170 protein-coding genes, 1 tRNA gene, 9 pseudogenes and 1 riboswitch are annotated in these 198,107 nt (G+C 57.1%); of the genes and pseudogenes, 86 read left to right on the top strand and 94 right to left on the bottom strand.

The window, feature by feature from the left end:
- Positions 1 to 230 (top strand): hypothetical protein (locus CU103_RS31810; protein ID WP_210203834.1); only part of this gene is annotated, 230 nt, incomplete at its 5' end.
- An 82-nt stretch (positions 231 to 312) separates the two neighbouring features.
- On the opposite strand, the gene CU103_RS24765 is transcribed toward CU103_RS31810, so the two are convergent.
- From CU103_RS24765 to CU103_RS24755, 3 genes are all read right to left on the bottom strand, one after another.
- Entirely contained in the window at positions 313 to 2,766 is a 2,454-nt protein-coding gene (locus tag CU103_RS24765) for a class I SAM-dependent methyltransferase (RefSeq protein ID WP_245448988.1), read from the bottom strand.
- A 14-nt stretch (positions 2,767 to 2,780) separates the two neighbouring features.
- Entirely contained in the window at positions 2,781 to 3,533 is a 753-nt protein-coding gene (locus tag CU103_RS24760; protein ID WP_106666680.1) for a protein-L-isoaspartate(D-aspartate) O-methyltransferase, read from the bottom strand.
- Between the two features lie 812 nt (positions 3,534 to 4,345).
- Complete coding sequence (locus tag CU103_RS24755) at positions 4,346 to 4,564, bottom strand: hypothetical protein (RefSeq protein WP_106666679.1); 219 nt, start codon at positions 4,562 to 4,564, stop codon at positions 4,346 to 4,348.
- Between the two features lie 415 nt (positions 4,565 to 4,979).
- Between CU103_RS24755 and CU103_RS24745 the strand changes: the two genes are divergently transcribed.
- Entirely contained in the window at positions 4,980 to 5,630 is a 651-nt protein-coding gene (locus CU103_RS24745; protein ID WP_106666677.1) for a glutathione S-transferase family protein, read from the top strand.
- A 174-nt stretch (positions 5,631 to 5,804) separates the two neighbouring features.
- On the opposite strand, the gene CU103_RS24740 is transcribed toward CU103_RS24745, so the two are convergent.
- The 3 genes from CU103_RS24740 to CU103_RS24725 all read right to left on the bottom strand — a co-directional run bounded on the left by CU103_RS24740 (position 5,805) and on the right by CU103_RS24725 (position 10,937).
- Positions 5,805 to 6,692, bottom strand: coding sequence for an alpha/beta hydrolase (locus CU103_RS24740; protein ID WP_106666676.1), 888 nt, complete (start codon positions 6,690 to 6,692; stop codon positions 5,805 to 5,807).
- A gap of 278 nt (positions 6,693 to 6,970) precedes the next feature.
- The gene (locus CU103_RS24735) at positions 6,971 to 8,977 is read right to left on the bottom strand and encodes an ABC transporter ATP-binding protein/permease (protein WP_106666675.1); all 2,007 of its coding nucleotides are present in this window, start codon (positions 8,975 to 8,977) and stop codon (positions 6,971 to 6,973) included.
- A 430-nt stretch (positions 8,978 to 9,407) separates the two neighbouring features.
- The gene (locus CU103_RS24725) at positions 9,408 to 10,937 is read right to left on the bottom strand and encodes a trimethylamine methyltransferase family protein (protein WP_245448987.1); all 1,530 of its coding nucleotides are present in this window, start codon (positions 10,935 to 10,937) and stop codon (positions 9,408 to 9,410) included.
- 893 nt (positions 10,938 to 11,830) lie between these two features.
- Between CU103_RS24725 and CU103_RS24720 the strand changes: the two genes are divergently transcribed.
- From CU103_RS24720 to CU103_RS24690, 6 genes and pseudogenes are all read left to right on the top strand, one after another.
- A complete protein-coding gene (locus tag CU103_RS24720) occupies positions 11,831 to 13,393 on the top strand; it encodes a DHA2 family efflux MFS transporter permease subunit (protein ID WP_106666673.1) in 1,563 nt (520 codons plus the stop codon).
- A gap of 610 nt (positions 13,394 to 14,003) precedes the next feature.
- On the top strand, positions 14,004 to 14,603 hold the full coding sequence (locus CU103_RS24715) for a YdeI/OmpD-associated family protein (RefSeq protein ID WP_106666672.1): 600 nt from the start codon (positions 14,004 to 14,006) through the stop codon (positions 14,601 to 14,603).
- A gap of 9 nt (positions 14,604 to 14,612) precedes the next feature.
- Positions 14,613 to 14,806: pseudogene (locus tag CU103_RS32260) on the top strand (MarR family transcriptional regulator); the annotation flags it as partial.
- 352 nt (positions 14,807 to 15,158) lie between these two features.
- The gene (locus tag CU103_RS24700; protein ID WP_106666670.1) at positions 15,159 to 15,851 is read left to right on the top strand and encodes an RNA polymerase sigma factor; all 693 of its coding nucleotides are present in this window, start codon (positions 15,159 to 15,161) and stop codon (positions 15,849 to 15,851) included.
- A gap of 92 nt (positions 15,852 to 15,943) precedes the next feature.
- A complete protein-coding gene (locus CU103_RS24695) occupies positions 15,944 to 16,468 on the top strand; it encodes a DUF4142 domain-containing protein (RefSeq protein ID WP_106666669.1) in 525 nt (174 codons plus the stop codon).
- A gap of 10 nt (positions 16,469 to 16,478) precedes the next feature.
- Entirely contained in the window at positions 16,479 to 16,793 is a 315-nt protein-coding gene (locus tag CU103_RS24690) for a cupredoxin domain-containing protein (protein ID WP_106666668.1), read from the top strand.
- 33 nt (positions 16,794 to 16,826) lie between these two features.
- On the opposite strand, the gene CU103_RS24685 is transcribed toward CU103_RS24690, so the two are convergent.
- Positions 16,827 to 17,576 carry a sulfite exporter TauE/SafE family protein gene (locus CU103_RS24685; protein ID WP_106666667.1) on the bottom strand — a complete coding sequence of 250 codons (750 nt, stop codon included), beginning with the start codon at positions 17,574 to 17,576 and terminating at the stop codon, positions 16,827 to 16,829.
- A gap of 97 nt (positions 17,577 to 17,673) precedes the next feature.
- Between CU103_RS24685 and CU103_RS24680 the strand changes: the two genes are divergently transcribed.
- Positions 17,674 to 18,579: a LysR family transcriptional regulator gene (locus tag CU103_RS24680; protein WP_106666666.1), complete on the top strand. Its 906-nt coding sequence runs from the start codon at positions 17,674 to 17,676 to the stop codon at positions 18,577 to 18,579.
- Positions 18,580 to 19,006: 427 nt separating this feature from the next.
- On the opposite strand, the gene CU103_RS24675 is transcribed toward CU103_RS24680, so the two are convergent.
- On the bottom strand, positions 19,007 to 19,600 hold the full coding sequence (locus CU103_RS24675) for a TetR/AcrR family transcriptional regulator (RefSeq protein ID WP_106666665.1): 594 nt from the start codon (positions 19,598 to 19,600) through the stop codon (positions 19,007 to 19,009).
- A 167-nt stretch (positions 19,601 to 19,767) separates the two neighbouring features.
- Here CU103_RS24675 and CU103_RS24670 point away from each other — a divergent pair, with 167 nt between their 5' ends.
- From CU103_RS24670 to CU103_RS24645, 5 genes are all read left to right on the top strand, one after another.
- Positions 19,768 to 20,166, top strand: coding sequence for a RidA family protein (locus CU103_RS24670; protein WP_106666664.1), 399 nt, complete (start codon positions 19,768 to 19,770; stop codon positions 20,164 to 20,166).
- A 249-nt stretch (positions 20,167 to 20,415) separates the two neighbouring features.
- Positions 20,416 to 21,405: an AraC family transcriptional regulator gene (locus CU103_RS24665; RefSeq protein ID WP_162707368.1), complete on the top strand. Its 990-nt coding sequence runs from the start codon at positions 20,416 to 20,418 to the stop codon at positions 21,403 to 21,405.
- 59 nt (positions 21,406 to 21,464) lie between these two features.
- Positions 21,465 to 22,673: an MFS transporter gene (locus CU103_RS24660; RefSeq protein WP_106666663.1), complete on the top strand. Its 1,209-nt coding sequence runs from the start codon at positions 21,465 to 21,467 to the stop codon at positions 22,671 to 22,673.
- A gap of 383 nt (positions 22,674 to 23,056) precedes the next feature.
- Positions 23,057 to 23,431 carry a VOC family protein gene (locus CU103_RS24655; RefSeq protein WP_106666662.1) on the top strand — a complete coding sequence of 125 codons (375 nt, stop codon included), beginning with the start codon at positions 23,057 to 23,059 and terminating at the stop codon, positions 23,429 to 23,431.
- A gap of 869 nt (positions 23,432 to 24,300) precedes the next feature.
- On the top strand, positions 24,301 to 26,088 hold the full coding sequence (locus CU103_RS24645; RefSeq protein WP_245448992.1) for a hypothetical protein: 1,788 nt from the start codon (positions 24,301 to 24,303) through the stop codon (positions 26,086 to 26,088).
- 286 nt (positions 26,089 to 26,374) lie between these two features.
- Here CU103_RS24645 and CU103_RS24640 read toward each other — a convergent pair whose 3' ends face one another.
- Positions 26,375 to 26,866 carry a hypothetical protein gene (locus CU103_RS24640; protein ID WP_245448986.1) on the bottom strand — a complete coding sequence of 164 codons (492 nt, stop codon included), beginning with the start codon at positions 26,864 to 26,866 and terminating at the stop codon, positions 26,375 to 26,377.
- Positions 26,867 to 27,490: 624 nt separating this feature from the next.
- Between CU103_RS24640 and CU103_RS24635 the strand changes: the two genes are divergently transcribed.
- The gene (locus CU103_RS24635) at positions 27,491 to 27,733 is read left to right on the top strand and encodes a helix-turn-helix domain-containing protein (RefSeq protein WP_245448985.1); all 243 of its coding nucleotides are present in this window, start codon (positions 27,491 to 27,493) and stop codon (positions 27,731 to 27,733) included.
- 399 nt (positions 27,734 to 28,132) lie between these two features.
- Positions 28,133 to 28,438 (top strand): hypothetical protein, encoded by a 306-nt coding sequence (locus tag CU103_RS24630; RefSeq protein ID WP_106666704.1) that lies wholly within the window; start codon positions 28,133 to 28,135, stop codon positions 28,436 to 28,438.
- 947 nt (positions 28,439 to 29,385) lie between these two features.
- On the opposite strand, the gene CU103_RS24615 is transcribed toward CU103_RS24630, so the two are convergent.
- A complete protein-coding gene (locus tag CU103_RS24615; protein ID WP_106666657.1) occupies positions 29,386 to 31,122 on the bottom strand; it encodes an adenylate/guanylate cyclase domain-containing protein in 1,737 nt (578 codons plus the stop codon).
- 912 nt (positions 31,123 to 32,034) lie between these two features.
- Here CU103_RS24615 and CU103_RS24610 point away from each other — a divergent pair.
- The 6 genes from CU103_RS24610 to CU103_RS24585 all read left to right on the top strand — a co-directional run bounded on the left by CU103_RS24610 (position 32,035) and on the right by CU103_RS24585 (position 36,723).
- Positions 32,035 to 32,790: an SDR family oxidoreductase gene (locus tag CU103_RS24610; RefSeq protein WP_106666656.1), complete on the top strand. Its 756-nt coding sequence runs from the start codon at positions 32,035 to 32,037 to the stop codon at positions 32,788 to 32,790.
- A 77-nt stretch (positions 32,791 to 32,867) separates the two neighbouring features.
- Entirely contained in the window at positions 32,868 to 33,275 is a 408-nt protein-coding gene (locus CU103_RS24605; RefSeq protein WP_106666655.1) for a cupin domain-containing protein, read from the top strand.
- Positions 33,276 to 33,365: 90 nt separating this feature from the next.
- Positions 33,366 to 34,112, top strand: a complete 747-nt coding sequence (locus CU103_RS24600; RefSeq protein ID WP_106666654.1) for an SDR family oxidoreductase — start codon at positions 33,366 to 33,368, stop codon at positions 34,110 to 34,112.
- 96 nt (positions 34,113 to 34,208) lie between these two features.
- Positions 34,209 to 34,856 (top strand): HD domain-containing protein, encoded by a 648-nt coding sequence (locus tag CU103_RS24595; RefSeq protein ID WP_106666653.1) that lies wholly within the window; start codon positions 34,209 to 34,211, stop codon positions 34,854 to 34,856.
- Positions 34,857 to 35,021: 165 nt separating this feature from the next.
- Complete coding sequence (locus CU103_RS24590) at positions 35,022 to 35,978, top strand: MBL fold metallo-hydrolase (protein WP_106666652.1); 957 nt, start codon at positions 35,022 to 35,024, stop codon at positions 35,976 to 35,978.
- Positions 35,979 to 36,057: 79 nt separating this feature from the next.
- Positions 36,058 to 36,723 carry a nitroreductase gene (locus CU103_RS24585; RefSeq protein WP_106666703.1) on the top strand — a complete coding sequence of 222 codons (666 nt, stop codon included), beginning with the start codon at positions 36,058 to 36,060 and terminating at the stop codon, positions 36,721 to 36,723.
- An 85-nt stretch (positions 36,724 to 36,808) separates the two neighbouring features.
- Here CU103_RS24585 and CU103_RS24580 read toward each other — a convergent pair whose 3' ends face one another.
- Positions 36,809 to 38,182, bottom strand: coding sequence for an alpha/beta hydrolase (locus tag CU103_RS24580; protein WP_106666651.1), 1,374 nt, complete (start codon positions 38,180 to 38,182; stop codon positions 36,809 to 36,811).
- A 1,001-nt stretch (positions 38,183 to 39,183) separates the two neighbouring features.
- Here CU103_RS24580 and CU103_RS32255 point away from each other — a divergent pair.
- From CU103_RS32255 to CU103_RS31575, 4 genes are all read left to right on the top strand, one after another.
- Positions 39,184 to 39,312 (top strand): ABC transporter, encoded by a 129-nt coding sequence (locus CU103_RS32255; protein WP_106666649.1) that lies wholly within the window; start codon positions 39,184 to 39,186, stop codon positions 39,310 to 39,312.
- 730 nt (positions 39,313 to 40,042) lie between these two features.
- Complete coding sequence (locus CU103_RS24565) at positions 40,043 to 41,035, top strand: ornithine cyclodeaminase family protein (protein WP_106666648.1); 993 nt, start codon at positions 40,043 to 40,045, stop codon at positions 41,033 to 41,035.
- The gene (locus tag CU103_RS24560) at positions 41,035 to 42,012 is read left to right on the top strand and encodes a threonine/serine dehydratase family protein (protein WP_210203833.1); all 978 of its coding nucleotides are present in this window, start codon (positions 41,035 to 41,037) and stop codon (positions 42,010 to 42,012) included. Before CU103_RS24565 ends, CU103_RS24560 begins: the two co-directional genes overlap by 1 nt.
- A gap of 595 nt (positions 42,013 to 42,607) precedes the next feature.
- A complete protein-coding gene (locus CU103_RS31575) occupies positions 42,608 to 42,772 on the top strand; it encodes a hypothetical protein (protein ID WP_162707369.1) in 165 nt (54 codons plus the stop codon).
- A 125-nt stretch (positions 42,773 to 42,897) separates the two neighbouring features.
- Here CU103_RS31575 and CU103_RS24550 read toward each other — a convergent pair.
- A pseudogene (locus CU103_RS24550) lies at positions 42,898 to 43,017 on the bottom strand (MucR family transcriptional regulator); the annotation flags it as partial.
- Between the two features lie 34 nt (positions 43,018 to 43,051).
- On the opposite strand from CU103_RS24550, the gene CU103_RS24545 reads away from it, so the two are divergent.
- Positions 43,052 to 43,579: a tyrosine-type recombinase/integrase gene (locus CU103_RS24545; RefSeq protein WP_245448991.1), complete on the top strand. Its 528-nt coding sequence runs from the start codon at positions 43,052 to 43,054 to the stop codon at positions 43,577 to 43,579.
- A 119-nt stretch (positions 43,580 to 43,698) separates the two neighbouring features.
- Here the strand turns inward: CU103_RS24545 and CU103_RS32680 are convergent, their stop codons facing one another.
- From CU103_RS32680 to CU103_RS24515, 7 genes are all read right to left on the bottom strand, one after another.
- Complete coding sequence (locus CU103_RS32680; RefSeq protein WP_342588913.1) at positions 43,699 to 44,025, bottom strand: GNAT family N-acetyltransferase; 327 nt, start codon at positions 44,023 to 44,025, stop codon at positions 43,699 to 43,701.
- 315 nt (positions 44,026 to 44,340) lie between these two features.
- A complete protein-coding gene (locus CU103_RS24535; protein WP_106666647.1) occupies positions 44,341 to 47,706 on the bottom strand; it encodes an AAA family ATPase in 3,366 nt (1,121 codons plus the stop codon).
- Positions 47,707 to 47,891: 185 nt separating this feature from the next.
- Entirely contained in the window at positions 47,892 to 49,859 is a 1,968-nt protein-coding gene (locus tag CU103_RS24530; protein WP_106666646.1) for a glycosyltransferase family 2 protein, read from the bottom strand.
- Between the two features lie 9 nt (positions 49,860 to 49,868).
- A complete protein-coding gene (locus tag CU103_RS24525) occupies positions 49,869 to 50,999 on the bottom strand; it encodes a hypothetical protein (protein WP_146147852.1) in 1,131 nt (376 codons plus the stop codon).
- Positions 51,000 to 51,110: 111 nt separating this feature from the next.
- Complete coding sequence (locus tag CU103_RS24520; protein WP_146147851.1) at positions 51,111 to 52,676, bottom strand: HlyD family secretion protein; 1,566 nt, start codon at positions 52,674 to 52,676, stop codon at positions 51,111 to 51,113.
- Between the two features lie 145 nt (positions 52,677 to 52,821).
- Positions 52,822 to 53,025 carry a hypothetical protein gene (locus CU103_RS32575; protein WP_342588912.1) on the bottom strand — a complete coding sequence of 68 codons (204 nt, stop codon included), beginning with the start codon at positions 53,023 to 53,025 and terminating at the stop codon, positions 52,822 to 52,824.
- Positions 53,010 to 53,819 carry a phosphate ABC transporter substrate-binding protein PstS gene (locus CU103_RS24515; RefSeq protein ID WP_280954626.1) on the bottom strand — a complete coding sequence of 270 codons (810 nt, stop codon included), beginning with the start codon at positions 53,817 to 53,819 and terminating at the stop codon, positions 53,010 to 53,012. Before CU103_RS24515 ends, CU103_RS32575 begins: the two co-directional genes overlap by 16 nt.
- Positions 53,820 to 54,368: 549 nt before the next feature.
- On the opposite strand from CU103_RS24515, the gene CU103_RS24510 reads away from it, so the two are divergent.
- From CU103_RS24510 to CU103_RS24500, 3 genes and pseudogenes are all read left to right on the top strand, one after another.
- A complete protein-coding gene (locus CU103_RS24510) occupies positions 54,369 to 56,153 on the top strand; it encodes an adenylate/guanylate cyclase domain-containing protein (protein ID WP_106666643.1) in 1,785 nt (594 codons plus the stop codon).
- Positions 56,154 to 56,360: 207 nt separating this feature from the next.
- Positions 56,361 to 56,514: pseudogene (locus tag CU103_RS24505) on the top strand (cold-shock protein).
- Between the two features lie 272 nt (positions 56,515 to 56,786).
- Positions 56,787 to 57,614, top strand: coding sequence for a substrate binding domain-containing protein (locus CU103_RS24500; protein ID WP_106666642.1), 828 nt, complete (start codon positions 56,787 to 56,789; stop codon positions 57,612 to 57,614).
- Between the two features lie 250 nt (positions 57,615 to 57,864).
- Here CU103_RS24500 and CU103_RS24495 read toward each other — a convergent pair whose 3' ends face one another.
- From CU103_RS24495 to CU103_RS24465, 7 genes are all read right to left on the bottom strand, one after another.
- Entirely contained in the window at positions 57,865 to 58,206 is a 342-nt protein-coding gene (locus CU103_RS24495; RefSeq protein WP_106666641.1) for a hypothetical protein, read from the bottom strand.
- A 118-nt stretch (positions 58,207 to 58,324) separates the two neighbouring features.
- Entirely contained in the window at positions 58,325 to 58,546 is a 222-nt protein-coding gene (locus CU103_RS24490) for a GNAT family N-acetyltransferase (protein WP_245448983.1), read from the bottom strand.
- Positions 58,547 to 58,571: 25 nt separating this feature from the next.
- Positions 58,572 to 59,198: a class I SAM-dependent methyltransferase gene (locus tag CU103_RS24485; protein WP_106666640.1), complete on the bottom strand. Its 627-nt coding sequence runs from the start codon at positions 59,196 to 59,198 to the stop codon at positions 58,572 to 58,574.
- A gap of 368 nt (positions 59,199 to 59,566) precedes the next feature.
- A complete protein-coding gene (locus tag CU103_RS24480; protein ID WP_106666639.1) occupies positions 59,567 to 60,307 on the bottom strand; it encodes a transporter substrate-binding domain-containing protein in 741 nt (246 codons plus the stop codon).
- Complete coding sequence (gene hpaI, locus CU103_RS24475; protein WP_106666638.1) at positions 60,304 to 61,077, bottom strand: 4-hydroxy-2-oxoheptanedioate aldolase; 774 nt, start codon at positions 61,075 to 61,077, stop codon at positions 60,304 to 60,306. The genes CU103_RS24480 and hpaI overlap by 4 nt, the downstream gene beginning before the upstream one ends.
- Positions 61,078 to 61,085: 8 nt before the next feature.
- On the bottom strand, positions 61,086 to 61,868 hold the full coding sequence (gene hpaH, locus CU103_RS24470) for a 2-oxo-hept-4-ene-1,7-dioate hydratase (protein WP_106666637.1): 783 nt from the start codon (positions 61,866 to 61,868) through the stop codon (positions 61,086 to 61,088).
- 36 nt (positions 61,869 to 61,904) lie between these two features.
- Positions 61,905 to 62,798: a dioxygenase family protein gene (locus CU103_RS24465; protein ID WP_106666636.1), complete on the bottom strand. Its 894-nt coding sequence runs from the start codon at positions 62,796 to 62,798 to the stop codon at positions 61,905 to 61,907.
- Between the two features lie 258 nt (positions 62,799 to 63,056).
- Here CU103_RS24465 and CU103_RS24460 point away from each other — a divergent pair, with 258 nt between their 5' ends.
- The 7 genes from CU103_RS24460 (at position 63,057) to CU103_RS24430 (ending at position 68,706) form a co-directional block, all read left to right on the top strand.
- The gene (locus CU103_RS24460) at positions 63,057 to 63,806 is read left to right on the top strand and encodes a GntR family transcriptional regulator (protein ID WP_106666635.1); all 750 of its coding nucleotides are present in this window, start codon (positions 63,057 to 63,059) and stop codon (positions 63,804 to 63,806) included.
- Positions 63,807 to 63,908: 102 nt separating this feature from the next.
- Positions 63,909 to 64,664 carry a sugar phosphate isomerase/epimerase family protein gene (locus CU103_RS24455; protein ID WP_245448982.1) on the top strand — a complete coding sequence of 252 codons (756 nt, stop codon included), beginning with the start codon at positions 63,909 to 63,911 and terminating at the stop codon, positions 64,662 to 64,664.
- Positions 64,665 to 64,716: 52 nt separating this feature from the next.
- Positions 64,717 to 65,385: an amino acid ABC transporter permease gene (locus CU103_RS24450; RefSeq protein WP_106666633.1), complete on the top strand. Its 669-nt coding sequence runs from the start codon at positions 64,717 to 64,719 to the stop codon at positions 65,383 to 65,385.
- A gap of 10 nt (positions 65,386 to 65,395) precedes the next feature.
- The gene (locus CU103_RS24445) at positions 65,396 to 66,049 is read left to right on the top strand and encodes an amino acid ABC transporter permease (protein WP_106666632.1); all 654 of its coding nucleotides are present in this window, start codon (positions 65,396 to 65,398) and stop codon (positions 66,047 to 66,049) included.
- A 47-nt stretch (positions 66,050 to 66,096) separates the two neighbouring features.
- On the top strand, positions 66,097 to 66,939 hold the full coding sequence (locus tag CU103_RS24440) for a transporter substrate-binding domain-containing protein (RefSeq protein WP_106666631.1): 843 nt from the start codon (positions 66,097 to 66,099) through the stop codon (positions 66,937 to 66,939).
- Between the two features lie 61 nt (positions 66,940 to 67,000).
- Positions 67,001 to 67,723 carry an amino acid ABC transporter ATP-binding protein gene (locus tag CU103_RS24435; protein WP_106666701.1) on the top strand — a complete coding sequence of 241 codons (723 nt, stop codon included), beginning with the start codon at positions 67,001 to 67,003 and terminating at the stop codon, positions 67,721 to 67,723.
- 104 nt (positions 67,724 to 67,827) lie between these two features.
- Entirely contained in the window at positions 67,828 to 68,706 is an 879-nt protein-coding gene (locus tag CU103_RS24430; RefSeq protein ID WP_106666630.1) for a shikimate dehydrogenase, read from the top strand.
- A 45-nt stretch (positions 68,707 to 68,751) separates the two neighbouring features.
- Here CU103_RS24430 and CU103_RS24425 read toward each other — a convergent pair whose 3' ends face one another.
- Positions 68,752 to 69,123 carry a tautomerase family protein gene (locus CU103_RS24425; protein ID WP_106666629.1) on the bottom strand — a complete coding sequence of 124 codons (372 nt, stop codon included), beginning with the start codon at positions 69,121 to 69,123 and terminating at the stop codon, positions 68,752 to 68,754.
- Between the two features lie 66 nt (positions 69,124 to 69,189).
- On the opposite strand from CU103_RS24425, the gene aroQ reads away from it, so the two are divergent.
- The 6 genes and pseudogenes from aroQ (at position 69,190) to CU103_RS24390 (ending at position 74,540) form a co-directional block, all read left to right on the top strand.
- Positions 69,190 to 69,639, top strand: coding sequence for a type II 3-dehydroquinate dehydratase (aroQ, locus tag CU103_RS24420; protein ID WP_106666628.1), 450 nt, complete (start codon positions 69,190 to 69,192; stop codon positions 69,637 to 69,639).
- Between the two features lie 33 nt (positions 69,640 to 69,672).
- The gene (locus CU103_RS24415) at positions 69,673 to 70,707 is read left to right on the top strand and encodes a Gfo/Idh/MocA family protein (protein ID WP_106666627.1); all 1,035 of its coding nucleotides are present in this window, start codon (positions 69,673 to 69,675) and stop codon (positions 70,705 to 70,707) included.
- A 792-nt stretch (positions 70,708 to 71,499) separates the two neighbouring features.
- Positions 71,500 to 71,838: a hypothetical protein gene (locus CU103_RS24410; protein ID WP_146147850.1), complete on the top strand. Its 339-nt coding sequence runs from the start codon at positions 71,500 to 71,502 to the stop codon at positions 71,836 to 71,838.
- Positions 71,839 to 71,844: 6 nt separating this feature from the next.
- A complete protein-coding gene (gene gltS / locus CU103_RS24405) occupies positions 71,845 to 73,041 on the top strand; it encodes a sodium/glutamate symporter (protein WP_106666700.1) in 1,197 nt (398 codons plus the stop codon).
- Positions 73,042 to 73,238: 197 nt separating this feature from the next.
- Positions 73,239 to 73,481, top strand: a pseudogene (locus CU103_RS24395) (hypothetical protein); the annotation flags it as partial.
- A 402-nt stretch (positions 73,482 to 73,883) separates the two neighbouring features.
- Positions 73,884 to 74,540, top strand: a complete 657-nt coding sequence (locus CU103_RS24390; RefSeq protein ID WP_106666625.1) for a helix-turn-helix domain-containing protein — start codon at positions 73,884 to 73,886, stop codon at positions 74,538 to 74,540.
- A gap of 362 nt (positions 74,541 to 74,902) precedes the next feature.
- On the opposite strand, the gene CU103_RS24380 is transcribed toward CU103_RS24390, so the two are convergent.
- Positions 74,903 to 75,223, bottom strand: coding sequence for a hypothetical protein (locus CU103_RS24380; RefSeq protein ID WP_245448980.1), 321 nt, complete (start codon positions 75,221 to 75,223; stop codon positions 74,903 to 74,905).
- Positions 75,224 to 75,431: 208 nt separating this feature from the next.
- Here CU103_RS24380 and CU103_RS24375 point away from each other — a divergent pair.
- Positions 75,432 to 75,569 (top strand): annotated as a pseudogene (locus CU103_RS24375) (ABC transporter permease); the annotation flags it as partial.
- A 93-nt stretch (positions 75,570 to 75,662) separates the two neighbouring features.
- Here CU103_RS24375 and CU103_RS24370 read toward each other — a convergent pair.
- The gene (locus CU103_RS24370) at positions 75,663 to 76,655 is read right to left on the bottom strand and encodes a LacI family DNA-binding transcriptional regulator (RefSeq protein WP_106666623.1); all 993 of its coding nucleotides are present in this window, start codon (positions 76,653 to 76,655) and stop codon (positions 75,663 to 75,665) included.
- Positions 76,656 to 76,867: 212 nt separating this feature from the next.
- Here CU103_RS24370 and CU103_RS24365 point away from each other — a divergent pair, with 212 nt between their 5' ends.
- The 7 genes from CU103_RS24365 to iolE all read left to right on the top strand — a co-directional run bounded on the left by CU103_RS24365 (position 76,868) and on the right by iolE (position 83,020).
- The gene (locus CU103_RS24365) at positions 76,868 to 77,818 is read left to right on the top strand and encodes a sugar ABC transporter substrate-binding protein (protein WP_106666622.1); all 951 of its coding nucleotides are present in this window, start codon (positions 76,868 to 76,870) and stop codon (positions 77,816 to 77,818) included.
- Between the two features lie 156 nt (positions 77,819 to 77,974).
- Positions 77,975 to 79,096 (top strand): ABC transporter permease, encoded by a 1,122-nt coding sequence (locus CU103_RS24360; RefSeq protein ID WP_106666621.1) that lies wholly within the window; start codon positions 77,975 to 77,977, stop codon positions 79,094 to 79,096.
- Positions 79,096 to 79,884, top strand: a complete 789-nt coding sequence (locus CU103_RS24355; protein WP_106666620.1) for an ATP-binding cassette domain-containing protein — start codon at positions 79,096 to 79,098, stop codon at positions 79,882 to 79,884. Before CU103_RS24360 ends, CU103_RS24355 begins: the two co-directional genes overlap by 1 nt.
- A 24-nt stretch (positions 79,885 to 79,908) precedes the next feature.
- Positions 79,909 to 80,706, top strand: coding sequence for a TIM barrel protein (locus tag CU103_RS24350; protein WP_106666619.1), 798 nt, complete (start codon positions 79,909 to 79,911; stop codon positions 80,704 to 80,706).
- Between the two features lie 31 nt (positions 80,707 to 80,737).
- Positions 80,738 to 81,757 (top strand): Gfo/Idh/MocA family oxidoreductase, encoded by a 1,020-nt coding sequence (locus tag CU103_RS24345; RefSeq protein WP_106666618.1) that lies wholly within the window; start codon positions 80,738 to 80,740, stop codon positions 81,755 to 81,757.
- A 29-nt stretch (positions 81,758 to 81,786) separates the two neighbouring features.
- Complete coding sequence (locus CU103_RS24340) at positions 81,787 to 82,071, top strand: RpiR family transcriptional regulator (protein WP_106666617.1); 285 nt, start codon at positions 81,787 to 81,789, stop codon at positions 82,069 to 82,071.
- A gap of 22 nt (positions 82,072 to 82,093) precedes the next feature.
- Entirely contained in the window at positions 82,094 to 83,020 is a 927-nt protein-coding gene (gene iolE, locus CU103_RS24335; protein ID WP_106666616.1) for a myo-inosose-2 dehydratase, read from the top strand.
- A 519-nt stretch (positions 83,021 to 83,539) separates the two neighbouring features.
- Here iolE and CU103_RS24330 read toward each other — a convergent pair.
- Entirely contained in the window at positions 83,540 to 84,436 is an 897-nt protein-coding gene (locus tag CU103_RS24330; protein ID WP_280954625.1) for a LysR family transcriptional regulator, read from the bottom strand.
- Positions 84,437 to 84,569: 133 nt separating this feature from the next.
- Between CU103_RS24330 and CU103_RS24325 the strand changes: the two genes are divergently transcribed.
- Both CU103_RS24325 and CU103_RS32890 read left to right on the top strand, forming a co-directional pair.
- The gene (locus tag CU103_RS24325; RefSeq protein ID WP_106666615.1) at positions 84,570 to 85,562 is read left to right on the top strand and encodes an MBL fold metallo-hydrolase; all 993 of its coding nucleotides are present in this window, start codon (positions 84,570 to 84,572) and stop codon (positions 85,560 to 85,562) included.
- Between the two features lie 234 nt (positions 85,563 to 85,796).
- Positions 85,797 to 86,108 (top strand): pyridoxamine 5'-phosphate oxidase family protein, encoded by a 312-nt coding sequence (locus tag CU103_RS32890; protein WP_425350646.1) that lies wholly within the window; start codon positions 85,797 to 85,799, stop codon positions 86,106 to 86,108.
- A 386-nt stretch (positions 86,109 to 86,494) separates the two neighbouring features.
- Here CU103_RS32890 and CU103_RS24315 read toward each other — a convergent pair whose 3' ends face one another.
- The 6 genes and pseudogenes from CU103_RS24315 to CU103_RS24295 form a co-directional block, all read right to left on the bottom strand.
- Complete coding sequence (locus tag CU103_RS24315; RefSeq protein WP_106666614.1) at positions 86,495 to 87,754, bottom strand: type II toxin-antitoxin system HipA family toxin; 1,260 nt, start codon at positions 87,752 to 87,754, stop codon at positions 86,495 to 86,497.
- Positions 87,751 to 87,978: a helix-turn-helix domain-containing protein gene (locus tag CU103_RS24310; protein ID WP_106666613.1), complete on the bottom strand. Its 228-nt coding sequence runs from the start codon at positions 87,976 to 87,978 to the stop codon at positions 87,751 to 87,753. Before CU103_RS24310 ends, CU103_RS24315 begins: the two co-directional genes overlap by 4 nt.
- A gap of 245 nt (positions 87,979 to 88,223) precedes the next feature.
- Entirely contained in the window at positions 88,224 to 88,391 is a 168-nt protein-coding gene (locus CU103_RS32985) for a VapC50 family PIN domain-containing toxin (RefSeq protein WP_483428619.1), read from the bottom strand.
- A gap of 115 nt (positions 88,392 to 88,506) precedes the next feature.
- Positions 88,507 to 88,716: pseudogene (locus CU103_RS32980) on the bottom strand (PIN domain-containing protein); the annotation flags it as partial.
- Between the two features lie 69 nt (positions 88,717 to 88,785).
- Entirely contained in the window at positions 88,786 to 89,238 is a 453-nt protein-coding gene (locus CU103_RS24300; RefSeq protein ID WP_106666611.1) for an excisionase family DNA-binding protein, read from the bottom strand.
- Between the two features lie 610 nt (positions 89,239 to 89,848).
- Positions 89,849 to 90,751 (bottom strand): LysR family transcriptional regulator, encoded by a 903-nt coding sequence (locus CU103_RS24295; RefSeq protein ID WP_106666697.1) that lies wholly within the window; start codon positions 90,749 to 90,751, stop codon positions 89,849 to 89,851.
- 158 nt (positions 90,752 to 90,909) lie between these two features.
- On the opposite strand from CU103_RS24295, the gene CU103_RS24290 reads away from it, so the two are divergent.
- Entirely contained in the window at positions 90,910 to 92,589 is a 1,680-nt protein-coding gene (locus CU103_RS24290) for a GMC family oxidoreductase (protein WP_106666610.1), read from the top strand.
- A gap of 33 nt (positions 92,590 to 92,622) precedes the next feature.
- On the top strand, positions 92,623 to 95,118 hold the full coding sequence (locus tag CU103_RS24285) for a CoA transferase (protein ID WP_106666609.1): 2,496 nt from the start codon (positions 92,623 to 92,625) through the stop codon (positions 95,116 to 95,118).
- A gap of 341 nt (positions 95,119 to 95,459) precedes the next feature.
- Here CU103_RS24285 and CU103_RS24280 read toward each other — a convergent pair whose 3' ends face one another.
- A complete protein-coding gene (locus CU103_RS24280; RefSeq protein WP_106666608.1) occupies positions 95,460 to 96,245 on the bottom strand; it encodes a helix-turn-helix domain-containing protein in 786 nt (261 codons plus the stop codon).
- A 122-nt stretch (positions 96,246 to 96,367) separates the two neighbouring features.
- On the opposite strand from CU103_RS24280, the gene CU103_RS24275 reads away from it, so the two are divergent.
- The 4 genes from CU103_RS24275 to CU103_RS24260 all read left to right on the top strand — a co-directional run bounded on the left by CU103_RS24275 (position 96,368) and on the right by CU103_RS24260 (position 103,175).
- The gene (locus CU103_RS24275) at positions 96,368 to 97,948 is read left to right on the top strand and encodes an ABC transporter substrate-binding protein (RefSeq protein WP_106666607.1); all 1,581 of its coding nucleotides are present in this window, start codon (positions 96,368 to 96,370) and stop codon (positions 97,946 to 97,948) included.
- 21 nt (positions 97,949 to 97,969) lie between these two features.
- A complete protein-coding gene (locus CU103_RS24270; RefSeq protein ID WP_106666606.1) occupies positions 97,970 to 99,973 on the top strand; it encodes a CocE/NonD family hydrolase in 2,004 nt (667 codons plus the stop codon).
- A 778-nt stretch (positions 99,974 to 100,751) separates the two neighbouring features.
- Positions 100,752 to 101,408 (top strand): hypothetical protein, encoded by a 657-nt coding sequence (locus tag CU103_RS24265; protein ID WP_245448978.1) that lies wholly within the window; start codon positions 100,752 to 100,754, stop codon positions 101,406 to 101,408.
- A 144-nt stretch (positions 101,409 to 101,552) separates the two neighbouring features.
- Positions 101,553 to 103,175, top strand: a complete 1,623-nt coding sequence (locus CU103_RS24260) for a patatin-like phospholipase family protein (protein WP_106666604.1) — start codon at positions 101,553 to 101,555, stop codon at positions 103,173 to 103,175.
- Positions 103,176 to 103,436: 261 nt separating this feature from the next.
- On the opposite strand, the gene CU103_RS24250 is transcribed toward CU103_RS24260, so the two are convergent.
- The 7 genes from CU103_RS24250 to CU103_RS31165 all read right to left on the bottom strand — a co-directional run bounded on the left by CU103_RS24250 (position 103,437) and on the right by CU103_RS31165 (position 113,252).
- Entirely contained in the window at positions 103,437 to 104,513 is a 1,077-nt protein-coding gene (locus tag CU103_RS24250; protein ID WP_106666602.1) for a PfkB family carbohydrate kinase, read from the bottom strand.
- Positions 104,510 to 105,625 (bottom strand): hypothetical protein, encoded by a 1,116-nt coding sequence (locus CU103_RS24245; protein WP_106666601.1) that lies wholly within the window; start codon positions 105,623 to 105,625, stop codon positions 104,510 to 104,512. The genes CU103_RS24250 and CU103_RS24245 overlap by 4 nt, the downstream gene beginning before the upstream one ends.
- A 1-nt stretch (position 105,626) precedes the next feature.
- On the bottom strand, positions 105,627 to 107,540 hold the full coding sequence (locus CU103_RS24240) for a hypothetical protein (RefSeq protein WP_106666600.1): 1,914 nt from the start codon (positions 107,538 to 107,540) through the stop codon (positions 105,627 to 105,629).
- 7 nt (positions 107,541 to 107,547) lie between these two features.
- On the bottom strand, positions 107,548 to 108,651 hold the full coding sequence (locus CU103_RS24235; RefSeq protein WP_245448977.1) for a phosphoribosyltransferase-like protein: 1,104 nt from the start codon (positions 108,649 to 108,651) through the stop codon (positions 107,548 to 107,550).
- A gap of 35 nt (positions 108,652 to 108,686) precedes the next feature.
- Entirely contained in the window at positions 108,687 to 110,624 is a 1,938-nt protein-coding gene (locus CU103_RS24230) for an HAD family hydrolase (RefSeq protein WP_106666598.1), read from the bottom strand.
- A 230-nt stretch (positions 110,625 to 110,854) separates the two neighbouring features.
- Positions 110,855 to 112,423, bottom strand: coding sequence for a hypothetical protein (locus CU103_RS24225; protein WP_106666597.1), 1,569 nt, complete (start codon positions 112,421 to 112,423; stop codon positions 110,855 to 110,857).
- Positions 112,424 to 112,739: 316 nt separating this feature from the next.
- Positions 112,740 to 113,252, bottom strand: coding sequence for a hypothetical protein (locus CU103_RS31165; RefSeq protein ID WP_146147849.1), 513 nt, complete (start codon positions 113,250 to 113,252; stop codon positions 112,740 to 112,742).
- A 748-nt stretch (positions 113,253 to 114,000) separates the two neighbouring features.
- Here CU103_RS31165 and CU103_RS24220 point away from each other — a divergent pair.
- Positions 114,001 to 114,261 (top strand): recombinase family protein, encoded by a 261-nt coding sequence (locus CU103_RS24220; RefSeq protein ID WP_106666596.1) that lies wholly within the window; start codon positions 114,001 to 114,003, stop codon positions 114,259 to 114,261.
- A gap of 91 nt (positions 114,262 to 114,352) precedes the next feature.
- Here CU103_RS24220 and CU103_RS32245 read toward each other — a convergent pair.
- The 24 genes and pseudogenes from CU103_RS32245 to pcaD all read right to left on the bottom strand — a co-directional run.
- Positions 114,353 to 114,547, bottom strand: a pseudogene (locus tag CU103_RS32245) (type II toxin-antitoxin system VapC family toxin); the annotation flags it as partial.
- 84 nt (positions 114,548 to 114,631) lie between these two features.
- Positions 114,632 to 115,846 carry a plasmid replication protein RepC gene (repC, locus tag CU103_RS24210; RefSeq protein ID WP_106666595.1) on the bottom strand — a complete coding sequence of 405 codons (1,215 nt, stop codon included), beginning with the start codon at positions 115,844 to 115,846 and terminating at the stop codon, positions 114,632 to 114,634.
- 160 nt (positions 115,847 to 116,006) lie between these two features.
- The gene (gene repB, locus CU103_RS24205; protein ID WP_106666594.1) at positions 116,007 to 116,972 is read right to left on the bottom strand and encodes a plasmid partitioning protein RepB; all 966 of its coding nucleotides are present in this window, start codon (positions 116,970 to 116,972) and stop codon (positions 116,007 to 116,009) included.
- An 82-nt stretch (positions 116,973 to 117,054) separates the two neighbouring features.
- Positions 117,055 to 118,254 carry a plasmid partitioning protein RepA gene (repA, locus tag CU103_RS24200; protein ID WP_106666593.1) on the bottom strand — a complete coding sequence of 400 codons (1,200 nt, stop codon included), beginning with the start codon at positions 118,252 to 118,254 and terminating at the stop codon, positions 117,055 to 117,057.
- A 290-nt stretch (positions 118,255 to 118,544) separates the two neighbouring features.
- Positions 118,545 to 118,664, bottom strand: coding sequence for a cytochrome bd-I oxidase subunit CydX (gene cydX, locus CU103_RS24195; RefSeq protein ID WP_106666592.1), 120 nt, complete (start codon positions 118,662 to 118,664; stop codon positions 118,545 to 118,547).
- Positions 118,665 to 118,680: 16 nt separating this feature from the next.
- Positions 118,681 to 119,835 (bottom strand): cytochrome d ubiquinol oxidase subunit II, encoded by a 1,155-nt coding sequence (cydB, locus tag CU103_RS24190; protein WP_106666591.1) that lies wholly within the window; start codon positions 119,833 to 119,835, stop codon positions 118,681 to 118,683.
- Between the two features lie 6 nt (positions 119,836 to 119,841).
- Positions 119,842 to 121,419: a cytochrome ubiquinol oxidase subunit I gene (locus CU103_RS24185; protein WP_106666590.1), complete on the bottom strand. Its 1,578-nt coding sequence runs from the start codon at positions 121,417 to 121,419 to the stop codon at positions 119,842 to 119,844.
- Between the two features lie 77 nt (positions 121,420 to 121,496).
- Positions 121,497 to 123,185 (bottom strand): thiol reductant ABC exporter subunit CydC, encoded by a 1,689-nt coding sequence (gene cydC, locus CU103_RS24180; RefSeq protein WP_106666589.1) that lies wholly within the window; start codon positions 123,183 to 123,185, stop codon positions 121,497 to 121,499.
- Positions 123,185 to 124,957 (bottom strand): thiol reductant ABC exporter subunit CydD, encoded by a 1,773-nt coding sequence (gene cydD / locus CU103_RS24175; RefSeq protein ID WP_425350644.1) that lies wholly within the window; start codon positions 124,955 to 124,957, stop codon positions 123,185 to 123,187. Before cydD ends, cydC begins: the two co-directional genes overlap by 1 nt.
- Before the next feature lie 4 nt (positions 124,958 to 124,961).
- Entirely contained in the window at positions 124,962 to 125,534 is a 573-nt protein-coding gene (locus CU103_RS24170) for a GbsR/MarR family transcriptional regulator (RefSeq protein ID WP_106666587.1), read from the bottom strand.
- Between the two features lie 179 nt (positions 125,535 to 125,713).
- Positions 125,714 to 126,538, bottom strand: a complete 825-nt coding sequence (efeO, locus tag CU103_RS24165) for an iron uptake system protein EfeO (protein ID WP_106666696.1) — start codon at positions 126,536 to 126,538, stop codon at positions 125,714 to 125,716.
- Positions 126,539 to 126,550: 12 nt separating this feature from the next.
- Positions 126,551 to 127,855, bottom strand: coding sequence for an iron uptake transporter deferrochelatase/peroxidase subunit (gene efeB / locus CU103_RS24160; RefSeq protein ID WP_106666695.1), 1,305 nt, complete (start codon positions 127,853 to 127,855; stop codon positions 126,551 to 126,553).
- A gap of 12 nt (positions 127,856 to 127,867) precedes the next feature.
- A complete protein-coding gene (efeO, locus tag CU103_RS24155; RefSeq protein WP_106666586.1) occupies positions 127,868 to 129,058 on the bottom strand; it encodes an iron uptake system protein EfeO in 1,191 nt (396 codons plus the stop codon).
- A 14-nt stretch (positions 129,059 to 129,072) separates the two neighbouring features.
- Positions 129,073 to 129,915 carry an iron uptake transporter permease EfeU gene (gene efeU / locus CU103_RS24150; RefSeq protein WP_106666585.1) on the bottom strand — a complete coding sequence of 281 codons (843 nt, stop codon included), beginning with the start codon at positions 129,913 to 129,915 and terminating at the stop codon, positions 129,073 to 129,075.
- Positions 129,916 to 130,162: 247 nt separating this feature from the next.
- On the bottom strand, positions 130,163 to 130,882 hold the full coding sequence (locus CU103_RS24145; protein ID WP_106666584.1) for an ABC transporter ATP-binding protein: 720 nt from the start codon (positions 130,880 to 130,882) through the stop codon (positions 130,163 to 130,165).
- Positions 130,863 to 131,627, bottom strand: a complete 765-nt coding sequence (locus tag CU103_RS24140; RefSeq protein WP_106666583.1) for an ABC transporter ATP-binding protein — start codon at positions 131,625 to 131,627, stop codon at positions 130,863 to 130,865. Before CU103_RS24140 ends, CU103_RS24145 begins: the two co-directional genes overlap by 20 nt.
- Positions 131,624 to 132,631, bottom strand: coding sequence for a branched-chain amino acid ABC transporter permease (locus CU103_RS24135; RefSeq protein ID WP_106666582.1), 1,008 nt, complete (start codon positions 132,629 to 132,631; stop codon positions 131,624 to 131,626). Before CU103_RS24135 ends, CU103_RS24140 begins: the two co-directional genes overlap by 4 nt.
- Position 132,632: 1 nt before the next feature.
- On the bottom strand, positions 132,633 to 133,496 hold the full coding sequence (locus CU103_RS24130; protein ID WP_106666581.1) for a branched-chain amino acid ABC transporter permease: 864 nt from the start codon (positions 133,494 to 133,496) through the stop codon (positions 132,633 to 132,635).
- Between the two features lie 109 nt (positions 133,497 to 133,605).
- Positions 133,606 to 134,778: an ABC transporter substrate-binding protein gene (locus tag CU103_RS24125; RefSeq protein WP_106666580.1), complete on the bottom strand. Its 1,173-nt coding sequence runs from the start codon at positions 134,776 to 134,778 to the stop codon at positions 133,606 to 133,608.
- 130 nt (positions 134,779 to 134,908) lie between these two features.
- Positions 134,909 to 135,979 (bottom strand): 3-carboxy-cis,cis-muconate cycloisomerase, encoded by a 1,071-nt coding sequence (locus tag CU103_RS24120; RefSeq protein ID WP_106666579.1) that lies wholly within the window; start codon positions 135,977 to 135,979, stop codon positions 134,909 to 134,911.
- Positions 135,980 to 135,982: 3 nt separating this feature from the next.
- On the bottom strand, positions 135,983 to 136,597 hold the full coding sequence (gene pcaG, locus CU103_RS24115; protein WP_106666578.1) for a protocatechuate 3,4-dioxygenase subunit alpha: 615 nt from the start codon (positions 136,595 to 136,597) through the stop codon (positions 135,983 to 135,985).
- On the bottom strand, positions 136,597 to 137,337 hold the full coding sequence (gene pcaH, locus CU103_RS24110; RefSeq protein WP_106666577.1) for a protocatechuate 3,4-dioxygenase subunit beta: 741 nt from the start codon (positions 137,335 to 137,337) through the stop codon (positions 136,597 to 136,599). The genes pcaG and pcaH overlap by 1 nt, the downstream gene beginning before the upstream one ends.
- Before the next feature lie 12 nt (positions 137,338 to 137,349).
- Positions 137,350 to 137,754: a 4-carboxymuconolactone decarboxylase gene (gene pcaC, locus CU103_RS24105; RefSeq protein ID WP_106666576.1), complete on the bottom strand. Its 405-nt coding sequence runs from the start codon at positions 137,752 to 137,754 to the stop codon at positions 137,350 to 137,352.
- Positions 137,751 to 138,557 carry a 3-oxoadipate enol-lactonase gene (gene pcaD, locus CU103_RS24100; RefSeq protein ID WP_106666575.1) on the bottom strand — a complete coding sequence of 269 codons (807 nt, stop codon included), beginning with the start codon at positions 138,555 to 138,557 and terminating at the stop codon, positions 137,751 to 137,753. The genes pcaC and pcaD overlap by 4 nt, the downstream gene beginning before the upstream one ends.
- A 101-nt stretch (positions 138,558 to 138,658) precedes the next feature.
- Here pcaD and pcaQ point away from each other — a divergent pair, with 101 nt between their 5' ends.
- On the top strand, positions 138,659 to 139,582 hold the full coding sequence (pcaQ, locus tag CU103_RS24095) for a pca operon transcription factor PcaQ (RefSeq protein WP_106666574.1): 924 nt from the start codon (positions 138,659 to 138,661) through the stop codon (positions 139,580 to 139,582).
- A 7-nt stretch (positions 139,583 to 139,589) separates the two neighbouring features.
- Here the strand turns inward: pcaQ and pobA are convergent, their stop codons facing one another.
- The gene (pobA, locus tag CU103_RS24090; RefSeq protein WP_106666573.1) at positions 139,590 to 140,762 is read right to left on the bottom strand and encodes a 4-hydroxybenzoate 3-monooxygenase; all 1,173 of its coding nucleotides are present in this window, start codon (positions 140,760 to 140,762) and stop codon (positions 139,590 to 139,592) included.
- A gap of 110 nt (positions 140,763 to 140,872) precedes the next feature.
- On the opposite strand from pobA, the gene CU103_RS24085 reads away from it, so the two are divergent.
- Positions 140,873 to 141,766 (top strand): helix-turn-helix domain-containing protein, encoded by an 894-nt coding sequence (locus CU103_RS24085; RefSeq protein WP_106666572.1) that lies wholly within the window; start codon positions 140,873 to 140,875, stop codon positions 141,764 to 141,766.
- A gap of 123 nt (positions 141,767 to 141,889) precedes the next feature.
- Here CU103_RS24085 and CU103_RS24080 read toward each other — a convergent pair.
- Together CU103_RS24080 and CU103_RS24075 are read right to left on the bottom strand one after the other, a co-directional pair.
- Positions 141,890 to 141,994, bottom strand: a pseudogene (locus CU103_RS24080) (IS5/IS1182 family transposase); the annotation flags it as partial.
- 259 nt (positions 141,995 to 142,253) lie between these two features.
- A complete protein-coding gene (locus CU103_RS24075; RefSeq protein WP_106666571.1) occupies positions 142,254 to 142,871 on the bottom strand; it encodes a cupin domain-containing protein in 618 nt (205 codons plus the stop codon).
- A 283-nt stretch (positions 142,872 to 143,154) separates the two neighbouring features.
- Between CU103_RS24075 and CU103_RS32885 the strand changes: the two genes are divergently transcribed.
- A complete protein-coding gene (locus tag CU103_RS32885) occupies positions 143,155 to 143,781 on the top strand; it encodes a winged helix-turn-helix domain-containing protein (protein ID WP_425350643.1) in 627 nt (208 codons plus the stop codon).
- Positions 143,782 to 144,211: 430 nt separating this feature from the next.
- Complete coding sequence (locus tag CU103_RS32880) at positions 144,212 to 144,850, top strand: tetratricopeptide repeat protein (RefSeq protein ID WP_425350649.1); 639 nt, start codon at positions 144,212 to 144,214, stop codon at positions 144,848 to 144,850.
- A gap of 63 nt (positions 144,851 to 144,913) precedes the next feature.
- On the opposite strand, the gene CU103_RS24060 is transcribed toward CU103_RS32880, so the two are convergent.
- The 3 genes from CU103_RS24060 to CU103_RS24050 all read right to left on the bottom strand — a co-directional run bounded on the left by CU103_RS24060 (position 144,914) and on the right by CU103_RS24050 (position 146,839).
- Positions 144,914 to 145,402: an SRPBCC family protein gene (locus tag CU103_RS24060; RefSeq protein WP_210203835.1), complete on the bottom strand. Its 489-nt coding sequence runs from the start codon at positions 145,400 to 145,402 to the stop codon at positions 144,914 to 144,916.
- A complete protein-coding gene (locus CU103_RS24055) occupies positions 145,377 to 145,733 on the bottom strand; it encodes an ArsR/SmtB family transcription factor (protein ID WP_106666569.1) in 357 nt (118 codons plus the stop codon). The genes CU103_RS24060 and CU103_RS24055 overlap by 26 nt, the downstream gene beginning before the upstream one ends.
- A gap of 350 nt (positions 145,734 to 146,083) precedes the next feature.
- The gene (locus CU103_RS24050) at positions 146,084 to 146,839 is read right to left on the bottom strand and encodes an IclR family transcriptional regulator (RefSeq protein ID WP_106666568.1); all 756 of its coding nucleotides are present in this window, start codon (positions 146,837 to 146,839) and stop codon (positions 146,084 to 146,086) included.
- A gap of 136 nt (positions 146,840 to 146,975) precedes the next feature.
- Between CU103_RS24050 and CU103_RS24045 the strand changes: the two genes are divergently transcribed.
- The 8 genes from CU103_RS24045 (at position 146,976) to CU103_RS24010 (ending at position 153,720) form a co-directional block, all read left to right on the top strand.
- Entirely contained in the window at positions 146,976 to 147,836 is an 861-nt protein-coding gene (locus CU103_RS24045) for a CoA transferase subunit A (RefSeq protein ID WP_106666567.1), read from the top strand.
- A gap of 11 nt (positions 147,837 to 147,847) precedes the next feature.
- Positions 147,848 to 148,621 (top strand): CoA-transferase subunit beta, encoded by a 774-nt coding sequence (locus CU103_RS24040; protein WP_106666566.1) that lies wholly within the window; start codon positions 147,848 to 147,850, stop codon positions 148,619 to 148,621.
- A complete protein-coding gene (gene pcaF, locus CU103_RS24035; RefSeq protein WP_106666565.1) occupies positions 148,621 to 149,826 on the top strand; it encodes a 3-oxoadipyl-CoA thiolase in 1,206 nt (401 codons plus the stop codon). Before CU103_RS24040 ends, pcaF begins: the two co-directional genes overlap by 1 nt.
- A gap of 68 nt (positions 149,827 to 149,894) precedes the next feature.
- Complete coding sequence (locus CU103_RS24030; protein WP_106666564.1) at positions 149,895 to 150,566, top strand: amino acid ABC transporter permease; 672 nt, start codon at positions 149,895 to 149,897, stop codon at positions 150,564 to 150,566.
- Positions 150,563 to 151,237 (top strand): amino acid ABC transporter permease, encoded by a 675-nt coding sequence (locus CU103_RS24025; protein ID WP_245448976.1) that lies wholly within the window; start codon positions 150,563 to 150,565, stop codon positions 151,235 to 151,237. The genes CU103_RS24030 and CU103_RS24025 overlap by 4 nt, the downstream gene beginning before the upstream one ends.
- A 1-nt stretch (position 151,238) precedes the next feature.
- Positions 151,239 to 151,973 carry an amino acid ABC transporter ATP-binding protein gene (locus CU103_RS24020; protein ID WP_106666563.1) on the top strand — a complete coding sequence of 245 codons (735 nt, stop codon included), beginning with the start codon at positions 151,239 to 151,241 and terminating at the stop codon, positions 151,971 to 151,973.
- 2 nt (positions 151,974 to 151,975) lie between these two features.
- Positions 151,976 to 152,923: an isoaspartyl peptidase/L-asparaginase gene (locus tag CU103_RS24015; protein WP_106666562.1), complete on the top strand. Its 948-nt coding sequence runs from the start codon at positions 151,976 to 151,978 to the stop codon at positions 152,921 to 152,923.
- Positions 152,923 to 153,720, top strand: coding sequence for a transporter substrate-binding domain-containing protein (locus CU103_RS24010; protein ID WP_106666561.1), 798 nt, complete (start codon positions 152,923 to 152,925; stop codon positions 153,718 to 153,720). The genes CU103_RS24015 and CU103_RS24010 overlap by 1 nt, the downstream gene beginning before the upstream one ends.
- Positions 153,721 to 153,757: 37 nt before the next feature.
- On the opposite strand, the gene CU103_RS24005 is transcribed toward CU103_RS24010, so the two are convergent.
- From CU103_RS24005 to CU103_RS23950, 12 genes are all read right to left on the bottom strand, one after another.
- On the bottom strand, positions 153,758 to 154,756 hold the full coding sequence (locus CU103_RS24005; protein WP_106666560.1) for a LacI family DNA-binding transcriptional regulator: 999 nt from the start codon (positions 154,754 to 154,756) through the stop codon (positions 153,758 to 153,760).
- Between the two features lie 209 nt (positions 154,757 to 154,965).
- Positions 154,966 to 155,985 carry a UDP-glucose 4-epimerase GalE gene (gene galE, locus CU103_RS24000; protein ID WP_106666559.1) on the bottom strand — a complete coding sequence of 340 codons (1,020 nt, stop codon included), beginning with the start codon at positions 155,983 to 155,985 and terminating at the stop codon, positions 154,966 to 154,968.
- Positions 155,986 to 156,113: 128 nt separating this feature from the next.
- Entirely contained in the window at positions 156,114 to 157,301 is a 1,188-nt protein-coding gene (locus CU103_RS23995) for a polysaccharide pyruvyl transferase family protein (RefSeq protein WP_106666558.1), read from the bottom strand.
- Between the two features lie 38 nt (positions 157,302 to 157,339).
- Positions 157,340 to 158,665: a glycosyltransferase family 4 protein gene (locus CU103_RS23990; protein ID WP_106666557.1), complete on the bottom strand. Its 1,326-nt coding sequence runs from the start codon at positions 158,663 to 158,665 to the stop codon at positions 157,340 to 157,342.
- Entirely contained in the window at positions 158,662 to 160,905 is a 2,244-nt protein-coding gene (locus tag CU103_RS23985; RefSeq protein ID WP_106666556.1) for a hypothetical protein, read from the bottom strand. The genes CU103_RS23990 and CU103_RS23985 overlap by 4 nt, the downstream gene beginning before the upstream one ends.
- Positions 160,906 to 160,924: 19 nt before the next feature.
- Complete coding sequence (locus CU103_RS23980) at positions 160,925 to 161,698, bottom strand: hypothetical protein (protein ID WP_106666692.1); 774 nt, start codon at positions 161,696 to 161,698, stop codon at positions 160,925 to 160,927.
- A 10-nt stretch (positions 161,699 to 161,708) separates the two neighbouring features.
- Complete coding sequence (locus tag CU103_RS23975) at positions 161,709 to 162,965, bottom strand: glycosyltransferase family 4 protein (protein ID WP_106666555.1); 1,257 nt, start codon at positions 162,963 to 162,965, stop codon at positions 161,709 to 161,711.
- A complete protein-coding gene (locus CU103_RS23970; RefSeq protein WP_245448975.1) occupies positions 162,965 to 163,804 on the bottom strand; it encodes a class I SAM-dependent methyltransferase in 840 nt (279 codons plus the stop codon). The genes CU103_RS23975 and CU103_RS23970 overlap by 1 nt, the downstream gene beginning before the upstream one ends.
- Complete coding sequence (locus tag CU103_RS23965; RefSeq protein ID WP_106666690.1) at positions 163,801 to 166,059, bottom strand: glycosyltransferase family 2 protein; 2,259 nt, start codon at positions 166,057 to 166,059, stop codon at positions 163,801 to 163,803. The genes CU103_RS23970 and CU103_RS23965 overlap by 4 nt, the downstream gene beginning before the upstream one ends.
- Before the next feature lie 75 nt (positions 166,060 to 166,134).
- Complete coding sequence (locus CU103_RS23960) at positions 166,135 to 166,794, bottom strand: calcium-binding protein (protein WP_106666554.1); 660 nt, start codon at positions 166,792 to 166,794, stop codon at positions 166,135 to 166,137.
- Between the two features lie 292 nt (positions 166,795 to 167,086).
- Positions 167,087 to 168,442 (bottom strand): HlyD family type I secretion periplasmic adaptor subunit, encoded by a 1,356-nt coding sequence (locus tag CU103_RS23955; RefSeq protein WP_425350648.1) that lies wholly within the window; start codon positions 168,440 to 168,442, stop codon positions 167,087 to 167,089.
- 59 nt (positions 168,443 to 168,501) lie between these two features.
- On the bottom strand, positions 168,502 to 170,214 hold the full coding sequence (locus CU103_RS23950; protein ID WP_262263573.1) for a type I secretion system permease/ATPase: 1,713 nt from the start codon (positions 170,212 to 170,214) through the stop codon (positions 168,502 to 168,504).
- 256 nt (positions 170,215 to 170,470) lie between these two features.
- Here CU103_RS23950 and CU103_RS23945 point away from each other — a divergent pair, with 256 nt between their 5' ends.
- From CU103_RS23945 to CU103_RS23905, 9 genes are all read left to right on the top strand, one after another.
- Positions 170,471 to 171,040 carry a MarR family transcriptional regulator gene (locus tag CU103_RS23945; protein ID WP_162707300.1) on the top strand — a complete coding sequence of 190 codons (570 nt, stop codon included), beginning with the start codon at positions 170,471 to 170,473 and terminating at the stop codon, positions 171,038 to 171,040.
- A gap of 43 nt (positions 171,041 to 171,083) precedes the next feature.
- Positions 171,084 to 172,304 carry a glycosyltransferase family 4 protein gene (locus tag CU103_RS23940; RefSeq protein WP_106666550.1) on the top strand — a complete coding sequence of 407 codons (1,221 nt, stop codon included), beginning with the start codon at positions 171,084 to 171,086 and terminating at the stop codon, positions 172,302 to 172,304.
- A gap of 253 nt (positions 172,305 to 172,557) precedes the next feature.
- Positions 172,558 to 174,063, top strand: a complete 1,506-nt coding sequence (locus CU103_RS23935) for a DUF6212 domain-containing protein (RefSeq protein WP_106666689.1) — start codon at positions 172,558 to 172,560, stop codon at positions 174,061 to 174,063.
- Positions 174,053 to 176,740: a glycosyltransferase gene (locus CU103_RS23930; protein ID WP_106666549.1), complete on the top strand. Its 2,688-nt coding sequence runs from the start codon at positions 174,053 to 174,055 to the stop codon at positions 176,738 to 176,740. The genes CU103_RS23935 and CU103_RS23930 overlap by 11 nt, the downstream gene beginning before the upstream one ends.
- Positions 176,741 to 176,769: 29 nt before the next feature.
- The gene (locus CU103_RS23925; protein ID WP_106666548.1) at positions 176,770 to 177,945 is read left to right on the top strand and encodes a polysaccharide pyruvyl transferase family protein; all 1,176 of its coding nucleotides are present in this window, start codon (positions 176,770 to 176,772) and stop codon (positions 177,943 to 177,945) included.
- 46 nt (positions 177,946 to 177,991) lie between these two features.
- On the top strand, positions 177,992 to 179,167 hold the full coding sequence (locus CU103_RS23920; protein ID WP_106666547.1) for a polysaccharide pyruvyl transferase family protein: 1,176 nt from the start codon (positions 177,992 to 177,994) through the stop codon (positions 179,165 to 179,167).
- Positions 179,168 to 179,209: 42 nt separating this feature from the next.
- The gene (locus CU103_RS23915; RefSeq protein WP_245448973.1) at positions 179,210 to 180,316 is read left to right on the top strand and encodes a glycoside hydrolase; all 1,107 of its coding nucleotides are present in this window, start codon (positions 179,210 to 179,212) and stop codon (positions 180,314 to 180,316) included.
- Positions 180,313 to 181,473 carry an SGNH/GDSL hydrolase family protein gene (locus tag CU103_RS23910; protein WP_106666546.1) on the top strand — a complete coding sequence of 387 codons (1,161 nt, stop codon included), beginning with the start codon at positions 180,313 to 180,315 and terminating at the stop codon, positions 181,471 to 181,473. Before CU103_RS23915 ends, CU103_RS23910 begins: the two co-directional genes overlap by 4 nt.
- 329 nt (positions 181,474 to 181,802) lie before the next feature.
- Positions 181,803 to 183,050 carry an adenylate/guanylate cyclase domain-containing protein gene (locus tag CU103_RS23905; protein WP_106666545.1) on the top strand — a complete coding sequence of 416 codons (1,248 nt, stop codon included), beginning with the start codon at positions 181,803 to 181,805 and terminating at the stop codon, positions 183,048 to 183,050.
- Between the two features lie 7 nt (positions 183,051 to 183,057).
- Here CU103_RS23905 and CU103_RS23900 read toward each other — a convergent pair.
- Positions 183,058 to 183,516: pseudogene (locus CU103_RS23900) on the bottom strand (transposase); the annotation flags it as partial.
- Positions 183,517 to 183,823: 307 nt separating this feature from the next.
- Between CU103_RS23900 and CU103_RS23895 the strand changes: the two are divergent.
- Positions 183,824 to 184,879, top strand: coding sequence for a GSU2403 family nucleotidyltransferase fold protein (locus CU103_RS23895; protein ID WP_106666544.1), 1,056 nt, complete (start codon positions 183,824 to 183,826; stop codon positions 184,877 to 184,879).
- A 180-nt stretch (positions 184,880 to 185,059) separates the two neighbouring features.
- Here the strand turns inward: CU103_RS23895 and gcvP are convergent, their stop codons facing one another.
- From gcvP to gcvT, 3 genes are all read right to left on the bottom strand, one after another.
- Positions 185,060 to 187,858, bottom strand: coding sequence for an aminomethyl-transferring glycine dehydrogenase (gene gcvP, locus CU103_RS23890; RefSeq protein WP_106666687.1), 2,799 nt, complete (start codon positions 187,856 to 187,858; stop codon positions 185,060 to 185,062).
- A 71-nt stretch (positions 187,859 to 187,929) separates the two neighbouring features.
- Entirely contained in the window at positions 187,930 to 188,298 is a 369-nt protein-coding gene (gcvH, locus tag CU103_RS23885) for a glycine cleavage system protein GcvH (protein ID WP_106666543.1), read from the bottom strand.
- 5 nt (positions 188,299 to 188,303) lie between these two features.
- On the bottom strand, positions 188,304 to 189,422 hold the full coding sequence (gene gcvT / locus CU103_RS23880) for a glycine cleavage system aminomethyltransferase GcvT (protein ID WP_106666542.1): 1,119 nt from the start codon (positions 189,420 to 189,422) through the stop codon (positions 188,304 to 188,306).
- Positions 189,423 to 189,581: 159 nt separating this feature from the next.
- A riboswitch (glycine riboswitch) is annotated at positions 189,582 to 189,679 on the bottom strand.
- A gap of 107 nt (positions 189,680 to 189,786) precedes the next feature.
- Here gcvT and CU103_RS23875 point away from each other — a divergent pair.
- The gene (locus tag CU103_RS23875) at positions 189,787 to 190,017 is read left to right on the top strand and encodes a type II toxin-antitoxin system prevent-host-death family antitoxin (protein ID WP_245448972.1); all 231 of its coding nucleotides are present in this window, start codon (positions 189,787 to 189,789) and stop codon (positions 190,015 to 190,017) included.
- Positions 190,018 to 190,046: 29 nt separating this feature from the next.
- Here the strand turns inward: CU103_RS23875 and CU103_RS23870 are convergent, their stop codons facing one another.
- A complete protein-coding gene (locus tag CU103_RS23870) occupies positions 190,047 to 191,093 on the bottom strand; it encodes an adenylate/guanylate cyclase domain-containing protein (protein WP_106666541.1) in 1,047 nt (348 codons plus the stop codon).
- Positions 191,094 to 191,258: 165 nt separating this feature from the next.
- Between CU103_RS23870 and CU103_RS23865 the strand changes: the two genes are divergently transcribed.
- Together CU103_RS23865 and CU103_RS23860 are read left to right on the top strand one after the other, a co-directional pair.
- Positions 191,259 to 192,287: an ATP-binding cassette domain-containing protein gene (locus CU103_RS23865; RefSeq protein WP_245448971.1), complete on the top strand. Its 1,029-nt coding sequence runs from the start codon at positions 191,259 to 191,261 to the stop codon at positions 192,285 to 192,287.
- Positions 192,256 to 193,065: an ABC transporter permease gene (locus CU103_RS23860; RefSeq protein ID WP_106666540.1), complete on the top strand. Its 810-nt coding sequence runs from the start codon at positions 192,256 to 192,258 to the stop codon at positions 193,063 to 193,065. Before CU103_RS23865 ends, CU103_RS23860 begins: the two co-directional genes overlap by 32 nt.
- Positions 193,066 to 193,198: 133 nt before the next feature.
- On the opposite strand, the gene CU103_RS23855 is transcribed toward CU103_RS23860, so the two are convergent.
- The gene (locus CU103_RS23855) at positions 193,199 to 195,598 is read right to left on the bottom strand and encodes an aldehyde dehydrogenase family protein (protein ID WP_170117114.1); all 2,400 of its coding nucleotides are present in this window, start codon (positions 195,596 to 195,598) and stop codon (positions 193,199 to 193,201) included.
- Between the two features lie 40 nt (positions 195,599 to 195,638).
- Positions 195,639 to 196,643, bottom strand: coding sequence for a deoxyribose-phosphate aldolase (gene deoC, locus CU103_RS23850; protein WP_162707380.1), 1,005 nt, complete (start codon positions 196,641 to 196,643; stop codon positions 195,639 to 195,641).
- Between the two features lie 247 nt (positions 196,644 to 196,890).
- Between deoC and CU103_RS23845 the strand changes: the two genes are divergently transcribed.
- On the top strand, positions 196,891 to 197,829 hold the full coding sequence (locus CU103_RS23845; RefSeq protein WP_106666682.1) for a threonine/serine dehydratase: 939 nt from the start codon (positions 196,891 to 196,893) through the stop codon (positions 197,827 to 197,829).
- A gap of 90 nt (positions 197,830 to 197,919) precedes the next feature.
- On the opposite strand, the gene CU103_RS23840 is transcribed toward CU103_RS23845, so the two are convergent.
- Positions 197,920 to 197,996, bottom strand: a tRNA-Met gene (locus CU103_RS23840).
- Positions 197,997 to 198,107: the final 111 nt, after the last annotated feature.

Here is a 198,107-nt window from a genome sequence, read left to right as displayed (position 1 = left end):
CGGGCCGGCCGTTGCGGGAGGACGATCGAGCCGAGCACCGCGAGGCGGTCTCCGGTCAGACATGCCCCATCGCGGCCGCTGGGGGCGAGCCTTATGCTGACGCCAAAGGAAATAGACGATTGCCGCCCTCGGCGCGCAGCCGCCTCGGCCGGCATTCGCTAAACGCCATCCTGCCCCTCGCCCGGCAGGCTTGGCCTCCGGCACCGCACCAATCGGTTGAACCCGAATGACAGCAACACTGGTGCTTGGAGCAATCGCTGGGTCATGGCCGATGATCCGGTGAGTGATCGGGGCGTAGCGCGGGCCCGCACCTCAGGAACCCTGTGGATCGGATATCCTCTTCGCAAGCAAGGCTGCGTCCAGCGGACCGGCGAGTAAGGCCGGGGCGACTAGATAGAGGATCGTGGCGATCGTCACGACGCCAGTGAACCCGACATGCATTGCAAGCAGTGCGGCGAGGATTGCGCTCAGCACCGACGCACAGCCATTGATCCCCCACGCCCAGGGAATAAGCGCCTCTGAGCGTGCGCCAACGTAGCCGAGGCCGAGGGGGAACGGCATGCCCATGAAGACGGCGAGTGGGGCTATGAGGAGAAGTGTGATCGCGATCTTCGCGGCATCCGGTAGTGCCAGCAGTCGTTCGAATATCAGGGGCAGCGCGAGTAGGTAGGTGGCAGCGAGCAATGCGATCACCACGACGGCGAGTGTAATGCCGCGGACCGCTGATCCGCGTCCAACCGCCGCCATCCAGCGTGCCGCTATGGCGCTACCCAAACCTGCGAAGGCAAGAAAACCCGCGAGCACGACAGCGACAGCGTAGAGCGGATGGCCAAGGAACAGCAGGAAGCGCTGGACGAAGGCTATCTCGATGAAGAGGAAGGCCAGGCCCAAAGCAAGAAAATACAGACCGAAGCGCAACCGGCGTTCGGCTCTCGGGGGTGCACGCCGACGAAGCCAGAGCGGGAAAAGGATGAGGACGGCGCTGAGGACAGCGGCCTGGACGAGCGTTGTCACCAGGATCAGGTAGCCCCAGTCGAGCATCGCTGCTCCACCTTGGGTGCGCAGTGTCAGGAGTTCGGGCAGGGCGCGCCAGCGGAAAAAGTCGAAGAAATACGGCCGATTGTCAGTGGCCGGTGAAATATCAAACTTGTATCGTTCGGTGAAGCCGGCTCGCCCAGGGCCGAGGAGAGCGAGGGCTCCCTCGTAGAGATATTCCTGGTCGAGTTGGTTGTAGCGGTTCACGTCGCTCGTGGAGATGCCCGGCGCCCAGGAGATGTCAAAGAAATTCTCGGCTGCGAAGCGGCGAATTGCTGCGACGTCTTCGCCTATGAACGGCGCCTTGGCGACAAGCAGGGTTGCAGTGTTCCAGCTCCTGATCAGAGCCAGGTGCGTGCCTGGCTCAGCCACGCCATCCGCCTCAAGCGCTGCGGTAGCAGTGGCGAACAGCTTGAGGATGTCGCGCGGCGGCACCCGCAGCCATCGCGTGATGGCGATGACTCCCTCCGGTTTGAGCACCGTTAGGTAGTCTCGCAGTGCTTCTACGGTGTAGGTGTAGTTCTCATGCATGCTCTGCACGCCGGCCGCGGCCGCGCTGAAGGAGTCAAGGAGCGGCATTTGGATCAGGTCGTAACGCTCGTCAGTCGTCGCAGCGAAGGCGCGTGCCTCGGCTAGATGTACATGGACGTTCGGTCGGCTGAAGATGCCACCGGCGAAGTCGGCGAAGCGATTCCGAACCAGGTCGATCATCTGCGGGTTGACCTCTACCGCATCCACGGTATCGGCCCCGGCGCGCAGCGCCAGCAACACCTGCTCGCCGCCGCCGGCACCGAGGATTAGCATTCGCGGCCGCTCAAGAATGCGGTACGGGAGCGCCGCTGTTGTCCGGTCGAGATAAGCGAGCGTCGCCGGAGCGCCGTCATAGGCGGTGATGGTCGTAATACTTTCGCCATCGGTGAAGACCGCGAGTTGTGCGAGCGGCTCTTGCGTGTTGGCGAGGCTAAGGCCGGGCACGTGTCGGAAAGGGACGGTCGGGCTCTCGACGATAGTCAGCAGTCCGAGCGGGCTCGATCGCTCCTCGACCACTCGCGCGTTCGGCACTTCGAGTGCCATGCGGAGGCCCTTGTACTGCGACATATGCGGGTCGGGGGCTGTCCAGGAAGGTGGTAGCCACACCGCGATGGCCGCGGCTGCAAGCCCGAGGCTGCCCGCGGCGAGCCACCGATGGCGAGCCATGCCCGTCGCGGAGAGGGCAGCTGCCACGAAGCCCAGGGCTGCGATCAAGCGCAGCGCCACGGAGGGAAAGACCAGGAACAAGAGCCCGACGGTGCCTAACGCACCGGCGCCTGCGCCAACCAGGTCGAAGGCATAGACGCGCCCGATCCGGTCAGGATGGCGGCTGAAGGCAAGGCCGATACAGGTTGCACCGAAAAAGAACGGCAGGAACAGGAGAGCATAGCTGGCCGCGAGCCAACCGAGCTGGCCTGGATTCCAGACGATCTCAAGCGGATTGAACGGCAGGCGTTCGGCACCGGCGAAGCTGGCCACCGCTGTAATGCCGAACAGCGCTGCCGACGCTGCGAAAGCGGCCGGATATCGCTCCACCAGGGGGCGACGGGCCAATGCAACGAATGAACCGCTTGCGCCGAAGCCCAGGAGCGCGATGCTTATGATCATATAGGCAAAATATTGCCATTGAACGATCGAAAAGAGCCGCATCAACAACACTTCGTAGGAAAGAGTCGCCGCCGATATGAGACCGACCGGCAACAGGCATCCCGCTCTCATCTGGCCCTACCGCCCCTCAGCGGCACAAAGCTCACCGGCAGCAGTTGCCGGGTCGTAATGCTTCCGTCCCGTCGCTTCTCGATCAGCATAAGAAACTGGGTCGCGAACGGGCCTCCCACGGGGACTACCATCCGGCCCCCCTTGGCGAGCTGTTCGACCAGGGGCGACGGGATGTGGCTGGCAGCGGCAGTCACCACGATGCCGTTGAAAGGCGCGTGCGCACGCCAACCATAGTAACCGTCGTCTACCTTCACCTCGACATTGTCGAAGCGCAGCTCCTTAAGTCGGGCCGCTGCCCTCTTACCCAGTTCTGGGATGATCTCAATCGAGTAAACCTTCGCTACGAGCGGCGACAAGACGGCCGCCTGATAGCCCGAGCCAGTGCCAACCTCAAGGACAACGTCACCAGGGCCAACATTGATCAGGTCGGTCATCAGCGCGACGATGAAGGGCTGCGAGATCGTCTGACCGTATCCGATCGGCAGTGGCCGATCCAAATAGGCCGCGCTGCGCTGCTGCTCGGGCACGAAAGAGTGTCGCGGCACCTTCCCCATGGTCTTCAGCACCGCCGCGTCGATGCCCTGGCCCTCGACCGCCGACGGCGCTGAGCGGGCGTGTAATTTGATCGCTTCGATCATCGCGGCACGCTCGGCGAGGCGATCCTGAGCAGGCGCGGATGTCGATATCACGGCAGCAGCACTCGCAAGAACCGCGGCCAGTAGTGCTTGGCACTGAGCCAGTGGACGCATGAACTCTCTCCCTCAAAAAAGCCGAAGACAGTTGGCGGCGGAGGGCAAGTTTGAGTTCGCTCCGCTCTCAGCCGCTCTCCGCCGGGACCTGGCGAGATTTCAATCGGCCTCGCGGAGGCGACCACGCCCGACTACCTTCCACTAAGATTGTACGATTTGTCTTGGGGAAATCCAGACGCCTATACGTCAGCGGGTTCTGCACCGAGGTCACCTTTCCTGAAGATGGCCAATCACGTCAGACAACATGAACCGTCAGCGAACGGGCCCTGGGCAAGCACGACGTTCGTTGCCTGGACGACATCTTTTGCCAGCACGCCCTTTGGAAGGAGGCTGAGGGGCGGAGATGCAAGGGCTGATGTAAACATACGGCAGGTCATTGGTCTCATGAAGTTCCTGTTCAGATTTTCGACTGAGATAGATTCGTGGCCACGGCATTTCGGTGGGGAATTATAGCAAGGACGGTCTATGCCCATTAAAGATCTGTCGACGGTGGCTTGAGACGGTCAAGCTCTTGCATGTGCCATGCTGCCATCAAAAACGGGCAACGAACCGGCGGACTTAATGCTGGATCTTCGTCCGCCGCATGCTGATCATCAGTTCAATAACCTTTTTCGATCGATTTCGACGAGGGGCGTAGGTTCAGGCACGGGGGTCAGGGGTCGCAGTTGACACGCTACCCGGCGGCAAACTTATTCTCGCCACGCAAAACCTGATCAGCGGGTGGTCACAGTATCAACCCTCGTCCGCATGGAGTGATCAGACAGGACTCGGGTTCGATAAAAGAAACACGAGTCATTGCACTATGGTTCACTTTACTTGCCAATTCGTGCAAGTCTTTCTTGCTCTTCAGATATCGCGTTCAGGATATATTTAACTGGTTCGAGAACACGAAAATTAGGATTGTCGCCAGCGCCGGTACCTGCGCAAATTATTGTACGCTCGTCCTCAGCGTCGCGGTAAAACCTGATGACATTCGACATATTAACGATAACTCGCTCGCTGTCTTCGCCTCGCGTGAGTTCCAACCACATGTCCGTATCCTCCGCAATCAGGCAGCCAAGGTGGCAAGCCACTCAAGATAAATAGATACCACTCCAAGCCGCGTCCATGGGGGATCATCGCGTTCGCCCCCGAACTCCATTCCCCTCAGCAAAACCGGGCGATCACGGGCATGGCGGAAGATGAAGAACTGAATCAGTCGAAGGAGAGCGTCCTGAGACGATTGATGTGCGGCTTTGGCGATGACCCTTGGAGCCAAGTTTCCACAACGTCATCAGAGACCGTTTCGAGAGTCTCCCAATAAAAAGTGCGATTGCAAAACTGGCCATGCGTAGCATTCCTGATAACGTCGCCATGTCATCGGACCGCGAGGATTAGCTCGAACACGGAATGTCGGAATTTTGTTTATTCAATCGTCTTCGAGAGAGACAGCTATGGAGAACAGCGATGACTATCACAATTACCGCCTTCGAACGGTCGCCCGATGGCGGCAAGGGTCTGGCGCGTGACATGCGCGTTCGCTGGGCGCTTGAAGAAGTGGGCCAGCCTTACGACGTTCGTCTTCTTTCGTTCAAAGCGATGAAGGAACCCGCGCATCTTGCGCTTCATCCTTTCGGGCAAATTCCGACCTATGAAGAAGGCGATCTCGCTCTGTTCGAGTCGGGGGCAATCGTGTTCCACATCGCGGAGCGCCATGTGGGTCTGCTGCCAGATGATGCGAATGCCCGGGCGCGCGCGATCTCATGGATGTTTGCCGCGCTCACCACGCTGGAGCCGCCAATCGTTGATCGCGAGGTCGCCAGTTACCTCGAGGGCGACGAGACTTGGTACGAGCAGCGCCTGTCTGCCGTCGAGGAACGCATCCGGAAGCGACTGAGCGAACTCTCCGGTCGAATTGGCGATGCCGACTGGCTCGACGGCGACTTCAGCGTCGGCGACCTTCAGATGGTGTCGGTGCTGCTCAGATTGAAACGATCGGGTATACTGGACGAGTATCCGAACCTCTCCGCCTACATCGCCCGCGGCGAAGCACGGCCCGCATACAAGCGCGCTTTCGACGCTCAGTTGGCAGTTTTCACAGCCGCATCGACCGGCTGAGAAGGTCCTCTTTGAAGCACGCACAATGCGCCTTGATGTCGAACCGAACCAAAGGCCTATTCAATGCGGTGTTGAGAAGTTCGGCTCAGCAACATCCACTATGCGACATTCGGAGCACAGATCGGGCATATCACCCTGACGCCTGCCGGCTCGTCGGTATCGGCAGGGGGCGCTTCAAGTTGCCAGTCGTTCGTTGATGAACGCGCCAGCTGAGGCGATCGCCATTCGCCCCGAAATCAGTCGTGCCGCCCACAGATGCCAAGCGTGGATCATGTGTGGCCAGATCTCGAGACTTGTCGCCACGTTGACCGCCCCGAGCCGGCGGGCGATCCGCATTGCATCGTCGAGGAGCGTCTCGGCCGAACCAACCTGGATGAGGATCGGCGGGAGCCCTGCGAGATCGGCATGGAGCGGCGAAGCGAGCGGCTCGCGAGCGCTGGTCCCGCCGAGATAAGCGTCCGCGAGCTCTTCGAGATAGTCGCGGTGAATCAGCGGATCGACGGCATCCTTCTCGTCCATACTCGCACCGGTCATTTCGAGATCGACCCAAGGCGATACCAACCAAGCACAACCGGGCAGCGGTTTGCCGGCCTCACGCAAACGTATCATGGTCGCCAGCGTCAGCCCGCCGCCAGCACTGTCGCCGCCGACCGCGATTGACGCCGCCGGGATCCCTTGAGCGAGCAGGAACTCGAACGCGGCAAGCCCATCGTCTAGCGCAGCCGGAAACGGGTTCTCCGGCGCGAGCCGGTAACCGAGTGCAAGCGTGCGGACGCGCGCCGCGCGACCGGTCTCGGCGACCATCCTGCGATGGCTTTGGATCGATCCGGAACAATAGCCGCCGCCATGGAAAAACAGCAGCGTCTTGGTCGTATCGCTTCCCGGTGCCAGCGACCATTCTGCGTCAAGCATGCCGACCATTTGAGGTTTGAACTGGATATCGGGCGCGATCGGATCTGCGGCTGCCACGAGATCGAGGCGCTGGCGACGTTCGGCGAGGCTCGAGGGTCGCGGACGGGATTGCAAGAGCGCCCTGACCGCATCGATTTCGTTTTCGTGCATTGTCGCTACCTCCGTGACCTGAATTTGAAGATGATCAAAACAATCGCCCCTCAGTGATCGCTCTGGGAAGACAGCGGAAAAGATAGCACAGGCCCACAGATTGAGCGGTCCTGACACTGTACGTCCAAAGCGTCCGAAGTGTAATGCGAGCAATAAACCTTCCTCGAAAATGCCGGTAATAAGCGGATTCTTTGTTGAACCTGATTTGTACCAAAAATTCTTCTACAATCGCTGCGCCATAAGAATGTCCGGCCTCGCGTCCAGAAGCCGTCCTACTGTCAACTCCGGACGGATGACCTGTGTCGCCCAGAGATGCTTCTTGGGTGCCTCAGAAGGCGTTCCAGCACGTTCCGTCTGCTCTTGCGCTGACCAAGATCGATATCGCTGACAAGCTTTGCGCCGCCCTCGCGGCGCTCCAATGTGATCTTGCGGCTATGGAAAGCTTCCAGCTCGGCTCGATGCGCGACGCTTATTATGGTGACCTTGGGCAATTCGTGGATGAGCATCTCCATCATCTTGTCCTGGCTTTTCTCATCGAGTGCTGAGGTCGCTTCATCCAACACGATGATGTCGGGAGTGTGCAGCAGGAGGCGCGCGAACGCGAGCCGCTGTTTTTCGCCACCCGACAAGGTCTGGTCCCATGGCGCGTCTTCCTCGATCTTGCCATTCAGATAACCGAGTCCCACCTTATCGAGAGCCGCGTTGATCTTCTCCAACGTCCAGTTATCGGCGGCGCCGGGATAGGCAACTGCACGGCGAAGCGTCCCGGAGGGGATATACGGCCGTTGCGGTAACATGAACAGTCGTCTGTCGGCGTGGAAATTAACACTGCCCTCACCCCAGGGCCACAGACCTGCGACGGCCCGCACCAGTGTGCTCTTGCCTGAACCGGACTCGCCGGCCACAAGCACCCGTTCGCCTGGCTCGACCACGACCTCGGTTTCCTTGACCACGGCGGTGCCGTCGTCAAGCGACACGGAGAGATTGTTCAAGCTGAGCATCGCATCGCCTTCCGTTTCGCCGCGCCTGATACGTCCGAAGGCGTCGCTCTGTTCCGCGCGCTCGAGGCCGTCGAGCGACATCATCAGCGAAGCGATGCGCCGTGCACAGGCGTTCCAATCGGCGAGACGAGGGTAGTTGTCGACCAGCCATCCAAACGCGCCCTGCACGATGGCAAAGGCAGAGGCAGCCTGCATTACCTGTCCAAGTGTCATGCTACCTTCGAGAAATTTCGGAGCGCAAAGCAAAACCGGCACGACCGGCGCAAAAAGGCTCGCCCCCTGCGAGACCAGCGCTGTGCGCATATGCTGGCCCGTAAGAAGGGCCCATCGCCTGAGCACATTGGCGAACGTCTTGTCGATGCCGCTACGCTCCTCCTCCTCGCCGCCGAGCAATGCGATACTCTCGCCGTTTTCCCGCACGCGCGTCAGCGTATAGCGGAATTCGGCTTCCGCCTGATTTTTTTCCTCGGAGAGATGGATGAAACGGCGGCCAATGACCGCCATCGAGGTGGACGTGATCGCGGCGTAGAGTATCGCAGTGATGACGAGGAAGCCGGGAACAGTGACGGTGGAACCTGCGATCGTCAGGGTCAGGGCCCCGCCGATGGTCCAGAGCACGACGATGAAGGTCGAGGCCGACAGAAATGCGGAGATGACACCCGCGATGAAATCGACGGGCGATTCGGTGGCAATCCGCAAATCATCCGCGATGCGGGCTTCGGGGTTCGTGTGGTCGCCGCCGACGAGGTTTAACTGATAGTAACGGCCGTTTGCGAGCCAACGCGCGATGACTGCGGTCGTGAGCCAGGAACGCCAGCGGCGCTGAATCGTCATACGAAGGAAGACTTGTGCAACAACCAGGCTCCCGGTTCCGAGCACGAGCGGCAGGAAAACGGCGCTTAGGAAATAAACGGTGCGGGCATTGCGTTGCTCGATCGCGTCGAAAATTGCCCGATTCCAGACATTGATCCCGTACTGGAAGCCAACATTGATACATATCAGAATCAAAAGCCCGATTGATAGCGGCCAGGCGAGCCTATCGCCACCGCGGCCCCAATACTTGCGCGCGCTGATCCAGAAACGCGTCAGCAAGTACCTCTTGCGCGCCTGCTCGGCCTCCTCAGGCGTCAGTTTTGGATCAGGGTCGATGAAATCCGGCGGCGCGCCTTGGTCATCGGCCGCAGACGCGACTTTGACAGTCGATGCCTTCCCCTGGCGGGGCTTTTTAGCACCGCGTGGTTTGGCGCTGTCAATTGATTTCGACTTGGATTTGGCCCCGGACATAACGGCGATAACGACTTAAACAGCAAAAGGTTTCATGATGTCCGCTCAAGATCCGGCTGCCAACAGGTACCAGGGCCCCTTTCGGTATTGCAGTGTTCCAACAACCACGCCTAGGTCGAATGGCCGACTTGGCATGTTGCGGGCACTTTCAGCTCGCTGCCGAGTGTCGTGTACGTGTCAGGAAGGGACGCGTTAGCGCCGTCCGCACCTGAGTCAGAGATCGACCTGCTCGGAAGTTGCGAGACCGTCATTAACTTCGATCCCGAAATAGCGAACGCTGCTTTCAAGCTTGGTATGACTTGCATCAAGTATGATTCCCGCCACGATTCAAGCTAAGCGCCTTAGCGGGAAACCACGATAAGCACCGTTGTTGCGGTTGAGACATTATGGGATTTACGAAGCACGATTATCGGCCGGGCCATCTCCAGTTTCAGTACCAGCTATCAGCCATGGAGGCCTTGCGTCTTGCCACGAAGTCGCAAAGCGCTTCGTCAACGGAGACGTCGAGCGGTGGCGCTTCAAATTCCTCCAGCGTCTTCTTCCATTGGCGGTTTGCGCGAGTCGCAATGTCCGTTGACCCGCCTTCCTCGCTCCACTTCTCGAAGGGTTCGTTGTCCGACAGTGTCGAATCCCAAAAGGCGCTCTGATAGTTTCGCATCGTATGAGCTGAGCCGAGGAAGTGATTGCCGGGGCCGACCTCCTCGAATGCGTCGAATGCCAGCGTGTTATCATCGACTGCGACGCCCGCTAAATAGGAATGAAGAGCGCCGCAAAGGTCGGAGTCCATCACGAACTTCTCGTAGGACATGGACAGCAGCCCATCGAGGAAACCTGCCGAATGGAGGATAAAGTTCGCTCCGCACTGGATGGCCGACAGCATGGACATCAATCCTTCTTGCATGGCCTGACCATCGGGCAGTTTCGAATTTGAGAAGTTACCGGCACAGCGCAAAGGGAGTTTCAGCCGCCGTGCGAGCTGGCCGACGACCATGGAGCCGATGGCAGGTTCGGGGGTTCCGAATGTCGGCGATCCGGATCGTAGCGACATGGAAGACAGGAAGTTTCCGAAGATGACTGGGGCGCCCTTCCTTTCGAGCTGCGTCAAGGCGCAACCGGCGAGCGTCTCGGCAAGGGACTGTGCAATGGCTCCCGCATTGGTGACCGGTCCCATTGCACCACCAAGAATGAAGGGCACGACGACGGCAGCTTGGTTGGCGCGGGCGTAGGCGCGTAGAGACGTCGTCATGGTGCCGTCCCAGACCAGCGGGGAGTTCACATTGACGTTGCCCAGGATGACACAGCTCTGGTCGACGAACTCCGCACCGAAAAGGATGCGTGCCATTTCGACCGAGTCCTCCGCGCGCGCCTCCGCCGTCACCGATCCCATGAACGCGCGATCTGAATACTTGATATGGCTGTAAACCATGTCGAGGTGACGTTTGTTGACTGGAACGTCAACAGGTTCGCAGATCGTACCACCAGAATGGTGCAGCCAAGGGCTACTCTGGGCAAGCTTGATGAAGTTGCGAAAGTCCTCGATCGTGCCGTAGCGACGGCCTTTATCGAGATCCATGACGAAGGGCGAACCGTAGGCGGGCGAAAAGACGACATTATCGCCCCCGATTTGGACGTTGTTTGCAGGATTGCGGGCGTGCTGGGTGAACATACTCGGCGCGGAAGAGACGATTTCGCGAAGCATTCCCGGCTCGAAGCGGACAAGGACGCCGTCCACCTTGGCTCCGGCCCGCTTCCAGTGATCGACCGCAGCAGGATCGTCGCGAAACTCTATCCCGACCTCGGCCAGGATGCGGTCTGCCGTGCGCTCGATCTTCTGGAGGTTTTCTTCAGACAGAATGTCGTATGTCGGGATGTTTCGAACGATATAGGGCACACCGTGAGGTTTTGCCGCGCCATCGCGTCGCGCGCTTCGCCCACGTCTGGCGGCCTTTTCTGCGGTCATCGTAGCCTCCATAATTCTGTGTATAGGCTAGAACGACTTGAAGGCTTTGTAACGCAGGAAAAATTTGTCATTCAAGCCGTTCTGCGTGAAGGAGGCGTGCGCTGGCCTTGCGGCACCACGACGATTGTCTCGAGCGCGCAAAGACACGGACGAGCCAAGACGCCGCGTTCTTTATGGCCCACTATGGCGATCGCTATTCGAGCCCTCCTATGAACCGAAGAGCCGAGACGAACTTTTCTTAAAAGCGACTAATTTGGGACCCTAACGAAGTCCAAAAAATCCGAGTATGAACAGAACAATGACGACGGCTCCGACCAGCCAGATGAGGTTGTTCATGATATGCTCCTTGTCTGCAGCTTCCTAGCAGCGATGCCTGTAGGACTAGCGTCCACGGCCGACCAGCCGCCTCCGCCTAACGTCCGCGTCATATAATCGTTCCAATGGAGCTATCTGCAATGCGGAGGTCTGTTCGTAAAAATTTACATGCTGGGTCATATGGGCCCGTTACCGACCCTCTGTGGAGAGCGCTGTGTGCTGCTACCAATAAACTTATTAATGCCCATAACGCATAGCGAACCTTGGGCCGTTGGGGGAGCAGGTGAATGTAGCCTACACTGAAACAGGCGGCTTCCGACACACACACGGGAACAACCCAAGTGGAAGGCGATTCAAACTCAGGTCCTCCACCGCAGCGGATTGAACGAGGCAGGGAGGTCGAAGCCGGCCACCCACCTGACAGTTCATACTGTATGTTACTGGTGCTATGGTGCGGTAGCTCCTAGTGAATAGCTGACCCCTCCGTCCGCTGGACATCGGGTAAGGCCCATGCTGGACAGTTTGCATAGCGGCAATCCGTCAGTGAGAATTAGAATTGGCGCTATCGGAGTTCCGCGATGCCTCCCGATGCTAAGTCGATCGTTATAACACCTCCGACGGTGAGCACCTGGTTCGGTTTTGCCGCCCTGTGCATTGGCATGTTCATGGCAATCCTCGACGTACAGATCGTGTCAACGTCATTGCCGAACATTCAGCACGCTCTCGACATCGATCCCGATCAGATGAGCTGGATACAAACTGCCTATCTGATCGCAGAAGTGGTCGCCATACCGCTGAATGGCTTCTTGACCCGACTGCTCACGATGCGTTGGCTCTTTGTATGCGGGATAATCCTGTTCACACTCGCATCTGTCGGGTGCGCTTTGAGCGGCAATTTCTCAGAATTGCTTGCATGGCGTATTGTCCAAGGGCTCGCCGGCGGCGCGCTCATACCACTCATCTTCTCCGCGGTGTTCATTCTTTTTCCGGAAAATCTCCAAGGCATCGCCACGACCGCTGCCGGTGTCGTCGCAGTATTGGCACCCACTGTCGGTCCCATGGTGGGAGGCTGGATCACCGAATCATATTCCTGGCACTGGTTGTTTCTCATCAATGTCCTGCCGGGGATCACGGCGGCAGTTCTTGCAGCCACGCTATTGCCGCGCGAACAAACACGACTTGGTGAGATACGAAAGTTGGATTTAATCTCCCTTTTTATGATGGCGATCGCACTCGCCGCCATGGAAATCGCACTGAAGGAAGCGCCCAAGCGCGGTTGGACGGACGGTCAAGTCCTCGGCCTTGCCGTTCTCGGCGCTGCCAGCTTTGCCGGATTTGTCCATCGCACCTGGAGCAACCCGGTCCCTTTGGTGAACCTGCGCAACTTCAACGACCTCAACTTTACGATCGGGTGCGCCTTGAGCTTTCTGCTTGGGTTTGGCCTGTTCGGCTCGGTTTACCTGATGCCCGTATTCCTGGCTTACGTTCGTGGTCACAGCGCATTCATGATTGGGACGATGATGCTGGCAACGGGAGTAGCGCAAATCATCGTTGCCCCGATCGCTGTTTTTCTCGAGCAGCGCATGGATGCAAGGCTTCTCACGGCGCTGGGTTACTCGGTATTTGCCGTGGGTCTCGGATGCAGCGCGTTCCAAACACCGGCAACGGATGCCGACGAGATGTTTTGGCCTCAAATCATCCGAGGCGTTGCGGTGATGTTCTGCATTTTGGCGCCCACGCGTCTGGCGCTCGGAAATCTACCGCATCATCGGATACCCGACGCAAGTGGCCTGTTCAACCTCATGCGCAATCTGGGAGGCGCGCTCGGCTTGGCCCTGATCGATACCGTTATCTACTCGCGGGCATCCACGCATGGTGTAGATCTAGCAAATCGGCTGCTGGCTGGGGACCCGCAAACGGCACAGTTTGTCGGAATCCCACTCGACAAACTCCATGGCGAAGGCCTCGCCGGGTTTGGCGCGGGAGCCCAAGCCATATTCAGTCCTTTGGTAACGAAGGCAGCGCTTGTTGAGTCGATCAACGACGCTTGGGCGATGATCGCATTGATCACCCTCATTTCCCTCCTGGTCATTCCTTTCGCCCGTCCAGTGCGCAATGAAATGTATGGTGTGCCAACCTGACAAAATCCTGCAGCCCTCCTCGTATCGTTCGGCCCGCGGGTCGAATTTGCCCTCCTTTTGAGGGATCGCTCCCGTTTCTCAACCGATGATGATTTTAAAATGTGCGGCCGTTCTCAAGCGTCCGGATCACTGCGAATTGCTTCGACACGGGTTGTTACAGGAGGGTTTGCCATATGAGCCGGTCGGAACGTTGCGGCCAGCTAAATCCGGGCCGGGCCGCTGGTTGTATCTGCAAACACTGACCAGCGCGGATCGTAGACCGGGGCTGAAAGATGAGCACGATCAAAGCAGAGACAAGAGTGTCTTTGTGACGCTGACCAAGCAATCGCTTGCATGCGCTGCGGCGAGCGTTGTTCACCCCCCGGAGAAACGGTTCCCTGGAAAAGGCCGATAACTTGCGATTCACTTTGATAATGTAATTCCACGGTTTCAGTCGGGCCACGAAACCGATTTGGGATGTGGAAACTTCCTGCTAAATTTTGTTTCGATTCGCTAGGCGACAAACCAATTTGAACTAGGCGTTGCAAATTTGAAACCACAAGCAAGGAATGATTCGTGGAGCTGAAGGCTTGTCAAACATCCATGTTCCAGTCGCCATGGGATTTACCCAGTGACACTGGTGCGGGTTGATCCCGCCAAGGTTCATACGTTCGAGAGTGGCGAGAGCTTCTACGAATGGCTCGGCGAGCACCACGACAGCGAGGATGAGGTCTGGATCAAAATCCACAAGATGGGTTCCGGGCTCAAATCGATCACTCCCAAGGAGGCAATCGACGTGGCGCTCTGCTGGGGCTGGATCGACGCGATCCGCAAAGGCCTTGACAGCAAAAGCTATCTACAGCGCTACACGCGGCGCGGCAGGAAAAGTACTTGGAGCCAGATCAATGTCAACAACGTCGCTCGGCTCATAAGCGAAGGCCGGATGACGGAGCACGGGTTGAAGGAAGTTGATGCGGCAAGGGGAGATGGCCGGTGGGACCGCGCGTACGGGAGCGGCAAGGAAATGAAGATCCCGAGCGATCTTCAGGCTGCCATCGATGCCGAGCCTAGGGCTAAAGAGATGCTGGCGAAGCTAACCGAGCAGAACCGTTTCGCACTGGCCTTCCGCACGCACAACATGAAGACAGAGGCTGGGCGGAAGGAGAAGATCGAGACCTTCGTCGAGATGCTTAAGCGCGGGGAAACGCTTTACCCTCAGAAAAGGAAATGAGGCTGCCGGCGCCAGCGCGCTCCCGCTGACGAAAGGCAGGTTCGAGTAAGCCTGACGCCCGTTGCACGCGATCTACTTGACGCTGAACCTGCTGGGCCGCTGCCACCGGACTCGGAGAGGACTTTGTGACAGTGCAGAAATCTGTGAGGAGACTGTGGGACAATCTGCTGCGATTGACGTACTCTTTCCCGGGTAAAGGTTAGCTTTCCAACTTCGCGATATACTGTCGCATCCACGACGCGCTGTGTACGAAGTGGTCGATCATTCTGAGCGGCTGCTTCCCAAGGCACATGCCAGTCGGGGCTGGAGCGGTAGGACTGCCCCTTGTGCTGTGGTCTTCGTCATCCATAATCTCAATGTCCTTCCACCAAGGAGACTGAATCAGCACTTTAGCCCTGCTCAATGCTGAACGTTTCCAACAACGTCACAGCACCAATGGCGACTGCCGGATGCAATAGACAGCTCCAACAGGCTTAACTTGCATCATAAAAGAGGCGATGATCTGGGAACCTTTGCGCGCAAACATCATCTAATGCGTTGTAGAGGAGATTTGTCATGCCGGTTGTTCGCAATAAGAGAAACGCTGCCGAAGCTCCCGCTGGCGATATCGATCTTGTTCGCCGCGCGCTGACCCGCGACGCGGATGCATTTCGTACGATCATGCAGACCCACAACCGCAGACTCTACCGGCTTGCCAGAGCCATCGTCCGTAACGACGGCGAAGCCGAGGATATAGTCCAGGAGGCCTATGTCAGTGCTTTCACCGCCCTCGACAGTTTTGGTGGCGCTTCTTCACTCTCCACATGGCTTTCCCGTATCGTGATTAACGAAGCGCTCGGACGCCTGCGCAAGAATCGGCGTGCCTCTGCCGCCGCTGCAAAGATCGCCCAGAACTCAGCAGCGCAAATCATCCAGTTTCCCCTTAACACAAGCGAAGACCCGGAGCGGACGATGGCGCAACGGCAAATCCTCCAGCTGGTCGAAAGGGCGACCGACAATCTCCCGGACGCCTACCGGACAGTTTTCATCGCCAGGATCATCGAAGGACTGAGTATCGATGAGACGGCGGAACTGCTTTGTTTGCGGCCAGAGACTGTCAAGACAAGGCTGCACCGTGCCCGGCATCTTGTACGCAAACAAATTGACCAGCAGATCGGACCGATGCTACTGGACGCTTTCCCGTTTGCTGGCCGGCGCTGCGAGCGGATCACAGCCTCCGTCATGAAACGCCTCGGCTTTCCAGGCTAATTTTTCCGGGAACCTTTTCCCCGCGCGGCATCCAATGGTGGTCAATTGGAAACGATGCCCGGACCGTTTGTGTCCGGATGATGGAGGATCCCATGTTTACACGAACAACCACGGCATTGGCCATATTCTGTTTGCTGGGTGGCACATCCCTGACGCAAGCCGCCGACAAGCCAACCGACCCCCAGATCGCGCACATTGCCTACACTGCTGGCACCATTGATATCGAGGCGGCGAAGCTAGCGATCGAAAAATCTAAAAACAAGGATGTCATGGCTTTCGCCAATGACATGGTTCGCGACCATGAAGCGGTGAACAAACAAGCACTCGACCTTGTCAAGAAACTCAAAGTGACCCCTGAGGATAATGATACCAGTCGTGCCTTGGCCAAAGCAGCGGCGGCCGAAAAGGGCAAACTCTCAAAACTTAGCGGTGGTGCATTTGACAAAGCCTATGTCGAAAACGAGGTCGCCTACCACAAACAGGTAAATGGCGCGCTGGAAACAGTACTGATCCCGTCAGCGAGTAACTCTGAACTCAAGAGCCTGCTGGAAACTGGTCTGAAAATATTCCAGGGACACCAACAGCACGCCGAGCACGTTGCGTCTGAACTCAAGTAAGGGCAGGAACATGTTGTCGCGACGGTATCTGTGGATCGGCATTTTTGTTGTAATGAACCTGGGCGCCGTTCAGGCGCAGGCGGAAACCATTCAGGTTACGATTGACAAGCTCGTATTCTCGCCTGTGGCCATCAATGCAAAGATCGGCGATACGATCGAATGGGTCAACACGGATATTCTGGATCACACAGCCACCGTGAAGGGGGGCTGGGAAGTCTTGATGCCGGCTGGCAAGTCGGCAAGTCTGGTTCTGCAAGAGGTGGGGTTGTTCGAATATTATTGCCGCTTTCACCCGAATATGAAGGCCCGGGTTACGGTTGAATAGAATGATACTTTCAAACAGAACGCATAGCCCCACCTACAGAAACGGCCTCGTGAACATTTCAGCGCCGAGAACGCACAGACTGATCAGGAACCAGTGGCGGAAGGTCGACGAGCTGACGCGGTTGCGAATGATCTGCCCGGCCCACATGCCGGCGAGTGCCGGCGCGGTCGCCAGCGCCGAAACGGCGAGATTGTCGATTTGAAGGGCGCTTCGCCATTGCAAGGCTGCCGCAAGTGCAATCGTGGAAACGGTGAAGGACAGGCCGAGCGCCTGGACCAGATCGTCCTTTTCGAGGCCGAGCGCCTGAAGGTAGGGCACTGCCGGGATGACGAAGACGCCGGTGCCCCCGGTTATTGCGCCGGTTGCAACGCCGATGACCGGAGAAAGCCACGGTTCCAGGATCGCTGGCACGCGAATCTGACGAGCAACCAGCGTCCAAACGGCATAGAGGACAAGAGCACACCCGAGCGCGCTCGTTGTGAGGACGGTGTCGCCGCTGGTGAGCAGCGACGAGCCGGCAATTGTCCCCACGACGACCCCGAGCATCATTGGCCAGAATCTGCGCCCGAGCGTGCCGAGATTCGGACCTGCGAGAAGCTGCCAGACATTGGTCACGAATGATGGGACTATCAGCAGGCTGGCCGCGGACAGTGGCGAGAACAGCGCGCCGAGCACGCCCATGGCCACCGTTGGCAGTCCCATGCCAGTGACGCCCTTCACCAAGCCGGCGGCGAAAAAGGTCGCGGTTACTGCGACGACGAGAGGTATCGAGGAATCCATCATAAGCTTGGCTTAAGGGGTCTCCCGGCAGACACAATGCGGAAGATCCATATCCAGGCTTCGGCTGGCCCGAAGGCTGGATATCGGATATGCTCTGTGTATGCGCTTTGATCTGACCGACCTTCGCCTGTTCCTCGCCGTGGTAGATGCCGGCAGCATCACGCACGGGGCGGCGGACGTTGGACTTTCGTTGCCGGCGGCCAGCGAGCGGCTGCGCGACATGGAAGCTGCCGGCGAAGTCAAGTTGCTCGAACGCGGCCGTCGCGGCGTATGGCCGACGGCGGCCGGCGAAACCTTGGCGCATCACGCCCGCCTGATCCAGCGCCAGATGGCGCAGATGCGCGGCGAACTCGGCGAACACGCCAGTGGCCTGCGTGCGACGGTCCGGATTGCCGCAAACACGGCCACCCTCACCGAGTTTTTGCCGGAAAGGCTCAGCACATGGATGGCGGTCCATCCGCAGATCGATGTCGATCTGAGAGAGCGCCAGAGCGATGAAATCGCGAGAGCCGTCTCGGGCGGATTAGTGGAGTTCGGCATTCTCTCGGATGCGGCCGCCACCACCGGCCTGCCGTTGCGTCCCTTCGCCATCGACCGGTTGGTCGTCGTGATCTCGCGCGATCATGTGCTGGCGGCGAAAAAGCGCGTCGCCTTTGCCGATATTCTGGATCAACACTTTGTCGGTCTGGCGGGCGGCGCGCTGCAGGATCACCTCGCTGTCCAGGCCGCGAGGACGGGCGTCAAGCTGAAGGTGCGGGTGCGGATGCGCACTTTTGAGGGCATCTGCCACATGGCGGCCGCCGGCGTCGGTTTCGGCATCATGCCCGAGACGGCGGCGCGCCGCTGCAGCCGATCTGCAAAGATCGCGTTTGTCCGCCTTGCCGATGACTGGGCTACACGCCGGCTGTCGATCTGCTTTCGCACCGAGGAGGAATTATCGTCGCCCGCGCGGGACCTCTTGGAGTATTTGTCATCGAGCAATCAACGTCGCCTCTCCGAGCGGTAGCTGTGATCAACAACTTGCGTCATGGCCGGGTTGGGGCAGCTATCTTTGAACAACCGAACGTCCGTCTCCCAACGAAGCTGCATCAAAGGTTCAGTCGAGCCATTTCACCTTTTGAAGCAACGTTGAGAACATCGGGCGCTGTTTGCGCGATGACCGGCGAGGCGCATTCGTTTCAAGATGCTGACAGGGGACGTCGCTCCCAGTCCCATGGTTTTGTCGCCACAGGTTTTTAAGAGTTATCTGAAAAAGCCCTAGAAGAGACAGCAACAGCGGTTCGTCTAAGGACGCAGATAAGGACGAAAATTCGATTGTTGAATGAACTTCCACATTGACACTGACGCTGACATCCGCCCGCAAGAATATCCGCCGGCAGCAAACGGCCAAGGCCATATTTCCAAACAGGCGGGAGTGGTGGGCCCCGAAAAGTTCACACAGGGTTCACAAGCAGACCCGCAGCCAAGGAACGGAATGCCTGGATGGCCTTCGGCAGTACATCCTTTGGATCGTCGCTGGCGGCGATCCAAAGAGCAGCATTGAGAGCAGCTCCACTTAGAAGCCGCGCCGCCGCTTCTGCATCAATGGGCTTGAGGAGCCCTTGTGCGATAAGGCGTTCAACTGTTCGCTTGGTGACCTGGAGACAACTGCTCTGGCTGGGCCATCGCGAGGGATCACCCAACACCGCAGGTCCATCGAGCAGGACGATGCGTTGGACTTCCGGATCAAGCGCCATCTCGATATAGGCGGCACCCTCGGCAAGCAGGCCCTGCCAATCGTTGCCAGCACGGGCGCCGATCTTCTGGGCGCGCGATGCCATTTCCGAGTCAATCTGATCGACAACTGCCGCCAAAAGCCCGCGCTTGTCTCCGAAATTGTGGTAGAGCGCACCCCGCGTCAGACTGACTTCAGCGGTCAACTCATCCATTGAAGCGGCGGAGTATCCCTTTTTCGCAAAAGCCTTTCGGGCAGCCGCGATTAGCTTGGCGCGGTTCTCTTCCATCGTCTCAACGCGTCGTTTAGCCATCTTAGCCTTGATTTCACATACGACGCGTATATTAACTTGACATACGGTGCGTATGTAGAATATTTCACATACGCACCGTATATCAGATGATACGGGCGTATGTGAAGCTGCTGCAGTTCACGCTGCACTCACCGGTCATCAACCCGGATAATCAAGAGAGATCGACAATGGCCCAACGCGAAGCAATCTTTCCTGCAAACAGGCATGCTCTGTACGAGGAACATGGCTATTCCGCCGCTATCCGATCCGGCGATCTCCTGTTCGTGTCCGGGCAGGTCGGCAGCCGTTCCGATGGAACGCCTGAACCTGATTTTGAACGTCAGGTCCAGCTGGCCTTCGAAAACCTCAAGGCGACACTGGATGCCGCAGGCTGCACGTTCGACGATATCGTGGATGTGACGACGTTCCACACTGACCCCGAGAACCAGTTCGCAACAATCATGGCTGTCAAGCAACGGATTTTCAGCAAGGCACCTTACCCGAACTGGACTGCGCTAGGCGTAAACTGGCTAGCCGGCTTCGACTTCGAGATAAAGGTCATCGCCCGCATTCCCTCGAATGCGTGACGTTGCAAAACTGCCCGATGGATCTTCCGCTGTTTCTTGTCGAGGAAGACCGGGAAGAAATTCGAAACGCCTAAAAAGGTAGTGCCGCCATCTTAAGCAACAGTTTGCATTGCGATGACGGTCTCATGCACAGATCCCTAAGCGATGTCATGACAAACCCCAAGTTTCGCGTTGAAAAGTCACGGAAACGCTATTGTGTCGAACACATCTCCACTTGCCTGCCGGACGATCGGCATTTATATTTGCCAAATGCTTGACCATTCGTCCCGACCATCGTCGCCGCCGCAGATCCCGATGGATGCGCTCAGCGAAGTCCTCCAAGACTTTCGCTTGAGTGGCGTCAACTATGGCCGCTGCGAGCTGCGACATCCATGGAGCATCGCCTTTCCGCAACAACCACTGCTTCGTTTTCACTTTGTCAGCCAAGGCCCATGCTGGATTCATACCGAAGCGCAAGGCTGGCAGGAGTTGCACGATGGCGATCTGGTGCTGCTGCCGCAAGGCATCGCCCATCGGCTGGCCAGCGCGCCGGATGTTGTAGGCGATTCGCTCAAGGGTTGTCAGGTGACCAAGTTGGGGAGCAACGTCTGCGAAGTGGTGCGGGAAGGAACGGGGGCGACCAGCACCCTTTTCTGCGGCTCCATGGCCTTGGGCGCCTGTGCGCTTAACCCCTTGATCACATTGATGCCGCCAATCATCAAGGGCTGCGACGTGGCTGGCAATGACCCGATCGTTAGTCCCTTGCTCGCGGCTATGACGGCTGAGGCCACACAACCGCAAATGGGCAGCGCCACTATCTTGTCACGAATGGCGGACCTGCTCACAGCGCGGCTCATCCGCTGCTGGGTCAATTGCACCGGAGCCCCGACCACCGGTTGGCTCGCCGCCATCCGCGACCCCCATATCGGCCGAGCCCTGGCAGCCATGCACCGAGACCCCGGCCACAACTGGACGCTCGAAAGCCTCGCCGGCCTGGCAGGCCAATCGCGCTCGATTTTCGCCGAGCGCTTCAGCGCTGTTTTAGGGGAAGGCGCGGCACGCTATCTCGCCCGTCTGCGTATGCAGCTTGCCCGCGAATTATTGGGGCAAAGCGGCATGTCGGTTGCCGAGGTCGCTACCCGCTTGGGCTATGAGTCCGAGGCATCCTTCGCTCGCGCGTTCAAGCGCATTACCAGCGTCTCGCCCGGCGTTGTGCGTCGCACAATTTCCGGACGAACGGACATGGAATTCGGATTATAAGATACATATCATCCGAAAAGACTCGTCTATGAAGATCTCTAAACCTTGGAGATACTTCAATGACGGACACAACATTACAGCTTGATGGCGCCGCGATAGACCTTGATGCCGCTGCGCCAGCCGCGTGGAGCCCGGCAACCTGGTTCGCGGTCCTTTCGATGGCGGCCACCAGTTTTGCGCTGGTGTCAGCCGAGTTTCTGCCGGCAGGCCTGTTGACGCCAATGGCGCGCGATCTCGGCATCAGCGAGGGAACCGCCGGACAGGTTGTCACCGCCACCGCTTCCGTCGGCGCCGTGACGGCCATGCTGAGCAATGTTCTCATCGGCCGATTGAACCGCAAGACCGTGCTGGTTGGTCTCAGTGCCTTGGCGATCGCCTCCAATATTCTTGCGGCGGTAGCGACCGATTTCTGGCTATTATTGTTAGGCCGGGCCGGGCTCGGCATCGCCCTCAGCGCTTTCTGGGCGCTTTCAGTTGCCGTGGTAGCGAGGCTGGTTGGCGCCAATGCGACAGGCCGGGGCATGGCTATCGTCACCCTCGGTGTCTCGCTGGCCACCATTGCCGCACCCTCGATGGGCGCGTTGATCAGCGACTGGCTCGGCTGGCGCAGCGCCATGGCCATGACAGCGGGGCTGGCTGCGCTTGCCATGCTGCTGCAGTTGCTCAGCCTGCCGACCCTGCCTGCAAGCACAAGCAACAGTCTTGCCGATGTCCTTCGGCTGACGCGGCGGCGTGGCATTCAACTCGGCATGCTTGCTATTCTTTTGCTCATGACGGGGCATTTTGCCGGCTCGGTCTATGTGCGCCCCTTCCTCGAACAGGTAACGCTCCTTGCAACCGGGCCGATTGCCCTGGCGCTGCTCGGGTTTGGCATCGCGGCTGTGATCGGTAATATTGCCGGTGGCCGCATGGCTGACGCCAATATCCGCATGGCCCTAGCGGCCACCGCTGCGTTAATGGCGTTTGCGGCGCTCGCTTTGGTACTTTGGGGCGTGCACATCGGCGTTGCCTTCGGCTTCGCTACACTGTGGGGCTTCGCCTTCGGCATGGCGCCGGTGGTGCTGCCGACCAATCTGTCCCGCGCGGCGCCCGACGCGCTGGAAGCAGCGGGCAGCTTGATGGTCACCTCTTTCCAGGTCGCCATCACTATTGGCGCGGTTGTCGGCGGCTATGTCGTGGACAACTATGGCGCTACCGGGCCCCTGACCCTTACCGCCGTCCTTGCCGCATCGACAGTCGCCCTGGCGCTGTTGCAGCCGCGCAGCTGATTCTTTGGCAGAACAACCGGACGCCATCGCCAAGTTGCGCGGGTTGAAGATGCGGCGAGACGTCGGCGCATCTGCAAGGCGGGACATGAGGTCATGGCGAGCGCGTCGGCAGTGCTTCCTCCACCTGATGGATAGCATCGCCGAAGCGACGCAAGGCTCGAGTGCGCACTCTTGTCAGCTCAAGCTACCTACCCTGCGGGTTTACACAAAGTGAGCGCTGCTCTCTCGACTTCCACCCTGTTCCTTGCCATCGGCGGCTGAGACATGGCAATAAAGTCTGAGACGCAAAACCGGCCGCGAAGGACCGTTCTGCAGCGCAGCAGACTTGGCAAGATGCGTAGCAGAGGCACCGTCCGGCAGGCCTACACATTTCAGGAGTACGCATGTTTGACCACGTCAAATTCGGAGTCAGCGATTATGCAGCGAGCAAAGCGTTCTTCCTCAAGGCGCTCGAACCACTCGGCGTAGCTGTTGTATCGGAGGGATCGCCCACGTACGGCGTCGAGCTTAGCCCAAAGGGGAAGGCTTCTTTGTGCCTGTACCAAACCGAGGAGAAGCCGGCGCATCTTCACCTGGCGTTCACGGCCGAGAAACGCCAGCAAGTCGAAGCCTTCTATCGCGCGGCTCTGGAGGCCGGTGGCAAAGATAATGGTGCGCCTGGTCTGCGCCCGCACTACCACTCGAATTATTATGCAGCGTTCGTCATTGGTCCGGACGGGCACAACATTGAAGCGGTTTGCCACGAACCTGAGGCCTAACCTTTCATCGGGCGGACCGTCTACAAGCAGGCTTCGCCCACTTGCGGCTGCCCCTCAGGACAAACGTTGAAAAAGCCGGCACACTGGATCAACGCCTTGACTACGTTCAACACAATTGCTTGGTCAAACTGAGTCTTGAATTGGGCCATGAGTCAGTGCTCCTGAAAGAAATCGAACCGCAGACCCACCCGAAGCGGTTTCTGAGGCGCGGTTTCCACAGAGGACCTGGGAACATTCATGGCGGGTATTCTCAATGACCTCGGTGACGATCGGCAAGCCCGGCACTTCGAGAGCAACACACTCCTACACGCTCAGGATAAGGATACGGTAATAGGAAAAACGACCTTGCTCGTAACCATTCAGTGGGCGGATATGGAAGTTCCGAATTTGGACTACACCGCAGTTCTAAAGGCGACGTTCGCAAGAGGCACCGACAACGTTTGGCGGTTCTCAAGGCTAACGCTCATCACGGACACGCCTGGGACTCAGGCACGAGCACGTTGACACGGTAGTTTGGCCGCGCAGTAGTCCCGGGAGGACTGCGCGAAATGGCTGTCAGAGAATTCGCATCTATCTTGGGTATTGTTGCGGTGATTGCTTTCGCCGGCGGTTCGAACGGGCCTTCGCAGTACATGCCGCAACCAGTTGAAATCCTTCGTCTCGGCTCGAGGATGGCTGATGCAGCGCTTGGCAGGGGCGGCGGAAAAGTGTGCCAACAGGGCAGCAGATGCGATGTATGGACCGGCTGCATCGCTCCTTCTCCTCCACCGGGGTCAACCGCCAAAGTCCTCCCGCAGGGTAGAATATATGACAGGTATCTGCGGGACCTGCAGGTCTTTCAGGCTTGCCGGGAGATGGTGCTTTCCGTGATGAAGCGGCAAAAAAGTGACGTCCAGCTCGTTGGCCTCGGGCCCGATCGCGCTACGCTTGAGGCGGAGTCATTCGAAGAAGCAGTTCGACGTTTGAATGGCGATTTTTTTTGGGAGCCAGCCTCGGCAAGCAGCAACGTCATCAGCAGATTTGGCGACGAGGCCCGTAGCGTGTTTGGACCGATTCCGGATGCAGACTGTGCACAAGGTGCGAAAACGATCCCCTTGGAGGTGGAAGGCAATCTCGTGGAGTTGAAGCCCAACGCCGGAAAAACGGGGCACCCGCTGGAGTTCGAACATCGCGATGCCGCGGGCAAAGTCGTCAAATGGACGAAAGGCATCCAGAAATGCGACAAGCCCTCACTAGCCGGAAATGTCACCTACTGTGGTCCGAGTTCGCGCTTGAAGCGCGTTGTCAAAGGCAGTGTGGAGTGGCTATTTTTATGCCGCAAGTCAACCACCAACCTGCTGGTGGGCTCGATTCCATACTGGGAGCAGTCGAATCCAAAATTCGCTCTTCTGGGAACGATTGGTTTCAACAGCCTCACTGGTGAAATTGTGTTCTTCGACGGACGGAAAGACCGGAGCGAGTTTGACTGGTCAAGCCCATTTGTGCCACCAGGCGGCCATTCATATTCCGACAGGGTCGGTCGTGCTTCTGCTGAGGCACTATACGATCAGACATTTCAGGTTCAGTGCTACGCATGCCACGATAACAAGAACCCGTATGTCATCAATCCGCATGCTCAACAAGCCAGGGTGGGTTACTTCGGCGGGAAGGATGACCCGAGAGCAGTTGCCTTCAGTCTCGGTGACTACCTGCCTGAAACTCCCCGCAACGAGCGCGCGCCATTTCGTGTCATCGGCTCGGGCTACACCAGCACTCACAATGTCAAACTCGGGCGCGCCAAGACCATACGGGATCCAACAGGGAATTGTACAGCGTGCCATACGTTGACAACGCAGATCACGGGACGCCGCTTCGCGGCAGATGCGGCTGCGCAGGAACCATGGATTTCGAAACCCACCTGGGCGCAAGCACTCGAGCTTCGGGACGAGAAGAAAAAATACGCACGCGTCGGCATTCGCCGTACGGACTGGGCGCTTCGTTCGGGGGCCGGCAAGATTCATCCCTGGATGGTGCCCGGCAACGGCAACGAGTTGTCAGCACTGCCACCAGCTATAAGTTCCGCGGACTGGCGGCGGTTGAGTAACTGCTTGTGGGACGCTGGTGGGGCCGAATGCGGTTATCGCCCTCTATATACTCCTTGTCCTGCCCCCGGATCAAAGTCTCAAGGGGACGGATCCGCACCCACGGACACCTCGATTGCTGTATTTCCATTGCCGTTGGGTGAGAGCGAAGCAACCCACGTGGTTCGAGTGCGTTGGAGATATCTCAACGGTTATGGAAACGTTCCGCAGAGGGACGATGTCCGATTTAATGTGGCGGTCAAGTCGACAGCGATTCCGCTATCAGGGGAACCTCCATCTGCAGGAGACTATCCAGGTTTGGATGAAACAAAAGGTCAAGACTTCGCGGTCACGGGCGGCGAAGTGGGAAATTCTGGTGCCATCAAACTGATCCAGAATATTTCCTATTTTGGACATTCAAGGTTCACCGAACCGATGCCGTCGACGGATCTGCGGGATTTCAGGATAGACCTACCTGCCAAGTGCAATCGGCGATACCTCGTTCGGATACTCTCCAAGAGGTTCTGCTTCGATCAGAGTATCATGGCCTATGGCACTACAGATCACCTACTCTACGCCGATGCACTATGCGATTAAGCAGACATTCGACGCTAGTAACCGCCATGACGACCGTCCGAGGGCCGGTCTCACGAGGACTTCGGGCACAAGCGCGCTCGACTGGGGCGTACTGTGGGTGGAAACCCGCCGGATCGAGAAGGTTAGACAAAATGTCGTTCGCTTGAAGCAGCTCTGCTCACAGGGCTGTGAGAAACTTAAAGCCTGGAGAAGGCGATCGCCGGAAAACTTCTTGCACGGTGACTTGCCCAGCAGATATCGAAGCGCAGCCGCTCAAGCGCTATCCAACAGTTGATAACGTGAGCGGTCACGCATCGGAACGGCCAGAGCGGGTGGCATCAAGGCGGGTGAGATCCATCAGGATCGACCGGATTTGCGGCCATGGCGGTTCGACGTGGGGACCGTCGTCCTCAAATCTCAGCAGAACAGCATGGAGCTTCGCGACAATTCCAGCGACGGATTGGGCACGCTCGGCCCAAAGGGCTTCCGCCAGTTCGTCCCGATGGACCTCCGCCTCTGCCTCGACACGCCTGGCACGACTGTAACCCAGACGCTCGTCCATTGCGTCCCAGGCGTGCTGTCGCGCCTGAAGAACGGCCTTCGCCTCATTTCGCGCGTCGGCCGTCTCTGTTGCCCCGCCAAGTAGGGTATCGATCTTATCCGCTGAAAATGCCACGACCGGTCGCTCCATATCCGCTGCCAATATTTCAACGCGAGGGAAGCCAATAGCTCTGACCAGACGACGCTCAAGCCGCTGCTGCGCCCGGCAGAACTGCTCAACCTTTCTGTGAGCCGCCATCCATTTTCGCCACATGTAAAGCACCCGCTCATCCACTCCTCTCGAAGCGGTCACGTCACAATCAGGTGACATAGTAGCGATTTGTTCCGTGAGCCATATCTCCGTACCCGAGAGCAACCCTCCGCGAGTGACTGGCAACAAAGTTCTGCTATTCTCAGAATCAGCCATCGATCCGAGCTCCCTGATAGTCTGATTTGTGATCAGGCTGGACACGGTGTCGCCAGCACCTTGCACAGCCTCAACTTATCGAATTTCCAGTTGCCCCGTCCTAGAGGGTGGGACTGGCCCCTGTGGTTCTCCGCGTTGTAGCGCGGAACTATCAGCAAATACTCAGCTCACGTTCCAGACGTCGGAGTGGCGTCCATTGAGCTGGCAAGACAAGATGAACTCGCAAGCCGCTTGCAAAGGCGGCGGCAACAGCAACCGGACTGACTACAAGAGCGGCTCGGAGTGTAACCTTGGCCAAACCTTCGACGTGCGCCAAACCATCCCGGTCTGGCACAAGAGCTTCCCCTCTGATATGAACACTTTCTGTCTATTCAAACATGCCCACCAGCCTATGTCAACAATAATTGTTTATGGATGGACAAAAAATGTTTACTCTAATTTAAAGCAAGGATTGACGTGGACGCCAATCAAATCAGGGCAGCGCGTGCGCTGCTAAACTGGTCACAGAATGATCTCGTGCAAAAAACGGGTCTGTCGCTGACAACGATCCGACGAATGGAAGATGACGCAATTGGCCCTGACCGGAGCTCCGCCGGGAACGTTGCGCTGGTAAAGCGGACGCTTGAAGAGGCGGGTATCACTCTCCTCAACGATGGAGAGTTGGTGGAAGGTGGCTCAGGTGTGAGGTTGCGCAAATGAGCGTCCTCTTCACCACGCTGACCAATTTTTGGCGACTCCCCAGAAGCCTTGTTTTCAACCGATGGACGTAAGATCGTCTGCGCCTTGCCTCGTGCATTCTTGGGGATTTGTTGATAAACGTTCCTTCGAAAATGCCGATGAGCGCCCACTTTCCGTCAGTTTCTAATGTAGCGTAAAGGTATACGATCCTTATAGCGGCGCTGTTTTATAAGCGTCCCATGTCACCCAGATCGGAATCGGAATCACGCACCTGTTATTTGAAGAAAGCTGGCGCGCGAATTATCGACCCTTATACGGGCCGTGTGCGTGAATTCGCAGGATGGTTGCAAAAAGTTTGGGTTGACCGTTTTCGATGGCGAGGCGACACTTGGAACCAGCAGCAAGGCAAGAGGAAAAACGATGGACGAGCCAGAGCGCTGGCGGCACATGGCAAGCGCGCCGAAAGACGGCAGTCGAATCCTCGTAACGATCCGACCGTCCGAACAGGGGCAGGCAGAAGTTGATCTCGCGTATTGGTCTAATGGCGACCAGTTCGGTGCCGAAGGCTGGCGCGCCTCCGATTCCTCACCCGGCCGCGTTGTCGAATATGCCGAGCCGGAATTGAAGTGCTGGATGCCGATGCCCTCGGCCAATCTCCACCGCACCTCTATGCCCTCACCCTGGGAAGGCGAAGACGCCGAGCAACTCGACGGTTCAGGGATTTAAGAACTCGCGTCGTTGCAAAGACTCGATACGCAGCTGATGCCGTGTTGCGTGAAATAGCCCGGCGGAATGATCCGCTTGGGCGAAAAACTATGAAGTGCTAATCTTCAGCCGCGAAGAGGACGCTGTCCGACTGTTTCTCAGTCTGCTACGAAAGAAGCGAGCTCGCGGTTATCGGTCGCGCATGGACCGGCGCTGGCAGCATCGCACATTTCGGGCCGAATCGCGATTGTATTGGCCGTTGGAACATTTGCCCATAAACCAGGGACCTCTCATCACCGCGCCAGCGCAGGGCGTTGCTTGATCCACGAGCCACCAGCCATCAGAGCGCAGGCGGCAAGGCAGGGGACGAGGAGCGCGTATGGTGGGAAAGCGGAGAATTTCAGGAGTTTTGTGCAGGAATTGCGCAGAGTGAATGGTGGATAGGATCGCGGTTGGTCATATTGGCAATTGTCCATCACAATTGCGAAATAGGACATGGCCTGACCAGGTGTATGCCGGAGAACATGGATTTGGCGCCGGTTGTTCAGACTGAAGAGCTGCGAGAAACCCTTCCTTTGATATGCCGATAACACGCGAATTTCGAACAATTTGGATTGTAGCTTGAATGTCGACAATCCATGTCAGCCCCCCATTTTCACCAATTCGCTTATGGTAAAGTCTCAAAAAGACGGGTGAGCTGCGGACCCATTCACTTCTCATGGTTGCACTTTGCTACTATGCGGCCGTTTCTGACAAAACGCGAATGAAGGGAGCCAAACAACGGCTGCTTCGCGCTCTAGTCTGCCGTTCCGGCGGCTATGCCGAATCCCCGAAAGCACACGTTGGGCTCGGGCCGTCTCAACATCCGATCTGGGGTGGAGAGCGGCCACTCGCCAAGGTAGATTGGGACTCGAGCATGGAGCGGAAGTCGAACGGCGGCGGGCTTCGGGAGACTTGCCAGACGCGGTTCATTCCGGAAGCCCCGCTAGGCGATAGCCAGCCACGATATGCTGGCGCACGTCTTCCGCCGGGAAAGGCTGCGATGCCGACCAGTGCCGGATGGTGAAGTGCGGGTTGCTTATCATGAACATTTTCGCCTCCCAGCGCGCCTCCTCCAAGCGGCCAAGCTGCGCCAGACTCGCTGCCAGCAGGCGTCGTGAAGTCGTGCGATAAGTTTCGGGCCTGCGCAGCGTTTGGACCGATGATTTGTAGTCGCCGATGGAATATTGAGCCTGGCCCAACATCCAGTAATACCAACCGGGCGGGTGAGGATTGAGCCGGAGCGCCTTCCGCACCTGCTCAATGGCTTCCGCAGGCCGCCCGTTTTCCGTCGTCAGTTCAGCCTGCATCGCCCATGCGTCGGCGTGGTTGGGGTCCAGCTTGTGGGCGGCGTTGAATTCGGCATCCGAATCCGCCCAGCGGCTCTCGTGGCCCAATATTACGCCCAATACCCAGCGATTCCCTGCATCGTTCGGGTCGAGTTCGACCGCGCGCTGTGCTTCGGCAAGGGCTTTTGCGCGGTTGGGATCCATCGGTTCGTCCCAGAACTCCCAGCCCAGCCAGAGGTTCAATGCCAGCCAACGGTGCGCCTCCGCGTATTCCGGATCGAGCGCGATTGCCCGGTTCAGCAGGAAAATGGCTTCTTTCGCGGTGAGCGCCGTTTGCAGGCCAAGGGCCCGCGCGCGCACACAGAGGTCATAGGCTTCCAGGTTGCTTGGTCTGTTGCGCGCCGGCGCGGCGATCAGGCGGCCCACCAAAGCTTCGACAATTTTGCCGGTCACCTCGTCCTGAACAGCGAAGATATCTTCAAGGCTCCGGTCGAATCGTTCGGCCCAAAGATGGTCACCCGCGATCGCGTCGATCAGTTGAGCATTTATACGCACCCGTCCCGCTGCCCGCCGTGCACTCCCTTCAAGAAGATGGCGCACTCCTAGCTCGCGCGCGATGCGACGCACATCCATGTGCCTGCCCTTGTAGGCAAATGCCGAGTTGCTGGCAATGACGAACAACTCACTGGTTCTCGACAGATCCGTGATCAGGTCTTCGGTGAGGCCATCGACAAATGCCTCCTGCTCCGGATCGTTGCTCATGTTCGTAAATGGGAGGACGGCGATGGAGGGCTTGGTGGGGAGCGGCAGCGGCGCTTTGTCCGCCGGCACGCCATCTTCCGATGCGGTCGACAACCGAATCCGGTAGACCGACACAGGTTCGGCGACGTTCTTGATCGATTGCGGACCGAGTTCGTCGAAGCCGCAATCAAGCTTCCGCTTGACCTGGTCGTAGATGCCGCCGGAGACACAGATATCTCCTGCCCCGGCCATCGCCTGAAGTCGCACGGCGACAACGACGCCATCGCCGAACAGATCGCCGGCCTCGACAACGACGTCGCCCAGATTAATGCCGATATGAAGGTTGATTTGCCGGTCGGCAGGCATACCCTCGTTGGCGGCCGCCATCCGCTTCTGGAGTTCGACGGCGCATAACACAGCGTTCACAGCACTTCCGAACTCCACGAGAACGCCATCACCCATCACTTTTACGACACGGCCTTGGCGGTCGCGGACCAGGGGTTCGAGGATCTCCTTTCGCCGCCCCCTTAACGCGGCCAATGTTCCTTGCTCGTCCTGGTCCAGAAGGCGACTGTAGCCCACCACGTCGGCAGCCAATATGGCGGCAAGACGGCGCTGGGCCCGTTCTTCGGACATTTCACATTGCCTTCCTAAGACGCAGAGATCGGATTGTATGACGACTATTTCAAAAGTCTATCGGGGACTTCGAGTTTCGACCGCCAGCAGGCTACATGGAGTGATCCCGCCAGTCGATTGTCCCTTTGGGCTCATGACTTGCGCTTGGGCTTGCTTCGAAGAAGGTCCGCATTTTCGCAACCGATCAGACTGCTTTGCGCCCTCTTGTCGGTCATACCAACTGTTGTTTCCTCTTCCCGAAAGCAGCCACCGCATTTGTCTGACGCGACGACATGTTTGCCCCATTAGCAGACTCCCATCTGGCATGGTCCTTAGGTCGAACGAGGCTTTGTCAATCCGACACCGGATCAAGCATTATTGAAATAGATTTACTCAGACCACATGCTGCAGGTTTTGACCGAGTAAGGACTGCTTTTCGGCCATAGCCGATGGCGCAGATATGATTATTGCTGGCCGCAGTAGCGCATTGTTGCCGTTCTGATAGCTTGAAACTTCCCGTTGCTGGTTACCGTCGTTGCGCAGATTGTCGTTTGGGGATTCCGCCAGTACGTGGTCGAACCTTGTTGCTGGGTAAATGAGTAACCTCGCTTCCGCATCGAACGGTATTATGCGTAGGGGTATCTCGTGAAGCTGCGTCGCATACAATGCATGAGAGTTTTTTTATAGTCGAAAAAGTGCACGGGTGGTACTCTGTCTGCAATGACGGGGTGAAGTACGGCGTTTGAACCGACGGGCAGTTTTCGTCAGCCCGTGCATCATGTGTATCACTCTATAACTAAGGACAGGTCACCTAAACCTGGCGGCTAGAGCGCTATACCCTCTGCACGATGGAATGACTTTGTCTCCCCAGTCATTTTCCGATGCGATCGAGTCATTTGGCCCCGTGAGGGTCGCAACGAGGGGAGATCCGTTATGAAAATAGTCATTATTGGCGGGACTGGGCTTATCGGGTCCAAGACCACCGCGCGTTTGCGCGACAAGGGGCACGAGGTTCTTGCCGTGTCGCCCAACACTGGCGTCAACACCATCACCGGCGAAGGCCTGGCGGAAGCGCTGGTCGGTGCGGAGGTCGTCATTGACCTTGCAAACTCACCTTCGTGGGAAGACAAGGCCGTCCTTGAATTCTTCGAAACATCCGGCCGCAACCTGCTTGCCGCCGAAGCCAAGGCAGGCGTCAAGCATCACATCGCCCTCTCGATCGTTGGGACGGAGCGGTTGCCGGAAAGCGGGTATATGAGGGCCAAGCTTGCCCAGGAGAAGCTCATCAAGGAATCGCCGATCCCCTATACGATTGTTCATTCCACCCAGTTCATGGAATTCCTGAAAGGCATCGCCGATGGAGGAACCGTTGGTACCGTCGCGCGTCTTTCACCCGCCGCTTTCCAGCCCATCGCCTCGGACGACGTAGCCGATGCGATGGCGGACGTCGCCGTCGCGAAACCGAGCAACGGCACGATCGAGATTGCGGGGCCAGAGCGCGCTCCCATGAACGAAATCATTGCCCGGTACCTGAAAGCGGCCAACGATCCGCGGACGGTCGAGGCGGACGTCCACGCGCGCTATTTCGGCGCTGAGCTCAACGATCAGTCGCTTGTGCCCTTAGGTGGGGCCCGGCTCGGAAAGATCAACTTCGAGGATTGGTACCGTCAATCCCAGCAGCCGAAATAAGCCAATCATCGGACAACACCTTGGCGATTGTCTTCAGCCAAAATTTACATGCGTCAACAACCACAGGGAATACGACAATGAAGTCAGCTTTGTTAACGCTGTTTGTATCAGCTTCAGTTTGTCTGCTTGGCGCTTTGCCTGCCGCCGCCGCAGATAACACAGCGAAGGTCACGGACCTCATGAAAAAGGACCTTCCAAATTATCCCGGCAAGGAGGGGCTGATGATTTCGGTCGAGTATGGGCCAGGGGGTTCCGATCCCATCCACAAGCACGACGCAAATGCGTTCGTCTACGTTCTCGAGGGTTCGATCGTGATGCAGGTCAAGGGAGAAAAGGAAATCACCTTATCGCCGGGAGAGACCTTCTACGAAGGTCCTTCCGACATTCACCTCGTCAGCCGCAATGCGAGCACGACCGAACCAGCGAAATTTATTGTTGTGCTGCTCAAGAACAAGGACGCTCCGGTCGTCCTGCCGGTGGAGTGATTCTCAAGAAAGCGATGGTCGGATGTTTGTCAGCGGTTTGGCAGAGCGAAACCATACCTCTATTCGAGGCACGGTGGAGGGAGCAAGTCGATGAAAATCACGGTCATGGGAGCGACCGGACGTATTGGGATGCACCTCGTAGAAAAACTTGAAGAGACAGGTGTCGAAGTAGTCACGGCGTCCCCTTCGCTCGGAGTCAACAGTGCAACGGGGGAGGGCCTCCGAGCAGCGATAGCGGGAGCCGACGTTCTCATCGACGTCACCAACGCCGCGTCGTTCGGCGACGATACGGCGCTCGATTTTTTCAAGGCTTCCACCCGGAATCTTCTGGCTGCCTCGGCAGGCGTCAAACATTACATCGCGCTTTCTGTGGTGGGGACACCCCGCCTGATCGAGAGTGACTATTTCCGCGCGAAGATGGTTCAGGAAAATCTCATCCGGGCGGCAAGACGGCCCTACACAATTCTCCATTCCACGCAATTTTTTGAGTTCATCAGCGGCGTGGTTGACATGGGAGCAGAGGGAGACGCTTTTCGGCTCCCGTCGGCATCGGTAAGTCCGATAGCTGCGGATAATGTCGCTGAAATGCTGACCGAATTGGCGATGGGAAAACCAAGGAACGTGACCATGGAGATCGGCGGGCACGACCAGTTCGGTCTCGACGAAATTGCCCGTATGCACCTCACGGCAAACCAAGACACGCGCCAGGTGATTACCGATGACAGCGCCCGCTACTACGGCGTCGAACTGAACGATGACACATTGCTGCCGCTCGCGGGAGCGCGTGCCGGTTCGCTGAGCTATGTCGACTGGCTGTACCGTTCCATGGCCGATTAGACATCGTCCGAAACGCCATCGATACCAGCGAAGGACCCTACAAACTACGAGGTAAGGACGGCTTCCGCCCTTCCCCAACAAATACTGGAAACGGACATGAACGCAACCGACAGCCGTATGCTTGCAGGAATTTCGGTTCCCGACACGCAGATTGTGACCCAAGTGATGGAGTATGCCCGGGAGCGATGTGAACCGTATCTGTTCAACCACGTTGTCCGCTCCTGGCTCTTTGCGGCACGGTTGGGACAAATTCAGTCCATCGAACACGACGCGGAGGTCGTTGCCGTCGGGACGCTGCTCCACGACATCACGCTGAACGAGCGCTTCAACGGGCCGAGACGCTTCGAGGTTGAAGCCGCCGATATTGCCAGAACCTTTGCGAGGAAGTCCGGTTTCGACGAACGCCGGGCACAGTTGATCTGGGACAGTGTCGCATTGAACTCGACGGCCTCAATCGGCCTCTTCAAGGAGGCCGAGGTTGCGCTCTGCACAGCCGGTATCTGCCTTGATGTGATCGGCTGGCAATACGATCTGCTGCCTCCCGACGAAATCGCGAAGGTTGTGGAGGAATTTCCTCGCCTGCAGATGAAACGCCGCATGTCGAAATGCTTCTGTCATATCGCGGAGGTCAGACCTGAGACAACCTATGACAACTTTGCCCGCGATTTCGGCACCCGTTTCGTCAAAGGTTACGCGGCCGTTTCAGCTGTCGATCTTGTGATGGACGCTCCTTTTACCGAATAACACGTGTCGGCCTACAACCCTTTAGAGACACTCAAGGGAGCGTCTAGCGCAGGTAACGACGCTTATGCGTTGGATATAAGCAGCCTATACCACAGGCTGGTTCAATCTCCACTGCAAAAGGCGTAAAGTAACCATCAAAAATGGGAACGTCAGTAGGAGGCCAACATGAGCTCGAACAAAACCCCACACCCCTCGATCAAGCACTGCGCTGACACAGTGAGCGCGAGGCACTTCCATGGTAGACCGGACCACGAGTTGGTTCCGTCGCGCTACGCGCTCAAGGTTGGCGAAATTGACGTAATGGTGGTCAGCGATGGGGTGCTATCGTTGCCAGAAGCGATGCTGGGCCACAACGTCGACCCGGCCGTCCGGGCGGCCTGGCTGGAGGACCAGTTCCTTCCGCCGGATGTGCTCGAGTGGCCGCTGAATGCGGTCGTGGTGCGAAGCGGCGGCAGAACCATACTCGTTGATGCGGGGATAGGGGGAGAGTTCGCGGACTTGCCGCGTGCCGGGCAGTGGGCCCAGCGACTGGAGTCCGCGGGCCTCGATCTTTCATCTGTGACCGACGTGGTGCTGACTCACATGCACATGGACCACTGTGGTGGGCTGCTCGTCGACGAGGTGAAAGAGCTGTTGCGTCCGGACCTGCGTGTTCACGTGGCGGCCGCCGAGGCAGAGTTCTGGGAATCGCCCGATTTCTCCCGCGTCTCCATGCCGCCGGGGTTCCCGGACGCGCTCCGGCAGACGGGCAAGCGGTTCTTGAACGAGTACCACAGTAGGCTGCGGACGTTCGAGGACGAGTACGAAATTGCGCCGGGGGTTGTTGTCCAACGCACGGGCGGCCACACCCCCGGGCACAGCGTGGTCCGCCTCGCATCCGGCGGCAACCGGCTGACCTTCGCCGGCGACGCCGTGTTCGAAGTCGGGTTCGAACATCCCGACTGGTTCAACGGCTTCGAACACGATCCCGAGGAGGCGGCCCGTGTTAGAGTCCGTCTTTTGCGGGAGCTTGCGGCGAATCGCGAATCGCTGGTGGCCACTCACCTGTCGTTCCCGTCAGTCTGCCATGTGGCGGTCGCCGGCGACCACTTTCGTTGGGTGCCGGGGCCTTGGGAATATTGACCGCTTGTTGGATCAGGGTCCGAACTAGACGACCGCATGGCGTTGAACGAAATGAATGGCCGGCGGTAAGGAGGCGATCATGGACGTATATGAAGCAGTCAAAAGCCGCCGGGCGGTGCGCGGATTCACCGACGAGCCTGTGTCGAGGGAGGTGCTTGAGCGCGTGCTGTCCGCCGCAGCCTGGGCGCCGTCCGGATCGAACATCCAGCCGTGGAACACCTACGTGCTGACGGGCGCGCCGCTGGCCGAGCTCAAGACGAACGCCGTCGAGCGCGTCGCCCACGGCGACCCCTGGGACAAGCGGCAGTACAAGATGTACCCGACCGAGCTGAAGTCTCCGTACGCGGAGCGCCGATCCGCTTTCGGCAAGGAGCGCTACAGCGCGCTTGGCATTGCGCGCGAGGACTGGGAGGCGCGCCAGCGGGCAGCCATCGCCAACTGGAACTGTTTCGGCGCGCCCGCCGCCCTGTTTTGCTACATCGACCGCGACCTGGGTCGGCCCCAATGGGCCGATGTCGGCATGTATCTGCAGACCATCATGCTGCTACTTCGCGCCGAAGGACTGCACAGTGTCACGCAGATGGCGTGGTCGCAGGTTCGCGAGACGGTCGCGGAGGCCCTGTCACCCCCGGAGGAGCTCATCCTCTTCTGCGGCATGTCGATCGGGTACGAGGACCCCGCGGTAAGTTTTCCCCGTACGGGCCGCGCCCCGCTCGCCGAGACGGTCACTTTCGTCGGCGATTAGCTACTAGCGTTCGGAGAACAAGGCGACCCTTTCACGAATCCTTGGTGGCCCCTTCCCGGGCCAATAAGGTCATTTCGGGACACAGTCATTGCGAGGCCTGCTGGACATCCGAGATTCTCCAGAAAGGTCGTTTGATTTCGACGAGTTGGCGACGGGGATCGCCGGCCTTGACTCTGTCGCGGATGAGCGCAACCAAGTCCGCCTTAACCGCCGGATCGGACAAGAAATAGCTATGGCCGATAAAGCCGCGGCCGCCTGAATACTCGATGAAATCGACCAGCCCTTCCATGTTGGCCCCTGCCCATTGGGACGCCGCCTCGCTCCTGTCCTTGGGAATCCTTGCGACCGCGAGCTGCCCCAGCCGCAAGGCACTGCCGAAGAGCAATGTTGATACTCCCAACGCCTTGTCTCCAGGTGAAGAATAGACCGTGAGATGCATAGGGCCCTGCGGCGGGAACATGCTTGGACTTGATTTGCTGCCGAAAGGAAGGTCCGGGTCAGATACCCACGCGAACAGCTTGGAAGAAGCCACATCGAGATCAATATCGGGAGCGAAAAACACCGCGTTCGCGATCTTGTAGCGCTGCCAAAGCGAGGACCGGCTGACATAAGCTTCAATGGCGAGTTGCTGGACTATACTCGCGAGCACGTCGGTTCCGCGGCTGTGCGCCAGAAGGTGAAGCCGCTCGACACCCTTGGTTTCGGCGATGATGCGAATAGCTTTCTTGAGGTCCGCGACTGCAAACTCGCTCGACTCGCGGTCGACGTTGTAGCCAAAGAAGAAGCCGCGGGAGCCCCCCGCAGGCCATGTCAGGACAATGCAGACAAACTGGTTCTGCAGGGTCCTGCAAATCTCACCTGTGGCGAGCGCAGCGTCGTCGAAACTGTTGCCGTATCCGTGAATAAAGACCACGACCTCCTTACGTTTGGCTGTTGCGAGACGGCGAGCGACTTCGCCCTGCAGCAATGCGGCAGCCTGTTCATGGGCCGCGACTGCCGTCGGCGGACGGCGTGGCCCGCTCGCGGTCGCCACGACGCCGTAAGGTGTCGCCGGAAACCGTCCGGTCTCGGAAATGCCGCTGACACGAAACTTACTTTTGCTGGAGGGAGAGTTGCGTGTCGGGATGGTCGACACCGATCCGAAGCTCAAGAATATGGCTCTTTCGGCACCGTAGGACAACGTGCTGTCCGGAGCAGTTACAGGTCCCCGGTCGGTAACGTAGAGGAGGTCGAAGGCTCCGGAACTCTGCCGGTACTGAGCCGTCTGGCTGCTTTGCAACGCCGGCGACGCAGTAACGGGCAGCGTTGCAACCTCCGCGCGCTCCGTGGCACAGCCAGCGAGGAAGACAAGCAAGAGAAGCCTCGCCATTGCCCGACAAAAATTTATTGATACCACCTGTCCCAGGCTGGTGAATTGGCGACCAGGACCAAGACCAGCAACGCAATAGCTGTTTGCCACATAATTTTCCTCCTCCGCGGTGTTTTACGGTGTTTAGCAGCGTGCGTAAATCCGCTTCAGCTCCGCTGGTTGCACTATGACAGCTCTTTGGGCGCATAACCGCTGATCAAGGCTTGATCGGCTTTAACAAGAGTTGAATGAGCAAATCGGCCATTGAACGCATGCGTTGCTCGGCCACTGCAGCTGTAACCTTCGATAGTCCCTCCGGGTGGATTTCAACGCTCACGGCCTGGGCCAAGGCACTCAACTCGGGTCGGTATTCTGGGGGTCTACGGGCTATCGCGGGGCGGCCTTCAAACATATGCAACCAAGTTGTCGTCTCGCTGCACACCCACGCATGTTTCGCAGACGCTGTTTGCGGCAAATGCGGGATGCGAGCACAACGCTCGGACCGGTTAGACAGGCGGGTTTTCGAGGTCATGGTACACAGTCCTGTCAAACAGTTGGTCAATGCGAGTGAGCAGCTTTCGCGTGTCTTGAAAGTCCAATCTTGATCGTCAACAGCACTGGCACTGCAAATACGAAGAGCAGCGCGACGGCGTTGAACGCTGTGTTGAATGCGATCACCATGGACTGGCCAACAACCACGCTCCCAAGCAGTGGCTCAGCAACGTTAAACTCCGCGAATGAATGATGACCAATTCGCTATCTTGAATTGATGGACGTGAGTGTCGACCATAAACGGACAAGAAGATGGGGCAAAACTTATCATTGGTCCGACGCGGATCGAGCTAACGCCGAGCAGCGCGCTGCTGCCTGGGCAAAGCCTCACCTTCCCTTATGAAAGCTCTGCTCAGTGTTTTGGTGCCCAAGAGCCCCGACTGCAACCTCGGTGAAATTCAGGTCAGTCTCTAGGAGCAATTGCTTTGCCTTTCGCCCTCTGAGTTGATCCCGCACTCTAAAAATATCCATACGTTCCCGATCCGACGACCAGTTCTTAACACTTTCCATAGTAGCCTGGAGTGGTTGGCCTACTTCAACTTGATGAAAAGGATCTTCGAATGAATAGAGCTCTGATCACCGTCGTTGCCGTACTAACAGCTATGAGTTTAAGTGCCTGCGGATCAATCGGCAAAGGAAAAGCGCCTCCGCCAATGGCAGAACCGACTGCAGCGCCAGTGTATAAATAAAGGCTGCTTCTGTGCTAAGGGAAGGTGAGTCCACCTTCCCATTCCATTGATGCAAGGCACCGGCCTTGTACACGACGTGCGTTCCCGCCGTAAATATTTAGCGCCGGTTGGAACTAGCTTGTACCTTGTCCGGAGCGTATTACAACCGCGCTTCTGCCACCCAGCCAGCAGTTTTCACCGCCGCATCCAACGACTAACAAAGATCCGCTTTGGGCCAGTCCCAGACATCACGGCAGCCGACCTAAACGTCTGCTTTCGCTGGGCGGTTCTTGAAAGCTGCCTGACCGGAAGCGGCCCCATCTCAGTCATTAATGCGACCACAATAATGATTGGAGGGTGCGTATGCGTTATTTGGCTCTCTACGCCTTGAAAAGATTCGAACCAACGAGGTCCTGGATACTGCATTCTTAAACTGCGGTTCCGGATGAGCCATTATGCGACTTTCGAAACGCCTAACGGCGGCAGACGATAGATATGTGCGATTCTCTCAAACGCACATTCGGAATGAATAACCAACCCTCAAGTGCCGTGGCTACTGGCGCCCTGCACATCCGGCTGCGGCCAGACGCCTGCCGCAACTCTCTGCCAAAGCCCCTATCCGATACAGAACAATCTGCTTCCGGTCGCGGCGAATGCGGCCACTAGTCTCGCCGCTCACCCACTATGGTGATTGCGGTACGGGGCGTACTGTGCCGATGCATCCCATGAACCCAAAATAGAGAGGTCAGGCATGAAAACGATGCTGCTTAAGAAGGATGAAGTAAGGCGGCTAATCGGTATGACAGAAGTCATCGGCGCGGTGGAAGAGGCATACAAAGCCTTTAACAGCGATCAGGTGGAACAACCTGATTATATAGGGATGCATCTCCCATCGCCTCGTGGGGAAATTGACTTCAAGCTTGGTTACTACAAAGCCAATGAAGTGATCTCCATGAAGGCGTCTTCTGGTGGGTTCATTGATAACCCGGCAGCACACGGGGTACCTAATGGCATGGGGACCATTCTCCTGTTTGATGCCAGGAGCGGTGCGTTGATTTGCGTTATGGACGGAAGCTTGATCACTGGCCTCAGAACCGGAGCGGCTGGAGCAGTTTCCGTAAAAGCCCTGGCGAGGAAGAACGCCAGGACGATCGCATCGGTCGGGACAGGAAATCAGGCAAGAATGCAAATCCGGGCGATCAACGAGATCATGAAAATTGGAGAGATCCACGCATGGGACAGAAACCCGGATACGCTTTCCAAATACAAGACGGATATCGAAAGCGAATTTGGCATTCCTGTAATCATGGCAAACTCCAAAAAAGAAGCCGTTGAGCAGGCCGATATCTTGATTACGACGACCCGCGGGAAAGGGTCGCTTGTGGAAGCGGATTGGGTGAAGCCCGGTACACACATCGTTGCAATCGGCACAGATCAACACGGCAAGCAGGAGCTGGATCCGGAACTCTTCAGGAACGCGAAAATCATCGTCGACTCGATCTCGCAATGCACAGAAAAGGGCGAGACTTGGCACCCGCTGAATAAAAACATCATCGCCAAAGACGACATCCATGGCGAAATCGGCGAGGTATTGTTGGGAAGAAAGCCTGGACGAGAAAGTGATGACGAAATCACGATTTTCGATTCCACGGGGATGGCCATACAAGACAATACGACAGCCGGCAAAATCTATCAGAACGCAATAGCCAATAACGTCGGCACTTTCTTTCAGTTTTTTGAGTAATGACTATGCGCAACTACCCCACCATTCAGGACATCCGTGAAGCTCAGGAACGGCTGAAACCGCACGTCAGGCACACGCCGCTATTGCGTGCAGACAAAATAGAGAAAGCCGCTGGTTGTCAGCTATATCTCAAACCGGAAACCCTGCAGATTACTGGCGCATTCAAAATCCGCGGCGCCCTAAACAAGGCTCTCTCGCTCTCGAGAGGAGAGATCGCAAACGGCATTATTGCGACGTCGTCGGGCAATCATGCCCAAGGGCTTGCTTATGCCGCCAGGATGCTTTGCGTAAAAGCGATACTGGTCCTTCCGGTCACCACGCCCAAAATCAAGATCGAAAACACAAAAGCCCTCGGGGCAGAAGTCATTCTTTTCGATGGCGACACCGCCGCCAGATGGAAAAGGGTGTATGAAATTGCTGAAGAAAACAAATACGCGACTGTTCACGCTTTTGAGGACCCCATCGTGATGGCCGGTCAGGGAACGATCGGGTGTGAAATACTGCAGGACCTGGACGATGTAGATACCCTCATCGTTCCCGTAGGCGGCGGGGGCCTAATCTCGGGAATCGCTACCGCTATAAAAGAAACGAAACCATCGGTGCGCGTTATCGGGGCAGAGCCCGCCTTGACACCGAAGTATTTTCACAGCCGGATAAACAAGGAGCGCACAACGCTTCCCTTGAAGAACACTATTGCGGATGGCTTGAGGATAAGCGTTCCCGGTCAAAACCCGTATCCGATTATCGAAAAGTATGTGGACGAGATTGTTCTTGTTGAAGACGAACACATCATCGCCGGGATGCGCGCTCTTGCCAAGGATGCGAAATTGATCGCTGAACCAGCCGCCTCGATTGGCGTCGGAGCACTGTTGGCGGGCAGCATAGACGTCAAGCCCGATGAAAAAGTCTGTGCGGTGTTGTCTGGCGGGAACTGGGATCTACGCGACCTTGCCAAGATATACAATGTAGCGGGGTAATCAGTTCCCGCTTCGGTCAGTACACCACCCGGCCGCAGTTGAACGTCTGCGATCCTAATCGCAGGAATCTGCCCGTCCGGAATGCGGCCCGAAACACGTCATTCGGGGATCAGCTTGGCGACGACCGCTCTCCACGCGTTGGAGACATTGGCTGGTTTGGCACGAGCGGCCGCTTCGGGCCCGAAAGGCGACCTCGGCAGAGGAGGAAGCCTATTGTTCCCTCGGGGGAAGGCGGACAAGTCTCAGGCTATTGCAAAGCTCGTACTGATCGCCGCACTGCAATTCTTCTGTCAGCTCGTGGCCTGCCCAAGCGGGCGTCATTAGGTGAAAATGGTCATGACGTTCTGCAGCTTCGAGAGTTGAAAGATCAGGAATTGGAGGCCTTCTCTACCAAAGCAGCTTCTCCCTGCTCCGATTTTTGTTTTTCCACTGTCAGCAACATGCTGAACGCTAAGCTGACATTCAAAATTCTCTCTGATTGAGATTTTGAAAAACCATTATCAGCGCGCTGAGCATAATTTTCGCTTCATGGCATCATGAATAAAATGCCACTTTTTCCTGACAACATTCCTGCTGAAAAAAAGGCGGAGTGGCCATGAAGCGAAAGTCCAAATCCCCAGACAGCCCCTTAGACCAACACACTGTGGAAGAGCTGCAGTTTCAGGAGCGTCTGATTATCAAGTATATTATAGAGGGCATGACGCGCGAGGAAGCGGCAATTCAAGCGCTCGCCGATTTGCGGGAGATGGATCGGCGCTAAGAAGGTCCCCTGACGCATGCGGGTTAATCATTTACAGAGCTCCCAATCGATCCCCTGAGAGCCTGCCGGCGACTTGCTTGTAACCTCATGCTGTTTTCGAGCGGCATCCAATCACGATGGCTAAGTTAACGAGCCCTCCCCGACTTTTTGCCAAGCCCCATTTTAACTGCAAGCTGTGAACGAGTTGCCGCATAATTTGGCGCAACCATCGGATAAGACGCATCAAGGTCCCATTTCTTCCGGTATTAGAAGCCGCTGAAACAGCGCCAGATTTGAGCGATCCGCTTTTTCCTCGACCGGGAGGGACGCATGCGAGATCGCGCGTTGTTCGACCTCGCAATCGACAGCAAACTCCGTGGTTGCGATCTCGTGAAAATGAAAATCGGAAGTCTCGTGACAGGAGCGGAAATTCGAACCCGTTCCATGGTCATTCAGCAAAAGACCGGCCGTCCGGTGCAGTTCGAAATCACGGCGGACGTGAGGGCAAGTCTGCTTGCGTGGCTTGAAAGGAGAGGTGGAACCGTTGATGACTACGCCTTTCCCAGTCGCATCGACCATGCCGATCATCTGAGTACTCGCCAGTATGCCCGATTGGTGGATGAGTGGGTGACCGCAATTGGTCTACGACGCGAAGACTACGGCACGCACTCGCTTCGGCGCACCAAAGCCGCAATGATTTACAAGGCAACAGGAAATCTTCGGGCGATCCAAATCCTCCTCGGCCACACTAAGATCGAAAATACCGTCAGGTATCTAGGAGTGGACATTGAGGATGCGTTGGAATTAGCGGAACATACTGAGATCTGAGAGCCTGCGGCCTCGCGCACAGCGGGGCCGCAAGTGTGTCAACATTAGGTGTGCTCTTCTTGGAGATTGCTGCCGCGCCGCTATGCGCCTCAGTCCAGACATTGCGGCCGCAAGCGGTTCTATGATCGACGAATCTCGAAGTAAGTTTTTGCGCCTCGCTGGAACCCTGCACCTTCATAGAAGTGTAGAGTGGACTCCCTCTGAGACCCGGTCGCCAGCAGAACCTTATAGCAATCGGCGTTCCACGCCCTGTCGAGCGCGGCATGTAGGACGGCGCGGCCCAGCCCGATCCGGAAGAGCTTGACCTCGACACGCCGATTAGAGAAGCGCCGCCCGAAGGGCGGAAACCGGGACCGACTGCCCCCGGCAGGCGGTTCCTTTTGGGTCAAGCGGCCGATTGGCCGTGGCTGCTCAGTGGGTATGGCAGCACCCGCCCGGTTTACCACAATCCTCCGCCAAACCCTACGGCGCTACCTGGCGGGCGCGGGTTGCCTCGGCTGCTCCGCTCTCCTGAGGTTCGCTGCGGCCGCTTATGCCGGCCATGCCGGCGCGGCTGGAAAACGCCTCCCACAATTCGGGACCGCGGCGCGGGCGCTGAACTTTTCAATAGGGTGGGAAGCCGAAGTTCAGACGCCCCTCGGCTGAGGTCTGCTCCCACCGGGTTGCAGTCGTTGCGTGACTCGCTACACTGCGACATCGCAATAACAAATGTCGGAGTCAGAATCATCGCTCCATCAAAGTCGTTGCAGCGGAGCAAGTGTTCAGGTGCTCATACTACCTCCGCAGCTCTCAAGGACCGCTTGAGCATCCTGAAGATCGAGCGTCCCGTGGCCGCTAGAGGGACAGCCGAGGAGCGGCATGAGCAGCTCGCAGGCCTGCGCTCTAAGACCCTGTGCTCGCCAAAGCCGGGCCAAACTCACCGCCGAGCGCAGTTCCCACATCTTCGCATCCTGCATGCGGGCGACGTCGAGCGCACGGCGGAAGCACGCCTCGATTTCGGCAGGATCGCACTCTGAGCTCGATGATATGAGTTCGCCCTTGAGCCGATGCAGCTCCGCCTCGCACCAGCGGTTGCCAGTGCGTGCGACAATGGTAAGCGCCTCGTCAATCAAGGTGCTACCCTCGGCAAAACGATCAGCCTTTCCATACGCCTCAGCGAGTAAGCCCATCGCCCAAGGCGCCGTCATTCCTGACCCGATCGCCTGCATGCCAGCCAACCCGTCTCGCAACCGCTCGATGCCTTCCGCGATCAGGCCCCGCTCCGCCAGCACCCACCCCTGCAGGAAGACTCCCTGGGTGTGCCAGAATGGAAATTCGTGTTCGGCCGCGAACGCCAACGCCAACTCCGCCGCCTCTTGCGCCTTGGCGATGTCGCGTCGATGCACCTGCAAAATCGCCGCCCATGTCAGTACGTAGGCACGGCTGAACAAATGCCTGAGGCTCGCGGTCATGGCGAGCGCCTCGTCCATCAGCTCCAGCGCCCGGTCATCGCGGCCGAGATACCACAGCGCCATGCCGCCACGGCACAGGCAGATCGGTCCTCCATCCTGTCCATAGAGCGCTAGATGGGCCCGGTGCTGGGCGATGTCGTATTGGCCGATCCCGTGCTCGAAGTGCTTCCATGCCGAGGCGAATTCGCCACGCCAGGAGCAGGTAATGCCCAAAGCATAGGACGCTTCCACCACGAGCACAGGATCCGAGATCTGCTGCGCCAACCTCAGAAGCCGTTCGCCAAGATCCCGCGCCGCGGAAAGCTCGGACCGCACCGCATGATGAATGGTGAGACCGAGGAGCACCGGGAACAGCCTAGGCGTTTCCTGGATCCGCTCCGCCAGGTTGAGAGCACGGTTGTAGACGCGCTCGACCTCCGGGTGGCCATAGCCCTTCGCGGCGGTAAGCACTCGTCCCATGGTGATCAACAACGTCAGCTCAAGCTCGAGTTGCTCCGGATTCTCGGGCATCTGGGCGAGCAGGTCGAGTGCCTTGGCCAAATGCCCGACGGCCTCGGTATTCGCCGCCCGCTCGTTTGCGTGCTCGGCGGCCCGGTGCCAGAACACGACGGCTTGCGGCAGCTCTCCTGCCTCCGTCAGATGATGGGCCAGGAGCTCCGGCTGAGCGGACACGACATGTGGGGCGAGTTCTTCGAAGACCTGCGCAATACGGCGATGTAGTTCCCGGCGGCGGCTCTTGAGGAGCGACTGATATGCGGTATCTCGGACGAGCGCGTGCTTGAAGCTGTAGATCGCGTTAGGGGGGCTTCCGCGCCGAAAAACTAGCTCAGTAGCAACCAGTTGATCAAGGCTCCTCTGCAGCTCATGCTCATCGAGCACTGCTAACGCCGCAATCAGCTCATAGGAGAACTCGCGCCCAATGCAGGCGCCGATCTGGGCCACCACCTTGGCCCTGCCGAGGCGGTCGAGGCGGGACATCAGCGAGTCGTATAGCGTTACCGGGATCGCCAGCGGCGGCATATGTGCAGCCAGTCCAAACTGATCGCCGGCCACTCCCAGGAGACCAGATTCGAGCATGGTTTTGGTCAACTCCTCAAGGTACAGCGGTACGCCATCGGTGTTGGCCAGGATGTAATCAAGCACTCCGGCAGGCAGTGCCTTTCCGCCGGTCAGCCGTTCGACCAGCGATTGAGCGTGCACCCGGTCGAGGCGATTCAGGACCACTTTTGTCACGTGCCGGTAACTACGCCAAGGCGGGACGAATTCGGGCCTGTAGGTAATGACCAGCAGCACCGGGAGCTGCCGGATGTGGTTCACGAACAAGCCGAACAGCTCAAGGCTACTCGCGTCCAGCCAGTGAGCGTCCTCAAGCACCAGGAGCACCGGCTGCTTCGCAGCCAGTCTGCCAAGCTGGGCGATGAGCACGTCGAAGGTTCGGTTCTTACGCTGTTGGGGCGCGAGGTCCAGTATTGGACAGCGGCCAGTGCCTGGAATTCCGAGAAGCTCGGCCAACAATGGGAGCGCTTCGCTCACCTCACCCACCTGTTCCGCGATCAGCGCCTGGAGTTTGGCGAGCTTCACGACCGATGAATCCTCGCGTTCAAATCCCGCTTCCTGTTCAAGCTGGCCAATCACCGGACGAAGCGCGCTGTTGATGTGGTATGGCGAGGCGAAGTACCGGCGCAACCTGTGTGGTTCTCGAAGGAGACGCTCGCGAAGGGCCAGGGCGAGACGCGACTTGCCGATTCCGGCCTCACCCTCGAGCAGGACGACCTGACCGTCCTTGGCCTTGGCCTGAGTCCAGCGATCGACCAACAATGCGAGTTCCGGGTCACGGCCGACCAACGGCAGCACGGTAGCGTGACCGGCCTCGAAGCGGTCGTCGCTACGCACTTCGCCGAGCACCCGAAACGCTTCAGCCGCCCCGGAAAAACCTTTGATCGGCCGCAGTCCGATGCTTTCGAGCTTGAACTGGCCCCGCAGCAGTGCGCGCGTTGCTTCGGCAATGACCACTGTGCCGGATCCGGCCAACTCCTGTAGGCGGGCCGCCAGGTTCGGCGTTTCACCTACGACGCTGCATTCCTCGGCCTCGCCGGTGCCGATGATGTCACCCACCACGACCAGGCCAGTGGCGATTCCGATCCGAACAGCCAGGTGTTCGCCTGCCGCATCCAGCCGGTCGACGGCCTCAACGACCGCGAGGCCGGCCCTCACGGCCCGCTCGGCATCTTCCTCGTGAGCCTGGGGATAGCCGAAGTATACGAGGACGCCGTCGCCCATATACTTGGCAACAAAACCGTCGTACCGGCCGACGATCTCGGTGGCGCAAGCACGGTACGCAACGATCGACTGCCGTAGGTCTTCTGGATCGAGGCGGGCGGAGAGTGCTGTCGATCCAACGAGATCGCAGAACATCACTGTAAGCTGTCGCCGTTCCGCCTCGCTGTGAATCGGTGACACGGAGGGACGTAGTGCCGCCGTGGGCGGCGGCGACTTCTGAGCCAGAGTCGCGGCCGCCCTGAGAAAACGCTTGCGGTCACCAAGGGACAGTCCGAGCTCCTTGAGGTCGGCATCGGTGAGATCGTCGACGACATCGAGATCGATGCCGTTCTTCAAGAAGGTTTGGCGATACCGCTCAAGCCTGATGCTGGCGAGCCAGTCTCCGATGTCGGGCATGACATAGCATCCTCTGACATGGTCGAATTCGGATTGCTCTGAGGCGCTTTCCCACGAGTCGAGGATATACAGCTTACACCTGTCGCCCTGAGCCGTCACGTGGAACGGCTGCAATGCGCCCGGTCGTTAAGCTCCGACATTTCCAGTCCTCAAAGCGGTCATTTCCCCCGAAGTCCAGGATTTAGTCAGCCCACGAATGCCCGTCTGCACAAGCCGATTATTGACCTGCTAAGCGTCCCGGTCTTCGCGACATTGTCAGGAGATTTCTGGAACAGCATACGGAGGATGTCGTCATGCTGTTGAGACGTCGGCAATATCCTGAAACAATGCGGCGGCATCGACGGATCGGCGCCAATGGCTACCCACCCGACGCCGCCTATCGACACGGCCTCATCGCCCGCGCCGGACAGCGTCACGTTTTTGATCAGCACATGCGCCGTCGATAGCGCATCGATATGGACCTCGCATATCGCTCCAGCGGAACGAAGTGATGATTGCATCTGAACGTTGATGAGCTCCTCCTGTCCAAATCTTGGCAGTTCGATGCAAACCAGAAGACTGACAAATGCGATAAGCATGGAAAATGCCGACCAGATAAGGTTCATACAGTCGCGCGCAGAAAATTCGACTGGCGAACTCCACATGAATACCGTCGACACCACCGAAAATGCAGAGAGCAATGTGACCAGACCGAAGAAAACAGCGGTGGGGGTATGAATTCGTATCGTGGATCTGTCGCCACCCTTCTCGGTTACCTTGAAAGGCCGCCCGAAGGGTTTGCGGATGGCTTGGCAGAGAGTGATCGTGACAGGCAGTGCAGTTATCGCGTGGGTCACTTCCGTGAATAACGGTAAGGTTCTTCGCCCGGAAATCCACGACGAATAGCTCCAGAAAACGAAAAGGGCTGAAATTCCGTATTTCATGAAGACTATCTCATCGGCTTGAATGGCTGTGACATCGAAGAGCCAATAGATGGACGGTGCGAACAGCATGCACAGAATGAACGGCTTCGACAGCCAACTGAGTAGTCCGTGTATATAGTGCAGGCGCTGCGTGAGCGTAAATCGTCCGCGCCACAACGGCCCATCTTTGAGAAGGCCGATCTGGATCGTTCCAAGGCACCAGCGTGTCCGCTGGGTTATATATTCAGGGATACCCTCGGCCGACAGTCCAACACTCAGTTTCTCGTTCAACCATCGTGTCACATAGCCGCGTTCCATAAGGCGATAGGTCAACAGCATATCTTCCGACAACACTTCGTGCGGGAACCCACCCATGTCGTTGATCAGCGACCGCCTCACGACGAAGCTTGTGCCCACACAAAACGCGCACCCCACGGCATCTTTGGCAGGCTGGAAGGTATCAAAGAAGACGCGCTGGTCGTCAACGAATGATGACTTGATACCGAGATTGTGCTGGATTGGATCGGAATTGAAATAGAACTGCGGCGTCTGCACGAGCCCGATTTCATCGTTGCGGAACAGTCCCACAACGCGCATTAGGAAATTCTCCTGCGGTGCGAAATCTGCATCCAAAATCATGATCAGATCGGATGCATTGTCAGCAAAATTAGTTCGCTTCAGCGCATTGTTAAGGTTGCCGGCCTTTGCGTGGCGGTTGTCAGGGCGGGTAATGTAGTTGACCCCAACTTGCGAGCAGTAAGCTTGGATCTCTGGACGGCGCGTATCATCGCACACATAGACGGTGAACTTGGGGTAATCCATCGACTTCGCGCTGATGACGGATTTCTCCAGAATGTTTATGGGTTCGTTGTAAGTGCAGATGAAGACGTCGACAGCCGGATATGTGCTCTGCGCCTTCAATTGCTGCTGCGCGTCGTCAGCTTCCGGCGTCCAGTCGGACACCCTGAACAGGATGAATATGGAACCGAGCGCATAGACAACCGACACCGTTTCGAACGTGAAGTATAAATAGGCCCAGAGGCTGCTTCCGGTCATTTCAAGATCAGGCAATGTATCGAGCCATCGCCACGAGATGTAGAGTACCAGTGACAGGATAGTAGCGCTGCCAAACAAGATCCTGTCGGCCAAACGCTCCCGATCGGCGATCGTGGAGAAGGCAATGAACATGAGGGCAACACCGGCATCGAACAGCAAGACACCCGCCACATCGTCATCCACATTGAAAAACATTCGAAAACCTCAATTGGGTTGAAAGGGATTGAAGTCCATTGCGGCGAGTACGGCCCAGGCGGTCGCGCCCAAGTGCGGCCAATGGTGATACATGAATGCGCCGCCCTGCCCCATGGCGTCGATGGTCAATCCCGTCGAGAGTTGCTCGCTCGGCGTTGCGTAAAGCCAGCCCGATTCCGGATCGACATGTTGAAGTATGCTGCCGATCAGAGTTGAGGCACGTTTCGGTTCACCCTCCAGGCTGAACATCAGTGCGGCTTGCGCGGTTCCCTCGATCCACAGACCGTCGCGGTCACCATTGAAATCGTAGCCGCCCGGAACCGAAAGCCGACGATCAATAAGGTTCGCCGCATCATTCCATGGAGCGGGCCGCTGCGCTTCAGGTACGGCCAGGAGTGGCCAGATTTGCACGTCAAGCCACAGGTCCTTGCTGTGAACCGCTTGCTCCTGCGCATCGGTACCAATCAGAAAACCGTCTTTGTCATCGTGCATTGCCGATACGAAGCGTAGCGTATTTTGCGCAAGACGATGCCACCTCGGGTTTTCGGTTGTCATCCAGAGCCATCTTGAGACGGCGACGATATCGATGTTGTGCTCTGTTGATTTCCACGCAATGCGGGATGCATTTGGTTCGAAGCCGTAGTAGCCACCGGCAACGCCGGGATGATGCTCATCCCTTCCGTCCAACTGTTCCAACCACGATCCGAGGCGCTCCGCTTCCTCAAGATATTTGGGGTCTTTCGTTATGTGATGGAGTTGAAGAAGCGCAAGCGCTGCCCAAGCGACATTTCCCGAGGCAGTACTGATTTGATACTCGTCCTCGATCCAGCTTTTTGCGCCGTCATCCCACCATCCTGGGAGTGCAATCTTTTCATCGACATATCCTGAGCGATATGCGTTACGAAGTCTGCCGTCGGTATAATATCGATCTCGCTTGCCTGCTGAAATCAGCGCCTCACCGATTGATCTGGCGCGCTCAACCTGGCCACAGGCCAAGAAAGCCATTGCCGCCAGCGCATTGTCATAGACAAAGGCTGTGTTCTGCAACGCCTTCGGCAACTTCGTCCCCTTGGAGAGATAGCTTGGAAGAAATGAGCCGATGGAATCGCCTTTTGGTTCATCTGTCTTCGATCGCGCCATTGCTGCGCACAAGCCCAATCCAGTTGCACGATCAGTTGCGTGCCCCTGCGAAGCGGCAAGCGCGCACGCAAATGCAATGCCTGCGACAAAGATGGCCCGTCGCCTCACGTGCTAATTCCATCTCGTGTCAAAAACCACCTGAGCGCCGTTTTCTGCGATCATGCGGACGTCACGGAATGGATGTGGTTTTCCTTCCAGCCGAGGTTCGAACAAATAGTCCGAGGCCTGGCATTTGCCGTGTGGACACCTGCGATTCTTAACCGCCCCCAGGGTCGCTGTCTTGCCGTCTACGATCTGAGGATCAGCAATATGAGAGGTCCGCTTCGGCTCTGCCGCATTGGCCGGCGAAGACGCATATGCCCTTCCACCAGCGATCCTTGAACCAGCAGCGACAAGAGTCACCTTTAACTCTTTTACCTCCCGCGTGAGCGCCGTTGTCGCCTCGTCTACATAGCTGAGAGTCTTTTCCGCCCAATCATTCTGCCGCGTCACTTCGACCCAAGTCCCCACTGAGCAGAAATTGCCGGTGTTATTCTTGTCTGATTTTTCGGGGACGATAAAGGCGTAAAGTTCGCGCCGTTCTGTCGGAGGAAACGGGATGGCAAAATCGAGATCAACACGGTCGGTCGTTCGAGGTAGAAGGCGGCTTACCAGCCCCAGTACAGGTGCCTTCCAGGCGGACGATTCAATAACGACTCTTGAGCCAACCGACAGTGCTTGTGCCTGGCGTTCGGAAAAGATGGCAACAACAAACGCTTCGCTGCAATCGACTGATTGGGCAAGCGTATCGCCTGCATTCACTTGTTTGCCTACTTGTGCGACTGTCTTATAGATTTTTTCGGATTTCGTGATCGCGACATCCGCTCTCACCATCTTGTCGATTCGTCGTTTTTCCGCCCCCGTCAAGCTTTGCAGTTCTGCAAGCCGTGTCTTTATCGAGGCAATTTGCATGCTGATTTGCGAGACATCTGCCCTCCTTGCGCGAATCTCGTTTTGCAGATTTTGCAGATACTGGTTGTTGTCTCCGACATATATTCCCCGTTGAGCAAAACCAAGATCGTCGCTTGACATGACAACTTTCAGCCTTGCCGCCTCAACCTTCGCATCCTCCAGCTTGATCTTATTAAGAAGCTCGTCTTTCGTGCCCGGTAAGACACCCTTGGATACCAGGCGGAGCTTCCGCTCGGAGTCGGTCCTCTCATTTGCCGCTGAATATGTCGCAAGACTTAGCCGAACTTCAGCATCCCGCAGCTCGTTGCTCGAACGCGCGATCAGTGCGCCCTGCTGCGTCGACAATTCGGCTTCGAGGTCCTTGATCCGCTTGAAATAGTCTTCAAGATTAGCTTCCTTGAGCAGCATCTCGTTTTGAAGTGACGTCGACTCAACCTGAAGTCCGATCAAGGTAGTGCGGTCGACACGTTCATTCTGAACCGTTGCAATCGGCCCCTCGAACGAATCTTCCAGATGGCTAGCCATTTTCGTAACTGTTCCAGCGATCGGTGAGGTGAGCGCGGACACGGGAGCGTTCACAACCGCCCTGGCGGAAGTAGAAGTAAATATTGGGGGCAGCACAGACGACGTGAAGACCGTCGCCAATACGCCGAGCACGCCATATGAAGCAATTTTTACAGAAGTTGGTCTTCCTGCAATCGGGGTATTCTGGTGACGAGAAATCATAGTTTCCACTCCGTCAAAGAGATTTGCGAACTATGTTTCCTTCCTCTTTCCCCCTCCCGTATTGTTTTTATTTCCCCCTCTATAATAGAAACGATCCCAAATAAGCTGATTCTGCGCAATACGTAATTGTGTTTAAATAATCTGCCTATTTATACGTCATAAGCGATCGATCTGGCCGTGAGAAGAGATCATGGACCCTGCCATAGCGTTCAACTGAGCGTTCTTCCACCGGAACCACGGCGAACGTCGCAGCGGTCATCGGATAGGCGCCTTCGCCAGGCAGATCGGTCAGCGTGGCGTTGAAGTGTGGTGCCCTTTCCCAGGCGATCGCGTTTATCGCGGCACGCACGCCGTCAGGACCCGGCCTGATGAAACGATCCGCCTTGTTCTGCAGCGATGCAGAAGGAAGTCCTGCGCGCTCGACCTGGCCATATTCCGCATAGGCGATCGCACCTTTGACGTCCGGACGGCGCGGATCAGTTCCTGGGTGCCTTCGGCACCGGTTCCGAGCGGCCATGCGATCAGCGTGTCGGCACCATGGGCCTTTTTCCAATCGGCACTGACGGCAGAGAGATACTTGGTAAAGACAAAAGTGGTTCCGGATCCATCCTTGCGGTAAAGCACGCTGATCTTGAGATCAGGCAGCACTGCATCGGGGTTCAGCGCCCTGATGGCCGGATCGGACCACGACTGGATCTTGCCGAGATAGATATTGGCCAGAACCGGTCCAGAAAGGCGCAAGACGCCATTTTCGAAGCCGTCGATATTCGCGACCACGGCTACACTGCCGAACACGATCGGAAATTGTTCACGCCCATGTTTTTCGAGTTCGGCTGGGTTTATGGGGACATCGGTCGCGGCAAAGTCGAGTTCAGTCTGATCAAGCCGCATCACGCCGGCAAGTGAGCCTACTAGTTCATAGTCGACGGTCCAGTCCGGCGAGATGAAATCACCGCCATCCGCCCGCGCATCCTGATAGGCCTGCGACCATTCCGCGATCGCCGGCGCTGCAAAGGTCGAACCCGCACCGCGAATGGGTTCTGCTTGGCCGGCAGTGCCGAAACTGAAAGGGAGGAGAGTGACGCATGCAATCGCGACAACAGCCGCACGAACCGAGCGGGTCCGGAGAGAGATTCGTTCCATCACCAATGCCTCGCCACTGTTCTCAGTTGAACCCAATCATATTTATAGAATCGCGATTCAAGGCAGTCGCCTCGAACACTGAAGACGTTCTGACCATTTGAGTATTTCATTTGGTTAACACTAAGATGACAAAATCCATCAGGTTTGGCTTGCCGATCAGCAATCCATTTTCGGTGAATTCAGTTTTGGCAAAAAATGAAAATAAAAACGCTATTCAACTGACACATCAAGGTATTCACATTGACGGACAATTGAAATTTTAACGGGATCCCCGTTCGCAAGCAGTCCACTTAACAAGTGATCATCGCCGATTACGTGTCGATTGAAACGCAACTTCAAATTTCCTGCTTTTATGGTTAACCGCGGCATGGAGTCTGCACCTGTACAAGCGCACAAGTGGCGGATAAATCTTCCTTAGAAAATGCCGATAATAGTCGATTTCTGCCGATTTAGGATTGGTGCGTCAGTGACTACAATCGTTTCGTGAGGTCGGGCGTGGGAGCCTTAGCGGGGACTTTGTGCTAGTCTGGACCAAAGGAGACTGGCGCTATGAGCGAGATGCGGAAAATCGCGGCGATCCTGGTCGCGGATGTGGTCGGCTACAGCCGTCTCGCTGGCGCGGACGAGGATCGCATCCTAGCGCGGCTGCGCGCCCTGCGCAGCGATCTGATCGATCCCACGATCGCCGTGCACAATGGCCGCATAGTCAAGCGCACAGGAGACGGAAGCCTCATCGAGTTCCGCAGCGTCGTCGATGCCGTGCGCTGCGCCATTGAAGTGCAGAACAGCATGGTTGAGCGCAATGCCGGCCTGCCGCCCGATCGCCGGATCGAGTTTCGCGTCGGCATCCATCTGGGCGATGTGGTTGAGGAGAGCGATGGGGATCTCATGGGAGACGGCGTCAATATCGCCGCGCGCCTCGAAGGCATTTGCGAGCCTGGCTGTATCTGTCTGTCCGAGCAAGCGTACTGGCAGGTCAAGGCAAGGCTCGATCTCGCGATCGATGATCGCGGCGCGGTGCAGCTCAAGAACATCGCTGATCCGGTCCGGGTTTATTCGCTGCAAGTAGGCATCGCCGCTCAGGCGAAATCCGCGACACCAGCGGAGACGCGCGCGGCGGCAGGACCTTCGGCGTTGCCGCCCGTTCCTGATAATCCCTCCATCGCCGTACTTGCGTTCAACAACATGAGCGGCGATGCCGAACAGGAGTATTTCTCCGACGGCATAAGCGAAGACATTATTACGGACCTCTCGAGGCTGTCCGAGTTGCACGTGATCGCCCGCAACTCGTCTTTCGTATACAAGAAGGCAGCAGTCTCCGTCCCGGACGTGGCCAAGGCGCTTGGCGTCCGCTACGTGCTCGAGGGCAGCGTGCGCAAGGCTGGCAACCGGGTGCGAGTCACGGCCCAATTGATCGATTCGAGCAGCGGCGGACATGTCTGGGCTAACCGATTCGATCGCGACCTCACCGATATTTTCGCGGTTCAGGACGAAATTACGCAAGAGATCGTGGCTGCGCTCAGGCTCAAGCTGACGGTTAGCGAACAGGCTCAGCTAGCCCGTGAGCGCGCGGTGAACGTCGAGGCGTACGAGTTCTTCTTGCGCAGTCGGGAACAGAGTTTGACTTGCACCCGAACCGGAAACATCGCGGCGCGCAACTTGGCAGGAGCGGCCATCGCCCTCGATCCAAGATTTGAGGCGGCCCACGCACTTATCGCCTTCACCCATGTACTCGACTACATCAACGCCTGGAGCACCGATCCTGAGCACTCACTACGGACGGGGCTGGAACTCGCACAGCAAGCCGTAGGGATGGACGAAGAACAGCCCGACGGTCACTTCGCGTTGGGCATGGCTTGCATGTGGAGCCGGGACCTGGACCGCGCGCGGGCGGAGGTGCAACGTGGCCTTGCGCTTTCGCCCAACTCAATCGACCTCCTCATGTTGATGGCCCATATCCAGATATTCTCGGGTGATCCAGCAAGTGCGCTCGAGACACTTGATGCTTCGATGCTGTTGGACCCGCACTACCCGGAAGTCCTGCTCCAATTTCTTGCCGACGCGCGCTTTTCCCTCGGCGATTATGAGCAAGCGATGATCGCGCTCGAGCAGCGGCTCGAACGAAACCCTCAGTCAGAGACCGCCCAGGCTCTGCTCGCGTCCTGTTATGGCCACCTCGGACGACCGGAGGAGAGCCGGCGGGCGTGGGAGCAAGCGCTCCAGTTGAATCCCACCTTCTCTATCGAGCGCCGCCGCCGCGTCCTTCCCTTCCGGAATCCTGTGGACTTTGAGCACCGCGTTGAAGGACTCCGCAAGGCGGGACTGACAGTCTGACGCGCTCCGCGGCCGATGCCTTAATGAGAAGCGCGTGATATAGTTCACAAGCCCAATCCCGCACGGACAATTCCGCAGCAGGTGTTCCATACTGCCGTTATCGGCAGAGCTCAGATCCAAACCAAATGAATAGATTGCGGATGACACTTCGCCGCCTTAAAGGTTTTGGAAGCGGCAATCAGCCGTGAAAGCGTCGAGGATTTGTTTATGCCCACTGGCACGGTTAAGTTTTTCAATGGAGACAAAGGTTTTGGCTTCATTACACCCAAAACCCAGGAGCTGACGTGTTTGTACACGTGTCTGCTTTGGAGCGCGGCAGCTGCTGAGTGAAGGACAGAAAGTGAGCTACGACATCGGTTAGGAGTTTCAACGAGTTAGCTTTGCACTTAATTTGAGAGCGTGCAGTTTTTTGAGAATTCTGCACCCAACGGCCGCTCCACACATGAGATTCGAGTTCACTGGAGTCTCACTTTTTAAGGGTCTTCCTCAATTTGTGTGGAGATCAACCGACTGAAGACGATCAAGCGCGCAATGTATGGCCGAGCGGGCCCAGAGCTTCTCAGAACGCGGATGATGCCAATCAAATCGGCTGATCTCCACACAAATTGAGGAAGACCCGATTAAGTGTCGTAGCTGGCCAAAACCATCGCATTCTTACCATTAGCTGCCAAACGACATGGCCGGTTACGCATCACTGCGCCGCTTTCTTTTGGCCCGACACATTTTGCTCCCGTCCTCTCTCAAATGGCCCGCGGACATCCGCAACTACACATCCTTTCTTCCTATACCGATCGTTTCGTAGATCTCGTCGGAAAGGGTTTTGACTGCGCCATTCGCGTTGGCCACCTTCCAGATTCTGTCCTAGTCGCAAGGCGTGTCGGATCGATCTTCGGCATCCTGGTTGCGAGTCCTGAATACATAGTCCGCTCACGGCGCTCCCTTACCACCGGACGAGATCGTAAATCATCAAGTCGTCATGCGAGACGGTGGCAATTCATGGACGGCGATAGGATTATTACGGTGCGTCCGCAGGGACGGTTCGTAGCTGATAGCGGAATATCGCTCGCATCTGCCGCTCTGGATGGTATTGGGATCGGCTACCTACCGGAATCGCTTGTCGCGGATCATATTTGTTCGGGCGCATTGGTGCCAATCATGACGCGCCATCCGATTCCGCCGGCTGGCATCTTCGTCGTAAGGCCACCCGGCCAGCATCCCTCGCGAAAGGTGAGGATTCTCACTGAAATGCTCATCGAACGTTTCGGAACCGCGTCCGTCAAGGGCGGCGCGGCGGGCCTTGGGCAGGCAAGACGAACGATCAGCGTGTGGGTAACGTCAAGATTGCAAGGTCGACCGCTCCAACTCTGTGGCTTGGCACAAGAGATCACTGGCCCTGAACTCAATCAAGTTCCCGATCGAACCCTCGCGGTCAAGCGGGCGGGTCGGGTGCGTATTGGGTAGGCGGTTGCCGGAAGGTGTCGGGCAGCGTGCATATGTTACGGATAGGATGCGTTGGCAGAATTGCCCGGCGGATAACAGGCCGCCGCGATTCCGGATTATACAGAAATCGGAACTGGATCGGCGATCGCGGACGCGGCCGGCCGCTCCCCAACGTCGCGAAATGGCTTTCTTAACGCTGAGTGCATCGGCAACTAAAGGTGCCGCCGATGCAAGAATAGCGCGGTGCTGGATGTCGATCGATGATCCACCGCTATTTCGCCGGGTAAGGCTCAACGTCTGCGGACCAGTAGTGATTGGCGATATTCTGGGAGTTGCGGATGACGTGGTAGGCAATTTCAGGGTTTCCCCCTTCGAATGTATCCGGGTCTGCACCATACATGAGACAATACATTCGCTGATGCACAACTGCCGCGAAATATTGCAATGCTGGCGCAGCGTCTTCCAGACCGATCGCTTGCATTTCCACGGCGGCCCTCTTGGTCGCTTCCTCCAGAGCACGCGACACCGCGGCAGCCAGCTTGCTGCCGGCGCGACTGATGACATCGACGATCTGGCGCTCTGCCAAAGTTAGATTAGGGGTGTTTTCGGCCATTGTTCACCTCACCGGCAGCAGCTTGAAGGGCCTGATCCGCCTCTTGGAACAGAAAGGTGTTTTCTGCATACCATTCCTTTCTGCCGGCTCTATTTCGTTGTTCGGCAGAATTTACTCACTATCTCAAAACATCCTGCCATTCAGCGTGGCGTTCGATCTGGGTTTTCGCGAATGGGCAAAGCGGAATGATCGTAATGCCTTCGCGCCGGGCATCCTCTACCGCCTGGCGGACCAACCGCTCGCCAACTTTTCGGCCACGCAACGCGGCAGGGACTTCTGTGTGGTCAATGTTGATCAGCTTTCGACCCGCTCGACTGTAGGCCATCTCGGCAGTGGCCACAACCTCCATCCAAGGCCCGTATGTATCATGCCCGACTCGCCCGAACGGTCAGCCATCGATCATCGGGCTTTCCGATGCACTGATGTACTTCGCCGACTATCCAGCCGGCGTCTGTGACTGCGGATCGCAGGGCAGGCTCGCGCCAGTACGTTTCGACGTACCGCCGAGGCGCTGCGGCGCTTCCGTGGGTGGACACGTCCGCGCCATCGCCCTCCCTCACCGAAACGTGCAGTCGGCCACCGGTCCGGGTCGCCTCGGCGAGCCGTCCAAGCACTGTGACGAAATCCTCGCGCGCGACGTGAATCAGGCAGGCACAGGCCCAGACCCCGTCATACGGCGTGCCGGGACGCTGCGGATCGGCGAGGTCTTGGGTCAGCGGATCCAACAGGTCGGCCTTAAAGCCACTCTCGCGAAGCAGTTCCACGAAACCCTTCGAAATGTCGGTGCGCCGGACGCTGATCCCCCGCTTCTCAAGCTCAAGCGCATCTCGCCCGCCACCGCTTCCGATCTCCAGCACCCTGCCCGAGCCGCCCAGCTCGGTCACGAACACATCGATCTCCGCCGCGACCCATTTCGGCATCGCCGCGGCTTCGGCAGCGTATTCCGCCGCGACGGCGTCATAGGACCGCACAGTATCCCGGTCGGTGCTCATCGTAGCGCTCCTCCCTCAAAACAAAAGGCCACGACGGGCGAGTGGCCCATCAGCCGGTGACGCCCGTCACACTTTCGGCATTTAATGACGTCGGGGGCGTTTTGCTTCCCAGCCATAGCAGAAATCCGATCTGAGACACTAACCGATGAGAGCTCAGGACGGTTAGAGTAAGGACTTGTTAGAGCATGGATATTGATGTTCTCTATTTGTTCTCCAACTCAGAAAGGCGGAGGGGACCATGCGGCGTTTGAAAATGCCGATAGGGCGGATTTTGATTGGTGCCAAATTGTCTACAATCACTGATCGACGAGACCAAGCGTCTGATCCTATTGAAGAATCCGGAAGATCCGTTTCTGCAACAGTGCTGATCAGGGTTCTCTTGGCGCAACCGCAATCTCAGTCTGCCCGCTCCTGTCGAGCGCCTCGCGGACAAAGCCTGTCTCCTTCATTTCCTCGATAAAGTTCCGCAAAAAGGCAGACGCCACTTGCAGTTCGCTGCGCACAGCCAAGGCCTGCTGGATGACCGTAAAGTGGTCGGGCAAAATGCGCAGCTCTGGATCCGATCCAGAAGAGCGCTCCAGCACTTGCCGGACGCCCGCCGCTGCCTCGCAGCCACCATTCAGGAACTGTTCGAGCGCGGCAGCAGGCGTTGCTGCGCGGACAATTTGCGCGTGTTTGAGATTGCGTGTCAAAAACAGATCGTAGGCCGCATTCACGGTCACCGAGATGCGGTTTCCTTCCTTGTCGAGATCTTCGACTGTATGGAAAGGAGAGGTTGCGACGACGACATACGTGCCCTCAATCATGACGTAGGGCGGCGAGAAGGTAAGTTTTGTCGCGCGTTGAGGATCTACTGCCAGGAAGGCAATGTCCCACTCGTTCTTATCCAGGGCATCGAAGACCTGACCGGCGGCGGTGTAAGTTACAAAGCTCACCTGACAACCCAGTCGATTTGCAAGCTCAGTTGCAAGGTGCACGCTGACCCCGGTCAGCGTGCCGGTTGCCGGGTCACGCTGGACCAGAGCGGCGTTGGCAAGATTGATCGCGGCGCGCAGCGTTCCCGTTGGAGCAAGATCGCCGATAACCGCGGTGACCGCTGGCGTGATCATGAACCCTGCTCCTGGAATTGGCGGGCAAGGCTCTCTGTCCCGCGCGCCAGAATTCCGGCATCAATTCCCACAGCAGTAAATGTGGTACCAAGCGAAATGCATCGATGCGCAAAGGCAATGTTGGGCGTCAGGATACCTGACGGCTTTCCAGCCTTTTCAATGCGTTCGACGGCATCCTCGACGGCAGAGATCACCACTGGATGGTCCGGTTCTCCGGCGAACCCGAGGCTCGCGGCCAGATCAGCAGGCCCGATAAAGATGCCATCGACGCCATCGACTGTCGCAATTTTTTCCAACGACTCTAGCGCCTCGCCCGTTTCCACCTGAACCAGAAGGCAAAGCTCTTCATGGGCACGTTTGGCGTAACCACCGACACGGCCAAACCGCGTTGCCCTCGTCAGACCTGACACGCCGCGTACACCGTCAGGCGGATAGCGCATCGCCGCGACTGCACTTTGCGCTTCTTCCCGGTTTTGCACGTAAGGAATCAACAGCGTCTGAGCACCGATGTCGAGAAAGCGCTTGATCAGAACCGTATCATTGCTGGCAGGACGAATGATCGGTGACACATCGTAGGGCGCAACCGCCTGCAACTGCGGCAGTACGCTCAGAACATCGCCGGGTGAATGTTCCGTATCGAAAAGCAGCCAGTCAAACCCGGAAGCAGCCACGGCTTCAGCGATGTAGCTCCCCGGCAAACTGCACCACAATCCAATCTGTTGGCGCCGTTCGGCAATGGCACGCTTGAAGCGATTTTCTGGAAGTTTCATGGCATCACCTATTTGAACGAGACGCCGATTGCGCCAAGGGAACCGTAATCTGCATGAATGACATCACCTGCTGCGATGTCTACCGGACGTGTAAAAGAGCCGCCGAGGACAATCTGTCCCTTTTGAAGTTTGGCACCGACGCGGTGAAGCTTGTTGACCAGCCACGCGATTCCGGCGGCCGGATGGCCCATGATTGCAGCGGAGACACCCGACTCCTCAATCGTCCCGTTCTTCGACAGCGTGGCACCGATCCAGCGCACGTCGACATCCATCGGCCGGATCGTCCGTCCGCCAACCACGATAGCGCCAAAGGCCGCATTGTCGGCAATTGTATCCGTTATGGCGCGCGGAACGTCCGTCCGGTAATCGATGATTTCGAGGGCCGGAACGACAAATTCGGTGGCACGCATCACGTCATAAATCCGCGTTCCCGGCCCCTCGAGGTCCTCGCCCATGATGAAGGCCAGTTCGACCTCAAGTCGCGGCTTGAGGAAGGAATTAGCGTCGATCTGAGCTCCATCATTGTACAGCGCGTCATCGAGAATGCGGCCATAGTCCGGCTCGGTCATTTTTGAAGCCAACTGCATCGCCCGTGACGTCAAGCCAATCTTGTGACCGACAACGCGGGCACCCTTGGCGATACGCTTCTCGGCCCATAGATCCTGAATCCGATAGGCATCCTCGATCTCAATATTCGGAAATGTCCGGCTCAATTGCGGGATTGGCTTGCGCTCCTGTTCGGCACGCATAAGGTCGTTGGCGGCGCGCTGGCGCTCTTCATCAGTCAGCATGTTTTCCTCCACTCGGCACGAACGAACGCCGCAGATTTACTTGATTGGGGGTTTTGGAAGGACGGCTTCACCCGGCTCCATCACGTACGCGTATTCAAGGCTATACCAGGGGGCGCTGATATCCGCCTCGGTCGGATGGTCCTCGTCATGCTGCACGAAGTCTCCTGTCAGGGCGCGCGTGACGCCGAACTGGACATCCGTATCGATATGGGGATCGTGAGGATCGAACACCTGGGAAATCAGCGTCTTGAATCCCTCTTTGAAAATGAGGGCGTGAAGATGCGCCGGTCTGTAAGGATGGCGATCTTGTGCTTGCAACAGGCGCCCGACAACGCCGTCGGTCGGAATGGGATATCCGACCATCTTGACAGTGCGAAACCAGAAACGTCCGTCGGAATCCGTCGTGAACTTGCCACGCAAATTCATTTCCACCTGTTCAGGATCCTGGTTTTCGTAGAGACCCACCGGAGACGCGTGCCAGACATCGACTTCCGCTCCCGCAATCGGGTTCCCTTCCCTGTCCTGCACACTGGCATGAACAAAAAGCGGCAGGCCCGGCGTGTCGGAGCGAACGATTGTCCCGCCGTTGTCGACATGAGGAGAATTCAGTCGCCAGAAAGGACCCAGCAAGGATTGTGAAGTCTCGGTCTGCCCGCTGTCGCCGTTGTTGAGGAGGCATACCAATGATGACACACCGAGGGACCCTGCCATTAGCACCATCTCGTTGTGACTGTCGGTCTGCAACTTTCCAATTTCATTCAAAATCGCCGTCGTCTCGCGAAACTCCTGTTCGGTGAGACGGACCTCCCTGACGAAGGCATGGACATGGGTAACAAGCGACGTCATGATCTCCCGAAGCCGCGGATCGCGCGTCTGCTGCATGACCTCCAGCACAGCATCCGTGACGTCTTCCTGTCTCTCAATCGCCATCTTTGCCTCCCTGCTTTCCTAAACGTGTCGTAAATTATCGATTATTTGTCAACACGATTAATGATGATTCAGCACCTATTCAAATGAAACGATGCCTCCATAACGAGCTAACATGTTTATTTTTCGTAGTTTTTTGTCGTTCACGCTGCTTGTCAATATTCAATTCCGACAAAGAGACTCAAAACTGTTGACACAAATCATCGTTTATTCTATTGATCATCGATAGTTGAAAGATGCTCAGGTCTTTGGGAGGACCCATTGCAAAGCGATCGGACAGACACGCACCTTACCGGTGCGGCAACTCCCCTCGGGGAAGCGGACGGGGGAAACTCATTCGTCGATGACGGGAAGAACACAATCGCAAGCCAGCTCGTATCGCGGCTTCGCGAAGCAATCGTTTCGGGCCAGTTGGAGGCCGGCAGCAAAATCAATCTCGACAATGCACGTAAGCGCTTTCAGGTCAGTCTCAGTCCTTTGCGTGAAGCTTTGGCAAGGTTAATCTCAGACGGTCTGGTCGAGTTCGAGGACAATCGCGGTTACCGCGTCGCTCCGCTTTCCCTCGCCAATCTGGCAGAAGTCACCAGCCTTCGCGAGGAGATGGAAACCTATGCGCTTCGCGAAGCCATGACGGTCGGTACGGTGGAGTGGGAAGGTAACGTCATGCGTATCCTTCATCGCCTCAATCGCACAGAGCGCGATGCTGCCCGACCTGAAACCCTGCAACAATGGGAAGATATTCACCGTGAATTTCATCTCACACTGATTTCCGGTTGCGGCAAACCACAGCTCCTGAGCTTCTGCAGCATCCTCTTGAATCTCAATGACCGCTATCGTCGCACGTTTTTGCGGGCGACTTCAGGCGATCGCAATGTCAACACGGAGCACAGCGAAATAGCGCAAGGTGCGATCGCACGTGACATGGACTACGCCTGCAATCGACTGCGCGAACACATCCACCGTACAGGGACCAATCTTCAAAAACATTTGTCCGAAAAGGGCATCGGCTGAAAAGCCGGTACGGAGGTGAAAATGAATTCCACGTACGCATGTCGGCCTTTGGGATTGGCCCATTTTTCGGCCATACAAATACCGCCGCAGGAACTCGTCCCAATGGCTGCGAAAGCCGGGTTTTTGGCCGTCGGTCTCAGACTTTACCCGGCTTTTCCGGGTGCACCCTTCTACGAAGTCCCTGCCGGAAGCGCAGCGTCGTACGATCTGCAACAACGCTTGAATGGGGAAGGCGTGCAGGTTTACGACATCGAATTCGTGACCCTGTCGGCCGATTTTGTTCCCGACTCGATTGCCCCGATCCTTGAAGCGGCGAATGCGATTGGAGCCAAACGCCTCAGCGTTTGCGGTGATGATCCTGATCGCTCCCGGCTCGTCTCCAATTTTGCCGAACTCTGCGATCTCGCGGCCAGATTCGACATGGGTGTCGATCTTGAAAACATGGGCTGGAGAACGGTTGCTACTTTTTCCGATGCTCTTGCCGTTGTCGAACAAGCCGGGAGGCCGAACGGCGGCGCACTGGTCGATACCTTGCACTTCTCGCGAAATGGAGGAGAGCCGTCTGATCTTCGTACCGCGGCCAAGTCGAGGATAAGAAGCGTTCAGCTTTGCGACGCCGGTCAACCTGCCCCGCAGTCACACGAAGAAATGATTGCCGAGGCCAGGTCAGGACGGCTTGCACCTGGCGAAGGTGTGCTGACACTGACTGCGATCCTACGCGCGGTTCCGGAAGATGCAGCAATATCGGTGGAGGTTCCGATCGGTCCGTCAGTCGATCCGCAAGATCACATTGGTCACCTGTTTGCTGCGAGCGGGCATTTGCTGGATTTGGCCGGAAACGTCGAGCGGTTCCGCTGAAACGCAGGAACTACAAATTCCACATTGATTGTTTGGGAGAGAGGCAACGGGAATGGACTACAAGCTGGATTTCAGCGTCGTCTTCGACGAGATGCCCGATCTTTTGCTCGGGGCTTTGGCGACGCTAGGTCTCGCCCTTGCCGGCATGACTCTCGCATTGATCATTGGCATATTGGGTGTAGCAGCACGCAAATCGCGTTTTTGCGTTCTGCGAGGTCTGGTCATCGGCTTTGTCGAAATCGTCCGCAACACACCTTTCCTCGTCCAGATATTCTTTATTTTCTTTGCTTTGCCCATGCTTGGGCTGCGCTTCAATCCAACGGTAACCGCAATCATTGCGCTTGCAGTTAACGGCGGTGCCTATGCCATCGAGATCATTCGCGGCGGGGTCGATAATATTCAAAAAGGCCAGATTGAAGCTGGTCTTGCACTTGGCCTTCACAAGGCGCAGGTATTCCGTCTCATCGTGCTGAAGCCCGCCTTGCGCTCGATCTATCCATCGCTCACCAGCCAGTTCATCATGCTGACCCTGACGTCTTCGGTGTGTACTTCGATCGCCGCCTATGAGCTGACGTCGGTGGCCCAGATCATCGAATCAGACACGTTCCGCAGCTTCGAGGTCTATTTCACGATTACCATCATGTACCTCATTATCTCGTGGATGATGATGAGCATGTTTGCCCTGATCAACCGCCACTACTTCAGTTACCCGGTTCGTTGAGGGGAATATCATGAACATCATCGGCCCCAACGAAATCCTCTTCCTGCTCCAGGGTCTGAAATGGACCATCCTGCTCTCTGCGATCGGCTTTGTCGGCGGCGGTGTCTTTGGTTTGCTTGTCGCCCTGGCACGGACTTCGAACTGGAAATCACTCCGGCGCACTACCGCTGGATACATCTCCGTATTCCAGGGAACGCCCCTGCTGATGCAGCTTTTCGTCGTCTATTACGGGATTACGCTGATCGGCATGGAAGTGGACGCCTGGGTCGCGGTGACGATTGCTTTAACGCTGCATGCGAGCGCTTACCTTGGAGAAATCTGGCGCGGTGCCATTCAGGCCGTGCCAAAAGGTCAAAGCGAAGCCGCCAATGCGCTGGGTCTGCACTATGTCTCGCGCACGAAAGATATCATTCTGCCGCAGGCCCTGCGTCTGTCGCTGCCTGCGACCGTCGGCTTTCTTGTCCAGCTGATCAAGGGCACATCTCTTGCCGCCATCGTGGGCTTCATCGAACTTGCCCGCGCCGGGCAGATCGTCTCGAACCAGACCTACAAGCCCCTGCTCGTCTTCGGCATCGTCGGGGCCGTTTACTTCGTCATTTGCTGGCCGTTGTCGCTCTATGGGGCACGGCTGGAAAATCGGTTGGCAGCTGCCGCAGCGCGTTAGCGTCCAAACGAAAATAAAATCGGGAAAATTACCAAGGAGGAACCATTATGATCAGCATATCACTACGGCAGTTCAAGCGCCGCAACGTTCTCGCCGCTGCCATGGCACTTTTCGCGCTGTCCTTCCTAGGCGCAACGCTGGCTCAGGCGGCAACCGTTGATGAAGTCAAGGCGCGCGGCAAGATCGTTGTCGGCATCCAGGGCGACAACCGTCCATGGGGCTTCGTCAACTCCAGCGGGGTACAGGACGGCTATGATGCCGACATCGCCAAGTTGTTTGGCAAGGATCTTGGCGTCGAGGTCGAATTTGCTCCGCTCGCCGTAGCCAATCGGATACCGGCTCTGGTCAGCGGTAAGGTCGACATACTCTTCGCGACGATGGCGATGACCGAGGAACGCGCCAAGTCGATCCAGTACAGCAAGCCTTATGCCGCCAACACCATCTCCCTCTATGGACCAAAGGAAAAGAAGATCGTTGCCGTCGCCGACCTCGCTGGATTGGAAATCGGCGTGCCGCGTTCCAGTTCGCAAGACAAGGCAGTCACCGACGCGGTGGCTACGACCGCCACCGTTCGCCGGTTTGATGATGATGCTGCTGCAATCCAGGCAATGCTGTCCGGTCAGGTCCAGGCTGTCGGCGGCAACCAGTTCTACATGCAGCGCCTCGATGAAGCGAAAGCCGACACTTACGAACGTAAGATCGACTTCCTAACCACATTCAACGGCGTCGGAACGCGGCTGGGCGAAAAGGACTGGAACGAGACCGTCAACAAGTTCCTCGACAAGATCATGTCTGACGGCGAACACGCCAAGGTCTATGAAAAGTGGATGGGCATGAAGCCGCCCGCATTTCCTGAATCCATTCCGAACATCCCCTTCACCGTGAAGTAAGCTGTTAGACGAGGTTGAAACCGTGCCACAGACGCCGAACATCGATACACCATTGATCGCCATGGAAGGCGTCGAAAAATGGTACGGGACATTCCACGCATTGAAATCCATCAATCTGATGGTCCGCAAAGGCGAGAAAATCGTCCTTTGCGGACCGTCCGGATCAGGAAAATCCACGCTGATCCGCTGTATCAACCACCTCGAACCTTTTGAGGAGGGGCGCATCGTTGTCGACGGAACCGCGCTCGATGATAGCTCCAGGACAATCGACGCCGTGCGCCGCGAAGTGGGAATGGTGTTCCAGAGCTTCAACCTGTTTCCGCACATGACGGTCCTCGAAAATTGCGCCCTTGCACCCATGCGGGTGCGTGGCACGAAAAAGGCTGAAGCCGAATCTATCGCCAGAAAATATCTCGAACGGGTCCGAATTCAGGATCAGGCCGACAAATATCCGGCACAGCTCAGTGGCGGACAGCAGCAGCGTGTCGCCATCGCGCGGGCGCTCTGCATGGAACCGAAGGCGATGCTCTTCGATGAACCGACCAGCGCACTTGATCCTGAAATGGTCAAGGAGGTCCTCGATACGATGATCGGTCTTGCTCGCGACGGCATGACGATGATCTGCGTCACCCACGAAATGGGCTTTGCGCGCCAGGTTGCCGATCGCGTGATCTTCATGGCGTCCGGCGAGATCATCGAGGAAGGCGAGCCGGAAGTATTCTTCCGCAATCCCGCGCATGCCAGAACGCGGGCTTTCTTAGGCGAAATACTAGCTCATCACTAGAACCAGTTCGGCTTTGCAAAAATTCAACATGCTCGAGCCGCTGCGGCGTTGGCCCCGGTCTGACAATTATTGGAAATCTGATGTCTCACCATTCTGAAAAGCCCATGCCCCGCCCAAAAATTCAGGTGGGACTGATCGGCGCGGATATCCAGATGTCCAAATCGCCTGCCCTGCATGAGCGAGAGGCAGGTTTGCACGGGCTCGATTACCACTACGAACTGTTCGACCTTACCCGGCGCGGCGTATCGCCCGACCACCTGGAAGACCTATTACTCGAAGTGGAACAACGAAGCTTTGCCGGGGTGAACATCACCCATCCCTGCAAACAGCTCGTCATCCCTTATCTGCACGAACTATCCGAGGATGCGGCCGCTCTCGGTGCTGTCAACACCATTGTCTTGCGCGACGGCAAGCGCTTTGGTCACAACACTGACTGGTCCGGTTTCTATGAGAATTTTACGCGTGGCCTGCCAGATATTGCCAAGCGCCATGCAGTTCTGCTGGGTGCGGGCGGCGCAGGTGTTGCCGTTGCCCACGCGGCGTTGAAACTCGGCATCGAACGCCTTGCCATTTCCGATCGAGACACGCATCGCGCCGAGGAACTTGCCGCGCAGTTGAATGATCGTTTTGGATCTGCGCGGGCACATGCAATTTCCGACGTCGCATCCGCCATGAAGGATGCCGATGGACTCATCCATGCGACACCAACAGGAATGCGCAGCCACCCGGGCCTGCCCGTTGAACCGCACGCCCTGGATGCGAGACATTGGGTGGCCGACATCGTCTATATGCCACTTGTCACCCCACTTCTGAAACTGGCCCGCGAACGCGGCTGCCGTACGCTCGACGGTGGCGGCATGACGGTCTTCCAGGCCATCGGCGCTCTCAGGTTGTTTTCAGGGATAGAACCCGATGCCGAACGAATGAGGCGGCATTTTGCAGAGATCATCGCATCAGAAGATGCGCGACAGCACAATGTTTGACGCGAAAAGCAACCTAGCCGACGTCCGGCGGCCGTTGCAGGGAAACTATGTGGGCAGCGTATTCCGGTATGCCGATAGCGCGGGATCCGACTCCGTCAGGTCCACACGCAATGCGAACCGGCCAGCTTCAAGTGCTTCGGCCGCTTCCGCAGCTGCGGCTGCGAACAGCAGATCTGCAATTCGCTTCAAAAGGTCCGCAGGCCGACCGGGCGCGACCCGTGCAACGATCTGGACGAAGACGTTCTCGGGGTGCTCGTCGGCAACGAACGATATTGTCGCTTCACGCGCAAAAGTCCTGACGGCATTCGCCGGAAAAATGCCGCTGGCGCGCGCTGCAACATGCACTCCTTGCGCGAGCCGACTGATATCCACGCGCGCCTTTGCTCCTTGGCTGTATTCGATGGTGATGTGCGGCATCTCCACTCCCTTTTCTCCTGGAAGCGCGGCTTCCCTCACATTCCCATTCAACAACAGGAAACGACCATGAGCAAACTCGTCTACGTGCTTAACGGCCCCAACCTCAATCTTCTTGGAAAAAGACAGCCAGCGATCTACGGCCATGAAACACTGGCAGATGTGGAGCGCGATTGCACCCGCGTTGCGATCGAGCATAGCCTCGCCATTCGGTTCCTGCAAAGCAATGCCGAGTTCCAGATTATCGATTGGATACATGAGGCGCGGGAGGACGCGGCAGGCATCGTGATCAATCCGGCCGCGTTTACCCACACCTCCGTTGCGATCCTCGATGCATTGAACACCTTCGACAATCCAATTATCGAAGTCCACATCTCGAATGTCCACAAGCGGGAAGCGTTCCGCCACCATTCCTACATCTCGAGTGTCGCTTCCGGCGTGATCGCAGGCTTTGGCACGCAAGGCTACCAATTCGCAATCCAGCGAATGGCGCATTTGATCAATCAGGTAAAAGCCTAAGCTGGCTTCGTGTTCGGAAGAGAGAAAACCACGATGGCGAACAAGGTAAAACTGGCGGTACTTGGTGCCGGACTAATCGGCAAGCGCCACATCGGGCACGTGTTCCGTGAGCCAGAAGCCGAACTGATTGCCGTCGTCGATCCCACGCCGGCTGCCAAGGAGCTGGCCGCCGAGCACGGCGTCCGGTGGGTGTCGAGCTTTGCCGAGCTCATGAAGGTCGATCGCCCAGACGGAATAATCGTGGCGACGCCGAACCAGATACATGTTCAAAATGGCCTGGAAAGCGTCGCGGCGGGAGTCCCGGCATTGATCGAGAAACCGATCGCCGATGATCTCGCGTCCGCTGAACGGCTGGTTGAGGCCGCGGAAGCCGCCAATGTGCCGCTTCTGGTAGGTCACCATCGGCGGCACAATCCCTTGATGAAAAAGGCCAAGGAAATCATCGAATCGGGACAACTCGGGCGCGTCCTTGTGGTCAACGCCATGTTCTGGCTGTTCAAGCCCGATGATTACTTCGACATTGGATGGCGGCGGCAGAAAGGCGCAGGTCCAGTATTTCTCAACCTTATCCACGACGTCGACAATCTCCGGTACCTGTTCGGTGAGGTTGTTTCGGTGCAGGCACGCGAGTCGAATGCCGTGCGTGGCAATGCTGTCGAGGAGACGTCCGTCATTCTGCTCGAGTTCGAAAGCGGCTTGCTGGCGACACTCTCCGTCTCGGATTCAGTTGTCGCGCCCTGGAGCTGGGAGATGACGACAGGAGAAAATCCCGTATATCCAAAAGTCGATGAAGCTTGCTACGCTATCGGTGGCACCCACGGATCGATCACAATCCCTACGTTGGACCTCTGGAAAAATGCGGGCAAGCGCAGCTGGTGGGTACCATTGGATAAAAGCCGTATCGTATTCGATGAAGCCGATCCCCTTGCTCTGCAAATCCAGCAGTTCTGCAAAGTCATTCGGGGCGAAGAACCGCCGTTGGTGAGTGGCAGGGAGGGATTGAACACGCTCAGGGTGATTTCGGCAGTGAAACACGCGGCACGATCGGGCGAAATCATTAAATTGTGAACCCTGCAATCAAACGCTTGATACCGGAAGCTACGTTGCATCGGCACTCGTCTAAAGACCTCCGTATTGAACCGTCCCAAAGAACTTATGCTCTCCGTGATATGCTGCTAGGCAGGTTCATTACCGTTGTACAGTTTGAGAGCGGATTTTCCACAGAATCCGATTGGTTCCTAGAATTCTACAATTACTCTTTAAAGCATGTCTGGATGAGTGATTTCCAATGTGCGCCTTGACGGGGTTCGAACCTCAAGCAACCTTCATTGGGACCGCCTTCCCGATAAATTCCGGCTTTTCACCTTCAGAGTATCGATGTGCAGATCCGGAACTTATACCGAGCAGGAAACTATGCCGATCAAGATGGTTCCGTCGGCTTCAAGGTCAAGCTGATCAAAGGGTGGTCGAGCTTCAGACCAGCATCGTTAGTGTCTGAGGCCGACTGCACATGTCTGTCTTTGCCGTTGGAAGCCGGTTTTTTCTGATAGAATTCAACTTTGCGTCAACTTGAGTGTCGCAGGTCCATATGATCCTGTAGGATCACCAGAACGGCAGGCAAATGCGAAAGGCATGTACTTTTAATTGATGAGCATCGGTAAACGAAACAGCGAGGCGCTCGTGTTTTGTCTGAATTCAGATCGGCATTTTTAGCCACTCCCTGCCCCGCCGGAAATTGGGATTCCAAGCAGCCAATTGGGATTTTCGAACAATCACAAACCATAGACAGACGTTATAGTCGAATTGCCCCTCAGACACACGTTTTGTCCCATGTTATGAGAGTTCCTGGAGTGCATGAGAATGCTGGTTTCAGTGAATTGGTTAATGCGAAGGGTACGGGCGCTAGGCGCCGTGTTTGGCCTTGTGATCGCGGTTCCCTCGCATGCTGGACGCCGGGAGGAGACCAAGGAAACCGCCCCGGTCATTCGCCCCGTAAGAACCGTTACGGTCGAACATTGCAAGCTTGGCGAGAGCGTCAGACTTGCCGGCCATATCCTAGTGGCAACAGTTCTCACCCTGATCTTCCTGCGGGCCCGCTATGTGGCCTCATTCCGCGTCAAGGACCCGAAGACGAGCAGCGTTGCCATGCAGCCTGTTTTAACAGGACCCTGCACAAGCTCAGCAAAGAACGAGGTTTGATTGCCAGTGACAAACATCGAGTTTCCAGGTTTTGTCAGTCTGACGATAGCGATTGTCGTATACTTCATTGGCGCCGGACTGAACGGCCGGATCGCGGCATTGCGGAAGTGGAACATTCCCGAAGCAGTGACAGGCGGTCTGCTCGCGGCCCTTGCAACGCTCCTCGCCTATCGCGTTTTGGGAATTGCGATCTCGTTTGATCTCGCGGCGCGGGACTTGCTGCTTCTCTACTTTTTCACTGGCATTGGCCTGAATGCGCGCGTTGCCGATCTGATCGCAGGTGGCAAGCCGTTGATGATCCTTCTTGGACTGACGCTCGTCTATCTCGTCATCCAGAATCTCATTGCCGCCGGCAGCGCCGCGGCCCTTGATTTGCCTGAAGGCATTGCCGTGCTCCTCGGTTCGGCTTCCCTGCTCGGCGGACACGGCACGACCATAGCCTGGGCACCCATTCTCGCCGAACGGTTCAGCCTCACCAATGCGATGGAAATTGGCGTGGCGGCGGCAACACTCGGTCTTGTCATTGCGAGCCTTGTCGGTGGACCTGTCGCGGGCCTTTTGATTTCCCGCTATCGGCTCAAAGGACCTGACGCGGCTCCGTCGATCGGATTGCCGGATGACGAAGCAATCGAAGACGACCTCAACCACATCACGCTGCTCCGCACCATTCTCGTCCTCAACGTTGCCGTCCTCATCGGCTATACGGTCGATGAGCTGTTGGCCGACTTGGGATTTCGTCTGCCCCTCTTCGTTGCCTGCCTGCTGTCGGCGATCGTTCTGACCAATGTTATTCCGCGAATTGTGCCAGCGCTGTTTTGGCCAACGCGCACCCGCGCGCTGGCACTTGTCTCCGACCTTTCGCTGAGCATCTTTCTTGCAATGTCACTGATGAGCATGCAACTCTGGACACTCGGTGGGCTTGGATCCTCTCTTCTGCTCGTTTTGGCTATTCAGACAGTCGCTGCGATCGCCTACATACTCTTCGTTGTATTCCCGCTGATGGGCCGCAACTACGACGCAGCGGTGATTGCCGGGGGCTTCAGCGGCATAAGCCTTGGGGCGACCCCGACAGCCATTGCCAACATGACGGCCATCACCAAACTCCACGGCGCGGCACCGATGGCCTTCATCATCCTGCCCTTAGTATCCGCTTTTTTCATCGACATCGCGAATGCCTTCGCGATCGGTTTTCTCGTCAATTGAGCGGTGTCGCCCTGGCTGCTGCTGATGCGGCGCATGTCGACAATGCGGCCATCCCTTTGCCTGATCGCGATTTCGAAGCGGTTGCTGCCGCCACGCGCGATGAACGAAGAAGGGGCCGCGGCAAATCGATGCGCCTGATGTCCCTGAATCCGCGATTGCGAAGCCGTCTTTCGCCTTCACTGCACGAGACTCGCCTGGCCGTGGCAATCTTCGTCGGACTGAACCTGATCCAGTTCCTGATTGGGAGCTATCTTGAACCCTTGTTGATCGGCACATCGTTGGCGATCTTGCGTTTCGTCGTCATTTTCTCGGTGTTCTTCTGGAGCTTTATGTGGGGCGTGCCGGGCGCGTGCATTGGAGTTGCCATCGCGTTCATTGCCTACTGCGAAAAGGCACCGGGGGGCCGTATTGCTTTCGGCCAAGTCTTTCGACAATCCTGACAAAGCTTCAACCTAATATTCAATGTCCAAAGGAAGACGTCCTGCCAGTTGTGCAATTAGTTTTGTAACGGTTACGTACTGAACCGACTTCTGTGATTGTATTAAATACATTTTTGTAGCTGCGTTTTTTCTCACTCCAGTGACTTTTTGAGTATCGATGCTCAGCCGATATAGATCGAAGTATCACCATCTCGTTTAAACGACGAGACTGCGGGCCCTGTTTTGACGTCGTTCCGATACAACATAAGGGTGAATTATGAATGCCTATGATGAGATTATGCCCTCGGATGCATCGCTTGATCACAACTTCGCACACGCGGCAGCAGCATCAGCCGCGGAATATTCCGCGTTGCAATTGAAGCGACCGTCTTTCGATTCAACTTCTATTCCTGAGATAGCGAAATGCTGATGCTGTTTGTTCCCCGTGACTTCTGCGCAGGGGCGGCACATGTTCTCGGTGCTGCCGAGTTCTCCGCGATCGACACGGCAATGGGCCGGTTATTGTCAGACTACTTCATAGGATTGGCCAACCGGCTGCCAGCTGTCGAGGCAGAGAATCTTCCTGAACTGGTGGGCGCGACGCAGGCGATGATCCGGGCGTGCGTGCTACCCTCTTCCGGCAATATCGAGGAGGCTCAGGCACCTATTGCCCGCGTGTTGCTCGAAAGTGCCCGCCGCATCGTGCATTCCAAATTGTTCGATCCATCTTTCAATGCCAAGGCCCTGCATCGTGATCTCGCGATTTCACGCTCAGTGCTTTATCGGATGTTCGAGCCGTTCGGTGGCGTGATGCATTACTTGCAGCACCAGCGTCTCCTCGATGCACACGCGGCATTGGCGGACCCGAACGACAAACGCCGTATCATTGAAATCGCTGAGCAGCGTTGTTTCAGCGATGGTTCAGAGTTCAGCCGGGCATTCAGGGGGGCGTTTGGCTACACGCCAAGCGAAGTAAGGGCTGGCCGCAACAGCGGTGTGTCGAGCAGACCAGCAGTCGAACTAACCACTACTGCACCTGAAGACCGGCTCGGGTGGCTGCTACGCAAGCTTCACGGGTGACACCGAGGAAAAATCGGAGTTCCCCATGCTCCAACTTGTCGCAGACGGATTCTCGCCAGCATTTGCATTTCTGACAGTGAATCGTCTGGCAGTGCTTCGGAACATACGTCATCGGACCAACTCATCGCCGTTATCGTTGCGTTGCTATCAGCCAAATGCGCCACGGTGATGACGTCCATCATTCGCACCAGAATACGAAACTTTGCAACAGAACCGTCACCCGTGGCCTCTGCGGCAATGCTCCCGCGCAATCGACCAGTGTGCTCGGGCGGCGCTTGAGTCCGCCCGCAACCGGCGATGCAGAGCGCGGCCGAACGGAACAGTCTTTGCATATCAATTTTCCTTGCAGCCAAACGAGACGCTCAACCGCCGGTGCATGCCGACGGCACGGCTCGGCCAACGCCCCACGATAGGCGCCCCTGTACGATCGTCAGCGTCTGCTGGCCGTTCGAAAAGGTCGTTCCGTCTGGCCCCGTGGAGGGCAGGTCGACCGGGGTCGCGCCGTTGACGGATACCGAAGCGCGATCACCGAGGAGACGCACTGCCAAATGCGTGCCGTCCTGGCACGTGTAGTTGCTGACGGGGTAGGGGTTGCCCGCGCCGATCGACGCGCCAGACGGGGAATGCTCGAAGCTTGCAAGCATAAGGGCGCTGATTGCCGCGACCAACAGATTACTCAACACGATAGTCCTCCAAACTGGGGCACAGGGCAGATGAAAAAGAGAAGTCTGTCTTCTACGGCCTTAACCTTTGCCCCGCCCGACCGGAGCGCAACACAATGTTCCTGAGAGGTGTGATTGCGAGCCGTGGTCCACAGGGGACAGTCAAACTCATCATCGCCCGAAACTACGGACTAGTAACGACACTCTGTAGTGGTGGCAGCGCGAGTTCATTCGAAAACGCGCCGTGGCTAGTTTAATCTCGCTCGTCGGACTGATCGTCATGGTCTTCTTCCTCTCGCGGTTGACGGGTGATCCGGCCGCCTTGTTCCTGCCGGTCGAGGCCTCCGCGGAGATGAAGGCGCAATTCCATTTCGGCAAGATCTGCGTCGAGTGGTGATTCCGCGGGCAAGATTGACGGAAGCCACGCGAAGGACAGACGAAGTAGCTTTGGCATTCGAGACTAGGTCGAGGCACGCACCACAAGCCGACCGCGAATATTGACGGTGATCTTTTCCCTCTGGCCGAGGAGCATCGCAATTACCGCATCGACCATCTCGGATACGGGCTGCTCATAGGTTGTCAGTCCATAGGACGGCGACGCCGCGAATGCGGCGTTGTCGAACCCGACGACGGCTATATCTTCCGGAACTCTCAACTTGAACTCGCTGCGGATGACGTCGAGCGCGCCGAAAGCCAGAGCGTCATTCTCGCACATGAGGACATCAACACGGTCTGTCGCGGGCGTCTTCTCGAGATAGCGGCGCGCAGCTTCGGCGCCGGCATCGACGCTGTAGCGATCCGCCGCGATTTCCAGCAAGTCGGTGTCGCGTTCACGCCTCCAGAATTCTTTGAAGTTCCGGCGGCGGCCGAGAGCCGTCGAGAGGGTTCGCGGCCCACACATGAAGCCCGGTCGATGATAGCCACGCTCCAGGAGGTGCTTGCCAATTTCCGCGATGGCAACGTCGGTGTCGCATGAAACCGCCGGTACGCCCTCGATTTGGCTGTCGCGGGCGAGCACGAACATCGGCGCGCTACCCTCGCCGAGCTTCCGATCGTTGAGAGTCTCGTCGCGAAACGCCGTCCCGAGCAAAATGATCGCGTCGACCTGGCGCTGCTCCGCATTCAGGATGGCGTGAACATGATTGTAGTGGTCATTAATGTTGACGAGGATTGCGACCAGCCCTTTGGCTTGCAGCGCGGCGGTCAGTTTTTCCAGAAACGGGAGTTTATACGGGTTTGCGAAGTCATCGACGAGGACCGCGACCTGATGCGTGAGGCTGGTGGCCAGACTTCGCGCCAGAAGATTGGGGCGGTAATTGAGCTTCTCGGCAGCGGCCAGAACCTTGGCCTTGCTCACCTCGGTAATGGAAGAGCCCGGCGTGAACGCACGGATCACCGTCCACTTCGAGACTCCAGCCTCGATGGCCACGTGCTGAGCCGTTGCGCGCTTCATACAAACTCCCTCCCTGCTTCAGAACGTTTATTCCATTTTCTGCGGAATACGAAAATGATCCGTTGATTTTTCTGCACAGCAATCTTATAACGCATGTCGTTTGCTACCGGTAGCAAAAACTATGCACCCGGTAGCAAGTAGGGAGGAAGCGCCGTCTCGGCGCTCGTTGGTTCTCGCGCTTTGGGCGTGGGACAGTTTTGGAGGAGTTTGTAATGAAGTCATTTCTTCGCAGAATCGTGCTCGGTGTCGCAGTTGTTGGAGCGCTCGGCGCTGCTGCAGGTTCGGCACTCGCTCAGGAGGTTTCCATCATCGCCGTGACCCACGGCCAGGCCTCCGATCCATTCTGGTCGATCGTCAAGAACGGCATGATGCAGGCTGGCAAGGACAGCAACGTCAAAGTCGACTATCGAGCCCCTGAAACATTCGACATGGTCGCCATGTCCCAGTTGATCGAAGCCGCGGTCAACCAGAACCCTGCCGGCATCGTCATCTCCAATCCGGATCCGGATGCGCTCGGCCCGGCTATTGAAAAGGCCGTGGCTGCTGGCATTCCGGTAATTTCCATGAATTCCGGCATCGCTGCGGCTTCGAAGCTGGGGATCAAACTTCATGTCGGTCAGGAAGAGCTTTCGGCCGGCAAGACCGTTGGGGAGCGCCTCGCCGGGTTGGGTTTGAAGCATGTTCTCTGCATCAACCAGGAAGTCGGCAACGCGGCGCTCGATCAGCGCTGCCAGGGTGTTACCGAAGGTTTTGCTGGCGGCAAGGTTACGGTCCTGCCGACCTCTGCCGATCCGGCCGAGATTGAAGCCAAAATCCAGGCGGCCTTGACGTCCGATACGTCGATAGACCTTGTCCTCGGGCTATCGGCCCCGTTGGTCGGCGAGCGCGCTGTCGCCGTCGTTGAGAAGATGGGCAATGGCGACAAGGTAAAGGTCGCATCCTACGATCTGTCGGCAAGCTTCCTGCAGGCTGTTGCCGACGGCAAGGCACTCTTTGCAGTCGATCAGCAGCCTTACCTTCAGGGCTATCTGCCGGTCACCTTCATGGCGCTCAATTCCCGATACGGCACGATCCCGGCGGGAAATGTTGCATCTGGCCCGAGCTTTGTGACGCAGGAGGCGGCCGCGCAGGTCATCGAGAAATCCGCCCAGGGCATCCGCTAACGCGGGTCCGCGGCGCCCTCCGCACCAGGATGCGGAGGGCGTACACTCTTTCAGTTCCATAACGGCTTGCAGTTGAGTGCCCTTTTCGTCCGGGACCGTCCGACATCTGAAGGTAGCACTCGCAATGCCCGGGATATCAGTTCAAAGGATATCGACATGTCCATTGTGGCAGATGACAAAATCAAGAAGACCCCCGCAGACGAACGGTTGAAAAAGGCGTCGGTCGCCACGACGCTGCTTCGTCGGCCAGAACTCGGAGCGGTGGCAGGACTGGTACTCGTAACGGTCTTCTTTCTCTTGACCGCCAATCCTTCAATGTTCACGCTCGCCGGCATCATGAACTTCATGGCCCCGGCCGCCCAACTTGGCATCCTCGCGGTCGGCGCGTCTCTTCTGATGATTGGTGGTGAATACGATCTCTCGATCGGCTCCATGGTTGCGTTTGCGGGCCTGGTGTTCGGCGCTGCCCTCGTTGTCTGGCAGGTTCCGTTGAGCGTGGCGATCCTTATCGCCATCCTCATGGCCGTGGTCATCGGGGTTGTGAATTCCCAGATCGTTATCAAGACCGGACTGCCTTCTTTTATTGTAACACTGGCGTTTCTCTTCATCCTTCGCGGCCTCACGCTTGTCGGCCTCAAGTGGGCAAGCGGGGGTGCCACCCAGCTTCGGGGTATGAAGGAAGCCGCCGCCGGTAGCCCGCTTACATCGATCTTTTCCGGCGATGCGTTTCAAGGACTGTTCGCGTGGCTCGCCTCGAACGATCTGATCGCGAAGTTTCCGAATGGTACCCCCCAGGTGTCCGGCATTCCGGTCGAAATCCTCTGGTTCATCGTGATCGCGCTGCTGGCCACATGGGTTCTTTTGAGAACACGATTCGGCAACTGGATTTTCGCCGTCGGCGGCGACGAACGCGCTGCGCGCAAGTCCGGTGTGCCTGTGGTGCGGGTTAAGACCGTCCTGTTCATCATCACCGCCCTTTGCGCAACGCTTGTCGCCGTCTTGACTGTGCTCGACGCCGGATCGACCGACGCGCGGCGGGGATTCCAGAAGGAATTTGAGGCCATCATTGCGGCCGTCATCGGCGGGTGCCTGCTGACGGGTGGGTATGGCTCCGCGATCGGCGCATTCTTGGGCTCGATCGTCTTCGGGATGGTGCTGATCGGCCTGACCTACACATCGATCGATCAGGATTGGTATCTCGTCTTCCTGGGTGGAATGCTGCTGGTCGCCGTCATGTTCAACAATGTGATCCGCAAACGCGTGACGGGAGAACGCTGATGTCCTCGATTGATACTCCCCTGGTCGAAGTCAGGAACCTTACCAAGCACTTCGGATCAGTCATCGCACTGAATGGCATTTCCATGGTGGTCAAGCCGAGAGAGGTGCTTTGCCTTCTTGGTGACAACGGCGCGGGCAAGAGCACTCTCATCAACACGCTTGCGGGCGTTCACCAGCCGACATCGGGTGACTTTATCGTCGGCGGCAAGTCGACGACATTCTACAGCCCCCGCGATGCGCTCGATGCCGGCATAGCCACGGTCTACCAGGACCTCGCCATGATCCCGCTTATGTCGATCACGCGAAATTTCTTCATGGGTCGCGAGCCGATGGTGGGATTTGGCCCGTTCAAGCGCATGGACATGAAGTTCGCGGACGACGTGACACGCGACGAGATGCACAAGATCGGCATCGATATCCGCGATCCGCAGCAGGCGGTCGGCACGCTGTCAGGAGGAGAGCGCCAATGCGTCGCCATCGCCCGTGCGGTCTACTTCGGAGCCAAGGTTCTCATTCTTGACGAGCCGACATCGGCCCTCGGCGTGGCCCAGACATCGATGGTGCTCAAATACGTCAACCAGGTTCGCAATAGCGGCCTCGGCGTCATCTTCATCACCCACAACGTCCGCCATGCCTTCGCCGTCGGCAATCGCTTTACCGTTTTGAATCGCGGCAAGACCCTCGGTACCTACGAGAAAGGCGCGATCTCCATCGACGAACTGCAGAACCTCATGGCCGGGGGCAAGGAACTGCAAGTGCTCTCCGACGAACTCGGCGGCACGATTTAAATTCGAACGTATCAGGAAGAAATCATGACAACGATGACCAAATCGTCGCCGTTCACGCTCGCCGTCTGCGCTGAAATGGTGTTCCGCTCCTTGCCCGTAATCAATCGCCTGAAGCGGCTCACAGAGCTCGGCTTCCAGGCCGAAATCTGGGACTGGACGAAGCACGACATCGCAGCAATTGCCAGGTCCGGTGCCACGTTCTCGTCAATGACCGGATATGTGACCGGCACATTGGCGGACGACGCAGGCGCGGACGAACTTCTGCGCACGGCGCGCCTCTCCATTCCCGTCGCCAAGGAGCTCAATTGCCCGCGCCTCAATCTGCACGGTACGGGCCTCGACGGGCAAGGCCTGCCTGTCGTGAAGTCCGAGGTCGTCACGGGAGCCATGTGGCTGAAAGCCGCCGATACCTTGAAACGCATCGCGGACCTTGGAGAAGAGGAAGGCGTCACCTTCGTTCTCGAAAACCTCAACGAGGCGGTGGATCACCCGAAGACGCCGTTTGCAAAGGCGGCAGACACGATCGCTCTGGTTTCAGCCGTCAACCGGCCTTCCCTCAAGCTCAATCTCGACCTGTACCACGCGCAGATTGGCGAAGGTAACCTGATCGAGCTTTGCCGCACGGCGCTTCCCCACATCGGCGAAATCCAAGTCGCCGACGTACCCGGCCGCAGGGAACCGGGCACGGGCGAGATCAACTACCCGGCAATCGCCGTCGCGCTCGACGCGATGGGCTACCGCGGAACGATCGGCATGGAAGCATGGCCGGAGAGCGACGATGAACTCGCGCTCACCCGCTTCCGCAACGCCTTCTCCATTTGATCAGACGCACCACATTCTTCAGGAGCATTCCATGTCCATCAATCGTCCCGTCAACATCGGCCTCATCGGCGCAGGCCGCATCGGTTCTTTCCACGCCCAAAGCGTCGCCCGCCGGTTGGTGGATGCCAATCTCGTCGCCATCGCCGACCCGGCACCCGGAGCAGCCGAAAAGCTCGCCGCCGAACTCGGCGCGCCGAACGCCTACACGAGCTTGTCCGAGCTGCTCGCCAATCGCGACATCGAGGGCGTTGTCATCGCGACCCCGGCGCGGTTCCACACCAATATCGTCGTCGAAGCCGCCGAAGCCGGAAAGGCGGTGTTCTGCGAAAAGCCGATGGCCTTGACGCTGGAGGATGCCGATCGCGCGATTGCCGCTGCCAGGGCGGGCAAGGTGCCGCTTCAGGTCGGTTTCAACCGCCGCTGGGATCAGGCCTTCGCCGAGGGGCGCGCAGCGATCGATGACGGAAAGATCGGGAGCCCTCAGTTGATCCGGTCACTGACCCGCGACCCCGGTCCGTTTGATGCTGACCCCGCCAAAATTCCGCAGTGGACGATCTTCTACGAAACGCTGATCCACGATTTCGACACGCTGCTTTGGCTAAACCCAGGCGCCAAGCCGGTCGAGGTGACGGCCGTCGCCGATGCGCTGGTCCGGCCGGACTTCGCCGACAAGGGTTTCCATGACACTGCGGTAGTCACGGTCCGATTTGACAATGGATCGATCGCTGTCGCGGAAGCCAATTTCTGCGCCATGTACGGCTACGACATCCGTGGCGAGGTCTTTGGTTCCGGCGGCATGGTGACCATGGGAGACGTGCGTCGTTCCAGCATGACCCTGTTCGACAAGAACGGCGTGTCGAATGACACCTGGCGGCGCGACACAGATCACTTCGTCCACGGCTACACCGCCCAGCTCGCCGCATTCGTGGAGGCGATCAGGACCGGCGAGGTTACCGGTCCGACTGGCGAGGACGCCCGCAACGCTCTCGCCATCGCGCTCGCCTGCGTCGGCTCGGTTTCGGAGCGCAAGACCGTCAAGCTGATCAACTAAGTTGCCTGGCCGCAAGGGAGTGCCGAAACATGCGCAAGCACATGCGCGCCTTGAATTGTCCGCCTTCGAGTTTTGAGGCGTTGAAGCTGGCGATCGCGTCCCGGCAGGTCATCTTTCCTCTTCGCGTCGAAAATGTCGCGAAGAGGGTTCTCGAAAAACCGGAGCTCATGGCGTTCGAGAGCACGTCTTCGATTGCCGAAGATTGCGGCGTATCCGCGGCGACCGTTGCGCGATTTGTAACGCATATCGGGTTCCGCGACGTTGCGGAGGCGCGCTGCATTTTCCGCGCCGAGCTTTGCCGCCGTTTCGGCTGAAACTTTAAGTAGGAGAGAACAGGTGACAGATTCGACCGAATCGAAGCTTCCGCCGGGCGTTTCGCTGGGCGTAAGCCCACTATCCTGGACGAACGACGTTCTTGAAGACCTGGGCGACAACATCCCGCTCGAGACCTGTCTCGAAGAGGCACGTTCGGCAGGCTACGCGGGTGTGGAACTCGGTCGAAAGTTTCCACGCGATGCCACTGTGCTTGGTCCAATCCTTGAACGTCACGATCTACGTCTAGCGTCGGGTTGGTATTCGGGCTTCCTTGCCGATCGAGACGTCGATCTCGAGCTCAGCCAAGTCCACGCGCACGCTTCCCTGCTCAGAGACATGGGAGCGAAGGTCATGGTCTACGGTGAATGCGGCCGCATGTATCCCGAAGAGCCACTCGACGCGCCGATGTCGAAACGCTTGACCTTGGCACCGACGGAGATCGTTCCCTACGCCGCCAAACTTACCGCCTTTTCCAGAAGGCTCAAAGACGCCTATGGGCTGACGCTCGCCTACCATCATCACCTGATGATGGTGGTGGAAACTTTCGAGGAAATCAGCGCCATCTTCGACGCCGCCGGCCCGGAGGTGGGACTGCTGTTGGACACGGGCCACGCTCGCGCCGCGGGGTTCGATTTCACCCGCCTCATCGAGCGTTTCGCCGACCGAATTGCTCACATTCATCTCAAGGACGTGAGAGTTCAAGTCCTAGCGAGGGTACGGGATGGCAACATGAGCTTTAATGACGGCGTCCGGGCCGGCATGTTTACCGTCCCGGGTGACGGTGACGTGGATTTCGATCCTGTGTTCCAGTTTGTCCGCAAAGGCGGTTACAAGGGTTGGATTGTTGTCGAAGCCGAACAGGACGCGAGTATTGCTCCGCCCAAACCTGCTGTCGGCCGAGCGCATCGCTACCTGTCAGGAAGGCTCTTGCTCCGAAACGAGCGCTGAGGCGAGTTGCAACCGATCCGTCGTCGTGTCTGCCTGATCTCCGTCTCCTACTGACGCAAGGCGGCTTCGCGAATTTCCAATCGGTTGGGTGGCATTTCCTGCACCGACGCTTCGGATGTCTGCTTTTTCGAGTTGGCTTCCCTAGCAGCGGAACGTCCGTTCACGGCCCCATCTCGGTCATAGATGGCATTAGTTCAGTTGCCGCAGACGGGTATATGATGGGTATCCATGGCTCATTGGAAATCTCACTTCAAATGCCACGCCTTGAAAAGATCCGAACCACCGAAGCCCTGAATACGTCATTCTTAGACTGCGGTTCGAGAGGAGCCATTATGCGATCTAAATGAAGAAGCCAAACGAACGACGACTGCTTGCGCCCTCATTTCAGTCCTAGAGAACGCTTTGGCTTTTCCCGGCAAGCCGCCATGTTAGGTGCTTAGGGAAGGCGAGCTACCTTGCAGCATTCGCACCGGTACGCCTGACCGCCATCAACGGAGGCGCGCCTGGATAGCGGGGACGCTAGTAGGCCATCTGCGCGCGTAGGCGGGGCCTGATCCAGTCGAGGAAGCACCGCACCTTCAGCGGCAGGGGATCGGCTGGTCCATGGATAACATTCACCGGCAGCGGTTCTGGTGCGAACTCCGTCAGCAATTCCTGCAGTGCGCCGGAGCGCAACTGATCGGAGATCTGGTAGGACAGCACGCGGATAATGCCGATACCGGCCAGTGCAGCCTGAATGGCAGCCTCCGTCGTGTTGACCGCGAGTTTGGAACGGGGCTCGACGGCAAAGGCCGCACCGTCCCGGCGGTAGCGCCATTCCGGCGCGGTCGCGAAGCCCTGGAAACTTATGCCGTCGTGCTGGGCGAGGTCATTCGGCTGACGCGGCACTCCTCGGCGGGCGAGATAGTCGGGGCTCGCGCAGATCACCCGGCGGACGGCGCCTAGCCGCGTTGCGATAAGCGCGCTGTCCGCCAAGTGCCCGATCCGTAGGGCCACATCGACGTGCTCATCCGCCAGACTTAGCTGCCGATCGACCAGGGTCAGGCGCAGGTTGATATCGGGGTGCTCCTTCAGGAATTCCAGCGCAATTGGCAACAGATGGCGCTCGCCGAAGGCAATCGGTGCGGTCACGTGCAGCCCGCCACGCAGCGCGCCATAATCGCCGCTGGCCTGCCGCTCCGCCGCGTCCAGTTCATCAAGAATACGACGTGACGCGGCGACGAAAGCGCGCCCCTCCTCCGTCAAGGCGAGGCCGCGGCGGGTGCGCAGGACCAAGCGCACACCAAGGTGCTTTTCAAGATCGGCGACCTTGCGGCTGACCGTGGCGAGCGGTGCATGCAGTCGCCGCGCCCCGGCCGAGAGGCTGCCGGCGTCGATCACCGCTAGCAGCACCGACATCGCTTCAAATCGATCCATCGAATCCTTCCGGAAATTGAGAGGAAAGTTCCCGAAATGGCAGGATACCCTATTGGTTGTGGATATCATAGCTTTCATGTCGTCCAGGGGACGCCGGCGGGCTCCCCGCATTTCCCATGATCCGGAGGAAGTCATGCCTCAACTGTCACGTCGCGTCTTTGTCAGCGCCCTTCCTCTAGCCCTCAGCGGAGGGAGCCTCCTCGGGGGAGGCCTGATCGGTGGCGCTTCCGCGCCAGCCCTTGCCGCGACGCAGGATACCGCTAAGACGCCGGTCAACGTTACTCCGCTAGCGCAGATCCGCATTGGCCGCTTCACGGTGACGGCCCTGACGGACGGGTATGCCGACATGCCCTACGACTATTTTCCGGGACGCGCCGCGGCCGAGGTCGAACAGGCGGCAATCGCGCAGTTCACCGCCCGGCCGAGCGGCGTGCGGTTCCTCTTCAACCAGTATCTCGTCGAGGATGGCGAGCGCCGCATCCTGATCGATGCCGGTCCAGCGGGCTCGATCGGGCAGACCGGCGCACTGCCGCAGGCGCTGGGCGCGCTCGGCCTGCAGCGCGACCAGATCGACGCGGTGATCGTGACGCACATGCATCAGGACCACATGGGCGGTCTGATCGTCGGGGGCAAGAACAACTACCCCAAGGCGGAACTCTACATCGATCGTCGAGACGTCACCTATTGGACCGACCCGGCCAAGCGCAGCGGCGCGCCCGATTATCTGCAGACCAGCTTCCATATGGCGGGGGAGGTCGTGCGCCTCTACCCGAAACTCCAGGCGATTGACGGCGAGCGTGAGATTGTGCGGGGGGTCTCCATTGTCGACCTTACCGGGCATACACCCGGCCATATCGGCGTGCGGGTCGAAGATAGCGGGCAGAGCCTCATCATGGTTTCGGATATGATCTTTCCGGTCGTGCATCCCGGGGCGACCGATGTGTTCTTCCTGTTCGAACAGGATCCTGCAGCGGCCAAAGCGATGCGCGACCGCTTTTTTCCTCGCGCCGCTTCGGAAGGCGCGCTCATCGCCGCCACGCACATGCCCTTCCCAGGGCTCGGCCGTGTCGTCGCCGACCGTGGGCAGATGCGCTGGCAGATGGCGGACTGGGCCTTACAGAACTGAGGTCCGCTCCAGCGGGTCGCGAGGGAACAAACGGGATGAGCACCAGATATCTCAGTATCGCCACGACGGCCTCCGTCGCGGCCGCACAGGAGCATTATGGCAGCGCGGCGCAGTGGGCGCGGATAGGCGCGCAGCCACGCAGACGATACTGCGCAGAGCCAGCGCCTCGGTCCGTCAGAAACGGCCTTCGTCCGGGCGCGTGACGGTTTCTATCTGGGCAGTGTCGGACACCGGATGGCCTATGTCCAGTACCGTGGCGGGCCCGCGGGCTTTCTCACCACCGTCGATGCATTGATGCTGGGCTCCGCGGACTTTCGCGGGAACCGGCAATACATCACTACGGGCAATGTGCGGGCGAATGACCGTATCTCACTGTTCCTCATGGACTATGCGCACCGGCAGCGTCTGAAGATCTTTGGTCACCTGCGCATCATCGATGCCGCCGACGATCCGGTGCTGGCGAAGAAGCTAACCGTGACCGACTACCCCGCTCGCGCGGAACGCCTCCGTCCTCATCGCGGTCATTCAAGGGTACTTGCTCAGTGATTGTTCAAGGGCCGCAATGCTGGAAGGTGCATAATGCGTATTTGGCTCAGCTAACGGTGCCAGAGATCAGCTCGAACTAATGGTTGGTGGCTCATGAGAAAGTTAACTTTGACTTCCCTTGGCCTTGAATGGACACGAACGGCTGACCCACTAGTCGCTTCTCGGAGTATTAGTTCCACACTGGCCATTATGCGATCTTTTCAGCACAAACCCGAAACAAGGCGTGAACCTGTTCGCCTTCGCAGCAACTTGCACTCGATTCGTTACAGCAGCAGATTCTAAGGTGCCAGGCGCTGCATTATGCTTACATGCACACAGCAGGAAGTTGCCCGGCCGCCCGCCCGGTATCAACGGCTCAAGCCGCCCGGCGAGACCAAAGACAATTTTCACGCCAATTCGATAATGCGCAGCAAATGCGCCGTGCGCGTCCCTATGACGCCGCGAATGACTTTGAGGATTTCATGACTAATACCGCCCTCGGCAAACTCCGCGAGAAGCTCGTCGGCTTGACCGCCGATGCGCCCTGCGAGTTCGGCGATGGCCTTGACCAGGAGCCGCTGCGCCCCGCGCGTATCAGGCACAAGGGCGAGCCATTGCTGTAAATGTATCGTGTCGGGGACGGCGCGCCCGCCAATGGCCATGGCGAGCTTTTTGTCCAGCCTTGGGTAAGCGGCCGTGCAAAGGACATCATAGAGCGGCGCCAGGTCAGGAATCCCGCCGCTATAAAGCAACGCGTAGTTCTTACCGTGGGCATCCGCATTGCCGACAAGATAATGCAGAATGAGCATGCGGATGAACCCGAGACGGTCGGCTGCGGGACGCGCGGTGGCACGGCCAATCAGCGCCAGCGACGCTTCTGTTCCCGGCCCGCCTTCTGCCTCATATTTCAGCTCCGGCGGCACGCTCAAGGCCTGACAGAAATCCTCCTGGTGGAGGCGTGTGATCGTCCCGTCTTCATGCCGCGCGCGGTCATAGCGCTCGACCAGCAGGAAGGGAATCGCGCCGCCGCGCCGCATTTCGACGTTGGGTACGGGAAGCCTCAACCGCGCAGCGAGGCGCAGGCAGAATAGTTCGTTCTCGACCGTACCATCGAGAGCCTGAATGAAGGGCTTCAGGATATGGGTGGTGGGACGGCCGCCCTTGGCAAGCCCGATACTCTCTCCCTCGACACAGACAGCAAGCTTGTCCTGCGCACCGGCAAGGGACAGGCGTACCCCTTCCTCACCTCCTAACAGAGGGCGCTCACGCAGTTTGCCAAGGATTTCCTCTAGCCGCTCCGTGCTCAGAAATTCAACGCCATCGTCATCCGATGATAACGGCGCCTCACCTGCGGGATAGAGCGATAATGCCCCCGCGCATTCCCCGCCTATGACCTCCAGAAGGCCAAAGGTATTGCCTGAGGAAATCCCGAGCGCGCCCGAAAGGCGCTGTCGCGCGCCTTCATCTGGCAGAAGACCGGAAAAGAACGGGCGAACGATCCTGTCTCCATAAGCCGCTTCCTGCAACGGCATGGAAAAGGAGATGGCGCTGGATCTGCTTCCTTCTAGATAACCAGCATCGTAAGCGAAGCTGAGCGCGCCACCATCTTCCTGGCTGAGCACGCCTGCCTTCTCTTCCCTGTAATAAACGTCCAGCAGATGCGTCATGACGCGCTGTCCCGACGACTGCCGACGGTAATACGCAGCCCTAAGGTCGCCGCCACCTGTAGGGCGCGCCCTATCTGGCAACTGTCCTTCCCGGCTTCGAGCTCGCGCACGAAACGCACCCCAACCCCGGTCAGCGCTGCGAGCTGCTCCTGTGTCAGTTTCTGCGCTTTTCGCTCCGCACGGATCAGAAGTCCAAAGCTCTTACTATCTATGATCGTCTGCATGGATAATCCCTATCGGGACGATTATAACAGAGCTGATAGCAAAAATCTACAAAAAGAACCGCTCGGGATGATTTATTGGAGACTCGCAAATAAGCCCCTGAATAATCCCGTCCGGGATGATTATTAGGAAATTTTGCGGTTCCATTGAGCCATTATGCGATTTTCGGAGCACGTGCCGAGAACATCACCTGTGCTGCCACCAGCTTCAAGATTGTGAGGTCAATATCCTCTACTAAATGAACTGATCAAATGCTTGGATCTCGTTGACTGTAGCCAAGAGGCACCTGCGCGCGAAGTGTATCAAGGTAGTCCTCGACCGTCTTCGGCGGGTTCTTTAGGCGTAAACGAACCGCTTTTACGGCGGCCAGAAACTGCGGCTGCGAAAGGTGGAACTGGTGCGTTAGGAATTTCATCGGGATGTTGGGCTTCAATGCCCCACGGTGCGGGCTTGCTGCGGGGAAAGTCCTTGAGATTTGCTGTGACGATCAAATCAGCCCGCCCCTTGATGGCCGCCGCCAGAACATGGCGATCATCAAGATCCGGCAACTGGAGAATGCCAATGAGTTGATCAAAATCTGTAACAAGCGCGTCGCGCACATGGGCGTTCATCAGGTGGCGAGTCCGCTCGAGCCGATCTCTGGTAAGATCGTCTCTGCTTCTGAGCAAAGCGTTGATCCATTCATCATGCACAGTGTTTGACCATTTGGCGCGACACAGGTCAGAAACAGCAAGCTCCAAAAGCAGGTCGCGTAAGGGAGCCGGATAGAGGACCGCTGCGTCCAAGAAAGCCGTGAAAGTCCCCAAAGCTTAGTATCCCATCCCAAGCTCTTGAGCCTCCGCTGCAAGCTGGCCCAATACCTTGCGCCGTTCCGTGTCGATCGCCTCTTTGTAGTTCAGCACATCTTCGAAACGAACACGGCGATGGGTTCCCACCATACGGAATGGTAGCTTCCTCTCGTCCAACAGGCCAATTAGAAACGGACGCGATACGTTCAGGACGTCAGCGGCTTGCTGTGTTGTCAGTTCAGCGTTCTGCGGGACGATCGTAACAGCTCTTCCCGATGCCATATCCTCGAGCACGGCCATAAGCAGCTTCACAGCCCCCGCCGGCAGCTCAATAGCTTCTTCGTTCTCTGCATCTCGAACGCGAAATGTCAAAGCAAGTCCTTTACGCGCATACGGAGCCAATCGCTGGCCTGATGCGCGTGCAAGCTCCACGTCATCTTTGGATGGTGGATTTGTGGTAAGTGCGGCCGTCATGGCTATTTTTCCTTATCCGTTTCCTTTGAATATAATCCATAATAAACTAAACGCAATAATCGCAGCAAACGAATTTTTCGAAACGACGCGCGCTTGGCCTTACAGTCATGACTTGAAGTCTAAGGGACGACATTCTTCCAACTCCCTCGGATTCGAAAAGCTGTTCAATCCAAAATGCGATAACAAACCTTCGTTTGAAAATGCCGATAATAGGCCAATTTTCATCGATTTCCATTGTAGCGCAGATGTCTACAATACTTATTAAAGTATTGTATTAAAATGATTATCCACTGAACGCATTATACTGAATGGTGGACTGCGTGCCAAAACGTCTGGCGCAACTCGCGCGGTATCTCACCATTTTTGTACAAACTGCCCAAGCATATTGAAGGTTCAAGAATCTAAGCACGCGTGCTAATGCGATGGCTGCTTTGCGCCCTCATATCGGTCGTATCGGCCCTCATCGCGCTCCGCCGAAAGCGGGCATAGCGATGCGGTAGCGTCATGTCTTTTGCGCGCCAAATACGAGACATGCGTTAACGGGTGGCGGACCCTGGCCTCTGGCCCGAGTTGCACCGAAACTCGCATATGGTGCAGGCTGCCACCACCGTCATGTCACGATTGGAATAGCCTTGGCGGAGAGTGCGGCCAGCAGTTCACTGCCGAGATGCGACTTCATGAATTTTTCTGGCCCGACGAGGTAGTAGCCCCGCTCAGAGGTCAGCGGCTCGTGGTCAAGCTCGACAAGCAGGCCGCTTGACACCAGGTCGTCGATGACACCCCGCCATCCCAGAGCGATGCCGTGCCCTAACAGAGCCTCATGGATGGCAATGCCGTGATTGGACACCTCGATGCCTGGTGCAGCGCGAATTGCGTGGGGAGCGCGGCGCGATTTCCAATCATTCCAGTTAAACCATCGTCTCTCCGGGTCGTCGAGATGGATCAGCGGCCCTTGCATGAACATGTCCCCTATCGACAGAGAAACGAGCTTGGTCGCGACGGAGGGGGCCGCAATCGGGACCACCGCTTCCGGGATCAGCAACCTGGCCTCCATACCGTTCCAATGACCGTCACCGAAGAGGATTGCGCAGTCGACGCTGTCCATTGAAATATGCTGATCGCGTTCGGAGGTCACGACCCTGACTGAGAGATCACTATCTCTGTTTCGCAGGTTCGCAAGTTTCGGCATCAGCCAGAACATCGCCAAGCCCGGATAGGTGCCGAGCGTCAGGCTGGGTCCTTTCGCCCGCTCCCGCAATGATCGGGTAGCGGTCGCGATATCGGCAAGGGCGGCTGTAATCCTTGCATGGTAAGCGAGAGCATCGGCGGTAGGCGTGGTGACCCCGCCATTCCTCTCGAACAGCGTGAGGCCAAGGTCATTCTCGAGCGCTTGTATCTGATGGCTGATCGCTGGCTGACCGACGTTCAACTCTCTAGCAGCCGCTGTGAACGTTCCCAGCCGAATACATGCTTCGAATACACGAAGAGCCTTTAAAGGCGGCAGATCACGCATTGACATCCCTAAAGTACAGTACTCAAGCCATAACCTTACCATCGAAAAAAGTAATGGCGACATGATATTTTACGCCATATCTGAATGGTCAGTTTCGTGGCAGATTTTGGCATCGAGGAGACCGCTTCTTCTGCGGTGGAAATCTGGATTTGCTTGGTATGCCTGAGGATTCATTCGATTACATCGTCATCGGTGCTGGAACGGCAGGCTGCCTGCTGGCCAACCGCCTGAGCCGCGAACCCTCCACACGTGTCCTGCTGCTCGAGGCCGGCAAGAAGGACAACTACCCCTGGATTCATATTCCCGTGGGTTACCTGTATTGCATCGGCAACCCAAGGACCGACTGGCTTTACAAAACCGAAGCGGACCCCGGCCTCAACGGCAGGTCGCTCCGCTACCCGCGCGGCAAGACCCTCGGAGGATGTTCGTCGATCAACGGCATGATCTACATGCGCGGACAGGCCCGCGATTACGACGCCTGGGCGACGGCGACTGGAGACGACAGTTGGTCTTGGAACGCGGTGTTGCCAAAATTCAAGGCGCACGAAGACCATTATAGGTTGGACGGCGGGGCCGACCCAAAGACGGGCGGCAACAGCCGCTTCTCGGACATGCACGGTCATGGCGGTGAATGGCGCGTCGAGAAGCAAAGGCTCCGCTGGGACGTGCTCGAGGCCTTTGCCGAGGCGGCCGGCGAAGCCGGATTCCCCCGAACAGACGACTTCAACAGCGGCGACAACGAAGGCGTCGGCTATTTCGAGGTGAACCAACGCTCCGGTTGGCGCTGGAATGCGTCGAAGGCTTTTCTACGCCCGGCGAGAGGCCGCAAGAATCTGACGATCCTGACGGAGGCCCATGTCGAAAAGCTGGTGATCGACACCAATCCGAATGGCGGCAAGGTCTGCAAGGGAGTGATCCTGCACCACTCCGGCCGCCGTGTTGGATTTTCGGCTCGCCGCGAGGTCATCTTGTCCGCAGGTGCCGTCGGATCGCCTCAAGTTCTTCAATTGTCCGGCATCGGCCCGGCCGCTCTCCTGCAAAAGCATGGCATCGACATCGCGGTCGACCTGCCCGGTGTCGGTGAGAACCTCCAGGATCACCTGCAAATCCGGGCCGTCTACAAGCTCAAGGGCGCGCGCACGCTCAACACGATCGCGAATTCAATGATCGGAAAGGCGATGATCGGTCTCGAATACGCGATGAAGCGTACCGGACCGATGAGCATGTCGCCGTCGCAATTGGGGGCCTTCACCCGATCCGACCCAAGCCAGGCCCATGCCAATCTCGAATACCACGTCCAACCCCTGAGCCTCGATGCCTTCGGCGAACCCCTGCACGACTTTCCGGCATTGACCGCGAGCGTGTGCAATCTCAATCCGACCAGCCGCGGCAGTGTCAAAATCCGCTCCGGCCGGATGGAGGACGCACCGATGATTTCCCCGAACTGTCTGGCGACAGCAGAGGATCGGAAAGTCGCGGTGGACAGCTTGAGGCAGGTCCGCAAGATCGCCAGCCAGCCCGCTCTGCGCAAGTACGAGCCGGAGGAATGGAAGCCGGGTCCGCAATTCCAAACGGACGAAGAACTGGTGAAGCTCGCAGGCGACATAGCCAACACCATCTTCCACCCGGCGGGCACCGCCAAGATGGGAACGAATGCCGACCCCATGGCCGTTGTCGACAGCCGCCTGCGGGTACGAGGCATCGAAGGCCTTCGCATCGTCGATGCCAGCGTCATGCCGACCATCGTCAGTGGCAACACCAACTCGCCGACCCTGATGATCGCCGAGAAGGCAGCCGGGATGATCATCGAGGACGCGCGCCACGTCGCCGTGGCCTGAACCCCAAAACAAATTTTCTGGGAGAATACAACAATGCGTGAAGCTCTTCCTTTCCATGGGGTCAAGGTCGTCGACTTCGGGCAGTACATCGCGGGTCCGGCCGTCGCCATGATCCTTGGCGATCTCGGCGCGACCGTCATTCACATTGACCCGCCCAACGGTCCTCTTTGGGACAGCCCGGCTAACGCGACGCTGAATCGCAACAAACTGCTTGTCGAACTCGACCTGAAAACCGACGGAGGCCGGACCGAGGCGCTGACGCTGATCGCCGAGGCCGACATAGTCATCGAGAACTTCCGCCCCGGCGTCATGAAGCGCCTCGGCATCGACTTCGCCGCGCTGCGGCAGACACGACCCGAGCTCATCACTGTGTCCATTCCCGGCTTCGCCTCCAATGACGAACTTCGCCGCGAATGGCGGGCATTCGAATCCGTTATCGCGGCGTCTTCTGGCGTGTTTACGGATATGGGACTGAACCGGGTCCTGATGGGCGTGAACCCTTCCTTCTCGCCGCTGCCGCTGGCTTCCGCCTATGGCACGATGCTGGCCGCGTCCGCGGCTGCGCTGGCACTCCAGGCTCGAGTGAAGACTGGGCGCGGCGACCAGATCGAGGTTCCGCTCGCCAGCGCCGTCATGGAAGGCCTTTGCTACAATTCGATCAAGATCGAAGACTACCCCCTCCGTTACAAGACCCAGCGCGAACAGGAAATCGAAAGACGCCGTAGCGAAGGGCTGCCGATGGACGTTACCTACGACGATCTTCAGGCGTTCCTCGACCCCTTCTACCGCAGCTATCCATGCAAGGATGGCCGCAGCTTTTATGTCGTCTGCCCGAGCCACATATTCCATGCCAAGCGGTGTCTGCAGACACTTGGCATCTACGACGAGCTCGTCGCCGAGGGCCTTCAGGAAGAACCCGACACTTATCTCCCCACCTCGGAATGGTCGTCCGATGTCTCTCTGGGGGTCTATCCGCTGCCAAAATTTTGGGCCGACAAGATTTCCGAGCGGATGAAGGCCGTCTTCCTCACCCGGACGGCAAAGGAATGGGAACGCATTTTTGGCAAGGGGCAGTTTCCCGGTGCACCGCATCGCTGGCTGCAGGAATGGATCAGCGACGACCATGCCGACATGGCGGGTCTGATGATCGAGGTGGACGATCCCAGTCCAATGATCCAGCCTGGGCCGATGGCCTGGCTCGAGGAAAGCGGCGAAGCCATGCTGGCACCGACACCCCGACGGAAGGCCGACTTCAGCGAGGCCCTGTCGACTTTGCGAGCGATGGGCTCCTCGCTTCCGAAGAGTGCCGCGGCGAGCGAGAAGAAGTCAGGCTGGCTGGACGGGATCAGGGTTCTCGACCTCTGTAACGTCATCGCCGGCCCGCATTCGGTTTCGTATCTCTCGCGTTTCGGAGCCGAGGTCATCAAGATCGATCCGGCGACACCACTGTTTGACTGCTGGAACACCGTCATCTTCGGCATGACCCATATGCGCGGCAAGAAGTCGGTGCTGCTCGACATTGGCTCCCCGGATGGAAGGAAGCTGTTCGAGGAACTCGTTCGTTCCGTCGACGTCGTCGTCTGGAATGCGACCGACCGCCAAGTGAAATCGAAGGGTCTCGACGCAGAAGGCCTGAAGAAAATCAATCCCGATGCCATCTTCTGCCAGTTGGATTGCTTCGGCGGTGTGCGGAAAGGGCCGCGAACCAACTACCTTGGCTACGACGACCTCGTCCAGGCGGCGACCGGCATCATGCTCCGGTTCGGAGGCTCCATGAAGACGCCTGAGGAGCATGCCCACGTCGGCACGATCGACGTGATGTGTGGCTTCGGTGCAGCGCTCGGCGTGGCCGCCGCGCTCTACCAGAAGCAAATGACTGGCAAGGTGGGCCGTGCACGAACTTCCCTTTCGGCCTTGAGCGGGCTGGCGCAGATGCCGTTCTGCTTTGATTACCACGGCCGCGCACCTTTCGACGAGCCGTCGGGGCCTGCTGCCCGCGGATACCATGCGCTTCATCGCCTCTATAGGGCCGAGGATTGTTGGATCGTGATCGCCGCCTCCGAGAAGGACCTGCCGCGTTTCAAAAACGTCGAGAGTCTGGAGGGGATAGCCGCGATCGCCGAGCGCGAACGCGTCGAGGTCTTGAGCGCGATTATCGCGACCGCCCCGGCGAAAATATGGATGGAGCGCTTTCAAAAGGCGGGTATCGGAGCCGCGATCTGCGACAACATCGAGGCGATCCGCGCCGCGACCGCTCGTCCGGCCGACGGCACGCCCGGTACCGATCGCGGCAGCTATTCCTTCTCCGTCTATGCCGATCACCCCAGTGGGCACACGGTGACACATCTCGACCCTTATGCGGTCCGGCCCGTCCATGGCGTAATCTATGCGCGACCGCCCGCCGAAAAGTATGGCGCGTCGACCCGAGAAGTCGTCAAGGCTCTTGGCCTGACCGACGCTGCCGTCGATGAACTCATCACTGGTCGGACGATCAGTGAAAGCTGGAGTGGAGAATACCTTCCGAGTTAAACTTTATCTTCTTATGCGCTTGTCGTTACGCAAGAGCTAGAATGCGGCCGCTATGGCACGACGCCAGACGTGGGCACATCGGTGGCACGACCGCTTCCAACTATTTCGCGCCAGAAGCGGACAGGCCGGTGACGGCCCCATCTCGGTCATAGATGGCATTAGTTCAGTTGCCGCGGACGGGTTTATGATGGGTAACCATGGCTCATTGGAAATCTCACTTCAAATACCACGCCTTCAACGGAATCGAACCATCGGCCTTCGAAGCTTGTCTCCTATAATCATCGATACTCAGAAATGCCACCTAACGGTTACGCCGACCAGCTGAACGGACAATCAGATGCTTAATACTCTGCTGGCATAGCATATACTTCTGCAGCCGGATCCGCGAGGAATGAGCGCACCGTCGGTGGTAGGTGGCGCGACGTTAATGGCAAAGGGCCACAGCGCGCAAGAAGTTCGCGTAAGTCTGGCTCGACGCCCACATAGCGCCAGATCATCCGTGAGGCATAAGGGAGGTTTTCCCTTCGCCAGGAAATTCCCATTGTTGTTCCGCGCAAATAGACGCGCTGGTACTGATCGAAAGGCAGGAGGATCGTCTGAGACAACATGGAGTTCGGGCCGACGACACGTTCCGTAATGAAGATCCGGTTCCGATAGAAGGCCGCCAAGCCCACATATTTCGAAAACTGCTGGATGCCGTTTCCAGGGTCCCGCAGACGTTCCATTGACTTGACATGTACCAGCCCCCTCTGCTCGATAAGGCGGCTGCACGAGCAGACGACCATTCCGGGCCAGGACGGCGAGCGATGATAGGTCTGAAAATAGCCGATATGGCGCCGCAGCGCCGTCAGATTTCCGGGGAACCCCTTTAATAGCTCTGAACTTTCATCGAGGCCGAGGGTCGGTTTCCGAAGGCGCTCGCGAAAATGCTTGGGAGCGAGACCAAAGTCGGCTGTGTCGAGATCGAAATAGTTGGCGATGCGCGCGAGATTATGGGCAGACGGTCTCGTCTGGCCGTTAATGTATCGATTGAATTGTTGCCGGTTGATATTTATCGCACGGCACAGTTGCGAAATGGAGCGCTGTGTCGCACAGGCAATTTTGAGGTTCTCGACCAGATAAGGCATCAGCTACTCCATTTTAGAAAGCCCAGCGTAAACTTGCTTAAAGATGCGTCAAGTCGCGAAATTGCGTGAGCCGACCCGACCTCTACATTCCCCGCTACAAAATAGAAAACGAGGGAACTGCGATGACGCATCAAAAGGATCAATCTTCACAGCTGAAAATCGGCCGCCGGCACTTCCTCGGCGGTGCCGTTGCGTTGGGCGCATTGCCGGGCCTTGCTTCAGGCCTGCTGCTGCCGCGCGATGCCCGCGCTCAGGAAAAGAAACATGGCGGCCATCTGAAGCTCGGCCTCAAGGGTGGCGCTAGCAGTGATGCGCTCGACCCAGCGACATACAGCGCCTCCGTTTTGTTCGTCATCGGTCGTCTGTGGGGCGATACGCTCGTCGAATCCGATCCAAAGACAGGCGCCCCTGTACCGTCGCTGGCTTCTTCCTGGACGCCGTCAGCGGATGCATCTGTCTGGACCTTCAAGATCAGGAACGATGTGCAGTTTCACGACGGCAGCAAGATGACCGTCGCCGATATCGTCGCGACACTGAAACGGCATGCGGACAAAAATTCGCAGTCGGGGGCTCTCGGTCTGCTGACTTCGATCGCCGGTATTGAAGAAAAAGCGGGCGATCTTGTGCTGACGCTTTCAGAAGGCAATGCGGATCTCCCGCTCCTTCTCACCGATTACCACCTTATTATCCAGCCGAAAGGCGGGATCGACAAGCCTGCGGCCGCCATCGGCACCGGCCCTTATATTCTGAAAACTTTCCAACCCGGTGTTCGCGCAACCTTCGAGAAGAACTCCAAGGATTGGCGCTCGGAGCGCGGCTTTGTGGACAGCGTCGAAATACTCGTCATCAACGACAACACCGCCCGTATTACAGCGCTTGCCTCCGGCCAGGTCCATTTCGTCAACACTATTGACCCGAAAACGGTTCCGATGCTGCAGCGCGCACCCAATGTCGAAATTGTCCGAAATGCCGGCAAGGGCTTCTATTGCTTTTTGATGCATTGCGATACGGCGCCTTTCGACAACAATGATCTGCGGCTTGCGTTGAAATATGCCATCGATCGCCAGTCGATCCTGGATAAAATTCTAGGCGGCTATGGATCAATCGGTAACGACTATCCGGTCAATTCCAACTACGCCCTCGCGCCTACCGATATCGAGCAGCGCCCATATGATCCAGACAAGGCCGCCTTCCACTTCAAAAAATCGGGGCTCGACCGTCCGGTTCAATTGCTCACCTCCGACGCAGCCTTTCCTGGCGCCGTGGATGCGGCGAGCCTTTTCCAGCAAAGCGCGCGCAAGGCCGGCATTACGATCGACGTCAAGCGTGAACCGGAAGACGGCTACTGGTCAAGTGTCTGGAACAAGCAGCCTTTCTGCGCATCCTTCTGGGGTGGCCGCCCGACCCAGGATTCGCGCTACTCCACCTCCTATCTGTCGACCGCCGATTGGAACGATACGCGTTTCAAGCACCCTGACTTCGACAAATTGGTACTGCAGGCCCGGTCTGAGCTCGATGAAGCCAAGCGCAAGGTGCTTTATCGACAGCTGGCTCTGATGGTGCGGGACGATGGCGGTCTGATCCTGCCCGTTTTTAACGACTACATCATGGCCTCTTCGAAAACGCTAAAGGGATATGTCGATGATATCGGCAATGATATGTCCAACGGCTATATCGGCAGCCGTGTGTGGTTCAACGCCTAAACCTCTTCGGGATATGTGATTATGACCGAGCCCAGTTTCACCACCATCGAAAATCAGTGGATCACCCTGAAGGACGGGACGCGGCTTGCCGCACGCATCTGGATGCCGCACGGTGCGGAGAGCGACCCCGTGCCTGCGGTTTTCGAGTTCCTGCCCTACCGCAAGCGCGATGGAACGAGCCCGCGTGATGAATCCACCTATCCGGTCTTTGCCGCTGCTGGCATTGCTGGCGTTCGCGTTGATATACGAGGCTCCGGCGAATCCAGCGGCGTCATCGATGGAGAATATACCGAGCTCGAGCTCGCCAATGCCCGCGAGCTGATCGGCTGGATCGCCGCACAGCCTTGGTCGAACGGTTCTGTTGGCATGATGGGCATTTCCTGGGGCGGCTTCAACTGCCTGCAGGTCGCGGCTCTGAAGCCCCCGGCGCTGAAGGCAGTGATATCGATCGCCTCTACGGTCGACCGCTATAATGACGACATCCACTACAAGAACGGCTGCCACCTCTCCGCCCAGCTTTCCTGGGCGGCAACCATGCTCGGCTACCAATCGCGTTCACCAGATCCGGCTATCGTCGGTGACGACTGGCGAGATATGTGGCTGCAGCGACTGAAGCAGGAACCCTTCTTCATGGAGGAATGGCTGGAGCATCAGCGCCGCGATGATTATTGGCGGCATGGTTCGATTTGCGAGAATTTCGCCGAATTCGACGTGCCGGCCATGGTCATCGCCGGCTGGGCGGACGGCTATCGCAACACGCCGCTGAAGGCGATCGAAGGTCTCGGCGACAAGGCGAAAGCGCTCATCGGCCCATGGGTTCACAAATATCCGCATTTGGCCTGGCCAAAGCCACGCGCCGATTTCCATGGTGAGGCCATCGCCTGGTGGAACCGTTGGCTACGCGGCGAAGAAAACGGTGCGGAAAACCTGCCGTCGGTGCGCGCCTATATTCTCGATGCCATCAAACCTGCAACACGACGGGATTTCGATCCTGGCTTCTGGATCGCAAAACGAAAATGGCAGCAGCCTGACTTGCAGTGCTTCTATGTCGAGCAGTTCGGCACCTTGACGGAGGGCATGCCGATCCCGCACGCGCCGGAGCACCCAGTCTATCTGCGCTCGCCGCTCGACACGGGCACCGCCTCGGGCGAGTGGTTTACACTGAAGCCGGATGCAGAACTGGCGATCGATCAGCGCGTCGACGAAGCTGGATCGCTGACCTTTCAGACCGCGCCGCTGACCGAAGATCATGATTATCTCGGCCGTCCGCTCGTGACGCTGGCGCTCAGATGCGATGCGGAAACCACCAATCTCTGCGCAAGACTTGTCGATATCCATCCTGATGGTACGGCTACACGCGTCTCCTTCGGCCTGCTCAACCTCGCCCATCGCAACGGCAATGTCACCCCCGAACCTATGAGCAAGGGTGAACGCACGACTGTGAACCTGGTTCTTGATGCCTGCGGCTACCGTTTCCGCAAGGGGCACCGCCTTCGTCTGTCACTGTCGACTGCCTATTGGCCTATGGTTCTGCCACCTCCGCAAGATCCGGGTCTGACGATCGACATTACCTCGATCTGTCTTGGCCTGCCCCTGCTTGGGGCGCATGAGCTCATCGACGTGAAACAGCCTGACAATCCCGATCCACTACCGAAATATATTGAGCAATCGCCGTCGTTAACGAAGCGGCAGGTGGTACGCGATCTCTCAGCCGGCATTACCCGCTATGAAATCCAAGAGGATACCGGCCTTTTCGAGCATCCTGTCACTGGCCTGTCTACGCGGCAGCTGCGTGAGGAAACCTGGTCGATCGCGCCGGATGACCCGCTGTCGATGTCCGGCATCTCGACCTGGACCTGCGACATGCAGCGCCCCGGTTGGTTCGTTCGGACGGTCGCAACCTCATCCATAGCCTGCACGGAAAAGGATTGGATCATCAGCGCCTCGGTCATTGCCTATGAAGGCGAAACGGAGATCTTCCAGAAGATATTCGAGGAGAAGCGTATCACGCGAGATCTGATGTAGGTCAGCGCGAACCGAGCGATGAGATAGCAACTTCTCCCCAAGCACAACTCAGCTGGTCGAACGATGTATTTGGCAACGCAATCGCTTCGGCGACGTTTCAGGCCCTACCGACAATCTCGTTGTCGATAGTATGGCGACAGTCAATTGAGAGCGGTGGCATGGCCTGTGTTTGACGTCGCCATCAACTATCCGTTCCTCTATCCGACCAAGATTGGACCGATCTCATAGCGCTCGCCACGCAGCAATATAGCGATATCGACAATCAGCCCCAAACTTGGGCACGAGACTTCGTCTCCAGCACCCCGACGGACACCCTGCCCCTTCGTAAGGACGTCAGACTTGGGATTACATCATCGATCTGCAGAGCGCACGCCTTTCAGACAATGGAGGTCAAGATCGAGGTCAACGCGACTGACTTGGCTTACGCTTCTAGCGTTTAGGGTTCAAATCACCCGCCGACCCGCGGTCTTGATTAGAGTCGAACCCTCGACCTACAGATTACAGTTGCGTATACATAGGGAAGTTGTCAGCAACCCTTCTTTTGAAAATGCCGATAATCGCTGATTCTCCCCATTTTTTTATTGTCGCCTGAAATTCTACAATCGCCAGTTGTTGGGAATAAGTCTTTGATCACGTGGCGGATTCCATGAAAGTCCGGTATGAGGTATAGCGTCCCATATACGCGAATCAACCATAGGTGTTGTTGCTGTGGCCACTGCTGTCGCTCCGGGCAGAAGGGTAGTCGATGAGCTCGGATCCTGCAGAAACGATCAGACTATTGTCGCGTTTTGCCGGCGCCAATCTTACAAAAACCCTCGCTCGCATCGAGAAGGACGTTCGAGGCGTGACTACAGAACGCGCCGCTGCTTTCATGGATGAGGCCGGCGCCGGGCGGACTGTACTGGCGGCTGCCGGCGAGATGAAGCGTCTCGCCAGTCAGATCAACGTGACCATTCACGCGCTTGGGATCCTCTCGTGCCTTCCACATATTCTCGAGGAGGGTGAGTGGGTCGAATATGTGTCTCTGGGCGCGGGCAACACCGGCCGTCAATTTGATCTGGAGACAAATATCCGGGTGGCGGAGTTCAAGTTTATCAACTGGCGCGGCGGCGCCGAGTCGATCCGGCAGAATTCAATTTTCAAAGATTTCTTCCTGTTAGCGGAAGCTCCGACGCCAAAGCGCAAGTACCTGTACCTATTGGGCACGCGGCATGCGCTGAGGTTCCTAAACGGCGGTCGCGCGATTTCCAGCGTGCTTAGCCGTGGCGATAAGGTTCAGAAACTATTTCTCCAGCGCTTCGGGAATCACTACCTAAAGGCCCGCGACTATTTTCAGGATCATCAGCAGGCAGTCACGATTGTCGATGTGTCTGAATGGCTGCAGGAGCTTCAAGACATCGCCGTAGACGAAGCGGCAGATGAAACAGCGAGCTAACGTTCGGTCGCCATCAGAACGGCGGCTTGCGATTTTCACCACTGCCGTGAGTCACCTGCTCCAAAGTCATGGCGGGCTCAGATTCGCGACGGGATGGGTTAGTTATGCGCTGAACCAAAAATGTTTATACTTTGGATGGATTAGATGATTCAGGCGGAAAGACAAAGGGTATATTGCATCTTTGAGGGCGCTGGCGCGCGCGGGCTGGGTCATTTAGGCCCCTTCCGTTCGTTATCCAAGCATGACGTTGAGTTCTCAGGCTTTGCCGGAACGTCGGCAGGCGCGATCCTTGCAGCGCTTGCTTGCGTTGGTTACTCGGCTGAAGAACTTTACTCTGAAGGCACGGGAATGAATATTCTTGATCGCCTTGACCTAGATACGACCAATACGGACGCCACCGTTACCAACCGGCCCGCGCGAACGCCGGCGAAGCTTTTTGGCGATGCCGCCTGGCTGAAAATACGGTCAATCCGGTATGTGCTTTGCAACAGGTGGATCCTTGAAACCCTGATTGGTCTACTTGTTGCCGTCGTGGCGCTCGGCTTTTTCTTCTACCCCCGCTCAGCTTTAGCTATCCTTGTGGTTGCGGTCTTGGCATCGATCGCCGCCGTCTGGCGTATAGTGCGGGGCCTTGTATCTCTTGATCCCGTGAAGTCAGGGCTGGACCAGCTGATCGCTGTCAAACATCATGGCATCCGCAACGGAGATCCCGTGACCTTCCAAGATCTGGCGGACGCTGGTCGCCTCCCGCTGAAAATTGTCGCTGCAAACATATCAAAACAGGAACTCACGGTCTTCTCAGCGGAAACGACGCCGCATGTCGCCGTGTCAGATGCCGTGTGTGCCTCAATCGCCATTCCGGGCGTTTTCAAGCCGCATCACGTTGATGGAAACTGGTACATGGACGGCGGATTAGTATCCAATTTGCCGGCCTGGACCTTCGATGACGAGCGATCGATTGATCGCGATGCGTTGACGGCTGCGATCGAGATCAGCGTCAGTGCAGACAAATCTCTTGTTAGTGAGCGTTGGACGTTGGCATCTGCCTTCAAGACAATGATCTTTGGCTCGAGCATCCTGAATAAGCGCGCAGTTGATCGCCTTACATCTGAACGCATTGTCGTGGATCTGGGGCTTCTGGATTTCGATGTGGGTCGAGATCGCGCCACCGTGATTGTGCGGGAAACTGAGAGCTATTGCGATAACAGCCTCATTGCACGCATGATCGAGCTGCCGCAAATCATTAATGACAAATGTGAGAGCACTTCCACGCAATGTCACGAGTTCATCGACGCGACGTACAAGGCGGCAGGCTTTCAAGACCGGATGTTTAGCACCAGAATAGCCATAGGAATCCCTGTCGGGCCACGGTTTCGCCTGATGAGGCTCGAGTTCAGCTCGGGATACAGGGATATTTCCGATGAGCGGATTTCCCTGCCGATTGAGCGATCTCTAGTCGGGCAGGCATGGACGAAAAATGAGCCCTTATACGTTTCGAAAAGCGATACCGAGATTTGGAACGCAAGTCTGACCGCTGCGCAGGATCGCTGGTTGCGGAAGTTGATCTGGAGGGATCTAAGCTGGGTCCTCTGTGTTCCGATCGATATCGACGAAAAGACCAGAATCGTTGTTACGCTGGACAGCGATATGGAACTTGAATCTGACGAAGATGCTCAGCAGGAGTTGCTGGATACGCTGGAAGGCCTTATATTGAAGGAGTTCCAGTTCCTGAAAACCGTAGAAAGGGAGTTGCTCAATGGCCGTTAAAATGCTTTCGCGCACAGCAAAGACAAATGCAAAAAGCAATTCCAGCGCCGCAGTTCGGTCTGCCGTCCGCACGAAGTATTCGGAGTATTCGGCCGCAGCGCCGACGGACCATGCTCGCAAGGCTTCTGAACTGGCAAAGAAAATTCGTGAGTTTGAAGCCAACATCGACTCTGACCCGCGTCCCGTCGTACGCAGCCGCGATGCGAAAACAGGTCTCTTCAAATAGTGTTGAGCGAAGGTATGCTTTAACCCTCGCGTCTATCAGGCAGCAGATTGGACGTGCGCTTCTCGCCTGCTTGGCTGATCCGGGCACGCGGGGCAAGCCACGGAAGCGCCCACCTTTATTGTCGAATCAATTGGAACCAACGTCGGGCGCCCATCGAGGATGGACTTGATCTGCCTATCGAAGTCCGTTCGATTTACGAGGTACATTCCGCCGCGGGCTCCCTCAAAACCACAATTCCAGGCTGCAAGCGCCTGGCCGAACCGAAGAGCTTCTTTGAGACCCACCCCGCCTCGTGCCAAAAACGCGCTCCGACCGCCGTCGGCGGCTTTCGCCACGAAACCGCCGGTGCACCAGTCACCCGAACCACAGCTGTCGACTAAACGTGGCGCGGGGAACGCGGGGACTTGCATCCAATCCGAGACCACGCCGTCAAGGCGATGACGATATCGAAGACCATCCGATCCCAAGGTTTGGATTTCGACAAGAGTGGCGCTGTGCGCAGTCATGGCTGCGCCAGCTGCCGCGAGACGCTGATCCGAATATTTGACCACATGCGCCAAACCAAGAGCTTCCGCAAAAAGCTTTTCATCTGACTTTCCCGATGGCTCAAAAAGAACGATAGCACCTTCCGCTGACGCGGCGGCAGCTAAAGTGAGAGCAGCACGAGACAGACGGTCAAGGAAGAAAACCGATGATCCCTTAAGGTTCGGCACAATAGCGTCGACGGCAACTTGAGTAACTGGTCTATAGCTCGGCAGCCGCTGGCCACAATGCGGACACGTCCATAAAAAGCGATGCGTTGGAGTGCCGTCGCGCGCGCGCTTTATCTGCTGGATGATAATGGGGGTGTGTCCGGTTGGCGCACAGTTTGCAAAGTCGAGGTGAACGTTCCAGTGCCCGAGGTCCGCTCTCACCCGCTCAGAAGCCGGATCGCCATTCATTCTGGCAATTGGGAAGGCATCCCATCCGAGATAAGACATGATCGCCATTACGTTTCCGCAGGTACCACCAGCCCAAGACTGAACCGGCGAGTTCGGGTTCAGTCCCATAACCAGATCAAGGGCTACTAGCCCGGTGCCGAAAATCTTTGGTTTGTCGACGATCGACTTCATGAAGCGTTCGTCCTTTCATTGTAAAGCGGTGGTCTGGGTTGCGGGTATGCGTCTCCCTCCAACCATATATGGACTAGATGCGTTGAATCTGCGGCCGTCGGAACTGATGCGTCGAGATCATAGCCTAACGCCTCAAGGTAAGCGACTGGTAAATCCCGTTCGAGGGCCGCCATCAGGGCTCCAAGTGCCATAACCTTGCTTCCCAAGGGCGACAGGACCAGCACCGATCCGCCAACTTCGGAAAATACGGGTTTGCGGAGATCGTCCAGCCGCAGGATGGTCCGGTAAAGATCAAGTGGATCTTGCTCATCCGCGTAGACGATGTCACGCGTGTCGACGGACCATGCGCTTTCCAGTTCGCTCAGGAACTCCTCCGCGAGCGCGTCGCCGAGCCGAGGGTCCCGCGCGGGAAACGGTAGTATAGGACAAGTATCGTGCGGAGTGAGAAACTCGTGCAGGCGTCCCAGCGCCGCGCGCTTGCCGGTGGCGAGCTGCGGCAACCACAATTTAGCTGCCCCGCCAAACTTGTCGAGAGTGAGCCCGCCCTTGAATCCGTGCACGTATCCCGGAGAGTCGCTGGCTACCGTCTGGATTGCGCCATCAAGAGCTGGATCGTGGGCAACGAAAAGATGCAGGTTGGGCGGGCCCTTCCCCTTCTGAATACGCTCGACCAAGAGCCTGATGGTTGGAAAACTCGTGCCTACCGAGAGAGCGCTCACGTCCACAACAACGTCAGTGATATCCTCGAATGTCTGACTTCCGACGAACGAAGCAACGTTACGTCCGCCGACGACTGCCAGATCGGTGCCAAAGATTTCGACCGGGACAATCTCATGATCCGGAACGGCAGTTGTCAGGGCGGAGGCATTGTTGTTCGCTCTCGATACGAGACCGGTGCTAGGCTTTGGGCGGATCTCCTGGAAGAACAGTCCCCGAAGACGAGCTCCAGCCGCGGCCAGCTGCGTTGATATCACGCCTGCGCGGGGGTCAAATCCGGCGCCGGCGATGACCAAGACATTGCGATCTTTTCCTGCAAAATAGTCGTTGATGAAATTAACGACCTCGGCGCCGCTATGCGCAATGCAGGGATCCCATCGCCAGGGACGTGTCATGTTAATCCTCCCCCAATATGCGAACAAGATCGTTTGTACGTCGTTCCAAGAAGCCGCCGCGCTTCGGGGTCAGACCGTAATGAAGAAGGAGTACGCCACCCAGTTCAATTAGGACCCAGAGACGCTTCTTCGTGCCGTGATTGGGAACGAGGACGAACGCGTTATAAGCCACTCCGAACTGGAGGATTCGAGCCAGCTCCGGATTGGTTTTGGGTATGTCGTAGAATTCGTCCTGAAGAATGCCAAAGGCATTTGCCCCACCCCCGAGCGAGGCGTTACCTTCCAAGCTTTTCTTAAGGCAGGCCGAAGCGATGCCATCGCTCAGTTTCTTAACCTGCTGATGACGCGGGAAATCCCATTCTCGTATCATTTCGGTCGCTCGGTTTCGCAGAAGGTTATTCTGGACACTTGCGACGAGCGTCGGAGGTTTTGACCTTATCAGTTGGGTTTCCGACTGGGCGACGAGCCGCGACGCCAGTTGCAAGAACTGCTCGGCATTCTCAGAGCCGGTATCGCACAGGAGATCGATCCCATAAAAGTACGGCCGGTCATACTTGTGAAGTAGGTGGACCTTGGCTCCCTCAAAGACTTTGTCGTCGGCCGTTAGCGGTCGCGACGGCTCAACGTCCTGTCCTGCATCCTCAAAAAGTCCCTGTTGTGGAACACGTTTCGCATAGCGCTGGAACAGTATACCGAGCATCGAGAGACGAATCTCTTCGCTGTCCTCACCTGTCTCCTTCAGATAGTTTGCGATTTCCACCTCAAGAGCTCCTCGCCGATCATCCGTTATGGAATAGCGCCGCTGCAGAGAATCAATATGAGCGATGAGCTTTTCGCGTTTGGACTGGGCAATGGGCACTACACGAATGGACAGGAGGCTACCGAGATCATTCAATCGACGACGATGAAAAATGTCCATTTGGGCGAGATATCGGTTGGCCATTCCCTTGGCCATCTTCCGGAACGCGCGCCGTTGATGTGCCCTGTCCCCGCCGCTTTGCATACGAATGCTGGTCGTCTCACGTGATTTCTTCAAACCCGGTTCACTGGACTGCCCGACGTCGCTGTCTTCGAGAAGCACATCTGCCGGCGTCAAAGCGTCGAGACGCGTCAGGACCCAACGCGATACACGCATTTCCCTGCGACTGAGCCAGCGTTGAAGCGCAACAAACTGAGCCGGGTGGAGACTGTGCGCATCGTCGAAAATGACGAGCGGTTTCAGCACGAGGAACTGGCCTGCCTCCTTCAACTGAAAGGCTTCTATCACGTCGAAAGGGCGATAGGCAGCAGCAGCGGCGTATTTATCAATCTCATTAACGTCGGGAGGCACCAAAGCAGCAGAGATATTATAGATCGCGAGTTCGATCTCTCTCGCCCGCGCAAGCAAACCTGGCCCGCCTGTACCCCCGATTGAGGTTAACGCTGCCTCCGCGTCAGGCCGCGCGACGATCTCAATGTCATCGAGGTTTGCCCCGGCGGACTGAACGTTTCTGATCCAGGCAAGGACTGTGCGCGCCTGCAAGAGAGCAATCATCAGGCCCCCTTTCAGGTGATCCGGATAGGGAAACTCCCAGAATTCCCGATACTCCGCCTCAAGTGGCACCCGGCCACCGATGACAGCTGGCGAACCTTCCTTGATTGCACCGCACACGGTCAGTGTGTCGATGAGATCGTCATAGATATCCTGACCACTGTTTCTCAGAAGCGTCCGGAGGGTCGAATATTGAAACAGCCTTGCAAGGGTCGTCTTTCCGCTCCCTGGCGTGCCGATAATCGTCGTGAGGCGATCATAGAGCTTACCCTCTTCGGCATGCTTCTGGAAGAATGTCACCAGTGGTTCGGGCGTAACGACAGCAAGAAACGCCTCATCGTCTCGAAGATATTCAGTTGCGCGTTTTTCGAACGGGTTGACCATGGTTTGCCTATGAATGCCTCTGACGACGCCGGAAGAGAGGACGCATCGGCGGGGCGTTCACGCCATCGCGCGCTCCACCTTCCGTCTCGGCCCAGAGAAGGGCGACCGAATTGTTTGGGGTATTGTGATCCAGGACCAATGGCAAGGCGCACTTGCCGTAGCCCAGTCCAAGGTGGGTTTCGCCACCTACATCTGTATGTTCCGTGCGGATTATCGGGTCGTAATATCTCTGGGTCAGCTCGATAAAATCCGCATACCGGCCCGGGACTTTGTCGATGGGAAGGTCGTCCGGAAGGACCGTGCCAAATGAGAAATTGATGTTCTCAGTCCAACCATCACTCTTGAAGGATGCGACAGCTTCACCCGCGCGCGCGATCATTGCCTGAGAACCCGCGCTGGTCCCGATATAATGATGAACGCACAGCTGCCAGTCTGGGGCAAAGACGTGCTTGCCAGCAAGCTGCTTCACGGCGCCGTCAAGCGAATCTTTGAATTTGCAGAGTTTGCCGGTCCATTTCCCTTTCTCCGTATTGTATCGGAGAAAGGAGGTTCCGGTGCCAACGAAATCGTCGATCAAACAAACCAGGCGAAATTGCGCCTCAGGATCTTTGAGTTCTTTACGCAGCTTGTCGATCAAGTCTTGCCATTTGTCCTTGTCAAGTTGGGTCGCCAAAACAAACTGCTCATTGTTCAACACGCCGACATTGTTGTGTCTGATGCCATCAATTCTCGCTCCGTCGCTAAGTCCCATAAACAAGGTTTGCCGGCGTAAACGGTCGATCGCTGCACTTGCCTCGATGTCGGCAAGAACACGGTAGCGAGGGATCGATCTTTCCTTAGCGACCATGCTGATTATGCGCTCACGAACGACTGACGGAAAGAACTGTTCCACCAGTCTGTTCATCTCGCCGGGTCCAACATAGATGAGTGATCGCCGAACAAAATCATAAGCGGTCGGGCGCTCAGCAGTACCGAATTGCTGTAGCCATGTCGCCAGGCTTTCAATGAACCGCATGCCAGCCTGAAAGTCGCGATATCCATCGTATTTCAGCCGTGCCATCAACCGCAGCCAGCTGAACTCTTTTCGCGCTTGATCATCATCCCAGGCCATGATCTCACCGAGTATTCGCAGACCAAGACCTTCGTTCACTTGAACGCGCCCTTCCTGAACGCGAGAGCGCCGTCCTCAATCTCCAAAAACCGCAGATATTCAAGGGTTGCCTCGACACCGCGTTGCCCTGTGTCAGCGAGGTTCCAGCAACTGTCCGGATCCACGCTCGTCTCGTCGACACTGAGCGTATCCTCTCCGCGCAGAAGCTCATAGTCGTTGCCGGGCCATCGCCCTCGGTCGCCGATCGTCAGAATTGGCGCAGCACCCAGCTCTTCCTTTATCCTGTTGATGACATTGGCCTTCGAGACGCCGGCTGCAACAATATCCACGGAATGGCTTGAACGGGTCACTTTCACTGCCGCACTCCCGGTCGCCAAGATCACCTGATGGGCGATATCCCAAAGTCTATCTTCGGCCATCATGCGCTTGGACTGTAGCGTAATTTGAAATTGCCGATCCGTTTGCTCTGCGAATTCCGCAAGTTCAGGATGCTCACGCAGGGCTTTCGCCAAAGTGGACAGTTGACTGCAGCAGGCAGCCGAAGCATCAGGGACGTTCGGATCACTCAGCGGCGCTATCTCAGCCCCGTTGTAGTAGCCCATCCAAATCTTATTCCAGTACTCCTCGGGCAAAATCGCTCGAAGGTCTTTTCTCACAGAGGAGCCCCTGCCGGTGGCAATGGCCACTCGACCGCCGCTTCGCAAAATCCGAACCAGTTCTTCCGCGATGTCTTTTCGCGCCAGATCAAATCGATGGCGGGTATCGACGAGTGTACCGTCGTAATCGAAGACGACAGCGGAAAAGCGTCTTTGCAGTAGTCGCTGCCGGTAGGCTCCCAATGCATCCATCCAGCGGGAGAGCTCCTGCACGTTCATATTCGACGGTGGGTTCCCCGCCTTGCGGGCAATGGCAGCCTCGTCCCGCGGAGTCAACCGAACGGCGAACCCGCTCTTTTTCGGGCGGGGAAGAGGAAGGTTATAAAGCTTTCGACCAAAATCGGGAACGCCGGGCCTGCCCGGATCGATTCCACGCGCAACGCCCGCCCACTCCGTAATCCTTAGGGCAGCAATCAGAGAAGTTAGCATTGCAGCGACAGGTGGCCCACCGAGGTCTATCACTGCTGTCGGCACGTCCGCCGGGATCAGCTTGAGCGTCTTTTCCGCAAGAACACGATCTTGATCCGACACCAACGCCAGAACGCCACTGAGCTCTCCCCGCTTGGCGAGCCAGTGATGTCGACCATGCGCAAAGTTCCGGTAGTCAGCCAGCTGCAGATTGCCCAAGGCGGCCTCGGTGAACTTCGATTCCAGATCGATTGCACCGACCCGGGTCGTGGGTCCGTGGATGACCAGCGTCGTGCCCCGCGACCACAAATTCTCGGTCTGTGCTCGCCAGGACGCAATAGCTGGAGCCTGATCTGATAAGAGGCGCTCGACGACAACAACCACAGAGTTCCAGTCTTCCTCCGCGCCAAATTCGAGCGCGTAGGCCCTTGCGAGAAGCGAAACGAAGCCCAGCAAGGAGTTCGTCGCCAGAAACCCGTCCTTGCCGGCCGGCGGCGGAAAAATGAGAAGATCTGCAAATGGATGTTGCCGGCACAAATCTGACAGCGGGCTGTCTTTTCGGCCGCACATCACAGCAAGTTGTCGCGGCTCGCGCGACAGAAGCGCCTTGGCGGCGGCGTTGATATCGACATTCCCACCACCCGCACTGAGAAGCCAATGCGACACGCCGCTCAGAGGGTCTGTGGCAACGTCGAGCGGTGTTGAAACGGTGGCGATGCGCCCGGTGTATTTTTGGTGGAGGCCAATGATGGCATGGGCGGCCGTGAGGGACCCTCCGGATCCGATAGCCTGAAGAGGAAAGAGGCCTGCAGTCCGCACCGCAGATTTAAGCTCCTTGATCTCTTCTTGCTTTGCCCACTCGAATGTGGCCCCAAGACTTTGGATTTCGGTCGCGTAAGGCTTTGCCATCATCTCCCTGTGTAAGGCTATGTCCCCACACCGCGTCGAATAACCAACTGATGGGCGGATATGCCTGAAACAAAGTGTTTCAGGCGAATTCCAGGATCAAGAAGTTCGTGGAAAACGTGAGAACTTACAACACGTCACAGAAGATCAAGACAAGTCATCAACAACTATAAACGGTTGCGGCCGGACGATCCTGAATATTTTGCCGGCGCCTTCGAAATCGGGCCGCAACATTACCTCACCGATCCGGATGACGTATCCCATCCTTCGAAGGAACCCAAGAGCAGCGCGGGCGCTTGTGTCTTTCGATACCGTTTAGAGATCTCGACCGCACGATCGACGAAATGAGCATTGTCGGCCCCTAGTGGCAGCGCGATATCCTCGACGATCCGAGGCTCTCCTCCGACTACCCGGATTTCTTTGTCATCCTTCTCCATCGTGACGATCGGCACTTCGACGAGAACGCTGTACTGGGAACCGGCCAGTTCCAAAGACAATGGCGCGAGCAACGTATCTTGCTGGTCGATGATCTCGTCATCGTCCCAACGCGGGAGAAACAATTGGACGCCTGGCATCGACGCCAGCGCGAGGAGTTCGGAGTGTCTGTCAATCCAAACATAAAAGTCGGAAAGCAGGAGGCCGGGACTTCCCGAATGATGCCTCCTTGAGATTGCGGCGGCCATGCGCCGCAATAGTTTCGTCGCGTGTATCCAGTGCCTGAAGGGGCCTTCCTGGACGTCTGCAGGCAAGTCCAGCCGCGTGTCCTTGAACAGTATGGCAACCTTCTTGTTTGGCCGGGCCAGAATCGCGCCCACTTCGATAAGGGATACTGCATCATTCAGATCAAGTGTTTTCTTGCCGTCGTAGTCGAAGGTGATGCCCGCCCACTCTTTTTTGAAGTCCAGTACGATTTCGAGATATTCGTTGGCCAATCGGATGGGGGCTTCGCGGCCGGCATCGATGAACGGGGGGACCACAAAAAGGCCAACTGGAACGCTTGTCCATTCTCCATCATCCAAATCTTCCAGCTCGATCGATGCCGTCATTAATGGTGGAGCTTCCATCTCGATGATGGCGTCACGGAAGAAGTCGGTATCGGTCTCCAGCGCGATGCCGAAGCGCCGGCGCTCAATGACCATATCGGTCACGTTGAGTTCGCGGCGACCTCCCAGAAATAGCTCGTCGATTTTTTCTTTCGCTTCTTCACCGGGGACAAAAAACCTGCCCACGATTGATCCTTCGTCATAGCCGCATGTGGCTCGCTGATGAATTTTAAGCTTTAGATATTCCGAGGGATCACCGCCGAGCATTCCCGTCAGGGCGTCAGCCAATCCCTCTCCCAGATTTCCCAGCTCGATTGCGCGGTCAAGGGGAATGGGCACGGTTATCCTATGTATCCTCCGGCTACCCTTCGCCTCCTCCTGCCTTACCCGTCGCAACGTCTTGGCAATAAGCGCTTCGTCAACAGGAACTATCAGGCTTCGGGTGGGCGCTCTGCTGGAATTTCCAAATTCCAGCACAGCGATCGCCGCGGCCATATCGGCGTCGACTAGGTGCTTTAGAGCAGAGAGCTTAATTCGGGGAGGTTCTCCCAGCCGATCGGTAGACTTCACCTGGATGAGGAATTTCTGCAATCTGTGCTGCCGGTCAATCGGAACATCATCGGCAAGCACGGGCTCGTTTTCGAGGAGAAAATCCCAACCCAGGCGATCAATCTGAGACTTCTGAGCGCGGAAGCCTTCGGGCTCACACCAACCCAGAAATTGATTTTCTCCAATCGCCCCGACATCCCGCTTCGACACTTATAACTCCAGAAGGTTGCCTAGATTTCACACCTGGTCACTGTGCCAGCAGATATGGTCTATTACGATTTTCATTCGAGATGGTTAAAATCTCAGAGCGTGGTGTCGAACGTGGACAAGTGGCTTGAACCTTCTTGTCCCAGATAGCCGGTGACGAAGCGCGCGCGGAAGCCGTGCGAATGTACTCTGCGAGCTCGGTGGAGTTCATCGCGAAGATCGGGGCGGCCGCACGATGACGGAGGGGCTCTCGTGACCGCAACTGCTTCGGCTCTAAATGATAATTGTTCGATTGCGCTCTGTTACGGCACCTAGCCGATCAAGAGTCATACCGCCCGATCCACACAAATTGGGCCGAGTTGGCAGAAGGTGGGTTCTCTCTCACTGCGAGCACATATGCCAGCATCCGGTGATTTCCATCCATGATGTCTATCGTTCCGCTTGGATGGCACAAGAGCACTGGTGGAGAATGAAAAACCTGATGTGTTCGAAGATATTCAAGAGCCTGTAGGGTGGTTTCTCTGCCATTTGGCATATATTGGGAATACGGGTTCGATACCCCGTTGAAGTATCCCATCTCCATTTCCGCAAGCGTACGATTGGACTCTTGTGTTAGCGCGGAACCAACCAAAGTAATTAAGTCAACACATTCCTTGTACCAAGCAACGCCACGCCAGAAATCAAGAGGCCGCCCGCCGAGGATGTTTAGCCACCTTCCGTCAGAGTTAGGCTCACCCAATTCAGTAACGAACGGAGCCAGCCATTCTTCGGCTAATTCATCCGGAAAATTTGGAAAAACACTCCTTGTAATGGCGCGAATTGTGTCACTCATCGATATTAATGAACCCGATCTATGCTTTAAGTATAGCGGCTTGAGATTATCTAGGCGTACGGCTTTATATATCATCGCAATTTCTGGCGACTGGAGAAAAGTCTTGACGCCGAACTGCCACTCTAACCAGCACGGAGTCTATCGGCTTCTCATTCACAAGCTATTAACCGCCAACGTTGAAGCAGGCGAGAAGCAATTGGCGATCTCGTCTGGTACTATTATCGGATATCGGACGCCGAAAGTCTGGCAGGTAAACCGTCATCTGGAGCGGCACAAGCGTTCCGGACATGCTTCGACAGAGCTCCTAGCACGCTGGCTGCCGGCCTGCTCCATCGCGCTCGAAACTATCCCAACCCGGCGGTCCTGCCCAAGATGATGCGATGTCGACACCACCGAATCTGGTCCCGTTACCCACGCTAAGCGTGAGGCCAATTATGTCCTCGCCATTTAATGCATTGTTTAGGTTAATGTTTTTCCCGTCACAGAAGCTAACTACTAGATAGCTTCTTCATACCGGACTAGAACTTCAATGCTCCGCGCTAGGCTCTGCATGGTGTTGCCGACCGAACGGCAATGGACATGTAGTTGCGCATCTCTGGTCATCCAAAGGCCTGTTTCCCTTGTGTTTCGGACGTTCTGTCGCCTGTAGAGATGCTCGCTTACCCTATTATCGGCATTTTCAAACGACCGTTTTCTCATCACTTCCGATATTGTACAAGCGTGGTTTCGCGCGGGTTAGAATTTGAGTATGAAACCACAACCCATCACCCGTGAGGGCTTGGCCGATGCCGGGCTGTTACGCCCCTCCCCTCGCCGCGCACCGCAAGATCGACTGATGTCACTGGTCACCAGCATTGCCAATGCCAACCCGAACCTGACGTTCCGTGATATCGCCAGCCAGCTTGAGGCGATGCATGAGCGCACACCGCGTGGATCATCGACATGGGCAGCCTCCTCGGTTAAACACGTGCTCGACCGGGCCAGAAAGCTCGGGGTGGTATCACAATAGCCGTTGCAACCCTCGCGACCCTATAACCTGCACCGGTGCAGAGACCGGACCAACCGTGCTCTCTACTTGTGTCAGCGACATGGGACCTGCGTCAAATACCGGGTGTGATCAGCGTTAGCGACGGAAAATATGTTCGATATCGACCGATATCCCGGGTGAGCAGGGTTAGTTGGCTAACCGCTGCTTGAGCGCCAATGAAAAAGTCGGGCAGAACGCCGGTGCGCGATCCTCCCGATTTACGGTATTTCGTGAAGACCTTTCCCGCCAAGAACAGCGCAGCACGCGGTATTGTATGAGTTTAAGGCCACCGCCAGGCTGTATCCCTGAACGCGCTGCAACAAAGGCGTCAGCGCATATTTTCACTCCTGGGTTACTTCGACACCAGCTGCGGTTGCACGCCATTTGCCTTCAATGCCGCCATCAACATTGGCCCGATCGAAAACTCCCCTGCCCTCGCCTTTTCGGTCAAGGCCCGCAGATAACCGCCGGCAGAATTGATGCGCTGAGCCCGCTGCAGGATGCAGGCGATGACGACGGCGGTGTTCTCCTGGCCGAAGACGTCAAGCGCTTCCTCATAGGCCGAGGGCGAAATGCCGAGGTACCCCCGCACTTGGGCCGCCGTGGTCATCAAATCGCGCCAGATGCTGATGCCGTTTGCCGCATAGTCGGCGATTTCTGGACAGGCCTTCATCACCAATCCGAGCGGATAGGCCTTTGTCGCATCCTCAGCCTTGGTTTTTGCCAGCGCGGATTTCGGCCCTTGGCTGTTTCTTAAGCCAGGTTCAAGATCAGATTTAGAGTCGGGTTTTGAATTCTGTTGTTGCGGATCATTCTGAGACTCATTGGCGCTCGGATTCTCAGCATTTACATGCTTTTCCAACAGCATAGCCACTTCGTCATGCAACGCCGCCAGATCGCTCAGGATCGGCTCCAGGGCCTCAAGCGCTGCCCGGCGCGGGATTGCCTCGACAATGGCGCGAAACCGCGTCCACAGCGTCCCCCAGTCGCCGCAAACGTCTTCGGCGACGGCCACCTCGATGAGCTTGGCGATATCCCGCCGCTGCAGCGTGATGCGCTCGCGCACCAGCTTCAGGGCCCGGGAGGCGGCCCGCACGCTCTCGGCGGCCTGCTGCAGCTCTTCTGCACGGGCCAGCAAGGGTGCCAGGGAAAAGCCGAACGCGTCGGTGATCTCCCCGCGCCTGCCCTTGCGGGAGTAGCGCTTGCCGTTGGGGCTGTCCTTGCGCGTGATCAGACCGCATTCGAGCAGGGCCGCCAAATGCCGGCGCAAGGTGGCATTGGCCATGCCATGGGCGCGCATCGACAGCTGGACGTTGGAGGGAAACACCACCAGGCCGTTGTCGGCCGACAGTTCATTATCGGGCAGGAACGACAGCAAAGCGTTGAGCACCGCCAGCGAGCGGTCGCCAACGCCGATGATTTCCTTGCCTTCGCACAGCCAGCGATACACCTGCCACTTGTCGGCGGTCTTGCCCGCTTCGATGTCCTGGGCTTGAGCCTGGATTTTCAATTGGCCAAGCGACATCGATCGCCGCCCAAAGGGCGTCGTTATGAGATTTCCAAGCATCTCCGTTTCACCTTTCTAAAGGCAAAAGAAACCGGCTCGCCTACACGACGTCAAAAAGTCTTGACACTGATTCGGGGAAATGCGATTCTCGATCCTGCTAGAGATATGAGAGAAGCCTTCCGAGACAGCGATGTTTAGGTGGGCTTTTTTCTTTTGCGGATTAGTCTCCTGTTTTCCTTGACGTTTCCGATTCCCTAAAGACCCGATAGAGGTCTTCAAGGTTTTCAGCGATATACGCTCCAAAGCGGGAGGCGTTTTTCTCCCGCAATGACAATGTAAATAACTTGCCGGTGTCTTTGATATCGACGCTTATGGACTTGTCTTTAGGCGACCAAACCTTTTTGGCGGATGCCGCGGGCTTCGTGGTCTGGCGTTTCGATTTACTCAAGAAATTGAAAAGCAAATTGAACCGTTCATCGCCTGTTTGCGCCATAAAATCGTCTGCGGCAACCAACTGTACGGCCTTCTGGCCATTGCCCGGCACTTGCAGCAGCTTCGACAGCTGCCACCACCGGTCACGGCCAATCGCCTTTGCCGATCCAATTGCAACGATAATCGCTTCCGGAACATTCGCCGATACCGATTGCATTTTTGAATAGGTCGTCGCGTCAAGCGCAAGTGCAGACCTGATGACCGACTGATCGTAGCCAAGATCGGCCAAACGTTTGGCGAACAGTGTTCGCTCGATAAAGGAAAGATTCGAGCGCGCAGCATTTTCCTGGCCCTGCGCGATAACGTGATCCTGATCCGTCAGTGGCTTGACGACTGCACGAACCTGGCGCCCAAGTTGTTTGGCAACCTTAACACGGCGGTGCCCGAAAACGATCTGATAGCGGCCCGAACCGGCCGGGTGTGGCCGCACCAAAATGGGGGAATCCTGCCCCCTCTCCCTGATCGCGGCCAATAGCTCGTGATAGGCTTCGTCGTCCTGATCAAGCCGATCAGACACAAAGGAACCGTCCACGAGATCCGGATCGAGTTCGACGACACTTCCCTTGGCGAGTTCCTCAAACGAACTCTTGATCGAGCGGGAAGCACCGCTCACAACGTACGACAACGCATCATTCCGCTCCGCCTTCAACGGAGCCTGGTTCATTACGCTGCTGAAAATATCCTTACGGGCCATCTATCTGCTCCCGTTTTGGGTTAAGCAGTTGATCTTTCGATCGAAAATCGCCGTTTTTACTGCAGTAAACCAATCTGCCATGTCAGCGCCCCCATGCCCGGTGTACAAGCGCGGCAATTTCCGAGTTGACCGCATCAAGCGATTCGATCGCGCGTTCGTAAGTGGAGCGGGTAAAGCTGTTTTTCTCTACCTCATACAGTGTTTGTTTGGTCAAACCGGCGTCCGACACGGCAGTGGATTTCAGCATCGGATTGGCCAGAATTTCTTCCGCAAGCATCGATTGCATGAACCCCACCATTTGTGCCTGCGGGATATCCGTCGGCTCATAGCGTGTGATCAAGTACCGGAACCAGTCGAGTTGCACTTTGGCGCCAGCCTGCTTTACGGTCTTGAGAATACCGCCGAGCATCAACAGGAACTGCGACATCGACATGAGATCCAGCATCTGCGGATGGACGGTAATGAGCACTGATGTCGCGGCAGACATGGCCGTCAGTGTCAGGTACCCCAATTGCGGCGGGCAATCGACAACCACGACATCATAGCGGCTATCGACTTCCTCAAGGGCCTTGCCGATACGGGTGAAGAACTGTCTGCCTTCGAGCGATGCGCGGTCCTGCATCGCAAGGGGGGTATCATACTCATACTCCTGCAACTCGAGATTTGCAGGGATGATGTCGAGACCCGGGAAATTGGTTGGGAGTATGACGTCAGAAATCGGCTTGCGATCTTCGTCATACCGGATCGATTCGTAGAGCGACAGATTGCGATCAAGTTCCGGCTGAAAACCATGCAATGCCGACAAGGATGCCTGCGGATCAAGATCGATGGCGAGAACGCGGTGACCGGTGAGTGCGAGATACTGGGCGAGGTGGGCCGCAGTTGTCGTCTTACCCGATCCTCCCTTGAAATTAACGACTGCAATAACCTGCAGCTTGTCACCCGGCTTGCGGTGCGGAACATACTTCTTCACCTCGGTGCGTCCGTTGCGGTCAAGATAATGCCGCAGCTCCAGCATCTGCTCGGCCGTATACGAGCGCCGGCCCGACGAAGCCTGCGCCGGTACAGGACCTTTGCCTTCCAGGTGCAGGCGCTTTAGATTGTTCTGCGTGACACCAAGATAGTGGGCCACTTCCGCCATGGAAAAGGAACGCAATGTCTTCGTCGCGTTCGGCGGAAATTTTTCCATCCGAAGCTGGTCGAGCCGGCGTGAAATCTCCGCACCTTGATCGAGGATCTTGTCGTCAAACTCGAATTTGGGCAGAGGTATTGCGATGTTCATTGGAACCGAAACCTCTAATAGCGCTTTTTCAAAGTAAATCTATTACGAAGCGCTATTAAGCTCCGATTCGCTCGGTGCAGCAAGATTTTTTAGATTAACAAAGGGTTAACGGGATTCATTGCTGTGGAAAGGGCCGGGATGTCAGATTCGGTCTCATGGCCACATACCACCGTTCCACCCTTAATCCCGGCCGCGTCAGGAGCTTGTTTTCATTGATGAAAACGCACCATTTTACTGCAGTAAATTCTCCAGCTCTAATGCAGTATAAACGCGAGGACGCGGAACCATTCCTATTTCTCCGCCTCTTCCTTTCGTGTCTTGTCGTCCTCGACCAATTCATACCACATCGCGTTCAGTACTGCGAAAGCAGCGGCAAAGGGCAATCCGAGAAGCCAGGCAAAATACCACATGTCTCGTCCTTTCTCTTTAGTAGGCGTGACCGCTCTCGTCATTGATGGAAGCATCGTCGACTTTGCCCCAAAGGACTCTGTAGACCCAACTCGTGTATGCGACGATCAGCGGAATGAAGATTGCCGTAACAACCAGCATGATGAAAAGCGTCAGATGGCTTGATGATGCGTCCCATACGGTCAGGCTCGAATTCGGGTCGAGCGAGGAGGGGAGGATGAAGGGAAACATCGATACGCCCACGGTCGAAATAATGCCGAAGATTGACAGTGCGCTTGAAAGGATCGTCGCAATTTCCCGTCTTGCTTGCAGTCCCAGCAGGGCTCCTGCTGCGCCAAGCACACCGAAAGCCGGCGCGATCAGAAGCCAGGGGGCACTCCTGTAATTGGCGAACCATGCACCGCTGTCCACCACCACAGTTTTTAACAGTGGATTGGATGGGCCCATGGGATCAACCGTGCTGGTGATCAGGTAACCGGCCACGCCCGCCCAAAGGTAAAGGCCGGCGACACAGAACAAGGCGATCGTCAGTGGCGCTGCCAGGCTGCCAAAGTATCGTGCCCGCTCTGCAACAGGTCCGCTCGTCTTCACCATCAACCACGCACTGCCGTGCATGATGAACATGGCGAGGGACAACAGGCCACACAAAAGCGCAAAGGGATTCAGCAAACCGAAAAAGGTGCCCTCGTAGAAAACCCGCAAGTCGCTATTGAAGCGAAACGGAACACCTTGCAAAACATTACCGACGGCGACGCCGAATATCAAAGTTGGCACGAAGCCGCCGATGAAAAGCGCGCAGTCCCAGGCAGTGCGCCATGCGGGGCTGTCGCGCTTGGAGCGATATTTGAACGCGACGGGCCTGACGATCAACGCCGCCAGGATCGCAAACATTGCAAGATAAAAACCCGAGAACGAGACAGCATAAAGCGGTGGCCAGGCCGCGAATATTGCCCCGCCGCCGACAATGAGCCAAACCTGATTGCCTTCCCATATCGGGCCAATGGTGTTGATCGCGATCCGCCGTTCCATATCGGTTTTCGCCACGAATGGCAGCAACGTTCCGATACCCAGATCGAAGCCATCGGTGACAGCAAAGCCGATCAGGAGGATCCCGATCAGTAGCCACCAGATCAGACGCAATGTTTCATAATCAATGAATTGGTGCAGGATCATGGTCGGTTACTCCGCTGGAACGATGTGGGGGGAAATCAGTTTTGCTTCCGGCTCGATATCAGGTTCCGGTCCCTTGGCGATTGCCTTGAACATCAGCCCCATCTCGATGATGAAAAGCGTGGTGTAGATAACGACAAACCCGGCGATGGTTATGAGCAGGGAAGTCACGCCGAGATTGGAAACCGCCGCTGCCGTGGGCAGTATCCCTTCGATAGTCCACGGCTGGCGGCCTGTTTCGGCGACGACCCATCCCAGTTCGGCTGCGATCCACGGGAGAGGGATGGCAAACACTGCAACACGCAGCAGGAAGGGATAGGCGTCGATCTTCCGCCGTACCGAGAGAATGAAGAACGTGGCCGTCAACAGGATGAAGAACACCCCCAGCCCCACCATGATGCGGAATGCCCAGAACAATGTTGGCACGCTTGGCACAGTATCCCAGGCGGCCTTCTCGATCTGTTCCTCTGTTGCCTGGCGTGGATCGTCTACATAACGCTTCAGCAGCAGTGCATAGCCCAGGTCGGCGCCATTTGCTTCAAAGGCGTCGCGCACCTCCTGACTGACAGCGGTGCTGCTGCCCGCGTCGCGGATTTGCTGGAGGGCACCGTAGGCAAGCAACCCGCTGCGAATATTGATCTTGGCGCGATCCACCAATTCCTTGATGCCCGGAATTTCGGTGGTCAGCGACCGCGTACCGATCAAACCCATGACCCAGGGCACGCGGACAGCATAGTGGGTTTCGCGCGCAGCGGTATCGGGAAATCCGAAGACGGTGAAGGCCGCTGGCGCCGGCTCCGTTTCCCACATCGCTTCAATCGCCGCGAGTTTCATCTTCTGGTGTTCGCCGGAGAGGTAGCCGCTCTCATCACCGAGAACTACCACTGAGAGTGCAGAGGCCAGACCAAACGAGGCTGCAACGGTCATCGAGCGCTTTGCGATCTCGATATGCCTGCCTTTGAGGGCATACCAGGCCGATACGCCGAGGACAAAGATCGATGCGGTGACGTAACCCGCAGATACAGTGTGGACAAACTTCGCCTGTGCGACAGGATTAAACAAAACCTCATAAAAATCAACGACTTCCATGCGCATCGTCTGCGGATTGAAGGCGGACCCAACCGGATTTTGCATCCAGCCATTGGCGATGAGGATCCACAACGCCGAGAAATTCGATCCCGCCGCCACCGCCCAGGTCGCTGCAAGGTGTCCGACCTTTGAAAGTTTGTCCCATCCGAAGAAAAACAGACCGACGAACGTTGCTTCGAGGAAGAACGCCATCAGCCCTTCAATCGCGAGCGGAGCGCCAAAGATGTCGCCAACATAATGGCTGTAATAGCTCCAATTCATGCCGAACTGGAATTCCATGACAATGCCGGTCGCTACCCCGATTGCGAAATTGATACCAAATAGAGTGCCCCAGAATTTTGTCATCTGGCGCCAGATTGCACGCCCGGTCATGACATAGACCGTCTCCATGATCGCTAGGAGGATGGAAAGCCCAAGCGTGAGCGGCACAAAGAGAAAATGATAGAGAGCTGTAATCGCGAATTGAAGGCGCGAAAGCGCCACGATATCAAGTTCCATTGCTTTTCGTCGGGCTGACCCGACCCCCTGTTAGCCGGCATTCACAGTTGTGAATCCCGGAAGAAGATTGCCCGTTCTCAATCCGGCCGAAGCACGGAGAGAGCGGCGTTAAACTCGTTTTCTCCACGGCGGGGTGCACCAACAATGCGTCCACGCTCCAGGATGACCAGCCGGTCGGCGACCATGGCCTCGCGCCGTATATGCGTAGCGATGATCACGGAGCGGCCGCGCATGTGCCCTTCAAGACGGCGCAGCACATCGCGCGCTGTGTTTCCATCCAGGCCCTCTGTCGGTTCGTCCAGCAGCCAAAGTGGGGTATCCCGCAACAAAAGCCGCGCCAGGGCCAGACGCCGTGCCTGGCCACCCGACAGCCCCAGACCGCTTTCGCCGAGCGCCGTATCCAGACCTTCGGGCAATTGCGCAACGAAGTCTCCAAGGCCAGTTGCCGCAAGAATATCCATAAGCTTGGCATCGTGCGCATTTTGGTCCGCAAGGCGCAGATTATCACGCAGGCTATCCTGAAACAGTTCGGTCCGCTGGTTTAAAAGAGTGGAGGGAAGCGTTTTGACGCGGCCCGCAACCGCCTCGATCTCCTGAGCAAGCAGCGCCAGCAATGTTGACTTTCCGGCACCGCTGGCGCCCACAAGCGCTAGACGCTCACCCACGGCAAGTGAGAGTGACAGGTTCTGAAGCGAGGGGAGGGGAGAGCCATCATAGCAGACAAAGACATTATCGAGGTGAACTGCCAGCGCATTTTGCGGTGAACCCGGCCGTTCGGGCGAGGGGAGCGCGCTCATGTTTGGCCCAATGCGTTGAGCGGCCAGCATCGTGCGCCCAAGTTCAACCGCCCCCCGGCGCAATCCGGCGAAGGGTTCGAGTGCTGCCAAAGCAATCAGCAGGCCAAGTGCTGCAACCGGCGCTCCAATGGTGCCGGCCCCGGCCAATTTGGCGACGGCAAGGAGAGTGGCCCCCAACAACAGCGCCGATGCGGCTCCGAAAGCGGCTGTAACGAACATCTCGATACGATTGAGCACGTCATCTGCTTCGTGGAGGCGACGATCCGATTTCATCACGCCATCCTGCTGCGCAGCGAGGCGGCCGGCCATGATCAGATCGGTTTGCCCGGCTACCAGATCAATCGCCTTTGATCGAAGGCTTTCCAGAGCATGGCCGCGGCGCCGGGAAGGAGTTTTCGCGAAACGGGCGGCTGCCAAAGGGATGCCAAGCCCCGTTAGTAGCAGCCACGATGCCGCGCCAAGTCCCAGCAGCGGATGCATCAGGCCGAAGGCGACGGCAACGGCAAGCGCTGTGCAAAGCGCAACGGCCGCAGGGACCAAAATACGCAGGTAAAGCGAGTCGAGTGCATCAATATCAGCACTCAGACGAAACAGCAGCTTGGCAGGCCGCTTCAGCAGCATCCTTGCTGCCTGCGGCTGCGCCCAGTTGCGGAAAACCTGCTCGCGCAACTTTGCAAGGACACCAAGCGTCGCGTCATGTGTCGTCAAACGCTCGCCATAACGCGCACCCGTGCGCGCCAGGGCGAGAAAACGTATCGCTGCAGCAGGAGCAAAAACATCGAAAACGAGGGCTGTCACCGACGACAGCCCGGCGATCGCCGTGGCGGTGATGAACCAGCCGGACAAGCCGAGCAGCGCGATCCCGGCAAGGACGGTTGCAGCCGCCAGCACAGCGCCCGCTAGAAGCGCGCTACGGCGCTCGGCGAGGAACAACGCCACGATGGGCCGAAAAATGCTCCAGAGGGGCATTACGCTCGCTCCAGCAGGGTTGTGGATGGCAGCACGATGGTTCGATCCATGCGGCTTGCCAAAACCGGATCATGCGTGGCGACGATCAGCGTCTTTCCGGCAGAAATCGCCAGTAGGTTCTGTGTGATTTCATTGGCCGTCACTGTGTCGAGATGCGCAGTCGGCTCGTCCGCTAGAATAAGCCCGGCGTGCGGATTGGCTGCGGCACGTGCCAGGGCGAGCCTCAAAACCTCACCCCCGGACAGGCCCGAACCGCCTTCACCCACCTGCGCGGTGCCACGGGCATTTACCACGTCCTGCAGGGCAGCCTTGCGCAATGCGGTCTCGGTTTCCTCGAATCCAACCCCTGGCCGGCCCAAGGCAATATTGTCTTTTATTGTGCCAGCAAAAATGTGCGGCTTCTGGCCAACCCAGGCGATGCCGGCGCGAAGCTCTGCAGCGCTTGCCGGCGTAAGAACGATGTTGCCGAGTGTGATCTGGCCTGCATCAGACGGTGCCAGTCCGGCGATCAATGCAAGTAGCGTGGATTTGCCCGAACCGCTTGGCCCAAGCAGAGCAATATGCTCAGCCGGCAATATGTCAAGATCGAACTGAACAAAGACCACCGGGTTTGATCCCTCGTGGCGGAAGGTCAGCCCTTCGATATGAACGCCGGGAACCGCCGCCTGGCGGTTTGACGTTTCATTTCTGCCAATGCCCGGCACAGCGACATCATGTTTTGAAAGTCTGTCCAGCGCTCCAATGGCAGCTTCGCCCGAAGCGCGATCGTGCCAGACGGCAGACAATTCACGCAAAGGCTCGAAGAACGCCGGCGCGAGGAGGAGAACGAACAAACCTTCTGTCAGGCTCATGCGCTGCCCCCACGCCCCAAAATTCAATTGGCCAAGAAGGTGAAAGCCAACATAGACGGCGACCATCGCCACGCCCAGCGCTGCAAACAGCTCGAGCACTGCAGAGGACAAAAACGCGATGCGCAGCACGGCCATCGTGCGTGTCGCAAGTGATTGTGCATTGTCCAGCAGGCGCCGTGCAGTCAGGTCGACGGCATCGAGAGACCGGATCGTCGCCAATCCACGCAGCCGGTCGAGCAAGAAGGCATTCATGCCACCCATTTCCACCAGCTGTTTCTCGCTGGCAGTCTTGGCCCGCCAGCCTATCAGTGCCATAAAAACTGGAATCAGCGGAGCGGAAGCTAACAAGATAATAGCTGCCGTCCATGAAATCGGTAGGACACAAAACACAATAGCAACCGGCACAATCGTGGCCTTCAGGCGCGCCGGACGGAAACGCGCCAGATAAGGGACAATTGCCTCGGCCTGTTCGGCGAGTACGCTGGCTGCAAACCCGGAGGCCGGCCGATCGATATCCAGCGGCGAACGCGCGGCGAGGGCGGATATCGCATATTTGCGTTTCTCCGACAAAACATCGCGAGCGGTGCGGAAGGCCAGCCGGCTACCGGCAGCATCGAGCATCGCCCTGACCATGCCGATGGCAACAACACCAGCGGCGAGCCAATAAATGTCCGTCACCCCGCGGCCGGCGGCGATGTCGCCAACGCCGATTGCCAGCAGGCCAGCCTGTGGCAACCACAACAGCGACGCAAATACCTGAACAATCGGTGCCATCGCGCAAGCGCGTCCATCTTCTGCTAAAGACGACTTTGCAGACTCTTCCGATGATATTGTTGAGGCTGCCCGCGGCGATCCCCTGTCGCCCACATAGTCGGCATCGGTGCGAAGCGCCAATGAGGATGCGTCTGCTGCGGGTCCCATGCCATCAACCCTTTTCGGTAGAACGCTTCGACCTGCCGAGGGACACGATCTTGTCCTTCGCCTCCAACAGTCTTGTGACTTTCGCACCCAACGTCAACAGGGTCGCCAACCGATCCGTATCCAGCTGCTTGACATCCTCGTACCAGGTCGTCAGTTGTTCAATGAGCCCGTGCATTTCGCTCATGCGTGCTTGCGCGTGCCGCTCAGCCTCGCTGGCCGGTTGCTGCATGAGAATTTCGCGCAGGACCGACAGCGTCGGATCAACCTCGCGCTTTTTTCGCTCTTCGGCGAGCGTACGCAATATCTGCCAGACGTCGTCTGGCGTTGTAAAAAAATCACGGCGATCATCCGGGAGATGTTTGAGCAGGACAAGATTCCATGCCTGCAGCTCCCGCAAGCTCATCGAAACATTGGAGCGGGAGATACCCAGCGCTTCAACGATCTGCTCAGCGTTGAGCGGCTCGGGCGAGACATAGAGCAGGGCGTAGATTTGGCCAACGGTCCGGTTGATGCCCCACCGGCTGCCCATTTCACCGAAGTGCAGAACGAAGGATTGAATGAGAGGGGGCAGGTTCATTGGTACATCCCGTTACAACTGTCATTTCTGTAATTACTGAAATTACGATATTTAATAAATCGTAAACTTGCAAGGGCCGCAGTTGAAACCGCACCTCAAAGGCACCTTTTAGCGGCGGGCAACAAAAAAGGCCCGATCAGGATGATCGGGCCGGTTTATAGAACGCAGAAAAGGAGCGGTTAGTTGAGGCCGAGCTTGCCACGCAATGTCGACAGATCTTCGGCAAGCGTATTGACGGCAGCGGCCAGCACTGCACGGTCATCTTCGGTGAGCTTGTCGTAAAGCTGATAACCCTCAGCGGTCTTGTACTTGGCCAATGTGGTATCGACTTTATCAAAATTGCCCGACACCTTGGTTACAAACGCACTGTCATCCTTTTCAACGAGCGGTCGCACCAGGTCGAAGATTTTGCGCGATCCATCGAAATTGGCTTTGAAGTCCCAAAGGTCGGTGTGGCTGTAGCGATCTTCCTCTCCGGAGATTTTGGTTGCAGCAACTTCTTCCATGAGCACGGCGGCTCCACCGACCACCTTTTCCGGCGGGAGCGTGAGATCGGTGATGCGCTTGTTGAGTTCGGTCACATCGGCCATCAGCTTGTCGGCAAACGGCGCCAGATCCTTTGTGCTATTTTCTGCAAAAAGACCGTATTCAATACGATGAAAACCAGTGAACTCCGGGTCTTTCTCGGCCTTCTCATGGTCGTCAGCACGAGAATCGATCGAACCATCGAGATCACTGAACAGTTCAGCAATCGGCTCGATTGCTTCATAGCTCATGCGCGTAGACCCAAACAGTGCCTTCGCCTTGTCGAGCTCTCCCGCCTTGACAGCATCCGTAAATGCCTTCGTGTTGGTTACGAGCTTCTCGGCATTTTCGGAAACGTAGATCTTGTAATCCGCAATCGGACCGACCAGATCGAGCGGTGATACCTCGGCCATGGCAACGCGCGGCATGATCGCGGCTACAGCAAGCAGGCTTACAGAAAGTGTCAGTTTCAATTTCATCATTGGTCCCCTTCAGGATTTGGTGCGGGTCATGGCGTGACCGGTTGCTTCCAAGAGTGTCCGGCCCACAAAATCGGTTTCATCCAATGGGCCGGGTGGTGTGAAGAAAAAGCCGCCGCCGATCGGCTTGATGTATTCCTCCAGTGGCTCACCGTTCAGCTGGTTCTGGACTGTGATGAAGCCTTTCTCCAGATCGGCCTGGTAACAGATAAACAGAAGCCCCTGCTCAAGCTGGCCGGATTTACTGACACCATTGGAATAGTTGAACGGGCGGCGCAGGATCAGGTTGGCGTTGGAGGCCAGTGTGCGCGTGTTGGCCATGCGAATATGCGCATCGAGCGGAGTAACCGTGCCTTCGGGATCCTTTGTATAATCCGGCACGTCGTGCTCCGAACTCCCGCCGAATGGCGCACCGGTTGGCTTTTTCCGCCCAATGATGCGTTCCTGCTCGCCAAGCGGCGTGCGGTCCCAGCGCTCGACGAAATTGCGGATGATGCGCACCGCCTGATAGGTGCCGCCATGGGTCCAGGCCGGCTCGTCGCCGCCTTCCGGCACCCAGACGATTTTATCCATCAGCGCGGCATCGGTGGCATCGGGATTTGCCGAACCATCCCGGAAGCCAAGGAAATTGCGGGCGCTTTCATGGCTTCCGTCAGGCTTTGGCGGCAGGACAGGTACTGAGCCTTCCTGCTTCCAACGCAAAACCATCAGATCGGGCAGATTCTTGAGGATATCACGCAGGGCGTGGATATTGGTGTCAGGTGTGTTTGACGAAATCTGCAACCCCAGGTCGCCATGACACAAATCCGCGTCCAGCGCATCATTGGGAAATGCCTTCATGCGCGAGAGCCGGGCGGGTTTATATGGCGCGAGCCAATCGCGCTGATCGAAGAATGATGCACCCAGGGACACGGTCATCGTCAAGTTGTCCGGTGGAACCACCGGTCCAAGGAGCCCGGAATCGGAAGGCGGAAGCTTATCGTCAAGCGCGGGCGGCGTGCCACCGGCCATGAGGAATGCAATCCGGTTCGAAAGCGTTCTGAACAGCCGCTCCACATCGTCAGGGGTGTTCGCCAGAACATGAAAGGATGCGATCATCCCTGCCGCCGGGCGGGGCGTGACAATACCCGCCTGGTGCGGGCCGTAGAATGGCTGACGCTCCTGCATCTTGTCGCTGACCGGCGCATCGGTGACCTGTCCGCCCTGATTTTCCGCCGCCCGTGCAGTTGTTAGCCCTGACGCCAATGCGCTGCCGGCCGCGGCTCCGACGCCGAGCAGCATGTTGCGGCGATTTGTGATCAGTTTGTTGTCGCTCATTGTCATTGCCCGTTACTCCAGTCCTACCGCCGTGTTGAGCTTGCCGATCCGCTCAGCCAAAGCCTGCATCGTCTGTGCAAGCGCTTTGCGGTTTTCTGCATTCACACTGTCATAAGGAGGAAAGCCATCCGGCCCACGCAGCGCCTTCAACGCGCTGTTCGCATCGGCAATGCGGCCATCGATATCGGCAACAACCGCCGGAGCAGCCTGCACGGCAACAGGCTTCAAAAGCGCCATCATCCGAGCGACGCCGGCAATGTTGGCTTCAAAATCCGCCAGATCGGTCTTTGCGTAATGGTCCTCGCCGGACGTGATTTTCGTTTCGGCAATCTGCCCGACAAGCCGTCCTGCGCCCTTGGCGATCTGTTCAGGAGGGATGCGCAAACCGCGAACACGGTCTTTGAGCGCTGTCACATCAGCAACCAGTTTCGCCGCGATGGGCGAAAGGCCATCCGTGCTGTTCTTAGCGTATAACCCATATTCGATGCGGTGGAATCCGGTGAAACCCGGGTCTTCCTCGCGTTTTTCCAGATAATCGGCGACTGGATCAATGGCGTTGTGAAGGTCAGCAAAGCGATCCGCCATCGGTTCGATCTGCTTATAGGGCAGCCGAGCCTTCTGATACGATTCCCGTGCCTTTTCGAGATCGCCCGCCTTGATGGCATCGTCCAGAGCCTGCGTGGCCTTCACCAGTGCATTGGTCTGCGTTACAAGAAACACCTGAAACTCAGCCAAGGGGCCAAGGTAGGCAACCAGAGCCGGTCGAGCTGCTTCCGCATCGGACTCGGCCGATGGAGTGACATGCAAGATTCCACGCGGACTATTGAGGAGACCGCAAGTGATCTCGTAGTCGCCTGCTTTGAGTTTTGCCTGGAGCGTCTGGCTGAAGCCCGGGATAATGTTTTCTCGTTCTTCGAGCACCATCACCCCATCAAGAATTTCCCATTCAAGGGCCCGGTCCGAATTATTGACGATGGTGAACGTCGAGCGGCCAGCGGGAACGCTGATTGTATTCGGATCGCACGTGCCGTCTTTGATAGTGACCACGATAGCGTCGCCCGAGGTTCCGGACTTCATGCCCTTTGATGCATAGTAGAAGGCCGCACCACCAGCAACGACGAGAAAAGCGGCTCCAACGACGGCGAGTTTCATCAGTCTTTGGGATGAAGGATGGGGCGAAGCGGAGCCGGCAGATGGCGACATGAAGGTCTTTCCGATCAGTTGGAGGGACGCGCTGCCTGCGCAGCGGCTGACCGCGTCGTAGCGGGACGCAGAAACATAAAGACGCTGACACAAAGGAATGCGACGTAGACGATCAGTTCGCCCAGTGTCGGCATATCCTGATACCCGAACATGCCCGACAAGAGTGTACCTAAGGGGCTGCCGACTGACAGAATGTGACTGAGATCGAAGACAACAGTTTGCAAGCTGTTCCAGACACCGGCTTCATGGAAATGGCGCAGCGTGCTCGCCAATATGCCGGCGGCAACTAACAGGATGAAAAGTCCGGTCCAGAAGAAGAATCGGCGTAGATTCATGCGAACGCCGCCCGCATAGATGCCGTAGCCGAGTACGATCGAAACCATAATGCCGAGCACCGCGCCGAGCGGCGCGTCGCCGTTGGTGCTCTGCTGGAATATCGCAAGAAGAAAAAACACTGATTCCAGGCCTTCGCGGGCCACGGCAAAGAATACCATGCCAATCAATGCCGGTGCCTGGCCGGTCGAATGGGCAAAAGCGGAGTCGATGGAGGTGTGCAGTTCGGATTTGATGGACCGCGCTGCCTTGCGCATCCAGAACACCATAGAGGAGAGCACCACAACCGCGATCAGACCCACAATCGCTTCGAAAAATTCCTGCGCCTTTTGTGGAAATTGGGCGCTCGCCAATTGCAGCGCCGCGCCGGTAAAAAGCGAAAGCGCGATCGCAAGCAGAATTCCAACCCAGATAGCGGGCATCCAGGCATCTCTTCCGGTCTGCTTGAGATAACTCGCGATAATGCCAACGATCAGAGCCGCCTCAATGCCCTCGCGAAGCATTATCAGGAATGGAACAAGCATAAATCAAAATCCCCGGCGCCGTCCTGGCATCCCTACAGGACCTGTGCGGCATCGCGCGAGTCATAGACTGCCGCGAAAAACGAAGCAATAACAATATATTAGAAGAATTCTAAGGAATAACCGGAGGAAATTTGTCAATTATATCCGTATGTTGAGTGTTTTAATCCACTATCGGATCCAGCCTGACATCGAGGCGCTTGTCGTCATGGCCACATTCTTTCCACATTTTGACGCGCACCGCGTCAACTCAGTGCGCGACACTCGCTACGCCAAGCAGTTGATCGACCGTATCGCGATCAGCAGCGAGTTGCTCTGAGGTGCCATCCCAAACAATGCGACCCCGTTCAAGGATGATGACACGCTCGGCAAAATCGAGAGCGCTTTGGATTCGCTGTTCAACGAGAAGGATGGTCATCTCGCCGCTGGATGCAAGACGCGAAAAAGCGCCCATCAGTTCCTCGCAAATAACTGGGGCCAATCCCTCGAGCGGCTCGTCAAGCAACAAGACTTTTGGCTTGCCAAGAATGGTGCGCGCTGTAGACAGCATCTGCTGTTCACCGCCCGAAAGTTTTGCCCCGGAATTGGCCTTGCGCTCATAAAGGCGGGGAAACATATCATAGGCTTCCTGGAGCGCGCTGCGCGGCCTGCCTTTAAGACCGACGAAGAGATTTTCCTCGACGGTGAGCGAAGGAAAAATGCTGCGCGATTGCGGCACGAAACCAAGACCGGCCCAGGCTCGCTGAGCGCTTTCCATAGGGGTCAAATCCACATCATCCAGTCTGATAGTGCCCTCATAGCGCCTCGTCTGTCCTGCAAGGGTTGCGAAAAGCGTCGTCTTGCCGACGCCATTGCGGCCAAGAATGGCAACGCGCGATCCTGTCTCAGCGATCAAGGAGACATTTTCGAGAACCCGCGTCAGGCCGTAGCCGGCGCTCAGGCCTTTGATCTCAAGCCGCGCTGCTGGCATGTGCATAGCTCCCCAGATAGGCTTCGCGCACCCGCGCATCTTGCGTCACGTCGCGAGGCGACCCGTCGAATATGATCTCGCCCGCAGCAAGAACGATGACCCGTTTGGCAAAGCGGAAGACCAGATCCATGTCATGTTCAATCATCAGCACGGCCAGATCGTCCGGCAACTGCTTCAGCGCATTTTCTATGAGATAAGTATCACTGTGCGGTACGCCTGCCGCAGGTTCATCGAGCAACAATACTTTTGGCCGCAAAGCCATTGCCAACGCGATTTCGAGCAGGCGCTGCTGGCCATAGGCGATCTCGCTGACCGGGATCCCCGCCAAGGCCACAAGATTGAGTGTCTCCAGAATTGCCCGTGTTTCGCGCATCACCTCCGGCAGTGCATGATAGGAACCTGCCATCCTGCCGGACTTTCCTTCGCGTTGCAAAATGGCAAGAGCCACATGTTCCTCCGGGGTCATTTCTGCAAACACGCGCGTCACCTGGAAGGAGCGGACAAGGCCGGCCCGCACACGTTTCATCGGATTGAACCTGGAAATGTCCTCGCCGCCCATCAGCACCCGCCCGGAATTTGGACGTAAATGTCCCGTCACCAGATTGACGAACGTTGTCTTGCCGGCACCATTTGGTCCGATCAATGCGATCCGGTCACCCTTCTCCATCGAGAGTGATACATCGCGTGTGACATCGAGCCCGCCAAAGGACTTTTTTAGCCGGTCAACCTGAAAGATTGCACTCATTTGCGGCCCCTCCCGTAGCGTTCAACGAGTGTAACGGCAGTGCCGTAAAGACCCTTGGGGGCGAAAAGTACCACGGCGATCAGCAATGCGCCGACGATGGTAAGCCAGTGGAAGGGATTTGCAGCAGACACAATGTCCTCGAACCACACGAAAACAATTGTGCCCACGAATGCCCCATAAAGCGAACCCGTGCCGCCAAGCACCAGCATGACCAGCGCTTCGGCAGAGTTGGTGAAGCTCAGGCTGTCGAGACCGACGACCTGCGTCGAGACAGCGTTGAATGCGCCGCCGACCCCGGCCACAGCACCGGAAATGACGTACATTTTGATCAAGCTCGCTTTGACGGACGCACCCATGGCGCTGACGCGAACAGGGTCTTGCCGTATGCCCCGGCAGAGCATGCCAAAGGGTGAGCGCACAAGAATACGCAACACAGCAAAGATGATCACCAGTAAGAGGATGCCAAACACATATGCCGTCCGCCCCCACAGATCGAAGGCGAAGAGTCCGAGGATCGGATCTGGTGCAATGCCGGAAAGGCCATCGCTGCCGCCGGTATATGCCGAGGCCTTGTTGGCTGCTTCATGGAAAAGGTGGATAACCGCGATCGACAGCACGAGTTGGGCAAGGCCATGCCCCCGCAGGATAACAACGCCGGAGACGAGACCCGCGACTGCACCGGCCAGGGCACCGATGGCGACCATGCTGAGCGGTTCGGTCATACCGAAGGTCACTGCCGCAATCCCGGCAGCGTAGGCACCGGCACCAAAGAGCGCGGCATGCCCAAGTGTCGCGACGCCGCAATAGCCGGTCACCAGGTCCAGCGACAACACCAGAAGCAGGATCGCAATGATGCGCGTCAACAACGCCAGATTGTTCGGGAACAGGAAATATCCCGCAATGGCAGCAATGATGATGATCCCCACGCCAATCAGGTCGCGTTGCCATCCACGACGAAGCGGAAATGCGTCAGTGATATCGTTCGAGACTTCGGTCACGCTCATATCATTTTGCCCTTCCCAGCAGCCCGCGCGGGAAGATCCAGACAATTGCAATCACCGCAAGATAAAAGAAGAACTCGCCATATTCCGGCACGAGATAACGGCCGGTCGTGTCGATCGCCCCGAGTAGCAGGCAGGCGATCAGCGCGCCAGGAATGGAACCGGCACCACCAACGGAAACGACGACGAGAAAGGTTACCATATAGCGCAGGGCATAGTAGGGTTCGACAGGTAACAATTCGGCACCGATCACCCCGCCAAAAGCCGCAAGGCCTACGGCCAAGGCAAAGCTTGCAGCGTAAACAATCTTCGTTCGCACACCCAGCGCCGCTGCCATGGCGGTATTGTCGACCGAGGCGCGCAGCTTGACGCCAAAGGAAGTGCGCTCGATGAGGTACCAGAGACCAAGCGCCACCGCGATACCGCAACCGATCGCGAAGATCTTGTGAGCGGCGATGGATCGGAACCCGAGATTGACGGGCCCCTGGAGCTCGGCGGGGAGGGGAATCGTTTTGAGGGTTGGCCCGAAGACATAGTTGGCAATGCCGATGACGCAGAAGGTGATGCCGATCGTCATGAGCACCTGTGTCAATTCGGGTGCACCATAAATACGCCGGTAGAGAAACCGCTCCAATGGGATTGCGATGATAATGGTCCCGACGACGGCGAGGATGACCGCAAAACCATAGGCAAGCCCGAGATCGCGAGCCGCATAGGAGGCGATATAGCCCCCGATCATGGCAAAGGCACCATGGGCAAGGTTGACAACCCGCATCAGGCCCATGGTCACGGAGAGTCCAATGGAGATGACGAACAAGACCATCCCATAGGCGAGCGCGTCGACCGCTATGCTAAAGAAAACTTGCATCTGAAATATCCCGCTTGGTGCATTGGGGCGGGCATCGCGCTCCAATGCAACTACTTGCAGCAGACCTTACTGCACGTGCGTCCAATGGGACGCACAAAGTTATGCGCTGTTATTTTGCCGCTGCCAGTCCCGGATCCGGCTGCTTTTCAAAAGTCTTGATTTCCTTGTTGTAGTAGGTGCCATCGTCACGCTTGGCGACCTCGCGCAGATAGATATTCTGCGTGATATGGCGGGTTTCGGGGTCGATCGACACGGGCCCCCGCGGACTTTCCCAAGAAAGCCCCTTCACCGCATCGACGGCCTTCTGAGCGTCCTGTTCACCGCCAGTCGCCTCGATCATCTTGTAGATGACATGCATACCATCATAGGCACCCACCGACGGGAACGAGAGTTCGGCAGGGTTTCCGATTGCCTTCTGAGCGGCTTCGACAAAGGCTCTGTTCTCTGGCGAATCGTGCGCGAGCGAATAATGGAATGTCGTCAGAATTCCGACCGCTGAATCACCGATTGCTGGAAGGTCGGATTCTTGCGTAAGGTCACCTGGCGCCAGAAACTGTATCCCGGCATCCTTCAGGCCATTCTCGTTGTAGGCTTTGACAAAGCCCAGCGTCGTCGGTCCCGATGGCAGAAAGGCAAACACCGCCTGCGCGCCGGAATTGCGCACGCGCTGCATGACAGGGCTGAAATCATTGGTTGAAAGTGGCATGCGTATGGATTCCACGACCGAGCCGCCCTCCTTCTCGAACGTGGATTTGAAAGCGTTTTCCGCATCGACACCCGGACCATAGTCGCTGACGACAGTTATGGCCTTTTCGATACCGCGTTCCCGGGCGATTTTCGCCATGGGCGCCGAAGTCTGCCAAGTGGTGAAAGACGTGCGCACGACATAAGGGCTCTTGGTAACGATCGCCGAGGTGGCAGCATTCATCACGACGAGCGGCACATTGGCCTGCTGCAGCAGAGGCGTAACCGCCATGGCGTCAGGGGTGAAATAGAAACCGGCGAGATATTGCACGCCTTCCTTGACCACCAGTTCCTGCGCCAGCGCTTTCGCCTGGGCGGGATCGGCCTGCGGCACATCACGGTAGAGTATTTCGATGGTGTCTTCGCCAATCTTGTCGCCATGGGTGGCAATATAGGCGTCAATTCCCGCTTTGAAATTTTTGCCCTGGATGGCGAATGGGCCCGAGATCGGACCTACCACACCAATCTTGATCACGTCAGCATAAGCGGCACCGCTTATCAGCACGGCTGCGGCTGCGGCCAAAATAAGTTTTTTCATCGTTCCTCCTCGATCCCTTCTGGCTTGGCCAGCTCATCTCCTCGTCTGGCCACAACGGGCATTGTGCTCAGTTTCTCATACCGGTTGGTAATGTAAAATGAAAATCATGCGCTATTTCATAATCAAAAGGTTATGTTTTCGTAGTGATATCAAGACCAATTTTCATGACCGAACCGAGCAAGCTTGCCGCTGTACGCACAGACGCAACTGTGGCGGTCACCATGCCTGGCAATATCATCCACTCCAGAGTCCAGGCGGCGCCTGAACGTTCCTGTTCATGAATCAGCGCGTGATGCATGGCGGAAACCTGGGTAGCGTTGAAGCGCGCCAGCGCGACAAGAAGCTCGGCCAAAACCGGATTGTGCTTGTGCGGCATGGCCGATGATTTTCCACCGCCACTGAGTGAAATTTCGTTGCCAGCCTGCGCAAGAAGCGCAATATCCTGACCAATTTTGCCCAAAGAGCCCGAAATTTGTGACAGGAAATCCGTAAACTGGGCCACGATATCGCGCTGATTTTGCCATTGCGGCACATCTTTAAGACCAAGGATATCCGCCATTCTCTTGCGCACAGCAGGCCCTTTATCCCTCAATTTATCCAGCGTTCCTGCCGCACCACCAAACTGAACGACCGGGAAATCTTGCTTCAAGACATTGAGTTTTTGGCAATTGCGAAGAAGCGGCCCGCGCCAGGCTTCGATACGGTCGTGCACCGTGATCTCAATCGCCGCCTGCATGCGGGTATATCCCGTTAAACCGCTATCCCCGAATGCGTTATCCAGACGGTCGAGTTCAACCAGGATATCGGACATCCCGGCATCAATATGTCTAAGAACCGGCTTGAGGCGTATCATCAGGCTGGTATCGATCACGTCCTGACTGGTGGCACCGAAGTGCAACGCTGCGCGATGTTCGTGAGGGACAGTTTCATGCAACTGGCGGATAAGTTCAGGCACGACAACACCATCCAGCGCGACGGCCGCCCGCAAGGCTGCGACATCCGGCGAAAACGTGCTGCAGGCCAGTTTTATGGCTTCAGCTGCCGAATTTTCTATAATTTTTTCAGAAGCTTGTGCCTCTGCCAAGGCAGATTCGAATGATAGCATAGCAATAACATCGTTCTCAGCTGAGAACCATCTTGCAGCTTCGTCGTCGCCGATCAGGCCAGATAGGAACGGATGATCAAACGGAGAAATACTCATCACTTACACATCGAAGAAGATGGTTTCGTTGTCGCCTTGCAGATGGATATCAAAGACAAAGGCTGATCCTTCGCGCTTGGCGACCAGCGTGGGAACACGGTTTTTGTGCTCGATCCGCATCAGGATTGGATCCTGGGCATTGGCTGCTTCTTCATCGTCGAAATAGATCCGTGTTTGCAGCCCGATATTGATGCCACGCGCAACAATCCAAACGCTGACGTGCGGCGCCATCAATCGCCCATCGTTGAAGGGGACCTGTCCCGGTTTGACGGTTTCGAAAATGAACTCTCCGGTTTCCATATTGGTTGGGCAGCGTCCCCAACCAGTGAAATTTGGATCGGCCGCGCCACGCAGCTCCGACGGGCTGTTGTAAAGGCCGTTGCTGTCGGCTTGCCATATCTCGAGTAACGCATCACGCAAGGGCGTTCCGGTGCCATCAAAGACACGCCCGCGAATGGTAATGCGCTCGCCAAGGGTCTTCTCATTGACCATGGCAACGCCAAGATCAGCCTCGTAGACCCCGGCGATGCCGCAGAAATTCGGCGTACACCCGATATGGACGTAAGGGCCGGCGGTCTGCGACGGTGTTTCCTTCAAACACTCCAACTTCTGGACCATCAGTTGCCCTCCACACGGTTCTCGAACAGTGTCGAACGGCGGCCGCGCAATACGATGTCGAACTTATAAGCGCGGGCATCCATAGGGATGGTGTTGTTCATATCCAGCGCCGCGACGAGCTGTTCGATAGCTGCCTTGCCCGGGATCGACCTGACAATGGGGCAATTCCAGATCATCGGGTCACCTTCGAAATACATCTGCGTGATCAGGCGCTGGACAAAACCGTGCCCAAACACGGAAAAATGAATATGCGCCGGACGCCAGTCATTCACGCCATTTGGCCACGGATAGGCTCCGGGCTTGACGGTGCGAAAACGGTAATAACCCTCCTCGTCGGTGATCGTCCGCCCGCATCCGCCGAAATTCGGATCGAGCGCCGCAATATATCCTTCGCGTTTGTGGCGGTAGCGCCCGCCGGCGTTGGCCTGCCAGAATTCCAGCAACGCGCCAGCGACACCTTTGCCGCGCTCGTCAATCACGCGGCCATGCACGATGATCCGCTGACCGATGGCGCTCTGACCGGGCTTGGCGAAATTGTGGATGAGGTCATTGTCGAGCTCTCCAAGAATCGAGTGTCCGAAGACAGGGCCCGTTATCTCCGATAACGTATTGTCGAATGACAACAAGGCTCGCTGCGGTGAGCGTACGACACTCGTCTTATAGTCGGGCGTATAGGCCGGAGGATGCCATTGCCTGTCGCGCTGGAAGAATGCACCGGTTTCCAGTTTCTTGTTAGACATCACCGCCTCCCGTTACGCTGCCTTTTCGGCTTCCAGCTCTTTATAGACCCGTTTTGCCAGCTTGATCGCGTGATTTGCCGCCGGAACACCGGCATAAATCGCTACATGTAGCAGAGCCTCGCAAATGTCGTCCTTCGTTGCACCCGTATTGGCAGTTGCCCGGATATGCATGACCAGCTCTTCTTCCTGCCCCAATGCGGCCAACAGTGCGATCGTCACGATCGATCGTTCCCGCTTGGTCCAGCCCGGCCGGGACCAGACATGACCCCACGCCGCTTCCGTAATCAATTCCTGAAACGGCTTGTCGAAGTCCGTCTTGTTGGATTCGGCAGTATCGACATGGGTATCTCCCAATACGATCCTGCGCGTTTCCATGCCTTGCACGTAGCGACGAGATGGAACAGCCGCACCCCTCATGATTTTTCTCCAAGCTGGAATTCATCGATGAAAGCCCGCATTACGGCCGAGAGCGCCTCCGGCTGCTCGACGCACGGAATGTGCGCCGCATCCTTGATCACCTCGTAGCGCGAGCGCGGGATGAGCTTGGCGAGTTGAAGCACAAGGTCCGGCGGGGTCGAGCCATCCTGGTCGCCGACAATGCAGATCGTCGGAACGGCGATGCGCCCGGCAGCTGCCGTGAAATCGGCGCCACTCAATGCAGCGCAGGTACCGGTGTAGCCGTCGGTCGGCTGGCGAACGAGCATATTGCGGTATCCGGCGAGCTCCTCGCCGCGCTGTGCGTGGAAGGCGGGCGTGAACCAGAGCTTGAAAATATTGTCGGCGATGGATGCTATCCCGTCCTTTTTCACCGCAGCAATGCGCGCGGCCCAGGTCTCGGCGGTCCCGATCTTGTGTGCGGTATCGCAAAGAATCAGGGCGCGGACCAAATCGGGTCGTGCCGCATAAAGGCCCTGCGCCACCAAGCCACCGACAGACAAGCCGCAAATAACTGCGCTCTTGACCTCGAGATAATCCAACAGGCCGGCAAGGTCGTCCACGTGATCGTTGATGGAATAAGGCGGCGTTCCCAGATCGGAAAGACCGTGCCCGCGCATATCATAAGTGACGACAGCAAAATCGCCCACAAGACGAAGGATCACGTCGCGCCAGATGCGCAAATCTGTCCCCAGCGAGTTGGCAAAGACCAAGATGGGTTTGCCTTCCGGCGCACCGATCAGCTGATAGTGCAGCGTAACGCCATTGATAGAAGCGAATTGCACAGAAATTCTCCCAAGCTGCTCGTGGTCACAATGGATTATGCATTTGGTTCAGTAAAATGATATCTTGCCACATTCCCTTAACCTGTGGGTTATGAAAAGCGATGATCGACAGCCGTATCAAGTTTCGTCACCTTCAAACCTTCCTGGAAGTCGCCCGCCAGAAAAGCGTGATGAAAGCCGCCTCCATCCTTCATATCAGCCAACCGGCCGTGACGAAAACCATTCGTGAATTGGAGGAAGCGCTTGGTGTGGCCGTTTTCGAGAGGGAGGGACGTGGCATACGGATCACGCGCTATGGCGAGGTGTTCCTGCGCTATGCGGGCGCGGCGATTACGGCTTTGCGGCAAGGTATCGATTCTGTCACCAATGAGCAGTCGGGGGAGGGCATACCAATCCGCATTGGCGCCCTGCCCACGGTTTCGACGCGCATCATGCCCCAAGCGATCAGCCTGTTCCTTCAGGAAAAAACCCAGAGCCGATTGAAAATCGTCACCGGTGAAAATGCCGTTCTTCTCGAACAGCTGCGCCTCGGTGACCTTGATCTCGTGGTCGGCCGGCTTGCCGCGCCGGAAAAGATGACCGGGTTCTCATTTGAGCACCTTTATTCCGAACAAGTTGTATTTGCAGTGAGCGCCCGCCATCCTCTCCTGCACGCCCATGGGGATATTTTTACGCGTCTAGCCGAATTTCCCGTATTGATGCCGACGCGTGCATCGATCATCCGGCCCTTTGTCGACAGGTTCCTTATTGCCAATGGCGTCGCCAAGCTGCCGCAGCAGATTGAAACCGTCTCTGACGCTTTTGGCCGCGCCTTTGTACGTTCGAAAAATGCAGTATGGATCATCTCGGCGGGCGTCGTTGCAAATGACATCGAGGACGGCACACTCGCTTTGCTGCCTATTGACACGACGGAAACCAAAGGTCCGGTGGGTCTGACAATGCGTGCCGATGTGACCGCCTCGCTGCCGTTGATGATCCTGATGCAGACGATCCGAGAAGCAGCGAACACCGTCAGGATAACCTGACCCCAATTCAAAAAGGCAGGCCAACGTAGTTCTCAGCGAGTGCTGTGGAGGCGGCGCGGGAATGGACGAGGTAATCCAGTTCCGCTTCCTGTATCTTCTGTCCAAACGCCCCGGTGTCGGGAAAACGGTGCATCATCATCGTCATCGACCAGGAGAAACGGACGGCTCTCCACACCCGTAAGAGCGCGCGCTGCGAATAGGCATCAAGGCCCGCCGTCGAGTGGTCCACATAATAGTCACGCAAACCTTCAAACAGATAATGCACATCGCTGGCCGCCAGATTAAGCCCCTTGGCGCCGGTTGGCGGGACGATATGGGCAGCGTCTCCCGCCAGGAACAAGCGGCCAAAGCGCATCGGCTCGGCAACGAAGGAGCGGAGCGGCGCAATCGACTTTTCGAATGAAGGTCCCGTCGTGACCGCTTCAGCATTTTCCTTCGGCAGTCTGCGACGCAATTCGTCCCAGAAACGCTCATCGGTCCATGCTTCCACTTTGTCGTCCAGCGGACACTGTACATAGTAACGGCTCCGCGTCATGGACCGCATGGAGCAAAGTGCAAACCCGCGCGGGTGGTTGGCATAGATCAGTTCATGGGAAACGGGCGGAACTTCGGCCAGAACTCCGAGCCAACCGAAGGGATATGCGCGTTCGTAGGTGCGAATGGCGTCTTCAGGCACTGAGTGCCGGCTGACGCCATGAAACCCGTCGCACCCAGCAATAAAGTCACAATTGATGCGGTGGGTCTTGCCGCCGCTTTCATAGGTCACAAACGGGTTTGATGCCCCGAAGTCATGGATGGTCACGTTATCCGCGCTGTAGATCGTCCGTTCGCCGCCGCTCTCGCGCTTCTGCATAAGATCGCGCGTCACCTCCGTTTGCCCGTAGACGGTGACTTGTTTGCCGCCGGTCAGACCGGACAGATCAATACGGTGATTGCGGCCGTCGAAGGCGAGCGAAAATCCGCCATGCGGCAGCCCTTGCGCGTGCAACCGTTCACTCGCACCGGCTTCGTCGAGCAGACGAACCGTTCCCTCTTCAAGCACGCCAGCCCGGACACGACCAAGAATATAGTCCTTACTGACGCGATCGAGGATGACGTGATCGATACCGGCCTTGCTCAACAACTGACCAAGGAGTAGTCCAGCAGGTCCTGACCCGATAATTGCAACCTGAGTTCGCATGGTAGCTCCCAACACAGATTTTCCTTAAGCCTATGCGTGAGCGTGGCGGCCGCAATGGACTTTCTGGTCAATAAATAGGACATTTCGAACATATGCGTCAGGAGAGATAGATGCGCGGCAACGCTCCAACCTACGACCTTTATGGGGAAAGCCATACTCAACGGCCCGATTTCTGGCTGCATTGGGAAACAATTGCCTCACGCAGCCAGCTGCACAACTGGGAAATTAAAACCCATAAGCATGATGCATTCTTTCAGATTTTGTACCTTCGTGATGGAACAGGGGACGCGGTTTTCAACGGCGAAGTTCATCCGATTCTGCCACCGGTCATGATCGCAGTGCCACCAAGGTATGAGCATGGATTCCGGTTCTCAAAAGATGTTGACGGCATGGTCATCACCATGGTCGCTTCGCGTTTGGGTGCGCTCGGCCGCACCTTTATCGATACGGAGATAAGCAATTGGTTCTTGCGACCCCATCGGATTGCACTTGGTGGGAACAAGGACGATAGAGGCTTTCTCGCGCTAACCCTGGAGAGGCTGTGGCAGGAGCTGATGCACGGCGGTGCCTTTCACGGCGATCTGGTAGAGACCCAATTGAGGATGGCGATCCTGATTGCAGCCCGTCTTACAACCCCCGATCAATCGGCGACACCTGCCAGCGTTCAAGAAAGTCCGCGAATGAAAGCACTGCAAACCCTCGTGAACCGTCACTTCCGCGATCACCATCCGGCGCAATTTTATGCCGATCATCTTGGAATATCTCCAACGCATCTCAACCGGATTGCCAAAGCAACAACGGGACAAAGCACCAATAATCTGATTGCTGGGCGACTCATTGAGCAAGCCAAGCGCGACCTGGTATTCACCTCAGCCAAAATCAAGCAGATCGCCTATGATCTTGGTTTCAATGATCCGGCCTATTTCTCGCGCTTCTTCACAAAGGAAATCGGGCTGACGCCGCGCCAATATCGCGCTGAACAGCACGAGAAACTGGCTCAATAGCTTTAAGGTCAGCAATCGCTCATCTGCCCTTCGCTAACAACAGGACCAACGGTCGGCCTTGGCCATCGCAAAACCGCATGCAGTCGAAGTCAATCCACCTTTCGTCCGCCGATACGCCGGCAAGCGATTGTGCATCGTTTTGTGAGGACCGTATTCGTCGGGGGCGTCGCGCCACCGCAATCCGTTGCGAATGACGAAGATATCACCGCTTTTCATCCGACAGTCGTCACTCGCGCAACTGGGGCCGCAAGTAGCAAACGCCACTGGCCCCTATTGGCCCACTGCTGCCGTTCGCCCGCATCCAACGCCAGCAATAGGTGGCGGCGAGAGGAAATCCCAGGAATGTTATCTGTGGCAGGTTAAGGATCAAAACTGACATTCGACGATGCGTGTAAGCGAATATCCAAACATTGGAACAGTTCGGATCTTCGCTGGGATGCCGCCTTAGATCGTACCAGATATTCGCGCCACCCCGCGCACCTTCGCCTCAGTCGAGGGTGGCCGGTGACGAGAACGGCCGATGGGCGTCCACCACGAAGATGGCCAGCTGATTGAGATCGGTTGTGCCGGCGCTGAACACTCCCATCGGCGTGTCGGCGCCGTGTCCGGCCATGGTCGTGCCGGCTTCAGCATAGGCCACGCCGTGGGGCGTTCTCTGGCCGAGCTTGCCGGCCATTACATAGAAGGCCTCCGGTCCCGGATGTGTATGGATCGGCGTTTTTGCACCGGGCGCTCCAGCGGCGCGGTTGATGCGCAGTAAATACTCGCTCGCGCTTATCGGCGGAAGAGGTCCGATCTCGACGATCTTGGTTCCACCGGGCGTAGTGCCATCCTTAGGTCCTAGCGTGAACAGCCAGATCTTGCCGGCGACATCAGCCGCAAGCGACGTCGGGCCCGCAGCGCCCTGGGCCTGCGTCAGCGTCGGGAAATTCTCCAGCCGCCAATACGATGGTGCGGGCGGCAGTTCCTTCACCTTTTTTTCCACCACCAGCTCGACGACCATTTTGCTTTCAGCGGGCATCGAGGCTGACGTCATCGACCCGAAAGCACTCAGTGAGAACATGAGCACGCCAATTCGGCGCGCGCTGAGGGACCGTAGTTTCATGCAGGTCCTCCTATCAATGGATGGTGCGCGTTGACGCCCAGCGAACAAAGACTCCCGCCCACGAAATGACGGCAACGGTCCGCAGCGGACGGCGTCTCAGCATTGAACCCATTCCAAATCTTCGGAACGACGGAAACATTGGATCGTCGCCGCACCAATGTAACGAACGACTGGTGATAATCCGGTGAAAATTTGCCGAAAACAAAAAATGTTCTCTCAGCGTTCAAGCTTTTACCGGCGTCTGCTACAATAGATTATGTATCCCCGCGGTGGGAGGCGGAGGATGGATTCCCGGGCTGCCAGGACATTCGCCATCAACGGCGTCATCGTCGATGTTGCCGGAGGGCTTGTGCGCGACGGCGAAGGGAGCGAGATCGCCCTCAGACCGCAGGCCTTCGATCTCCTGATATATCTTCTGGAAAACGCCGGCCGACTGGTCACCAAAGACGAGCTAATGCAGGCGGTGTGGCCAGACGTATTCGTCACCGATGACAGCCTGGTGCAATGCGTGCGTGACATTCGCCGCGCGCTTCACGACGAAAGCCAGTCAGTCCTTAAGGCGGTGCCGAAACGTGGATACAGGCTGGTGATTGCGGCCGCGGACCCGCCTTCAGCGCCGGCAAGGCGGAAATTGAACGTGGCGGCTGTGGCGCTGGGCCTGCTGGTCTTGTTGGTGGCAGGCGCAGTGTGGCTCTTCATGGGTTCCGCCATCGAGAAGCGTTCTGATACGGTCCTGCCAGCCGTCGCGGTGCTACCGTTTCAAGCAATCGGTGGTGAAGCAAATGCGCAGCGCCTGGCCGCGGGGCTTTACCGAGGATATCATTACCGATCTCGCACGGTTTCCGGAATTCCGGGTCATTGGCCACAACTCGACGGAAGTCTACGAAGGCAAGCCGGCCAGCCCGACTGAGGTCGGTGCCGCACTCGGCGCAGGCTTTGTGGTGGATGGCTCGATTCAACGCCAAACCGATCGGGTGCGGGTTACGGCTCAGTTCATCGACGCGAAGACCGGCAAGCATCTATGGTCGAACCGGTGGGACCGGCCGGACCGGGATCTGTTTGCGATCCAGACGGAGATTGCTGAGCAGGTCTCCAATCGGCTTGGTGGCGGCGCCGGCCTGATCCAAGAAGCAGGCCGGATAACAGCCCACCGCAAACCTCCTGGCAACCTCAACGCCTACGAACTCTACCTCCTCGGTACCGAGAAGCTGGAGCAAATCAATCGGGCCGACATCGAGGAAGCCATCAGACTTCTCAGCCGCGCTATCGAGTTGGACCCTACGCTGGCCCGCGCCTGGGTGGAACTGCACCATTCGCATTCTGTGCTGGCCACGTTCGACATGGAACCCGAAAAGAATCGACGCGTCGCCGCCGAAGGCGCTAAACGGGCTGTCGCGCTCGATCCAGCCGATGCCGAAGCACACGCCGTTCTCGGCCAGAGCCTGATCTTAAAGGGCGATCTAGCGCGCGCCAAGGCGGAATTTGACACGGCCCTGCGAATGGCTCCAAACCAGTTCGAGACCGTGACCTTTTATGCGCCTTGGGCCTCGACGTTTGGCGAACCCGAGCAAGGCGCCGATATGGCCGATCGGGCGATCCACCTCAATCCGAACTACCCGTTGTGGAGCACCAGGTTTTTTGCCCACGCCTATTTTATGGTTGGCCGCTACGATGACGCACTGCGAATGATGGGCCGGTTGGCTCCGGAGAATTACGGGATCTGGGAATGGACATATCGCCCCGCGGCGCTGGCGGCAGTTGGCCGTACCCCGGAGGCGAAAACCCTGATCAGCGAGGCCCTCAAATCGTTCCCCGACCTGACCATCGAGGGAAGGGTGAACGAACCTGCCTACACGGATGCGGACCGCAAGCGTCTCATAGAAACCATGCGCATTGCCGGTTTCCCGCCCTGCGCCAGGCCCGAACTACTCGCGAAGATCGACAAACCAATGCGTCTTCCCGAGTGCCTTGCAAACTGATGGTCGTGGCAAGTTGGCAAGGGTGCGCGCCATGCGCCGCGCGGCATGGAGCGGCCCAATGGCTCAACCATCCAGCCAGGCGGCGAGGCCGTCCAGCGTCTGCAGCCCGTATTCCACCGCACCGAAGCCAATGACCACCTGACGCCGTTCGCGGCTGGGATGGAGCTGGCGCATTGTCAGCACAGTCTTGCCGTCAGCCTGCTCATCGAAGGTCACCGTGGCACGGAAACGGTCAGGGTCGTCAGGGTCGGGTGTGCCATAGTCCATCACGATCCGCTCGTTCGGCACGATCTCCAGAAAGCGCATGAGGTTGGGGAAGCGCTGCTCCCGACCCTCGAACACACCCACCATGTCGAAGCGCCAGACTCCGCCCTCGCGGATATCGGCCTCGTGGTTCTCGATGCTGAGGCCGGCCGGGCCGTACCATTGGGCCAGGGCCTTGGGGTCCATCCAGGCGGCAAAGACCTTATCGCGTGGGTGGTTCAGCAGCTTGACCAGCACGATTTCGCGATCGAGCGACCAGGTTTCAAACAGGTTTGCCATGTCCTTCATCATCCTCTTGCTTCTTGTCCAAGTAGACTTCCAGCCGATCCAACCGATCGGCCCAGCGCCGGCGCTCCGCTTCCATCCAGTCCGCCGCCTCGTCAAAGCGTGCCTGCACCAGCCGGCACCAGCGACTGCGTCCGCGCTTCTCACTGGCGATCAGACCGCAATCTTCCAGCACCTTGAGATGCTGGGCGAAGGAGGGCAGCGCCATGTCGAAAGGCCCGGCCAGGACGCTGACCGGCACCTCGCCCTCAGCCAGCCGCGATATCACAGCGCGACGGGTCGGGTCGCTGAGAGCGTGAAAGGCGAGGTCGAGGGGAGTCGAATGGTAAGGCATGTGCCTTATTAAAGCGAGTTGGAGATCTTGTCAAGGATAATAAGGCACTTGCCTTAGTATCTTGTCCGCTTAAGATTGGAGTGGTTATGCAACCGGACCTGGTTGCAATGTGCAATTACACTAAGGAGCACGCATTGGCTGTGTGAGTTGTTCTCAATATCTCGGTCGATGGTTTCGCGACAACGACGGAACAGACCCAAGAAGTCCCGTTAGGCGTGGGCTGGTTGCGTCGACGCGTCATCGATACCGGTGGTCCCAGCCTCGTGGTATCGCAGAGTTGCCGTTGTCCTCTGCGATGGCTGGTGGCCGTTGCTACCGACTTCTGAGTGCCAAATTAATAGATCCTGATCCTAGACCAAAAGGCTGGTGATCGTATCGCGTGTCGATTGCATGACTGGCAGATAGCGTTCGATCATCTCATCGATCGAGACTCTTGCGGCCTGCGCACCAATATTGATTGCCGCAATGGTCGCTCCGCGCATATTGCGCACGGGAATGGCGATGGAACAAAGCCCGATTTCCAGCTCCTGATCGATAACCGCGTACCCCTGTTCGCGAACCCGCTGCAGTTCATCCATCAATGCGGCAAGCGTGGTTTTCGTCTTTAGCGTATTGGCCTTACGATTGCTGTTTTCGAGAATACGTCGCGCTTCATCTTGCGCCATGGCAGCAAGCAAAACCCGGCCCATGGAAGAACAATAGGCTGGAAGCCGGCTTCCCGGATTGAGGTTGATCGACATGACACGCTTGTGCGAGGCGCGGGCAATGTAGACGATTTCATTACCGTCCAGCACAGAAGCCGAAGCGCTTTCGCCGGTTTTTTCAGAGAGCTGATCCAGGAAGGGCTGCATGAGGCGGGGCAGGGGCGTCGAGGTCAGGTAAGAATGGCCAAGGCGTAGAATACGTGGCGAAAGCGTGAAGAATTTGCCGTCATAATCGGCATAGCCAAGCTCCGCCAGCGTCAGAAGACATCGCCGGGCCGTGGCTCGTTCCAATCCGGTAATTTTGGAAATATCGGTTATCGAAAGGCGCGAATTGGTAGCGTCGAATGCCTCGATGACCGCCAGACCCTTGGCAAAGCCATTCATGAAATCCGTCTCGCGCATATAATTATTCCTGTCCTCATTTCCGCACAGTTTGTGCGATATACAAACAAAAGTCAAATAACGCACAAAATTAATTGACGCCATAGCCGTTGCGGGACTACGGCATATGCCAAGCAGAGCATTAAAGGAGGGAACCTTGGCACGCGTCTGTACGCTTTCCGAAGCCATCGAAGAAAATGTCAGGGATGGCGATATGCTTGCAATGGAGGGATTCACCCATTTGATACCCTATGCAGCGGGTCACGAAATCATCAGGCAGGGCCGCAAGGAGCTTTTTCTTATCCGGATGACGCCAGATCTTATTTACGACCAGTTGATCGGTGTCGGTGCGGCCCGGGGCATGAAATTCTCCTGGGGTGGCAATCCGGGTGTCGGTTCGCTGCACCGGTTCCGCGATGCAGTTGAAAACCAGTGGCCCCGCCCGCTTTATATCGAGGAACATTCGCACGCAGCCATGGCCAACGCTTATGAGGCCGGCGCGGCAAACCTGCCTTTTGCCATGCTGCGTGGCTATATTGGTGCGGATCTTGCAAAGGTGAATCCGAACATAAAGTCCATCACCTGTCCGTTCACCGGCGAAGTTTTGGCGGCCGTGCCCTCAATCCGTCCGGATGTCTCTGTCATCCATGCGCAGCGGGCCGACAGCAAAGGCAATGTGCTGATCGAGGGCATTGCAGGCGTGCAAAAGGAAGCTGTGCTCGCGGCGAAGCGCTCGATCGTCACGGTGGAAGAGATCGTCGACGAGCTCAATCCTTCGTCACCTAACGCTGTGGTCCTGCCAGCATGGACGATCACGTCTGTTGTCCACATCCCGGGCGGCGCCTTTCCATCCTATGCTCATGGCTACTACCCACGATCCAATGCCTTCTACATTGCCTGGGATAAAATTGCCCGCGACCGGGATAGTTTCACCGCCTGGATCAAGGAGAATGTTCTGGCAGGCAAGCCCGAAGATTTCGCGCGCCACGTCAACACACGCGCAGTGAATGCAGTATAGGGAGCGCCATCATGTCGATCGAATTTACACCAACCGAGATGATGACAATCGCGGCCGCGCGCGCTCTGACCAATGACGACGTCTGTTTCGTTGGCATAGGTGCGCCTTCGGCTGCCTGCAATGTGGCGCGGCTCACCCATGCGCCGGACATCACATTGATCTACGAAAGCGGGACCATCGGAACCAAGCCGGATGTCCTGCCGCTTTCAATCGGCGATGGCGAATTGTGCGACACTGCCTTGTGCACCGTTTCCGTGCCAGAGATGTTCCGCTATTGGCTGCAGGGCGGGCGTATCACCACGGGATTTTTAGGTGGCGCCCAGATCGACCGCTTTGCCAATTTGAACACGACTGTCGTCGGGGATTACGATAAGCCGAAGGTTCGTTTGCCGGGCGGCGGCGGCGCGCCGGAGATCGCCAGCAATTGCGGCCAAATCTATATCACCATGGCGCTCAACAAGCGTGGTTTCGTCGACCATCTGGACTTCATCACGTCCATGGGCCACGGCGAGGGCGGTGATCACCGGGCAAGACTTGGCATGAAGACCAAGGGGCCGACCCGTGTCATAACTGACATGTGCATATTCGAACCTGACCCTTCCACAAAAGAGCTGACGGTTGTCTCGATCCATAACGGAGTGACGCGGGCGATGATTGAAGACAATTGCGGCTGGCCCGTTCGGTTTGCTACACAGCAGGTGGAAACACCCGCCCCAACTGAAACAGAAATCTCGGTGCTGCGTGATATCAACGCGCGCACCAGGAAAGCGCATGAGGCCGCCTGATGTGCGACGTTTACATTTGCGACTATATCCGCACGCCGATCGGCCGCTTTGGCGGAGCGCTAGCTACTGTTCGAGCCGACGATCTCGGAGCAATTCCGCTCAAGGCATTGATGGAACGCAACCGGGGTGCCGACTGGGAAGCTCTCGACGAAGTGGTCTATGGTTGCGCTAATCAGGCGGGCGAGGACAATCGTAATGTTGCGCGCATGGCGCTGTTACTGGCCGGCCTGCCTGTTACCGTTCCCGGCACGACCATTAATCGCTTATGCGGCTCAGGTATGGACGCTGTCATCACTGCTGCCCGGGCTGTCAAGGCAGGAGAAATAGGGTTCGCCATCGCCGGCGGCGTCGAATCCATGTCGCGCGCCCCCTTTGTCATGCCAAAGGCGCAAACTGCGTTTTCCCGGCATGCGGAAATCCATGATACGACGATCGGCTGGCGTTTCGTCAACCCCCTCATGCAGCAACAATATGGTATCGATTCAATGCCAGAGACGGGCGAGAACGTTGCCGAGGAACACAGCGTATCGCGGGCGGATCAGGATGCTTTTGCGGTGCGTTCCCAACAAAAGGCCGGCGCAGCAATGGAAAATGGCCGCCTTGCCCGCGAGATTACCCCTGTCAGCATTGCGCAACGCAAGGGCGACGCAGTCACTATAGAACGCGACGAGCACCCGCGTCCGCACACGACGACCGAGCAACTGGCCAAGCTGCCGGCTCCTTTCCGCAAGGGTGGTTCAGTAACGGCGGGCAATGCATCGGGTGTCAATGACGGCGCCGCAGCCCTGATCATCGCGTCCGAAGCGGCGGCAAAGCAACATGGGCTGACACCCATCGCTCGCATTCTCGGTGGTGCAACGGCAGGTGTCCCGCCGCGCATCATGGGGATCGGTCCCGTCGCAGCAACTGAAAAACTCTGCGCCCGCCTCGGGCTTACCCCCCATGATTTCGACGTGGTCGAACTCAATGAAGCATTCGCGTCCCAAGGCCTGGCAACGCTGCGAGCACTCGGCATTGCCGATGATGCCGAATTCGTCAATCCGAATGGCGGGGCCATTGCGCTTGGCCACCCGCTTGGCATGACCGGCGCGCGTATTACCGGTACCGCCGCGCTCGAACTCAATCTGCGCGGTACCAAACGAGCCCTTGCGACCATGTGCATTGGTGTAGGGCAGGGCATAGCGATTGGGCTTGAAAGGCTGTGACAGCGTCTTGACAGTGTGATCGCATTCGGCAAAAGTGAAACCGGTTTCACTTGAGCTTGGATTGCCGTTTGACGTTTGATGTGACGATATTGGCGCCGCACGTGCCATTCCTTCTGAAAGGCGCGCTGCTGACGGCAGAAGCGTGTGCGCTAGCGTTAGCCGGCAGCCTGGTCATTGGATTGATCGTTGCGGCACTCAGAACATCTTCCTCCGTGATCCTCTCGCGTGCGGCATTCATCTACGTCGATCTCTTCCGCAATATTCCTTTTATCGTTCAACTCTTTTTCTTTTTCTACGGCTTACCGGAGATAGGGATTTATATCGACGCTTTCACAACGGGCGTTATTGCCCTGTCAATTGCCGGCGGAGCGTTCAGCTCGGATGTTATCCGTTCAGGCATTCTCGCGATCGATACCGGGATCCTTGAAGCGGCAGAGGTGAGCGGCTTGTCGAGATCGGTGATTTTCCGCAAGATCGTCATGCCGATCGCGCTGCGGACATCCATTAGGCCGCTCGGATCGGTTTTCATCAACCTTGTCCTGACCTCATCAATCCTCTCGACAATCACGCTTAACGAACTGACAGGCTCCGCGAAGATCGTTGCATCCGATACCTTCCGGCCATTTGAAGTTTATGCGGTGCTGCTGATTGTCTATGCCAGCCTGACCTATCTGGTTTCGCTTGCGATTGGTGCATTGCATCGCCACCTCAACCGCGACCGTATGCCGGAAGTGGCATGATGCGGTACACCAGCTTCACCTCATACGATTTCATATTGCTCGCACAGGGCCTTGGTGTTTCTCTCGCGCTCTTTCTCGCCACAACCCTGATCGGGCTCTTCGTTGGTACGATGTGGGCGATTATCCGCTTCTATCGGGTGCCGGTGTTGACCCAGTTCATAACTTTTTTCGCCGAATTGCTGAAGAATTCACCCGTTCTCGTGCAGCTTTTCCTGGTTTTCTTCGGACTTCCCGCACTGGCGAAAATCAATATCACTCCCGTCGAAGCGGCCGTGATCACGCTGTCAGGCAATACCGCTGCTTTCATCTATGTCATTGCAGTCTCGGCGATCGAATCGATCGGCCGTGACCAAATTGAGTCGGCCCGAGTCTTTGGTTTATCGCGCTGGCAGGTGTTGCGTCATGTGATTGCGCCGCAGGCCGTGGCTTTTGCCATCGGACCATTGACGGGTCTTCTGGTCAATCAGCTTCAGGTCACCTCGCTCATCTCGGTTATCGGGGTCGTCGATCTGACCAAGATCGGCAATATTTTGAACCTGAGGACGCTCAAGCCCTTCATCGTCTGGACTGTCGTCGGCGGACTTTATTACGTGACGGCCAAGCTCATCGCCTACGGAGGCGCAAGGCTTGAACAGCGGCTGCGTGCCCACACTGCATGGAAAGGTTTGTGACATGATCAGCGTCCGGGGTGTGCGCAAATCCTTCGGTTCAGCAACGGTGCTTGATGGTATCGACCTCGAGGTCCATAGGGGCGAAGTTGTGTCGATCCTTGGTTCCAGCGGTTCGGGAAAATCAACACTCGTGCGCTGCATCAATGGTTTGGAAAAACTCGATGGCGGGCGCATCACGGTCGATGATTTTGACGTTTCGCATCCGAAACAACTGGCGGAAGCGCGTAAACGTTCGGCAACCGTATTTCAGCTCTTCAATCTGTATCCGCACATGACCGCGGTGCAGAACGTAACATTGGCGCCGATACAGGTTCTCAAGCAGTCCCGTACCCAGGCAGAATCGGCGGCGCGTGCATTGCTGGACTCCGTCGGGCTCGGCGCCCGCGCCGATGCTTATCCGGCACAGCTTTCGGGTGGACAAAGGCAACGGGTAGGCATCTGCCGCGCGCTCGCGATGAAGCCGAGCTATCTGCTTCTGGATGAAATCACCAGTGCACTCGATCCGGAAATGACCGCTGAAGTTCTCAGCATTCTTGCACGGCTGGCCAAGACCGGAACCACGATGGTTTTCGTGACCCATGAAATCGAATTTGCAAGGACGATATCGTCGCGCATTGTGTTTCTAGACAAAGGTCAACTGGTCGTTGATTTGCCGACCGGCCAATTTTTTGCACCCGATGGCGGCATGTCAAAGCCGCGCATTGCCCAGTTCCTCTCCAAAATGCGCAAAGACTGATCATGATTCTGCTGGCAAATTCCGAAGCCTGGCCAGGTTTTGACCAAACCGTCGAACTCCTCAAGAACAATGCCTATGGTGTGGATGCCATGGTTGCCGGCATCAGCGCGGTCGAGCGCAATGTCAAAGTGCGCAGCGTCGGCTATGGCGGCTGGCCCAACATGCTCGGCAAAATGGAATGTGATGCTGGAGTTATGGACGGCACAACCCGCGAGGTCGGCTCGGTCGGCGCTGTACCGGATACGCTACCCGTTGCCGCTTTGGCGCATGAAGTCATGAAACGCTTGCCTCACGTCATGCTGACCGGCGAAGGCGCACGGCGGTTTGCAACTGAAATCGGTTTTCCTGTTGATGACGTCCTTTATGAAGACAGCAAACGCGTCTGGTGGGACCGGCTGCAAAAAGAGCTTTTGCCGGACGAGCTCAAGGCATTTCCCGACATTCCGCTCGCACCGCTGAGCCGGACCATTACCGATCCAGAGCGCGTCCGCGATACCACCGTTTTCTTGGCGCAAGATTCCGCCATGGGCATCCACGCAGTTACCTCCACGTCGGGCTGGGCATGGAAATATCCGGGCAGAGTTGGCGATTCCCCCATTGCCGGTGCCGGGTTTTACGCTGACAGCCGCTACGGCGCCGCTGCTTGCACACACACAGGCGAAATGACGATGCGCTGCGGTACCGCGCGCAGCATCGTTCTTGCCCTGCGCTTTGGTCATTCTCTTCGCGCGGCCGTAGACATGGCCATGGAGGATCTCGGCCAGTTGAAAACTGGTTTCCTTGCCGGTGTCGTCATTCATGCGATCGACGCGGCGGGAAATCACGAAGTTGCAAGTTTCCAGTGCCCTGGCGAGATCAAATACTGGTTCTGGGAGCCGACAATGTCCAAACCTGAGCTGCGGATCGCAAGGCAATACGATCCGCAGCGCGCAACACAAAGGGGAAGTTAATGAAAACCAAGATTGCAAAATTGGCGGCCATTGCGTTGACCGCCGCCCTGGCATTTGCCGGCACGGCACAAGCGGGAAAGATTGAAGAAATTCGCGAGCGGGGAACTGTTCGTATTGGCGTCTCGCTCGGCGGTGAACCGATCGGCTTCCGCGACGACAAGAATAATCCCGTCGGATATGATGTCGATGTGGCAACGCGGCTGGCAGAAAAGCTGGGCGTTCCGGTCGAGTTTACCGACGTCTCCGGTGACGCCCGCATTTCCATGCTCGTTTCCGGACAGCTCGATATTGTCGTTGCCAACACATCCGCAACGCTGGAGCGCGCCAAGACCGTGGATTTTTCCATACCGTATAATCGCGCCGGCTTGCGCGTGATCGTCCAGAAGGACGCAGGTATTGCGTCACTCAAAGATCTCGCGGGCAAAAAGGTGGTCGTCGGCCGTGGTACGACCGGCGAAGGCTTCCTTAAGAAGAGCGTCCCTGATGCAGAACTCGTCTATACCGACACTTTCTCGCCCGATGGTGTGCTGCTCCTTCAGCAGAAGCGCGCGGATGCGGCGATCGAGGATTCTTCGTTGCTGGACTATCTAGCGACCAAGAACGATAACCTTGTGACGCTCCAGGGCCTCTACTCCAACGATCCAATCGGCATTGCTGTCGCCAAGGGTGATCCTGAATTCGTGCGCTGGCTCGACATGTTCGTCTCGGACTATATCCAGTCCGGTGCCTACGAGGCCAATTACAAGAAGTGGTGGGGCGAGAAGGCCAATCCACCGGCACTCACGCCGCTTTGGTAATCATTCTAGGCCGGGGGTTACCTCCGGCCTTTCTCTTTCAAGAGCTGGAGCGCGAAACGAAATATGTCGGGACCTGAACCAGTGCGCTCCCGGATTGGAAAAGTTCCGGCTTGGTGAGGAAGCGCAAAATCTCGCCGATATAAAGTGTCTTGTCATAACCGATCGAGGATATCGGATAAGCTTCGTACTCTGCCAGCGTGACGTCGTCGAAGCCATAGAGTCGAAACTCCGTCGGCTTGTTTTGCGGGAACGCGGCCCTGTGGACGTCGAGCACCCCCATCGCCATCGCGTCCGACGTGCAAAAGACGGCATCCACCTTTGCCCATTCAGAAGATGCCGCAATAGCGCGGCCACTTTGATAAGAATAATCTCCGCGCATTTCCGCGATCAGAGAAATGCCGTTGCGTTGCATCTCGGACTTGTAATATCCGATCCTTGCCTGTTCGACGGGGGAAGCGGACCGGCCCGTGATGAGTGCTGCCGTTCGCACACCTTTCCTGGATGCGTCTGCGACCGCTTCAGCAATACCGGTCAGTTCATTGGGAATAATTGCGGGCGCTCCCCCATCCCGCATGCCATTGAGCATCAGTACGCTGTCATTGCGGAACATTTTGCGTACTGTGGCGGCATTGGCGAAATCCGAAAAAACGAGCGCGGCATCGACATGATAGGCAATGCCGTTGCGCAGAAATTCTTCGATACGCTCAGAAGAGCCGACACGAACAAAGATCACCTGTTTGCCAATGGACTGAATTTCACTGATCAAAAGATCAAACAGGTCGAGATCGGAAAGATCATGGATGTGGTTTACGACGACCGCGACAAGATTGACGGTCTTCGTTGTCAGGCTGCGCGCCAGGAGATTGGGCTTGTATCCGAGCTTCTCGGCCGCCTGCAGCACGCGTTCACGTTTGTCGGCCGAAACGGGTCTAGGTTCACTCGACAGCGCCCGCGACGCGATGGCGCGTGACACACCAGCAAGCGCGGCAACATCAGCAATCGTCGGTTGGCCATTGCTCTTGCGTGGTTCAATCATGGAGACCTGCACCCTTTACATTTGGTCCAAGTTCCCAAAATTAACTCAGTAGTTGCCTGGTAATTGCTTCTGGGTGCGGACCACCCATGCTTACCCGTTTCGATGACCGTGGTTCAATTAAAAAAGCTTGGATCGCTGCAGCAGCTAACAATTCATAGATCGCAGAGACCCGGTTTGGAGCCCTGGTCCCTGCGGGATCACGACTAGCGTCAGACCGCGAGGAGTGTTTGACCGCCGTTCTTTTCTCTCACACCCTGCAATTGCCGCTCCCATGCCAGCGCGTCACCGACGATCAGGTCGAGATCATCGCGCTTCGGCACAAACCCGAAGAGTGTGCGGACTCGTTCGTTGCCCGCGACCAGAATGGCGGGATCGCCAGCGCGGCGCGGTGCAACCCGCACCGCAAAATCCACACCGGACACTCGCTTTACGGCATCGATGATTTCAAGCACGGAATAGCCGTAGCCATAGCCGCAATTGGCGGCGGTGCTCGAGCCATCCGCTTCCAGATAATTCAATGCACAAAGATGTGCCTGCGCCAGATCACTCACGTGAATATAGTCGCGGATGCAGGTTCCATCCGGCGTTGGATAGTCAGTGCCATAAACTTCAATATGAGGCCGCTCGCCAGTCGCGGCCTGGCTGGCTATCTTGATAAGATGCGTTGCCCGTGGATAGGACTGGCCAGATCGCCGTTGAGGATCAGCACCGGCCACATTGAAATAACGCAGTGCCACATAGTTGAAACCAGGGTGGGCGAGGGCGGCATCGCGCAACATCCATTCGGTCATCAGTTTCGATGTGCCATAAGGGGAGATCGGCTGATGCGGCATTTGTTCCGAAATCGGTGTATGCTCCGGCTCGCCATAGACGGCGGCCGTCGACGAAAAGATGAAGTGTTTGATGCCTTCAGCAATGGCGGTCTCGATCAGCGCTCGTGACTGAACGGTATTGTTGCGGTAGTAGTAGAGCGGATCGCGGACAGAATCCGGGACGACAATGGAGCCGGCAAAGTGCAGGATTGCCGTAATCCCGTACCTGCGAATTATGTCCCTAACCAGTACCTGATCACCAACGTCCCCCTGCACGAAGGGCACATCATCGGGAACCAGCCACGGAAAGCCGCAGCTTAGATCATCGAGAACGACAACGGAACGGCCAGCATCTTTGAGTGCCAGCGTCATGTGGCTGCCGATATAGCCAGCGCCACCGGTAACAAGAACAGTCATGGGAGGAACTCCTGCAACTAGGTTTGAGAGAACTATCTGATGAGGTGACGACGCCTGATCTTGTTTACGTCTCGTCCCCTTGATCGTGCTTTTCCTCCCGGGAAATCGTCAGTGGTCCACACTCCGTTCTACGCAACCTTGCGAACGGCTTCCGACACGCGCTTTCCGGTTTCTTCCATTTTGTGGTCAACGCCGTTTTCGGTCAGGAAACGATACATTTCGCCGTAGGTCTCAAACCAGGCCCGGTTGTATTTGTCGAACAACGACTGGTCCCAATAATCCTCCAGTCTGAACGGCTGGTCGCCGAAGACATCGTGGCTTGGAATCTTGTAGGTCTCAGCGAATTCAACCGTGCGGCTGTCATAGGTGAAATAGATAGAGGGCACACCATTAGCCAACGCCATAAGGTTTCCATGCAGCCGGTAGCCGAGAACCAGATTTTGCGACCGCACCAGCTTTTCATAATCGGCAACGACGTCCGAGTAGAACATGCGCTCACGGTAAAGCTTTTCCATCGTTTCATCGAAATACCAGTCGGACGACCACCGGTTGGCCCTCAGCGCTGCAATCGCTTCTTCCTTCTGATCATCGGTCCCGAAGACCATTTTCTTTTCTTCCACTTCCCCTTGCGCCATCAGCGTAACGTCGAAGCGGTTGGCCATCTCCTTCACCAAACTGCGGTGAACCGTCAGGTAGCGTCCAATATCCTGGGCGTAAGTGGGTGAAACTTCGCGCCGGATCGTTACACCGACTTTCTGCACGGTATCGAGTGCCGGAAGTTTAATTCTCAAATGCTGATTGTTGCGGCGAAATGCTGTCGGACAGCCGACAATGCGTACGTTCTGGATGCCGATGTCATTGAGAACCTGGGCTGTATATGCGCCGCGAACGCCAATCGATGTCGTCGAATCGGCCATTATTTTCAGCACTGTCTTCGTTTCTTCCGAAAGGTCCAGCTGACCCTTTACCGGCGCCTGGGCGCCGACGCCGAAGGCGATTACCGGCAAACCCAGCCGCTTGAGAACTGGAATGGTATCGCGCCAGTTCATATCCTGATTGATATAGTTCGAACCGCGAAGGATCACATAGTCGTACTCCTCGCGCAGGCGATCGATCTTTTCCATCGACGGACCTGCGATAGGCAGCTCGGCAACCGTATCGTAATTCATCAGCTTCAACGACGATTCGTAAACGAAGGCATCGCCGATATTGTGATAGTGATTGATACTGCGCTGAATATCGCTGTGCTGGTACCAACGAACATTGTCGTGATCGTAAACTTCGCCTGCTGGGATCATTACGAGAACACGTGCCATGAGGTCTTCCTTCTTTTGGCGATTAAGGCTGATTTAATTCAGCTTGCTTGGGAAAGAACAACATCAGTTCTTGCAGCAATGTTGAGCGGTTGATGCCGGGATTTGAGCAATTCGCCATAGAGAGCAAGATGTTCTTCAGCACAGTTAATATAATTCATAGGGGTTCGGATGGTGTGATACAGGCGGTCCCATATGTGTGGGTCGCTCAACACTTCGGTGAAACGGTCGGCGAGATCTTCGGCGCTGCGCACGCGAAAGTGCAGGCCATCTTGACCATCGCGCACTTTCTCCGCCATCCCGCCAATGTTGGAGCAGATGATTGGCCGGCGATGATGTAAGGCCTCTTGAATCACAATTGGTGAGTTTTCCCACCAGATCGAAGGCATCACCACCCAATCGACCGATTGCATGAGGCGGGGCATTTCCGCATTCTGGTAGGCGCCGTAAAAGCGTACGCGCGGACCCGCTTCCTCGATCAGTTTCTGCATGCGTTCCTGGAACTCACGCGGCTGCTTTTCCAGATTGCCGCCAAAGATCATCAGGCGCGAATCCTCGCCCCAGGTTTCCTCTGGCACGCGTGAAACCGCGTCAATCAAAACGTCGATGCCCTTGAAGGGTGTGACCTGTCCAAAATAGGCAAAGCGGTTGCGACGTGGCCTTGGGCCTGCCAAGTCACGCGGCGGTGTGACGCTATCAATGGAGATCCCGTTCTCGATCACACTCAGTTTGTCAGCATTCAAACCCCATTCGGCATACTTTCCGGCGAGAAAGACACTTGGAGCGACAAAGGCATCGGCGAGTTCCAGCATCCCGCGAATAAACCGCTCCCGCTTTAGGAAACGCGCCGGCGGAATGTCGGGAAAACAGGCATGACAATCGATAGGCGATGCCTCATTGCAGAGTTTCGCCGATCCGGCTTTCACCATCTGGCCATCATTGTTACAGATGGACAGATACTCGTGGAAAGTCACAAGAATGGCTGTGTCCGGCAACGCCTCACGAATGGCATAGAGCGTCTCCAAACCAAGGCCAAGCACATGGTGGAAGTGCACGACGTGCGGATTGAGATCTCTGACAAATCGCAAAAGATCGCGCCGGATTTCATCGGTGTTCTTGTTCGACAGGTAAAAATGGTCGTATTCATCGGCGTGAAAGAGGATTTCATCGCTGCTGCGGCGCAGGCTCATAAGGGCTGTCGTGCCGTGACGCGGGATTGGATTTCCGGCGCGGGCAAGATACACGGACTGAACATCTGGTAAAGCGTTTAGTCCCTTGTGCAGGTTGTATGACGCGATCTCGCCGCCACCGAGTGAAATGCTTGGGTGGGCGTGTGAAATCACCAGAACGCGCAGTTGTTCCGTCATGCGGTTTCCCCCCTTGATGGGCTACGATCGCCTGTAAGAATGTTCGCCCAGCGAGCATCGAACACCTGGCGGTCGATCCGTTCGATAAGCGCAATCGTCGAGGCTTTGTCCGATACCGAAATGTCGTCAGAGCCCAGCATCTGAGCTGAGGGCAACCAATAGGATTTGAGACCGGATTGTTTGAGCTTCAACCCTAGGTCCAGGCCTTTTTCATGTGTACCAAGATAGCCGCGTGTAAACCCGTTGACTGAAAAGAGCGCCTCCCTGGGCAGGACACAGCATTCAAATGTCGCGGTTGCAACCTCCGTCGTTCCCATGCCTGCGACCGCATCGATCGGATAACCGGCATAGCGGCTTATCAAGGCACGATCTGACTGTGCTCCGGCAACCCATGTTCCGGCCCACCGGATCGAATCGTCCTCGTATGCGAGCGTGGGCGACAGGACAGATTTCTTGTGGGCATCATAGGCTGCAAGCAGTTTGTTGAACCAGCCGGCGCTTCGGGGCAGGAGCGATGCCGCAAGAAAAACGACACATTCCGTGGAAACGGCCCTCGCTCCCACTTCCAACGCATCATAGAGATCTTCCGAGCCACTTGCCGAAACGAGGCGCAATCGCAGGCCGTAGAAATCAGCCAATCTGCGCACTTGCACGCCGATGCGATCGATAATCTCCGTTGCACCGGCAATGACGATTGGTGCCCGTCGGGTCTCCGAATCCAGTGCAAGTAACGCAAGGAGCGGACCAATTTCTTCCACGCGTTCATCGACGCCGATGATCAGCGCGGGCCCCCTGGCTTCGTCAAAGGCACCCAGATCAACGACACCGAAGATTTCAGGCGCAGGTCGGCTGACGGCCCGCAACAACGGCACGAGTTGCTGGTCAACAATATGCCGGAGGGCCCAAGCGTTTGGGTCAATCGCGCGAATTTGCCGGACGATCGCATCACGCGATGTAATCCGGGTCGGTGTTAGCGGCATAAAGGCACGCCGGGCATCGCTCAAGCAAAGTTCCACATAGAAGGGGGCTGTGCTGTCGCCTTCAAGCTCTGGCGCGAAGGCAACAAAACCGTGCGCATGCCGGCTGGGGTCAAGTCCAGCATTGAAAGGCGGCTTGTTGTCAAATTCTCGCGTAACATCTGGCCGATCCACGCGGGTCCAGCTCCCGTCCAGGCGCGTTTCTCCCCGATGCCGCCGCAGTTTCACAGTCTCCACGTGACTATCAGGATCGAGCAACCAACCGGAAACAAGCAGCCCGCTACCTTCGACGCGGAATACATTGTCGATACCCATGCGAACCGGAAATGGCAGGCTGGACACGGTTTCCGTGCCATCGAAACGATTGGCCGCCGAACGCAGGCGCAGAAGAATGTCGGCAGAACTGCGCACGCGAGGCAATATGGCTCTCACATGACTAGGCGTCTCACGGGAACCCACCAGCAAGCGCCGATCGTAGACTTCCGTAAAACGCCAACCGCGACGTCCGCGAAACAGCAGCCGTTCAATGTCGTTCGGCTCGATTGTTTCATTCGCCAGCAGCAGACCAGCAAAGCCTGAAGCCTGTTCATTCAGATCGGGACGAGCAAAGACACTGATGGCGCACTCGGCAAGCGAAGGCGTACGACCGCTGATCAGAAGGCGTGTCACCGAAGGCGTCAGGTCTTGCGCCCACCCTTGCACAAAGATCTCGCCTTCGTCGCTGCCCCCAATCAGCTCGATACAACCGTCGGACCGAGCACCCGCTTGCAGCAGAACAGTGATCGCTGACAGTTTCTTGCGGCCAATCGGTCCTGATATCAGGCCCTCCACGAGTCCGTCGATGACACTCGGCAAATTGGAACCTGCGAGATCAGTGATCATGGCGACCAGATCATCGATCGAGGCGGCACGTGCAGCGAAGGCATAGCGCGTCACCTTCGCCTTGTGCTGAAACATCATCGTTTTCAGCGAGCCGCGGCGCAAAATGTTCGTTGGTACGATGGCGACGAAGCCGTGGGTGCCGGCAGGGGACGGTTCCTTTAGCGGCCAGCTGACAAGGGTCGCCTTTATGCTCATGGCGGGATCGCCATTGAGGAATACCGTGACCTGTTCCGAAGCGATACTCCCGATGCCCAGGACAAGGACAAGCGTGTCGTCAATAGGACAACCGACGACCATCTCACCTTCCATGACCATTGGATGGCGTTCAGGGGCCTTGTTGGGCCTCGCGACCGGCACTACGCTTTTTTCGTCTCGAATCATCTGGGTCTACTCCGTAAGCTCAAGGGAGGACCGATATTGACACGATAGCTCCAGCAGCGAAGCCGACCAAAACAAACAACAACATAAACAATGGCTTGATCTCGCCACTCGATTGCTTTTGCAGAGCCTCTATTCGTTTCTCCAACCCAGCCACGACGCCATCCATTCGCATGAGATGGACATCGAGTTCCGTCAATCGCTGGTTGAAGTCTGCACGCAAACCTTCAATCGAGCCGCTGATATCTACAAGATCGACGGCAGAAGCGTTTCCCGTCCCGTCAATGACGGGAGCCGCCCGTTGCAACGAACGCTGATTTACCTGCAGCTGCCGCTGCGCCGCCATCAGCATGTCGAGCTTGTCGAGAATGCGCGTCATCGGCGCAGCGATCAGCGCTTCGGCGGCCTGTTCGTCCGGCTTGGGAACGCGCAGCGCCTGCTCAACGCCTGAGCCACTGATTGCCACGACGACCAGCTCACCAGCCCGGATGGCTGCAAATTGCGGTAGCATCACGTCAAATGCATGCGCGCCATCGCCGATATTGTTGCGCCGCAGATCCGGGCGTTCCTTGTCGGCGATCGCTTCGGCAATGGGCTTGCCATCCAGAAGAACGCGAATAGTCAGTCGTTTACCCGGGGCCGATGGATCGAACGCCCAGCCGAACAACCGGCCATCATCGACCGCGTCAACGCGGCCCTTCATCGGCTCGACCTTGGCGGATTGTGCGTTATCCTGTTCTGGTGTGGCATTGGGCTTCGCAGAAGCCTGCGCCGACACTTTTGTCACTACGGACATCATGTACCTCTCAGGCTGCCTCGACACGTTCGGAGCGCAGTGTCTCGATCAGATCAAGATAGCGCTTCGCAGTCGTGTCGATTGTGTCGGGGTGGCGTGCCCCAAGGGAAAGATTCTGACGCAAATCAGCATCTTCGGCGATACGCCGCATGGCGCTTGCCAGCGCCAGCGGATCGTTTGGCGCAACAGTCAGGCCATTGACACCGTCTTCGATCATCTCGGCCATTCCGCCAATATTACTGGTGATCACCGGGCAATTCTGGCCCTGGGCTTCCTGAATGACCAGCGGCGCATTTTCCCACCAGATTGACGGCATGATCGCGCAATCAACCGCGGAGATGAGACCGGTGATATCTTCGCGCCGGTAAGCGCCGCGCCGCTGCACGAAAGGCGTCGTCTCGGCAAAGAGCCGCTCGATATCGGCGACAAAAGCTTCACTCTGGAACGGCGCAGCGCCATGCACGCGCAACTCGAAATCGAAACCTTCGGTGATCAGTTGCTTGGCCGCATCGAGCAGTACCGTCGTCCCTTTCCAGGGATTGAGGTTGCCGAAATAGCCGAAGACCGGCTTGCCGCGCACGGGAGCAACTTTTTCTATGACGGGACGTTCGGGTTGCCCATTGGGGATCACACTGATCAGTCCTTCGTCAATGCCCCAGTCGACGTAACGTTGCTTGAGAAACTCGCTTGGCGAAACATAGGCATCGACAACGCTTAGCAACGATTTGAGATGGCGCTCGCGCAGGACAAACTTGTCGAGCGCAATATCCTTGAAACAGGCATGACAACGATCTGGGCTTGCACCGTAGCAAAGTTCCTTGCCGGTGGTGCGCACCATCAGCCCGTCATGATGGCAGATCGGATAGTAGTCGTGCAGCGTCATGACAATGCGGCAATCGGGTAGCGTCCGCCGGACAATATGGGGAAACTCGGCACCCAAGAGCAGCAAGTGATGCAGATGGACGACATCCGGGCGGAAATCGCGCAGCAACTCGACAATATCCGGCACAATCCCGTAAAGATCGACCTGGCTCATGAAGAAGCGATCAAAATGACCGGACCACAGCAGGATTTCATCTCCGTTGGTACCGATACTTTGAAAACTCGTTCCAGGGCGAGCTTCACGATGGATGTGGTTGGTTGCACCCAGGAACAGCGCTTCGCATCCTCCACGCTGATAAGCGCGAAAGAGATCATGGGCAAAGATCTCGGTGCCACCTGGATGCAGGGCCGGGTGATTGTGTGCCGCAACAAGAACGCGAGCCATTACCCGTCACCCCTGCATTCGGCAACGTACAGATCCTGATAGTGATCCGCCGCAACACCGCGCCAGTGTCCAAATGATTTTGTTACGATCGACAGTCCGGCACGCATCAGCGCGGTATCCAGAAATCCATCATCAAAAGCGACGGCCGCAAGGGGCGGCAATTCTGGAACGAACCAGCATGGACCCTCGTCATAGCGCTGAAAACCGAGGCGCGCATCGCGTTTGTTGAAAGGATTCTCCTGGGCCACTTTATCGGCCACAAAGGCGGTCATGAACAAGCGTCCGCCCGGTGCAAGAACACGTTTCACTTCGCGCAGATAGGCGCTCACTTCTTCGTCCGGCAGATGGGTAACGACGGACGTCATGATGATGAAATCGAACTGTTGATTTTCAAATGGCAGTACGAGCTCAAGTCCGTTGATCTCGCCCTTGGGATTATAGAGAGAGTGGGCGATATCCAGATGACGGAATTCGAAGTTCGGATAAACGGCGGTGATGTTCTGCTGGCACCAGTTGATGCCACCGGCGACGGGATCGATACCGCGATAACTGCCAGTCGCAGTGTCAAGATACTGGGTCAGCGGAACAGCCATGCGCCCAATGCCGCAGCCTATATCGAGCACGCGGCTTGCAGGCAGCAATCCGCCTTTGCGAACGAAATGACCGAGAAATTCCGCGCCTACGGCCTGAAAATTGCCGTCACCAACAAAAATGCTGTCTGGATCAGGACAAGGCAGAAACCTGTTCCGCAACACAGCTTCCATCAGCCAGTCGATACGGTCGTCTTCGGCTGGGGAAGGATCGGGTAGGGCTTTCTTGAGTGCAATCACCTCAGTCAAGCGGCGCTCCTTTCAGATTTTTCACCGACGAAGGGAGCGATGGTGTCGTCCGCGATTTCATCGAGATATGTCGTCATCAGTTCTGTAATGTCGTCGTTCCACCGCTTCGTATGGAGCCACGCGTTGTACTGGCTCGCCAATCCGCGCATGTAATCGGAACTGCGTCGGATCGAGCGCCGCTCAAAATGATAAAGGGCCACGTCGGGCTTGTAGGCGACTTGAAACCCAATCTGGCGGATTTTCAGACAAAGATCGCTATCTTCATAGTCTCCGATGACATAGTCCTCGGTAAAGCCGCCTACGAGATCATAAATGTCTTTACGGGTAACGAGGCAGGCGCCGGTCACGCCTGGCACCGTGCGCCCAATCTGGGCTGGTGAATAATTTCCAGGCATTCCTTTGTAGAAATGATGGTTGAGCCAGATCCCATGCCGGTCCCTCGCAAAGTAGAGCCCGGCATGTTGCAATGAACCATCTTCAAAAAGAAGTTTCGGTCCGATCGCGCCTAGTTTCTTCTGCTCGAGCAAAGGGTGGACGAGCTCACCCAGCCAACCAGGCCCACACGGCACAACGTCCGAGTTCAGCATCACCAGAATCGTGCCATTCGCAAGGCTCGCACCGGCGTTGCAGGCGCGAGCGTAACCACTGTTGCGGTTCATAACCACAAGCTTCATCGGCATGTCGTGCAGGATATGCAGGCCGCCCAGCAGGTGGTCCGTATCGTCCTGAATTTCGGGCGAATCGAGCACGAAAATGACTTCGGCATTGTCTGCAAGCCACGGATCGGTTGCCATGGCCGACAGCTGGAAACGCAGAAAGTCCAGATTGCGGTAGAGCGGAATGACGATAGAGGCGAGGGGCGATTCCGGCATCACCCCATATTCTTTGACATCCGCAATCCTGACGGTTTGGCCAAGTTTGTGCTCCACTTCCCTCAAAGCAGGCGCAAGTATGTTTTCGAAAACCTCATCGCGCGCGTGTTGGGGCGGGACGGCGCGCAAGATGCGGTTGCGCTGGGCCGCCGGCTCAAATGGTTGCAATGGCGGCACCAGCATCGCCGTTCCGCCTGAGGCGAGCCGCATTTGGAAACGCGGCTGCAGCAGCGGGCCAAGGCATTTGCTTTGGGGGAGCCATGCAGCAAAACCCGTGACATCTGCACCCAGGGCATCCTCACGCTCGCCCGTTTTGCCTGGAAACTTGTAGAAATTTGGCTGGAGTGGCAGAGCGCTTCCATCTTCAGAAAGGTACTCGATCTTGGGGAGCATTGCTGCCGGATCGTGGCTCCAGCCACCCACGAGGAGACCGCCATCCAGGGCAAGCGCCAAATCGATTTCCGCCGCAGGATGTGTGGCCGATTTCGCGATCTGGCGCGCTGCCAGAGGTGTACGCATCTGCATGTCGATAGCCGTGGCAACACCAGCACCGGGTATTTGCGCCAACTGGCGAACAAGAAACTCCCGCAGTTCCATGTCACCCTGGCGCTTCGCCCACCATTTCTGGAAATCAACAGGCTGGCCGTTGTTGTCGGATAATTTGCGAACGGCAATACCATTCTTGCCCGAGAATACCAGATGGAAAGATTGCGGCAGGGCGCGCGCTGATTCAACGAGCAGATGGCATGATTGCCATCCTTTTTTTGGTTGTTGGCCCATCACGAAATTGGTCGACAATGTCGTTACGGCATTGGTGCTGATTGCGTATATGGTCGTGATGTCGCCGAGAACGGGATCGAGCGCTGTCTCGAGGAGATGCTGCCCATCGATGGGCTGACCGCAGAAGCGAACCTGTCGCGGCTCGGGTGTCAGCGCCAAGGTGAGTTCCCGCGCTACACTGGCAAAAATCTGGTTTTGTGAAAGGCGAAAGGTGCTGCGCCACGTACCCATGACATTGTTGAGCAGTTTGATATGCCCGGCAGCCGCCAGATCGCTGACGGCACGGTCCACATCGAAAGAGGCAAGCTCCACGGCGGGATAAAGGATTGCCTGCTCGGTAGGCCCAAGCGCACCGGCCGAAAGCGTAAGACTGATAGGCTTGTCCTTGGTGCGCATTGCCCAAAGAATACGCTGACCGCCAGTTTCAAGCGGAATGTTCAAACTGACAAGCGGAACCAGTTGTTCGGAAGTCTCCAGCGTGCATTTTGTCGAGGTCCGAGCACCAGGAAGATCCCATATCACGACGGCCACATCTGCACACAGACGCGAGATGGAAATGCTCTCCGTATCGTTTGCAATATCGGCCGAAAGGTCGAGGTTCAACACGTAGCCCTTTCATTTAAATCAAAAAAGAAAAAAGCGTGCCCGGCCAGATGGCAGGGCACGCCGTTTTTTGGATTAATGTACGGTGAAGTAGCTGTCCGGGTGAGCCTGGACATCTTCGGAACTGGTGTTGACCAAAGTGACGGAGTCGCCATGGCCAAGATCAACGACAACATTGTTGCCAACCTGCGTAACACGGGAAGCCAGGTCATCAGCCGAGTGAATGTCTTGACCGTTGATACCGCTGGAGATTTGGAGGATGTCTTCACCAGGGGTAAAATCAAGCACGACGTCGTTGCCGCCGCCGCCCGTAAACAGGAATACGTCATTGCCGGCACCACCGACGAGAACATCGTCGCCTGCACCGCCTGAGAGGAGGTCGTTGCCGGCACCACCGAGAAGCACATCGCTCCCGGCATCGCCAGACAGGACGTCATTGCCGGCACCACCAAGGAACACATCGTCTCCCTTGCCACCGAAAAGGACATCGTCTCCGGCGCCGCCACTCAGGACGTCATCGCCGTTGTCCCCAAAGAGAATATCGGAGCCATTGCCGCCAAAGAGGGCATCATCGCCCTTTCCGCCAAACAACAAATCATCTCCATCATCCCCGAATATCGAATCATTGCCTTGTCCGCCAAAAACGACATCATCACCGCCATGGGCGCGGATGAAATCGTCAAAACGCGAGCCAAACAAAACGTCGTCGTAGGCGCCGCCTTCTAAAGTGGCCATCTGCTTCTCCTTCTGTCCTGCTTTGAGTTTACAAATCGCCGGAGATATTCCGGCCATTGATGCTTTGACGATTGTGCGTTGCAACAAATCGAAATGCAACCCAAGATAAGAATATAAATGTGGCATTCCATAGTAACAAATTATTACAGCGATGTATTACATTGAACTATTTCCAACATATAATTTGTCTTTAATATAACAATAATTTGTTTATGCAGTTGTATTAAAGATAAATTACTTCAAAATTTGAAGCACTGCAAAAAGTGCGACATTTTGCACCAGATTTTTTCGATTATTCTTCTCTAAACGCACGGTCGAAGCTTTCGGAAATCGGCGATACGATGTAGTCGATCGCTTTGCGGGCCTTGTGCACGATGAGCACCTCGGCCGGCATACCTGGATAAAGTTTGATTGAGGGATTATCGGCCAGCGCTCGCGGCGAGATTTCGGCGCGTGCAATGAAATAAGCCGTATCGGTTTTTTCATCCAGAACCTGATCGGCAGCGACATAGGTGATCTTGCCCTCAAGCGGAGCCTGTGAGCGTTGATTATAAGCCGTCAGGCGAACGCGGGCAGCAGAACCGGGCGCCACGCTGTCAATGTCTCGCGGGCTCACCTTCATCTCAACAACCATGGGCTCCTTCTCTGGCACAATATCAAGTATTGCTTCACCTGGGGCCACGACGCCGCCTGGCGTTCTTAAGCGGATATTGGCTATAATGCCGCCTTGCGGTGATCGTACCTCCACGCGCCGCATCACGTCCTTTGCTGCCACAATCCGCTCTTCTGCATCCGCAAGCTCAACTTGGCTTGTTGTAATTTCTCCGGCGATTTCCGATTGCAGATCGCTTTCAATGCCTGCCAGCGCAAACTCAGCGCCAGCTTTCGCTTGCCCGGCCTTTGCCTTCTCACCAGCGTATTCACCGCGGTCTCCGGCAAGTTCACTAAGTTTCGTATCGATCTCGGTCAGCTTCGATTTTTGCGCGAAACCCTTGGCAACGAGGCTCGCGATCGCGTTGCGCTGTTCGGTGATCAATTCGATCTGCCGGTCAGTCGCCGCAATCTGTGCGTCCGACGACTTCGCCTGCTCAGTGTATTGTTCAATGGTCTTTTGCTGGATATCGATGCGGCTCAGCTTTTGGGCATAGCGCTTTTGGAAGAAAATCTGTTCGGCCTTCTTGGCATCATCGGCGGAAACGTCGCCCACCTCGCCAAAATTCTTCGGGAATGTGATTTCCCTTTCACCGGCTTGTTCCGCCCGCAGACGCGCCAGTTTGGCGATCAGGCCGACGCGGCGGCTTTGCAGGGATTGCAATTCGGAGCGTGCCTTCGTGTCATCGAGCCTGATCAACGGCTGACCAACAGTTACTTCATCGCCTTCCTGCACCAGAAGACGATCGAGGATACCGCCCTCGAGATGACTGACGGTCTTGCGCTTTGAATCGACGATCACCGTTCCCATAGCAACGGCAGCGCTGCCCAGTTCTGCTGAGTAGGCCCAGCCAAAGAATCCGCCAAATGCGATCAGGATCGTCGTCATTCCGGCAATAACGAGCCGCCGCAGAGGAGAGCGCGCATCCTCCTCCTCAAGATCGGTAACCCATTCCGGCTTCACCGTTCCGAATTTGGTTGGCAGATGTGTGCCCATTGATGCAGCGCGCGGCGCTAGCAGTTGGGCAACGCGTTTGGGCAGGTTGGTGTTGCCGGTCATGATCCTGCTGCTCCCATTTTCGGGTTTGTCGGAGTAATGGACGCAACGACATCTGTACGCGGCCCAAACTGGGTAATGCGCCCTTCTTCAAGGACAAGCAGTTTGTCGGCCACCTGCATGATGGTAGGTCGGTGGGCGATCATCACGACGATCGCTCCATCGTCACGCGCCTGTTCTATCGCGCGCATCAACGCTCTTTCCCCAACCGCGTCGAGATTGGCGTTCGGTTCGTCCAGAACGATCAGGCGCGGGCGATTGTAAAGGCATCGCGCAAGGCCGATACGTTGCCGTTGGCCACCCGAAAGGGTGAGCCGCCCATCCCCGACCGGTGTGTCATAACCAAGCGGCAATCTCCCGATCATTTCATGCACATCGGCAAGTCTCGCCGCTTCGAGAACGCGGTGGGGATCACTTTCGCCCATGCGGGCAATATTGTCTTTTATGGTGCCGTCAAGAAGTGCCACCGACTGGGGCAGATAACCGGCAATCTCTCCGAATGACCCTCGCTCCCAGAGATAGACATTGTTCCCATCAAGGAAAACACCGCCGGAGGTGGGTTTGACAATCCCGATCATCAAACGTGCCAGCGTCGATTTGCCGGCAGCGGAGGGGCCTACGATACCCAGAACTTCGCCCGGCGAAAGGCTAAAGGAAATGCCTTTGATAATTGGCATTTCAACACCCGGGGCGGCATAGATGAGTTTGTCAACAATCAGGTCGCCATGGGGTCTGGGGGTTGGCATCGTCTGGCGTACGGCCAGGTTCTGCGCGAGCAGGGACTGGATGCGCTGCCAGTTACCGATCGCCAGCACCCATTGCCGCCATGTCTCGACGATCCGATCGAATGGCATCAGGAGCCGGCCGACAATAATGCTGACGGCGATCATCGCACCGGGTGTGATTTCCTGTTGCATTGCCAGCAAGGTTCCGGCCCCAAGCGTCACAATTTGGATTATAAAGCGAAGTGTACGTGCGATAGAGGCCATGGCACGGCTGCGGGTGCCGGCAAGATCAAGTAAATCCAACGAATTCATTTGTGCCGATCGCCACCGCCTTGCCAAAGCGGGCAGCATGCCCATTGCTTCAATGGCTTCAGCGTGACGCAATGTACCGCCGATTTTTGAGATGGCCTCGACGTTCGCCTGATTTGCGTCCTTCATCATGCTGCGGGTCAGAAGGTCGGTGACCACACCGCAGCAAACGAGGATTACGATAGAGACAACACCCATTATCCCAAAAACGGGATGTATCAGGAATAGCGCACCAAGGAATATTGGCGACCATGCCGCATCGAGGGGCGCGCTTACGGCCGATGAGCTTAAAAAGGCGCGCAATTCCGTAAGATCGCGCAAGGATTGCGTGGCTTTTGGCAACCCTTGGTCGACGGACGCTTGAACAGCTGCTGTGAGGACCGGGAGATTGAGCCGGCGAACAAGCGCGCTACCCATCGCCTGAAACGACAAGGAACGTATGAACTCGAGAACGCCGAAGACGATCAGAGCTCCCACGGCCAAAACGGTCAGCATGACCAGCGTGTCCTGGCTCTGACTGTTGAGAACCCTGTCATGGACCTGCAACATATACAGCGGTACGGTAAGCTGCAGAAGATTGATGCACGCACTCAGCAACACAGCATAGAGCAGGCCAGCCAGAAAGACCCGGCGCGCCCGGAAAATCAGCGTTTCAGGCGTCGGTATCGGTGACGCCATCGCTTTTTTTCCGACCCCGCTCTTGCCAATTGCATTGATTTGAGGAGTATCGTTCATACGTTATCTGCCTTGGAAATGACACAGCTGCCGGTTAGCCATAGGACCTTCGTCTAGGGCTACAGACTAGTAAAGTATTACTGTGCAGAATGTGACAGAAAAAAGTTCATAGTGGGGAAATAAGCGTGGAGGAGGGTCGAGAAAATATTTGCAACTTACTTCAAATTTTGAAGTAACCTTGATTATGGAGACTGAGATGATACAAACGCTTCTACCCAGTGAAGTGGAAGTCGAAACATCTATTGGCGATGTTGAGGTCGCTGATTTTCCCGAAATTACCGCAAAAAAACAGGCACATAGACATCCGGCTCATACCGTTGTGGTCACACACTTCGAATTGGCTAGAATGATAGAAAGAGTGAATCGCCGCTTCGCCAGCTTGCTGAGAACCGAAATGGCCAAGTTGGGAATCGACGATGTTGGCCCGGCGCAAGCGATGGTTCTCCTGGCCATTGGCGACGTCGAACTTTCCGTGGGCGAACTGTTGGACCGGGGGCACTATGTCGGCTCGAACATTTCTTACTATCTCAAGCAGCTCGCTGACGGGGGATACATCGACAGGGTTGCATCTCAGCGTGACAAGCGGTCTGCAAGGATTCGAGTAACGGAAAAAGGAGAGCAACTCTGTGCAAATTTGCGCGACGCAGGCGGTGCGTACAACCGCATTCTCGCCAGGGATGCTGATGATCTGCGCAATCTGGAAATCGCATTCCAGACTTTGCACAGACTCGAACTGGTTTGGGGCAATGCGGCACGCTACGGTATCTAATGGCGCGCTCAACTGCCCGGTGTCACTTGAAAGGGCCTAGTGCATGCATGTGACTTTTGTTCACAGGCGTGGCTTTGGTCAATTCGCAGCGCTGGCGGAACATCTCGCGACAAGCGGGCACGACGTCAGCCTAATTTGTGAAACAGTGGACCGACGGCTCCCATCGGTCCGCGTCATCAGGCACAGGGTTGAGCCAGGTCCTCGAACCGACGGACAGATGGCAAGACATATGGGAATTCCCGACCATCATGTGCGCATCGGTCACCGCGTTGCGGAAACGCTCGATTCAATGGCACGTCATGGCGAACGGCCGGACATCGTCGTAGGACACATAGGGTGGGGCAGCATGATGTTCGTCAAGGATGTCCTGCCGAGTGTCCCGGCTTTGGGATATTGTGAATTCTTCTACAGGGCCGAAGGTGCCGATGTCGGTTTCGCCCCGGACGACAATCCAGACACGGAAACCCGAAAAAGATTGAGGCTGCGCAACATCGCGCAGCTCCTCTCGCTAGAAGCCATCGATGGCGGTATTAGTCCGACCCATTGGCAGAAAAGCCTTTATCCTGCGGCAGTCCAGAACCGGATCGCAGTGTGTCATGAAGGTGTGGATACGATCCGGTTCCGTCCAGACTTGCATGCATCTTTGAAGTTGCCTGACGGGCGCGTCCTGAAAGCGGGTGATCCACCGATCATCACTTTCGTTGCCCGGGACCTCGAACCGTATCGCGGATTTCCGCAGGCACTTGAAGCGGCCGCAAAAGTCATTCGCAAGAACGCGGATGCGCTGTTTGTCTTTGTCGGCGGCGATGGTGTGAGTTATGGCACGCCACCTCCCGGCGGGGGCTCCTGGAAGGACGCACTCCTTGCCGAGCATGACATCCCTGCTGACAGGATCCTGTTTCCGGGCGCGATTTCACACGATCTTCTGCGCAAGCTCTACCAGATTTCCTCCGCCCACATTTATCTGACCTATCCTTTTGTTCTGTCGTGGTCAGTGATCGAAGCGATGGCGTGCGGTGCGCTCATTGTCGGATCCGACACACCGCCTGTGCGAGAGGTCATCCGGTCTGAAAAGAACGGTCTGCTCGTACCCTTCTATGATACGGACGCTCTTGCCGACACACTCTTGCGGGTGCTCGACAATCCTAAGGCGTTTTTGCCGATGAGGATCGCGGCGCGCAGAACAGTAGAGAGTCGCTTCCGACTGATCGACTGCCTTTCAAGGCAGAGATCGTTGATCGCTGCGATGCTGCGAGCCGCGTAATCAGCAGTCTTGATGAAAAACTTCCCGCCTCTTATGAGATTCGCTTCGGCGGATATAGGGCCGTTATTCCTTAATGGTGCGGCGCACACAAAAGTACATCTAAATTATTTTGAATTTTGAAACAATTCAATTCTATCGATGTATTACATTTTGCTACAATGGAAACAGTTATTGTGTTGACATTACTGAAGCAATATTTTTTCATAATGGAAAGGTGCAGGCATCGCTTGCGCAATTTCTCGTTACACATTGGATGTCCATTTTGAACAAACCCTTGCCTTCGATCGTTCAGCGACACCCCCGCCGGAATCGCTACGCGATCGCTTCCAGCCGCGATCGGGCCGCCCTTGAGTCCTCGCCGCTCGGCGATCTCATTGTTTTCGTTGAAACGGAAGCGGATCAAACGCAGCTTTTCAACGCCTTTCCGTTGATCGGTGTGGCCGTTTCAGACGCCGGCGCTACCGAGTTGCAGGCCTCTCTCAAGCGGCTTTACCGATTCAAATCATTGCCGGACGTCCCCATTATCCGGTTTGACACCGCGACCATCAACGCTGAAGCAGCGCTCGTGGCGCAAGTGCTGGAAAGCGGATTGGATCGTTTAACCAGCCACGTGACGCGGATTCATACCGAGCTCGCCATGCTGCGGCGCGAAAGAGAGACGTTGTTCGAAAACTACCGTGCCCTCGAGAACGCCTTTCACGCGCGCAATTGGGACTCGGTAACCGAAATCTTTAATCATGATCCTTGCGTCGATCCCAAGGATGAAGGCTTTGCCAGCCTCCTTCGTGAATCGGAAATCGAGCAGCTCTTTCCCGTATCGAGCTACGCTGTATCCGGGTTCGCCTTGCATTTCCGCAGTTTGCCGTCGGGCCGGTCCGGCCAGCTCATTGTCACTTTGGATTATGTCGAAACCGGCGAAGGTATTGCGGAGTGGATAATTCCCTATGGCAGCATCGTCGCAGACTGGAATTTCTTCTCGTTGCCCAAAGCCTGCGATGGCGGTCATCGCACTTTGCGGCTGAGGATTTCCGCAACGGGAAGTGTTCCCCCAGAACTTTCCTTGGGCAATGTCATCACCAGTGAACGCTACGCCGCCAAGTCACGAATTCCTCACGCCGATCTGGACATGCGGCCGCTCGCCTTCCGCGTCTTCACCGGTCTGCCGGGCGTTCGCCCGACAACGCTTCCCAATGTCTTTGTTCCTACCGCGCTGATCACGGGGCGCAAGGTTGAAGACTATCGTTTGCCGGTCGAACTTCTTCGAGGGATCAGCAATGTCTCCGTTAGTTCCATTGAGCCGGATTTCCCCACCGTACGCTTCCTGGAGCATGAGGACGCAATCGTCTGTCACCCGCTCAGCGAAGGCATAACCGCTGGCGCCGTCCGAAGGGTCGTGGCGCCTGGTACAGTTCGTGTGTCGGCACGTGCAATGATCGACCATCCAGAAGGTCAGCCTGGCGCAGTCGGATTTTTGCTCGTAAGCCTGTCGGCGGACATCAAGGGAGAGATCGCGGCACTCGATCGTCCGGGCGATACGCGCCCCAACGCACTCTTCAGCGGCTGGACCGAGATCACGGCGCAGCAGCCAATCGACATCAACTTCATGCTCGATACACCGGCTGCCCGTACAATGGACCTTGTGGTTCTCAGCAAGGCAACCACGGACTCGGTCGATTTCTCCTGGCTCAAGGTGTTCAATTTCAGGCTGGTCAAGCACCTCGAGGCCCGTCCGGTGCAGGAGATGGCCAATGCAAGATAAGCCTCAGGATCTGATTGCCATTGCAATGCCGCTGTACGGCCATGCAGCACTCGTTCTTGAAGCGCTGGAATCGGCGCTGGCGTCTGCGACTGCCCTTCGCCTCGCCATTGTGGTGTCAGTCGACGGCGACCCGCGCCACGAAGTGTTTGATGAACTAGCTCTTTACGCGGCATCACACCCCGAGATCCACGTGATTTTTGGTGCGAATGCGGGCCCCGGCGGTGCACGCAACCGTGCGATCGACTACATTCTCGAAGAATTGCCCGAGACCAAGGCGATCTACTTTCTTGACGCCGACAATCGGGTCTTCCCTCATACGGTGGACACACTTTATCGCCGCCTCGTGGAGAGTGGTGCCGGCTGGGTGTATACAAATATCGACACATTCTCTGTGAACTGGCGTGCTCATTATGGCGACAGTTATTCGCGCCTCGTTCATTGCATTACCGACAATATCTGCGACACGGGCTCGATGATCTCGGTCAATGTTTTCAAAAGTGGGGTTCGCTTCGACGACAATCGTCAGAACGGCTTCGAGGACTGGGAGTTCTGGCTCTCGGCCATCGAAGCGGGTTTCGTCGGAGAGCCCTGCCACGATACCGGCTTCGAGTACCGCCTCCGCGCGGAAAGCCGCTTTAAGGAAGCAAATCGCGACCGCTCAGCGTCGGTCAGTTTCTTAAGAAACCGGCACAAAGCACTATTTCGCCGGCCAACGCTGGTAGGATTTGAGCACAAGGAATGCCCGCGCTACGCCGTTATTCGCACCGGCGAGGGAACGCTCGATACGTTCACGGATCCGACGCACGCGGCCGGAGAGATAGGGTTTGACGATGCCATTCGCGCCTTCTGGGGCAGCGTCGGAGAACCTGACAATTTCCACTTCCCGCCGTTCCTCGCAGCATGCAGTGCCGAGACACTGAAACTGCTGACACGCTCGCGGCTCCTGCCAAATATCCTGTGCCATCTCGAAAAGCTCTCAGAAAAAGCCAACATCGTATTCGTCGAGCTCGGCAACGTGGATTCGGAGCGGCGTATCGACACGGAAATATTACCCTCTGGCGCACGGCAAGGTGCGGCTGACCTGCTCTTCGTTTCGACCAAGCTCATTCAGAACGTCATCGAGAACAACGCCCTCGACTGGTTTTCGTCGATCGGAAGTCAACAGGTCTGGCCGACATCTGCGCGCCTTAAAGTCCGCTTCCCGTTCCCGAAGGCCCGGCAGCGGCGGTCGCTGGCGAGGCCCGAGCAGGCGATGCTTAATCTGGTCACTGCGATCGCTACCAGCCCGCTCAAACAGACGGCCCACACGCGCTGGACATGGCGGCCGCGACGTCTCCACGGCCTGTCCGAAATGTACCAGGTCCTGAGGACCGAACTTGGCGGATCACCGGTACTGCCCTTGGCGCACAACAGCGCCCAGCGAAAGACCGCGGCGGTATTGGTACCAAACGCCTCCTTCGGAGGGGCAGAAAAAGTAGCCTATGCGGCCGGACGAGAGCTCAAGCAGGAAGGTTTTGAAACCCACCTTTTCGTGCTCGGTTCGGCTCGAATGGACGTGCTTGATGAGTTCGATCAGGCTTTTGACTATGTGCATTTCTGGAAGGACGGAATTCCGGCATGGGGCGATACGAACCGATTCCTCGGCCAGGACCTTATCACCGAGGATCACGAGCTTGACTGGGCGGGTCTGAGAGGCCAGCTCTCCGGTTTTGACCTCATTGTCAATAACCACGTCATGGCTGCCCATCCGCTGATGGCCAAGCTTCGTTCCGAGGGAACCCGCACTGCATGCTATCTTCACGTCGTGGATGAGACGGTCTTTCGCCGTCGGGCAGGGCAACCTTACGCAGCAATCGCGTTCGAGCATGCTTATGATGCATTTTTGACCTGTTCGGAGCAGCTGAAGACTTATCTGCATAGTTTCGGCGTGCCATTCGAAAAAATCTTTGCCGTGCCGAACGCCGCCAGTTTTTCCATCGATGAAAAGCTCCGGGCGCACGTGACCGATGCCCGGGTGACGGGCCGCCCGGATGAGCCGATTCGGATCCTTTACATGGGGCGGCTCGACCGGCAAAAGGGCATCGATCGCCTGTATGACGCCATCATCAAGCTGCGCGAGCGGGGAATTGCTTTCGAAGCCCAGGCAATCGGTGGTGAGATTCTTGCCGACGACCCCAGTTCATCCTGGATGACGCGTCTGAAAGATGTCGGTGTCAAGGTTTCGCCTCCTGTCTTCGGCGGTAAGGATATCGCCTCACATCTCGCGTGGGCTGATGTTCTGCTGATGCCATCGCGCTGGGAAGGGGCACCGCTGATGATTGCCGAGGCGCAGCAACTTGGCTGCGTTCCTGTAGCGACCGCGGTCGGCGCGGTCGATGAGTTGATCACGCACGGCCAGGACGGCATTCTAATAAAGAATGGCAATGACGCTCAAATCGTAACAGACATTGTTCGGCTTCTTACGATCCTGGCGCAAGACCGGAGCGCTCTTGCCCGAACAGCGGCAGGTTCGCTCGCCACGGCGGCCCAGCGGTCCTGGACCTCGTCGTTCGCCAGTTTCATCGCGTGGAGCAATACGATCGAGCCCGCGAACCCGCACCAGCGTATTACGGCCACGGCCGAACCCACACCGGAGTTTAATGCCACCGCCGCGCTTTCGAGCCGTGCTGTTGCGTGACCACCACTAGAAAGGTTTTAGTGAACCCTATGAGCCCCAGAATTCTTCTAACCGGCATTCCAGGTCATCTCACGCGTCTCGTGCAGAGGGCGGATGACACTCACGTCTTTTACTCGGAAAAACAACCTCAGCCCGAAAGCAAGGAAGCGTATCTCCGAGAACTCAAGAATATCAGCAACACTGGCAATTATCTGATCGGAGAGGGGGCGCTGCGCGCCTTGTCCCCGGATGCCACTCACATTCCGTTCTGGCACCTTTACAACGCTGTAAACAACGGAACCGGCCTCGATAACATTAACAAGCAGTACGATATCTGCGTCTTTACCTGCGCCAACCTTCTGCGAAAAAGCCTCTCCGCTGACGCCGAGGCACTGGTCCTTTCCAAACTGGATATGCCGGTCGTCATGCTTGGTATCGGCATTCAGAGCCGGCCTGATCTAGAAGAATCGCTGCCAGAGGGCACGCAGCGGCTGTTGCAGGTCCTGAAGGAGAAAGAGCATTACTTCCTGACGCGGGGAGAAGAGACGGCTTCGTTTCTCAAGAGCCAGGGGTTTTCCTTCGTCAGGCCGGTGGGCTGTCCCTCCATGTATTTCATGCCGGCGAATGTCCGCCGGGCAATCCGCCGCCTGCCGGATGTGAAGGTGGGGGAGGGCCGTACAGTTTTCACCGGATATATGGGCGCAGCACTTGATACGATCGGCGATATGAATTCGCTTTCATCGGATGACGGGCGGTCATCATACGTTATTCAGGATGAGCTTCTGCATTTCGATATGCAGGTGGAGCCGAACGAAGATGGCCGTGTCTACGATTCTGCTTCGGGCGAGATGATCGGCGACCTTTCCTTCAAGGGTTCGGACGAGCTCAAAAAGAAAATCAAGGTTCATACCTTCTTCGATACCAACCAGTGGCGGGCCTGGACGTCTTCGATGGACTTTGCCTTCGGACGGCGTTTCCATGGCAACGTTATCGCGCTTCAGGCAGGTGTCCCGAGCCTGATCGTTGCAGTCGATGATCGCATGCGTGAGATGCTGAACTTCTCCGGGTTGCCAAAAGTCGAGGCCAATGACCTCAATGCAGCTAATGATCGCTCGGCATTTGTTGCCGATCATTTGGCAAATATGAATATCCCACAGGTAATCGAGAAATATTCTGATCGCGAGCGCAATTTCCGCTCGGTTCTAACTGAGATTGGCATCGGGTGATATCCCAACCCCGTGCCTTGACCCTCCAAACGTAAGATGGACAAACATGAGAATTATGATCACAGGCATCCCATCATATTTGATGCGGACCGTCGACAGCGTTTCCGGAGCGGCCGTGAAGCACCGCCCTTATTTCGAGAACGTTCGTACGAAAAAAGATGTCATTGACCAGGTCAAGAAAATCGCCAACACGGGCAACTACCTCATCGGGGAAGGTGCCGCCAATAGTGTGCGCGGTCATGACGTAACCTACGTTCCGTTCTGGCATCTTGCAAACAGCCTCAATTCCCCCGAGACGTATGAACGGCTGAACGAGAGTTTTGATCTTTGCCTGTTTGCGTCGGCCAATCTGCTCCGGCCAGGCTATGCGGCAATGACCGAGTCTTATGTCTTCGAGCGCCTCAACATGCCTATCGTTGTCATGGGCATCGGCATTCAGAAGAAGGAGAACCTCAAGAACGAGTTGCCCGAGGGTACCCATCGCTTCCTCAACGTTCTCAAGAAAAAGGAAGCTTTTTTCCTGACCCGAGGACATTTCACCGCTGAGTTCCTGAAAGCGGAAGGCATGAAGTACGTTCGCCCGACGGGCTGTCCATCGCTGTATTACGCGCCCGATGCGATGAAGCGATCGCTTAGCCGCCTTGCTGATCCGGAGCTTGCTGAATCGCAAAAAATCGCCTTCGGCGGCTATCTTGGCAGTGTTCCCGACACGATCGTCGATGCCCATGCGCTACTGCACAAGGACAGCACCGCGAGCTATGTCATCCAGGATGAGGTAATCGTCTACAACATGAACATGGTGGGGGACGAGACCACGGAAGTCTATGATCAGGCGGCAAGCCGCATTACGGCACCGACCGAGTACAAGCATGCCGAGAAATGGCAGCGCAAGCGCGACTATCTCGTTTTCTTTGATACGCACAAATGGCGTAGTTGGGTTTCGGGGCAAGACTTCTGCTTTGGTCGCCGGTTCCATGGTTCCATCATCGGCATGCAATCGGGTATCCCGGCTCTGATGATCGCGGTTGATGATCGCATGCGTGAGATGCTCGACTTTGTCGGTTTCCCGCACATCGAGGCATCGGTCTGGAATCGTGAACCGCAAAAGAAGGCCTACCTGCAGGACTTCCTCTCCAAGATCGACGTACCCGCAGCGATACACCGCTATTCTGCCTGTGAGGCGAATTTCAATGCAGCACTCAAGGATATCGGGATTCGATGACGGTTGTCTTCAATGACACAGGGTCTCCGGGAGTATGAGGCCATGAGATGGTTTCGGCGCGGCATCAGCAGGGGCATTTGCCTCGCTGTTGCCGCGGTTCTTGCCGCAGCGACTTTTGTTACGCCCTCCAGCGCATCAGGCGATGCCCGGTTTGGCGTTAATCGGGTCAACATCGCATGGCTTCCATCCCCTGAAAGAGAGAACATATTGGCTTCGATAGCAAACAACGGAATCAAGTCAGTGCGGTTGTCTTTAACCAAACCAATCGATGCCAGCATCGATGCGATCCGGATCGCCCATGAGAAGGGCCTCGCTATCCTGCTCGAGATACCGCTCAGCAATCCCGCGTATTTCCCCGCTGGAACGAAGCCACGATCTGGCCATGGACGTATATGGGACATGTATCGGCTCTCTGATATTTCTCCGGATCTATTCCGGTCGGCAGTCGGCGATGCCCTGAAGAAGATCGATCAGCTTGGCGTCCCTCTCGTTGCCGTTGAAACCGGCAACGAAATCAATTGGGGTGCCTACAATGGCGATCTCGAAGTCAAATCCAAGGCGAAGACAAGGACGGCCCGTTCGCTAAAGGAGCTCAACGATCTGCAAACTGTCGAGCGTGGCGCGGCGAACTACGTTCTGCTGCTGAAAGCGGTGCGCGAACAGCTCGCGATGACGAAATACAGTGCCGGGGCCAAGGTCATTTCGGCCGGACTGTCCGATATTCCTGTTGCCGACGCCGACCGTCGTGGCATTGACAGCATCGACCCGCCGGCCTTTACGTCGCTCCTGCAAAAGCATGGACTTGACAAAGTAGTCGATGGCTACGGAATCCACATTTATCCGGGCAGTGGCGGTTCATCCAGTGCCCGCGATCAACACATGAACCAAGCGCTCTCGATCTGTGGCACAAAACCCGGCGGCAAGCCGTGCTGGATCACCGAATGGGGCTTTAGCAACAAATCAACGTCATGTTCCGAAGATGATCATTCCCGCGAGCGCCTTGTTCGGGCAACCAAGAGCCGTTTTGAGGAACTGATGCAAGCTGGACGCGTCGAAGCAGCCTACTATTTCAATTGGGATGCAACACCTTATAGCGTTTGGCGCTGCGGCACGCTTTCCCCCGCCGGCAGAATGGCGGTGACGCCATGAAACTCAAGACTGTCATCATTGGCGGTTCGAACACCGTCATGCTGCCCGGCTACCTGCCGTCGCTTCTGTCTGCGATGGCACGGCGCGGCGTAGAACTTGACGTCACGGCAGATCTCGCGGTCGGCGGCACAACGAGTGCATTCGGACTCTACCAGCTCAAGATACACGACCAACTCGCCGATTGTGATCTGCTGCTGATCGAGTACGCGCTCAACGACGCTTTCGTGTATGGCGACGAGCGTCGTCCATTCCGACACTGGGCCCGGTTCTATGAAGGGATTGTCCGCTTCGCTCTTGATCGCAATCCCAACCTTCGGATTGCAACACTCGTTTTTGGCGCACGCAATGGCTCATTTTTAAATGCTGTCCCGTCAATCGATGCCGGCATTAACTACATCTCGCAATGGTACGATACGATCTGTGTCAACGTCTCGCAGCTACTGATGCAGCGCTACGGGCGGGAAGTTGTCGGCCATCCGAGCTTTTATTCCGATCAAGGGCATTATGCGCGCCCGGTGGCGACGACCATCGTTGCCAACCTGATAGCCGACCAATTGGAACCAGCGCTGCAAACGCCGCGTCATGGCGCTGCACTGCCGACAGCCATCGATCCGGAACACTTTGCTGGGGCGCGTGCACTTGACGGCACTCAGCTCGGCAAGAGGATGGGCAGACCACCGGTGGAGTACAGCAATCGCCGTTTCTCCGTCGCCGCGGTTGATCTTGGCCGGGACCGTTTGCGCTTTGAAGTTGAGAAGGGGCAACTTCTCGCTCTCGCCTACGTTTGCGAACCGCGGATACCTCCACTTGACATTCGTCTGGGCGACGATATTCATCGAGCTGCGCTCCTTAAGGGTGGTGTGCGGGACGGGACCTACAAGTTCCTTGTGTCGATGCTGAGTTTCGAATTCCTCTACGGCGCTGCACTCCTGGAAGCGCAACCTGCATTGTCACTAACGCTCGCGGGAGGCACTGCCGGCGTTGAGCATAAGTTGCATGTGCCGAAGGACAGTATCCGGCACGAAGAGATCCCCCCAGAACCTGCTCTTCCGATCGGCGGTCTTCTTTTCACCGGAAACCTGAAGGTCTGCGCCATCGAAAAGTTTGAGAATCCCACAAATCAACCTGAAGAACAGCGGGCCGCCGCCGCGGAATAACCCACGTATCGCAGATCGATACGATTTCTGATATGCGGCATCTCCGCGGCCCTTAAGCACGGACTGTTTAACTAAACGGATGACATCGTTCTCTCACGCAACAGCTTCGCTGCGATCGTGGAGGGTGGCGCTATCGTCAAACTTTAGCACACTGTTCGATACCCTTGTTCTGAAATTTTGTTCGCATTTACAACATGTTGAATCGCGCACTCATGATCACGGCGGGTTTGGCAAACAGCAAATTCCAACATTTACCGGGTGACCAGAAACCTTTGTCAAACAGGCGGAACGTGTTACCCCTTCGTCAAACCGAGTATGGGTGCGAAAGCATGACCGAAGCCGATATTGTTGAAATCGAAACCTGGCTCGATACCCAAGGCCTGTGTGGTACGTCTGAAACCGCATTGGTGAACGGCTTTTGCGAGCGCTGTATCGCAGCGGGCATCAAACTCGAACGTGCCAATGCGTTTGTTGACACACTTCATCCAATCTACGAAGGGCGGGTTTTCCTCTGGCGTAGAGACGGGGAGATTGAAAAACCAATTATAGAGTACGGTTCGTCCCAATCGGGCGAGAGTGCCGAAAACTGGCAGAATTCAACATTCTTCCATCTTTTGCAGATTGGTGAGGATGAACTGCGTCAGCGCCTCGAAATAATCGAGACGCCAGCTTTTCGGCATCTCGTCACCTTGAGAGACGAGGGGTGTACCGACTACCTGGCACTAATCCACCACTTTTCAAGGGAAGGCAGCATCGGCGAAATGGATTGCTTCTATTCGTCGTGGACAACGGACGACCCGCACGGTTTCGAGGATAGTGATATCACGGCGCTGAGGCGATTAACGCGCGGTTTGGCACTGGCGATTAAATGCGCCTCATTAACGCGTATCGTCCGAACATTGGCCGACGTATATCTTGGCCGTGATGCCGCACAGCGTGTGCTGGCTGGACGGATTAATCGCGGCGCCGCCGAGCGCATCGAAGCAGTACTCTGGTATTCCGATCTTAGGGATTACACCCGGATTTCCGATGCGGCAGCGCCCGATGCGATCATTCCGATGCTTAATGACTATGCCGAGGCCGTCATTTCGTCGATACAGGAAGCCGGGGGCGATGTCCTCAAGCTCATCGGCGACGGAACGCTGGCAATTTTCACACACGGCGAATCCGCGACGGCATGTACTGCGGCTCTGAAGGCACAGAAGGCATTGCGGAAGCGGCTCATCGGTTTGAACCAGACAAGGGAAGCTGCCGGCCAGCCGACAACAAAGGTCTATCTCGGTTTGCATATCGGCGAGGTGTTCTACGGCAACATAGGCAGCGACACCCGTCTCGACTTTACAGTTGTTGGGCCGGCGGTCAATGAAGTCAGTCGGATCGCATCGATGTGCCGGTCCGTCGACCAGGACATTCTCATTTCAGAAAGTTTTGCGGCGGCGCTGCCTGCCGAATTGCGCGCCAAACTTGTATGCGTTGGCAGGTTTGCGCTGAGAGGTGTGGGGAGGGCGCAGGAGCTTTTTACGATCGACCCAGCCATAGTCTACGAGAATTACCAAGGTGGAGCATCGGCACGCTAGCGGCGCGCCGATGCAGAATGTTGAGCTCTGGACTGAACCGGCGGCCATGGCGGCGTCGGACATGCCGTGGCCGGCGCCGGGCGCGTCGCTCCGGCAGGTGATGCCACAACCTGATCGCCTGGCCGTCCTTCGAATAGGCAAACCGGTAGATCGTTTCATGGCAGACCGTCATGCCATGCTGGCCGCCTTCCAGTTTCAGGCGGCCGGCGACCTGTTCTGGTGACCAGCCGTGGCGGATGCGCATGATCGCTTCGCGCAGTTGTGGCAGCCGCACGAGCTTGCGCAGACTGCGCCGCCGTTCCTTTGATCTGGCGTCGGCGGTCAGACCGTAATAGCCCGAAAGTTCACGCATCTCGGGATCCTCGAAGCGATTGCGCTTCAGCTCGCGAAAGATCGTTGAACGATGCCGTCCGAGTTTCTCGGCCATACTATCGACGCTGAGCTTCACAGCATGCCAGCGCTCGATCTAGCGACGTTCGTCGAGGGTGATCTGGGAATAGGGGCGAAACGGTCGGTTCATGGGCAATTCCTTTGCTGCGATGAGCCACTGTTATAACAAAGTCGCGCTTCGAATTAGCACCCACCGGACATTTTAACTTTGCGGCATAATGGAAATTATGGAACTGGCTGATAGCGCATTGAAATTGCTGAATATCCCCTGATCACCGTTTATCAGGCGTTCCGGGGATAATATTTGGAAAATCAGCTTTCTAGTTGAATGAAAATACGATATTATCCCTTTTTCGTTAAAATAATGTCTCATTGGGGATAACATGAATAGATTCAAAGAACTATCCTCAGAACAAATCCGTCAGCACGTTGATTGCGAACAGACTTACGAAGTTTATCACAAAAGCCTGAGAGAATACGAGCAGCGCTTTTCCGGGTCGATGTCGTGGAAGACAAGCACGAACGACAAGGAATACCTCTACAAAAAGACCAGCGGCATCTGGAAATCGCTGGGACCAAGATCACCGGAAACCGAGACGATCTACAGCCAATTCCATTCGGGCCGCGCAAATTCAAAGGAGCGTGTAACGCGTCTGGCACAACGCCTGGATGAACTTGCGCCGGTCAACCGGGCGATGGCGCTGGGCCGCGTGCCGCTTCTGACGGCGCGCATTGTCCGCGCGCTGGACAAGCTCGGACTAATCGGTACGGCGATTGATGTCGTTGGAACCAATGCACTTTTTGTCTATGAACGGCTGGCCGGCGTTCATATCAGCAGTGGATTACTTTCGACGCAGGATGTCGACCTGCTGATGGATTCACGTTTCAGCCTGCGGTTGATAGCCAAGGATTTCTCGAACAAGGGCCTGATCGGTCTGCTGCAGAAGATCGACCATTCCTTCGCGCCCCTGGCCAAGAACAGCTACCGGGCGGCGAACCGCGATGGTTTTCTTGTCGATCTTATCAAACCGACGCCAAAAAACCTCATGTCCACGGGCGGGAAATCGCGTTTCAGCGCTGACGCGGAAGATCTGCAAGCCATTGAAATTGAAGGGCTTTCATGGCTTGTTAATAGTCCGAAAACATCGGCTGTGGCCATTGATCAGCGGGGCTATCCGCTGAGCTATTCCACTCCCGATCCGCGGGCGTTTGCACTTCACAAATTGTGGCTTTCGCGGCGGGCTGACCGCGATGCCGCCAAAAGGGTACGTGACGGCATGCAGGCAAGGGTCGTCGCGGAACTCATCCGCACACGGCTGCCGCATCTTTCCTTTGAATCCAATGACTTGCAGGCCTTGCCACTTGCCTTGCGGCAACTTGCATCCGAGCTTTTGCCTGTCGAAAACGAGGAAGAGCCAAGTCTCACACCCAACTGGTGATATTCGCCTCGCTACAACCAAAGTTCCCCTCCAGGTTGAGAATCAGCGGCCACATTGAAGGATTCTTGAGCGATATTTCGACATTCTTCGGCACAAATGAGAAGAATCGTGGTCAAAAGCAGTCCCAGATCGCGCGATGGGGCGCCGCTGATCAATTCGGCGCCCCTTTATTGCCAAGGGTCAGTTATAAGCGTGCATGGGCGGACATGAGCAGACCAGATTGCGGTCGCCGGCAACATTGTCGATGCGCGAAACCGGAGGCCAGTATTTCGGGTTTTCCTCACTCTCGCCAACCGGCAGACTTGCCTCGCTGCGGCTATAGGGATGTGTCCAGTGATCGGCAAGAACATCCCCCGCCGGATGCGGGGCATTGACCAGCGGATTATCGTCCTTTGGCCAGGCACCGCTCGCCACCTTTGCCGCCTCGGCGGCGATGGCGATCATCGCGTCGCAGAACCGGTCGATCTCGCGCTTCGATTCCGACTCGGTCGGCTCAACCATCAGCGTTCCCGCAATCGGCCAGGACATGGTCGGCGCATGAAAGCCGTAGTCGATGAGGCGCTTGGCAATATCCTCGACGCTGATCCCCGCGCTGTCCTTCAGTACTCGTGTGTCCAGGATGCACTCGTGCGCCACACGGCCGTTGCGGCCCTTGAACAACACCGGGTACGTATCCTTCAGCCGATCGGCAATGTAGTTGGCATTGAGGATGGCCATTTCCGTCGCGCGTTTTAATCCAGCCCCGCCCATCATGCGGATATACATCCAGGTGATCGGCAGGATAGACGCACTGCCGAAGGGTGCCGCCGAAACCGCATGACCAGAACCCTTGGCGACATGGCCAGGCAGGAAGGGCGCCAGGTGTTTCTTGACGCCGATCGGACCGACGCCCGGTCCGCCGCCGCCATGGGGAATGCAGAAGGTCTTGTGCAGGTTCATATGGCAGACATCGGCGCCGATATCGCCGGGGCGGGCGAGCCCAACCAGCGCATTCAAATTCGCGCCGTCGAAATAGACCTGCCCGCCATGGCCATGGATAATTGCGCAGATATCCTTCACACCTTCTTCGAACACGCCATGCGTCGACGGATAGGTGATCATCAGCGCCGCAAGGTTGGCGCTGTGCAGTTCTGCCTTGGCCTTCAGGTCCTCCAGATCGATATCGCCCGCCTCCTCGCAGGCAACGACGACGACCCGCATGCCAGCCATATGCGCGCTGGCCGGATTGGTGCCATGCGCCGATTCCGGAATGAGGCAGATATCGCGGTGAGCATCGCCACGATCCAGATGATAGCGGCGGATTGCCAGCAAGCCCGCATATTCACCCTGGCTGCCGGCATTGGGCTGGAGCGAGACCGCATCGAAGCCGGTGATTTCTGCAAGCCATGCTTCCAGATCGTCGGTCAGGGACTTGTAGCCAAGCGCGTGACCGGCCGGTGCAAAGGGATGCACATTGGCAACGCTCTGCCAGCTGACAGGCAGCATTTCGGCCGCGGCGTTCAGCTTCATCGTGCAGGAACCGAGCGGGATCATGGCACGGTCCAAGGCAAGATCCTTGTCGGCCAGCCGCCGCAGGAAGCGCATCATCTCCGTTTCGGAACGCTGCTGATGAAAAACCGCCTGCGTCATGAAACCTTCAGCCGGCCGGGTACCGGGCAAATTTGACCCCGGATCGTTCGGGAGGTTCGCGCCGAACAATGTAGCCAGAGCGACAAGGTCATCTTCGCTCGTGGTCTCGTCCACCGTTATGCCGAGATGGTCCTGATCGACGATGCGGAGCAGGCGCCCGTTCTTCTCGGCAGCGGCAGCAATGGAAGCCGCCTTGCCGGGAACATTGACCGTTATCGTGTCGAAGAAGCGCGTGCCGCCAAGCCTCAAACCAGCGGCTTCCAAACCAGCCGCCAGGCGTGCGGCCTGGGAGTGCACGCGCGCCGCTATCGCCCGCAGCCCCTGCGGACCATGCCAGATGGCGAAGGACACGGCCATATTGGCAAGCAATGCTTGCGCGGTGCAGATGTTGGATGTCGCCTTGTCGCGGCGAATATGCTGTTCGCGGGTTTGCAGGGCGAGACGGTACCCTGCCCTTCCCTTGCTGTCGACCGATTGGCCAACCAAACGACCCGGAATAAGCCGCGTCAGGGTATCACTAACGGCAAGATAGGCCGCGTGTGGTCCGCCGTAGCCGACCGGCACACCGAAGCGTTGCATGGAACCAGCGGCAATATCCGCGCCAAGCGAAGCCGGCGAAGCACTGATCGTCAGTGCAAGTGGATCAGCGACGGCAATAACCAGCGCACCTGCTGCCTTTGCGGCCTTGATGGCGGCGGAATGGTCGCCATAGACGCCATAGGTGTCCGGCCACGGGACGATGATCGCAGCAACCTGCGCGTCGATCTCACCGCCATTCACGCTCATCCCGAGCGGTTCCGCACGGGTCCTGACGACATCGAGAATCTGCGGATGCACGTCGCCAGCAAGCACGATGCGCGCACGCTTTTCGCGATGGTGGCGATAAGCGATGCCGACCGCTTCGGCGACGGCAGTCGCCTCATCAAGCAACGAGGCGGATGCAACCGGCAAACCCGTCAGTTCGGTCACGAGCGTCTGGAAATGGAACAGCAGCTCGAGCCGTCCCTGGCTGATTTCGGATTGGTAAGGCGTATAGGCCGTATACCAGGCGGGGTTCTCGAAGAGATTGCGCTGGATCACCGCAGGCACATGGGTGCCGTGATAGCCTTGGCCAATGAAGCTCTTGTGCGTCTTGTTCTGTCCCATCTTGGCGGCGAGTTCCGACAATGCTTCGGCCTCGTTGACTGCCTCGGGAATATTCAGCGGCCGTTCCAGCCGGATGGATTTCGGCACGGCCTGCGAAATCAGGGTTTCGAGCGAAGGAATACCCAGCGCTGCGAGCATTGCTCGAGAGCCCTGAATACTGGGGCCGATATGACGGTCTGTGAAAGGGAATATTGTATTGTTCATGGTGCGCCTTCTTGCCTGCAATTCAAAGCCCCCTGCCGCTTCGCAGCCGCACGAAGGGGCTCCTTCCATTCCTATCCGATAATCGCCGTGTAACCGGCCTCATCCAGCAGGCCGGCCAACTGGCCGGTGTCGGACAGTTTCATTTTCCACAGCCAGCCATCGCCGGTCGCCGAGGAATTGACCAGCGCCGGATCGCTGGCGGCGGCTTCGTTTACTTCAGTGACTTCACCATCGACCGGCGCATAGACATCGGACGCTGCCTTGACGGATTCAACCACGACAGCGGCGTCGCCCTTCGCGAGAACCTGACCGACATCCGGCAATTGCACAAAAACAAGATCGCCCAGCTGGTCTTGCGCATGGTCGGTAATGCCGACGGTGGCAATCCCGTTCTCGACGCGGACCCATTCGTGATCTTCGGTAAAATATGTGGCTGCCATCTGTATTATCCTTTGTGATAGCGATGTGGAGTGAAGGGAAGTGGATGAACGTGCAGGGCAATGCGATTGCCTCGCACGTCTGCAAAAACCTGGGTCCCTATCGGGGCGAAATCCTTGCCGACATAGCCCATCGCAACGGGATAACCAGCCGAAGGTCCAAAGCCGCCCGATGTCACGACACCAACCGTGTTGCCGGCGGTATCGACCAGGATCGAATCGGAGCGCACCGGCTGACGGCTATCGGGCTTGAGGCCCACGCGCTTGCGCCTGGGGCCCTTGGCGATCTTGTCGAGAAGCGCCGTGGCGCCAATGAAACCGGCCTTTTCGCGGACAGGCTTGGCAATCGCCCAGGTCAGACCGGCATCGACCGGATCGATCTCCGGAGTGATATCATGTCCATGCAGGCACAGCCCGGCTTCCAGCCGCAGACTGTCGCGCGCCGCAAGCCCAACCCACTCCACCCTTTCGTCGGCAAAAAGCGTGGCGACGAGTTCCCGCGCCGCATCCGCTGGCAAGCCGATTTCGAAACCATCCTCGCCGGTATAGCCCGAGCGGCTCATGAACCAGCCAGGCTTCGGCTCGAAGCCGTGCAGGAAGGAAAGCTCTGTACCGGGAATTCCGGCCACGCGCAGCACATCCGCCGCCTGGGGCCCCTGGATCGCCAGGAATGCGCGATCAAGCGCATTGATCCTGCAGTCAAAGCCCTTCGCAACCTCGCGCAAGTGCGCCTCGTCTGCCGCCGCATTCCCGGCATTCGCGACGACCATGAAGTGGTCTCCGCCCAGCCTCGTGACGATCAGGTCATCGAGAATCCCGGCCTGCTCGTTGAGGAAGAACGTGTATTTGGACTGTCCGGTCTCGAGGGAACCCGCATCGAGCGGACAAGCGCGGGAAAGCAGTGCCACGGCATCGGGTCCGGCCAGATCAAACAACTGCATGTGCGAGATGTCGAACAGCCCTGCCTTCTCCCGGGTGTGCAGATGCTCCTTCATCACCCCCAGCGGATAGGTGATCGGCATGGACCATCCCGCGAACCCGCCAAAGCGCGCATTGGCAGCTTTGTGCATATCCTCGAGAGGCAGTGATTTCAGATCTTGTGATTGATGGTTTTCGTCGGCGCCCATTTTTACTCCAGAGACATGCAAAGACCTCCGTCACGACGACGGATCGTATCTTTACCCCTCTGTCGGAAGCCTGAGAGACTCGCTCAAACCAGAACGTCCCCGTTCTGCCTGAACTTACACCTTCGGCGCGAGGTTTCCCTCGACTTTCCAGAGTTGCCTTATCTGCTTGCGGTTCCTGGTACCTGAGAGATTTCGGGCGATTTCCCCTTCGGTGGACCTTTACATCGCTGCAAAGGACACTCTCCCGCAAACTGACAGGGTCTTTGATTTTGCAAATCGCAGACCCTCGACAGAAGGAAACATAGCGCACCCGCATCAAGCTGTCATCGTCCAAACCGCGGATTTGCCGCTTTGTGGACAGAAATTGTCGAAGCGGGGATATTGTGCCGACCTTCTGGCCAAGGTCGAAGCCGGAGAAGAGGGTGTCATTTCACGAGGTGACAAGCCTGTCGCCAAGCTCACGCATATTCCGGGGATTTCATATCGGTCAGACGTCAACGCTGCGATTGAGGCAATTCTGGCTGCGCAGCAAGAGCAAAAACAAAAGACCACGCCGGAAGAGATTCGAGCCTGGATAGAGGAAGCCCGGCGTTAACGCTGGCGCGAGCTGGGGCCATCGACGTGCTAGGCCGGCTGAACGGAGCCCCTTGAAAGCTGTTTATCGCGGGTCAGGGCGATCACACCCAGCGATTGCCCCCTGCCCCGCACAGCATGTGCGCCCAGATTTTCTGACTTGATATCACCGGAGAGTTTCATGCGGCTTGCGAGTTCGTTCGAGATCAGCACCGGCGATTCAAGCGTGCGGCACAGGCTTTCGAGACGAGCGGCGGTATTCACGGTATCGCCGAAATAGGTGATCTTGTGGTGATCCACGCCAATCTCCGCAGTGATGACCGAACCGCCGTGCAATGCGGCGCGCAATTGCGGGATACGACCAAAGTCCCTCAACCATTTTTCCCTGTTGGCTTCGATCGAATCGAGAATATCGAATACACAATGAATGCATCTGCCCTTTCTGATGCCGCGGCGCATCGGCCAGGTGATGATTGCAGCATCGCCGACATAATCATCGATCGTTCCCTTGCGGCGGCGCACAGGTTCGGCGAAGGCAGCGAACAGCGCACTGAGGAATTGTTGCGCCCGCAGGTCGCCAAATTCTTCGGCGAAGGATGTCGAACCGACGAGATCGATGAAAAGGAAGATACGTTCCTCCTCAATGGGCCTGCGGTAGCGTCCGAAGAGCAGGCTGACGAAAATACCGCGGCCGAGCAATTCGCGGATGCGCGTTACGAAGCTTAGAATAGCCGAAACGCCCAATGCATAGAACACGACATTTTCCGGCAGCATTGTCGCTTCAGCCCAGGTGGTTTCCTGCAGGAACCCCAGCCACCACAGCAAGCTGCCGCAGACCGTGAAGCCGATATTTATCAGGGCATAATAGACAAGGAAGGTGAGGACGATATAGACCGGTGTGGATCTGGCACTGATCCACGCATAGAGGCGTGGAAAGATGGCACCACGCTCGAATGCAATAATGGGCACACACACGAACAGGGCGAATATCGCCCCGATCGCCGACGATCGCCCATAGAACAGGATGCCGTAGAGCACGCCGCTGGCGGCGATGGCACAGACCGCAAATATCCAGAAACCGAACGAGTATTTTCTCATGGTTCGATCAGTACGATTTGAGCACGAGGAACGTCAACAACCTGACAGTACAAACCCCAGCGCAGGTCGCGTCACTTTGACATGAAACGCCAGCATTGATATCAGTGTCGCGCTCACGCCGCCGCCATTTCCAATTTGACGAAGTTGCAAATAGAAAAGATCGTGATGATGCGCCACAGTAGGCTGGCGACGAAAGATGCGGAATCAGCTGCGATCGAAGCACGCGGCCTGACCAAACATTTCGGCAACGTGCGCGCCGTGGATGGTATCGATCTGGACGTTCCGCGCGGTATGATTTTCGGCATTCTTGGCCCAAACGGCGCAGGCAAGACCACATTGCTGCGGATGCTCGCAACCTTGCTGCCGCCGGATGCCGGCTCCGCCAAAGTGCTTGGATACGACCTCGCGGCCTCGCCGCATGAAGTACGCGGATCGATCGCCATGACCGGGCAATTCGCTTCGCTCGACGAGGATCTGACCGGACGGGAAAACCTGATCCTGCTGGCACGGTTGTGGGGCTTTCGCGGCCAGGCGGCGAAATCCCGCGCTGGCGACCTCCTGAACGCCTTCGATCTCGCCGACGCATCGGCCAAGCAGGTCAAGGATTATTCCGGCGGCATGCGTCGCAGGCTTGATATCGCCGCCTCTCTGGTGGTGACGCCAGGCGTACTTTTTCTTGATGAACCGACGACAGGGCTCGACCCCAAGGCGCGCAAGAGCGTGTGGCGCATGATCCGTTCCCTCGCCGAGGCTGGCGTCACCATCCTTCTCACCACGCAATATCTGGAAGAGGCCGATCAGCTCGCCGCACGCATCGCGGTGATCGACCACGGCAAGAAAATCGCCGAAGGCACCAGCCGCGAATTGAAGGCGGCGACGGGATCAGGATTTCTGCATTTGAACCTCGTCGAGACCGGCCGGCTTGGCGAGGCGAAGCGCCTGCTCGAGGAGAAGGTCGGCGGTAACGTTCAACGCAGTGCGGAAGGGACAACATTGTCGATCATGGTCGATACCCCGCAAAAGGCCAATCGGGCATTGGCTGCGCTGATCGATGCGGACATCGAGCTTGCTGATTTCTCAATGGGCGCACCGAGCCTTGATGAGGTGTTCTTCGCGCTGACCGGTCAGAGCACCGAACCCCGCCTGTCACCGGAGAGGTCTGATGGATGGAGCAGAAATCGGCTGCCGCGCTGATCCTTGCGAAGCGTCCGGCCAACCCTCGGCGCTGTCGAATGCGCTCGTCTTCGGCTGGCGGGCGGTGCTCAAATTCAAGCACATCCCGGAGCAGCTCTTCGATCTTGTTATGAGCCCGGTCATGTTCACGCTGCTGTTCACCTTCGTGTTCGGCGGGGCGCTGCCGGGATCGACCGATACATATCTGCAATATTTCCTGCCCGGCATTCTCGTGCAGACTGTCGTATTCAATTCGCTGTATTCCGGCATGGGATTGAGCACCGACCTTGGCGAGGGGTTATTCGACCGCTTCCGTTCCTTGCCAATCTGGTCGCTCTCGCCATTCGCCGGACTGATGGTCGGGGATATCCTGCGCCATCTCATCGCGTCGCTGATCATTCTCTTCATCGGCATCCTGCTTGGCTACCGGCCGGAAGCGGGAATTCCCGGTGTCGTTGCTGCGCTGCTCCTGCTCCCGCTTATCGGCTTCGGGTTCGGCTGGATCTTTCTGGTGCTCGGCCTGATCATGCGCACACCCAATACTGTCATGACGATGGCCTTTACCGGGATCATGCCGCTGGTTTTCGCGTCAAACATCATGGTGGACCCCGCGACAATGCCCGGTTGGTTACGCGTTTTCGTCGAGGTCAATCCGGTATCGCTCATGACGACTGCCATGCGCGGGCTTCTGGCGGGAAATGTCACCCTGACGCAGTTGGGGCTGGCCCTGCTGACCCCTGCCCTTCTGACTGCCGTGCTCGCCCCGCTGACCCTTTGGCTTTATCGCCGCCGCAATTAGGCGTTGATCATTCACATGCTGGAATTCAGGCCGATGAGCCAGCGGGTTGGTTTCGAGTCCCCAGTGCAGTGGACCGTTCGTCCATAAGCACCGGGGATCGGGAAGGCGCATCCCTGGCCATCAATGTGAACCCTCATTCGCCGTAAGGGACCCAGATGTTCTTCACCTGAACGGCCCGGCGCAGAAAGTCCTTGCCCAGGCCTTGGCTGTTGCTGAGCCAGTCGCGCTGGCGGCCATTGTTGATCCAGGTCGCCTTCAGATTGCCGCATGAGGCTATCTCGACCATCGTGCTGCCCTCTTTCGAGCCGGCATACCAGATCGCATCGACCTCATCGTGCTCCGCCAGTGTTTTTGCCAGGACGTCACGCTCGCCGGTGACGATATTCACCACGCCGCCAAGCACATCGGAGGTGTCGAGCACCTGATAGAAATTGGTGGCAAGGAGTGGATGACGGGCCGAAGGCACTGCGATTACCCGGTTGCCCATGGCAATCGCGGGAAGCACCAGCGAGACGAAGGACAGGAGCGGCAGTTCGTCCGGGCAGACGATGCCCATGACGCCCCAGGGTTCGTTCATCGCCAGCGTTACGTGACGCGACTTGGTGGAATGCACGGCGCCATCATATTTGTCGGCCTGCGCGGCATAATAGAATATCCGGCGCAAACTGACCGCGAATTCTTCCGATGCGGCCCTGGCGGAAACCCCGGTACTTGTCGCGAGCAGCGCTTCGAACTCGGCCTGGCGGGTGCTGAGGTTTTCGCCGAGATAGTACAGCACCTGCGCGCGGTTGTGTGCCGTTGCGCCGCCCCACGAACCGGCCTTGGCGGCGGCTTCCACGGCGTTGCGAATATCCTTGCGGTTACCGAGACCAGCCTGACCGATGACCTGACCGCCCTTGCCGATAACTGAATAAGAGTAACCACTGTCTGGCCGCGATTGCTTGCCGCCGATGTAGTTTTTCGCCGTACGGTCGATCGTGCCGGCGGCTGCGATTTTCGCGTCACCATCCGGCGCAGCGGCAGGTTTGAAAGCGGTTTCCGCCTTGACCAGCGGCAGGCGCTTTTCCCAATCCGCGGTCAGATATTCGTAAAGACCTTCACGGCCGCCTTCGCGGCCGAAGCCACTTTCGCGATAGCCGCCGAAACCGGCGCCTGCATCAAGCAGGTTAGTCGAGTTGATCCAGATGACACCTGCCTTGACGCGCGCCGCCATGTCGAGCGCGAGATTGATGTTTTCCGACCAGATCGATGCGGCGAGGCCATATTTCGTATTGTTGGCAAGCGCAATCGCTTCATCCGGCGTGCGGAAGGTGCTCGCGGTCGCAACGGGCCCGAAGATTTCCACTTCGCACACCGTCGAAGTAGGTTCCACATCGGTGAAGAAACCAGGTGCGAAATAGCTGCCCTTGGCCGGGAGCCTGACGGGCGCCTGCCACAACTTACCGCCGTCAATCTTGCCCTGTTCGACCAGCGCGGTGACGCGCTTCAGCTGACCGGCCGAGACAAGCGCGCCAATATCCATGGCCTTGTCGAGCGGATCGCCGACACGCAAGGTTTCCATGCGCTTGCGCAGCTTGTTGTAGAAGCGCGGCGCGATGCCTTCCTGGACAAGGATGCGCGATCCGGCACAGCAGACTTCGCCCTGGTTGAACCAGATCGCATCGACAACGCCCTCCACCGCACCATCCATGTCTGCGTCTTCGAACACGATGAAGGGTGACTTGCCGCCAAGCTCCAGCGACAGTTTCTTCTCCGAACCGGCGATCTGTTCACGGATGATGCGGCCGACTTCGGTCGAGCCGGTGAAGGCAACCTTGTCGATGTCGTCATGGCCGCAGATCAGCGCGCCCGTTGCGCCATCGCCGTGAACAATGTTGACGACGCCGGCAGGCAGCCCGATCTCGTGGCAGACTTCGGCAAAGGCGATCGCAGTCAGCGGCGTCAGTTCCGCTGGCTTCAGCACGACCGTATTGCCGGCGGCAAGAGCTGGGGCGATCTTCCATGCCAGCATCAGCAGCGGGAAATTCCACGGAATGACCTGCCCGCAGACACCGACGGGCGAGAATCCCTCGAACTCCGTCTCGATCATCTCGGCCCAGCCGGCATGATGGTAGAAATGCCGTGCAACAAGCGGAATATCGATGTCGCGGGTCTCGCGAATCGGCTTGCCATTGTCCATGGTCTCCAACACGGCAAAGAACCGCTCGCGTTTCTGAATATGGCGGGCTATGGCATAGAGATATTTCGCACGCTCATGTCCAGGCAGCTTCGACCACTTGGCGAAAGCATTGCGTGCGGCTTTCACGGCGGCATCGACATCCTCGGCCGCGCCATGCGCTACTTTTGCCAGGACCGCGTCATTGGCCGGATTGATCACAGCGAAGGTCTTGTGTCCGCCGACGCCGGTGAACTTGCCGTTGATGAAATGGCCAAAGCCTGTTGCGTGCGTCTCGAGCCAATTGCGAACGTCGGTATCGCTCTCCGGTGCGGGGCCATAATCCATGGTGCGAAGAATGTCCTTGATCTGTCCCATGTCAGAGCCTTTCCCGGCCATATTGGCCGCATTCTGTTCCTCAGGCGAGCGCGTGGCGCGAAGACGCGGCGTAGCGGCCCGTCACATAATGTTCCAACTGACGCTCGATATCGCCGAGCATCGAACTCGCTCCGAGACGGAACAGATCCGGCTGCAGCCAGGGCAGCCCAAGCTCTTCCTTCATCAGGATCAGCCAGTTCAGGGCGTCCTTGGCGGTTTTCATGCCGCCGGCCGGCTTGAAGCCGACCGTCTGGCCTGAAAGTTCGCCATAGTCGCGCAAGGCGCGCAGCATGATCAGGCTGACGGGAAGCGTGGCATTCACCTCTTCCTTGCCGGTCGACGTCTTGATGAAATCGGCACCGGCCTGCATCGCCACCATGGAGGCGCGGTAGACATTGCGCAGCGTGTTGAGATCGCCGGTGGCCAGAATGGCTTTCATGTGGGCTTCGCCGGATGCTTCGCGCATCTGTGCGATCTCGTCGTGGAGCGCCGGCCAGTTCTGCGTCAGCACATGTTCGCGCGTGATGACGATGTCGATTTCAGCGGCGCCTTCGCCCACCGCATAATGGATTTCGGCAAGGCGCTGTGGCAGCGGCGTCAGGCCGGCTGGAAAACCGGTTGCCACCGAAGCGACGGGAATACCCGAGCCGTGCAAAGCCTTTACTGCGTGCGGTACCATTGTCGGGTAAACGCAGACGGCTCCTACCCGAATGTTCTCATCGGCGAGGCCCAGCGCCTCGAGAATATCGTCGCGAACGGGGCGTTTCGCCTTGGCGCACAGACGGCGGACACGGCCGGGCGTATCGTCACCGGCAAGCGTGGTGAGATCGATGCAGGTGATCGCCTTGACGAGCCAAGCGGCCTGATACTCCTTCTTTACGGTCCGGCGCGTCGTCAGCGTCGCGGCACGGCGTTCCGTCGCCGAACGGTTGACGGCGATGTCCTCGAACCATTCCGGCTTTAGTTTGGTGCCGGTGTTGCGCGCATGGGAATGTGCCAGCTGGATTTCTGTTCCATTTGAAACCACTGCATGTTGCGTGTTCATCCCCGACCCTTCCTGTGATCGATCAAGCGATTGAGCGGGGTGGCGGCAACGATGACAATACCGGTGCCAGCAATCTGTAGAAGCGGCCCAATCCGGATTGACTATATTACCAACAACCCCAAGCTGCAAAGAAAGTGGCTGGCCATTGCCGAAACCGCGCACGGCGGAAAGTACGGCGATGGTGCTTGCCTTTTGCATCGCGCAGGAAATATGTTCGCTCAGTCCCCTCAAAGCCCCGAGTCTTCCCATGCCCGTCCAGATAACGCCTGAAAGCATCGCTGGAGTCGAGCATCTGATCCGCCCGCACATCCGCCACACGCCGGTCCTGCGCGTCGACATGACCGATTTCAATCTTGTCTCCCGCCCCGTCGATCTCAAGCTTGAATGTCTGCAGCATTCGGGATCGTTCAAGGCGCGTGGCGCTTTCACCAACCTCTTGACCCGGACCGTGCCGGAAGCCGGGGTCGTCGCTGCCTCCGGCGGCAATCACGGTGCTGCGGTTGCCTATGCCGCCATGCGGCTCGGCGTCCCCGCCTCCATCTTTGTCCCTGGCGTCACCTCCCCGGCCAAGGCAGAACGCATTCGCAGCTATGGCGCCAGGCTGGTTATCGGCGGCGACCGCTATGCCGACGCTCTGGCCGCCAGTGAACGATTCGCTGAAGAAAGCGGCGCCCTGACGATCCACGCCTTCGATCAGCCGGAAACGCTGCTCGGCCAGGGAACACTCGGCGCGGAGATCGAGGCCGATCTGCCGGGAATCACCACGCTCCTGGTGGCGGTGGGTGGCGGTGGCTTGATCGGCGGCATTGCCGCCTGGTTTCGTGGCAAGGTGAAGATCGTGGCCGTCGAACCGGAACGGGCGCCGACCCTGCACCGCGCTTTGGCAGCCGGAGAACCCGTGGACGCGCCGGCCGAAGGCATTGCCGCCGATTCGCTTGCGCCCAAACGTGTCGGCAAATTGATGTTTCCAATCGCTGCGGCTTTCGTGGAACGCTCGGTGCTCGTCACCGACGATGATATCCGCACAGCGCAACTGGCGCTGTGGGACAAGGTTCGTATCGTCGCCGAGCCGGGTGGCGCTGCAGCGTTCGCCGCTCTGCTGTCGGGAAGATACTCGCCGGGGCCGGATGAGCGCGTCGCCGTCCTCGTCTGCGGCGCAAATACGACCGCTGTGAAGTTCGATTAAACTCGAGACATGTCACCTTGGCCTCTAAACGCCAAAAACCCCGCTTGAGCGGGGTTTTGCTTGGAGAAGCTGGTTTTGATGGCATTGATGTGGTTGCGGGGACAGGATTTGAACCTGTGACCTTCAGGTTATGAGCCTGACGAGCTACCGGGCTGCTCCACCCCGCGCCACCATCCGGCTGTTGACCGGAATTGTCTGTGGCTTTTGCGTGTTTTGCGTAAGTTTGATCTTACTTTGTTTGGTCTGCAAAAGCAAAAGGCCGCCCTGCATTGAAAGCG

Source organism: Phyllobacterium sophorae, from assembly GCF_003010965.1.
Classification (GTDB): domain Bacteria; phylum Pseudomonadota; class Alphaproteobacteria; order Rhizobiales; family Rhizobiaceae; genus Phyllobacterium; species Phyllobacterium sophorae.
This window is presented reverse-complemented; position numbering and strand designations above follow the sequence as displayed.

Bases quoted from the DNA above. Each gene is read 5' to 3' on its own strand.
- gcvH (WP_106666543.1), bottom strand. From the start codon at position 188,298: ATGGCAGCCACATATTTTACCGAAGATCACGAATGGGTCCGCGTCGAG.
- CU103_RS24425 (WP_106666629.1), bottom strand. From the start codon at position 69,123: ATGCCGCACATCACCATCGAATACAGCCAAGGAGCAAAGGCGCGCGTG.
- CU103_RS23985 (WP_106666556.1), bottom strand. From the start codon at position 160,905: ATGATTCGAGACGAAAAAAGCGTAGTGCCGGTCGCGAGGCCCAACAAG.
- CU103_RS24055 (WP_106666569.1), bottom strand. From the start codon at position 145,733: ATGCCTTACCATTCGACTCCCCTCGACCTCGCCTTTCACGCTCTCAGC.
- CU103_RS23995 (WP_106666558.1), bottom strand. From the start codon at position 157,301: ATGGCACGTGTTCTCGTAATGATCCCAGCAGGCGAAGTTTACGATCAC.
- CU103_RS24295 (WP_106666697.1), bottom strand. From the start codon at position 90,751: ATGCGTGATCTGCCGCCTTTAAAGGCTCTTCGTGTATTCGAAGCATGT.
- repC (WP_106666595.1), bottom strand. From the start codon at position 115,846: ATGCTTGGAAATCTCATAACGACGCCCTTTGGGCGGCGATCGATGTCG.
- CU103_RS23960 (WP_106666554.1), bottom strand. From the start codon at position 166,794: ATGGCCACTTTAGAAGGCGGCGCCTACGACGACGTTTTGTTTGGCTCG.
- CU103_RS24410 (WP_146147850.1), top strand. From the start codon at position 71,500: ATGCTGGTTTCAGTGAATTGGTTAATGCGAAGGGTACGGGCGCTAGGC.
- CU103_RS24275 (WP_106666607.1), top strand. From the start codon at position 96,368: ATGACGCATCAAAAGGATCAATCTTCACAGCTGAAAATCGGCCGCCGG.
- CU103_RS24260 (WP_106666604.1), top strand. From the start codon at position 101,553: ATGATTCAGGCGGAAAGACAAAGGGTATATTGCATCTTTGAGGGCGCT.
- CU103_RS24430 (WP_106666630.1), top strand. From the start codon at position 67,828: ATGCCCCGCCCAAAAATTCAGGTGGGACTGATCGGCGCGGATATCCAG.
- CU103_RS24120 (WP_106666579.1), bottom strand. From the start codon at position 135,979: ATGAGTATTTCTCCGTTTGATCATCCGTTCCTATCTGGCCTGATCGGC.
- CU103_RS23910 (WP_106666546.1), top strand. From the start codon at position 180,313: ATGAAACTCAAGACTGTCATCATTGGCGGTTCGAACACCGTCATGCTG.
- CU103_RS24220 (WP_106666596.1), top strand. From the start codon at position 114,001: ATGAAACCACAACCCATCACCCGTGAGGGCTTGGCCGATGCCGGGCTG.
- CU103_RS23915 (WP_245448973.1), top strand. From the start codon at position 179,210: ATGAGATGGTTTCGGCGCGGCATCAGCAGGGGCATTTGCCTCGCTGTT.
- CU103_RS23975 (WP_106666555.1), bottom strand. From the start codon at position 162,965: ATGGCTCGCGTTCTTGTTGCGGCACACAATCACCCGGCCCTGCATCCA.
- CU103_RS24685 (WP_106666667.1), bottom strand. From the start codon at position 17,576: ATGATGGATTCCTCGATACCTCTCGTCGTCGCAGTAACCGCGACCTTT.
- CU103_RS24360 (WP_106666621.1), top strand. From the start codon at position 77,975: ATGTCCATTGTGGCAGATGACAAAATCAAGAAGACCCCCGCAGACGAA.
- CU103_RS24440 (WP_106666631.1), top strand. From the start codon at position 66,097: ATGATCAGCATATCACTACGGCAGTTCAAGCGCCGCAACGTTCTCGCC.
- CU103_RS23925 (WP_106666548.1), top strand. From the start codon at position 176,770: ATGAGCCCCAGAATTCTTCTAACCGGCATTCCAGGTCATCTCACGCGT.
- CU103_RS24480 (WP_106666639.1), bottom strand. From the start codon at position 60,307: ATGATCACGCCAGCGGTCACCGCGGTTATCGGCGATCTTGCTCCAACG.
- CU103_RS24510 (WP_106666643.1), top strand. From the start codon at position 54,369: ATGAGCGAGATGCGGAAAATCGCGGCGATCCTGGTCGCGGATGTGGTC.
- CU103_RS24660 (WP_106666663.1), top strand. From the start codon at position 21,465: ATGACGGACACAACATTACAGCTTGATGGCGCCGCGATAGACCTTGAT.
- efeU (WP_106666585.1), bottom strand. From the start codon at position 129,915: ATGCTTGTTCCATTCCTGATAATGCTTCGCGAGGGCATTGAGGCGGCT.
- efeO (WP_106666586.1), bottom strand. From the start codon at position 129,058: ATGTCGCCATCTGCCGGCTCCGCTTCGCCCCATCCTTCATCCCAAAGA.
- CU103_RS24345 (WP_106666618.1), top strand. From the start codon at position 80,738: ATGTCCATCAATCGTCCCGTCAACATCGGCCTCATCGGCGCAGGCCGC.
- CU103_RS24145 (WP_106666584.1), bottom strand. From the start codon at position 130,882: ATGCCAGCAGCGCGGCTTGAGATCAAAGGCCTGAGCGCCGGCTACGGC.
- CU103_RS24535 (WP_106666647.1), bottom strand. From the start codon at position 47,706: ATGCCCGACATCGGAGACTGGCTCGCCAGCATCAGGCTTGAGCGGTAT.
- CU103_RS32885 (WP_425350643.1), top strand. From the start codon at position 143,155: ATGGATTCCCGGGCTGCCAGGACATTCGCCATCAACGGCGTCATCGTC.
- CU103_RS24615 (WP_106666657.1), bottom strand. From the start codon at position 31,122: ATGTCCGAAGAACGGGCCCAGCGCCGTCTTGCCGCCATATTGGCTGCC.
- CU103_RS24340 (WP_106666617.1), top strand. From the start codon at position 81,787: ATGCGCAAGCACATGCGCGCCTTGAATTGTCCGCCTTCGAGTTTTGAG.
- CU103_RS24350 (WP_106666619.1), top strand. From the start codon at position 79,909: ATGACAACGATGACCAAATCGTCGCCGTTCACGCTCGCCGTCTGCGCT.
- pcaH (WP_106666577.1), bottom strand. From the start codon at position 137,337: ATGTCTAACAAGAAACTGGAAACCGGTGCATTCTTCCAGCGCGACAGG.
- CU103_RS24530 (WP_106666646.1), bottom strand. From the start codon at position 49,859: ATGTTTTTCAATGTGGATGACGATGTGGCGGGTGTCTTGCTGTTCGAT.
- CU103_RS24365 (WP_106666622.1), top strand. From the start codon at position 76,868: ATGAAGTCATTTCTTCGCAGAATCGTGCTCGGTGTCGCAGTTGTTGGA.
- CU103_RS23940 (WP_106666550.1), top strand. From the start codon at position 171,084: ATGCATGTGACTTTTGTTCACAGGCGTGGCTTTGGTCAATTCGCAGCG.
- CU103_RS24245 (WP_106666601.1), bottom strand. From the start codon at position 105,625: ATGACACGTCCCTGGCGATGGGATCCCTGCATTGCGCATAGCGGCGCC.
- CU103_RS24020 (WP_106666563.1), top strand. From the start codon at position 151,239: ATGATCAGCGTCCGGGGTGTGCGCAAATCCTTCGGTTCAGCAACGGTG.
- CU103_RS24310 (WP_106666613.1), bottom strand. From the start codon at position 87,978: ATGCAGACGATCATAGATAGTAAGAGCTTTGGACTTCTGATCCGTGCG.
- CU103_RS24060 (WP_210203835.1), bottom strand. From the start codon at position 145,402: ATGAAGGACATGGCAAACCTGTTTGAAACCTGGTCGCTCGATCGCGAA.
- CU103_RS24485 (WP_106666640.1), bottom strand. From the start codon at position 59,198: ATGAGCACCGACCGGGATACTGTGCGGTCCTATGACGCCGTCGCGGCG.
- CU103_RS24415 (WP_106666627.1), top strand. From the start codon at position 69,673: ATGGCGAACAAGGTAAAACTGGCGGTACTTGGTGCCGGACTAATCGGC.
- CU103_RS24605 (WP_106666655.1), top strand. From the start codon at position 32,868: ATGAAGTCAGCTTTGTTAACGCTGTTTGTATCAGCTTCAGTTTGTCTG.
- CU103_RS24610 (WP_106666656.1), top strand. From the start codon at position 32,035: ATGAAAATAGTCATTATTGGCGGGACTGGGCTTATCGGGTCCAAGACC.
- repA (WP_106666593.1), bottom strand. From the start codon at position 118,254: ATGAACATCGCAATACCTCTGCCCAAATTCGAGTTTGACGACAAGATC.
- CU103_RS24640 (WP_245448986.1), bottom strand. From the start codon at position 26,866: ATGGCGGCTCACAGAAAGGTTGAGCAGTTCTGCCGGGCGCAGCAGCGG.
- CU103_RS24170 (WP_106666587.1), bottom strand. From the start codon at position 125,534: ATGAACCTGCCCCCTCTCATTCAATCCTTCGTTCTGCACTTCGGTGAA.
- CU103_RS24280 (WP_106666608.1), bottom strand. From the start codon at position 96,245: ATGCCTTATCTGGTCGAGAACCTCAAAATTGCCTGTGCGACACAGCGC.
- CU103_RS24010 (WP_106666561.1), top strand. From the start codon at position 152,923: ATGAAAACCAAGATTGCAAAATTGGCGGCCATTGCGTTGACCGCCGCC.
- CU103_RS24665 (WP_162707368.1), top strand. From the start codon at position 20,416: ATGCTTGACCATTCGTCCCGACCATCGTCGCCGCCGCAGATCCCGATG.
- repB (WP_106666594.1), bottom strand. From the start codon at position 116,972: ATGGCCCGTAAGGATATTTTCAGCAGCGTAATGAACCAGGCTCCGTTG.
- deoC (WP_162707380.1), bottom strand. From the start codon at position 196,643: ATGAACACGCAACATGCAGTGGTTTCAAATGGAACAGAAATCCAGCTG.
- CU103_RS24690 (WP_106666668.1), top strand. From the start codon at position 16,479: ATGTTGTCGCGACGGTATCTGTGGATCGGCATTTTTGTTGTAATGAAC.
- cydD (WP_425350644.1), bottom strand. From the start codon at position 124,957: ATGGGACCCGCAGCAGACGCATCCTCATTGGCGCTTCGCACCGATGCC.
- pcaC (WP_106666576.1), bottom strand. From the start codon at position 137,754: ATGAGGGGTGCGGCTGTTCCATCTCGTCGCTACGTGCAAGGCATGGAA.
- CU103_RS24695 (WP_106666669.1), top strand. From the start codon at position 15,944: ATGTTTACACGAACAACCACGGCATTGGCCATATTCTGTTTGCTGGGT.
- CU103_RS24560 (WP_210203833.1), top strand. From the start codon at position 41,035: ATGACTATGCGCAACTACCCCACCATTCAGGACATCCGTGAAGCTCAG.
- hpaH (WP_106666637.1), bottom strand. From the start codon at position 61,868: ATGCTGACTGATGAAGAGCGCCAGCGCGCCGCCAACGACCTTATGCGT.
- pcaG (WP_106666578.1), bottom strand. From the start codon at position 136,597: ATGGTCCAGAAGTTGGAGTGTTTGAAGGAAACACCGTCGCAGACCGCC.
- CU103_RS24040 (WP_106666566.1), top strand. From the start codon at position 147,848: ATGTCGATCGAATTTACACCAACCGAGATGATGACAATCGCGGCCGCG.
- cydB (WP_106666591.1), bottom strand. From the start codon at position 119,835: ATGATCCTGCACCAATTCATTGATTATGAAACATTGCGTCTGATCTGG.
- CU103_RS24525 (WP_146147852.1), bottom strand. From the start codon at position 50,999: ATGGCGCGATCGAAGACAGATGAACCAAAAGGCGATTCCATCGGCTCA.
- CU103_RS24740 (WP_106666676.1), bottom strand. From the start codon at position 6,692: ATGCACGAAAACGAAATCGATGCGGTCAGGGCGCTCTTGCAATCCCGT.
- cydX (WP_106666592.1), bottom strand. From the start codon at position 118,664: ATGTGGTATTTTGCCTGGCTTCTCGGATTGCCCTTTGCCGCTGCTTTC.
- CU103_RS24680 (WP_106666666.1), top strand. From the start codon at position 17,674: ATGCGCTTTGATCTGACCGACCTTCGCCTGTTCCTCGCCGTGGTAGAT.
- CU103_RS24675 (WP_106666665.1), bottom strand. From the start codon at position 19,600: ATGGCTAAACGACGCGTTGAGACGATGGAAGAGAACCGCGCCAAGCTA.
- CU103_RS24720 (WP_106666673.1), top strand. From the start codon at position 11,831: ATGCCTCCCGATGCTAAGTCGATCGTTATAACACCTCCGACGGTGAGC.
- CU103_RS23860 (WP_106666540.1), top strand. From the start codon at position 192,256: ATGGATGGAGCAGAAATCGGCTGCCGCGCTGATCCTTGCGAAGCGTCC.
- CU103_RS24520 (WP_146147851.1), bottom strand. From the start codon at position 52,676: ATGATTTCTCGTCACCAGAATACCCCGATTGCAGGAAGACCAACTTCT.
- CU103_RS24755 (WP_106666679.1), bottom strand. From the start codon at position 4,564: ATGTGGTTGGAACTCACGCGAGGCGAAGACAGCGAGCGAGTTATCGTT.
- CU103_RS24390 (WP_106666625.1), top strand. From the start codon at position 73,884: ATGCTGATGCTGTTTGTTCCCCGTGACTTCTGCGCAGGGGCGGCACAT.
- CU103_RS24445 (WP_106666632.1), top strand. From the start codon at position 65,396: ATGAACATCATCGGCCCCAACGAAATCCTCTTCCTGCTCCAGGGTCTG.
- CU103_RS24450 (WP_106666633.1), top strand. From the start codon at position 64,717: ATGGACTACAAGCTGGATTTCAGCGTCGTCTTCGACGAGATGCCCGAT.
- CU103_RS24745 (WP_106666677.1), top strand. From the start codon at position 4,980: ATGACTATCACAATTACCGCCTTCGAACGGTCGCCCGATGGCGGCAAG.
- CU103_RS24240 (WP_106666600.1), bottom strand. From the start codon at position 107,540: ATGGTCAACCCGTTCGAAAAACGCGCAACTGAATATCTTCGAGACGAT.
- galE (WP_106666559.1), bottom strand. From the start codon at position 155,985: ATGACTGTTCTTGTTACCGGTGGCGCTGGCTATATCGGCAGCCACATG.
- CU103_RS24600 (WP_106666654.1), top strand. From the start codon at position 33,366: ATGAAAATCACGGTCATGGGAGCGACCGGACGTATTGGGATGCACCTC.
- gcvT (WP_106666542.1), bottom strand. From the start codon at position 189,422: ATGGGCGCCGACGAAAACCATCAATCACAAGATCTGAAATCACTGCCT.
- CU103_RS24075 (WP_106666571.1), bottom strand. From the start codon at position 142,871: ATGAAACTACGGTCCCTCAGCGCGCGCCGAATTGGCGTGCTCATGTTC.
- CU103_RS24565 (WP_106666648.1), top strand. From the start codon at position 40,043: ATGAAAACGATGCTGCTTAAGAAGGATGAAGTAAGGCGGCTAATCGGT.
- CU103_RS24285 (WP_106666609.1), top strand. From the start codon at position 92,623: ATGCGTGAAGCTCTTCCTTTCCATGGGGTCAAGGTCGTCGACTTCGGG.
- CU103_RS23905 (WP_106666545.1), top strand. From the start codon at position 181,803: ATGACCGAAGCCGATATTGTTGAAATCGAAACCTGGCTCGATACCCAA.
- CU103_RS24235 (WP_245448977.1), bottom strand. From the start codon at position 108,651: ATGGCCTGGGATGATGATCAAGCGCGAAAAGAGTTCAGCTGGCTGCGG.
- gcvP (WP_106666687.1), bottom strand. From the start codon at position 187,858: ATGAACAATACAATATTCCCTTTCACAGACCGTCATATCGGCCCCAGT.
- CU103_RS32880 (WP_425350649.1), top strand. From the start codon at position 144,212: ATGGAACCCGAAAAGAATCGACGCGTCGCCGCCGAAGGCGCTAAACGG.
- pobA (WP_106666573.1), bottom strand. From the start codon at position 140,762: ATGCGAACTCAGGTTGCAATTATCGGGTCAGGACCTGCTGGACTACTC.
- CU103_RS24355 (WP_106666620.1), top strand. From the start codon at position 79,096: ATGTCCTCGATTGATACTCCCCTGGTCGAAGTCAGGAACCTTACCAAG.
- CU103_RS24125 (WP_106666580.1), bottom strand. From the start codon at position 134,778: ATGAAAAAACTTATTTTGGCCGCAGCCGCAGCCGTGCTGATAAGCGGT.
- cydC (WP_106666589.1), bottom strand. From the start codon at position 123,185: ATGCCCCTCTGGAGCATTTTTCGGCCCATCGTGGCGTTGTTCCTCGCC.
- CU103_RS23855 (WP_170117114.1), bottom strand. From the start codon at position 195,598: ATGGGACAGATCAAGGACATTCTTCGCACCATGGATTATGGCCCCGCA.
- CU103_RS24135 (WP_106666582.1), bottom strand. From the start codon at position 132,631: ATGAGCGTGACCGAAGTCTCGAACGATATCACTGACGCATTTCCGCTT.
- CU103_RS23895 (WP_106666544.1), top strand. From the start codon at position 183,824: ATGAATAGATTCAAAGAACTATCCTCAGAACAAATCCGTCAGCACGTT.
- CU103_RS24005 (WP_106666560.1), bottom strand. From the start codon at position 154,756: ATGATTGAACCACGCAAGAGCAATGGCCAACCGACGATTGCTGATGTT.
- CU103_RS24370 (WP_106666623.1), bottom strand. From the start codon at position 76,655: ATGAAGCGCGCAACGGCTCAGCACGTGGCCATCGAGGCTGGAGTCTCG.
- CU103_RS23865 (WP_245448971.1), top strand. From the start codon at position 191,259: ATGATGCGCCACAGTAGGCTGGCGACGAAAGATGCGGAATCAGCTGCG.
- CU103_RS23980 (WP_106666692.1), bottom strand. From the start codon at position 161,698: ATGTCCGTAGTGACAAAAGTGTCGGCGCAGGCTTCTGCGAAGCCCAAT.
- CU103_RS24050 (WP_106666568.1), bottom strand. From the start codon at position 146,839: ATGCGCGAGACGGATTTCATGAATGGCTTTGCCAAGGGTCTGGCGGTC.
- CU103_RS24735 (WP_106666675.1), bottom strand. From the start codon at position 8,977: ATGTCCGGGGCCAAATCCAAGTCGAAATCAATTGACAGCGCCAAACCA.
- pcaF (WP_106666565.1), top strand. From the start codon at position 148,621: ATGTGCGACGTTTACATTTGCGACTATATCCGCACGCCGATCGGCCGC.
- CU103_RS24015 (WP_106666562.1), top strand. From the start codon at position 151,976: ATGATTCTGCTGGCAAATTCCGAAGCCTGGCCAGGTTTTGACCAAACC.
- aroQ (WP_106666628.1), top strand. From the start codon at position 69,190: ATGAGCAAACTCGTCTACGTGCTTAACGGCCCCAACCTCAATCTTCTT.
- pcaQ (WP_106666574.1), top strand. From the start codon at position 138,659: ATGATCGACAGCCGTATCAAGTTTCGTCACCTTCAAACCTTCCTGGAA.
- CU103_RS24130 (WP_106666581.1), bottom strand. From the start codon at position 133,496: ATGCAAGTTTTCTTTAGCATAGCGGTCGACGCGCTCGCCTATGGGATG.
- CU103_RS24700 (WP_106666670.1), top strand. From the start codon at position 15,159: ATGCCGGTTGTTCGCAATAAGAGAAACGCTGCCGAAGCTCCCGCTGGC.
- CU103_RS24270 (WP_106666606.1), top strand. From the start codon at position 97,970: ATGACCGAGCCCAGTTTCACCACCATCGAAAATCAGTGGATCACCCTG.
- CU103_RS24435 (WP_106666701.1), top strand. From the start codon at position 67,001: ATGGAAGGCGTCGAAAAATGGTACGGGACATTCCACGCATTGAAATCC.
- CU103_RS24465 (WP_106666636.1), bottom strand. From the start codon at position 62,798: ATGGCGATTGAGAGACAGGAAGACGTCACGGATGCTGTGCTGGAGGTC.
- CU103_RS24590 (WP_106666652.1), top strand. From the start codon at position 35,022: ATGAGCTCGAACAAAACCCCACACCCCTCGATCAAGCACTGCGCTGAC.
- CU103_RS24655 (WP_106666662.1), top strand. From the start codon at position 23,057: ATGTTTGACCACGTCAAATTCGGAGTCAGCGATTATGCAGCGAGCAAA.
- CU103_RS23935 (WP_106666689.1), top strand. From the start codon at position 172,558: ATGTCCATTTTGAACAAACCCTTGCCTTCGATCGTTCAGCGACACCCC.
- CU103_RS23955 (WP_425350648.1), bottom strand. From the start codon at position 168,442: ATGGGCACACATCTGCCAACCAAATTCGGAACGGTGAAGCCGGAATGG.
- CU103_RS23930 (WP_106666549.1), top strand. From the start codon at position 174,053: ATGCAAGATAAGCCTCAGGATCTGATTGCCATTGCAATGCCGCTGTAC.
- CU103_RS24670 (WP_106666664.1), top strand. From the start codon at position 19,768: ATGGCCCAACGCGAAGCAATCTTTCCTGCAAACAGGCATGCTCTGTAC.
- CU103_RS32890 (WP_425350646.1), top strand. From the start codon at position 85,797: ATGGCCTATGTCCAGTACCGTGGCGGGCCCGCGGGCTTTCTCACCACC.
- CU103_RS24595 (WP_106666653.1), top strand. From the start codon at position 34,209: ATGAACGCAACCGACAGCCGTATGCTTGCAGGAATTTCGGTTCCCGAC.
- CU103_RS24250 (WP_106666602.1), bottom strand. From the start codon at position 104,513: ATGAAGTCGATCGTCGACAAACCAAAGATTTTCGGCACCGGGCTAGTA.
- CU103_RS23920 (WP_106666547.1), top strand. From the start codon at position 177,992: ATGAGAATTATGATCACAGGCATCCCATCATATTTGATGCGGACCGTC.
- CU103_RS24585 (WP_106666703.1), top strand. From the start codon at position 36,058: ATGGACGTATATGAAGCAGTCAAAAGCCGCCGGGCGGTGCGCGGATTC.
- CU103_RS24645 (WP_245448992.1), top strand. From the start codon at position 24,301: ATGAAGCGGCAAAAAAGTGACGTCCAGCTCGTTGGCCTCGGGCCCGAT.
- hpaI (WP_106666638.1), bottom strand. From the start codon at position 61,077: ATGAAACTTCCAGAAAATCGCTTCAAGCGTGCCATTGCCGAACGGCGC.
- CU103_RS23950 (WP_262263573.1), bottom strand. From the start codon at position 170,214: ATGGCGTCACCGATACCGACGCCTGAAACGCTGATTTTCCGGGCGCGC.
- CU103_RS24495 (WP_106666641.1), bottom strand. From the start codon at position 58,206: ATGGCCGAAAACACCCCTAATCTAACTTTGGCAGAGCGCCAGATCGTC.
- CU103_RS24085 (WP_106666572.1), top strand. From the start codon at position 140,873: ATGCGCGGCAACGCTCCAACCTACGACCTTTATGGGGAAAGCCATACT.
- CU103_RS24290 (WP_106666610.1), top strand. From the start codon at position 90,910: ATGCCTGAGGATTCATTCGATTACATCGTCATCGGTGCTGGAACGGCA.
- CU103_RS24230 (WP_106666598.1), bottom strand. From the start codon at position 110,624: ATGGCAAAGCCTTACGCGACCGAAATCCAAAGTCTTGGGGCCACATTC.
- CU103_RS24315 (WP_106666614.1), bottom strand. From the start codon at position 87,754: ATGACGCATCTGCTGGACGTTTATTACAGGGAAGAGAAGGCAGGCGTG.
- CU103_RS23845 (WP_106666682.1), top strand. From the start codon at position 196,891: ATGCCCGTCCAGATAACGCCTGAAAGCATCGCTGGAGTCGAGCATCTG.
- CU103_RS32985 (WP_483428619.1), bottom strand. From the start codon at position 88,391: ATGAAATTCCTAACGCACCAGTTCCACCTTTCGCAGCCGCAGTTTCTG.
- CU103_RS24760 (WP_106666680.1), bottom strand. From the start codon at position 3,533: ATGCGTCCACTGGCTCAGTGCCAAGCACTACTGGCCGCGGTTCTTGCG.
- CU103_RS24630 (WP_106666704.1), top strand. From the start codon at position 28,133: ATGGACGAGCCAGAGCGCTGGCGGCACATGGCAAGCGCGCCGAAAGAC.
- CU103_RS31575 (WP_162707369.1), top strand. From the start codon at position 42,608: ATGAAGCGAAAGTCCAAATCCCCAGACAGCCCCTTAGACCAACACACT.
- CU103_RS24330 (WP_280954625.1), bottom strand. From the start codon at position 84,436: ATGGATCGATTTGAAGCGATGTCGGTGCTGCTAGCGGTGATCGACGCC.
- CU103_RS24300 (WP_106666611.1), bottom strand. From the start codon at position 89,238: ATGACGGCCGCACTTACCACAAATCCACCATCCAAAGATGACGTGGAG.
- CU103_RS24325 (WP_106666615.1), top strand. From the start codon at position 84,570: ATGCCTCAACTGTCACGTCGCGTCTTTGTCAGCGCCCTTCCTCTAGCC.
- CU103_RS24025 (WP_245448976.1), top strand. From the start codon at position 150,563: ATGATGCGGTACACCAGCTTCACCTCATACGATTTCATATTGCTCGCA.
- CU103_RS31165 (WP_146147849.1), bottom strand. From the start codon at position 113,252: ATGAGTGACACAATTCGCGCCATTACAAGGAGTGTTTTTCCAAATTTT.
- CU103_RS24455 (WP_245448982.1), top strand. From the start codon at position 63,909: ATGGCTGCGAAAGCCGGGTTTTTGGCCGTCGGTCTCAGACTTTACCCG.
- CU103_RS24725 (WP_245448987.1), bottom strand. From the start codon at position 10,937: ATGACCGCAGAAAAGGCCGCCAGACGTGGGCGAAGCGCGCGACGCGAT.
- efeO (WP_106666696.1), bottom strand. From the start codon at position 126,538: ATGAAATTGAAACTGACACTTTCTGTAAGCCTGCTTGCTGTAGCCGCG.
- CU103_RS23990 (WP_106666557.1), bottom strand. From the start codon at position 158,665: ATGACGGAACAACTGCGCGTTCTGGTGATTTCACACGCCCACCCAAGC.
- CU103_RS24185 (WP_106666590.1), bottom strand. From the start codon at position 121,419: ATGGAACTTGATATCGTGGCGCTTTCGCGCCTTCAATTCGCGATTACA.
- CU103_RS24140 (WP_106666583.1), bottom strand. From the start codon at position 131,627: ATGAGTGCAATCTTTCAGGTTGACCGGCTAAAAAAGTCCTTTGGCGGG.
- efeB (WP_106666695.1), bottom strand. From the start codon at position 127,855: ATGAGCGACAACAAACTGATCACAAATCGCCGCAACATGCTGCTCGGC.
- CU103_RS32255 (WP_106666649.1), top strand. From the start codon at position 39,184: ATGAATAGAGCTCTGATCACCGTCGTTGCCGTACTAACAGCTATGAGT.
- CU103_RS23870 (WP_106666541.1), bottom strand. From the start codon at position 191,093: ATGAGAAAATACTCGTTCGGTTTCTGGATATTTGCGGTCTGTGCCATC.
- CU103_RS24515 (WP_280954626.1), bottom strand. From the start codon at position 53,819: ATGGAACGAATCTCTCTCCGGACCCGCTCGGTTCGTGCGGCTGTTGTC.